Below are 230,686 nucleotides of genomic sequence, written 5' to 3' on the forward strand. Positions count from 1 at the left end.
CGAACTGTGGCTCAGCACCAGAATATTGGTCGGTCCTGGGGTAATCGAGGCAACGAACGCAAACAGCAGGAAAGGCAGCAACGATTCCATGGCTCAGACTCCCTGAAGGCGCATCGAAGGGGCAGAAAAGAATAGCGAAAAAGACATGGCATGGACTCCTTGATCAAATAGGAGACCATGGTCGCGAGTCCGCGGGATTCAGTCTGGAAGGTTTGAGCAGCGCTTGCGGTAATCCGCTGGTGTGAGCTGGTAGGCACGGCGGAACCAGCGCCCCATGTGGCTTTGATCGGCGAACCCGAGAGCATTGGCCACCTGCGCCGGCGACTCGCCCCGCGCCAGCAGCTGCCGCGCCTTGGCCAGGCGCAGCTGGATCAAATAAGCATGAGGCGCCAGCCCAAAGGCTGCCTTGAAGGCCCGCGTCAGGCGAAAGCGATCAACACCACAGGCTTGGGCCAGATCATCCAGCCCGATGTCCTCGTAGACATGGGCATGCAGATAGTCACGCGCAACCTGGGCCACCAACGGCAGGCGCGGATCAAAGGCCCGACGCTTGCGCCAGTCAAGGTGGCACGTGAGCGACCCCAACAAGGTGTCGATGGCGCTCTGGCGCACGATGCGCAAGTCACCCTCATGAAGCGCGTGAAAGGCTTGATAAATGGCAGTGGCCAGGCCCGGGTCCTGGCTCAGGGTGTCGGCAAAACCCGGCTGGCTGTTGGCCGGCGCGTGCTCGAACAGCGCGTGCAACTCCCGCTCCAGCCAGTGCGGATCGAGGTAGAGCATGGAGTAGGTGAACCCCTCCTCGGTCGGCGCATGCCCATCGTGGATTTCCCCCGGCTCCAGCATGAATACCTTGCCCGGCGTACTGAGGTGGCGAACGCGCCGGCAATTGAACTGCTGCACCCCCTGCTCGGTGACCCCCACCAGAAAACTGTCATGCCAGTGCGGATCGTAGGCATGCCCCTGAAAATGGGCACGAATCGATTCAATCCCGGTATCGGCATCCTGGGACAGCTCAATCCAGTTGCGTTTATCCACGCAAGACTCCAGAGGTAATGGTTCAGCTTCGTTCTGTACGGATGACTAAATTACCGCGCAATGGAAAAGGACGTTTAGAAGATTTGTGCAAGTTGGTTGTGGGTGTTGGGGCTGATAAGCGTTTGTGAGGGGATGTGGTCAAGGTGAATGGGAGCTTGGGGTCACCACCTCCCTTCCCGCACCGACCGCCTGACCTCAGCCTGTATGGCATAAGCCGGCGCCTCCACAGCATTGAAATCTTGTGTATAACGCTGGGCAAATCCTTCTACCCCCCATTCCTGATACTGCTGCACATGCTTTAGTTCGTGAGCCCAGAGCGCGATGTCCTGTTCTGCGGTTTGAGCGTCACGGAAGAGGATGACGTCGATCAGCGTCACGGCACCGACATCGGGGTTTTGCAGCATGGCAGTGGCGGCGCTGAATTGGCCGTTGTCGCTAACTTTGTAGCGCGCGGTATCGAGGACGCTGGGGTCGTACCAGCGCAGCAGCTGCTCCCGGATGTGCGGTGGAATGGGTTGGATGCCGGCGTTGGCTGCTTCAGCGCGGGCTTGGGTCAGCCACAGCGCCAGGGCAGGTGCCGCGATCTGGTAGATGCCATCAGGCAGAGGGCCGAGCATCTGTCCCAGGTCTGGCAGGCAGATGCAGCCGTCCAGGCACACTTGTTTCTCGCCAGCTGGGCAGCCGTTGGTCTGAGCTGGCACTTCAAAAGTCAGGCAAAGAACAAACAGCGCCACCAGGCGCGTGGTGATGGGCGGCATTGGGCGCTCCCGGGACGGACGCAGCGAGAACAGTGGGTCACAATTGATCGGCGACCCGCATAGCTTTAGCGTAGTCCCGAACCAGGCGCCCCCAAGATAATCGCAGGAAGCGACAGGCCACTGTTTTCTGCGAATCATCCACTTTAGTAAACATGCGTCCGCGGCAGCTCTTGGCTGGTGACTCCCGCCCGTCGTGACCGGCAGAGGTCAGCCGATTCTGTTGAAAAAGTCGACCGTAGCTTCCACGATAGAAAAGTACGCGCTTTAGTTTGAAATCTTTGCTTTGAGCAGAAGACTCCGGGCTCAGATTTCGCGTAGCGACACGCAAAAAAGGTGTTTTCAGCCGTCAGCGGGCGGGCAGTCTGGAAGAACCGACTTTTTCAACAGAATCGGCCGACTGCAGACCTTCGCGATAGGCAGCAATTGGCCAAAAGAAGCGTAAATCCGATCTCTCCCATCGACAAAGGGATGAATGAACTCACACTCATAATGGAGCGCTGAGCTAGCGATTAGTGAATGCACATTGCCGCTAACCAACGATTGCAACAGTTCATCCATCAATTGAGCCGGCCTGCGAGCCGGTGGGGTCATGCGCGGGGCAAGGTCAAAGGCGGTTGGTAATGGCTTATTCTCTCACCTCCAACGCGGCTTTGGAGGTTTCATGTTTCAGAGGAATACCGGCAGTGCCTGCGTCCAGCAAGCAGTCATTATCCAAATCAAAAGGTAATACCCACAAACTCATCCCATCACCGTAATGGAAAACCGGTAGCGCCTCCTGCAACCCTGACCAATACGGATAAATCAGCATCAGCTTCGGCACGCCTGTGCCTTTGCGATATTTATGGCCATAGGCGAACAGCTGATAGAAATCACTCTGACTGAGGTCGTAGTTCTTCTCACGCCTGCGCATATCAATTCGTTTCCACTTTGTGTCCAGAATCCAGCGTTGCCCGGGCGTATCGATGAGCAAGTCCGGCTTCAAGCAGAACATCCGAGCGTTGTCGTGGCCGCACAGATACTGGCTGGCCGACTGAGCCTTTAACTTGGCAACTGGCTGTAACTGGTTTCGCAGCCAATTCTCGATATAACGTTCAAACAATTTTTCCATAGGGAATAACAGGCTCATCCCCCGCCATCCGCCGCTCACGGCAATCGGCATCTGCTGATTAAGGATCAGCTCGCACCAAGGTTTGATTGCCTGGTAATGAGCCATCAAGCGATCACGACTCCAGGCACGTAAGTCTTGTGTCTCGTGCCGGCTTGCAGGCACTTCTGTCAGTATGGTGCGCAGTTCACTCGCTAATCGCCAATTGGCGGCGTCTTTAGTGCTCTTTGCCACATGCTCCAACGCGAGTTTAAGCAAGCGGTTTTCCGCCCGGTTCGGCAGAAACACATCGTGACGAACCTGGAAGTGATGCTGCCGTCCCGGCGGCTGGCGAATCTGGGCCACTACATTGAGCTGCCCACGCAAAAAGCGCTGATCTTCTTCGACGCGTTGATAGTCGAAGCGAATGCCACGCTTTACCAGAAGATCCAGCTCACCCAAGAACTGTCCCATCACCCATTCCGTCAGTGGGGCATCGAATAGCTCCAGCCCTGCCACCGAAACCTGACGCGGTTTCAGCGATAAGGCCGCTTGAATTAACTTGCGCAGCAGGCTACGACTCTTGGCCTTGCAGCCATGCTTTTCAAAATGTTTGGGTAATATCTCCAAAATTGTGCCACAAGGCGTTTCAATTACACCTACATAGCTATCCCATTTGAGCGAGCGTCGACCTTCGACCTGCAGCAAGGTTGCGCCACCCTTACTAAAGCTTGCGCTCAGCTCGCATAGCCAGTCGAAGGCAGTTTCAGATATCTGCGCACAGTCGAGATCACCAGGCGCAACCGCAGTTGTCGTGAGCCTGGCGTACTCACGAACTGTGACGTGAGCATTCAAACCTCCAACCCCTCGTGCGACTCGACAGAAGCCTCGGCGTCGGTTTTACATGCAATCACGCCGGCATAAGCAGAGACACGGTTAAACGCCAACTCGTTAATACGCCAGACCTGATCCTGTGCGGGTACTCTTCCGCCGAACAACGAGTTGAGATCCAGGTTCTGGCGAAGCACAAAGCAGTCGGCTAAAGGCTTACGATGATCATTGAATACCCACTGGATGCGCTGCCAATCTTCAAAGAAATACTCCTGCAGTAACGGGAGCACCTGATTGCGGAAGATGAGCTCCAACTGCGCCAGGCTGGAGGTTTTCAGTAACGGCATAAAGTAGGCGTGTCCCAGACAATGCTCGCGATCCAACAGCACCTCGATGCGCTGGTTCATCACCCGTAACAGTTGGCCAATATCCACGCCTGCCACAGACACACCGTCCAGAAGCTGCGGCTGGGGCAACATCTCCTTGAATGTAAATCGACGTCGCAGAGCGATGTCCAGGCCAGCCAGTGATCGGTCGGCGGTGTTCATCGTGCCGATCAGGTAGACATTCTTCGGCACGCTGAAAGGCTTTTTCGAATAGGGCAGTTTCAGGCTAAGCGCCTCTTCTGCTCCCTCGCGTTTAGAAGGCTCGATCAGGGTGATCAGCTCACCGAAAATACGCGAGACGTTACCCCGGTTGATCTCATCAATGATAAGCACATAAGGCACGTCCGTACTGGCGGTAACCACTGCCGGTTCAGCCGGCTGCACACCCTGCTGCTGCAGATAGGAAAGCAAATCTGCCCAGGTGAAACGGTTCATGGCATAGACAGTTTTCAGCGTGAACTGCCGGCTATCGTTGAGCGGTAGGATGGGCAAATTAATATCGCGATACAGCCAGCGCACCGAACGCACATGCTGATAATTAGCGATCACCCCGGCGGGTACCTGCTTTTCATAGCGATACTCACTCGTCACCACGCCAATCGAACCGATTTGCTCAGCCGAATGGATGCACAACAAAATGTCCCCTACCGCCATCTGCTCGGCAAAGTAATTGAGCGTGCCTTTATCCCCTGCGCCCAAGCTTTGGTAATACGGGTTTTGCTCGCAGTCCTCACGCAGATCGCCGGTCTTACCCCAACCAATGCGTGCTTCTCCATTAGCCAGGCAATAGCTCTTGCTGGGTGAGTTCCCAGTACCGTCAATGGAAATTTTCCATATCGCCGGGTTGGCCCGCACCCCTAGGTCAGTAGCCGGTCGCGTCCGGGCGTCATCACAAATGCGTTTGAATACGCCGGCGTCAATCGGGTATCTCAACTGTCCAGTTTCCGCGTCAGAGTCCGCTCGAATCCCCTCTACGAAATCTTCATAACTGAAGCTCTGGTGAAAGGTTACGAAGCGCACACGATCGGCAGTCACGAATCGATCGAATTCCTTCTTCAAGCGTTCGCGCGTATCGGAGTCACTGCCGCTGTTTTGCGCTAAAAATTCCGGGGCTAGAATCGCCAGCGCCTGGTTGATGGTAGCGTAGGTTTTTCCGGTGCCGGGTGGACCAAAAAGAATTTGATTAAGGGCGGGCTCTGTCGCGGGATAAGTTGTCATTACGTCAGGCTCTTCCTGTTCGGCTTGGCTATAGTTGCGGGGTACTAGTCCTGTTCCGTTCAAGGTCAGTTGCTTATCCTTCAGTGCGTGGTCTACCAAGTCAAACCATGTGACCATATCCGCTAACGTGGGGTAGTGAGTCGAGTCAATTTCCCAGTCCTGCTCTTTGGCTTCCATCAGTGCGCGATGGTCCGCTATCCCACGCAACGAGCAACAAATTTTCCCGCCGTACCAGTACAGCGTGAACACAGGCTTACCTTTCAGGCTGTCCTGCGCCCGAACACCAATACGGATATCCGCAGGGTTGATGTTCACCGTCCAGTGGTCGGCATGTGGGTATCGCTCGCGGAAACACTTAACTAACGCCCAAAACCATACCTGCTCTTCAGGTGTACCCTTACCCAATAACTGGAGCACCCGTTTATCGGCATAGCCGTCAATTGCGCCTTGTTGGAGGCATCGCTGGTATTCCAGCCACTGCCGCAATCCACTTTGCACGTTGTTACTGTTGCTGGAGCCAATTCTGGCGTGCTCACCACCCGGACCGTATTGACGGTTCAGCTCTTCCAGTTCTTCGAGGTCGTTGGTCAGCAGAACATTGCTGCCCAAATGCTTGGTGACCGTATTAACGCCAGACAGATAATTACTGGCGGTATTAAGCGCCTTCCCCTCACTGACCAACCATTCTTTAAATAGTTTTCCTTGCATATCGCTCACGGGGCTTTCTCCAGCATTGTTTCAGCTTCCGGCAGACATAACTGACCGAAGATACGGTGGGGTAAGATGGTGTCGCGGAGTCGGGTTAGCGTTCTTTTAGCACCCCAAAACGAGCGGCCGCTATTGGCTGTGGATCCAACCGGTCGATGCAACAGATTGGCTAGCTAGTAATACTAGCTATTGTGATCGACGCGGCACATTGGTCTCTCGGTAGAGATGATGCTTCTGGAGAGGGGCTTTCTATGGCCTCTAATCATCCTTGAGGCCAATACCAGTAGGGACGCTTGATTGAAATCTACGGCTGCTGCCCACGGGGCTGGGCCGCGGATTAATCAGTTGTTTAGGTACCTTCGCCTCATCCATCCAGAGTTGAACACCGTTTGTTTCTGCTAGCAGCCGCACATAGCCCCGGAGCATGTTTTCACTGAATTGATACCAGCCTGTTCGATTGTCGCTCATCTTCTTAAGTACTGAGCCGTGGCTGGGCTTGGTCAGCGTATTGAGCCGCTGGCTGAATTTTTTGCGATCGATCGGGGTCAGCTTTTCCTGTGGGTTCGCGTGGTTTAGGTCGCGGATGATTCGCCCGTAGGACGCGTAGATACTATCGATATTGCGGTGCAGAATTGACGTGTCAGCAGACGCCCATAACGCATGGTGGAAGTCTTGGCTATGACGAGTCGTCGCTAAGTCGTATGGCTTGCGGATATGCTCCTGAACCGTTTCTACTGCTTTTTTTAGAGCCTCGTTGTAATGATTGAAATTGGCGATCTGCAACGTGTCAGGGTCATCGTAGATCGCCCATAGTAAATGCTCAGTGATCAGGTGAACGTAGTAGGGAAAGCCATCGCTGATGCCGGCGACCCGGTATTTGATCTCATCGTCGAACTCGATATTGAAGGCTTCGAGTGCTTCCACCAGGATGTCCCAACGCGAGTCCCAGGAAATAGGTGACAGCTGTATGGGGAATAGTTGGCGAATGCTGGATTGATGCCCTCCGAGGACGTCGTCTAGGGACGCTGCGATACCGCTGAAAATGATGGGAACGTAGATGCCTGAGTCGCCCATTTTTTTCAAGAACTCGGCGAATTTGTACCTTTCCTCAGCTTCTTGAATCGCGTCAAATTCGTCGATGACGATGATTGGTTTTTCCGAATGTATCTCCCTGATGTCGGATATGACGTTCAGAGCCTGTTCCATGTTGCCTACTGGTGGCACTTCAGGTTTGAACGAGGATTTGACCAGCAGCTCAAAGCTGAAAAACTTGAGGTTAATCCCGGTTTTGGCCTGAATCTCTCTGCTGTCCAAGTTTTCGACCAAGCTCGCAGCGATGCTTTGCATAATCTCGTAGAAAGTGCTCGTTCGCGTACATCCGATCTGAATAATATCGGAGTCAGAGGACTGGTATTGCAAAGCAGCAGTCTGTGCGAGGGACGATTTACCAATTCCGCGATCACCGTAGATGAACATGTGACGGCCTTTGGCGAAAAGAGCACGACGGATTTCTTCAAGCTCCTTTTGCCGACCCTTGAGCAGCTCAATGGAGCTGATTGGCTCTGCTGGACGTACGTGTGCGTGGACGGTGGTGCCAAACTCTTCCTCTGAGTAACCTTCAATCATCGCAATTCTTCTCGCTGTGATAAGCGCAGGCGGCACTGCGCCTAGTGTGCAGGTTTTGTCGCATAATATCACTCTGGCATGATGAATCGGCGTCAAAGTCGGTCTTGCACCGTTATCACCATTTAGAGGAAGCGACACGTCTAGACATTTTCGTCAATCGCAGTGATCCGCTCAAAAAAGAGATTGGGTACTCAACTCGCGCTTTCCAAAATCGAGGTTGGGTAAGCAACAATGCGAGCCAGGTGACTGCTCCTGGCCGATTTCTGCTTGTCCCGAAGAGTCGTTTTTGCCTGTCGTAACCGGGTGGTCGAAAGGCATTGCTGCGGTGAAAGGTGCTATGACCTTGTATGCGAGTGCGTCAAGGCGTCGGGTGTTCAGGTGGCCGAGTTCGGCGTCCACTGCGTGTACACCATTGGCACGACCAATACCTTGGAGCACGAGGCCAATATCAGCACAACCAAGCTCTAGGACAGGCGCTACTCATGGCCGAAGGGTTGCAGCCCATATCTACTTTTCTTAAGAATGTCCCGTGATACAGTCGGCTTTTTTGAAGGCGGCCTCTGGCTGCTATGTAGGATATAGCCTCCTTCACAAGAATCGTCGCCTAGCTGGTGTGAGCCGAAAGCATCATTTTTATAATCAGACGAGACACACGGACAAAGCATGACTTCGCCTGAACTCACCGGCGGCGCCGGATTTACCTATGAAGATGCGGTCGCGGCTCATTACCTCGCGGCCATGGTCGGCGGTACAACGGCGGCGGCCCTTGATGCGAGGGTCGTGCAGCGGGTAGCCCAGCAGCAGGCCGACTTTGGCGAACCGCTCGACGACGTGATCGTGGATGCGGTCTCCTTGGCCGACGGATCGGTTATGCGGCTATCGCTACAAGTCAAGCGTTCGCTCACGATCTCGGGGGCGGAGACCAACAGTGACTTCCGCGAAGTGATCCAGCGCAGTTGGCAGACTTTGCAGAATCCCAACTTTCGCGAGCACGTGGACCGTGTCGGAGTGGTTACGGGAGCGGTGGCGGAAGAGACATCCCGGGCTTTTGCGTCCGTATGCGAATGGGCACGAGCCTCCGATACAACTGTAGTCTTCATGCATCGATTTGCCGACGGTGGGAACGCCTCGGCCGCCCACCGCGCGGTGGTCGAAGTTGTTCGAACGGTTGCACAGGTTACAGGCGTATCACTGACCGACGACCAGTTGCACCGTTTGCTTTCGCATTTGGTGCTGACCCGATTTGACTTCCTTCACTCCGGATCGACGCATGAAGCGGAGGCTATCGTTAGCCTGCAACGCGCGCTGGTGTCGGCGCAAGTCGCGCGTGCCAACGACTTGTGGGGTTTGCTGCGCCAGTTCGCTCGCGATGGCGCGGGTAGCAGCGCCGTGCATACCCGTGCATCGCTGGTACGCGTTCTGGCGGGCTGGCGCTTCATCGGGGCGCCCGCGCTTGTCGGTGACATGCAAATCCTGCGTGACAACACGCGCAACTGGCTTGACCAGCAGACAGACGACATCGGGGGAACTCACCTCAAACGCGAGGTGCTGCGCGACCAACTCGGCGATCAGATGAGTGCTCACCGCTTGACCCTGATCAAGGGGCTGCCAGGCACCGGCAAGACGGTGTTATTGCGCGACCTGGTGCAAGAACTGGCTGCCGATGGCACCACCTTGTTCCTCGCCGCCAACCGGCTCTCTGGCCGCAGTTGGTCGGAGCATGCCCGGGCGATGGGGTTGGCGACGACATCGATCGAGCCGCTGCTTGTAGAGGTTGCCGCCACTGGGCAGGCCACTATGCTCATTGATGGCCTGGACCGCATTGCGCCGGAGCAACGCGCGATTTTGACTGACTTGCTTGGTCAGCTTCTAACGAATCCGACGCTTTCCGATTGGCGCGTAGTCGCTACTGCGCGCGACACCGGCATTGAGCCCCTGCGCAATTGGGTACCTCCAGCGCTGCTAAACAACAGTGGCGTCGGCTATGTCGATGTGCAGAACTTGTCGGACGAAGAGACCAGCTTGCTCGCAGACTCGCTGCCAGCGCTACGGCCGCTCCTGACTGGCGGAAATGAGCGCGTACTCACGCTGGCGCGCCGTCCATTCTTTGCTGCCGTACTAGCACGGGGTTTTTCGCGGTTGGCTTACCCCTCCGGGTTCGAGCCTCAGTCGGAGGTGGACCTTGTAGAGGCCTGGTGGACGAGAGGCGGCTATGACGCCCACGCGCCTCAGGCCTTGGCGCGACAGCGGGCATTGGTTGAGTTGGCGCAGTGTAGTGCGCCCAACCTGGGCCGAAATGTTCGCATCCGCGACCTTTCGACCGCGACCCAGAGTGTGCTCTCCGCCTTGGAGGAGGATGGTCTAGTGCATCAAGTACGTACGGGCCATACAGTGCAGTTCAGCCACGACATCTTCTTCGAGTGGTCCTTCTTTCACCTGCTGCTGGATCAAGGGGACGAGTGGATCGCAACATTGACCGCAGCCGGTGAACCGCCTGCCTTGGCGCGGGTGGTGGAGTTGCTCGCTCAGGCGACTTATCTTGTCCCTAACGAGTGGTCGCGCGAGCTCCAAGCGCTAGAGCGTGCTCAGGTGAGGCCGCAGTGGTTACGCGCTTGGCTCGTGGCGCCCGTATTCAATCCAAACTTCCTCGAGCATGTCGAAATATTCGCTACCACATTAGCGGCAAACGGCCACCGACTGTTCGGAAAGCTCCTGGTATGGATGCAGGCCGAGAAGACAACGCCCAATCCAATGGTGCTGTCTGGAGGATTCGGTGGCAGCCTAGAAGCTGCCGCACGCATCCGTCTTGCGGACTTGTTGGGCTGGCCGTCGGACTTCGCGGCATGGGGCCGCTTAATCACATGGGCAATCGAACACACTGAGTCGATACCAGACACACTCCTCGGGGACCTCATCACACTGTTCGGAACCTGGCAGGTCGCTGTCGCGGATTACCCCAACGCAGTATCGCAGCGAATTGTGGCGCAGTGTTCAACCTGGTTGCACGCGATCGAGGACGAGCATGCGGACCGCCGTTTCAGTTGGCCGGCGAACGATGCCTCGCCTCGCCCGAGAGCCCCTACGCATTTGGTGGCGGAATTGCGAGCGTTGGTTTTACGGGCCGCACGAGCCTACCCGACTGTCGTGGAGGCTTATCTTTGCAAGGTCGAGACAATTGAGCGTTGGTCAGATAGCGCGTTCCGCGAACTCATGACCTATGCGCCAGTGCTGGCAGAGACCCATCCGGAGCAGTTGGCGCGGGTAGCATGGCACTGGTTCTCAGAGGAACTGCCTGACGACACGTCGATACGATGGCGCCGCGAAGCTGATGAGCATTATCGCCGTCGCCAGGAAGTCGAGGCCATCTCTGCGGAGAACCGATCTCGGTTCGATAAGCTGGCGCTCTCAAGCTCGTCAATCATGCACCATTCGTTCTCCCATCACGATTGGGAGCGGTTATCGATCGGTGGCGACCATCATGGCTACTTTCCCGCCTCGCCGCTGCGCGAGCCGTTCCATTCATTGTTAACTCGCAATCCGGCTATAGCACTCGCACTCATTCGCGACGTCACTAACCATGCGACCACTGCATGGCGTCAGTTGCATCGACACTGCCATGGCAGCTCGACACCTCTGCCGCTCGTGATCGAGTTTCCATGGGGGCCGCAAGAGTTTTGGGGAAGCAACCGGCATTACATCTGGTTCCGCGGCCATGGCGGGCCGCAGGTCGTGGAATGCGCGCTAATGGCGCTAGAACGTTGGGCCATTGGGCAACTCGATGCCAGTCGCCCATTGGACGACGTGCTGCAACAGCTGCTCGAAGGGCACATTAGTATTGGAATCCTGGGTATTGCGGTACACCTTGCCTTGCGAGAGAAACAAGTATCGCCAACGACTTTGGCGCTGCTGAGTAGCCTTCGACTATGGCGGGTCGATATGAGCCGAAAGCTCGAGGAGTACCAACTTCAAAGTGCCGGGTTGATTGGGTTCGAAAAGGGGAGCGCTGATGAGCATCACCGACAAGCAGTTGCCGACAACCTCAAGATGAAGTCGCGCTTTCTGGAATTACGCGACCTTGTACCTCTTTTCGTCCTCAGCGACGACGCGACCCTCCGGAACTCCTGCCGTCTGGCTCTTGACGACTTCCCCGACAGACTTGAATTCGCCTATCAGGAGGAGGCGGAGGACCTCGAACATGTGGAGGAATTGCGCGGCACAGCTGAACTCTGGTCTGAGCTGGGACATGTCGAGAACTACACCACTGCGCCGATCCCCGGTCGGGACGATGCAGTTCAAATCTCAGTAAGCAGCCCTCGGCACGAAGCTCCCGAGGTACTAGCGACCATCCAGCGCCATGCGCAGGTCGCACGGGAGACCGAGTTGTGGCTGTGGGTTGACCAATGCTTCACCTCATGCCACTGGGCAGCGGGCTTTTCGGTCGACGAGGCGGTCGAGCGCGCGCGCGAGCTGGATGAAGCGACCGCTGAGAGGCGGTCAATGTCGCTGATGCCAGGCAGTGGGCACCTGGAAGGCACGATTGCAGGAACAGCGGCGGCAGTGATTTGCTTTGCAGATGCGATCACGCATGAGGCTTGGGCTGATGCCATTATCGAACGCTTCCGCGTTTCGGAAGATGAGATGTTTGACGACACGTTTGCCGGATCAGCGATCCCTTGGCATCCAAAGATCTTCGTGGCGTATGCGTTGGCGGCGCGTATTAAGTCTGGTCGCGAACATGCTGAGAACCGTGAAGCGCTCTATCGTTTGATCGCGCACCCGCTTGATGCGGTATCACTTGTTGCCGTGGCCGGCGTCGCAGGCTGCTGGGAGCGCGATGCGCGATTCGTCTGGTGTGGTTTCAACCTCGGGCTGCGTTTGGCGCAGCTCGCAAGCAATCGAGAAATGTACAGGCTAGATGCTGAGACACGGCAGCATTTAGAGTCAGACAGGCGTGCCGCAACGTTGGCAGTGGCTCTCGAAGAGTACAGCGCGCCAGGCCTGTTACCTTCTTGGGTGCACCCACGGCCTTCGTGGGTAAAGGTCATGCAGGATGCTGAAAGTTCGCAGGTTATTGATGAAGACGAGGAAGACGGTTGGCAGAGTACCGACGATCTGTGGGACGGCCAGTACGCCGCCAACGTCTTAGAGAAAGTCCCTGTCGCGGCGGTTATGGAAAGCACGGCCCGCGTGAACTACATCGATGCCCTCGAGGCGTTTGTTTATTGGACGCTCGACACGATTAACCCAGAGTGGCGAACTGAGCAGCGACGAGCGCGCGAGCGCGGCAATGGTAACTTGTACGAGTGGCAGGATCAGTTGAGTCGGATGGTGGCAAGCATTGCTCCATATCTTCCTGCTCACGAGATCCTGGAGAGGTTGCTGCGGCCAATCCTCGCGCAGTCCGACGAGATTGCGATGCGGTTGCTCGCGCCGTTTACTTGGTCGGTAGTCTGCCGCGATGTCCTCGATGCGCCTGAGATTCGGGACGATACCTTGCGACTGCTAGAGACGGTGCTTGAACGAACGTTGGAGAATCGCGACCTGCGCCGCTCGGAATACAACGACGGGCGCATTGGAGGCTTCGATCTACCGGAGCTAATTAAGTCACTGCTTTTCGTGAACGTCGAGCATGCCTCTGGCGCTGCACGCTTTGCCAACAATCGCTGGGACGACCTCGGCCAAGTGATGCCGCTGGTAGATCGAATGGTGCGCGTCGCTGGTTGGAACCCTTATGTCGCACGCCAGTTTATCTCACTGTGCGAGCGTTCCGGCGCTGCCTACCCTGTCGAAACGTTCGCCGATCAGGTGCTGGCCCAAATCGTCGATGGACGCCTGCCTGCAGGCTGGAAAGGCTCCTCGGTACCATCCGCTATTGCGGCTCTGGTGCAGGCGCACGCTGACCGACTGCATCCGCTACCGGCTCCTCTGGCCCGCAAACTGCTGCAGGTGCTTGATGCGCTGGTCGATCTTGGCGACCGTCGCAGCGCGGCTTTACAACAGAGCGAGTCCTTCCGCGGCGTGTGCCTCGCCGCGTCAGCCTGACGTGATCTATACAGACGAGGGAAGAAGGCTGGGCCCATGAGTGCGCCACTCACAGGGTATCCCTGTTCGGAGTCTGTTCCGAAGTGACTGTTTAACCGACCGCCTTGTATGACCGCTTTTGGCCGATTCTGTTGAAAAAGTCGGCCCAGCTTGGCCGCCCATGCTTTGAGCAGTGAAAACGCCTTTTTTGCACACTGCTACGTGAAATCTGAGTCCGGAAGCCTCTGCCGAAAGTAAAGATTTCAGCCTCGGACGCATACTTTTCTGCTGCGGAAACCATGGCCGAATTTTTCAACAGAATCGGCCGTTTTTTGCCTGTCGCCACCGTCAGCTTCGGGTCCAGGCTGTGTGAAAACGTTTTAGAGCACGTTAGTTTGCGCAGAGTATTCGGCGAGGTTAGGAGCGATATGCTTCCCGTTGTCTGTCCGCTATCCGAGATGTCTTGAAACGCACGGGGCCGCACAATCAGTCCGACGCGGTGGCAACAAGTGTTCCGCTCACCAGCAGGCCAGATGTCTCTCGATCAACCTCGCCACCTCGGCTGCGTGAGTAAAACCCAGACTGTGATCGGCGCCAGGGAAAACGTGTAGTTCCGCGCGGGGTAACAGTTGAGCAAGGCGCTGGCCGACGCGAACGGGGCTGATCAGATCAGCATCTCCCCAGAGGAGCAGGACTGGCATGCGCAACTCGACCAACCGGAGCGTGAGGTCGGTGCGGTCGTCGAGAAACCACCTCGGCAGTGTCGGGTTGGCGGCAGCAAAATCCGGGCGCCAGTCATGCGCGTCCAGAGCAGACATATCCACCCCGCCAGAGGTGACGGTCAGCGTCAGGTGCGTGATCAGTTCAGGGCGCTCAAGCGCTGCAAGCACAGCGACTATACCGCCCATGGACTGCGCCACCAGCGCTGTGGGTCGGTCGATCTCGGCCAGCACGCGAGCCACCAGATCATCCATGCCGGTCACGCTAGGCAAGGGCGGAGTGTCTCCAAAGCCGGGCCAGCCGATATGGACCTGCTGCGCCGGGTGGGCCAGGCGCTCAGCAACCGGATACCAAAACCGGGTGTTACCTGAGGCTCCGGGCAGGAAGAGGAGTTTGGCGGGGGATGCGATCACAGGTTCGGTCCTTGAAGGTGGGATTGAAAGAGTCAGCAGGAGGGCAAAATGGATGCCGCAAGGTTCGATGACCACTTCGGAACGAGAGCCGCCGGTAGTGAAGGGCCGCTCGCGGCTTTACAGTCGTTCAAAAATGCTACCTATCCGACAGTTCGTTCACAACACTCCTAGGCTTTCCATTCGCGGAGAGGAAAAGCCACGTGCCAAATTTTCTCCTCCGTGGACGGCCCACAGAATGCCGCCCGCGAGTGCGCAACCTACTTCTCAAAGCGACTCGTGACGCCACGATCGCGCTCGTATCGTCTCGTGAGCGGAAACGGCGGCAACCAGGACTCGCGACGGACGATCCAGCTTTCGTAGGTGGGCATCAGTTGGTCAGGGGCATCCAGAGACCCCCTACCCAGTAGCCTGCCGATACTGGCGCGGCGTAAACCCCGTCAATGCTTTGAACTGCCGGGTAAACGCACTATGGTCGGTATACCCACACTGCAATGCGACGTCAGTGATGGGAATATCGGTATTCAGCAAACGATGCGCATGCTCTAAACGAACCTTTTGAATCATCTGCCGTGGCGTCAGGTGGAACACTCGCTTGCAGTATCGTTCCAGTTGCGCCACTGAAATCCCGGCAATGCGCGTCAGATCACCCAGTGTGACGCGACGATTGAAATTCGCGCGAATGTACTCGTCCACCGCAGCCAGGCGCTGGTACGCCGGGTGGGTGTCGCTGGCCGATTGCAGGTCAACCGAAATCCCTGCCAGGCCGATGATTTCACCGTTGCGGTTGTACAACGGTCGTTTATGCGTCAGGCACCAACCAGGCTCTCGGCTCCCGTACAGATGTAATTCCAGTTGGTCTTCCAGGACAAAGCCTTGCTCCAATACACGGCGATCCTGTTCGGTGTAGCCAGGTCCCAATTGCTCTGGAAACACCTCGGCACTGGTTTTCCCGAGCAGCGGTTGCAGCTGCTTCAATCCACAGCGCTGCACCAGGGTGCGGTTGGCCATGACATAGCGCGCCTGGATGTCTTTGATGAAGATCGCGGCATTCGGAATGACGTCCAGCATCGGTAACAGCAGTGCCACGCCCGCCAGTAATTCTTCGATGGTTTCGGGACGACTCAGGTCGTTCCCCTGGCACAGGATCGCAAACGCGTTCTGCGTCATAAGTCTCTCTCCCACTATCCGGACAGGTGAAAATCCGCGCCCGGGTCGATACGCCTGCCCATCAGGTTGCCCCACGGCTGGCCCAGTGTCGAGCTTACAACGATGCGGCGGCGCAGCCCTATATGGCATGCAGAACTGTGCTGATTTCGTCATCACCTCCAACGGAAAACATCAATCGCGAAGCTGTTGATGAGTCCACTCTATGGCCATTGCATGCACACCTGCCTATCCAATAACCCACAAGAAGGCGCGACGCTATGTCAGGCAAAGGCAAGTTCAAAAAACAGCTCTCATTGATAGACCTTACGTTTATCGGGCTGGGGGCCATCTTCGGTTCCGGCTGGTTGTTCGCAGCCAGTCACGTTTCCGCGATCGCGGGGCCGGCAGGTATCTTTTCCTGGCTGCTGGGCGGGTTTGCAGTGCTGCTGCTGGGCATTGTTTATTGTGAGCTGGGTGCGGCGCTGCCGCGTGCGGGTGGCGTGGTGCGGTATCCGGTGTATTCCCACGGTCCGTTACTCGGCTACCTGATGGGCTTCATCACGCTGATCGCATTTTCCAGTCTGGTGGCCATCGAAGTGGTCGCCTCTCGCCAATATGCCGCAGCATGGTTTCCCGAGCTGACCAAGGCCGGTTCCAGCGACCCCACGGTGATTGGCTGGCTCATGCAGTTCGGTCTGCTCTGCCTGTTCTTCATGCTCAACTATCGCAGCGTGAAGACCTTTGCCAAGGCCAATAACCTGGTCAGCGTGTTCAAGTTCATCGTCCCGCTGCTGGTCATCGGTGTGCTGTTCACCTTCTTCAAGCCGGAAAATTTCCAGGGCCAGGGCTTCGCTCCATTCGGGCTTTCGGGTGTTGAGATGGCCGTTTCCGCCGGCGGCATCATCTTCGCTTACCTCGGCCTGACACCGATCATCTCGGTGGCCAGCGAAGTGAAGAACCCGCAACGCACCATTCCGATTGCACTGATCCTGTCCGTCCTGCTCTCCACCGCGATCTATGTGTTGTTGCAGGTGGCTTTCCTCGGCGGCGTGCCCACCGAGATGCTGGCCAACGGCTGGGCCGGTGTCACCAAGGAACTTGCCCTGCCTTATCGCGATATCGCCCTGGCACTGGGCGTGGGTTGGCTGGCCTATCTGGTGGTTGCCGATGCGGTGATCTCACCCAGCGGCTGCGGCAACATCTACATGAACGCTACACCGCGAGTGATTTATGGCTGGGCGCAAACCGGCACGTTCTTCAAGGTGTTCACCCGCATCGACGAAAAGTCCGGCATTCCGCGCCCGGCGCTGTGGCTGACCTTTGCCCTGTCGGTGTTCTGGACCCTGCCCTTCCCTTCCTGGGAAGCGCTGATCAACGTGGTATCCGCCGCGCTGGTACTGAGCTACGCCGTCGCTCCGGTGTCCGTGGCCGCACTGCGCCGCAATGCACCTGATATGCCGCGCCCTTTCAGGGTCAAGTGGATGGGTGTGCTGGGCCCGGTGTCGTTCATCATCGCTTCGCTGATCGTTTACTGGTCGGGCTGGGACACCGTGTCCTGGCTGCTCGGCCTGCAGATTGTGATGTTCGTGGTGTACCTGCTGTGCGGTCGCTTTGTGCCGACTGATCACCTGAGCCTGGCCCAGCAAGTGCGCTCCTCCTCGTGGCTGATCGGCTTCTATGCTGTGACCATCGTGCTGTCCAAGCTCGGCAGCTTCGGTGGCCTGGGCGTGCTCAGCCATCCGTTCGACACACTGGTCGTGGCGGCCTGTGCGCTGGGTATCTATTGCTGGGGCGCGACAACCGGCGTGCCGGCGCACCTGGTCCGTCTGGAAGCCGAGGACGATGAAAACGAAGTCGATCTGGCAATCACCGGCACAGCGACAGATCAGCTTCCTGCGGGCGCGCACATCCAGGCTTCTTCCTGAGATTCAGGCAACCCTCTCTTCTTAAGGATAGGTTTATGAAACAAGTCCATGTCATCGACTCCCACACCGGCGGCGAACCGACTCGCCTGGTCATGAAAGGCTTTCCGCAACTGCCGGGAAACACCATGGTCGAGAAGCGCGATGCCCTGCGCGACCAGCATGACCAATGGCGTCGCGCCTGCCTGCTGGAGCCCCGGGGCAACGATGTGCTGGTAGGCGCTCTGTATTGCGAACCGGTCTCGCCGGATGCCACCTGTGGCGTGATCTTCTTCAACAACGCCGGCTACCTTGGCATGTGCGGTCACGGCACCATCGGCCTGGTCGCCTCGCTGCATTACCTGGGGCACATCGCACCCGGCGTGCACAAGATCGATACGCCGGTCGGACCGGTCAGCGCCACGCTGCAGGATGACGGCACGGTAACCCTGCGCAATGTGCCCGCCTACCGCTACCGCCAGCAGGTGCCGGTCGACGTTCCAGGGCATGGCCGCGTGTATGGCGATATCGCCTGGGGCGGCAATTGGTTCTTCCTGGTTTCCGATCACGGGCAAGTGCTGCAACTCGACAACGTCGAAGCCCTGACCGAGTTCACCTGGGCAATGCTCAAAGCCCTCGAAGCCCAAGGCATCCATGGCGAAGACAGCGCCCTTATCGACCATATCGAGCTGTTTGCCGAGGACGACCAGGCCGACAGTCGCAACTTCGTCATGTGCCCTGGCAAGGCCTACGACCGCTCGCCGTGCGGAACCGGCACCTGCGCCAAGCTGGCATGCCTGGCGGCCGATGGAAAGCTGGCCCCCGGTGAACACTGGGTACAGGCGAGCATCACCGCCAGCCAGTTCGTCGGCCGCTACGAATGGGAAGGCGAACGCATCCGCCCGTTCATTACCGGCCAGGCCTTTATGACTGCCGACAGCACGCTGCTGATCGACGAACAGGATCCCTTCGCGTGGGGCATCTGAGCTCCCTCGCGGCACTACACCCTCAATAGATCTGAATGAACGCGTCAAGGAGTTACAACAATGAGCGATAACATTTTCACTGGCTGCATTCCTGCACTGATGACCCCCTGCACCGCCGAGCGCAAGCCGGACTTCGACGCGCTGGTGGCCAAGGGTCGCGAACTGATCGACATCGGCATGAGTGCTGTCGTGTATTGCGGCTCCATGGGTGACTGGCCGCTGCTGACCGAAGCCGAGCGCCAGGAAGGCGTGGCGCGTCTGGTCGCCGCGGGCATTCCGACCATCGTCGGCACCGGTGCCGTGAACAGCCGCGAGGCAATCTCCCACGCGGCCCATGCGGCCAAAGTCGGTGCCCATGGCTTGATGGTGATCCCGCGCGTCCTCTCCCGCGGTGCCTCTCCAGCGGCGCAAAAAGCCCACTTTGCCGCCATCCTGAAGGCCGCTCCGAAGCTGCCGTCGGTGATCTACAACAGCCCTTACTATGGCTTCGCCACCCGTGCGGAGCTGTTCTTCGAACTGCGTCGCGAGCACCCGAACCTGATTGGCTTCAAGGAGTTCGGAGGTGGCGCGGACCTGCGCTACGCCGCCGAGCACATCACGTCCAAGGACGATGACGTGACCCTGATGGTCGGTGTCGATACGCAAGTGGTCCATGGCTTCGTCAACTGCAACGCCACGGGCGCCATTACCGGCATCGGCAACGCCCTGCCGCGCGAAGTGCTGCAACTGGTGGCCCTGAGCAAACAGGCAGCCAAAGGCGACGCCAAGGCTCGCCGCCAGGCCAGAGAGTTGGAGTCGGCACTGGCCGTCCTGTCGTCCTTCGACGAAGGCTGCGACCTGGTGCTCTATTACAAGCACCTGATGGTGCTCAATGGTGACAAGGAATACGCCCTGCACTTCAACGAGACCGATGCCCTCAGCGATGCCCAGCGTCGTTACGCCGAGAACCAGTACACGCTGTTCCGCCAGTGGTACGAGACCTGGTCGGCAGAGCTGAACGTCGCCTGACTTCACCCTGTACAGCGGCGCGCTGATGCGCGCCGCCTTTCTTCGAGCCTACTGTGGAACAGTCCTGTTTTGCAGTTGGGCCACCCCTCTTTTTTCCAGGCTTACGTTCCAGGAGCACGCCATGACTCTGACAGGCCAAATGCTGATCGGTCAGCACGCCATCACCGGTAGCCGCGAAGCGATCCGGGCGATCAATCCCGCCACCGACAAATCGCTTGAGCCGGCCTACCCCGGCGGCACCGCCGAGCATGTCGAACAGGCCTGTGCGCTGGCGTGGGCAGCCTTCGACAGCTATCGCGAGACCCCACTGGCGGCACGCGCCCATTTCCTCGAAGCCATTGCCGATGAGATCGAAGCCCTTGGCGATGAGCTGATCGAACGCGCTGTCGCCGAGACAGGCCTGCCGCGCCCGCGCATCCAGGGTGAACGTGGCCGCACCTGCCAGCAATTGCGCACCTTTGCCCGCACCGTGCGAGCCGGTGAATGGCTGGATGTACGGGTCGACAATGCACTGCCGGAACGCCAACCCCTACCACGTCCGGACCTGCGTCAGCGCCAGGTGCCGCTGGGGCCGGTGGCCGTGTTCGGCGCCAGCAACTTTCCACTGGCCTTCTCCGTCGCCGGCGGTGACACCGCTTCGGCCCTGGCCGCCGGTTGCCCGGTGATCGTCAAGGCTCATAGTGCGCACCCCGGCACCAGCGAACTGGTGGGCCGCGCGGTCGCCCGCGCCGTGAAAATTTGTGGCCTGCACGAAGGCGTGTTTTCACTGATGTTCGGTGCTGGCCGCGAAGTGGGGATCGCGCTGGTCAGCGATCCGCGCATCAAGGCCGTGGGCTTCACCGGTTCGCGCAGTGGCGGCATCGCCTTGTGCAAGGCGGCGCAGGCGCGTCCCGAGCCCATTCCCGTGTATGCGGAAATGAGCTCGATCAATCCGGTCCTCCTCTTCCCCGCCGCTTTGCAGGCGCGTGGCGATGCGCTGGCGCAGGGTTTCGTCGCCTCCCTGACCCAGGGCGCCGGCCAGTTCTGCACCAACCCGGGCCTGGTGATTGCCCGTCAAGGTCCGGCCCTGGACCGTTTCATCAGCACGGCTACCGAGCTGATCCAGCGCAGCCCGGCGCAGACCATGCTCACCCCCGGCATCTTCAACGCCTATGAAGCCGGCGTCGGCGCGATGCTTGAGCATGCCCACGCACAGGCAGTAGCCGCTGGCCTGAGGGGTGAAACCCCGAACCAGTGCCAGGCCCAACTGTTCGTCACCCAGGCGCAGAATTTTCTCGCAGACCAAGCGTTGCAGGCGGAAATGTTCGGTGCCGCGTCGCTGATCGTGCAATGTGTCGATGATGACGAAATCCGCCGGGTGACCGAGCACCTGGAAGGTCAACTGACCGCCACCCTGCATCTGGATGACGCCGACCTGGAAAGCGCCAGGGCGTTGTTGCCTGTGCTTGAGCGCAAGGCCGGTCGCCTGCTGGTCAACGGCTGGCCGACGGGCGTTGAAGTGTGCGATGCGATGGTCCACGGCGGTCCCTTCCCTGCCACCTCCGACCCGCGCACGACCTCGGTCGGCACTGCCGCCATCCTGCGTTTCCTGCGTCCGGTTTGCTACCAGGACTTCCCGGACACCTTGTTGCCTGCCGCGCTCAAGCACAGCAATCCGCTGCAGCTGCGCCGCCTGCTCGATGGCCAGAGAGAAGCCCAGGACCATGTCTAACCACGTCGCTTCAAACAACCCCCACGACAATGCCGACATTGCCGTGGTCGGCGCCGGAATCATCGGCGTCGCCTGCGCCCTGCGGCTGGCACGTCAGGGCCTGCGGGTGGTCGTCATCGACCAGCAGGATCCCGGCCGGGGCGCTTCGTATGGCAACGCCGGGCATCTGGCGACCGAGCAGGTGTTTCCCATCGCGGACCTGTCCATCCTCAAGCGCCTGCCCGCCATGCTCATGGACCCGATGGGCCCACTGCGCCTGGACTGGAAATACATGCCCCGCGCCCTGCCCTGGTTCACACGCCTGTTGCTGAACCTGCGCCCGGCGCCCTTCCAGCGCACCGTGGCCGGCATACGCGCGCTCAACGAAAGCAGCCTTGGCGCCTGGCAGCGCCTGCTGAAGAGCATCGACCGCACCGATCTACTGAAGGAAGACGGCTCGTTGCTGGTGTTCGAGCGACCCGACTCGAAACAGGCCATCGAAGCACTGCAGGCACGCATGCGCCAGCAACAGGTGCCGGTCGACTTCTGGCAAGCCAAGGCCGTACGCGAGACAGCTCCGCAACTCAGCGAGCAGATTCAGGGCGGGCTGTTCTTTCCGCGCACAGGGCATTTTCTCGACCCTTACCGGGTCGTCGGCGAACTGGTCCACGCCGCCAAGGCCAACGGTGTGCAGTTCCTCAAGCAACAGGTGCAGGGCGGACACCTGCACGAACACGGCGTCTCGCTGATCACCGACCAGGGCCGTCTGACGGCCCGCCAGGTACTGCTCGCCTGCGGCGCCCACTCGGCAAAACTCACCGCTGCGCTGACCGGCAAGAAAGTCCCGCTGGAAACCGAACGCGGCTATCACCTGATGTTGCCCCATGAGCACGAGCGGTTGCCTTTCGCAGTCACCTCGCTGGAGCGCAAGTTCATCATGACCCCGATGGCCGATGGACTGCGGTTGGCAGGCACCGTCGAATTCGCCGGCCTCCACCAACCCCCGACCATGGAGCGCGCCTGGCAATTGCACCGCCTGAGCAAAGGCTTGTTCAAACGCGACTTGAACGCTGACGCGGCCACTCCATGGATGGGGTTCCGCCCGTCCTTGCCCGACTCCCTGCCGATCATCGACCGGGTGCGCGACGGCAAGGTGTTGCTCGCGTTCGGTCACCAGCATCTGGGGCTGACACAGGCTGCGGTGACTGCCGAGCTTATCGCTCAAATGGTTTCGCCAGCGTCCGCCACTCAGCCCCATGGGTTGCCGGGGGTTGAGTCCTACAGGCTGGATCGATTCTAAGGACAGCCTTGAGCCTGATAGCAGTCGTTCATGAACGGTACTATTGATCAGTAAAAGGCTGTGTGGTCCATGGCAGCCTATTGTGAGCGACAGCTATCGGCCCAGTCTGTGTAAAAGCGCATGCACCGTTTTGAAGTCTGCGTTGCTACGGTTTCCGGTGAGACTGGCACCACGAAAAAACCGATCTGCCGAGCACCGGATTGATGTACTGGAATATGTGCCCACTGGGGCTGGAACTGAGTGTTTTCAGAGGGGGGCGCGGCAAAAGCCAAAGAAAGACTTTTCTCTGGACGAAAAAAATGGACCTCTTTTCAGAGATCCATTTTTTAATGCTTGGAGCGGGAAACGAGACTCGAACTCGCGACCCCGACCTTGGCAAGGTCGTGCTCTACCAACTGAGCTATTCCCGCGTCTTGGTGTGGCGCATTCTATAGAATCCAGAAGCCCCGTCAACCCCTTGATTCAAAAATGTTTTATTTCTTTTCCGTGGTGGTCTTGAGATGCGGCCAAGCCGCTCGCAAATATTGCAGCATGGACCACAACGTCAGCCCCGCGGCAATCAGCAGCAGCGCATAACCCACCAGGACCCAGAAGCTGAAGTCCGAGGGGTTGGCCAGCAAAATAACCAGCGCCAACATCTGTGCGGCGGTTTTCCATTTGCCCATGTTCGAGACGGCAACATGAGCGCGGGCTCCAATCTCCGCCATCCACTCTCGCAACGCAGAGACTACGATTTCGCGGCCAATGATCACCGCTGCCGGTAACGTGAGCCACAAATTGGCATGTTCTTGCACCAGCAGCACCAGCGCTACCGCCACCATCAACTTGTCGGCCACCGGGTCAAGAAATGCCCCGAACGGTGTGCTTTGTTCCAGGCGACGAGCCAGGTACCCATCCAGCCAGTCTGTTGCAGCGGCAAACGCAAAGACTGAACTGGCCGCCATGTAGCTCCATTGGTACGGCAGGTAAAACAGCAAAATGAAGATCGGGATGAGCAGTACGCGTAAGACGGTGATCAGATTAGGGATATTCATCGGCACAACTGGCTACGAGGTGAGTTGGCATTCTACTCGCTGTGCAGGTTTGCATAAATCAACTCAGCGAGCTTTTTACTGATCCCCGGTGCTTTGGCGATCTCTTCGATGCTGGCACGAGACAGCTCCTGCAATCCACCAAAATGTTTCAGAAGATCGCGCCGACGTTTAGGTCCAACCCCTGCGACCCCTTCAAGCGTTGACGTACGACGGGTTTTGCCACGTCGCGCGCGGTGCCCGGTAATAGCGAAACGGTGAGCCTCGTCACGTATCTGTTGAATCAAATGCAGTGCCGGGGAGTCGCCACGCAAGGTGAATTCATGGGCGGCGTCATTGAGGTAAAGCGTCTCGAAACCGGCCTTGCGCGTCGCCCCTTTGGCGACACCCAGCAAAATCAGGTCAGGCACCGCGAGCTCATTGAGCACGTCTCGAGCCATGGACAGCTGGCCTTTACCGCCGTCCACCAGAAGAATATCCGGTAGCTTGCCCTCACCCTCCTTCAGCTTGCTGAAGCGCCGGGTCAGCGCCTGATGCATCGCCGCATAGTCATCACCCGGCGTCACGCCTTCAATGTTGTAACGGCGATAGTCAGACTTGATCGGGCCTTCAGGACCAAAGACCACGCAGGAGGCCACCGTAGCCTCGCCGCTGGAGTGACTGATGTCATAACACTCGAGCCGTTGCGGCGACTCATCCAGCTTCAGGACTTCAGCCAGCGCCTCAAACCGCGCGGCGACATGTTGGCGGTTGGCCAAACGCGCGCTCAATGCCTGTTCGGCGTTGGTCACGGCCAGTTGCTGCCAGCGTGCTCGTGTCCCACGAACCCTGTGACTGATGGTCAGCTCACGACCGCGCAGCTCTTCGATGGCCGCAATCAAGGTCGGGAAGTCTTCATGGACGACGTTGACGATCAACTCGCTCGGCAAGTCCCGCTCAGGACTGCTGATGAAATACTGGCCGAGGAACGCCGCCATGACCTCGGCCACCTCCTCTTCAATACCGACTTGCGGAAAGAAGTTCTTGCTGCCCAGTACCCGCCCGCCACGCACACTGATCAGGTGCACGCACGCGCCTCCCGGATTGACGAACGCAGCGATCACGTCCACATCACCGGTACCACCTTCCATGCTCTGCTGATCCTGAACCCGTCGCAGCAGGGAGATCTGGTCACGCAGTTCGGCGGCGCGTTCGAAGTCGAGCGTACTCGCTGCCAGCTCCATGCCACTGGACAATTCGTCAGTCAGGGCATTGCTGCGGCCTTCGAGGAACATCACCGAATGGCGCACATCCTCAGCATAAACCTCAGGCTCGACCAAGCCGACACATGGGGCCTTGCAACGCTTGATCTGGTATTGCAGGCACGGCCGCGTACGGTTCTTGTAATAGCTGTCTTCACACTGGCGCACAAAAAAGGTTTTCTGCAGCAGGCTCAAACTTTCACGAATCGCACCCGCACTCGGGTAAGGCCCGAAGTATTTGCCCTTCTGCTTTTTGGCGCCACGATGGATGCTCAGGCGCGGAAAATCACCCTCCGACAGGAAAACGTACGGATAGGATTTATCGTCGCGCAACAGAATATTGTAAGGCGGCCGCCACTCTTTGATCAGCGTCTGCTCAAGCAGCAACGCCTCGGTTTCATTGGCGGTGATCGTGGTTTCGATCTGAGCGATGCGCCCCACCAGAGCGGCGGTTTTCGGTGCCAGACCGGTCTTGCGAAAGTAACTCGCGAGGCGTTTTTTCAGGTCTTTGGCTTTACCGACATACAGCAGGCGAGCATCGCTGTCGAACATGCGATACACACCAGGACGCCCACTACAGGTCGAGAGAAAAGCACTTGGATCAAACAGGTCAGTCATTTTCAGAGGCTGGCATCAACCATGCCGTGTCGGACCGCCAACAACGTCAACTCGACATCGCTGCTGATCGAGAGCTTCTCGAAAATGCGGTAACGGTAGGTATTTACGGTTTTCGGAGACAGGCACAATTTGTCGGAAATGATCTGAACTTTCTGACAGCCAACGATCATTAACGCGATTTGAATTTCCCGTTCTGAAAGCACGTCGAACGGGGAGTCGCTGGTCGGCTGAAACGACTTGATCGCCAGCTGCTGCGCAATTTGCGGGCTGATGTAGCGTTGCCCCGCGAACACCAGGCGAATGGCCTGAACCATTTCCGCCAAGGCGGCGCCCTTGGTCAGATAGCCCGCGGCACCCGCCTGCAACAGGCGCGTGGGGAACGGATCCTCTTCACACACAGTGACGGCAACGACCTTGATATCCGGATGACTGCGCAACATTTTACGCGTGGCTTCCAGACCGCCGATCCCAGGCATCTTGACATCCATCAGTACCACATCGGGCTTCAACTCCCGCGCCTTGAGCAGGGATTCTTCCCCCGACTCGGCCTGGCCAACCACTTGCAGTCCATCGATGTCGGCCAGCATCCGTGTAATGCCTGTACGAACGAGATCATGGTCATCGACCACTAGCACCCTAATCAAGCAGACACCTCGCGATATGGTCTTATTGGTTGCCGGACACCTTAGCAAAAACCGGCGGGCAGACCTAGTTGCAAGTGTCATTAAAGAGTATCAATACGCTATGAGCGCCTGCCGAGCGACAGGCGCAGACCACTTATCCTGGTCAATCAGCGTTCGTATGACTCAATCTTGTGTTTCAACGTGTGGGCAATGGAAAACTCTGCCAGCGTCATCGTCAATCTGCGAATCGCGTCCTGATCTTCCTTGAAGAGCGCCCGATAGCTACCCAATACCTTCTCTTCCATCTGGCTGAGATTTTCGATCAGCGTCGGGGTCGGATTTCCCGTCAATACATACAGGATGTCCACGCCCTTCTCGGCCACTCTGGACAAATAATCTGCTTTGGGCGCGCGTCCGCCATTTTCGTATTTGCCTTGCGCGTTAGCTTCAACGCCTCCGATTTCGCCAAAAACTTTCTGCGACAATCCAAGTCGCTCTCTTTCCTGTCTCAACCGCGAACCGATTCCACTCATTTGGATGTATGATCCCATTTTATGCACCCCTCGGGGTGCCACACCTGTTGCTCATTGAACATTATTGAACGGTTTTGAACTATGCCCGGTATTCGCACTGCCGCACAAGCCAAGGCTTGGCTGGAACATCAAGGTAAATCCGTTCAACAATTTGCTCGTGAGCATGGTGTTGATCCGGCCACCACTTATCAAGTGCTCGCTGGGCGCAAGAAGGGACGGCGTGGAGAGGCCCACAAGGTGGCGGTCCTGTTGGGCATGAAAGATGGTGTCATTTTGACGGACACCGAGCAGCAGGGTCTGGAGCAGGTCTGAAAGGTCAGTATGCGCTTAATCGAGAGCAGCGCTCGATTTACTCAAGATACTGTCCTGACCATTACAACGCGTCATGCCACGCAAGCGGGGAAAACACGCGCTGCATGAAGCGGCTATGGCGCAGCGGAGCACATTCGCTCCATCCTCAAGAAACAGTCCTCTTCACCCACAACGCTCAATCCCATCCGCTGGTACAGGACTTGTGCCGGATTATTCTTGAATACCGTAAGACGCAACGAAGAACGCCGCTCTTCGCGAGCCATCGAAAACACCTGTTCGATAGCCCAGCTTCCAGCCCCCTTACAGCGGTCGGTCTTGATGACGTGCAATTCACGAATGTACAAAGCCTTCGCGTCGCGACTCAGGCTGAGAAAGCCCAGCACTGAATCGCCTTGGCAAATCAGCCAGTTCTCCCGACCAGCCCACGCCACGTCAAACGCTTCATCCTGCCACCGAAGATCGTGCTGAATGTAATAGCGCAGCATCGTCTCGCGGGTCAGTTCTCGAGCGAAGCACAGGTCTGCTGATGAGGCAGGACGTAACTCAAAGACCATATTCACCCCTCAGACATCCGGCACAGCCACAACCTGGCCAACCCATCCATCTGCGTCTCGGCGAGCGAGCACCATCACGTCACCCGTGCCTGACGCTGCGACAATCAGTTCGCCGTTCGGTGCCCAGATGGCGCTACGCCCTGCCGACTCCCAGCCGCCAGTCGCACCGCCGTGGTTGGCCATCAATACCGTCATCGAATGTTCGCCAGCGTAGCCCTGCAACAAGGCGGTATCCGGGGCATAACCGTTTTCCGTGATCAGCACGCCCGCGGCGTAGACGTCCGCGTTTGAATCCGCAGCTTGCTGTGCATGACTGGCATGGGAAAAATCGGCGCAGACCGCCAGAGCGACCTTATCGTTACCCATAGCCAACATCGAGCCACCCGAACCCGGGGCAAACGCCACCTCCTCTCCCGGGTGCAGATGCTGCTTGCTGTACACCCCAAGCGAGCCATCGGCGGCCAGGACCAAGGCGCCAATCAATACATCCGAACCCACTGACAGCCGAATCGGCATGCCGACGACCGCAGTCACGCCAACTTCCCGGGCAAAGTCCCGCAAAGGCTGCAGCACTGCGTCGTCTGGCAGCACCGCCAATTCGGCGGCCAGGCTGCGCTCGTAGCCGGTCAGCGACAACTCGGGAAACACCAGCAGCTGCACGCCGTGCTTGGCAGCGATCTCGATAAAGCGCATATGCCGGGCGATATTGGCTTGAAGATCACCGGCAATGGAGATCGATTGAGCAGCGGCGATGGTCAATGTCGTCATGTATCGTCCTTGCTGACAGATTTTCTGGAAGAGCATTAAGTGTGTCACAAAGCGTCAACCCGCTTAAGTCATAGAAACCGGCCCAGGCTCCCAATAGAATTTTCTGATTGAACCCCCGTGCCCGCCTCTAGTAAGCTCGGGGCATTCATCGGAGACACACCATGTTGCCTACCCTCTCACCGCTTCGTCACACCGCCAGCGCCCTGCGCTCGGTTGCGGCTGCGCGAGTGAGCAACGTCTGTGCACCGGTCAGCTTTTATTTTGGGTATTGGTTTAGCCACTGGCGCGCCTGATACCCACACGGCGCCCACTTCTACGGGTCGCCACTTGAGAATTCTCAACCCCCGGTCGGCTTCCCGACCGGGGGTTTTGTTTTTTCAGCCCCACACATTTTTAGCGTCACCCAAAACGAATCGAGGAATCACGACATGAACTACGCCACCTATTACCGCTACGACACCTTCACCGCCTGGCGATTTACCAGCCTCCGCTCGGGACAGCCTGCCGCCTCCGATCGGTCACCCACAGGTGGCAAGCACACACGCGTAGCCAATCCGGCCAACTGTCGAACACCCCAGTAGGGCCGAGCGTGCGGGAACGAACCCGCCGCCAGCCCAGGAAGCCCGAATATGAACTCGTCCGTCTCTGCTCTGCCGCTGTCCACCCTGACCTCTGCCAATGAAGCGTTGACCTTGCGTCTACCCAGCTCATTGGAGCTCAAGCATCAATTGCCGCTCAACACGGCCCTGACCCAGCAAGTCACCGACCATCGTCAAGCGGTGCGCGCGATCCTCAACGGTGAAGACTCCCGTCTGTTGGTCATCGTCGGCCCCTGCTCTATCCACGACCCGCAATCGGCACTCGAATACGCCGGTAATCTCGCCAGACTGGCTGCCGAGGTCAGCGATGAGATGCTGTTGGTGATGCGCGCCTACGTCGAAAAACCTCGTACTACCGTCGGCTGGAAAGGCCTGGCCTACGACCCACGCCTGGATGGCAGCGATGACATGGCGGGTGGTTTGACCTTATCCCGTGAGTTGATGCGCGAAATGCTGCGCCTGGGTTTGCCCATTGCGACCGAGTTGCTGCAGCCGATGGCCGCTGGCTACTTCGATGACTTGCTGAGTTGGGTCGCCATCGGTGCGCGCACCACTGAGTCGCAAATCCACCGGGAAATGGCCAGTGGCCTGAGCATGCCGGTTGGCTTCAAGAACGGCACCGACGGTGGCGTCGCCATCGCCTGCGACGCCATGCGCTCGGCGGCTCACCCTCATCGTCACTTCGGTGTCGACAGCCAGGGGCATCCGGCGATCATTCAGACAGCGGGCAACCCGGACACTCACCTGGTGCTGCGCGGCGGCCATCGCGGTCCGAACTACGACCGCCAAAGCATCAGCCAGGTACACAACGATCTGAGAAAACTGGCCATCCCGACGCGGATCATGGTCGATTGCAGCCACGCCAATAGCGGCAAAGACCCGTTGCGTCAGCCGGCGGTGTTCGCCGATGTGCTCGAGCAGCGCTTGCAAGGTGACCACTCGCTGATCGGCATGATGCTTGAGAGCCACCTGTTCGAAGGGTGTCAGCCCCTGAGCAAGTCCCTGCGTTATGGGGTTTCCGTGACCGATGGCTGCCTCGGCTGGGATGCAACGGAGCACCTGTTGCATCAAGCGGCGCAACGGTTGCGCTCCTCCAGATCAATGCGCCACGTGGGCGCCTGAAAGCCGCGAACATTACCTGCCGCCATCCATTGGCTCGTCACGCTGCAACTGTGCAGCGTGACGGTGTTGCCGATTGCAGCATGGAGTGCGAAGTGCCCCGCTTTCTTTATTCCATTCTCATCAGCACACCGCGGCTTTTTCATACACTGCAGCGTGATAGGGCTGCACTAGAGTGAGGAGACAAATCAAACACATTCAAGGATTGAATATGCAACGGAATGCAACGACTCAATATCCCATCTTGCTGGTCCATGGACTTTTCGGCTTTGAAAGCATTGGCAACATCGCCCTCTTCCACGGCATCAAGCAAGCGCTGAGACAGGCCGGAGCTCGGGTTTTTATCCCCTACCTGTCCGCCACCCACAGCAACGAACTGCGCGGCGAACAATTACTAGCGCAAATCGATCGGGTGCTGGCCGGAACAGGCGCGGCCAAAATCAACGTGATCGGCCATAGCCAGGGCGCGCTGGCCGCCCGTTATGCCGCCGCGATGCAGCCGAAAAAGGTCGCGTCGGTCACCTCCGTCAGCGGTCCGAATCATGGCTCCGAACTCGCTGATTACCTGCGTAAGGCATTGATCCCTGATCGTTTGCCGGAGCACGTGGCGGCAACTGTCGCCACCCTTTTTGCCGAATTTCTGTCACTGCTTAGCGGCCACCCACAGCTCCCACAAAACGCGATTGCAGCACTCAATGCGCTGACCACCGAAAGTGTCGGTACGTTCAATGACAAGTACCCGCAAGGTCTGCCCAACACCTGGGGCGGCACCGGCAAGGAACTGGTCAACGGTGTGCGCTATTTCTCCTGGAGCGGCATCCTTAAAGGCAGCCTTGTCGACGAAGGACCTAACCTGTTCGATCCGCTGCACAGCCTTTGCAGGGCTTTCTCCAGGTACTTCACCACCGAAGCGGAGGAAAACGACGGTTTGGTCGGCCGTTACAGCTCGCACCTGGGCACAGTGATCCGCTCCGATTACCCCCTGGACCATATGGACACGATCAATCAGACGGCCGGTCTGGTGCGCAAAGGTGTTGATCCGGTTGACCTCTATGTCCAGCACGCCGAACGCCTGAGAAACCTTGGCTTGTAATGCCGTGATACGCGCTTCCAACCGCATGACCCAGAGATGGCACACCGACAGTACGTCCGGTCATTGAACTTTGGCGAGAAATAGCCCACAGAATCCGGTAGGCTCCGCACTTTATTGAAAGTTAAATGGAGAATTTCCCATGGCCAAAGCCACTGCCCGCCACATCCTCGTTGCCGACGAAGCCAAGTGCAACGAACTGAAAGCTCAAATCGAAGGCGGCGCTGACTTCGCTGAAATCGCCAAAGCCAACTCCACTTGCCCGTCGAGCCGTCAGGGCGGTGATCTCGGTTCCTTCGGCCCAGGCCAGATGGTCAAGGAATTCGACGCCGTGGTCTTCAGCGCACCAGTCAACACCGTGCAAGGCCCGGTTAAAACCCAGTTCGGTTATCACCTGCTGGAAGTGACCAGCCGTCAGGACTGATCAATCCGCGATTTTGTTTAAACAACGGCCCGCCTTTTGGTGGGCCGTTGCGTTTGAGCTACATTATTGTGGCTGGCGAGCGATACGCGGGTAGCGTACAAATTGTACTCATCGATCACCCGGCTCTTAAGGCTGACAATGCGACTGGTTTTCCCCTCATTAATGTTCACCGCATTGGCCCTGTTGCTGAGCGTCACGGCTGCGCATGCCGCACCGCAACATGCGTTGACGGTGTATGGCGAACCGGCCAAATACCCCGCCGGCTTCAGTCACTTTGCCTATACCAACCCACAAGCCCCCAAGGGTGGCAGCATGCGTCGCTCGGCGATCGAGATCGGCCACTTCGATCATGTGTTGCCGTATATCGACAAGGGCATCGGCGTATCGCAACTCGATGGTTTGATCTACTCGCCGCTGGCCCAGCGCTCGCTGGATGAACCCTACACGGTGTACGGCCTGGTGGCGCAAAAAATGGAACGGGCCGACGATGGTTTGTCGCTGCGCTTTTATCTGAACCCCAAAGCCCGCTTCGCCGACGGCACGCCGATCACCGCCGAGGATGTGCGCTACACCTATGACTTGCTGATGACCCAGGGCAGCTTGCGGTATCGCACCCAGTTCGCCGATGTCAAAGGCGTCGAAGTGGAGTCACCACGCACCATCCGCTTCGACTTCAAAAGCAATGAAAACCACACCCTGCCCCTGGACATTGCGACCTTGCCGGTGCTTCCCGAGCATTGGTGGAAGACTCGCGACTTCGCCAATGGCGGCGGCTATGAGGCCCCGTTGGGCAGCGGCCCGTATCGCGTCAGCAAGATCGATTCCGGGCGCAGCATCACGTTTGCCCGCAACGCCGACTGGTGGGGTAAAGACTTACCCGTCAGCCGCGGACTCTACAACTTCGATCGTTTCAGCATCGAGTACTTCGGCGACACCGACGTCGCTCGCCAGGTGCTACGTGGCGGCGCTTTCGATTACAACCGAGAGTTCTCTGCCACTGCTTTCTCCATCGGTTACGACAGCCCTGCCCTGAACGACGGCCGTCTGCAAAAAGCCCATCTGGCCAAAGAAGCACCACAGCCGGCCCAAGGCTTTGTGTTCAACCTGCAAAACCCGATGTTCCAGGACCGCCGGGTGCGGCAGGCGCTGGCCATGCTTTGGGACTTCGAGTGGAGCAACCGGCAAATGATGCGGGATACGTATGTCCGCCAGCAGAGCTTCTTTTCCAACACCTCGCTGGCCGCCAGAACGCTTCCCGATGCTGACGAACTGGCGATCCTCGAGCCGTTGCGCGGGAAGATTCCCGATGAAGTCTTCACTCAAGTATTTGAAGCGCCGAAGACCAACGGCAGTGGCCTGATTCGCGACAAACAACTGCAGGCACTGGCCTTGCTGGAAGAAGCCGGTTGGAAGCCGGACGGCGACCAGCTGGTCAACGCTGCGGGGGAACCCCTGAGTTTCACCTTCCTTAACGGCCAGGGCGGCTTCGAGCGTCTGCTGTTGCCCTACAAGCGCACCCTGGCGCAAATCGGCATCACCATGGACATTCGGCGCATTGACTCCTCGCAATACGTCAACCGCTTGATGGCCCGTGACTACGACATGATCGTCACCGGCTACTCGGTCACCACCTCGCCGGGCATGGAGTTGTATATCTACTTCGGCTCGGCCTCGGCCAATGATGCCGGCTCCAATAACTACATGGTCCTGAAGGATCCGGCGGTCGACACGTTGATTAGCGGGCTGGTCAAAGCCACGACTCAGCCAGAGATGCTGAGTTATGCCCATGCACTGGACCGCGTACTACAGTGGAATTACTACTGGATCCCCAACTACTACCCGCCGGGCTCCGCCACTGTGTGGTGGAACCGATTCGGCATTCCGGCAGTGCAAGCCAGCAATGACGAAGCCATCGAGAGCTGGTGGGAGATGAGCCCTGTACCGCTGACCAACGAGCAGATGGCCGCCGAGCGCATCAGCCGTGGTAAACCCGGAGGGCCGCATTGATGCTGGCTTACGTACTGCGGCGCTTGCTGCTGGTCATCCCGACCCTGGTGATGATTCTGTTGGTTAACTTCGTCATCGTCCAGGCGGCACCCGGTGGCCCGGTGGAACAGGCCATCGCCAAACTGCAAGGGATCGGCGGCGCAGGCATCGGTGCTTCCGGTGACGCCATGACCGGCCGTTCGCGAGCCAGCCGTGGCCTCGATCCGCAGCTGATCAAGGACATCGAAAAGCAATATGGCTTCGACAAACCGGCACATGAACGCCTGTGGCTGATGCTCAAAAGCTATGCCCGGCTGGACTTTGGCAAGAGCTTCTTTCGCGGCGCGACGGTCACCGATCTGATTCTGGACAAGATGCCGGTGACTATCTCCCTCGGGCTCTGGGCAACGCTCATCACCTATCTGGTGTCGATCCCGCTGGGGATTCGCAAAGCGGTTCATCACGGCAGCCACTTCGACATCTGGACCAGCACCGCGATCATCCTTGGTTACGCCATGCCGGCGTTTCTGTTCGCCATGTTTCTGATCGTAGTGTTCGCCGGTGGGACCTCATTGAACTGGTTCCCGGTGCGTGGCCTGGTCTCGGATAATTTCGAACAGCTATCGACCCTCGGCAAGATCGCTGACTACTTCTGGCACCTGGTGCTACCGGTCACCGCTCTGGTGATCGGCGGCTTTGCCTCGCTGACCATTCTCACGAAAAACTCGTTCCTCAATGAAATCACCCGTCAGTACGTGGTCACCGCCCGCGCCAAAGGGTTGAGCGAGCGCCGGGTGCTCTACGGCCATGTGTTCCGCAATGCCATGTTGCTGGTGGTCTCCGGGATTCCTCAGGCGTTTATCAGCGTGTTTTTCGCCGGTTCCTTGTTGATTGAGGTGATCTTCTCCCTCGACGGCCTGGGCCGCATGAGTTACGAAGCGGCCGTTTCGCGGGATTACCCGGTGGTGTTCGGCTCGCTGTTTATCTTCACCCTGTTCGGCCTGCTGATAAAACTCGTCGGTGACCTCTGCTACACCCTGGTCGACCCGCGTATCGACTTTGCCGCGAGGAATGCCTGATGTTCAGACTCTCGCCGTTGGGCCGTCGACGTTTCGAACGATTCAAGAAAAACCGCCGTGGCTGGTGGTCACTGTGGCTGTTTATCGGCCTGTTCATCCTGACATTGGGCGGTGAACTGATCGCCAACGACAAGCCGCTGGTGGTCAGCTATCAGGGTTCGTTGTATTTCCCGGCATTCAAACGCCACACCGAGCAGGAGTTCGGTGGTCAGCTGCCGTTCCAGGCCGACTACCGCAGCGATTACGTGCAGCAACTGATTCGCAAGGACGGCGGCTGGCTGCTGTTCCCGCCGATCCCGTTCAGCGACGACACACCCAACTACGACCTCAACCAGCCGGCCCCCAGCCCGCCGACGAAAGTGAACTGGCTCGGCACCGACGATCAGGCGCGTGATGTCTTGGCGCGGGTGATTTTTGGCGCCCGGGTGTCGATTCTGTTTGCGTTGGCACTGACCTTTATCAGCGCACTGATCGGCATCGCCGCCGGCGCCTTGCAGGGCTACTACGGCGGCTGGGTCGATCTGTTCGGCCAGCGGCTTTTGGAGGTCTGGTCGGGACTGCCTGTGCTGTACCTGCTGATCATACTGTCAGGCTTCGTCGAGCCGAATTTCTGGTGGTTGCTGGGGATCATGGCGCTGTTTTCCTGGTTGGCGCTGGTGGACGTGGTGCGTGCCGAGTTCCTGCGTGGACGCAATCTGGAATACGTCAAAGCCGCCCGCGCCCTCGGCCTGACCGACCGCAAGGTGATCGTGCGGCACATCCTGCCCAACGCCATGAACGCCACCTTGAGCTACTTGCCATTCATTCTGACCGGGGCGATTTCCACCCTGACCGCACTGGATTTTCTCGGCTTCGGCATGCCTGCCGGCAGCGCCTCGCTGGGCGAGCTGATCGGCCAGGGCAAACAGAATCTGCAAGCACCGTGGCTGGGGTTGACGGCGTTTTTCACCCTGGCGTTGATTCTTTCGTTGCTGGTGTTTATCGGCGAGGCACTGCGTGATGCGTTTGATCCACGATCTTGATCCACGATCTTCAAGCGGACTGTTGATATGAGTGACAACCTGATTGAAATCCGCGACCTCAGCGTGGCCTTCAGCGGCCAGATCGTGGTGCGCAACCTGTGCCTGGATATCCGTCCCGCAGAGTGCCTGGCGCTGGTGGGCGAATCGGGCTCAGGCAAATCGGTGACCGCCCATTCGATCCTGCAACTGCTGCCCGATAGCGGCACGCACACATCAGGCAGCATTCGCTATCGCGGCCAGGAACTGTTGGGGGCAGATTCCAGCGCCCTGCGACAACTTCGCGGCAATCGCATTGCGATGATTTTTCAGGAGCCGATGACCTCCCTCAATCCGCTGCACAGTATCGAAAAGCAGATCGGCGAAACCCTGTTGGTGCACAAAGGCCTGGGCGGCAAAGCCGCACAAACACGGATCATTGAGTTGCTGGAACTGGTGGGTATTCACAATCCCCTGGAACGGCTCAAGGCCTACCCGCATCAGCTCTCCGGCGGCCAGCGGCAACGGGTGATGATCGCCATGGCCCTGGCTTGCGAGCCGGAACTGCTGATCGCCGACGAACCGACCACAGCTCTGGACGTGACCGTGCAGCGCAAGATTCTGCTGCTGCTCAAATCCCTGCAAAAGCGTCTCGGCATGTCATTGCTGCTGATCAGCCACGACCTCAATCTGGTGCGCAGCATTGCTCAACGGGTTTGCGTGATGCGCGCTGGAGAAATCGTCGAGCAGGCGGATTCCGAAACGCTGTTCACCCAGCCCAAACACCCCTATAGCCGCGTGCTGCTGAATGCCGAGCCGGAAGGTGAAGCCTTGCCTCGGGATGAGCGCGAAGCGGTGTTGCAGGTCGAGGACCTCAGCGTGGTATTCCCGTTGAGCGGCGGACTGTTTCAGCGCAAGACCTGGCTGCGCGCCGTCGACGGCATCAGCCTTAGCCTGCAGCGCGGCAAAACCCTGGGCATCGTCGGTGAGTCCGGTTCCGGCAAGTCGACCCTCGGCCAGGCGATTCTCAGGCTGCTCGACTCCGAAGGCAGCATCCGCTTTCAAGGACACGCACTCGATGGCCTGACCCAGAAGCAACTGCGGCCCTGGCGCAAACAGATGCAGGTGGTGTTTCAGGACCCGTTCGGCAGCCTCAGCCCACGGATGTCAGTGGCGCAGATCATCAGCGAGGGTCTGGAAGTGCACAGCCAATCGACGGCTGCCGAATGCGAAGCCCAAGTCATTCGGGTGCTCGAAGAAGTCGGTCTCGACCCACAAAGCCGCCATCGCTATCCCCACGAATTTTCCGGCGGCCAGCGCCAACGCATCGCCATCGCCCGGGCTCTGGTGCTTAAACCGGCGCTGATTCTGCTGGACGAACCGACCTCGGCACTGGACCGCACGGTGCAAAAACAAGTGGTCGCCCTGCTCCGCCAGCTTCAGGAAAAACATGGTCTGACCTACCTGTTCATCAGCCATGACCTGGCGGTAATTCGGGCACTGGCCCACGACATGATCGTGATCAAGGACGGCAAAGTGGTGGAAAGCGGTGCCAGCCATGAGGTATTCGATGCGCCGCAGCATCCCTATACCAAAGAACTGTTGGCCGCCGCGCTCCCGCATTCGCCGCCGACCCTGTAACCTTGAGCACATCGCAACCCAATTCCTTATCCGGACGTCACATGAGCCCTAACGCAGAACTCTATAACCCCTCCACCGACTATGCCGACAAGCTGATCACGCGCATCGGCCAGACACCGACCTGGATCGCCAAACGCATCGGCGTCACCGACAAGCGTATTCGCTACATCCTGGAAGGCTCGCGCACCGTCAAAGGCGAAACCACCCTGATCCAGATGACCTATACCGAGCAGTTCGCCCTTGAGTGCCTTGCGGCCGAGGCCAGCGCCAACAAGAAGAAATAGCGTTTAAGCGCTGACTGCCATTGAGACCGCCCATGAACGACACCGAAAGCCTCAGGGATTACCAGCGCGTTCGTCTGCTGGCGATCCGCTCGTTGTTCGAGATCATCGAACAGTCCAGCGAAGGCACGGTGATCGTTGACCGCGATGCCAACATTGTCTGGATGAATGAGCGCTACGCCCGACGTTTTGGCCTTGAGTCGGCCGAGGTGGCCATCGGTAAACCCTGTGAAAGCGTGATCCCCGGCAGCCTGCTGCGTGATGTGGTGCGCACGGGCCGGCCGATTCTGCTGGACATGCAGGACACCCCAAAAGAACCGCTGGTGGTGATGCGCCTGCCGATCCATGACGATGCCGGCACCGTCATCGGCGCCATCGGTTTTGCCCTGTTCGATGAGCTGCGCAGCCTGTCACCCATGCTCAAACGCTACATGAGCATGCAGGAAGAGCTGGCGTCCACGCGTTCGCTGTTACGCGCACGGCAGACCAAGTACAACTTCGCGCACTTTATCGGCACCAGCGCCGCCAGCCTGGAAGTCAAACGCCGCGCCCGGCGCAGCGCCAGCGCCGATTCACCGGTATTGCTGCTCGGCGAAACCGGTACCGGCAAGGAGCTGCTGGCCCAGGCGATCCATGGCGCTTCGCCACGAGCGCACAAAGCCTTTGTCAGCATCAACAGCGCGGCGATTCCGGAAACCCTGCTGGAAGCCGAATTCTTCGGTACCGTACCCGGCGCCTTCACCGGTGCGGACCGCAGGGGACGAACCGGGAAATTGCAGATCGCCCAGGGCGGAACCTTGTTTCTCGACGAGATCGGCGACATGCCGCTGCCGCTGCAAAGCAAGTTGCTGCGGGTGTTGCAGGAAAAAGAATTCGAACCGGTGGGTTCCAACGAAGTGATCCAGAGCGATGTGCGGGTGATTGCCGCCACCTCGACCGACCTTCAAGCGGCGATCAAACGCGGCGAGTTTCGCGCTGACTTGTATTACCGCCTCAATGTATTACCGATTCAGGTGCCGCCCTTGCGTGAACGGCTCGACGATCTGCCGGCGCTGAGCGAAGCGATCCTGGAAGAACTGCGCAGCCAGCATGAACTCAACAACGAAGCCCTGGCGCTGCTCGGCCAGCATGCCTGGCCGGGCAATATCCGCGAATTGCGCAATGTGCTGGAACGCGCGGCGCTGCTCAGCGATGACCTGATGCTCAATGCAGCGGATATCCGGGCGGCGATTGGCACCTTCAGTCCAGTGGAACACCTTGCGTCTTCGGCGCTGGAGCCTATGGTCAACGAAAGTTTCAGTGCGGCGAGAGAGCGATTTGACCGGCAGTTGATTGAAACGACCCTCGCGCAATGCGGTGGGAAAGTGATTGAAGCAGCGGCACGGTTGGAGCTGGGGCGCTCGACGCTGTACAAGAAAATGGTGGCGTTGGGGATTGCAGAGTCTCTATAAAGAGACTTTATTCTCTATATTGAGAACCTATTTTTTTGAGCGCTGCGCGCTCATCGCGAGCAAGCCCGCTCCCACACTGGATCTGCGGTGTGCCCTCTATTGAGTGATCGACTCCGGCCTAATGTGGGAGCGGGCTTGCTCGCGATGGCGCCCTCCCTGCCTCACGACATCTCATATTAGAGACAAAACTCTTCACCCCAACTGCAATTTATAAAAATATTCATATATTTCAATAACTTAATTTCATGGCACGAAACTAGCTAAGCCATCAGCCACAAAAGCTTCGCCCTACAAAAATAACAATCCAGGAGACACACCATGAGTGTGATCATTGCCTTGGCAGCCCTCGCGCTGCTGATGCTCGCGGCCTACCGTGGCTACAGCGTTATCCTCTTTGCCCCCATTGCCGCCCTCGGAGCGGTGCTCCTGACTGACCCCTCTGCTGTCGCCCCCGCGTTTACCGGGGTGTTCATGGAGAAAATGGTCGGTTTCATCAAACTGTATTTCCCGGTGTTCCTGCTCGGTGCGGTGTTCGGCAAGTTGATTGAGCTTTCGGGCTTCTCGCGCTCGATCGTTGCCGCAGCGATTCGTTTGCTCGGTACCCGTCAGGCAATGCTGGTGATCGTGTTGGTCTGCGCCCTGCTGACCTATGGCGGCGTGTCGCTGTTCGTGGTGGTGTTCGCGGTCTATCCGTTTGCCGCCGAGATGTTCCGTCAGAGCAATATCCCCAAGCGACTGATCCCGGCGACCATCGCCCTCGGCGCGTTTTCCTTCACCATGGACGCCCTGCCCGGCACCCCGCAAATCCAGAACATCATCCCCAGCACCTTCTTCAACACCACCGCCTGGGCCGCGCCCTGGCTCGGCGTAATCGGCGCTATCTTCGTCTTCTGCGCCGGCATGCTGTTCCTGCAACGCCAGCGCAATAAAGCCCAGCGCAGTGGCGAAGGCTACGGTACTGAACTGCGCAACGAGCCGGAAACCGCTGCAGACCTCAAGCTGCCCAACCCATGGATCGCCCTCTCGCCGCTGCTGCTGGTAGGCCTGATGAACTTGCTGTTCACCCACTGGATTCCACTCTGGTACGGCAAGACCCACACCCTCAGCCTGCCGGGCATGGCCGCACCGGTGCAAACCGAAATCGCCAAGCTCACGGCGATTTGGGCGGTCCAGGCCGCGTTGCTGGTGGGCATCATCATGGTGCTGGTTTTCGGCTTCCAGGCGATCCGTGGCAGGCTCGCCGAAGGCAGCAGGAGCGCGGTCAGCGGCGCGCTGTTGGCGGCGATGAACACCGCATCGGAATACGGCTTCGGTGCCGTGATCGCCTCGCTGCCGGGCTTTCTGGTACTGGCAGACTGGCTCAAGAGCATTCCCAACCCACTGGTCAATGAAGCCATCACCGTGACGCTGTTGGCGGGTATCACCGGTTCGGCGTCCGGCGGCATGAGCATTGCCCTGGCGGCGATGTCCGAAAGCTTTATCAGCGCCGCCCATGCGGCCAATATTCCGCTGGAGGTTATGCACCGGGTCGCGGCGATGGCCAGCGGTGGCATGGACACCCTGCCGCACAACGGCGCGGTAATCACCTTGCTGGCGGTCACCGGCCTGACACACCGTGAGGCCTATAAAGATATTTTCTGCATTACCATCATCAAAACCCTGGCGGTTTTCGTGGTGATCGGCACCTTCTACGCCACCGGCATTGTGTGAGGCATTTATGACGAATCTTACTGGCAAAACCGCATTGGTCACCGGCTCCACCAGCGGCATCGGACTGGGCATCGCCCTGAGCCTGGCCAAGGCCGGTGCCAACCTGATTCTCAACGGCTTCGGCGATGCCAGTGCAGTGATCGCTGACGTCGGGCAGTTCGGCGGCAAGGTCGGCCATCACCCGGCCGATGTGAGCGATCCGGCCCAGATCGCCGAGATGATCGCCTATGCCGAGCGCGAATTCGGCGGCGTCGACATTCTGGTCAACAATGCCGGCATCCAGCATGTGGCCGCCGTGGAAGACTTCCCCGTGGAGCGCTGGGACTCGATCATCGCCATCAACCTCTCATCGGTGTTCCACAGCACCCGTCTGAGCCTGCCGGGCATGCGCGCCAAGGGCTGGGGACGGATCGTCAACATCGCCTCGGTGCACGGCCAGGTCGGGTCGGTGGGCAAGGCCGCTTATGTCGCCGCCAAACACGGGGTGATCGGTCTGACCAAAGTGGTCGGCCTGGAAACGGCCACCAGCAACATCACCTGCAACGCGATTTGCCCGGGCTGGGTGCTGACCCCACTGGTGCAGAAACAGATCGATACTCGCATTGCCGCAGGCGTGGACCCGCAACAGGCGCAACATGATCTGCTGGCAGAGAAACAGCCGTCACTGGAATTCGTCACACCACCGCAGTTGGGTGAGCTGGTGCTATTTTTATGCAGTGAAGCCGGTAGCCAAGTGCGTGGCGCGGCGTGGAATGTCGATGGTGGGTGGTTGGCGCAGTAAGTAGCCATACACTGAGACAAATGATCGTTCCCACGCTCCCGCGTGGGAACGCCTCATTGGACGCTCTGCGTCCGCTCTTGAAGTGACGCGGAGCGTCACGGGCTGCATTCCCACGCAGAGCGTGGGAACGATCTGAAGAGGCAATCCATGTCCGAAATCCTATGGCAACCCAGCATCGAGCGAATCAGCAAGACCCGGATGGAGGTCTTTCGGCGCTTCATCAGTCACCGACACGACCTTGAAATCGCCGACTACCCGGCCCTGCACCAATGGAGCATCGACCGGCGCGAAGACTTCTGGCAGGCCATCGTCGACTTCTTCGACATCGAATTTCACGCATCACCCAGCGCGGTACTGGTGGAAGGCCCGCAGATGCCCAGCGCCCAGTGGTTTCCCGGCGCCACACTGAACTTCGCCGAGCACCTGCTGCGTCGCCGTGACAAGTGCCCGGCGGTGATTGCCATCCGCGAGAACGGTCAGCGCGAACAACTCACCTTCGCCGACTTGGCCAGCCATGTCGCCGGCCTGCAAAAGAGTCTGCAAGCCGCCGGCGTCGGCCTCGGCGACCGGGTGGCCGCCTGCATGCCGAACACTTGGCAAACCCTGGTCGGCATGCTCGCGACCACCAGTCTGGGGGCCATCTGGTCCTGCTCTTCACCGGATTTCGGCACCCAAGGGGTGATCGACCGCTTCGGTCAAATCGAACCAAAAGTACTGATTACCTGCGCCGGCTACCGCTATGCCGGTAAAGAGATCGATCAGACGGCGAAGATCAACGAGATCCTCCAACGCCTGCCGTCGCTACAGCAATTGATCATCGTGCCTTACGCGCAACCGCTGGTACGTGCTGAGGACTTCCAGACCACGGCCAATGTGGCACTCTGGAGTGACTTCTATCAGGCCGGCGGCGAGCCCGAATTCGTCCCTGTCCCCTTCGATCATCCGCTGTACATCCTCTACTCCAGCGGCACCACCGGTGTGCCGAAATGCATCATCCACAGCACCGGCGGCGTACTGCTGCAACACGTCAAGGAGCATGGCCTGCACGTTGACCTGGGTCGCGACGATCGGCTGTTCTACTACACCACCTGCGGCTGGATGATGTGGAACTGGCTGGTCTCGGCGCTGGCGGTCGGCGCCAGCGTGGTGCTGTACGACGGTTCACCGTTTCACCCGCAGCCTGCACGCTTGATCGACCTGATCGACAGTGAACAGATCAGCGTGTTCGGCACCAGTCCCAAGTACCTTGCGGCCCTGGAAAGTGCCGGCGTTCAGCCGCGTCATAGCCACGACCTGAGCAGCCTCAAAGCGCTGCTGTCCACTGGCTCGCCGCTGTCACCGCAGAGCTACGACTACGTCTACCGCGAGATGAAAAGCGACCTGTGTTTATCGTCGATGTCTGGCGGCACCGATATCGTTTCGTGTTTTGTGGCCGGCAACCCGCTGTTGCCGGTGCGCCGTGGCGAGATGCAGGGCAAGAGCCTGGGCATGGCCATCGAGGTGTGGAACGACGCCGGCCAGCCGATTGTCGGAGAGAAAGGTGAACTGGTCTGCACCCGCCACTTCCCGGCCATGCCGATTGGTTTCTGGAACGACCCGCAGCAGGAAAAACTCCGTGCCTCGTATTTCAGCCAGTTCCCCGGCGTGTGGGCCCAGGGCGACTATGCCGAACAACTGCCCCACGGTAGCCTGATGATCCATGGCCGCTCTGACGCTGTACTCAACCCAGGTGGCGTGCGCATTGGCACCGCGGAAATCTATCGGCAAGTGGAAAAACTCGAACAGGTCGTGGAAAGTGTTGCCATCGGCCAGAGCTGGCAGGACGATGTGCGAGTGGTGCTGTTTGTTCGTCTGAGGGAAGGCGTTGTGCTCAATGAAGCGCTCGAGCAGGCCATTCGCCAGGTTATCCGCGCCAACACCACGCCACGGCATGTGCCGGCTAAAATCCTTGCCGTCACCGATATTCCACGCACCATCAGCGGCAAGATTGTTGAACTGGCGGTAAGGGATGTGGTGCATGGGGTGGCGGTGAAAAATACCGACGCACTGGCCAATCCAGAGGCATTGGAGCAGTTTCGGGATCGCGAGGAATTGAAGGTATAAAGATCCGGGCAAATGCCTGAAACAGCGTTTTCGCGGTCATGCCCGACAAACATTCGATTGGATAGAAATAACTCAACCATGCGACTTTTTGAGGTATTAAACGTCTATTGCTTTGAAGCATCGAGATACCGCCGTAAAAACCACACGCTGCACTCGGGGGCCCTTAGATGAACGACTCATCCACCGGCAGTGAAGCCCAGACACTGATTGCACGGCTGGACTGGGCACACAGTCCGCTGGGTAATCCTTCCCACTGGCCGCAAAGCCTGCGCACGGCAGTGGACATCGTGATTCATTCGCCGATGCCGATGTTACTGCTGTGGGGTCCGCAGCTCACGCAACTCTACAACGACGGCTTCGCCCTGTTAGCCGGCCACAAGCATCCGCAGGCGTTCGGACAGCCGACTCACCTGATATGGCCGGAACTCAAAGAATTCACCGACCCCATCTACAAGGCAGTCCTGCAAGGTCAGGTGCGAACCTACAGCGAACAGCACTTTGACCTGCAACACCTTGGTCGTAAGTCCGAACTCTGGCTTGACCTGACCTACAGTCCGATCCGCGACGAACAGGGGCTGGTTGCAGGGGTTCTGGTCACTGCCATCGAAACCAACGAACGTCGCCGGGTCGCGCTGGAACTGAAAATGCGCTCCGAAGCCAGCATCAAGGCTCAGCACCAGTCCGAAGAGCGGCTGCAACTGGCTCTGACTGCCGCAGATGCGGTGGGTACCTGGGACTGGGATATCCGCGAAGACCGCTTTGTTGCCGATGCGCACTTTGCCCAGTTGCACGGCGTCAATCCGGTGCTGGCCGATCAACTGCCCATTAGTGAATACCTGTCCGGCGTGCACCCGGAAGATCGCGGCATGGTTGCCCGCAGCATTAAACACTGCATCACCCACGGTACTGAGTATTCCGAGGAATACCGCCTGCTGCAGCCCGACGGTCAGGTGCTCTGGGTGTTTGCCCGGGGACGCTGCTACAAGGATCACCATGGACGGCCGACCCGATTCCTCGGTGCCGCGCTGGACCTGACCGATCGCAAAAAAATTGAGCAAGAGCTGCGCCAAAGCCAGACCGAGCTGCAACTGATCATCAACGCCATGCCGGTGCTGATCGGCTATGTCGATCAAGAAGAGCGTTTTCGGCTGAACAATGCCGCCTACCTGGACTGGTACGGCATGACCCCGCAAGAGCTGTATGGCAAAACCATTCGCGAAGTGATCGGCGATGAGCTTTACGCCACCCGCGCCGAGCAGATCGCCGCAGCCCTCGCCGGCAAACCTTGCAGCTTCGAGGCTGACTCTTACCACCGTGACGGTCGCCTGCGCCATGCGTTGATGAAGTACCTGCCACGCTACAGTGCCGACGGCTCAATCAATGGCTTCTACATTTTTGTGATTGATGACACCGAGCGCAAACAGACCGAAGCCGCCCTGCGCAACCTCAACGAAACCCTGGAAGAACGTGTCGCCGCGCGGACCCGGGAACTGGCCGAAAGCAACCAGCGCCTGCAAAACGAAATGGTCGAACGCGGACGCGTGGAAGATGCGTTGCGTCATGCGCAGAAAATGGAAGCCGTCGGCCAACTCACCGGTGGCATAGCCCATGACTTCAACAATATGCTCACCGGGATCATCGGCAGTCTCGACCTGATGCAGCGCTATATCGCTGACGGGCGCAGCACCGAAATCGGGCGTTTCACCGAGGCAGCAGTATCGTCGGCCAACCGCGCAGCGGCCCTGACCCATCGGCTGCTGGCGTTCTCCCGGCGGCAATCGCTGGACCGCAAGCCCATTGATCCCAATCAGTTGGTGCACTCGCTGGAAGACCTGCTCAGCCGGACCAATGGCGATCACATCGAACTCAAGCTGCAGCTCGCCGATGAGGTCTGGCCGGTCAGTACCGACGTCAGCCAACTGGAAAATGCCCTGCTCAACCTGGTGATCAACGCCCGCGATGCGATGCCCAATGGTGGCGAGCTGGTGATCGAAACCGCCAACAGTTACCTGGACGGTACGGATATCAGCACCCTGGAACCGGTCAAGGCCGGTGACTACGTGATGATTGGCGTCAGCGACAACGGCAGCGGCATGACCCCGTCTGTATTGGCCAAAGCCTTCGACCCGTTTTTCACCACCAAACCCATCGGCCAGGGCACCGGCCTGGGTTTGTCGATGATCTATGGCTTTGCCCAGCAATCCGGTGGCCATGTGAGCCTTTCCAGCCTCCCGGGCCAAGGCACCAGCGTGCGCCTGTACCTGCCGCGCCTTTACCTTGCGCCAGTGGAGCAAGTCCAGGCAGTCATCCCCCAGGAAACGCCGCCCGCCATTGCCGGTGAAACGGTGGTATTGGTGGAGGACGACCCGGCGGTGCGGATGTTGGTACTCAATGTGCTCGGCGAGCTGGGGTATCACACCCATGAAGCTGAAGACGCCAAGACTGCCCTGCCGCTGCTGGAATCCGACCTGCGGGTCGACCTGCTGGTGACCGATGTCGGTCTGCCGGGCATGAATGGCCGGCAACTGGCGGAAATCGCCCGCCAGTATCGACCCGAACTGAAAGTGCTGTTCATGACCGGCTACGCCGAGAAAGCCCTCGAGCGCCAGGGGTTTCTTGAGGAAGGCATGGACATGGTCGCCAAACCGTTTTCCATCGACCTGCTGGCCAACAAGATCCGTACGATGATCAGCCAGAGAAGCTGAGTTTCGGGCATAATCCCGCGCCCCGCTGACAGCACCGCTTCAAGGTAACTGCCCCATGAAAGCTCAAGCCCGCCATATTCTGGTGAAAACGGCCGAAGAGGCCGAACAACTCAAGCAGCGCATCGCCAAAGGCGAAGCGTTCGATGTGTTGGCCAAAAAATACTCCACCTGCCCCTCCGGCAAACGCGGTGGCGACTTGGGTGAAGTGCGGCCAGGGCAGATGGTTGGGGCCATTGATCAAGTGATCTTCAAAAAACCACTGCGTGTCGTGCATGGGCCAATCAAAAGCAAGTTTGGTTATCACCTGGTGCAGGTGTTTTATCGGGATTGATGGATTGGCCCAAGGGCCCTATCGCGAGCAATCCGACTGCGCAGCAGGCGGCCATTCACTACCTAATCTCTAGGAATTAGCGCCCCGGGAAGTTGAATCACCCGGCTCGCCAATCGATGCCCTGCCTCTGCCGCCTGCACCGGGCTCCCCCCACTGAGCCGGCTGGCCAGATACGCCGCACTGAACGAATCCCCCGCCGCAGTGGTGTCCACCACCCGCTCGACCCGCTGCGCCGGCACTTCAAAATGCTCGCCCTCGCAGTGGATCAAACACGCCTCGGCGCCGCGTTTGAGCACCACTTCCTGGATGCCAATCTGCTCATAGGCGGCAAAAATCGCAGTACAATCGGAAAAATGGAACAGCGCCTGCTCATCATCCACCGTCAGCAATGCCAGATCGACATACGGCAATACCCTGCGATATGCCGCCCGAGCCTCCTCGACCGAAGCCCACAAGCGCGGTCGATAGTTGTTGTCGAAGACAATTCGCGTATCCCGCTGGCGGGCTTCGATCAGTGTCTCCAGTAACTTCTCCCGCCCTTGCACGCCGAGCACCGCCAAGGTAATACCGCTGAAATACAGCACGTCGTAATCCGGCAGTGCCGCCAGAATCGGCGCGGCCGCAGGCGTGGTGAAGCAGTCACGCACCGCCGCTTCGTTGCGCCAATAGAGAAAGCGCCGCTCACCCTGGGCATCGGTCTGGATGCAATACAAACCGGGCAAGCGTCCCGGCAGGCGCTGGACCCTGCTCAGGCCAATGCCTTCGCCCGCCCAGCTCTGGCACATGGCATCGCTGAAACTGTCATCGCCCAGTGCGGTGACGTAATCCACCGTGGCCCCATCGCCCAGTTCGCGGGACAGATAGACGGCGGTGTTCAGCGTGTCGCCGCCGAAGCTTTGTTGCAAAGAGCCGTCGGCGCGTTGCTGCAACTCAATCATGCACTCGCCAATCAGCGCGATGCGCGGGGGGTTGGGGCCGAGGTTGCTGATGGTGTTCATTGTTGTAGGTTCTCAGTCATTCAGGTGTTTCGGTGGCGACTGCAAGGTCGTCATCGCGAGCAAGCCCGCTCCCACACTGGATCTTCTGTGTGCCCACATTTTGTGCTCCAAAGCAGATCTAATGTGGGAGCGGGCTTGCTCGCGATGGCTGCGACTCGGTGTTGAACCTAGAAACAGGTTTCCATGCTTTCGATGACATTCAGTTGCTCATCCACCAAACATCCGGTGCGCCACTTGTCGAAGGTCAGGCAGGGGTGGGAAGTACCAAAGGAAATGATGTCCCCCACGCGCAACTCGCAACCGGGAGCCACAGTCATAAACGCATGCTGATCCATTACCGCGGTCACCTTGCAGGCACTGACATCGTCGCCCTTGGCCGGCAGTACACCGGCCTTGTAACGCAGCAGCGGCACCGGCAAACCGGCGTCGTAAGCCACATCGCGCTTGCCCAGAGCGATCACCGCGAAACCTGGCTCCGGCAGTGACTGCACATGAGCCCAGACCTCCAGCGCCGGTAGCAAACCTTCGTGCAAGTCGCTGCGACGCTCCAGCACGCAGCACTGCGCTTCTTTGTAGATGCCATGGTCGTGGGCCACATAGCTGCCGGGACGCAGCACACTGAGGAAACGTCCGCTGGCGTTCTGGGCTTCAAAGGATTCGGCGATCAGGTCATACCAGGCTGAACCCGACGCCGTGATGATCGGTTTATCGATATCAAACGCGCCGCTGTCTTGCAGCTCCACCGCCAGGCGAACCAACGATGCCGCGAACTCACGAATCCCGCTCACCGCGTGATCGCCGTGGATCACCCCTTCGTAACCTTCAATGCCGGTCAAGGCCAGCGCCGGTTGTGCCTTGATGGCCTTCGCCAGATCCAGCACTTGCTGCTCGCTGCGGCAACCACAACGGCCGCCGACCACGCCGTATTCAATCATCACGTTCAGGCGCACACCGCGCGCGGCGAAAAACGCACCGAGGTCGGCGACGTTGTCCGGATGATCGACCATGCAATGGAAATCGAAAGACGGATCCGCCAGCAACTCGGCGATCAACGCCATGTTCGGCGCGCCGACCAGTTGGTTGGCCATCAGCACCCGACGCACGCCGTGGGTATAGGCCGCACGGGTCTGCACCGCGGTGGCCAGGGTGATGCCCCAGGCGCCCTGCTCCAACTGACGACGAAACAGCGCCGGGGTCATGCTGGTTTTGCCGTGGGGTGCCAGTTCTGCGCCACTGCTGCTGACGAAGTCCTGCATCCAGCGAATGTTGTGCTCCAGGGCGTCACGGTGCAGCACCAGAGCCGGCAGGCTGACGTCGCGCACCAGGTTGACACCGGGTTGGGCGGCGCCCTTTTCCACGGCAGCGATATTCAAGGCAGAAGGCATGATCTAACTCCTCACAAACGCGGCCGCGAGCAGCCACTGCTATTCGTTGATACGACGGGCCAGGTTGTTCGCGCTTTCTATCAGCACCCGGCGGTAGTCGTTGTAATTGTTCTTGGCGTCGGCCCGTGGGGCGACGATGCACAGGGTCGCAATGCAAATGCCGCGCTCGTCCTTCACCGGTGCGGCGAAGCAATGGGTAAAGGTGTCGGCGACACTGTCGAAGGAAAAGAACCCGTCGATGCCGGCCTGACGAATTTCCTTGAGGAAGGTTTCCAGCGGCAGGCGCTCGCCGTCGGGCAGGATGAAGTCGTCGTGATCGATCAGGTCGACAATCTCCTGATCGCTCAAATGGCTCAGCAGCAAGCGTCCGGAGGCGGTCCAGGGAATCGGCGCGTTTTCGCCGATGTCCGAAGAAATCCGGAAATGCCGTTCGCCTTCCTTCATCAGCGCAACCGTGTATTTGCGCCCGTTGAGCAGGCACATTTGTGCGGTTTCACGGGTCTGGCTGACAATCTCCTGCAACGCGTGATCGGCCTCGCGGGTCAGGTCGAAATGACGCAAGTGCGCCTGACCGAGGAAGTACAACTGGCGGCCCAGATAGACGTGACCGTCCTTGCCCACCGGCTCGAGAATCCGTCGTTCGAGCAGGGATGCAACCAGCTCATAGACCGTGGATTTTGGGCTGCCGATGCCGCTGGCGATGTCGTTGGGGCGCAACGGTTGGCCGATTTCCTTGAGGAAATCGAGGATATCGAACGCCCGGTCCAGCCCGCGAGCCCGACGCTTGATGGTGTCTTCGGTCATGTCAGTGGATTCCCATTCAAATTCGCCGGGGATATTGCCAGAACGCTGCGTTGACTGTTAGGCCGCCTTCGCGAGCAAGCTCGCTCCCACATTGGAATGCGGTCTCATGTGGGAGCGAGCTTGCTCGCGAAGAATTCAACGCGGTCTACGCCTTTTTCTTGTAGGCAACGCAATCGATCTCAACCTTGCAATCGACCATCATGTTCGCCTGCACGCAGGCCCGCGCCGGGGCGTGTTCGCTGGCGAAGTACTCGGAAAACACCTTGTTGAAACTCCAGAAATCCCGCGGGTCTTCCAGCCATACGCCGGCACGCACCACGTCTTCCAGGTCATAACCGGCCTCCTGGAGGATGGCGATCAGGTTGCGCATGGTCTGGTGAGTCTGCTCGACGATCCCACCGTTGATGATCTCGCCATTCACCGCCGGAACCTGGCCGGACACGTACAGCCAGCCATCAGCCTCGACTGCACGGGCAAAAGGACGGGGCTGGCCGCCACCGGCGGTGCTACCGGTGCCGTAACGAGTAATGCTCATGGGTGTTTCTCCTGTTAAAAAACCAAATTGAATAAAAAACTAAAAACGGGTGGTTTTGAGGAATTCCGCCAGACGCGGCGATTGCGGGCGCTCGAACAGCTCTTTGGGCGGCCCCTGCTCTTCGATACGGCCCTGATTCATGAAGACGATCTTGTCCGAGACTTCAAAGGCAAAGCGCATTTCGTGGGTAACCAGCAACATGGTCATGCCGTCCTCGGCCAGGCCTTTGATCACGTTCAACACCTCACCCACCAACTCCGGGTCCAGCGCCGAGGTCACTTCGTCGAACAGCATCAGGCTCGGGTTCATGGCAATCGCCCGGGCAATCGCTACACGCTGCTGCTGACCGCCGGACAACTGACCGGGATAGTGGTTACGCCGATCCAGCAAGCCAACACGCTCCAGCCATTTTTCAGCCAACGCGACCGCTTGATCCTTGTGCAACTTTTTGACCTTCAGCAGCCCAAGCGTGACGTTCTGCAACGCGCTCAAGTGCGGGAACAGATTGAACTGCTGAAACGCCATGCCGGTCATGGCCCGATGCTGGGCGATGACTTTTTCCGGGTGACGCACACGCTTGCCATTGACCTCGTGGTAACCAATGGACTCGCCATCGAGCATGATCTGCCCACCCTGGAACTCTTCAAGCATGTTCACGCAGCGCAACAACGTGGTCTTGCCCGAGCCGCTGGAACCGATCAGCGTGACGACGTTACCGCGCTGCATTTCCAGATCAACGCCCTTGAGTACCTCAAGCTTGCCGTATTGTTTGTGCAGCCCGCGAATGCTCAGCAATGCCTGGGCTTCGTTTGGATTGGCTGGGGTTTGAGTCGAAACTTGAGCGTGAGTCATGGCAAGGCCACCCGCTTTTCAATATGCCGGCCGAGTAACTCGATGGCGTAGTTGATGATGAAAAAGAGAAAACCGGCAAACAGGTAAAACTCCAGGGTCATGAAGGTCCGGGCGATGATCTGCTGGGTACTGAGCAGCAACTCGGCCACACCGATCACCGACAGCAAGGTCGAGGCCTTGACGATCTCGGTCGATGAGTTGACCCAGGTCGGCAAAATCTGCCGCAGTGCCTGGGGCAACAACACGTAGCTCAGGGCCTGATAAAACGTCAGGCCGATGGCCTTGCTCGCTTCCATCTGCCCGCTCGGCAGCGCCTGCAACGAACCGCGGACGATCTCCGCGACGTGAGAGCCGCAAAACAGCGTCAGGCCCAAAACACCGGCCTGAAACGCGCTGATCTGCCAGCCCAGTGCCGGCGCCATATAGAAGCAGGCCAGCACCAGCACAAACACCGGCGTGCCGCGGATCAGGTCGACGTAAAAGCGAAATGGCGCGCGCATCCAGAACTTGCCGTAGGTCAACACCAGCCCGGCGACGATGCCGATCAAGGTGCCGAGCAAAATCGCCAGCACTGAACACTGCACGCTGGTCAAAAAGCCCGACCACAACACTTCGCGAGCCACCCACAATTCGTGTAACCAACTAGGGGATTCGTACATGGGGCCTTCCTAACGGCGAATCGCCAGACGCTGCTCCAGGTAACGCAGCAGCATGGCAATGAGGTAACAGGCGGCAACATAGAGCGCTGTGGTCACCAGCCAGGTTTCGATTACCCGGTAGCTCTCGACATTGATCTTGCGCGCGTAATAGGTCAGCTCCGGTACGGCAATGGCCGCCGCCAGCGAGGTGTCCTTGAACAGCGAAATAAAGTTGTTCGACAGGGCCGGCAGCACGTTGCGCAACATCACCGGCACGGTGACGTAGGCGCGCACTTGCCACTCACCCAGACCGATCGCCAAACCGGCTTCGCGCAGGCCCTTGGGAATGCTCTGCAATCCGGCGCGAAACACTTCGGTCAGGTACGCCCCGGCATACAGCGACAGGGTGATGATGAACGACGGAATCTTGTCCAGCCGAATGCCCAGACTCGGCAAGGCGAAGTAGATCAACAGAATCAACACCAGAATCGGCGTATTGCGGATCACCGTCACATACACCGATGCCATGGCCCGCAGCGAGCGATGTTTGGACAGCAACGCAAACGCCATCATCAGGCCGATCACACAACCGATGGCGATCGACACCAGAGCCAGCTCCAGGCCCAATCCGAGCCCCGCCAGCAACGTGTCGAAATCGCGCCATACGGCGGCAAAGTTCAACTGATAGTTCATGGTCAGCAGTACCTTGAGCGGGGCGAATCAAGTCGCCCCACTCTCACCGGATCATTTGAATTCGACGGGGAAACCAATAGCGGGCGTCGGCAGCTCGACGCCAAACCACTGTTTGAAGGATGCCGCGTAGGTTGGGAACTCCACGCCGGTCATGGCTTCATGCAAGACGGTGTTGACGAAGTTCAGCCAGTCCTGATCGCCACGTTTGACCGCACACGCATAGGTTTGCGGGCTCCAGGCATAAGTCGGACTGCGATAGCGGCCAGGGTTCTGCACCATCAAGTATTTGACCGACGACTGATCAGTGGCGGCTGCGTCGGCGCGGCCGGAGTTCACCGCCTGATACATCAAATCCACGCTGTCGTACTGATCGACCTTGGCCTTGGGCAATGCCTGGTGCACCAGCTCTTCGGCGTACACGTTCTGCAACACAGCAACGGTCACGCCGTCGCCAGCGGCTTTGAGGTCTTCGATTTCCTTGTACTTGCTGTTGGCCGGCAACAGCAGGCCAACGCCTTCGCGGTAGTACGGCAAGGTGAACGCCACCTGCTGCGCACGGCTGGCGGTCACGGTGATGAACTGGCAACTCATGTCGACCTTGTCGGTCAGCAGGTTCGGAATCCGCGCATCGGACGACTGCACCACGAACTCGACCTTGGTTGGGTCATTGAACAAACCCTTGGCGACCATCCGCCCAATATCGATATCAAAACCCTGCAACTTGCCGTCCGCGCCCTGGAAATGCCACGGCGCATTGGTACTGCCCGTACCCACAATCAAATGCCCGCGCTTCAACACGCTATCGAGCTTGCTGTCCGCCGCCTGCGCGACACCCACAGCAGAGGCCCCAGCGGCGAAGAGAAAAACACACGCTTTAAACAAGGAAAGTCGGCGATGCATGGCAAGCACTCCAGGGTGATATTTATTCCGCTATACCGGAACTTGGTATGTAACAACGGAATAGACAGCAGAAAGTGTGCCACAGGTCATGGGAGAAATCCTGGAGGGATTGAAAAGTGTGTTGAATCAACGGGATGAGAACAGGCGTAGGAATGAGCGTTACTAAACGCACATTGCATGCCCGCTACCTTTGGCTACAAGGCGCGGGTAGTTGGGTCACAAATTAAGGCGCGGGTGATTCAGAAAGGTGCAATGTTACTCTTCATAAAATACAGGCCAGCGACGGACATCACCGTCTGGCTTCGTGATAAACAGCTCCCCGTTCCCTTTTTCCAACGGCAATAACGGTCACCACCAACACTTCATCCACCACCCGGTAAAGCAACCGATACCCGGCACTACGCAATTTGATCTTGTAGGCATTGTCTATCCCGCTCAGTCGATCTTCGGGGACATGGGGGTTACTGAGTCGCTCCTGAAGTTTCTTTTTAAACTGCTCCTTCAATGTGGCCCCAAGCTTGTGCCACTCCTTCCAGGCTTTATCGGAAAACTCCAGCTCATAGATCATCGAGAGAAGCCTTGATCGTCGGATCGTTCTCTCGTTCGCGGCAGAGGGCGACAAGCTCCATGTCTTCAAGACGGTCCATCATGGCTTCGTATTCTTTTGCCGGGACACAATAGAAAGCAGGTTCATTGCGATTGAGGATCGCAACCGACAGTCCACCGCCGGCAGCAACGGTGCCCATCGGATTTTTTTTCAGTTCGGAAATGCTCGCGACGACTTGCGATAGCACAATATGGGTCATGGCACTGCTCCTTTGGAGTGCTTTTAAGAGTGCTGAAAATAGCACTTCTTAGAAAACCTGGCTTCTACCCTTTGTCATAAGAGCCGGTGTCGCTTGCGGGCTATGTCATCAGGGCTTGCCCGCGAATCGAACGATCCCGCCTTACTGATTGCCCTTGATCGACGCCAACACCCGCTCGGCATTTTCCTCACAGGGCATGCCGTCGGGCCGCACCTTGATGGTATTGATGATTCCCAACAGCTTTGCCTTGCTCTGGGCCAGGTGCAGTTGCATCTCTTCAATCTGCTCGACCTTGCTTTCCAGACTGGCGAGCATCTCATCCTGCTTCCAATCGCCCTGCCCACCTGCCGGCAATAACTGTTTGAGCTCCTGCAGACTGAACCCGGCCTGCTGCGCGCACTGGATGATTTCCAGGGTTCGCAACACCTGGGGTGGATATTCGCGGTAACCATTGGTTCGCCGGTGCACCTGATGGATCAGTCCCTGAGCCTCATAAAACCTGATGCGCGAAGCGGCGAACCCGCTCAGTTGTGCCAATTCACCAATTTTCATAAAGGCCTCATTTGAACGCTTGACATTAAAGTTAACTTTAAGCTTAGCCTCTACTCTCCACTGATGAGGAGTCAAGCATGTCACCCTTCCAAGCGTTGAATTTGCCCAACGGTCAGACGATCGGCAATCGCATTGCCAAAGCAGCGATGGAGGAGAACCTTGCCGATACCGAGCAGGCGCCCTCCCCAGCCTTGATACGGCTGTATCAGGCGTGGGCCGACGGTGAGTCCGGCCTGCTACTGACCGGCAATGTGATGATCGACCGTCGCGCCATGACCGGCCCCGGTGGAGTCGCTCTGGAAGATGAAACACACCTGGACAAATTCCGCCAATGGGCCACCGTCGGCCGCGCAAAAGGCGCGCAGTTCTGGGTGCAACTCAATCATCCAGGTCGGCAAACCATGGCCAATCTCGGGCAGGAAGCCTGGGCGCCGTCCGCCGTCGCGCTGGAGTTGGGCCAGTTTTCGAAAATGTTCGCCCAACCCAAACCAATGACCGAAGACGATATTGAAGAAGTGATCCAGCGTTTCGCCACCAGCGCCTGGCTCGCCGAGAAAGCCGGTTTTACCGGTGTCGAAATTCACGCTGCCCATGGCTACCTGATCAGCCAGTTTCTCTCGCCGCTGAGCAATCGTCGGACCGACCGTTGGGGTGGCTCGCTGGAGAATCGCGCACGTTTGCTGGTGGCGGTGATCAATGCTGTTCGCCAACGGGTTTCGCCGGGGTTCTGTGTGGCGGTCAAGCTCAACTCCGCTGATTTCCAGCGCGGAGGCTTCGATGCTGACGATGCCCGTCAGGTTATCGAGTTGCTTAATCCGCTGGCGGTGGATCTGCTTGAGTTGTCCGGCGGCAGTTATGAGGCACCCGCCATGCAAGGCGAAGCCCGGGACGGCCGCACACTGGCCCGTGAGGCGTACTTCATGGAGATGGCCAGCGAGTTGGCGACGGTAGCCAGGATGCCGGTGATGGTCACCGGCGGCATCAGCCGTTTACCGATCGTTCAGCAAGTGCTGGACAGCGGCATCGCGATGGCCGGGATTGCCACGGCCCTGGCGCTGGAACCGCAATTGCCGAAACAATGGCGCAATGGCCAACACAGTCATCCTCAATTGCAACCCGTGCGCTGGAAACGCAAACCCCTGGCCTCCCTCGCGACCATGGCGATGGTGCGCTTTCAGATGCACCGCCTGAGCCGCGGCCGCACACCAAAACCGAAGGTTTCAGCGCTGTTTGCGTTGATTTTCGACCAGCTATACATCGCCAAACGCACACGTCAGTACCGCGCAGCGATGGCCAAGTAATGTTGTGTTGGACCGTTGAGCAGCGTAGCCCCCGGCACACGCAATTAACGCCCAGAGAAACGCAATCTTGAGAGCATCCGCAAATCGCCCTCAAGGTAATAGTCATCGCTCCAGCTATCGTCCACGGCCAGCGGCTGGACCTGTTTGAGCGCCAGTTGTTTCGCGAAGTAGCGAAACCGGTAATGCTCGTAAAAGCGCAGCAGTTCCAGCCCATAGCGATCGGCCAGATCGGTGTCACCACGCATGATCAGGAAGTTTTCGTCATTGCCGTTGCTGGCGGCGACGCTGAGGTTATGGCTTCCGCTAATAATCACCGGAGCATCGCTGGTGAAGTCGCTGATGATCGCTTTGGTGTGCACCAGCAGGTTGCCCTTCTGGCCTTTCAAGCCTTCCTTGAGCCAACCTTCCAGACCGGTGTTCAGTAGCGCGGTGGCCGCAAATTCGGCCGTTCGGTCGGCATGAAAACCGCTGATCCGGCTGGCGGTGTTCTGCAATCCGTAGCGCAACACATCATCGTGAGGCTGGCCGAGCAAGGCATTGAGGATCTCGTCCGGCAGCGCGAATGCCGTGACGAACAACACATCCTTCTTGGCGGCGTTGATGATGTCGACGAACTCATGCAAGTCGCCTTCGCCTGCGCGCGGCGAAAAACCGGCGAACAGTGCTTGCGCCGGGTCCATCGGATTGTTTTGCGTGAGCCATTTACGGGTGGCGCCGACATCGGCCGGCGCGTCCCAGATTTGTTCGAACACTTGCAGATAGCTGAGGCCCACACGAGCGTTGTCCAGCACATGTACCACATTGGCCTGACGATAAACGCCGTTGGGCGTGAAGTTGGTGCTGCCGCAGAGCACCGCTTCAGGCACGTATTCACCCGTCGGGTTGAGCTGGCTCAGCACGATGAATTTGTCATGGAAGATGTTATGGGTGACGCGCCCTCGTTTACTCGCTGCAGGGATTTTTTCCAGGCTCGCTTCGTTCATCGCGGTGTCGGCATCACCCGGTTGCGCGTGATACAGCACTCGGACCTTCACCCCACGGGCGAACGCGGCGTTGACCGCGTCGATGATCGACTGCAACTGGTACTCGTAGATGGCGATGTCCAGCGCCCATTGATCGTCCACGGCGCGCTCGATAAAACCCAAAAGCTCTTCCAGCAAACCGTTTTCCAGCCATTGGCGCGGCGCATCAGGCCAGGCTTCGATGGGCAGGTTCTTGTTGGCACTGAGCAGTGCGTCGAGATCGGCGAATTTACGCGAGAACGCCTGGCTGGCCGCTACCGCTCGATTGAAGATGACCCGCTGGCCCTGCGGTTGACCGTTGTCTGAGGTGACCGTCACTTCCAGCGCCTCGCCCAATTGCGGTGCATCGGCACTGCCATAGGCCGGATAAACACGGTATTGGATCGTTGTGCCTGGATTGACCGCGTAATCGGCCCAGCGAAACTTCTGCAATGGTGCGATATCGCTGGGCGTGGCGTGGTACTGAGGGAAGGTGTGGGCTTTGCCGGGGAAGGTCAGGCTGTTGAACAGAAACTGCCAGGGCTTGTCGCCTTGCTGCTTCTCGATGGCAAACCCCAGCAAGCCTTTGCGGCGGGATTCGGCGAGGTCCATGGCCAGTAACACCCCATTGGTGCCGGCATAGGCTTTGACGCGAAAGTCGTCCTGACTGTTGCTGGCGAGTACGCGCATGTTTCACTCCTTTGATTGATTGCTCAACAGCATAGGTTCTGTGGGTTACGCAGGGATCCGAATGTCGCGATTTATCTATAACCGAGGTGCTGCAATCGCGAGCAGGCTCGCTCCCACATTGGATCTGGGTTAGCCGAAAATTTCATGTACACCAAAAACTCAATGTGGGAGCGGGCTTGCTCGCGATGAGGGCGCAACAGACAGCAGAGATTTCAACCCAGCTACAAATCATCAATATGCCGATAATCCGCCTGCAACCCGTTCGCCAAAGCCTTGGCCCGCCCTAACCGAATCGGACCTCGCTCAACGTCCACCAGTAGACTTGGGCAATTAAAGATTGGCAGCGCTGGCCAGTCTTTCAAACGTCCATCAGTCAGCAACAACACTCGCTGCTGCTCAGCCGGAAAACGCTTTTGCCTGAACGCAAGCCACTGGGCCGCTTCGCCTAGAGCAGCCAGCAACGGCGTGCCACCGCCCGCGCCCAGTGCATCGAGCCAACTGCTCAATCCTTTTGAAGCCTTGAGGCCCTGCACCTGCCATTTCGGCAAGTGACCACTGGCGGTCAGCAACGCCAATCGCGCCCGTGCCCGGTAAGCGTCATCGAACAACTGCGCCAACAGCCCTTTTGCGTCGCTCAGGGCCTGATGACGGCGAGTCGAGGCCGAGGCGTCGACGATCACCAGCCACAACTCATGAGGCGAACGACTGCGCAGACGGTAAAGCAAATCCTCACGCTGACTTGGCCGACCGTTGAGCAACGTCCCCGGCCAATTGATCGAACCGCTGCGCGCCGCACGACTCTTGCCTTGCCTGCCGTTGTCCAGCCGTCCTGCTCGGGGCTTGGCATCCGCCCCCGCGTCAGATCGAGGGCGAATGCCTAGGGCTTTTTTGGCCAGCGCGGCACTTCACGTCGAGCGCCGACCGGCAGCGCTTGAGCGGGCATTTCGCCCCATTGGCCCTGGCCTTCGGCCGGGTTGGGGTTCTGTGCAGATTGAGCCTGTGGCGCGTTGGCCTGGTTTGGTGCTGGCGGCGACTGCTCGCGACGGCGATGGCGCAAGGCGAATTCGGCCACCGCGTCGATATCTTCTTCAGCAATCGCCTGCACGCCGCGCCATGCGGCATGGGCGCGAGCCGCGCGCAGCCAGACCAAATCAGCGCGCAGCCCGTCGACGCCCGCAGCAAAGCAACGCTCGGTGATCTGCGTCAGGGCCTGATCGTCGAGGGGAATGCTCGCCAAGGCCGAGCGCGCCTGCTGGCAACGTTTGCGCAGGGCGTGCTGCTGGTCTTCCCACTCGGCGCAAAACGCTTGCGGATCAGTGTCGAAGTCCAATCGGCGACGAATGATCTGGCCACGCTCGGCCGGTGGCGTCTGCCCGCTCAAGGCCACGTTCAGACCAAAACGATCGAGCAACTGCGGGCGCAATTCGCCCTCTTCCGGGTTCATGGTGCCGATCAACACGAACCGCGCCGAATGTCGATGGGAAATGCCATCACGCTCGATCAGGTTGGTGCCGCTGGCGGCCACGTCGAGTAGCAGATCAACCAAATGGTCAGGCAGCAGATTCACTTCATCGACATAGAGTACGCCGCCGTCGGCCTTGGCCAATACGCCGGGAGAAAACTGCGCCCGACCTTCGCCCAATGCGGCGTCCAGGTCCAACGTGCCGACCAGACGCTCTTCAGTGGCGCCCAACGGCAAGGTGACGAACTGCCCGCTGGCCAGCAGGTCCGCAAGACCACGGGCCAGGGTCGATTTGGCCATGCCCCGCGGACCTTCGATCAGCACGCCGCCGATCTTCGGATCGATAGCCGTCAGGCACAGCGCCAGCTTCAAGGCATCGGCACCGACCACGGCGGACAGTGGGAAATGTGGGGTGTCGCTCATGTTTGGGTCTCGGTCGTCATCTGCGGTGTCTGTTATTACGTCTTCGCGGGCAAGCCACGCTCCCACAGGTTATGCGCAAAACCTGTGGGAGCGTGGCTTGCCCGCGATCGAGGACGAAGTCCTCGCAAAACCTGTGACCGCTATTCCTCTGCAGAAACGCGTCGCAAGGCTCTACGAATCTTCTTCTATATCCAACAACAAATTCTCCAGCGCCTCGCGATACTTACCCGGTTCGCTCCACATCCCGCGCTGCTGGGCTTCGAGCATGCGCTCGGTCATGTCGCGCAAGGCATGGGGGTTGTGTTGCCGAACGAATTCGCGGGTCGACGGGTCGAGCAAATAGGCATCGGCCAGCAAGGCGTACTGGTGATCGTCGATCAACTGCGTGGTGGCGTCGAACGCGAACAGATTATCCACGGTCGCCGCCAGTTCGAAAGCACCTTTATAGCCGTGACGCTTGACCCCCTCGATCCACTTGGGATTGGCTGCGCGGGAACGGATCACCCGGTTCAGCTCTTCCTTCAACGTGCGGATCTTCGGCAGGTCAGGCTGGCTGTGGTCGCCATGGTAGCTGGCAGCTTGCTCGCCACTGAGGCTTTCCACGGCGGCGAGCATGCCGCCCTGGAACTGGTAATAGTCATTGGAGTCGAGCAAGTCGTGCTCGCGGTTGTCCTGGTTTTGCAGGACTGCCTGGACCTGACTTAAACGCTGGGCGAACTGTTCGCGCGCCGCCGTACCTTCATCGGAACCGCCATAGGCGTAACCGCCCCAGTTCAGATAAACCTCAGCCAGATCCTCGCGGCTTTGCCACAAACGACCGTCGATAGCGCCCTGCACTCCTGCGCCGTAGGCCCCGGGTTTGGCGCCGAATATCCGCCAGCCGGCCTGACGTGTTGCAGTATCCTCGTCCAGCCCGGACTGCAACAGCGCCTCCCGCTCACTGCGGACTTTGGCCGCCAGCGGGTTCATGTCATCCGGCTCGTCCAGCGCGGCCACGGCCTGCACCGCTGCGTCGAACAGACGGATCAGGTTGGCAAAGGCATCGCGGAAGAACCCGGAAACCCGCAAGGTGACGTCCACTCGCGGCCGGTCCAGCAGACTCAGCGGCAGAATCTCAAAGTCATCGACCCGCTGACTGCCGGTCGCCCACACCGGGCGCACGCCCATCAGCGCCATGGCCTGGGCAATATCGTCGCCACCGGTGCGCATGGTCGCCGTGCCCCAGACCGAAAGCCCCAGCTGACGCAAGTGGTCGCCGTGGTCCTGCAAATGCCGCTCAAGAATCAGGTTCGCCGACTGAAAGCCGATACGCCAGGCCGTGGTGGTCGGCAGGTTGCGCACATCCACCGAGAAGAAATTGCGCCCGGTGGGCAGCACGTCCAGCCGTCCGCGACTCGGTGCACCGCTGGGGCCGGCCGGGACGAAACGCCCGCTCAGCGCATCCAGCAGACCGCGCATTTCTGCCGGGCCGCAGGCGTCAAGACGCGGGGCGACGACTTCGCGCAGGCTGTCGATGATCGCCTTTACGTCAGTCCAGCCCGGTTCGTTCAATGCGTCGACGTCAGCGCTTAACGCCTGCTCGATCAACTGCGCGGCAAATAGCTCAAGACGCTCACGGCTATCGCCAGCGGTGCGCCAAAGCTCATCACTCAGTGCTTGCAGCTCAACCGGTCGCGGCCCGGTCCAGGGCTCGGCCAACGCACAGTCCAGCGGATCGAAGCCCAGTTCGAAGGCTTTGGCCAGGGCCCGCAGCACACTCGACTGCGCGCCGCGCCCGTCGCCACGGGGAATGCGCAGCAACGCCAGCAACGTATCGATGCGCAAGCGACCGGTTGGCGACTCGCCGAACACATGCAAGCCATCGCGGATCTGCGACTCTTTCAGGTCGCACAAATAAGTGTCGAGGCGCGGCAGCCAAATCGCTGCGTCAGCGTCGCTGTTGAGCTTTTCGTCCAGTTGCAGTTCGCGGTCGATGTGGGTTTCGCGCACCAGTTTCAGAATGTCGCGCTGCAACTCACGGGCGCGGCGCGGGTCAAGCAACTGCGCTTCGTAATACTCGTCGGCCAGCAGTTCGAGATTGCGCAGCGGGCCGTAGGTCTCGGCGCGGGTCAACGGCGGCATCAGGTGATCGATGATCACCGCCTGGGTGCGCCGCTTGGCCTGGGCGCCCTCACCTGGGTCGTTGACGATAAACGGATAGATATTCGGCAACGGCCCCAGCAGCGCATCCGGCCAGCAGTTTTCCGAAAGGCCAACACCCTTGCCCGGCAGCCATTCGAGGTTGCCGTGCTTGCCGACGTGAATCACCCCATGGGCGCCATAGGTTTGCCGCAACCAGAAATAGAACGCCAGATAGCCGTGAGGCGGCACCAGGTCCGGGTCGTGATAGACCGCACTCGGGTCGACCTGATAACCCCGCGCCGGTTGAATGCCAACGAAGGTCAGACCGAAGCGCAGACCGGCAATCATCATTCGCCCGCCACGGAACATCGGGTCACTTTCAGGCGTGCCCCAGCGCTCCAGCACCGCGTTGCGATTGGCTTCGGGCAAGGCGTTGAACATCAGGAAATAGTCGTCCAGTGCCAGGCTTTGCTGGCACGGTCGCTGGTCGAGGGTCTCCAGATCGTTGCTGACGCCGCCGAGCAATTGCTGAATCAGCGCTGTGCCACTTTCCGGCAAATCAGCCGGCAGCGGATAGCCTTCGGCGTGCAGCGCCCGCAGGATATTCAGCGCGGCGGCCGGGGTGTCGAGGCCCACACCATTGCCGATCCGGCCATCGCGGGTCGGGTAGTTGGCCAGAATCAGCGCGATACGTTTTTCGCTGTTCGGCACCCGCGCCAGATCAGTCCAGCGCCGCGCCAGTTCGGCAACGAAGTCCATACGCGCAGGCGCAGGTCGGTAGCAAACCACGTCGGACTGGCTGCGCTCGCTGCGCCAGGCCAGGTCCTTAAAGCTGATAGGCCGGCTGATGATGCGCCCGTCCAGTTCCGGCAAGGCGATGTGCATGGCCAGGTCTCGCGGCCCGAGGCCCTGCTCGCTGGCGCGCCAACTCGGCTCGTTGTCCTGGGCGCAGATCGCCTGGATCACCGGAATGTTGCGCCGAAACGGTCGCAGGTGCGGTGCTTCGGGGCTGGATTGGGCAAAACCGGTGGTGTTCAAAATCACCCCAGCCTCGACCTCGTCCAGCAAGTCCTCGACCACCGTCAGGCAGCCGGGCTCTTTCAAACTGGCCAGCGCAATCGGCAACGGGTTAAGCCCTGCCGCCTGCAAGCGCTGGCAGAAAACATCGATGAAACCGGTGTTCGCCGCTTGTAAGTGCGAGCGATAGAACAATACCGCCGCCACGGGCTGATCGGCGTGCCAGTCGGCCTGCCAATCGCTGAGTGCGGCATTGCTTTTGTGCGGATGGTAAATCGCCGTGCGCGGCAGGATATGCGGTTCGGCCCAAGGGTAATCGCGGCCCAGCCAACGACTGGCGAGGCACCGATACAGGTCCAGCGCATTAGCCAAACCGCCCTGACGCAGGAAGTACCAAAGCCGATCACGGTCTTCGGCAACCACCGTACTCAGGTCGCTCAGTTCAGGGTCGGGACGGTCATCGCCCGGCACCAGAATCAGCTGCACGCCCTTCTCGGCCAGTTCTACCAGACGCTCGATGCCGTAACGCCAATAGCCGATCCCGCCGTGCAGCGAAATCAGAATGACTTTGGCGTGACGCAACACCTCATCGACATACAGGTCGACCGAGGCGTGATTCTGCACCTGCATCGGGTTGGCCAGACGCAGGCTCGGATAGTCGTCCGGCAACTGCTGCGCGGCTTCGGCGAGCAGCGCCAGGCTGGAGTCACCGCTGCACAGGATCACCAGCTCGGCTGGGGTTTGTCCAAGGTCGGCAATGTTGTCATCCGACACGAAACCGCCGGGCTGGGTCCTGAGCAGGTGCATGGCTTAAACGCTGAGTGCGGCGCGCAATTGCGCTTCGATCAGAACAGCATCCAGTGCCTGGCCGATCAGCACCAGATGCGTTGCACGCGGCTCGTCGGCGCGCCAGGCACGGTCAAAATGTTTATCGAAACGCGTGCCCACGCCCTGAATCAGCAAGCGCATCGGCTTGTTCGGGACCGCGGCGAAGCCCTTGACCCGCAGGATGCCGTGCTGAACCACCAGCTGGGTCAGGACGTCCAGCAGCAGGCTTTCGTCGGCTTGGGGCAGTTCGATGGAGATGGAATCGAAGGCGTCGTGGTCATGGTCGTCATGTCCTTCACTATCGGCGTCGCCATCGTGGTGATGGTCGTGGTGGCTGTGACGGCCGTCGATGTGCTCTTCGGAGCCGGCGCCCAGGCCGATCAACACGTCCAGTGGCACACGACCACTGCTGGCTTCGATGATTTTTACCGCTGGCGGCAGTTCTTCGGCGACTTCCAGACGCACACGGGCCAGGTCTTCAGGGCTGATCAGGTCGGCTTTGTTGAGGATCACCAGGTCGGCGCTGGCCAATTGGTCGGCGAACAGCTCGTGCAGCGGCGATTCGTGGTCCAGGTTCGGGTCGAGCTTGCGCTGAGCGTCGACCTGGTCCGGGAACGCGGCGAAGGTGCCGGCGGCCACGGCCGGGCTGTCGACCACGGTGATCACCGCATCGACCGTGCAGGCACTGCGGATTTCCGGCCACTGGAAGGCTTGCACCAGCGGTTTTGGCAGGGCCAGACCAGAAGTTTCAATGAGGATGTGGTCCAGATCAGCACGACGGGCAACCAGTTCGCGCATGACCGGGAAGAATTCTTCCTGGACGGTACAGCACAGGCAACCATTGGCCAGTTCATAGACGCGGCCGCTGGCTTCTTCTTCCGTGCAACCGATGGAACATTGCTTGAGGATTTCGCCATCGATGCCCAGCTCGCCGAACTCATTGACGATGACCGCGATGCGGCGGCCCTGGGCGTTATCGAGCATGTGCCGCAGCAACGTGGTTTTGCCCGAACCGAGGAAGCCGGTAACGATGGTGACGGGAAGTTTGGCCAGTGTTTTCATCGGATGCCCTTTGGCAAGGTGGCGGGCATACGGGACGACAACCGCGAACGTGGGCGCGGAAGATTTCGCCACCGGATCACCCCGCCCGGTTGTAGTGAGAATCTGGTACGAGGCAGGTCTCCTGGCTGACGGTGTGCCGGTCTTTCGACTGGCGATTTCTACGCCTTCCCGCTCGCCCTATGGGTAGACGCCCTATAGGAAGAGTATGCAGTGGCATGGCAGAAACGGAACCGTTCACAGTTGCGGGGGCAGCCGCGGCATTGACCGCGTTCCCTTCTTAGCTTCGGCGAGAACGCCGAAGAACCTCGAAAGCGCAAGGCTACGCAGTGCCGCAAGGCGGGTCAATGTCCGCAAAGTGATTGCGATCCCCTTGTGGCGCGGGAGCAAGCTCCCTCGCCACAAGGGGCCGGCGCAATCTTGAGGTGAGAACCTTTGCCAATTGACGCCCATCCCCCGCGCATGTTCTCCTTCACACCTTGTTACGGGTGCCCTTCACAGGGTGAAACGGGAAACCGGTGCGTCATGTGCTTTACTCAAAGCCTTGATCAGTCCGGTGCTGCCCCCGCAACGGTAAGCGAGCGAAGAGTCAGATCCACTGTGCCAGCAGTTCGGCATGGGAAGGCGATTCTTGCAGGTGAAGGCAGTAGCCCAAACCCCTCGTGAGCCCGGAGACCGGCCCGCAATACTGAAATAACAAACCCGCGGTGGGCGGGCGCTGTTTGAACCTCTGCGTGCCTGTCTCGCGGGGTTTTCATGCGCTCGATTCACCCGCTGACACACCAGAGGGAAGCGCCATGTCGATCATCAGCAGCACTCGCCACGCAGGCACCACCAGCACCACCTCCACCCTGAGCCAACGGCTGATTGCCGCTATCGGCGCATCGATCCTGGGCGCGAGCCTGGTGTACTTCGCCGGTTTCTCACACATTGATGCGGTGCACAACGCGGCCCACGACACCCGTCACAGCTCCGCCTTCCCGTGTCATTGAGACCTGCCTACATGATCAAGCGTATTGCGCAAACCGCAGGTTTCACCGGGCTGCTTGCAGCCCTGTTGCTGACCCTGCTGCAAAGCTTCTGGGTCGCGCCGCTGATTCTCCAGGCGGAAACCTATGAAAAGGCCCCAGCCGCCGAAGTTCACGAACATGCTGAAGGCGCCATGGCCGGTCACACCCACGACGCCGAAGCCTGGGAGCCGGAAGACGGCTGGCAGCGCGTACTGTCGACCACCGGTGGCAATCTGGTGGTGGCGGTCGGTTTCGCCCTGATGCTCGCGGGCCTCTATACCTTGCGCGCACCGAATCGCACGTCTCAGGGTTTGCTCTGGGGCCTGGCCGGTTACGCGACTTTCGTGCTGGCGCCAACCCTGGGTTTGCCACCTGAATTGCCGGGCACCGCTGCGGCGGACCTTGCGTCACGGCAGATCTGGTGGATCGGTACAGCGTCTTCGACAGCCGTCGGCATCGCGCTGATCGTGTTCGGTAAGCACTGGCTGCTGAAGATTCTCGGCGTGGCAATTCTGGCGGTACCGCACATCATTGGCGCACCACAACCAGAAGTGCATTCCAGCCTGGCGCCGGAAGCGCTCGAAGCACAATTCAAAATCGCTTCGCAACTGACCAACGCCGCGTTCTGGCTGGCCCTGGGCCTGATCAGCGCCTGGCTGTTCCGTCGCAAAAGCGAAGGCCCATACCGCGCATGACCGACATCAGCACAGCGCCGCCCCTGGTGGTCGGCCTGGGCTGCCAGCGTGGCTGCCCCGCCAGCACGCTACGGGCGCTGCTCGATCAGGCTTTGCAGGCCCATCACATTGAGCTTCGAGCGATCCGGGCCCTGGCCAGTATCGACCTGAAACGCGATGAACCTGGCCTACTCGAACTGGCCGAGCAATTGGCGCTGCCGCTGACGTTCTTCAGTAGCACGCAACTCGCTGCCTACGAACCCCGACTCAGTCACCGCTCAGAGATCGCCTTTGAACGCACGGGTTGCTACGGTGTGGCCGAAAGCACTGCTTTAGCTCTCGCCGAACAGCTGACGCCAAACCCCGCCAAACTGCTGATCACGCGACAAAAATACGCCCAGGCCACCCTTGCATTGGCGTCTGCGCCGTAAAACCCCCGATAATCTCCACCCTTGATCATGAGCAATCTTCATCTGAAGCGTTGCCAACACGACTTTGCACAGGAAACAGCCATGACCGTCTACTTTATCGGCGCAGGCCCCGGCGACCCGGAGCTGATCACCGTCAAAGGCCAGCGGCTGATCCGCAGTTGCCCGGTCATCATCTATGCAGGCTCCTTGGTGCCCGCTGCTGTGCTTGAAGGCCACCAGGCAGAACGGGTGGTCAACAGCGCCGAGCTGCACCTGGAACAGATCATCGAACTGATCAAGACTGCCCACGACAACGGCCAGGACGTGGCCCGGGTGCATTCCGGTGACCCGAGCCTGTACGGCGCGATTGGCGAGCAGATTCGCTATTTGCGCGAGCTGAATATTCCTTTTGAAATCATCCCCGGCGTAACTGCTACGGCCGCCTGCGCAGCCCTGCTGGGCGCGGAGCTGACGCTGCCGGACGTGTCCCAGAGCGTGATTCTGACCCGCTACGCCGACAAAACCGCGATGCCGCCCGGGGAAGAACTCGGCAGCCTGGCACAGCACGGGGCCACCATGGCGATTCATCTGGGGGTCAATCATCTGGAAAAGATCCTCGCCGAGCTGGTCCCGCACTACGGCGTGGACTGCCCGATCGCGGTGATTCATCGCGCCACCTGGCCGGATCAGGATTGGGTGGTGGGTACGCTGGCGGATATCGCTGAAAAGGTTCAGGCAAAGGGATTTCGCCGTACGGCGCTAATTCTGGTGGGCCGAGTGTTGGCCAGTGACAATTTCAGCGAGTCGTCGTTGTATCGCGCCGGGCATGCGCATTTGTACAGGCCTTAGGACGCCATCGCGGGCAAGCTCGGCTCCCACAGGAGTACGCGGTCAAATGTGGGAGCGTGGCTTGCCCGCGATCGAGGACGAAGTCCTCGCAATCCAGCGAATGCGTTTTACCTGACAAACCGCAGTTGCAGATTTTAGGGCTGCTTCGCACCCCAGCGGGAGCAAACGGAACGCCGCCCGGCCACTCGCCACAGGGTTCAGTGCAGTCTGGCTTTCACCCATAAAAAAACGGCGCTCACGGGCGCCGTTTTTTCTGTTTGCAGCGAACGCCTTAGTAGTAGGCGTTTTCTTTCTGCGTGTGGTCGGTGACGTCACGTACACCTTTGAGCTCGGGAATACGCTCAAGCAACGTGCGCTCGATGCCTTCCCTCAAGGTCACGTCAGCCTGGCCGCAGCCTTGGCAGCCGCCGCCGAACTTCAACACAGCAATACCGTCTTCAACCACATCGATCAGGCTGACCTGACCGCCGTGGCTGGCCAGCCCCGGGTTGATTTCGGTTTGCAGGTAATAGTTGATGCGCTCGTTGACCGGGCTGTCAGCGTTGACCATCGGAACTTTGGCGTTTGGCGCCTTGATGGTCAGTTGGCCACCCATACGATCGGTGGCGTAATCAACCACGGCATCGTCCAGGAAGGCTTCGCTGAAGGAATCGATATACGCGGTGAAGCTTTTGAGCCCCAGCGCGGTATCTTCCGGTTTTTCTTCGCCCGGCTTGCAGTAGGCAATGCAGGTTTCGGCATATTGGGTGCCAGGCTGGGTAATAAAGACTCGGATGCCAATCCCTGGGGTGTTCTGCTTGGAGAGCAGATCGGCCAGATAATCGTGGGCGGCGTCGGTAATGGTTATGGCGGTCATGGAAACTCCTCGCAGGCTTGGGCGCAGTTTACGCCAATCATCGCGCCGGACAAAGTCCTAGTATTTAAGTCGGGAAAGAACCGGCCGCCGTCAGGGCTGCCAGCGAATCGATTACAGATTTTCGTAGCGGTTCATGTCCAGCACGCCCGCCTCCACCGGCTCGGTCTCACGGATGTATTCGGTCAGGTCATGGAAGTACTGCCAGAACTGCGGATGGCTGCGACGGATGCCCCAGCGGTCGACAATTTTCTCGAAGTGATCGGCGTCCTTGGCGTTCTCCATCCGCGCAACGAACTCAGGGACCTGCTCGGCAGGAATGTTGAAGATGAAATTCGGGTAGCTGCTGAGCACGCCCGGGTAGAGGGTCAATGTGTCCAGCCCCGGTTGATAACGCAGCGATTCACCGAGCAGGAACGCCACATTGCTGTGGGCGCGGTTGCGCAGCAGGCTGTAGATTTCGCGTTTGCCGCTTTGGGTCTCGATGCGCAGCATCGTGGCTTCTGGTAACTGATCGATGACATTGAGCCCGGCGGCCGGGCGCGAAGTCAGGCGGCTCAAGGCCTGCTCGGCGTCTTGCAGGGCCGGATCGATGTTCGGTCGCGAGCAGTACGCCCCGTCACAGCGATTGATCGGGTCAGGCCTGGCGTTCAAGTCACCGTAACGCACCAGCAGCTGGTTGGCGAAATCGCGTTTCGGGTCTTTCTCATCCAGTTTCAGTGCGGTGGGCTTGTCGTTGTCGATGCTTTCATAGTCCAGCCACATCTTGACCTTGCCACTGCTCTGGTACCAATCGTCGAGGTAACCGGCCCGGGAATCGGCCGGCATCAGGCGCAAAAAGTTCTGCTCGGCGCCGTTGCGGATCAGGTCGAAATACAGGCGAGTCTGGGCCTGATGGGACACGTTACCGAACACATCGAAGTTGACCGCCAACTGGTAATACGTGCGCTCCAGCAGCGGATAGTCGAACAGCCATATGGTTTGCGGCACGTCACCGATCAGGCCTTTATTCACCGAGGCGCTGTCGAAGTGGCGGAAGATGCTCAGCAAAGCGTTGTCATTGCCAGCCCACAGGGTCGACCAGCTCGGTGCCGGCGCTTCGGCGTAGGTGTCCCGGCGCAGGGCTTCGTATTCGTTGCGCTTGTCACGATAGTCATGCCACAAGGTCAAAACGCTGCCGACATCGTCATTCTGCCCTGGCGTCGCCAGCAACGGCGTTGCCTTGCCACGGTAGGCGGGATCAGTGATGTACAGGTCATGTTCCGGCGCCTGGAACATGGCCCAGAAGTTGTCGCGAATCACATCGGTGGCAATCTGCCCGCGGCAGACCGGGCCACGAATAAAGGTTCGCACGAAGTATTCGGCGTTATCGAGCATGAACTGATAACGCGCCTGCGCCGGAATCGCCTGGAAAGTATCAAACGGGTTGGCCCTGCGCTCCGGCCCGTAACCCGGTAACGCATTGACCTGCCAGTTACCGCTGTAAAACAGGGTTTTGATCCGCGCCAACTTCGCCGCGCTCAGCCCAAAGGTGATATGAGTTTTGTGCACGATCACGCCCTGCACCGGCCACAAGCGGTAATACACCTGCGTGCCCGGGTCGTCGTTCGGACGACGGGTGGCGATCAGATCAATCGGCTGCCCCGGCGGCGTACGCGAGCGCACCCATTGGAAGAAATGCCCCGGCTCGCCGTTCTTGAAATAGAGGTGAGCGAGAAACCAATGCTCGAACAGCCAGCGGCCGACCAGGCTTTGCCGGGCACCAGGGGCATTGAGCAGGTTTTCCCATTGAACGATCTGCAACGCTTCCTGGGCGCTGGGAACCAGACCTTGCTCGTCGATGGGCGCTCCGGACGCCAACCAGCGTTGCAGGGTTTGGTATTGCTGATCGGTCAGGCCCGTCACGGCCAGCGGCATGCCCTCTTTCGGATGAGCGTCGGCGTAACCATCGAACTCGCCCGGCATGGGGCACATGTTCTCGCGGTTGAGCCCCAACACGATTTCGTCGGGCAACCTGGCGTTGGGTTGTAACGGGGTTTTGTGTCCCAGCTCGAGCATCCGCGCCATCAGCGCCGCCTGACTGCCTTGAGCGTCGAGCACCGAATAGAAATCCTTGCGCTGCCAGGCCGTTTTGCCAAAGGCGTCGTAGAACAACCTCGTCGGTGGTGAGGCCTTGCTGCGTTGGCCGTCATAGACCGGGGTTTTCGTCGCGCCCCGCGCCGCGCCTTCGCCACTGCCCAGGTTGAGCTGACAGGCGGCGTCATAGCAGGCATGGCAGGCCACGCATTTTTCGGTAAAGATCGGTTGAATGTCGCGGGTGTAGGAAATCGTCGGCGCCGGACCTTGCGCTATTGCAGCACAACTTAAAAGCAGCAACACACTGCTGATGACAACGCGATAGAACATGTCCCGGGTCCCGATGATAGAAAAACGTCGCGATTCTACCGTTCTAGCCCCACCCCCAACATGAGCGATATTCATGCAAAAGCCTGTCATGCTCTAAAAGCGCACAGGTTTGCTATCATCGCGCCTCTTTGTATTGGCCTTTCCAGGTAGTCCTATGTCCGATCGCAGCGCTCGCCTTCAAGCCCTCCATCAAGCTCTCAAAGAGCGCATCCTGATTCTCGATGGCGGTATGGGCACGATGATCCAGAGCTACAAGCTCGAGGAACAGGACTACCGTGGCAAACGCTTCGCCGACTGGCCGAGCGATGTCAAAGGCAACAACGACCTGTTGATTCTTAGCCGCCCGGACGTGATCGGGGCGATCGAGAAGGCCTATCTGGACGCCGGTGCCGACATTCTCGAAACCAACACCTTCAACGCCACTCAGGTTTCCCAGGCCGACTACGGCATGGAAGCATTGGTCTACGAGTTGAACGTAGAAGGTGCACGGCTGGCGCGTAAGGTGGCCGACGCCAAGACTCTGGAAACCCCGGACAAGCCGCGCTTCGTCGCGGGCGTGCTCGGTCCGACCAGCCGCACCTGCTCGTTGTCGCCAGACGTGAACAACCCCGGCTACCGTAACGTGACCTTCGATGAGCTGGTGGAAAACTACACCGAAGCCACCAAAGGCCTGATCGAAGGCGGCGCCGACCTGATTCTGATCGAAACCATCTTCGACACCTTGAACGCCAAGGCGGCGATCTTTGCTGTGCAAGGTGTATTCGAAGAGCTGGGTTTCGAACTGCCGATCATGATTTCCGGCACGATCACCGACGCCTCTGGTCGCACCCTCTCCGGTCAGACCACCGAAGCTTTCTGGAACTCCATCAGCCACGCCAAACCGATCTCTGTCGGTCTGAACTGCGCCTTGGGCGCCCGTGAACTGCGGCCGTACCTGGAAGAACTGTCGGACAAGGCCAACACGTATATTTCCGCCCACCCGAACGCCGGCCTGCCCAACGAGTTCGGTGAATATGATGAGCTGCCGGCTGATACCGCCAAGGTCATCGAAGAGTTCGCCCAAAGCGGTTTCCTGAACATCGTCGGCGGCTGCTGCGGCACCACGCCGGGGCACATCGAGGCGATCGCCAAAGCGGTGGCCAACTACGCACCGCGGCCGATTCCAGACATTGCGAAGGCCTGCCGCCTGTCGGGCCTGGAACCGTTCACCATCAATCGCGAGTCGTTGTTCGTCAACGTCGGCGAGCGGACCAACATCACCGGCTCCGCGCGGTTCGCCCGCCTGATCCGCGAAGACAACTACACCGAAGCCCTGGAAGTCGCCCTGCAGCAGGTCGAGGCCGGCGCGCAGGTGATCGACATCAACATGGACGAGGGCATGCTCGATTCGAAGAAGGCCATGGTGACCTTCCTCAATCTGATCGCCGGTGAGCCGGACATCTCCCGTGTGCCAATCATGATCGACTCCTCGAAGTGGGAAGTGATCGAAGCCGGCCTCAAGTGCATCCAGGGCAAGGGCATCGTCAACTCCATCAGCATGAAGGAAGGCGTCGAGCAATTCATTCATCACGCCAAACTGTGCAAGCGCTACGGCGCCGCAGTCGTGGTGATGGCCTTCGACGAAGCCGGCCAGGCCGACACCGAAGCGCGCAAGAAGGAAATCTGCAAGCGCTCCTACGACATTCTGGTCAACGAAGTCGGCTTCCCGCCGGAAGACATCATCTTTGACCCGAACATCTTCGCCATCGCCACCGGTATCGAAGAACACAACAACTACGCCGTCGATTTCATCAATGCCTGCGCCTATATCCGTGACCACCTGCCCCACGCGCTGACCAGCGGTGGCGTGTCCAACGTGTCGTTCTCGTTCCGTGGCAACAACCCGGTGCGTGAAGCCATCCACTCAGTGTTCCTGCTGCATGCGATCCGCAATGGCCTGAGCATGGGTATCGTCAACGCCGGCCAATTGGAGATCTACGACCAGATCCCGGCCGAGCTGCGCGACGCCGTAGAGGACGTGGTGCTCAACCGCACGCCGGAAGGCACCGACGCCCTGCTGGCGATCGCCGACAAGTACAAGGGCGACGGCAGCGTCAAGGAAGCCGAAACCGGTGAGTGGCGCAGCTGGGACGTCAACAAGCGTCTGGAGCATGCGCTGGTCAAAGGCATTACCACGCACATTGTTGAAGACACCGAAGAATCCCGGCTGTCGTTCGCGCGCCCGATCGAAGTGATCGAAGGCCCGCTGATGTCCGGCATGAACATCGTCGGCGACCTGTTCGGCGCCGGCAAAATGTTCCTGCCGCAAGTGGTGAAATCCGCCCGAGTGATGAAGCAGGCTGTGGCCCACTTGATCCCGTTCATCGAGCTGGAAAAAGGCGACAAACCGGAAGCCAAGGGCAAGATCCTTATGGCCACGGTCAAGGGCGACGTGCACGACATTGGCAAGAACATCGTCGGTGTGGTGCTGGGCTGTAACGGCTACGACATCGTCGACCTCGGCGTAATGGTGCCTGCGGAGAAAATCCTTCAGGTCGCCAAAGAACAGAAGTGCGACATCATTGGCCTCTCCGGCCTGATCACCCCGTCGCTGGACGAAATGGTCCACGTCGCCCGCGAAATGCAGCGTCAGGATTTCTATCTGCCGTTGATGATCGGCGGTGCGACCACTTCCAAGGCCCACACGGCGGTGAAGATCGAGCCCAAGTACAGCAACGACGCGGTGATCTACGTCACCGACGCCTCCCGTGCCGTGGGTGTGGCGACGCAATTGCTGTCCAAAGAATTGAAACCCGCTTTTGTCGAAAAGACCCGCCTGGAATACATCGAAGTCCGCGAACGCACCGCCAACCGCAGCGCCCGTACCGAACGTTTGAGCTACCCAGTGGCGATCGCCAAGAAGCCGCAGTTCGACTGGAGCACCTACCAGCCGGTGAAGCCGACCTTTACCGGCGCCAAGGTCCTGGACAACATCGACCTCAAGGTTCTGGCCGAATACATCGACTGGACGCCGTTTTTCATCTCTTGGGACCTGGCCGGCAAGTACCCGCGCATCCTCACCGATGAAGTGGTGGGTGAAGCGGCCACCTCGCTGTTTGCCGACGCCCAGGAAATGCTCGCCAAGCTGATCGACGAAAAACTCATCAGCGCCCGCGCGGTATTCGGTTTCTGGCCGGCCAATCAGGTCCAGGACGATGACCTGGAAGTCTATGGCGACGACGGCAAGCCCATCGCCAAACTGCATCACCTGCGCCAGCAAATCATCAAGACCGATGGCAAGCCGAACTTCTCTCTGGCCGACTTCGTCGCCCCCAAAGACAGCGGCATCACTGACTATGTCGGCGGCTTCATCACCACTGCCGGGATCGGCGCCGAAGAAGTGGCCAAGGCTTATCAGGACGCTGGCGACGATTACAACTCGATCATGGTCAAGGCCCTGGCCGACCGTCTGGCCGAGGCCTGTGCCGAGTGGCTGCACCAGCAGGTTCGGAAAAACTACTGGGGTTACGCCAAGGACGAGCAGCTCGACAACGAAGCGCTGATCAAAGAGCAATACAGCGGCATCCGCCCTGCCCCCGGCTACCCGGCGTGCCCGGATCATACCGAGAAAGGCACGCTGTTCTCGCTGCTGGATCCTGAGGCCAGCGAAATGCACGCAGGCCGCAGCGGTGTGTTCCTCACCGAACACTACGCGATGTTCCCGGCAGCCGCCGTCAGCGGCTGGTACTTCGCCCACCCGCAAGCGCAGTACTTCGCTGTGGGCAAGATCGACAAGGATCAGGTGCAAAGCTACACCGCACGCAAGGGTCAGGATTTGAGTGTGAGTGAGCGCTGGTTGGCGCCTAACCTGGGTTACGACAACTAACCACATCCCGCTCGGTCGCGCAGCGGCCGTAAAACCGACAGACGCGTTTTATCTGACAAAATGCGTTTGCCGATTTCAGGGCCGCTGCGCACCCCAGCGGGAGCAAGCTCCCTCGCCACACTATCTTTGGACGTCTATGCTCTCTTCACACTACCTGTGTCGAGGGCTTTATGGACGACCCGAACAACAAACCGCCGACCCTGTGGCAGATGCTCCAGAGCGTGGTGGCCGCCGCATTTGGTGTGCAAAGCGGGAAGAATCGCGCCCGGGATTTCACCCATGGCAAACCCAGTCATTTCGTGATCCTGGGCATCCTGTTCACAGCGGTCTTCGCTCTGACACTGTTTGGCATCGTAAAGCTGATCTTGCATCTGGCGGGTGTTTGAAGCGCTGATCAGCGCATCAGCTGTTGCAGGCTGAACGGATAGCGGTACGAAGATGATTTCCCTTGTGCCGAAAGCGCGCGAAAGTCGACGTTGTAATCCTCGGCTTGCTTGAACCCCAGCAACTGCTGCGCCTGCTGCCGGTCGATCAACTGCAACAAAGGCACTTGCCGGTCCCGGCCGCCATGGCGGACGATATCGATCCCCTGTGCGTGATCATGCAACATCACCATGGCCCAGCCGCCGAGGGTGAAATGCCCGGCGACCAAGGCGCTCAGACGACCGTCGACCCGCGCTTTCAACACCTCTGGCGAACTGTTGACCGCGCTGAAAAACACATCTTTCCCCGGCCGGCCTCCCGCCTCCTCCAGCGCCTTCATCGCCCCCAGGGCCATTTGGTCGTTCGCCGACCATATCAATGCTGTCTGCGGATAGCGCTTGAGCAGCTGACTGGCCTGTTCATAGGCTCGCCCACGACTCCACTCGCCATACACCAATTGACGCAACCGCACTTCAGGATGCTCGGCCAGGGCCCGTCGCAGGCCCCGCTCACGCAATTGTGCGGCCGGGGTTATTTTTATCCCGGAGAACGCCAACAGATCGATGCTCTGGCCCGCCGCCACAGGCCCGTGCTGACGGATAAGCTCCTTAAGCATTAGGTAACCGCCTTCCTCATCATTGGTCACCATACTGCCGATCCAGTCGGGATACTTGCTGTCGTGCTCACCCAACAGCTTTAGCTGGTCGGGCGTCAGGCCACTATTGACGATAAACAGCTTCACGCCGCTGCCTTGGGACAGACGCAGAATTTCCGGAGCGACATATTGCTCGTTGACGAAAACCAGATAATCCGGACGGTTTGGCCCCTGGAGGGCTTCACGGGCCTGCTCGAGATTGGTCTCAGGCGATCGCTCGGCATAGAGAATGTGCAGGTCCATGCCAAGATCCTTGGCCGCTGCCTGCATGAATTGCGAATAGCTGACCCAGAACGTTTCCGTGGCGCCGCCTGGATTCAGGAACACCACTGACTCTGCTCGCGCACCAGGCCCGACAACCATGCCAAGCGCCAGCAACACACCGCAGAAAAACTTCAACATGGTCATCCGAGCCCCGGAAATTAGCCGCGCATTATAGCTGGCAAAATGCTAGCAAACTGCGCTTAATTACCGTTTTTGTCCGACAATCGTCGGGAAAGGCCCGGACGGGTCTACTTAATGATGGCTGACCCAGAACACAGCGGTCGATACCACCAAAATGATCAGAAAAAGAATCGCCCACGCGTCGACGCGGCTGTCGCTTTTCGTTGATTTGGTTGGGTTGCTCATTGCATCGCCTCTTGTCGGTTTTATCGGTGATTGCATAAAGACTCGAGCACAGTTAAGTCCAGTATTGCCCGCACCACAAATGTGGGTAAGACAAAATTTGATCGCATTAGTCGTTTTGGTTCTTTGCATATACTCAAACATCACTTTTGCGCATAACTGCAAACTGTTATCTTGCGCCGGCTCCGTTGGGAGTGCGCGGCCGTGCGCGCAGAATTGCCGAGGCAAAGCAGCCTGAGAACAGGACACCTATGTACGTATATGACGAGTACGATCAGCGGATCATCGAGGACCGCGTCAAGCAGTTCCGTGATCAAACCCGACGCTATCTGGCAGGTGAGCTGAGCGAAGAAGAATTCCGCCCTCTGCGCCTGCAGAATGGCCTTTACATTCAACGTTTCGCCCCGATGTTGCGGGTTGCCGTGCCTTATGGCCAATTGACTTCGCGCCAGGCGCGGATGATGGCCAAGATCGCTCGCGACTACGACAAGGGCTATGCCCACATCAGCACCCGGCAGAACGTGCAGTTCAACTGGCCGGCGCTGGAAGACATCCCGGACATCCTGGCTGAACTGGCAACCGTGCAAATGCACGCCATTCAAACCAGCGGTAACTGCCTGCGCAACGTCACCACCGACCAGTTCGCGGGTGTCGCTGCCGACGAATTGATCGACCCGCGCCCTTGGTGCGAGATCGTTCGTCAGTGGACGACGTTCCACCCGGAATTCGCCTACCTGCCGCGCAAGTTCAAGATTGCCATCAACGGTTCGACCTCGGACCGCGCAGCCATTGAAGTCCACGATATCGGCCTCGAGCCGGTGCACAACGCCGATGGCGAGTTGGGCTTCCGGGTGCTGGTCGGTGGCGGTTTGGGCCGTACCCCGGTGGTCGGTGCCTTCATCAATGAGTTCCTGCCGTGGCAGGACCTGTTGAGCTACCTCGACGCCATTTTGCGTGTCTACAACCGCTACGGCCGTCGTGACAACAAGTACAAGGCGCGGATCAAGATTCTGGTCAAGGCCCTGACGCCTGAAGTGTTCGCCGAGAAAGTCGACGCGGAAATGGTCTACCTTCGCGGTGGCCAGACCACGTTGACCGAAGCCGAAGTTCATCGCGTCGCCAAGCACTTCGTCGATCCGGACTACAAAGCCCTGAACGACCAGACTGCCGAGCTTGCCGGACTCGACAAACAGCATCCTGGCTTCGCCCGCTGGCGTATCCGCAACACCCTGGCGCACAAGAAGCCGGGTTATGTTGCCGTGACCCTGTCGCTGAAACCGACCGGCGTTGCCCCTGGCGATGTGACGGACAAGCAGCTTGACGGGATTGCCGACCTGGCCGACCGCTACAGCTTCGGCCAACTGCGCACCTCCCACGAGCAGAACATCATTCTCGCCGATGTCGAGCAGAGCCAATTGTTCGCCATGTGGGGCGAGTTGCGCGAGCAAGGTTTCGCCACGCCGAACATCGGCCTGCTGACCGACATCATCTGCTGCCCGGGCGGCGACTTTTGCTCCCTGGCCAACGCCAAGTCGATCCCGATTGCCGAATCGATCCAGCGTCGTTTCGACGATCTGGACTATCTGTTCGATATTGGCGAACTGGACTTGAATATTTCCGGTTGCATGAACGCTTGCGGTCACCATCACGTTGGCCACATCGGCATTCTCGGGGTGGACAAGAAAGGCGAAGAGTTCTACCAGGTCTCCCTCGGTGGCAGCGGCAGTCGCGATGCCAGCCTGGGCAAAATCCTCGGTCCATCCTTTGCTCAGGATGCAATGCCTGACGTGATCGAGAAGCTGATCAACGTGTACCTGGAACAACGTACTCCAGACGAGCGCTTCATCGACACTTACCAACGTATTGGCATTGACCTCTTCAAGGAGCGCGTCTATGCAGCGAATAATTAAGAACAACGAGGTCATCGACGAAACCTGGCACTTGATGCCCAAGGACTCGACCCTCGACGGCATTTCCAACTGCGACGACCTGATCGTCCCGCTGGCCCTGTGGCGCGAGCACGCTCACGCCCTCAAGGCCCGTGACGGCGGTCTGGGCGTATGGCTGGATGCCGATGAAGAAGCCGAAGAAATCGGTGACGACGTTGAGCACTTCCAGGTGATTGCCCTGAACTTCCCGGCTTTCACTGACGGTCGCAACTACTCCAACGCGCGCCTGCTGCGTGATCGTTACGGCTACAAGGGCGAACTGCGGGCCATCGGCGATGTGCTGCGTGACCAGCTGTTCTACCTGCACCGTTGCGGCTTCGATGCCTACGCCTTGCGCGCAGACAAAGACCCGTACGAAGCGCTGGAAAGCCTCAAGGACTTCTCGGTGACCTATCAGGCCGCCACTGACGAACCGCTGCCGCTGTTTCGTCGACGTTAAATGATAAAAAGCCTTGAACCCGGCCCCGGGTTCAAGGCTTGCTGCACAACCAGTCCTACTGCAGATCAGCTATTGGAATGGGTCTGCCCATCTGCACCCAGTCTCTGTATAACCGGACCCTGTTTTCGAGACGCGCGAAGCTCACGAACGGATTTTCAACATCCAGAACCGATAACGCCACATCCCGGTTTAACAACCCCCACAATTCCTCCGAGGCGTGCGCCTCATCCAGCAAGCGCCAGATCCGCGCCTGAAGCACGGGGTAGCTCACCTGAAAATCGGCGGTGCGGCTCAGGCCCTCGAATGTTCGTAAAAAACGAACGCCTCGAGGCCTCGCTTCCAGACGCTGCCACATCAGACGTTTGAGGGCCACATGCGCCTCTGGAAGCCGTTGCAACCAAACGGCTGGCTGAGCAAGATCCAGCCTTGGTGCACTCAGCCAAAGGTTGATACCGGTTTGTTCTCGATGGGCAATGATGCGCCGCAGACTGTCCTCATCCGTCAGCGGATTACCCCAGAGCTGAACGTGGTCTCTGGCCACCGCCTGAGTCAGAACAGCCGCAGGTATCCGGGTGATCTGATTATTGCGCAGGTCCAGCGACTCCAGGTGCGGCTGGTCGGGAATACCTAACGGACAGCGGGTGATACCGGTGTCGCTCAGGTTCAGCTTGCGTAACTCAGTCATCCCCAAGATCAGCGGAGGATCACCCAACGGGTTATCGCTCAAGTCCAGTACTTGCAGGTGAACCAGGTCAGATAGCTGGCCTGCCGCTCGCTCGGTCAGCACCAACCAGGTCGACTTGAGGTTCAGTGTGGTGAGGTTGAGCATATAGGGAATGGCTTGCGGTAAGGCGCCTTCCCGCACGCCCTGTGCATTCAACTGGCGCAGGTCGACACCTTCCATGTTCAAGGCTCGAAGATTGGGAAAACATTCCAGGAAAGCGTCCAGTCCTTCAGGACGGGTCAGCTGGAAATTTTTCATGGACAACTCGACGACTTCGGTGAACTTTGCTCCCAATGCAGGCAGAGAGTGGAAGTCCTCAAAGTCCAGGTCCAGTTTATAACCAAGCATCTGCTCGCCCGCATAGAGGCGACTACTTTCATGCCCGCGCTTTTGCCAGAATGTCGTCAGCTCCGATGCCAGTTCGATCCTCGCCTGTCGCTCATAGCGCATCGTCTCTTCCAGGCGTTCGATATTTTCCTTCTCGATTTGAGCAGCATCCATCCCTTCTGCCTCCTCTCCCGCAATCAGAAGAGGAACATCCATGTCATCAATATCTTGTTCGACCTGCTCGATCCACCCGCGCATATCGAGAACGAGTTGTTCGAACTGCATGTGCAGCCGCTCAAGTGCTTTCCTGGCTCCGGCACCCAAGCCTTGCAGAAAATCATCCGCCTGCGCGGTGGTGAACTCGGGGTAAATCGACTTGACCTGGAGTATCACCACCTCGTGTGAGAACGCCTCACCTTGCAAAGTAGTTGGATAGCCGCCACCTCGTAGCCCTTGCATATCAAAAGACAACCCGGAGTCCATCCTGTTAAGACCAACGATGAGTTCGGAACGCGGCAGTGCCCACTCACTGATTTTCAGCTTCAGGTCCCCCGCCTCATCAAGAGGCTGCAACTGCAGCGCTGAACGTTCTGTCTCTGGCAAGGTAGCGAGTATTGCCTGATAGAAGTCGTCCGTGTCTTGCCGAACGACCCCTTGAACGTCATACCCCTGGTATCGGTTTCCAACCTTGATCAAATGCCTGCGCACAGGTGCATTGATAGGACCGATGTGGTCCAGGACTCTGCCACCAGCGGAACCTTCGAGTACTTCGACACGAACTGCCTTGGACCACCCGGGCAGCGCTTTCAGGGAATGCAAGGCCAGAATGTCCGTCTCAGGGTGTTCAATGGCTTGAAGGTAAAACCCTTCATACGCACGATTGAGCCGCGCGTGTTGCTCATACTGGCTCGCTTTGCCATCCAATTGCCTGAGCAGGCGCTTGGCTTCAGCCAAGGTTGGTGACGCTTGAACATCCACACCTGATCTGTCGAGAATTTGTTCTATGGCACTTTTAGGCAAACCCGAGTACTCACGCTGAAACAACCGTACCCATTCAGACTCGGAGTGCTGGAGAGCGTCATAACGAGCCTGAAAAAGTTCAGCCTGCTGAGTAAAACCCTGAAGATCCTGATCGATCTTGAAGCGGCTGATCGTATCGGCCAGCAGAGGGGTCGGTGGGCGTCCGGCCTGCATCAGGCGCAGCATGTCGTTATCGACCGCACTGACTTTACCTATTTGCTCCAGCACTTCATCGCTGAATGACGCAACAGAGGCACCGATTTCTCGCATCAACTCCACGCGTGTCTGGCTCCCTGACGGCGGTTGTGTCAAAGGCGTCCCGGCGTTGGGTAAATCGTCCTTGAGCAACGGTTCTCCATCCACTTCGGACCTGACGCTGTGCCCCCCTGAGTACTCTGCTGGCCCGGCCACATCCTTTGCGACCACCTCGGCAGCCCCCTCGCCTTTAAGGGCTGCACCAGCGCCCAATAGAGGAAGCGCGTTGAGCACACCAAACACCGTACGCGTCACACCTGCGGACGGATCGTTGGGATTTTTGCCATTTATTGCCTGATCCAGACCATATCCAGCGTCGATAATCCCCGCCAACGCCAGCAAGCCTTCACCACCCGGAACAAACAAGGCCAAAGGGCCGAACGTGTTGACCCATTGCACGATCGGCTCGACCACCGCGCTCAGGTCATCCCGGTTGACCTGGGCATCATCGCGAATGGTTTCAATGCTGGCTTGCGCTGCCTGTTTCATGGTCAGCACCAGCTGCGCGAAAGGATCGGTGCCTGAAGGTGCAACCTCGAAATGGATATAGTCAGCAGGATCCCAATAGCCATCATCGTTGAAAAAACCGGCACCTTTTTTCAGATGGTGCTGGCGAGGATAAAGGGCCATGCCGTCGAGTGCTGTCAGCACACCCCCATGGAATGTGCCGTCATTGCGATCGTCTTCGGCGAAGTGAGCGGCCAACGCCTGTTTCTTGTCCGCATCCTTGCCCTGCTCCACAATCCAGTCGCGCACTGCCTTGGCATTGGCAAAGTAATGTAAGGGCGAGGAGTTGCCCGGAATGTACAAGAGGATCCTTGAGCTGGAGCGGTGACGGTAGCTCCAGATATCGGTAGCGGTGTAGCGATAGAGAACAAGTCGCCCGACTTCCACACTGTGCGGAACTCGCGTCGGCGCGCGCAACTGCTCGATCGTCAGTTGCGCCCACTTCTGGCCTGGGGCCAACCCTACCGCTTGCATCGCCAGTTCAAGGCCGTCCTGAGTGAAAGTGTTCTCCTGCCGTTGCAAATAAGCCGTCATGACAAAAGCCGCTTTGACTGATGTCCTCAGCGAATAGGCTCCAGGTGCAACGATCACCTCGTCCGACGGCCAGGCCTGGTGAATGTAATCACGGTATTGGTCCTTGAACTCGAGTTCCCATACCCACTTTTTGAAGTCGGCCGGTCTCAGCGTAATTTGTGTAAGTGGGCCATAGGTTTGCGGGTCCGTTCGACGATAGATGCCTTCATAGGTTTCATGGTTACCGCTGCCAACATAGGCAAACTCATCGACCTTATCGACTATCCGCACCTCTGGCCCGATGTCGGGGGGCGTGTATAAACCGAAAGCCGTTTCCCCGAAACGCCCGTCACCCACCGTCTGATAATTGGATAACAACACTCGTGTCAGGCTGTGGGAGCTCGCTACCCGCCCCTGCTGGATACCGCTCTGCTCAGGGTGGCCGTGATAGTTGTAGTCGAGTGTTACCAGCTGTGCAGTCTGGGGGGCGATGTCCTGGCCCCATTTCGCTTGAATCAAGCGGCCACCGAACTGACCTGGCGATAGAGGCAGTGCAGTCTCAACGACTGCCTTCAGGTCTTCGCGCATGGGTGTGACGGGCAACAGGTGTTGGTCAGAGGTTCCGTGTTCTTGAGTTTTAATCATTGTGCAATTCCTTTGCAGTTCACTCTGGAGTATTCAACCTATGCCATTCGCTCCATACCCGCCGCCGGAAAAATCGCAAACAAATCTCGAAAAGCCCACCTGACAGGTCGGAATCCAACCCCTACAAAAAAGCCCTGAAGCAAGAATCAACTCTTGAGTTCAGGGCTTAATGATTAATCGGAGAAAGTAGCTGTCACCCGAACAACTAAAACAATCACTGACAAAAAATCATAATTCGACTTGCTCCAGACCCCGCTTCCTGAGGGCCTCGGCCAAGGCCGACAAATCATCAAATAACTTCCCGCTCAAGCTTCCCCAGTCATCGCCTTTTATAAAAAACTTGACGTCAGGTGCCCACTGATTTTTTTGATAGGACTTGATAAAAGCATATTCAATCTCACCCGATCGGGAACGATAAACGACCTTAAGGTCTTTGGTTAACACGCTATCAATAAGAAACATGGAGGGCCTGGGCAAGGCCTTTTCAAAAATAGCAAAAACTTCCGGATGGGTACTGTATTTGTTTTGTTTCCACATAGTTGCAACGTCCTTGCTGCTGTTTAGGTAAAACCAAGCTTAGCTAAATCAACAACAATTAAACCCCGCCCACGGAGACAGAGCCTGTAAGTTTCGTCAACAAAGGGTGCAGTAAAGTGGCAATGAAAACATCCTGTCACACGCGCACTAAACATTTCAGTGGCTGTCAGGCATCCAGCATTTGCCGAAGATAACAGCAGACAGAAGATTCAAATGAAATGGCAGGCCGGCCATTTTCCATTGCGCATCAGCCTGCCCGGACACTTACCAGAACCGCTGCTGAGTCAAACGACTCCACCAGCTCAACAACACGCGATCGATCGAACCGCTCGCCGCCAGCCCCACGCGCTCTTGCAGGCTTTTGCGCTCGGCGTAGTGCAGGTGATACAGCTCGGCACCCTTGGCGCGCTCGGAGAGGTATTCGTCGCTGGTCTTCAGTTCGTCGACCAGTTGCTTGTCCAGTGCCGCAACGCCCAACCAGACTTCGCCCGTCGCCACTTCGTCGATGGCCAGTTGCGGGCGGTAGCGAGAGACGAAGTTCTTGAACAGTTGATGGGTGATATCCAGTTCTTCCTGGAATTTCTCCCGGCCCTTCTCGGTGTTTTCGCCAAACACAGTCAGCGTGCGTTTGTACTCACCAGCGGTCAGCACTTCAAAGTCGATATCGTGCTTTTTCAGCAGGCGATTGACGTTGGGCAACTGGGCCACCACACCGATCGAGCCGAGGATGGCAAACGGCGCGCTGATGATCTTCTCGCCAATGCAAGCCATCATGTAGCCGCCGCTTGCCGCCACCTTGTCGATGCAGATGGTCAGTGGCACGCCAGCCTGACGGATCCGCGCCAATTGCGAAGAGGCAAGGCCGTAGCTGTGGACCATGCCACCGCCGCTTTCCAGCCGCAGCACCACTTCATCCTTGGGCGTCGCGAGGGTCAGCAACGCGGTGATTTCGTGACGCAGACTTTCAGTAGCGGAGGCTTTGATGTCACCGTCGAAATCCAGCACGAACACTCGTGGCTTGACCTCAGACTGTTTCTTCTGTTTTTTCTCGGCCTTGCTTTGGGTTTTTCGCAGGGCCTTCAGTTGATCTTTGCTGAGCAAGGTCTGCTCAAGACGCTCACGCAGCTCTTTATAAAAGTCGTTGAGTTTGCTGACGTGCAACTGGCCCGCAGCCTTGCGCCGGCCTTTGCTGCGCAATGCCGCGAAACTGGCCAGGACCACCAGAATAGCGATGACCAAGGTGATAGTTTTAGCCAAAAAACTTGCGTACTCCGCAAAAAACTCCACAGGGACTCCTTAAATACTGTGCGCCGCTAATCGGGCGCGGTATACCTCCAGCATACCCATGCGCCAGCCTCGCGGCCAGCCGTTAAACCTGCCGGACCGGGCCTCCAACGAACATTTCAAACAAGCGTATGTTTTTTCATTGACAGCCCATCGGCATCCTCATAACCTCGCAAAACTTACAATGCACCGGGATGACGCAGACGTGGGCAGCATCTACTTGATTCGACATGGCCAAGCCTCCTTCGGTGCAGACGACTATGACGTGCTGTCGCCGACCGGTGTTCGCCAGGCGCAAGTGCTCGGCAGCCATCTGGCTGAACTGGGCCTGAGCTTCGATCGCTGTTTGTCGGGCGACTTGCGCCGGCAACAGCACACCGCCAACTCGGCGCTTGAACAATTCAGCGCGGTCGGCATGCCGGTCCCGACCCTGGAAATCGACTCTGCCTTCAACGAGTTCGATGCCGAAGCCATCATCCGAGCACTGCTTCCTGGCCTGCTGCCGGACGAACCCGAAGCGCTGAACATCCTGCGTAATGCCACACAGAACCGCGCGGAGTTTCAACGGATCTTCGCCTTGATCATCGAACGCTGGCTGAGCGGCACCTATGACACGCCGGGGCTGGAAAGCTGGCTGGGGTTTGTCGGTCGTGTTCAGGCAGGTTTGCAGCGCATCCTCGAACACGCGGACAACACCCAGAAGATCGCCGTGTTCACTTCCGGCGGCACCATCACCGCCCTGCTCCACCTAATTACCCAAATACCTGCCGCACAGGCCTTTGAACTGAATTGGCAAATCGTCAACACCTCGCTCAACCTGCTCAAGTTTCGTGGTCGCGAGGTGACCCTGGCTTCCTTCAACAGTCATGCGCATTTGCAACTGCTGAAGACCCCGGAACTCATCACCTTTCGCTGAGTGCCGGCTAACTGTGACCCTTGTTGTAATCACCCCAAAAAAAGGATCGAACCATGACCTCCGTAGCTGATGCCGTACAAGCAATGAAAGCCAAGTTCAACCCAGCCGCTGCTGCGGGCCTGGACCTGGTTTTCGGTTTCCGCATCGATGAAGAAAAAAACTTCTCGCTGGTCGTCAAAGACAGCACCTGCGAGCTGCAAGAAGGCGTGAACCCTGACGCTGGCGTGACCCTGGTCATGGACAGCGAAACCCTGAAGGGCATCGTCGATGGCTCGACCGACGGCATGCAGGCGTTCATGGGTGGCAAACTGCGCGCTGAAGGCGACATGATGCTGGCGATGAAGCTGAGCGAACTGTTCCCGGCTTAAGCACGTGGCTCCCGTCCCTCGGGGGCACGTCTGGCTGCAAACGAATCCCGCCTTTATGGCGGGATTTGTGTTTTCAGGGGGCGGACTTGCGCCTTATGAGCCGCTCAAATGCTCCACCAGAAAATCGATAAACGTCCGAATCTTTTTCGGCACATGCCGGGCACTCAGGTACACCGCGTTAATGGTGATCGGCGGCGCACTCCAGTCCGCCAGGACCGTCACCAGCCGGCCTGCAGCCAGCGCCTCGTCGACGATGAAGTTCGGCAGCAAGGCAATCCCCATCCCCGCTTCTGCCGCCTGGGCCAGCAGATCGCCATTGTTGGCGCTCATCGGCCCGCTCATCTGCACACGCTGGGTCTCCTGACCTTTGCTTAACGCCAGGCTTACACCACTCTGCAAGTAGCAGTAGCCCAGACACGGGTGCTCACTCAATTGCTGTGGTGTTTGCGGCGTACCCGATCGCGCCAGATAACCCGGCGACGCCACCAGCACCCGGGGAGCCGGCGCCAGCGGACGGGTCAGAAGCGACGAGTCCGGCAGGCTGGCAATCCGCAGGGTGACATCGAAACCACCGCGCACCGGATCGACCTGCTGATCACTGAGCACCAGTTGCAGTTCGACTTTCGGGTGCAGAGCATGGAACACCGGAACCAACGGCCCCAACCGTCGTAAACCAAAGGACATCGGCGCATTGATCCGCAACACCCCACGCAACTCTCCAATGCCCTCACGGGCGCGCTGCTCAGCCTCGTCCAGCGAGGCCAACACCTCACGCGCCGCATCGAAATACTCAGCGCCAGCCTCGGTCAAGTGCAGGCTGCGGGTTGTGCGCAGGAGCAATTGCACGCCTATGCTGTCTTCCAGCGCCTGAATCTGTTTACTGACCTTGGACCGTGGCACGTCCAGCGCTCGGGCAGCGGCGGCGAAGCCGTTATGGCGCACGGTGGCAACGAACGTCCGCATGCAATCGATTCGATCCATCACTGTCCCCAATACGGAATCAATAAGTCCCCATTCCAGGTAATTGTTTAGCTGGATAAGCAGCAACAGACTAGCCCTCGGCCGGTCTGCTGTCTGCGCTGGCTTTCTCAATCCAGACTCAAGGAACTTGTCATGTCTATTCGCGAACTGCTGAACCCGAATAACTCCGCGTTGATCCTGATTGACCACCAGCCGCAAATGGCCTTCGGCGTACAGTCGATCGACCGCCAGCAACTGAAGAACAACACCGTCGCGCTGGCCAAGACTGCCAAGCTGTTCAAGGTCCCGACCATTCTCACCTCCGTCGAAACCACCAGCTTCAGCGGTTACATCTGGCCAGAGATTCTTGGCGTATTCCCGGACCAGCAACCAATCGAGCGTACCTCGATGAATTCCTGGGGAGACAAGAACCTGGTAGCCGCGGTCAAGGCTACCGGACGCAAGAAGCTGGTGATGGCAGCACTCTGGACGGAAGTCTGCCTGACCTTTCCGGCACTGGAGGCGATGGAAGAAGGATTCGAGGTCTACATTGTCACCGACGCTTCAGGCGGCACCTCGAAAGAGGCCCATGACATGTCCGTGCAGCGGATGATTCAGGCCGGGGCCATTCCGGTGACCTGGCAACAGGTGTTGCTGGAATACCAGCGCGACTGGGCCCACAAGGACACCTACGAGGCCGTCATGCAATTGGTGCTGGAACACAGCGGCGCCTACGGCATGGGCGTGGATTACGCCTACACCATGGTGCACAAGGCACCGCAGCGTCAGATCAAGTAAGACGGTGGTCGGAGGCGCCCTGCGCGTCCGACCGTTCGCCAGCGGGAACATGACGAGGAGAGCGCCATGAGTCCACCTGATGACCACGACGACGTCAACCACCGTCGTGTACTGCAAGGCCTTTCGGCAGGCGCTCTCGGCGCCTGGACCAGTCCTTTAATCGCAGGGAGCAGTACCATGCCCAACGCCCCAGCCGATCTGATTCTGTACAACGGTCACTTACACACTGTCGACCGTGAAAAACCCCAAGCCACCGCCGTTGCGATCAAGGACGGTCGATTTATCGCCGTCGGCAGTGATGCCGAGGCGATGGCCCTGCGCGGCGATGCCACCCAGGTCATCGACCTGCAACGACGCACAGTAATTCCCGGACTCAACGATTCGCACTTGCACTTGATCCGCGGCGGTCTCAATTACAACCTGGAACTGCGCTGGGAAGGCGTGCCGTCACTGGCCGACGCCTTGCGCATGCTCAAGGATCAGGCCGATCGCACGCCGACGCCGCAATGGGTTCGGGTGGTCGGTGGCTGGAACGAGTTCCAGTTTGCCGAACGGCGCCTGCCGACGATTGAAGAACTGAACAAAGCCGCACCGGACACCCCGGTCTTCGTCCTGCACCTCTATGACCGCGCCCTGCTCAACCGCGCGGCGTTGAAGGTGGTCGGCTACAACCGCAACACCCCGAACCCGCCGGGCGGCGAGATCCAGCGCGATGCCAATGGCGATCCCACCGGCATGCTGATTGCGCGGCCCAACGCGATGATCCTGTATTCGACCCTGGCCAAAGGGCCGAAGCTGCCGCTGGAGTATCAGGTCAACTCAACCCGCCAGTTCATGCGCGAACTCAATCGCCTCGGCGTGACCAGCGCCATCGATGCCGGTGGTGGTTATCAGAACTACCCGGACGACTATCAGGTCATCCAGCAGCTGGCGAGGGACAAGCAACTCACCGTGCGCATCGCCTACAACCTGTTCACCCAAAAGCCCAAGGAAGAATTGACCGACTTCAAGAACTGGACCAGCAGCTCGAAGTACGGCCAGGGCGATGACTTCCTGCGGCACAACGGCGCCGGCGAAATGCTGGTGTTCTCCGCCGCCGACTTTGAAGACTTCCTCGAGCCGCGCCCGGATCTGCCACAGAGCATGGAGCAGGAACTGGAGCCAGTGGTGCGCCATCTGGTGGAACAGCGCTGGCCGTTCCGTTTGCACGCCACCTACAACGAGTCGATCACACGGATGCTCGATGTGTTCGAGAAGGTCAATCGTGACATTCCGTTCAATGGTCTGCCGTGGTTCTTCGATCATGCTGAAACCATTACGCCTGAAAACATCGAGCGGGTTCGTGCCTTGGGTGGTGGCATCGCCATTCAGGACCGCATGGCCTTCCAGGGCGAGTATTTTGTCGACCGCTACGGCGCCAAAGCGGCGGAGCACACACCGCCGATCAAACGCATGCTCGCCGAAGGCATCCCGGTCGGTGCCGGCACTGATGCAACGCGTGTATCGAGCTACAACCCATGGACCTCGCTGTACTGGCTGGTCAGCGGGCGCACCGTCGGCGGTCTTGAGCTGTATCCGCAGGGCCTGAGCCGCGACACTGCACTGGAGCTGTTCACCCACGGCAGCGCCTGGTTCTCCTCCGAACAAGGTAAGAAAGGCCAGATCAAAGTCGGACAATTGGCGGACCTGGTGGCGCTGTCGGCCGACTATTTCAGTGTCGACGACGAAGCCATCAAGTGGATCGAATCCGTGCTGACCGTGGTCGACGGCAAGGTGGTATACGGCACCCTGGAATTCGACAAGCTCGCTCCGCCCGATGTGCCGGTGATGCCCGACTGGTCACCGGTGGTGAACGTGCCGGGCCACTGGAGGCCGAGTGCACCGCTGACGGCGCAGGTCCACCAATGTGTCGGCCCCTGCGGCGTGCATGCCCACAGCCATGAGCGGGCACGTTTGTCTTCAGTGCCGGTGAGTGATTTTCAAGGGTTCTGGGGAGCGTTCGGCTGTTCGTGTTTTGCGTTTTGAGATGAAGTTTTGGGTGGGGGCCGGAGAACGGCCCCCACCGGATTGGAGCTTCAGCGGTAGGTGTATTTCAGAATGTAGGCAAAAAGATCAGTAAAAACAAACACTGGTACTTCTTCGCGAAAACCTACAGTGTCCGCTAGCGCCAATTGGCAATCCCACACCATCTCTCTGCGTTCATGCCTGACCACATCAACATTCACAATATTCGCATAGGCACTGTAGGCAGACGGCGTGGTCTTGAGCGCCGACCTTTCTATACGGACCAGATTGTCTTCAGGCTTGATCACGTTGCCATCGCTGTTCTTGATCGGTTGTGGGGTCAGGTTGGCAACGTTGTCGCATAAGCTATGACACACGACCCTGCGGTCCTTCAACGCACCGAACCCTCGCTCATACAGGGTTATCTGCGAACCGACGACCTTGGTACAAGCCTCCTCGAACGCCGTCAATATTGACTGGGCATTGGCTAGGCTCGCGTTCAGGTCCGCTGCCCGGAGAAACCTTTCAAGCTGTTTGTCTTTCAGGCTTTTCAGCCCTCGGGTAATGGTCGATAAATGGGTGAACTCTTTTTTACAGGCAACAACGTGAACTTCGAATTGATAGCCTGCCGTCACCGCCATAGGAGGGAATGAAGCAAATTCGACTGAATCCAGGGCGGACTCCATGATGATGCTGTACTTTCCTGAAAGCGCTTTTGTGAAGATCTTCGTGCATACCTCTTTCACGAAGGCCTCGGTATGTTCGTAGGCATGCAATACACCCTTGCTCTCCATCTGCGCATACTGCGGGTGCTTTTTCCTGTAGTCCGGCAGATACAACCTGATGCAGTTGGCGTACTTCCCCGCAGAGAGCAGTGTGTTCTCCAGCAGGTAGGTCTTTCCTGAGCCCTGAATACCTGTTACTACCAACATTTTCGGGACAGCAGCACTGGTTTTATTGTTGAACAGCGTTCTATTAATCTCGTCAAAAGCGCTTTGCACATCGTTGTCTGTATATGAATACGGGGGCGTGTCTGACACGAATTAATTCCCTTTAAGTGAATGGGTGATCTTTTCCTGAAGATCAACGCGTACGTTTATTTATTCAGCACGCCGAGCAAGCTTACTCCCACAGCATCACTCGCAAACCTATATAGATACCGCCCCGCCCTCCAAAGATGTCCGTTCGCCACAAGCGCCGATTAATTGTTTAAGTTCCCTTCTGCAACAACAACGCCACCAACGTACTCCACCCGGTTTGATGAGAGGCGCCCAAGCCGCGACCGGTCTCGCCATGAAAATACTCATGGAACAACAGCAGATCGCGACTGGCGGGATCGGCCTGTAATTGTGCATACCCGGACATCGAGGGGCGGCGGCCGTTTTCGTCCAGCAGAAACAACTTCGTCAGACGCTGACTCAAGCCGTCGGCGACCTCGGCCAGTGACGCCAGATAGCCTGAGCCGCTGGGGTATTCGACCGAGAAGTTATCGTCGTAATAACGATGAAACTCGCGCAACGAATCGATCAGCATGTAATTGATCGGCATCCACAGCGGCCCGCGCCAATTGGAATTGCCGCCGTAAAGCCGCGAGCCGGACTCCGCCGGTTCATAGCGGGCGCACAGCGCATTGCCGTCCATTTGCAGGGCAAAGGGCTGGTCGGCGAAGGCCTTGGAGAGCGAACGAATGCCGAATTCGGAGAGAAACTCAGTCTCGTCGAGCATGCGTTTGAGCAGGTCTTTGGTGCGTTCACCGCGCAGCAGCGCCAGCAAGAACCGATTGCCCTCCCCCGGCTCGGTCCAGCGTGAAACCAGATTGGCAAGGTCCGGACGATGCCGTATGAAACCAAACAGACGATCGCGCAACCCTGGTAATCCCTCATGCTCATGCTGTTCCAGCACTTGCACCGCAAACAGTGGCATCAGACCGACGATAGAGCGCAATCGCAGCGGCTCGTTCTGACCGTCAGGACGGTGCAAGACATCGTAAAAAAAATGGTCCTGTTCATCCCACAGCCCTTCAGCGCTGCTATCAACGCGGTTGATGGCTCCGGCGATGTACAGGAAGTGCTCGAAGAACTTCACTGCGATGTCGACATACACCGCGTTGCGCTTGGCCAGCTCAAGAGCGATGCGCATCAGGTCCAGTGCATAGGCGGCAACCCACCCCGTACCGTCGGCCTGATCGAGTTGATAGCCGGGTGGCAGTGCGGCTGAGCGGTCGAACAAGGCGATGTTGTCGAGCCCGAGAAAACCACCCTGAAACAGGTTGCGACCCTCGGCATCCTTACGGTTGACCCACCAGGAAAAGTTCAGCAGCAGCTTGTGGAAAATCCGCTCGAGGAAATCCATATCGCCGACGCCGGTCAACGCCATGTCTCGTTTATAAACCCGCCAACAGGCCCACGCATGGACCGGTGGATTGGCGTCGTCGAAACGCCATTCGTAGGCCGGCAACTGGCCGTTGGGGTGCATGAAGCGGTCTTTGACCAACAGCAGCAACTGGTGCTTGGCAAAACCTGGATCGATCAACGCAAAGGCCACGGCCTGAAAGCCCAGGTCCCATGAGGCATACCAAGGGTATTCCCAGGTATCGGGCATGGAGACGATGTCGAAATTGGAGAGATGCCGCCAATGGGTGTTGCGGATATGGGCACGCTCGGGGGGTGGCGCCGGTTGAGTGGGGTCTCCATCCAGCCATTGTTTGACGTCGAAGTAATACAGCTGTTTGGACCACAACAATCCGGCCAGCGCCTGGCGCTGAACGTTGCGCGCGTCGGCATCTTTGAGGTCAGCCTGTAGCGCCGCGTAATAGTCGTCGGCTTCGGCACGACGCTGCTCGAACAGGGTTCTGGCATTGACCCGTTCGGCGCCCACCGGAGCCAGGCGCAGGATCACGCTTTTGCTCTCCCGCCCTGCGAGTTCCAGAGTGAAATGCGCGGCCATCCGCGTGCCCTTATCGCGGCGAATCGCGTAGTCGGCGCCATTGACTATGTAGTCGTTGATTCCATCCTTGAACGGGCCGGTTGCCGCCAGGCCATTGAGTTTTGGAAAGTTGGTTTCGTTGTCGCAGAACAACCACTCGCAGCCTGGCTGTCCCCAGGCGGTGGCCTGCAGGTCGGCTCGATGGGCGAGCCGTGCGATGACGTGCTCGCCGCTCAGGGCAAGACTCGGTTTGTGCCCATCAGCGTCCCAACTCCAGGTATTGCGCGCCCAGAGCTGCGGTAACACACGCAAACGAGCAGGCTGATCGCCGCGATTCTGGACCGTGACCCGCATGAAAATATCGTCCGGCGTGTGCTTGGCGTATTCCACCGTCACATCGAAGTAGCGATCATCTTCAAAGACCCCCGTATCGAGGATTTCGTACTCGGTATCTCCCAGACCACGACGGGCATTCTCGGTCAACAAATCGTCGTAGGGAAATGCCGCCTGAGGGTATTTGTAGAGCATGCGCATATAGGCATGGCTCGGCACCCCGTCCAGGTAGAAGTAGAGTTCTTTGACATCCTCACCATGGTTGCCCTCGGCGTTGTTCAGACCGAACAACCGTTCCTTGATAATGGGGTCGCGTTCGTTCCACAGCGCCAGCCCCAGGCACCAGTGCTGCGCCTTGTCCGAAAACCCCGCCAGCCCGTCCTCGCCCCAGCGATAAGCACGGCTGCGCGCATGGTCATGGGGGAAATAGCGCCAGGCATCGCCATCGGCACTGTAATCCTCGCGTACCGTGCCCCACTGCCGCTCACTCAAGTACGGCCCCCATTCACGCCAGCGATCGGCATCGACACCCGCCAGGCGTTGACCTTCAACCGTCTCGAGAATATTCGCTGCCGGCTTTACCGTCATGGGGACTTCCGTGGGTTCGGGTGATTTGCAGTGTAGATCCTGTAGGAGCCGAGCTTGCTCGCGATGCAGGCAGCGCGGTCTGTCTGTCTGTCTCACCGCGGTGATGCTATCGCGAGCAAGCTCGGCTCCTACAGGTTCAGGATCAGTTCAAGTGTGCTGCAACAGAGCCGGTTGCTCTACACTGCAAACCCCTTTGAGTACCGGGATGCCCATGGACATCGATCTAGCCCGCACCTTCCTGGAGATCGTTCGTCACGGAAGTCTTGCCTCGGCAGCCGAGAAGCTGCATGTCACTCAGACCGCTATTACCGCACGCGTCCAGAAGCTCGAGAGTCAGCTCTCCAGCACCTTGTTCGTGCGCAATCGCGCCGGTGCCAGGCTGACTCCGGATGGCGAAGCCTTCGTGGTCTATGCCAATCAATTGGTGCAGACATGGGAAGCGGCTCGTCGCGATCTGCCGCTGCCTGACGGTTACCGTAACGTGTTGCATATCGGGGGTGAGGTCAGCCTGTGCAATCCGCTGATGCTCAGTTGGGCTCGCGCGTTGCGCGAAAAGATTCCAAGCCATGCGTTGCGCACGGAAATTCGCGACGGCGAAAATCTGCTGCGCCAGCTTGAGCTGGGGGTGCTGGACGCGGCCCTAGTCTATCAACCCGAATATTGGCCACGCCTGCAAGTCGAGCAATTGCTGGAAGAAAAGCTTATTCAGATTCGTCTGGTGGCCAATCCGGAACCGTATGTCTATATCGATTGGGGCAAAGACTTTCGCCGACAACACGACGCGGCATTGCCGGACAAGGCGAAAGCCGCCATCAGCTTCAACCTCGGGCCATTGGCATTGCAGTACATCCTCGAAAATGGCGGCTCCGGCTATTTCCGGACCCGAGTGGTGCAAAGCTATCTCGACAGTGGCGTACTGGAGCGCGTACCCAAAGCGCCGGAATTCAGCTATCCGACTTACCTGGTCTATTCACGGGATCGTGATTCGGCCACCTTGCAGTTGGCCTTCGAACTGCTTAGAGAAGTGGTCAAGGCCGACGGCGACTGGTCTCAACGCTGGGATCCGCTGATTTGAGGGATGAGGCCTATTTTTCGGCTGGGTGAATATCTGTGGGAGCGGGCTTGCCCGCGAAGCGAACACCGCGGTTTTTCAGGTATTACGCGTCATCGTTCTTCGCGGGCAAGCCCTCTCCCACAGGGTTTGCGCATGGGCGTTAATTGAAATCCCCCGCATAACACACCGGGGAACTTGAGTCCCCGCCCCGGTCGAGTTCGTCTTCCAGCCACTCGGCCAGTACCCGAGCATTGTTATGCCGTTCGTCCTTGGCCGAATAAATCAGCGTGAGCGTGCCGGTTCGCGCCTTCTCAAGCAGCTTCCACCAATGCTCGGGCCGAGCGGTCAGCTCTTGCCGATAACGGGTTCGAAAGGTGTTGAAGTCCACTTCAGCCTGCTTGAATGCCCGCCGCAACTCGGTTGAAGGCGCAACCTCGCGCAGCCATTCATCCAGCGGCAGTTGATCCTTGCGGCAGTTGCGTGGCCACAGACGATCGACCAGCACCCGGTAACCGTCATTGGCGTCTACAGGGCTGTAGGCGCGTTTGCATTGAATCATCGCGTTGCCTCCCGTGAACGCCCATTGCGAATATCCATTCGCTGGATAATTCGGCCGGGGCTAATCTTCTGTCAATAACATTGACAACAGGAGACCCTGGTGAGGCAGACCACTGAGGCATTTCGCACGCGTTACCGTGCGGGCATTCATCCGCTGTACAACCCGTGGCTGCACGGTGGTTTCGTCGTGGTTTTTGGTCTGTTGTGTATCGGCTTTTTCTGGAGCACCCTGGACCGGGTGCAGCCGCTGGAATGGCTGGCGGTGCCGTTGACCTTGCTGTTCTTCAACGTTTGCATCTATACCGTGCACCGGCATCTTGGGCATCACAAAAAGACCTTTGCGCGGATGTTTTATGCGCGGCATGCCGGTGACCACCACAGCTTTTTCGCACCGGGTCACATGACCTACGACAGTGCTCGCGACTGGCGGGTGATTCTGTTCCCGGCCTGGCTGATCGTGTTGTACAGCCTGGTGATTATCCTTCCCGCCTGGTGGCTGCTCAAGCAGCTCAACGCCAATGTCGCCGGGCTGTTTGCTGGTTGCATGATCCTTGGTTATCTGGCCTACGAGGTGTTTCACGCCTGCGAGCATCTGCCGCCGGGCAACCCGATCACCCGGCTACCGTGGATTCGCCAGATGCGCCATCTGCATGAACTGCATCACCGTCGCGAGCTCATGCAGGAACGCAATTTCAATATCGTTTTTCCGCTGATGGACTACCTTTTCGGGACCCTGTATTGGGAACCGGATCGCCGCCTTCAATCGAGACCGCCCATGACCCGCATGCAGCATCACGTCGACATCGCCCGCAGCCCGCAAGCGGTTCTCGCCTACGCCAGCAGCGCCACCCGTTGGCCGGAGTGGCATCCCTCATCGCTCAAGGTTGAAGGCCAGAACGGCCCGCTGCATGCCGGTTCGCGCTTCGAAGAAGACATTCATGCGGGCGGGCGTTCCGGTCATTTGAGTTGGGAAGTGAACGAGTACCTGCCGGGCCGCCGCTGGAGCGCTCGGGCTCAGGGTAATCACGGCCTGGAGTTGGTGGTGACCTACGAATGCCAGCCTGTCCATGGCGACGGCACGCGGTTTATCCGCACCCTGGAATACCGCTTTAGCGGCTTGCTGATGCGTCTGGGCAATCAGTTGTTGTTCAAGCAACGGATAGAGCGCGAATCGGCAACGTCCATGCTGGCATTGTGTGAGATGGCACAACGGGCGATTCCGGCCCAGACAGGAGTTATCGTTTGATGAGTCGCTCCCCCCGTCGAGTCAAGTTTCACCACATTGTTCTGCTCCTGGTGATTGCCATCGCAGCCTTTCTGCTGCTGATGCCCACCAAGGTGCAGCCAGTCGATTGGGCACCATCAGCCGCGCCGTCGCTGAGCGCCGGTGTCTACGCCGAAAACCAAAAGCTCAAAAGCGCGGAAAAGGTCGGCGCTGTGGATATTGCCGGGCCCGAAGCGCTGCTGCTGGTGGATGGATTCCTGATCACCGGCCTGCACGACGGTCGGGTGATCCGCACCAGCCTGGATGGCAAAACCCTCAACGTGCTGGCTAACACCGGCGGTCGCCCGCTGGGGCTGGCCCGGCATCCGGATGGCCGGCTGATCATCGCCGACGGGATCAAAGGCCTGTTGGCACTCGACGCCCAAGGCCGGTTGACGTCCCTGACGACCGAGGCTAATGGTCTGCCCTTCGGTTTCACCGATGACGTCACGGTGGACGCCATCGGGCGTTACGCCTACTTCAGCGACGCCTCGAGCCGTTGGGGTTATGGCAAGGATGGCGAGGCGATCCTCGAACACGGTGGCGACGGGCGACTGCTGCGCTATGACTTCCAGAGCGGAAAAACCGAGCAGTTGCTGGACAGGCTTGAGTTCGCCAATGGCGTGGCACTGGGACCGAACGAGGCCTTTGTGCTGGTCAACGAAACCGGCGCCTATCGCATCAGCCGCTACTGGATTACCGGCGCGAAGGCTGGCACCCATGATGTATTCATCGACAACCTGCCAGGGCTGCCCGACAACCTCAGCTTCAACGGCCGCGACCGCTTTTGGGTGGCCCTCTACGCGCCGCGCAGTGCGCTGCTCGATGGCACGGCCGGCCATCCGTACCTGCGCAAGATGATGGTGCGGGCCATGATGGTCTTGCCCAAACCGATAGAGAAACGGGCATTCGCGCTTGGCCTGGACACCGAAGGCAAGGTCATCGCCAATTTGCAGGACAATAGCAAAGGCAATTACTCACCCATTACCACGGTCCGTGAATACGGTGACTGGCTGTATCTGGGGTCACTCAAGGCGAGCAATATGGCGCGTCTGCCATTGAGTCAGGCGATGCGCAAGCCGTAGCAGCTGGCGAAGCCTGCTGCTACGCGCGCGGGGGAATTTACGGAGCCATTAGAGGCTTCAGCGCGGGCTCTTCTGCTTGTCCCGCACTGCTTTTTCGGTTTTTTCACGCACCCGTTCAGCCTCGATCAGCGCTTCATCCTTAGGCAGTTCATCAATACCCGGCTCGCTGTCCGGATGAGCCGTCATATGTCCTGGACTCAAGGGTTGAGGGGACCTCTGCATCGGGTCATAACCGCCCTGTTCTTCGCTGGGAAATTTTGGATTACTCATAGTCACCTCGCATGGAGCCTGAAAAATCAGTCTCTGAAAATCCGAGGAGTTGGCATTGATGGCCGTTCCATTTGTTTGCTGACCGGTCATCGAGCCAGTCTGGCGGGGTGTGCAGCAATCTGCGCCACCCCGCTCAGGACTTCACCGATTCAGGATTGATTCGTCAACTGGCTGGATATCTGTCTCTTGATCAACACACGCTTCTCCTTGAGCTTCCTCAGTTCATCATCAGCAAGCGCCGCAGCCTCGGCCTTCAGCACTTCGGTATCGATGCGTGAGTATTGATCGAGCAGCGAGTGGAGATGGGGGTCGTTGGCGCGCTTTTGTTGGATGACTTCCTTTGTGCAGCCCAAATCCTGATAAAGGTCATGGTTCACCGGCATGGAACACCTCCGTTTGTTGATCGGTGGCAACCGCGTTTTATCGCGATAACCAAGTATCAGCATGGCCTCGCCTACACCCTTCTGTCGACCGTCTATCAGACCAGTGGTGCTCCCGGCTCACGCCTGTTGCAGCGTTTTCGCCAGGAACGGCCCGGTACGGCTCTTCTTTCTTGCCGCGACCTTGTGTGGTGTACCGCAGACAACCACGCGGACGCGTTCGAAGTGAGAACGATCATCCGTTCTCACCGGAAATCCCGGCTACGCACGCTGATCCCGGTCAGCAGCGAACTCAAATCGCTCAACCGCCCGGCAATCAAATGCCGCACCTCGCCCTCGGTCTCCAGCGTGCCGTCGACTTTCAACAACTGCGAACCCACCAGCACCTGACGTTGACGTTCAGCCAGGTCACGCCAGACCACCACGTTGACGTTGCCGAACTCATCTTCCAGCGTGACGAAGGTCACGCCGCTGGCGGTCCCGGGGCGTTGTCGGCCGGTGACCAGCCCGGCGATGCTGACATTGCGCCCATGCTCGACCTCCAGTAATTCCCGCGAACTGCGGCAGCGCCGGGCTTTCAATTCGCCCCGCAGCAAGGCCAGCGGATGCGGGCCCAGGGTCGTGCCGACACTGGCGTAATCGGCTTGCAGGTCTTCACCCACGGTAGGCTTGGGCAAGATCACGATGGGTTCTTCCTGGCTCGGCAAACCCGCAAACAGGCCAAGCTGTTTCTGCACTCCTGCCACTTCCCAGCGCGCCCGATGACGATCTCCGGCCAACCCGCGCAAAGCTCCGGCGTCGGCCAGTTGCTCCTGGGTCCGGGAGTCGAGCCGCGCCCGCTCGCCCAGATCGGCGATATCGACAAACTTACCGGCCAGGCGTGCCGTTTCAATGCGTCGGGCATCGTCCTCGCGAAAACCACGGATCATCCGCAACCCCATGCGAATCGCCGGCTGCCCACCGTGGATCGGTTCCAGGCTGCAATCCCAATCACTGGCGCGCACGTCCACCGCACGGATCTGCAAATGATGCCGACGGGCGTCCTGAAGAATCTGATCCGGGCTGTAGAAACCCATCGGCCAGCTGTTGATCAGCGCGCAGGCAAAGGCCGCCGGTTCGTGGCATTTCAACCAGCAACTGGCGTAGGTCAGCAAGGCAAAACTGGCGGCGTGGGACTCGGGAAAACCATAACTACCGAAGCCTTTGATCTGCTCAAAGATCTGCGCGGCGAATGCTTCTGTGTAGTCATTTTTCAGCATGCCTTCCCTGAGACGTACCTGATGCGGCTCCAGACCGCCGTGACGTTTCCAGGCGGCCATGGAGCGGCGTAACTGGTCGGCCTCGCCGGGGCTGTAATCGGCGGCAACAATCGCAATCTGCATGACCTGTTCTTGAAACAGCGGCACTCCCAGTGTGCGTTCCAGGACTGTTTTCAATTTTTCGGACGGATAGGTTTCAGGTTCCTCTTTATTACGCCGCCGTAAGTACGGATGCACCATACCGCCCTGAATCGGACCGGGACGGACGATAGCCACCTCAATCACCAAGTCGTAAAACTTCACGGGTTTGAGCCGGGGCAACATCGACATCTGCGCTCGGGATTCGATCTGGAATACACCGATGGTGTCGGCACGACCGATCATCTCGTAGGTTTTCGGGTCTTCTTTGGGCACCGTCGCCAGGCTCAGATCCAGGTCACGATGACGGCGCAGCAGGTCGAAACAGCGGCGAATGGCGCTGAGCATGCCAAGGGCAAGAATGTCGACCTTGAGCAGACCGACCATGTCCAGGTCGTCCTTGTCCCACTGGATGATGGTGCGCTCGGCCATGGCCGCATTTTCCACTGGCACCAAGGTGTCCAGTGGCTGTTCGGAAATCACGAAACCGCCCGGGTGCTGGGACAGATGCCGGGGGAAGCCGATCAGTTGCCCGGTCAGGCTCAGCACCCGGCGCAACACCGGGCTGTCCGGATCGAAACCGCCTTCACGCAGGCGTTCCACTGAGGGCGGTTCGTCGCTCCAGTGACCACAACAATCGGCCAGTGCATTGACCTGATCCGGCGGCAAGCCAAGGGCCTTGGCCACATCCCGCACCGCGCCGGCACCGTGGTAGGTACTGACGACTGCCGTGAGCGCCGCGCGGGTCCGGCCGTAGCGCTGAAACACGTACTGCAACACCTCTTCACGGCGCTCGTGCTCGAAATCCACATCGATGTCCGGCGGCTCGTTGCGCTCTTTGGAGAGGAAGCGCTCGAACAGCATGTTCATCAGGCTGGGGTTGATTTCGGTGATGCCCAAGGCATAACACACCGCCGAGTTGGCCGCCGAACCGCGCCCTTGGCAGAGAATTTTTCGATCACGCGCAAAGCGCACGATGTCGTGAACGGTGAGGAAATAACTCTCGTACCCCATCTCGCTGATCAGTTTCAGTTCTTTTTCGATCAGCGCCAGCACTTTGTCTTCCACGCCTTCAGGCCAGCGCCAACGCATGCCCTGCTCGGTCAGTTCGCGCAGCCAGGAGGCTGGTGTCTGACCTTCAGGCACCAGCTCACGCGGGTACTGGTAGCGCAATTGACCAAGGTCGAACGTGCAGCGCCGGGCAATACGCGCGGATTCTTCAAGCAGTTGTGGCGGGTAGAGTGCCTGCAAGGCATCAAGGCTGCGCAAGTGCCGTTCGCCGTTGGGGTGCAGGCGTTGCCCGGCCTCGGCGACGCGCACGTGATGACGGATGGCGGTCATGGTGTCTTGCAAGGCACGGCGCCCACGGGCATGCATGTGCACATCACCGCTGGCCACCGCCGGAATATCCAATGCCGCGGACAAGGCCAGCAAACCCGCCAGCCGTCGGGCATCGTTCTGGCCGCAGTGCAGTTCGACGGCCAGCCACAGCCGGTCGCCGAAAACCTTGCGCAACCAGCGCCCTTCCCCGTCAACCTCGAGGGTATCGGGCATCCACAACGCCAGCAGCCCCGGCAACGGCTCGTTGAAGTCCTCGCGCAGCACCTGATATTGGCCCTTATCCGCCCGACGACGGGCTCGGGTGATGAGTCGGCAAAGCGTCTGGTAACCCTCGAGGCTCTCCACCAAGAGCACCAGTTTCGGGCCATTTTCGATGCGCATTTCGCTGCCGATGATCAGCGGCAACTCCACCTCTTTAGCGGCCTGCCAGGCACGGACGATACCGGCCAGAGTGCACTCGTCGGTGATCGCCAACGCTTGATAACCCTGACGTTTGGCCCGTTCGAACAGCTCGCGGGCACTGGAGGCACCACGCTGGAAACTGAAGTTCGACAGGCAGTGCAGTTCGGCATAGTCGACGCTCATGCGAACCAGCCTTGCAGCCATAAAGGCCCGGCCTCGCCCACCGTCCGATAGGCCCAGGCCTGCTGGCCGGAGCGGGTTTCGATCAGGTAGTAATCGCGACGCACATCGCCGCCATCCCACCAACCGGACTCGATCCGCTCCGGCCCCATGAGGATCCGCGCCGCGCCTTCGTGCACCGGCTGCGGTTCTGTGAGCAGCCAGCCTGGGCGCTGCAGGCCAAGGCTCGGCGGGCACATCTGGCTATCGGCGCTCGGCTGCCAGCTGTGTTCCGGTCGGTGATCGGCCTGCCAGCGCAGCCCCTGCACCGCGTCATCCCCCAGCCGCGCCCGCAGGCGTTCGCGCAGTTGCTCCCAGGGCAAGGATTGCTGTGGGCGCTCGTCGAACAGTTCGCGGTGCTGCGGGACGAACCGAGGCAAGTCATGGGCCACCAGGCGAAAACCTCGTACCGGGGACTCGACTTGCACCTGTTCCAGTCGACCGCGAGCCAGCTCGAAGAGCATCGCCGGATCGCGCTCGGCGCTGAGCAAGCCGACCTTGATCTGCGTATCAGGCAACCCGGCATGCTCCAGCAGCAGATCAAAGCGCTGCACGCCGCTGTCGCGCCCACAGAGAAAAGCCGACAGATCACCGGTGAGCCGGCGCAACGGGAACAGCAACGCCTGATGGGACACGACATCGAAATTCAGCTCGATGCGCACATCAAAGCGATCCGGCGGCAGGTAAAACGCCAAGGCCAGCGATCGGTTCCCCAGCAGCGTGTCGAGGTGCTTAAGCACCTGAGCTTCAAAGCGTCGCGCCAGGGTATGACGCGGCAGCGCCTGAACCTGACTCAAGGCTCGCAAGCCCATGCGCGACAAGGCAATGGCGACGTCCTGTTCCAGCCCGATCCGATCAATAGGCATTTGCCCCAGGACCCGGTGCAAGCTCTCAGTGTCCGCCACCGCCAAACCGTCGTAAGCGTTCGCCAGGACCCGCGCGGCCATCGGATTGGGGGCCGCGACAATGCGATGGCGAAAGCCCAGTTCCGTGAGTTCCGCCCGCAGCCGTGCCTCGAATTGCGGCCAGGGCCCGAACAGCCCCAGACTCGATTCGATTTCGAACAGCAAGGCGCGGGGATAAAACACGCTGACCTGGGAGCTGAAACGGTAGGCCCAGGCCGCAAGAAATTGCTGCCACTGCTCGATATCGGCAACGTCGTATTCGGCGCTGGCAAAGGCTTTGGTCAAGGCATGAGCGGCGGTCAGGGATTGCCCCGGCCGCAGACCGAGCGCCCGAGCGGAGGCATTCACCGCGTGCACCACCCGACGCTGCGCAGTGCCCGTCAGCAGCGCCAACGGTTCTTCGGGATCGGGCCGCTGACGCAGCGCAGCATCCAACGCCAATTGTGGGAAGAGTATGCAGACCCAGCGCATGCCAACCTCAATGCCCTGTAGCAAAGGCAATCGGCGCCGAGTGGGCCAGGCCGCCACGGCACTTGAGCACCCGTAGTTGCGCGGGCCGGGCATCGATGGCGATACGCAAGGCGGCCGGCGAAGGGTTGATGGCTTCCTTGATCGAGCGATAGGCAAACGCCAGGGTCTGGCCGGTTTCGGCGGCCACTTGCAGGCGGCGCAAGGCACGGTCATCGGCCTTCTGCGGCCAGCACAGGACCGCGCCGCAACTGCCCGAACGCAGGCATTGTTCCGCCGCCCATAGCGCATCACGCTCGCTGGCCTGGATCACCGAGAGCTGACGCAGATCCACGCCAGCGTTCTGCCAGGCCTGCGGATACGGCACATGGGGCGGCGCCACCAAGACAATCCGCTCGCCCTCGGCAGATAGTCGCGCCAACGTCGGCCAGACCAACTGCAGCTCACCGACGCCCTGCCCGGCAATCAGGATTTCCGTCAGAGCCGATTCCGGCCAGCCCCCCGTGGGCAACGCCGCGTCCAGCGCTGGATGACCAGTCGGTTGAGGGCTGGCCGGTGGAGCGGCGGGCCGGCCCTTCCAGACCTGGCCGCCATTGAACAGCGTATCTAGAGCAACGACGGCGCCCATCATCCTTGCCTCACCAAGCCGCAGAACACCCCTTCGATGGCCAGGTCCTGATCGGCGTGCACAACGATGGGCGCATAGGCCGGGTTGCGTGGCAGCAAACGCACACGCCCTGCGACCCGCTCAAAGCGTTTGATCGTCACTTCTCCATTGAGCCGCGCCACCACGATCTGACCGTTTTCAGCCTCGGCACTGCGCCGTACGCCCACCAGGTCGCCGTCGAGAATGCCGTCCTCGATCATCGAATCCCCCTGCACCCGCAGCAGGTAATCCGGAATCCGCGAGAACATCGCAGGGTCCAGCATCAGCCGGCTGTGCACCTCGGCATCAGCATCGATCGGCGCACCGGCAGCCACCCGGCCCAGCACTGGAATGTCCAGCAGTTCGGGCCGGGGCGGTTGATTCAATAAGCGAATACCCCGCGCCTGGTTGGCGTTGACCTCAATGAAACCGGCTTCGGTGAGGGCCACCACATGTTTGCGCGCCACGCTGCGCGAAGCAAAACCAAAGGCCTCGGCGATCTCGGCGAGGCTCGGTGGCTGGCCTTGTTGCGCGATGCGGTCGCGTATAAAGGTCAGGATGGCAGTACGGCGGGGGCTTAAAGTCGTCATGGAGTACATTTGTACTCCTATCGGTTTTTTCTGACAAGGGCCGCCAGTCAGCGACTTCCAGCCCGCACACAAATGCCCCATCTACCCAATCTTTAGCCTTTGCGGGCTGTAGTGAAAATGTGGCAGGACATTGCGCAGCTCACATACATTCCGAAAAATGCGCGCCCTTGCGTTAAGCTCACACCATTGTCCGCTACTGAAATCCAGCATACCCATGACAGAAAACGATAACGTCATCACCCTCAATCGAGGCCGAGTCTTTGAAGACACTTGCGGCGAGCCATTTCATCAGGATGAGGTCATTCGTGAGCTGCTCGCCAATACGTTCATCAACACCGATGTGAACGTGTTCGCCATTCGCACGCTGAGCCAATACAAACAGGCCGTGAAATACCTGATGGAGTCATTGCGGGACGACCCTCATGTGGTCGAAAAGATAATGGCTATTGCCATGTACGCTGTTCGATTGACACAAAAGCAGCTCGAAAAAATCGACTCCTTTCCCGCCCGATCATACGCCAGCGCCTTGAAGGCCCTCGCCGATGGCACGCCGGGCTGCATCGAGAAAGCCAAACGAACCCAGAGAATCATCGACAGCGGTTTACGGCCGGTTTCAACACCTGCGAGCAGCAGCGATCCATCCACTGACGCGTAATGGCCTGCCTGTATGAACGCTGACAAGACCACTACGCGTCGAGCGACGCTGCACCACAGAAAGGAAAATTACGTCAACGACTAGCCGATGCGCAGCGCCCGCAAATCGAGCTGGCCATCCTTGAGCGGCGGGCACCAGTAATAGCCGCCGGTAATCGGCCGGCTCATCCGATAGAGGCCATCAACGATGCCGTCTTCCAGGCCACTCATGCGCCGCAGCTGTACTTCGAAGGCGTCGAGGGAATACCCGAAAGCCAGGAACATCAGCCCGGCTCGATCGCCTTCCAACCACGGCATGGAACGGCGCACGACAAAGGCTTCAGGAGCGAAGCTTTCCTGAGCGGTGCGTTTGACGTGGGCTGACTCCGGCGCGTCCTCGAGCTCTTCGTTATCACTCTTGCGTCGACCGATGATGTGATCCTGTTCCTGGGAAGGCATCGCAGCGAAGCCATCCAGGTCGTGTTGCCACTGCTGAATCGCGGCGAAACTGCCGCCGTGCAAGCCATCCGTGCCCTCGCCCACCAACGCTGCCGCCACAGCCGCGTCGTCGTGGGGGTTTTCGGTGCCGTCCTCGTAACCGGTCAAATCGTGCCCAGTCTTGTAGCGGAAGGCTTCGGCCATCTGCACCAGGCGCAACGCCGGGGCCAATGCCGCTTCAACAGCGCGGCTGCGATGCAGCAGCTCGCCACGGTCCTCGCCATGCAGCCAGCACCAGAGTGCGTGCTGGGTCGAAGGGTTATCCACGCCGACGCCCGTCAACGCAGGAAACGCCCGCAGCCCCTCGATCTGACCACCAAGAGCCTGTACCAGCGACTCACCAAACCCGACCACCGCCGCTTTCCCGTCTACCAGTTGCACCAGTTTGTCGATCACGGCCGGCAATGCCTCGGCGGATTCGAGAGTGAAAAACAAATGGCGTGCCTGAGGCGGTACTGGGGTGGCAAGGATGCCCGGCTGGTAGTAACTCATGAGAACTCCTTTTAGAAAGCACAAAGTTTAACCGCCGCGCAGGGACATGTGTTTGCGGTTTCAAGGGGAATGAGCAATCCGCGACAAAAACCGCGACCAGGATTCCAGGGCCGTATTGAGCAATAGCCGAACACCGTTCGATAGATGGAGCATGACAACCCTTGTCGCAATCAGGTAAAACGATTCAGCTATGCTGATCATGGCGCGCTGCCTGAAGACCTTGACCGCTTGGCAGCGCTCCGTGATAACACACCTTATCTGCATCACCCAATCCATACGGGGTAGCGCCATGACCACAGATAACATTCTCGACCACCTGTTCCCCAGCGCCGCGGACATCCCGGAAAAATACCGCCTCAACGGCCAGATCGAACAGCGCGAATACCTCGTCGACGGTGTGTTACAGAGTTGGCCGGGCCCACTTGCGCTGGTGCGTAGCCCGGTCTACCTGACCAGTGAAAACGCGGATGAACAAGTCATCCTTGGTAGCACTCCACTCCTGGATGCCTCGACAGCGTTGACCGCCCTGGATGCCGCCGTTCGTGCCTACGACAAAGGTCAGGGAAATTGGCCGACGATGCGCGTCGCCGAACGCATTCAGCATGTAGAGACTTTCCTCGGTCGCATGCGCGAACAGCGCGAAGCGGTGGTCAAACTGTTGATGTGGGAGATCGGTAAAAACCTCAAGGACTCGGAAAAAGAGTTCGATCGCACCTGTGATTACATCGTCGACACCATCAATGCCCTCAAGGAGCTGGACCGTCGTTCAAGCCGCTTCGAACTGGAACAGGACACCCTCGGCCAGATCCGTCGTGTACCGATGGGCGTGGCGCTGTGCATGGGGCCTTACAACTATCCGCTGAACGAAACCTTCACCACGCTGATTCCAGCCTTGATCATGGGTAACACCGTGGTATTCAAACCGGCCAAGCTGGGCGTGCTATTGATTCGTCCACTGCTGGAAGCCTTTCGCGACAGCTTCCCGGCCGGTGTGATCAACGTCATCTACGGCAGCGGCCGGGAAACCGTCAGCGCGCTGATGGCCAGCGGCAAGGTCGATATCTTTGCCTTTATCGGCACCAACAAAGCCGCCAGTGACCTGAAAAAGCTGCACCCAAAACCGCACCGTTTGCGCGCAGCCCTCGGGCTGGATGCCAAGAACCCCGGCATAGTGCTACCAGAGGTCGATCTGGACAACGCGGTCAACGAAGCGGTGACCGGCTCACTGTCGTTCAACGGTCAACGTTGCACCGCACTGAAAATCCTCTTCGTCCATGAACAGGTGGTCGACAGCTTCATCGAGAAATTCAACCGCAAACTCCAGTCCCTCAAACCGGGCATGCCCTGGGAAAATGGCGTGGCGCTGACGCCACTTCCGGAGTTGGGCAAGGTCGACTACCTGCACTCGTTGGTGGCCGATGCCGTCAGCAAAGGCGCGAAGGTGGTGAACGCCCACGGCGGTGAATCGCGGGGGTCATTCTTCTACCCTGCGGTGCTCTACCCGGTCACCACCGAGATGCGCGTGTATCAGGAAGAGCAATTCGGCCCGGTGGTGCCCATCGTGCCCTACAGTGATCTGGACACCGTGATCGATTACGTACTGGAATCGGACTTCGGCCAACAGCTGAGTATTTTCGGTACCAACTCGACGGAAGTTGGACGACTGGTCGATACTTTCGCCAATCAGGTCGGCCGTATCAACATCAACGCCCAGTGCCAACGCGGTCCGGACACCTACCCGTTCAATGGCCGGAAAAACTCGGCTGAAGGCACGCTTTCGGTTCATGACGCCCTCAGGGTATTTTCGATTCGCACCTTGGTCGCGACTAAATTCCAGGAGAGCAATAAAGAGCTCATCAGCGACATCATCCGTAATCGTGAGTCGAGCTTTCTGACCACCGATTACATATTCTGAGGCCGTCTGCGGAGGATATAACCTGAGTCCGATGAACACCCTGCGATCGCTTCGACTGCCGTCGTTGCTGCGCCGACTTTTGCGTCCTCTGCTGGACCCTTATCGGCGCTATCGCCATGCCCGAGTGATCCATGCTGTGCGGGTCTCACTCGGGCTCCTGGCGACGATCCTGCTGACCACCGGGATCCACCTGCCCCACGGCGAGTGGGCCTCAGTGACCATGTTGGTGGTGATCGGCGGGCTGCAACATCATGGCAATATCGGCAAAAAAGCCGCCGAGCGGGCCATCGGCACCTTGATCGGTGCCGGCGTCGGCCTGTTGCTGGTGGCTCAGCAGGCTTGGCTGGGGATGCCATGGTTGACCTATCTGGGCATGTCGGTGGTCTGCGGGTTCTTCTCGTATCACGCGATCGGCAAGGGCGGTTATACGGCGCTGCTGTCGGCAATCACGGTGTTCATCGTCGCCGGTCATGGCGACAACCCGGTGACCGACGGCCTCTGGCGAGGGGTCGACATTCTCATCGGTATTGCGCTGGCGTTGGCGTTTTCCTTCGCACTGCCGCTGTACGCGGTCTATTCCTGGCGCTACAACCTGGCGAGCGCGCTGCGGGACTGCGCGACGATCTACGGCCGAATCGTCAGTGGCCAATCGGTCACCGACGACGAACACCTCAAACTGATGAACCGATTAAACGGCGCAATGTTGCAACTGCGCTCATTGATGCCGTCGGTGTCCAAAGAAGTGCGGATCTCCATGACCGAACTCGATGCCCTTCAGCGTAACTTGCGAATGTGCGTCAGCACCCTGGAAATTCTTGCCAACACCCGACCGGATGCCAGCGACGAGCAAGCGATGGCCTCAATGCAATCCGCCCTGAAAACCGAGCACCGGCAGATCCGCGTGCAGTTGATCGGCATGGCCCGCGCCCTGAAATCCGGCGCCTCGCAGCGGCTTGATCGCCCCGTCGATGGATCGCAGGACGACTCGACATTGAGCGATCCGGTCTACACCGCGCTGGACGGCTACCGGTTATTGACCCGGCAACTGGCCGCCAACCTCGACAACATGCGCCAACGCCTGGCGAAGACCGCGGTGCATTGGAAGATCTGAAAGCCAGTCACTGCGCCGCAGCTCGACGCAACCCAAATCCCCACCCTTGCTGCATGCCTGCCGCTGCCAGCAGAATCGCGATGACGCCCAGCCACTGCATCAGCTCGAGGCGATGACCAAAGGCGAACCAGTCGACAAAAATCGCCGCAATCGGGTAGATAAATGACAGCGCACCAGTCAGTGCTGTCGGCAGTTTTTGAATCGCACCGTAAAGCAATACGTACATCACACCGGTGTGCACCACACCCAATGTCAGCAGGCTGGCCCAGGCTCCAGACGCCTGCGGCAGCGCGGCGATATTCGCCCACGGCGCCAATAACAGAACGCCGGTGCAGACCTGAATCAGCGCGATCAAATGCGGTGGAGTGCCGGTCAGACGCTTGATGATCAGCGCGGCGAAGGCATAAAGCAGCGCGGCGCCCAGCGCCAAACCGATACCCAACAGGTATTCATTGCCGCCTGCGCCCTGCTCGCCATGAGCGCTGACGATCGCCAGCATCCCGAGAAACGACACACCGAGCCAAAATAGTTTCTGCGCGGTGATCTTTTCTCCGAGAAACAGCGCCGCCAATCCCACCAACATAAAGGGTTGAACGTTGTAGACCGCAGTACCAATGGCAATCGAGGCTCGGGAATAAGAGGCGAACAGCAGCACCCAGTTGCCGACTATCGCCACACCACTGAGCACCGCCAGGATGAATGTGGTGCGGGTCAAAATGCCCGGACGCAGAAAACCCAGCACCGCGCAGATCACCAGCAAGGTTGCAGCGCCAAACACACAACGCCAGAACACCACATCCAGCACCGGCTGCCCGGAAACCAGCACGAACCATCCAATGGTTCCCGAAATCAGCATGGCGGCGGTCATTTCAAACGACCCACGACGTATCGACTTGTCCATCATCAGTCTCCTCAGCAAGAGCCTGAATTATGACAATCCACAGTGAGGCATCTCCAGCCTCAATAGCAGGCTAAAATCAATTTCTGCCTTTCTTATCAAGGCATATTGAACCCTTTGCCTAACGAGGTTTGTATGACCGATGACATCGACCAAGTGTTGATCGCGGCACTGATGGAAGATTCCCGGCGCTCACTCAAAGCCTTGGCGCAGATCAGCGGCCTGTCTTCGCCCAGCGTTGCGGAACGGCTGCGCAGACTCGAAGAGCGCGGCGTGCTCAAGGGTTATACCGTCGAGATAGATCCCAAGTGCTTCGGTTATCAACTCCAGGCTATCGTCCGCATCCGTCCGCTGCCCGGCCGGTTGCAGGACGTCGAACGGCAGATTCAGGCAATCCCCGAATTTACCGAATGCGACAAAGTGACGGGCGACGACTGTTTCATCGCTCGCCTGCACGTTCGCTCGATGGAACAACTGGACACCCTGCTCGATCGGCTTAACAGCTACGCAGAAACCAGTACGGCCATCGTCAAGAAAACCCCGGTGAAACGACGATTGCCGCCGATGGGGTAAACACCACATTCCAGCCACGTTACTACTGAGCAGCTTTCACACAGACAGCAAAAAGCCCGCCGAAGCGGGCTTTTTGCTCAAGGCCTGCGATCAATCGTCGCGGCCCATGATGCCGAACAGCTGCAACAAACTGATGAACAGGTTGTAGATCGACACATACAGGCTGATGGTCGCCATGATGTAGTTACGTTCGCCGCCATGGATGATGGCGCTGGTCTGGAACAGAATGCAGACCGAGGAGAACAGCACGAAGCCAGCGCTGATCGCCAATTGCAGACCGCTGATCTTGAAGAACATGCCCGCCAGCGTCGCGCCCAGCAGGACGAAGAAACCGGCAGTGATGAAGCCGCCGAGAAAGCTCATGTCCTTGCGGGTAATCAGCACATAGGCGGAGAGACCGCCAAACACCAATGCCGTCATCGCAAAGGCCGAGCTGACCACTTCAGCGCCGCCCTGCATGCCCAGGTAACGATTGAGGATCGGGCCCAGCAAGAAACCCATGAAACCGGTCAGGGCGAAAGCCGACACCAGGCCCCAGGCCGAGTCACGGAGTTTGTTGGTGAGGAAGAACAGTCCGTAGAAGCCGATCAGCACTACAAAAACGTTCGGGTAGCCAACGCGCATCTGCTGTGCAACGAACGCCATCACGCCGCTAAATGCGAGGGTGAGTGCGAGTAAGCCGTAAGTGTTGCGCAGGACGCGGCTAACCTCTAGCTGCTCAGCCTGCACGCTGTTATTAACTGCGTAATCCTGTTCGCGCATGGCGACACTCCTGTAGGTTTGAAACGTTCAGTCGCAAAGATCATAACAGACGCCCTGCAACAAGCTACGCAGAGAGTTTGACAGTGTGTTTCATTCAGGTATTATGGCGCCGCAACGCAATACGGAGGTGTGGCCGAGTGGTTTAAGGCAACGGTCTTGAAAACCGTCGACTGTAACAGGTCCATGAGTTCGAATCCCATCGCCTCCGCCATATTTGTACGTTAGAGCCCTGATTATTCAGGGCTTTTTCGTTTCTGGGGTTTGGGTTTCTTTCTGGGCTCGCGCCAATCGTTTCCGCATCTTTTCGGTCATTTCCGCAACTACCCAAAATTTCTGCAGCAATCGAAAGTAAATTTGCCCCTCCCCACGGCGTCCTGCCGACCGAATACCTCACCCCCCAAAACCTACAGCTCGTCGCCTCACATCACGCGCTGCGAAGCTGTCGATTACTGTCTATGCAGGCGATATCAGTAAAGGCAGCACCATGGACAGTGATGAGGCCCGCGACTGAAAAACCCAGAGTCCCTTTTGTTCACTTCGTACAGGGAGTGGCGTCAGGCGTGGCATTGATTTTCAGGAGGTCATCATGTGGCTCAATGAATCCGAGCATGATCTAAGGCGCGACCTTCAGGACGTTGCGTCTGATTTGAGATGGTCAATCGTCGAACTGACGCAAATTGCTGAACGATTGAGCACGGCGGAAAATGAAGCCGATGCTCAGGCCTTGCTGAGAAAATGTGAGGTGCTCCAGGCCGGTGAAAAACTGCTGATGGCGTACGCCGATGAGGTAAAGGCTCGGGTAATCCATCGGACCAAAGCCGAGTAGGTCGCTTGGCAGTCAGATCGTCAGCTTGAGATCAGCGCAAGAGGCTATCCCCCCTGCGGCCTCACCGTGCGTGCGCTCAATCAACTATGAATAATTTGGCGCCCGGACCACTCCAGGATTGATGCGCCTCTGCGTTGTCGCCCACCTGATAACTCATGCCGGCGGTCAATACGAACTTGCGCCCATCTTCGAGGGTGGTTTCCAGTTCACCCTCCATGCAAAACAAAACATGCCCTTTATGGCACCAATGGTCTGCCAGGTAGCCCGGACTGTACTCCACCATGCGCACGCGAATTTGATTCGGCTTGTCACCGAAAAGCCGGGTTCGCCAATAGGCCACTCCAGTCTCGCCCAGGTGTTCTGTTCTTTCGATCTCTGCCCAGTTAGTGACACCAAAAGCGAACGCATCCATTTTCATACATCTATCCCCTATTCCTTTTTTGGCGAGTAACTGCGCCATCAGCCTATCATTCACTTCTTGGGGATCACCACTGCACAATGGATCGTTTTACAGGACGCTCTTATCTATAAGTGGCATGGAATATCCCTATAGATCGTGGTGTAGTAATGCGTGGCTACGCCTGACAAACCAGCAATCAAGGAGTGACCATGGCCTCAACCGAACAGCATCACGAGCTGGCTTTACAGAAATTCCTGGCGCAATACCCGCCCCTCAGGGACGAACTCGACCACCTGAACCCTCTGGCCGCCCAAGCGAAAGGCGAGACGATGGAGCAGTACCGCGATGAGCGTCTGCACGAAGCGTTTGAGGCCGAGGCTGAGCGTTTGGGTTTGTTTGCCTGGGAGCTGACGCTGCAACTGACCGCAGCTACGCCTGAGGATTTCGAAGCCCGGAGGATCGAGGTGCACAAAGAAGTGGCGGAGATGGCCGGTATGGAGTGGGCGGATTACTGCCAATTACATGGGCTCGACATCTGACCGAAAAGCGGATCGAACAGCGGTACCTCATGAAGGATCTATACAGATGATATTTCGCTGATGCTGCCCTCCTCTCCTAAAACCCATACCCACCCTGGCCTGCTACGCACTCGAAAATGGCGAGGTCGTATCGGGCTTTGCCTGGTCGCGTGCCTTTCCATACTGGCCGGAATGACCGACGCCATAGGTTTTATGGCCACCGGTGACTTCGTATCGTTCATGAGCGGCAACACCACTCGTCTGGCGGTAGCCATCAGTGATGGTGACCTGGGGTTGACCCTTAGAATCTTTATCCTCATCGCCACATTCATCGTCGGCAATGCACTGGGCATTCTTGTCAGCCGTTTCGGCGGTCGGCGCGCCCTGCCCTTATTGTTGTGTATAGCGTCCCTTCTATGCGGTGCCGCTGCCTGGCCGTTTGACACTCAGTTGCCCGCCTTGCTGGCCGCGATCATCGCCATGGGGATGCTTAATTCCGCAGTCGAAGAGGTTAATGGCCTGCCTGTCGGGTTGACCTACGTGACAGGCGCACTCTCGCGCTTTGGGCGTGGCCTGGGACGATGGATGCTCGGAGAGCGTCGTAATGGCTGGCGCGTGCAGTTGATACCCTGGACCGGTATGTTTGCCGGTGCAGTCCTCGGCGCGGTGCTGGAGCATCAGCTGGGGCTAAAAGCGCTGTTTGTGAGCGGTCTGATTGCCGCCCTTCTGGGCTTTGCCTCACTGAAGATTCCCCGTCGCTGGCAGCTGGGCTACATGCCGCGCTGATATTGCGTAGTCTGCCCGAGACGCATACCTACAACCTTATCCAGGCAAACGGATTTCGCCGACCCGGCGATAAAGCTTTATCATTGCGCAAGGTTTGCTGACAGAGTCCGTCATGAAGTTCGCCATTGCCCTTTTCTCCGCTGCCCATGCGCCCTCCTCGCGCCGTGCCCTGCTATTCGCTCAGGCGGCGCTGGCCGGCGGCCACGAGATCGTGCGGCTGTTTTTCTATCAGGACGGCGTGCATAGCGCGTCGGGCAATATCGTCACGCCGCAGGATGAGCAAGACGTGCCGTCGCAATGGCGCACATTCGTCACTGAACACCAGCTCGACGGTGTGGTGTGCATTGCTGCCGCTTTGCGCCGTGGCGTGCTAAATGAAGAAGAAGCCCAGCGTTATCAGCGCCCCGCCGTCAATTTGAGCGCGCCTTGGGAATTGTCCGGGCTGGGTCAACTGCATGACGCCGTGCAATCGGCCGACCGACTGATTTGTTTCGGAGGGCCATGAAATGCCTAAATCCTTGCTGATTATCAGCCGACAAGCCCCTTGGTCGGGCCCCGGCGCTCGTGAGGCGTTGGACATTGTGTTGGCCGGCGGGGCATTTGATTTGCCGATCGGCCTGCTGTTTCTGGACGACGGTGTGTTTCAGCTTGCGCCGACCCAGGATGCCAAGGCCGTTCAGCAAAAAGACCTCAGCGCCAACCTGCAGGCGCTGTCGCTGTTTGGTGTTGAAGATGTTTTTGCTTGCAGCAACAGCGTTACGGAGCGTGGATTTTCGTCATTCGGCCGGAACATGGAAGCTGTGCAGCTGCTGAACCCGGAGCAAATTTCCTCGATTATTGATCGTTACGACCAGGTTATAACTCTCTGATGTCGACTTTGCATGTGCTGTCCCATTCGCCGTTTACCGATAACCGGCTGACCAGTTGCCTGCGCTTGCTCGGCGCCCAGGATGCCATTCTGCTCTGCGGCGACGCGGTGTATGCCCTGCAACCCAATAGCGCGCCGCTCAACGCATTGGCGGCGCGGGTCGATACGTTGCGCCTATTCGTCCTGGCGGAAGACTCTCAGGCCCGCGGCCTGCAAGTCCCCGACTGGGTCAAAAGCGTCGATTACCCAGAGTTTGTCGAGCTTTCGATTCACTACGACAAGGTCAACACCTGGCTATGAATTCGCTCACTGTGGGTGCACAAAGCATCGACCTCGATAAAGACGGGTATCTGGTCAACCTGAGTGATTGGTCCATCGATGTGGCCTGTGCGCTGGCCGCTGCCGAAGAGCTCGAACTGAGCGCCGAGCACTGGGAAATTCTCGAATTACTGCGCGGGTTTTATCAAGAGTTCCAGCTGTCTCCGGCGACCCGCCCGCTGATCAAATACACCGCACTGAAGCTGGGCCCGGACAAGGGCAACAGCCTGCACTTGAACCGACTGTTCAAAGGCACTCCCGCCAAACTTGCCGCCAAGCTGGCGGGCCTGCCCAAACCGACGAATTGCTTATGACTGATTTTGCGCCGCTGATGACCGAAACACCCGCCGAGCACCCTTTCGCGCCCTTCGTGCGAATCCTGGGCAAGGGCAAGCGTGGTGCCCGCAGCCTGACCCGCGAGGAAGCTCGCGAGGCCATGGGCATGCTGCTCGACGAGAAAGTCGAAGACACGCAACTCGGTGCCTTCCTGATGCTGTTGCGACACAAGGAAGAAAGCCCGGAGGAGCTGGCCGGCTTCACCGAAGCTGTTCGTGAGCGTCTGAACGCACCCGACTTGAAGGTTGATCTGGATTGGCCGACCTATGCTGGCAAAAAACGTCATCTGCCGTGGTATTTGCTGGCAGCCAAATGCCTGGCGCAAAACGGCGTGCGTATTCTGCTGCACGGTGGCGGCGCACATACCGCCGGACGCCTGTACAGCGAGCAGCTTCTCGATCAATTACAGATCCCGCTGTGCCGCAATTGGCAGCAGGTCGAAACAGCGTTCGAGCAAAGCAACCTGGCATTTATCCCGCTCGGTGATTGGGCGCCCCAGTTGCAACGGATGATCGATTTGCGCAACACCCTGGGCCTGCGTTCGCCGATTCATTCACTGGCACGCATTCTTAATCCACTCGGCGCTCGCTGTGGCCTGCAAAGTATTTTCCATCCCGGCTACCAAGGCGTACACCGCGATGCCAGCGGTTTGCTGGGCGACAACACCATCGTCATCAAAGGCGATGGCGGTGAGATCGAAATCAACCCGGACACCATCAGTCATCTATACGGCACCACGGGTGGCGAAAGTTGGGATGAAGAATGGCCTGCACTGTCCGCCCAGCGCCATGTCAAACCCCCGAGCCTCGACCCCGAGCAACTGAGCGCTCTCTGGCGCGGCGAGGTGCAGGACAGTTACCCGCAACTGGCGCTGATCTCGACCATGGCATTGGCCCTGCGCGGCCTCGGCACGCCGCGAGAGCAGGCGTTCGAACTCGCTCAACAGTACTGGGATGCGCGAGATAAATCGATTTAACCGATCATTAACGCCCAACCTTTGCGCTTTTTGTTCGAATCCATCCGATTAGACTGAACTCCAATGCTTATTAGCCGAGGAGTTTCTGATGGGTTTGCTGATTGAAGGGCGCTGGCGTGACCAGTGGTATGAAAGCAGCAAAGACGGCGCATTCCAGCGCGAACAAGCGCAGCGTCGCCATTGGCTGACCGCCGACGGTAAGCCCGGTCCTACTGGCGAAGGTGGCTTTCGCGCCGAAGCGGGTCGCTATCACCTCTATGTGTCTCTGGCTTGCCCCTGGGCGCACCGCACGCTGATCCTGCGCAAGCTCAAAGGCCTTGAAAGCCTCGTCGACGTCTCTGTCGTCAGCTGGTTGATGCTGGAAAACGGCTGGACCTTCGATAAGGCGTTCGGCTCCAGTGGCGACCGCCTCGATCACCTGACCTACATGCATCAACGCTACACAGCAGATGCATCCGACTATACCGGTCGCGTCACGGTGCCGGTGCTTTGGGACAAACAGCAGAATCGCATCGTCAGCAATGAATCGGCGGAAATCATCCGCATGTTCAATAGTGCCTTCGACGAGTTGACCGGGAATGGTCTGGACTTCTACCCGCAGTCACTACGGGCAGAGATCGATGAGCTGAACGCGCGGATCTATCCAGCGGTGAATAACGGTGTTTACCGGGCTGGGTTCGCCACCTCGCAGACGGCGTATGAAGAAGCCTTCGACGGCCTGTTTGCCGAGCTCGACTGGCTGGAAAAACGACTGGGTGAGAAGCGCTATCTGACCGGCGAATACCTCACCGAAGCCGACATTCGACTGTTCACCACGCTGATTCGCTTCGACACGGTGTATTACAGCCACTTCAAATGCAACCTGCGGCGAATTGCCGATTACCCGAATCTGTCGAACTGGCTACGTGAGCTGTATCAGTGGCCGGGGATTGCCGAGACCGTGGATTTTACTCACATCAAGGGGCATTACTACGCGAGCCACCGCACGATTAATCCTACCGGGATCGTGCCGAAGGGACCGGCGCAGGATTTCAATGCGGGTCATGATCGGGGGCGGTTGAGTGGGAAAGGGGTATGGCAGAAGGCCGAGGTCTGATCAAAGTTTTTTATTGGGCTTGCTGGCCTCATCGCGAGCAAGCCCGCTCCCACATTAGCCCTGCGCCGATCACACCATTGTGAAATGACGCAGATCCAGTGTGGGAGCGGGCTTGCTCGCGATTGGACCGGCGCGATGTCACTGATTCAAATCTGAGACTGAGCCCCTTCGAACCACTTCAGCTTCTCGCGAAGCTGTACCACTTCCCCAACAATCACCAGCGTCGGCGCGTGCACTTCGTGCTCGGCAACCAGCTGTGGAAGGTTGGCCAGCGTGCCGGTAAAGACCCGCTGGTTCGAGGTAGTTCCCTGCTGGATCAATGCGGCTGGAGTATCCGCTGAACGACCATGCTTGATCAGTTCATTGCAGATGATCGGCAAGCCAATCAACCCCATATAAAACACCAGCGTCTGCGCCGGCGCTACCAAATCGCTCCACGGCAGATCCGTGGTGCCATCCTTCAGGTGCCCGGTCACGAAACGCACCGACTGCGCATAATCGCGATGTGTCAGTGGAATCCCGGCATAAGCCGCACAACCGCTCGCCGCGGTGATACCTGGCACGACCTGAAACGGAATGCCCTGGGCCGCCAATTCTTCGATCTCTTCGCCGCCACGGCCGAAGATAAATGGATCGCCGCCTTTGAGGCGCAACACCCGCTTGCCCTGTTTGGCCAGATCAACCAATTGCTGATTGATCTGCTCCTGAGGTATCGCGTGATCCGCCCGACGCTTGCCGACATAGACCCGATCAGCATCGCGACGGCACAGCTCAAGAATCGCCGGAGCGACCAAACGGTCATACAACACCACATCCGCTTGCTGCATCAGCCGCAGGGCACGGAACGTTAGCAGGTCCGGATCGCCCGGCCCCGCCCCAACCAGATAGACCTCACCCGTTGCAACAGGCGCGGTGCCATTGATTTTGGCTAGCAACAAGCGCTCGGCTTCCGCGCCTTGCCCGGCCAGTTGGCGGTCGGCAATCGGCCCCTGGAATACATCTTCCCAGAACGCCCGACGCTGCTGCACATCCGGAAACAGACCTTTGACCTGGTTACGAAAGCGCGCCGCCAAACCCGCCAGCTGGCCGTAGGTCGACGGAATCCAGGTTTCCAGCTTGGCGCGAATCAGCCGTGCCAGCACCGGCGCATCGCCGCCGCTGGAGACTGCGATAATCAATGGCGAACGGTCGACGATCGCCGGGAAAATCACGCTGCACAATGCCGGAGCATCGACCACGTTCACCGGCACGCAACGCTGATGCGCATCTTTGGAAACCTGCGCGTTGAGCGGTTCGTCGTCAGTGGCGGCGATAATCAGCACACAACCATCGAGATCAGCCTCGGCATAACCGCGCAAAATCAATTCACCGCCACTGCTCTGCACCAACTCGCGCAGCTGGCTTTCTATCTCAGGTGCAACCACCCGCAGCAGCGCCCCGGCATCGGCCAGCAAGCGGGATTTGCGCAAGGCAATCTCCCCCCCGCCGACGACCAACACACGACTGCCACGCAGGTTGTGGAACAGCGGCAGAAATTCCATTTAGCCGATGACCTCAATGCCACCCATGTACGGTTTGAGCACGGCCGGCACACGGATCGAACCGTCGGCCTGCTGATAGTTTTCCAGAACCGCCACCAGCGTACGGCCAACTGCCAGACCAGAACCGTTCAGGGTGTGAACCAGTTCAGGTTTGCCGGTTTCCGGGTTACGCCAGCGCGCCTGCATACGGCGAGCCTGGAAGTCACCGCAGTTGGAGCACGACGAAATCTCGCGGTATTTGTCCTGGCTTGGGATCCAGACTTCCAGGTCGTAGGTCTTGACCGCGCTGAACCCCATGTCGCCAGTGCAGAGCGCCAGCACGCGATACGGCAGCTCCAGCAGTTGCAGAACTTTCTCGGCGTTGCCGGTGAGGCCTTCCAACGCTTCCATGGACTGGCTCGGCTCGACGATCTGGACCATCTCGACCTTGTCGAACTGGTGCTGACGAATCATGCCGCGGGTATCGCGACCCGAGGCACCGGCTTCACTGCGGAAGCACGGCGTATGGGCGACCAACTTCAACGGCAGAAGCTTGGGATCGAGAATCTCGCCGGACACGATGTTGGTCAGCGACACTTCGGCGGTCGGGATCAGGTACAGGTCGGCTTCGCCTTCGCGGCTGATCTTGAACAGGTCTTCTTCGAACTTCGGCAATTGACCGGTGCCTTGCAGCGCCGGCGCCTGAACCAGATACGGGGTGTAGGCTTCTTCGTAACCGTGTTCATTGATGTGCAGGTTGATCATGAACTGCGCCAGCGCGCGGTGCAGACGAGCGATCGGCCCGCGCAGCAACGCGAAACGCGCGCCAGAAAGCTTGGCCGCGGTCTCGAAGTCCAGCCAACCGAATTTTTCGCCCAACGCAACGTGGTCCTTGACCTCGAAATCGAAGGTGGTCGGTTTGCCCCAGCGACGCACTTCGAGGTTGGCCTCTTCATCGGCGCCAATCGGCACGGACTCGTGAGGCAGGTTCGGGATATTCAGCAAGATCGAATCCAACTCGCTCTGGATCGCGTCCAGCTCGACTTTACCGGTATTCAGCTCGTTCCCCATGCGCTCGACGTCGGCCATCAACGGCGCGATGTCTTCACCGCGCTGCTTGGCCTGACCGATGGATTTGGAGCGTGCATTACGTTCAGCCTGCAGTTGTTCGGTGCGGGTCTGGACGGTCTTGCGCTGTTCTTCCAGCGCTTCGATGCGTGCAACATCCAGGGTGAAGCCACGGGATGCCAGGCGATCCGCTACGTCCTGGAGGTTGCTACGTAACAGTTTGGAATCGAGCATGTCGGTCTCTCGTTTATCAAAGTTTGGTCAAGGACAGGCCAGCCCAGGTCGCGAGCAGCCCGCCGAATACGCTGATAGCCGCATAGCCCAAGGCCAGCGGCGCTTGCCCGGTTTCCAGCAAGCGCACCGTATCCAGTGAAAAGGATGAAAATGTCGTCAGGCCGCCAAGAAAACCCACCATCAATCCGGCACGCACCTCAATAGGCACCTCCGGACGCAGCATGAACAGGCCATACAAGAAGCCAATCAATAGGCAGCCCACGATATTAACGGCCAGCGTCGCGGTATAGAAGTGCCGCGGCCAATTAGCGTTGATCCAGTTACCGGTAGCAAAGCGCAGCAGGGTGCCCGCGACTCCGCCGACGGAGACCGCGACAATCAATGGAATCAAGGCTTTCTCCGCTGTTTTGGGCTGCGCCGGTCCAGTTCTGCGAGGTGATTGAGCTTCTCGCCGATTTTCAGTTCCAGGCCACGGGGCACCGGCTGGTAGAAGTGCTGCGGCTCAAGATCGTCCGGGAAGTAATCCTCACCGGCGGCGTAAGCATCGGGCTCATCGTGGGCATAACGGTATTCGTCGCCATAACCCAGCTGCTTCATCAGCTTGGTCGGCGCGTTGCGCAAATGCAGCGGTACTTCCAGAGAGCCGTGTTCGGCGGCACTGCGCATGGCGGCCTTGAAGCCCATGTACACCGCATTACTTTTGGGTGCGCAGGCCAGATAGGTGATGGCCTGGGCCACCGCCAATTCGCCTTCGGGACTGCCGAGGCGCTCTTGAACATCCCAAGCCGCAAGACACAGGCTCAGGGCGCGCGGATCGGCATTACCAATGTCTTCGCTGGCCATGCGCACCACACGCCGCGCCAGGTACAACGGATCGCAACCGCCGTCGAGCATGCGCGCGAACCAGTACAGCGCGCCGTCCGGGTTGGAGCCGCGCACCGATTTGTGCAGCGCGGAGATCTGATCGTAAAAGGCCTCGCCACCCTTGTCGAAACGTCGTCGGGTATCACCCAGCAGGCTTTGCAGCAGGTCGACACCGATTTCGGTACCGTCTTCGGCCAGATCGGAAGCGTTCTCCAGCAGATTGAGCAAACGTCGGCCGTCGCCATCGGCTGCCGACAGCAGCATTTTGAAACCCTCATCACTGAGGCTCAGTTGCCGCTTGCCGAGGCCGCGCTCTTCGGTCAGCGCGCGCTGCACCAGTTTGTGCAGTGCCGCCTCATCAAGGCTTTTGAGGACGTAGACGCGAGCGCGGGACAGCAGTGCGTTGTTCAACTCAAAGGACGGGTTTTCTGTCGTCGCGCCGATAAAGATCAACGTGCCGTCTTCGACATAGGGTAGAAACGCGTCCTGCTGCGACTTGTTGAAGCGATGCACTTCGTCGACGAACAGAATGGTTCGCTTGCCGTATTGCCCAGCCTGTTGCTTGGCGATATCGACCGCCTGACGAATCTCTTTGACCCCGGCCAGCACCGCCGAGACCGTTTCGAAATGTGCATCCGAGACTTTCGCCAGCAAGCGCGCCAGCGTGGTTTTACCCACCCCTGGCGGCCCCCAGAAAATCATTGAATGCAGGGCACCCTGCTCAAGGGCTTCGCGCAAAGGCTTGCCGCGAGCGAGCAGGTGTTCCTGACCGACGTACTCGTCCAGATTGGTCGAGCGCAAGCGCGCGGCCAGGGGCTGAGCAATCGGGTCACTTCGAAACAGGTCCATGGCAGCGTTTGAAACCTCTTGGCTCTTTATTCCCGCTCTTTATTCCTGGATCACGTCGGCACCCTTGGGGATGTCGAACTTGAACTTGGACGCGGAGATCGCCTCATTGGCCTTGACCCCGGTGAACAGGATGTTAGTGCGCTGACCGACGCTGTCGATCAACTGCATGTCATTGACCATGCCGTTGCGGAACGACAGACGCAAGCTGTCGAACAGGGTGTCTTTGGTTTTCGGCTTGAGGGTGAAGTCGATCACGCCGCCAGCTTCCTTGGCACTGATGTCGAAACTCTCGCTGATCTTGGACACGTCACCGGACAGCAGCAAGGCCGGGGTCTGGGTCAGGCGTTGATCGAGCTTCTTGATGGTGACCTGCTCCAGGTCCGGATCCCACAGTGAAACTTTCTTGCCATCAGACACCATCAATTGCTCTTGCGGCGCATCGGTATGCCAGTAGAACAGTCCAGGACGCTGCAAAGCCATATCGCCGGCCGTTTCCTGTAACTGGGTGCCGCTGCCGTCGAGGGTCAGCTGCGAGAAGCGCGCCGTCAACGTCTGCGATTTTTCGAGCAGTTGGGTCAGACGCGCCACAGCTTTGTCATCGGCGTGGGCCGAAAGCGTGGTTAAAGCCAGTACCGGCAGCAACAGCATGCGGATAAGACGCATGGGAGTCCTCATAAAATTCGTTGGATGCGGGCGGCGTGTCGCCACGCCGCTTAATGTCAGATCAGTGGTCAGTCGCGCATTGGCGCCGGCGCTAATACTTCACGGGAGCCATTGGTGTTCATGGAGGTCACAACCCCGGCCATTTCCATGGCCTCGATCATGCGAGCGGCGCGGTTGTAGCCGATTTTCAGCTTGCGCTGCACGGCCGAGATGGAGGCGCGACGGCTTTCCAGAACGAACTGCACTGCTTCGTCGTAAAGCGCATCGGTTTCGCTGTCTTCGTCGCCGCCACTGCCGCCGTCAAAGCCGCTACCGGCCTCCTCGACACCGGCGAGGATCTCGTCGTTGTATTCCGGCGCGCCACGCAGTTTCCAGGCTTCAACCACCCGGTGAACCTCGTCATCGGAGACGAAGGCACCGTGGACGCGGATCGGCAGACTGGTGCCCGGCGGCATGTAGAGCATATCGCCATGGCCCAGCAGTTGTTCGGCGCCGCCCTGATCGATGATGGTCCGCGAGTCGATCTTGCTCGATACCTGGAACGCCATACGCGTTGGAATGTTCGCCTTGATCAGACCGGTGATCACGTCAACCGACGGACGCTGGGTCGCGAGGATCAAGTGGATACCGGCAGCACGGGCCTTCTGGGCGATACGGGCGATCAGCTCTTCAACCTTCTTGCCGACGATCATCATCATGTCGGCGAACTCGTCCACGACCACGACGATGGTCGGCAGCTTGGTCAGCAGCGGAGCTTCGTCGTGAATGCTTTCGCGCTTGTACAAAGGATCGGTCAACGGCGTGCCGGCGTCCTGAGCTTCCTTGACCTTGGCATTGAAGCCCGACAGGTTACGCACGCCCATCTTCGCCATCAGCTTGTAGCGCCGCTCCATCTCGGCGACGCTCCAGCGCAGGGCGTTAGCCGCGTCCTTCATGTCAGTTACTACCGGGCAGAGCAAATGCGGAATGCCTTCGTAGATCGATAGCTCAAGCATTTTCGGGTCGATCATGATCAGCTTGGCGTCTTCCGGGCCAGACTTGAACAGGATCGACAGGATCATCGCGTTCACACCCACCGACTTACCAGAACCTGTGGTACCGGCAACAAGTAAGTGAGGCATTTTTGCCAGGTCGGTGATGACCGGCTTACCGCCGATATCATGACCCAGGGCCAGGGTGACCGGAGACTTGAAGTTATCGTACTCAGGTGTCGACAGCACTTCGGAGAAGCGCACGATCTGCCGATCTTCGTTGGGAATCTCGATACCTACGGTGGTCTTGCCGGGAATCACTTCCACCACCCGCACGCTGGTCACCGCCAGCGAACGCGCGAGGTCCTTGGCCAGGTTGGAAATACGGCTGACCTTGACCCCGGCGGCCGGTTGAATTTCGTAACGGGTAATCACCGGGCCCGGATGGATCGAGTCGACCGAGACTTCGACGCCGAATTCCTTGAGCTTGATTTCCAGCAAGTGGCCGACCGCAGCCAGGGACTCAGGGGAATAGTTGAGTTGTTTCTTTTCCGCCGGGTCGAGAATAGAGATAGGTGGCAAGGTGCCTTCGACCGCGCTATCGACGAACAACGGCGCCTGCTTCTCTTTTTCAACGCGCGTGCTTGGCGCCGGTGCTTTGGGCGGCGCTGGAGCAATCACGGGTGGAACCTGTTTCTCGCGATCGGACATGTGCTTGCTCAGGGCCTGCTCACGCTCGATCAAACGTTCTTTGACTTTGGCCTGTTCACGCTTATCGGTCACAGTCGGGGCAACTACCTCGTTGACCCGCTTATCGACTTCACGCAATTGCGCAACCAGTTGCTTGCGCTCATTACGCGCCGCCCACCAGCGATTGGCGGCACCCTGAAACAGTTCGAACAGATCAAGGGTGATCTTGCCGGTCACGTCCATGACCTTGAACCACGAAAGGTCGGTGAATACCGTCAGGCCGAACAGAAAAAGGGCGATAAACATCAGGGTGCTGCCCTGAATGTTGAGCGCGTTCTTCGCCAGGTCACCGAGGCTTTCGCCCAGAGCACCGCCGGCGCCCGCAGGTAAGCCAGTCGGCGCATGGAAGTGGATGTGTGCCAGGGCAGCGCCCGACAGCACCAAAAATACCAGACCGATCAGACGCCAGGAAAACAGCCAGCCGCTCCACAGCCATGGTTCGTGGCGCTGACGGAAAATCTGATAAGCCTTGATCGCCAATAGCAACGGGAAGATATAAGCGAAATAACCCAGCACCATGAACAGAATATCGGCGCTGTAGGAGCCCGCAGGCCCGCCGAAGTTCTGCACATTTTCAATTTTGCTGTTGTGACTCCAGCCCGGATCGTCCTTGCCATATGTCAACAATGCCATCATCAGGAACAGGCATAAGGCTCCAATGGCAATCAGCGCACCTTCCTTTAACCGGTAGTGCAGTTGCTGACGCCAGAGCGGAACTACTGTTTTAGGTGTAGCGGTGGATTTCTTCAAAACGCGTCTTTTCCTGCGCCTGTAGCGCGACCAACTGTTGATTGACTATAAAAAACTGCTCAATACGAGCAGGTAACAAAGTTAACGAGCGCAACTGCAGCTACTTTTAACACTCTAGCCCTGCATTTCGAAACCATAGGAACTGCCGCAGGCCCGATCTTTCAATGCCAATGATTATCCAATAAATGGTTACAAACAGGCATTGTACGGGTTTGTCCGCCCGATGCCACGCCAGAACGGCTTCGGTGTAGCATAGCCAACAGCACTTTACGCGCGGTTCAATTTGAGCATGCATTCTCTTTTGTGACAAAGGCTTATGAGGTGTTTTTATGAGCGAAGCGAAGCATTCACGCCTGATCATCCTGGGTTCAGGCCCCGCCGGTTACAGCGCCGCCGTTTATGCCGCTCGCGCCAACCTCAAGCCGATGGTCATTACCGGCCTGCAAGCCGGCGGTCAACTGACCACCACCATTGAAGTCGACAACTGGCCGGGCGACGTGGAAGGCCTGACAGGCCCGGTGCTGATGGAGCGCATGCAAAAACACGCTGAGCGTTTCGACACCGAGATCGTCTACGACCACATCCATACTGCAGAGTTGCAGCAGCGTCCGTTTATCCTCACCGGCGATAGCGGCACTTATACCTGCGACGCACTGATTGTTGCGACCGGCGCCTCCGCGCAATACCTGGGCCTGCCTTCCGAAGACGCCTATGCCGGTAAAGGCGTCTCGGCCTGTGCAACCTGTGACGGTTTCTTCTACCGCAATCAAGTGGTCGCGGTGATCGGTGGCGGCAACACCGCCGTGGAAGAGGCGCTTTATCTGTCCAATATCGCCAAGGAAGTTCACCTGGTTCACCGACGCGACAAGCTGCGCTCGGAGAAAATCCTCCAGGACAAACTCTTCGACAAGGTCGCCAACGGTAATATCCGCCTGCACTGGAACCAAAACCTCGACGAGGTGCTGGGCGATGCCAGCGGTGTAACCGGCGCCCGCCTGCGGGACAGTAATACAGGCGAGACCAAAGACCTGGCATTGACCGGCGTATTCATCGCCATCGGCCACAAACCCAACACCGACCTGTTCCAGGGCCAACTGGAAATGCGCAACGGCTACCTGCTGATCAAGGGCGGCAGCGAAGGCGATGCTACGACAACCGGCATTGAAGGCGTTTTCGCGGCTGGCGACGTCGCCGATCATGTCTACCGCCAGGCCGTTACCTCCGCCGGAGCCGGCTGCATGGCGGCACTGGACGCCGAGAAGTACCTCGACGATAACTGATCACCTAGTGCCTCACGGCGGGCCATACGACCCGCCATCGCCCTCCCCTTCTGCAAGTCTGAATGCCATGCTGACCTGGTTACAACGCAACACCCTGACCTTCCCGCCGCTGGAAAAAGCCATGCGCGATCCCAATGGATTGCTCGCCGCGGGTGGCGATCTGTCTGCCGATCGCTTGATCCAGGCCTACCGCCATGGCTGCTTTCCATGGTTCTCGGAAGGCCAGCCGATTCTCTGGTGGTCGCCCGATCCGCGCACCGTGTTGTTCCCGGAGGAACTGCATGTCTCCCGCAGCCTGAACAAACTGCTACGCCAGCAGCGTTATGAGGTGACCTTCGACCGCGACTTTCGGTCGGTCATCCGGGCTTGCGCCGCTCCACGCGACCATGCAGATGGCACCTGGATCACCGATGCCATGCAGACGGCTTACCTGCATTTGCATGAGCGTGGCTATGCACACTCGGTCGAGGTCTGGGATCAAGGCGTTTTGGTCGGCGGACTCTACGGACTGGCGATGGGGCAACTGTTTTTCGGCGAATCAATGTTCAGTCGCGCCGACAACGCCTCGAAGTTCGGTTTCGCGACACTGGTCAAACACCTCCAGGAATGGGGTTTCGTGCTGATCGACTGCCAGATGCCTACCGACCATCTGCGCAGCCTGGGGGCACGCGCCATACCTCGCAGCCGTTTTGCCGGCTACCTGCAGCAGCACCTCGATCAACCCAACACTGCCACCTGGGTTTCCTAGGCGACTTCTCTCAGGCTGGCTTACACTTAATTCAAAAGCTTAATCCCGAGGGTTGATCATGACCGAGTTGGCGCGTTTGAAGTTTTATGCCACTCAGCCCCACTCTTGCAGCTATCTGCCCGAAGAACAGGCCACCACGCTGTTCCTCGATCCTAGTCAGCCCATGGATGTGCATGTCTACGCAGATCTCTCAGAAATGGGTTTCCGTCGCAGTGGCGACCACCTTTACCGGCCGCATTGCCAAAACTGCAATGCCTGTGTTCCGGCGCGAATTCCCGTGGCGCAATTTCAGCCTAATCGTCAGCAGAAACGCATCTTCAAGCGCAATGCCGATCTTCAGGTTCGGCCTGCAAAACCCGGTTTCAGCGAAGAATATTTCGATCTTTACCAACGCTACATCGAGCAGCGCCATGCTGATGGCGATATGTTTCCGCCCAGTCGCGATCAATTTTCAACCTTTTTGGTCCGCGACCTGCCGTTCTCAAGATTCTATGAATTCCGTCTCGAGGGGCGCCTTTTGGCGGTAGCCGTCACCGACCTGCTACCCAACGGCTTATCGGCGGTCTACACCTTCTACGAACCCGAGGAAGAACGCCGCAGCCTGGGTCGCTACGCGATTCTCTGGCAAATTGGCGAGGCCCGACGCCTGGAACTGGACGCGGTCTACCTTGGGTACTGGATCAAAAACTGCAAAAAGATGAACTACAAGACCCAATATCGCCCCATCGAGCTGCTGATTAATCAGAGGTGGGTCACCTTAAACTAGAAGCCCTTGGCTTAAACCCCATTTTTCGGGCACAATGCACGCCGCTTTTGCCTGGCGCAGTTGCACCGGGCCATTCATTGGATACCGAGGGCTTTACTGCATGTCGAAAGAAGACAGCTTCGAAATGGAAGGCACTGTCGTCGACACCCTGCCCAACACCATGTTTCGTGTGGAGTTGGAAAATGGGCACGTCGTAACCGCGCATATCTCCGGCAAGATGCGCAAGAACTACATTCGTATTCTTACCGGTGACAAAGTGCGCGTCGAGCTGACGCCCTATGACTTGAGCAAAGGGCGCATCACTTACCGCGCTCGTTAAACAAGTCAATACAGAACGCCCGGCTTATGCCGGGCGTTTTTGTTTGTCGACCAAACGCCAGACAGCAAAAAGGCGCCTTTCGGCGCCTTTCGCTTTACAGCAACAACTGTCAGGCCATTTCAGCCGTGGTCTCGAACTCGAAGGTCAACTCGTCGTCCTTGAGGTCGATGTGCACCACACCGCCATGCTCGGCCAGTTCGCCAAAGAGAATTTCCTCGGCCAGCGGACGCTTGATTTTGTCCTGAATCAAGCGAGCCATTGGTCGCGCACCCATCTGCACATCGTAACCACCCGCCGCCAGCCAGCCACGGGCAGCATCGGTCACTTCGAGCAGTACACGCTTGTCTTCCAGCTGCGCCTGAAGTTCGGTAAGGAACTTGTCCACCACGCTTTTGATGACCTCATGACTGAGGCGACCAAACTGGATAATGGTGTCCAGACGGTTACGGAATTCTGGCGTGAAGCTTTTCTTGATCGCTTCCATCGCATCAGAAGAGTGATCTTGATAAGTGAAGCCGATTGACGCACGCGCTGCAGTTTCGGCACCGGCGTTGGTCGTCATGATAACGATCACGTTACGGAAATCTGCCTTGCGCCCATTGTTATCGGTCAGCGTACCGTGGTCCATGACCTGCAACAGCAGGTTGAAGACCTCTGGATGCGCCTTCTCGATCTCATCGAGCAACAGCACGCAGTGAGGCTGCTTGGTGATCGCTTCGGTCAGTAAACCACCCTGATCGAAACCAACGTAGCCTGGAGGTGCACCGATCAAGCGGGAAACGGTGTGACGCTCCATGTACTCGGACATATCGAAGCGAACCAGCTCGATTCCCAGCGCCTTGGCCAGCTGCCGTGCGGCCTCGGTTTTACCAACACCCGTAGGGCCTGCGAACAGGAACGAGCCCACTGGCTTGTCAGGCGACTTCAGGCCGGCACGTGACAGCTTGATCGCAGTCGACAAGGAGTCGATCGCGGCATCCTGCCCAAACACTGTCAGCTTCAAATCACGCTCAAGGTTACGCAGCAGCTCTTTGTCCGAGCTTGTGACGTGCTTAGGCGGAATCCGCGCGATTTTCGCGACGATGTCCTCGACCTGAGGCACCTCGATGCGTTTCACACGCTTCTCGATTGGCTGCAGGCGCTGATAGGCACCCGCCTCGTCGATAACGTCGATCGCCTTGTCCGGCATGTGCCGATCATTGATGTAACGCGATGCCAGCTCAGCTGCGGCACGCAAAGCCTCATCACTGTATTCGATACCGTGATGCTGCTCGAAGCGCCCCTTGAGGCCTCTGAGAATGCCAATGGTGTCTTCTACCGAAGGTTCAGACACATCGACCTTCTGGAAGCGACGAGCCAGGGCACGATCCTTCTCGAAGATTCCGCGGAATTCCTGGAAGGTGGTCGAGCCGATACAACGGATATCACCCGAAGACAGCAACGGCTTGAGCAGGTTCGAGGCATCCATGACACCACCGGAAGCCGCACCGGCACCGATGATTGTGTGGATTTCGTCGATGAACAGGATCGCCTGCGGACGTTTTTTCAACTCGTTGAGCAACGCCTTGAAGCGCTTCTCGAAATCGCCGCGGTATTTGGTCCCGGCCAGCAACGCCCCCAGATCCAGGGAGTAGACAACGCTATTGGCCAACAGATCAGGCACCTGATTGTCGACGATGCGCTTGGCCAGACCTTCGGCGATCGCGGTTTTACCCACGCCCGCCTCACCCACCAACAGCGGGTTGTTTTTGCGTCGCCGCGCCAGAATCTGCGCAACCCGCTCAACCTCCAGCTCCCGGCCTACCAACGGATCTATTCGACCCTGGCGCGCGAGTTCGTTGAGGTTGCTGGCATAAGCATCCAGAGGATTGCCTGAAGAAGAAGACTCACCGCCCTCGTCGTCCTGCATATCTTGCTCACCTTCAGAGTGATCGCCGTGCCCTGGCACTTTCGAAATGCCGTGAGCGATGTAGTTGACGACATCGATGCGCGCAACGCTCTGCTGTTTCAGCAGAAACACTGCCTGACTCTCTTGCTCACTGAAGATTGCGACCAGCACGTTGGCACCAGTCACCTCGCGTTTGCCCGAGCTCTGTACGTGAAAGACAGCACGTTGCAGTACACGCTGGAAGCCCAGGGTTGGCTGGGTTTCGCGATCCTCATCATGGATAGGGATCAATGGCGTGGTGGAGTCGATGAACTCCTGCAGGTCATGCTTGAGTTTGTCGAGGTTTGCGCCGCAGGCACGCAGAACGGTGGCGGCTGCCTCATTGTCCAATAGAGCCAACAGAAGGTGCTCGACCGTCATGAATTCATGACGTTTTGAGCGGGCTTCCTTGAAGGCCAGATTGAGGGTGACTTCGAGCTCGCGGTTTAACATAGCTTCACCTCATACCCAAGTGGTCGGCGTTAACCGTCCTTCTCGATTTCACAGAGTAGCGGATGCTGGCTTTCCCTGGCGTACTGGTTGACCTGCATGGCCTTGGTCTCGGCGATGTCGCGGGTAAACAATCCACATACTGCCCGTCCTTCTGTATGAACGGCCAGCATTACCTTGGTCGCCAGCTCTCGATTCAGGTTAAAAAACACCTCGAGCACTTCGACGACGAAATCCATCGGTGTGTAGTCATCGTTGAACAAAACCACCTTGTACATCGGCGGCGCCTGTAAGGCGGGCTTAGCCTCCTGTACAGCCAAGCCAGCGGAATCGTCGTCGTGTAAATCCGGGCGATCCTGATTGAATGTTAGTCGAATCTGGCTGATTGCATGCATGGAAAGAAAGGTTCGTTAGTTGAACAAATACAGTGGTGGGGGCGCTCGGGCAGGATTTCAACTCTGACCGCCCGGTCACCTTGACTATCGGCAAAACGGTGTTACAACCAATAGAGCCCACAGTGGGTAAAAAAGGTCTGCACAGTCAACCAGATTTCCTGGTTTGGGTGCCGATGAACTGGATGATACTCCAGTGATGGAGTCTGTTGCAGAGGGATATGAGCATGGCGAGCGGCAAGGTCAAGTGGTTCAACAATGCCAAAGGGTATGGATTCATCAACGAGGACGGCAAGGACGAAGACTTGTTTGCCCATTACTCGGCCATCAAGATGGACGGTTATAAAACCCTGAAAGCAGGCCAGGCCGTGAGTTTCGATATCATCCAGGGGCCAAAGGGCCTGCACGCGGTCGAAATCAAGGCTGCCATTGCACAGCCAGCTCCGCTGCCCACGCCGAACCAACACGAAACCACGACGAGCTAAACACCACCAAACATCCAGCCATAAAAAAACCGGCCGACTCAATCGCTTGAGTCGGCCGGTTTTCGCTTAGCGCGGATCAGCTCACATGTGAGAGATCAGAGCGTCGCCGAACGCGGAAGAAGACAGCAATTTTGCGCCGTCCATCAGACGTTCGAAGTCATAGGTCACAGTCTTGGCCGAGATAGCGCCGTTGGTGCCTTTGATGATCAGGTCAGCCGCTTCGGTCCAGCCCATGTGGCGCAGCATCATTTCAGCAGACAGGATCAGCGAACCCGGGTTCACCTGGTCTTTGCCGGCATACTTTGGAGCAGTACCGTGGGTGGCTTCGAACATGGCGATGGTGTCGGACAGGTTGGCACCTGGCGCGATACCGATACCGCCCACTTCGGCCGCCAGGGCGTCGGACAGGTAGTCACCGTTCAGGTTCAGGGTCGCGATCACATCGTATTCAGCCGGGCGCAGCAGGATCTGCTGAAGCATGGCGTCGGCGATGGCATCTTTGACGATGACGTTCTTGCCGGTTTTAGGGTTCTTGAACTGCATCCAAGGCCCGCCGTCGAGCAACGTAGCGCCGAATTCTTCAGCCGCCACTTCATAGGCCCATTCTTTGAAGGCACCTTCGGTGAACTTCATGATGTTGCCTTTGTGCACGATGGTCAGCGAGTCGCGGTCATTGTCGACAACATACTGCAGGGCCTTGCGCGCCAGACGCTTGGTACCTTCCAAAGAAACCGGCTTGATGCCGATGCCGCAGTTCTGGTCGAAACGGATTTTGGTAACACCCATCTCGTCTTTCAGGAATTTGATGACCTTGATTGCTTCTGGCGAACCGGCTTTCCACTCGATACCGGCATAAATGTCTTCCGAGTTTTCACGGAAGATAGTCATGTCGACGTCGCCTGGCTTCTTGACCGGGCTAGGTACGCCTTCGAACCAGCGTACTGGACGCAGGCAAACGTACAGGTCCAGTTGCTGACGCAAGGCAACGTTCAGGGAACGGATGCCACCGCCAACCGGGGTGGTCAGCGGGCCTTTGATGGAAACGACGTAGTCTTTGACAGCGTCCAGAGTTTCCTGAGGCAGCCAGGTGTCCTGATCGTAGACCTGGGTGGCCTTCTCGCCGGCGTAGACTTCCATCCAGGAGATTTTGCGATCGCCGCCGTAAGCTTTCTTAACAGCAGCATCGACAACCTTGATCATAACCGGGCTGATATCGACGCCAATACCATCACCTTCGATGAAAGGGATGATCGGGTTGTTAGGAACATTGAGAGAATGGTCTGCATTGACGGTGATTTTGTCGCCGACTGCTGGAACCTGAATCTTCTTGTATCCCATGCTGAACTCCGTTGTGTGGATTGAACATCTGGCTGCGCTGGAGCGTAACCCAGTTGAATCTGGACGGAAACCTTATGTTCCATACGTCCAGGGCCGAACCTATACTCTTTGCTGCTTACAAGCCTGAAAGCAAAGGGAAAACCGACAAAGTTCAGTACTGAGACGATCAGTGTACGGCGACACCCGAACGCGTTCCTTTAGACCAATGGATGTCATCTCGAATACGCGACCTATCGTCGCAACACTAAAGACCTATGTATAATGCGCCGGTGACCACAGAGTCACACCGGCTGACCTGTCTGGAATGAGACTTTCAAGCCCGAAAACGCTGGGTTGTTACCGCGACCCGGCCGTCCGACGCTCGACTGATGCACCCAACATCACCGCGAAGAAACCTCGACTTTCGGCTCATGGATGACTTTGAACGAAAGCGCCCACCCTGCGCATCTCGAGATTCCGAGCACGCCTAGCAAAGAAGAGAGTTAATCCGAATATGCCCACCCGCTCGAAGATCATCTACACCTTCACCGACGAAGCCCCAGCCCTCGCCACCTACTCACTGCTACCTATCATCGAAGCCTTCACGGCCTCGGCTGATATCGCCGTGGAAACCCGCGACATCTCTCTTGCAGGACGCATCCTTGCCAGCTTCCCCGAGCAGCTGGGCGCAGGCAAAGCCGTGTCGGACCACCTCGCCGAACTAGGCGACCTGGCCATCACCCCCGAAGCCAACATCATCAAACTGCCGAACATCAGCGCATCGGTTCCGCAGCTCCAGGCGGCGATCAAAGAACTGCAAGCCAAGGGCTTTGAACTGCCGGACTATCCGGAAACCGTGACCAGCGATGCCGACAAAGACGCCAAGGCGCGTTACGACAAAATCAAGGGCAGCGCGGTCAATCCGGTTCTGCGCGAAGGCAACTCTGACCGTCGCGCTCCGCTGTCGGTCAAGAATTACGCCCGCAAGCACCCGCACAAAATGGGCGCCTGGAGCGCGGACTCCAAGTCCCACGTCGCTCACATGAGCGCTGGCGATTTCTACGGCAGCGAAAAAGCGGCCCTGATCGACGCCAAAGACAGCGTTAAAATCGAACTGATCGCTCGGGATGGCAACACCACCGTCCTGAAAGAAAAAACCGCCGTGCAAGCCGGCGAGATCCTCGATTGCGCCGTGCTGAGCAAAAAAGCCCTGCGCAGCTTTATCGCCGCTGAAATCGAAGACGCCAAGAAACAAGGCGTTTTGCTGTCGATCCACTTGAAAGCGACCATGATGAAGGTCTCCGACCCGATCATGTTCGGCCAGATCGTTGCCGAGTTCTATAAAGACGCCCTGAGCAAGCACGCAGACGTGCTGAGCCAGATCGGCTTCAACCTGAACAACGGCATCGGCGACCTGTACGCCCGCATCAAGGCATTGCCGGCCGAGCAGCAAGCTCAAATCGAAGCCGACATCCAGGCCGTGTACGCCGAGCGCCCGGCGCTGGCCATGGTCAACTCCGACAAAGGCATCACCAACCTGCACGTACCGAGCGACGTGATCGTCGACGCTTCGATGCCGGCAATGATCCGCGACTCCGGCAAGATGTGGGGCACTGACGGTCAACTGCACGACACCAAGGCCGTTATCCCGGATCGCTGCTACGCCACCATCTACCAGGCGGTAATCGAAGACTGCAAGCAACACGGCGCCTTCGATCCGACCACCATGGGCAGCGTGCCAAACGTTGGCCTGATGGCGAAGAAAGCCGAAGAGTACGGCTCCCACGACAAAACCTTCCAGATCAAGGCTGACGGTGTTGTTCGCGTTTCCGACAGCGCTGGCCGCACTCTGCTGGAACAGTCGGTTGAAGCCGGCGACATCTTCCGCATGTGCCAGACCAAAGACGCGCCGATCCAGGACTGGGTCAAACTGGCCGTCAACCGCGCTCGCGCGAGCGACACTCCAGCGATCTTCTGGCTGGACCCAATGCGCGCCCACGACGGCGTGGTGATCGAGAAAGTTCAGGCTTACCTGAAGGATCACGACACCTCCGGCCTGGACATCCGCATCATGTCGCCAGTCGACGCTATGGCGTTCACCCTGAGCCGCACCCGCGAAGGCAAGGACACCATCTCGGTGACCGGCAACGTGCTGCGCGACTACCTGACTGACCTGTTCCCGATCATGGAACTGGGCACCAGCGCCAAGATGCTGTCGATCGTCCCGCTGATGAACGGCGGCGGCCTGTTCGAAACCGGCGCTGGCGGTTCGGCCCCGAAACACGTCCAGCAACTGCTCGAAGAAAACTTCCTGCGCTGGGATTCGCTGGGTGAGTTCCTGGCGCTGGCAGCGTCCCTCGAGCACCTTGGCACCACCTACAACAACCCGAAAGCCCAGGTACTGGCCAAGACCCTTGATCACGCTACCGGTCAATTCCTGGACAACAACAAGTCGCCTGCGCGCAAAGTCGGCAGTATCGACAACCGCGGCAGCCACTTCTACCTGGCGCTGTACTGGGCTCAGGCCCTGGCCGCCCAGACTGAAGATGCCACCCTCCAGGCGCAATTCGGCCAACTGGCAAAAACCCTGACTGAGAACGAGGCGACCATCGTTGCCGAGCTCAACGCCGTCCAGGGCAAACCAGTGGAAATCGGTGGTTACTACCACGCCACACCAGCACTGATCAGCAAAGCCATGCGCCCAAGCGGGACCTTCAACGCAGCGATCGCTGCGCTGGTTTCCGATAACCTGGCTGCCTGATAGCGCTGCACCGCAACACCAGAACCCCGGCCCCGTGCCGGGGTTTCTGTTTCTGACACATATCTAGTGTGGGAGCGGGCTTGCTCGCGATAGCATCACCGCGGTGAGTCAGGCAAACCTCAGTGAACCCATCGCGAGCAAGCCCGCTCCCACATTAGATCTCCACCATATTCAAAAGCAGGCACCTACATGGATTGGCAACCCCACATCACCGTCGCCACGATCATCGAAGACCAAGGCCGTTTCCTGATGGTCGAGGAACTCGCGGACGGACGAGCGGTACTCAATCAACCCGCCGGACATCTGGATCCCGACGAAAGCCTGATCCAGGCTGCCGTCCGCGAAACCCTCGAAGAAACTGGCTGGGATGTCGAACTGACCGGCGTCATCGGCATCTACCTCTATACCGCTCCGAGCAACGGCGTGACCTACCAGCGCGTGTGCTTCGCTGGCAAACCGCTACAGCATCATCCCGACTATCAGCTGGACGACGGCATTATCGGCCCGCGCTGGCTAACCCGTGACGAACTGCTGGAACAACGCTCATACTGGCGCAGCGAGCTAATCATCCAGTGCATCGACGATTATCTGAGCGGCAAGTTGCACAGTCTCGAACTGATCCGTCCTTCTCTTTAGCCTTGCAGGCTCGGGCCTGCTAGAATCGCGTCCTTTTTCAAGACACTCATTGAATCCCTATGCGTGATCCAGCCCCTTCTGATACACAAAAGAAGCGCGTCATTGTCGGCATGTCCGGCGGCGTGGACTCTTCCGTTTCCGCCCTACTGCTGATCGAGCAGGGATACCAGGTGGAAGGCCTGTTCATGAAGAACTGGGAAGAGGACGATGGAACGGACTATTGCACCGCCATGGACGACCTGGCCGACGCTCAGGCCGTTTGCGACAAAATCGGCATCAAGCTGCACACCGCCAACTTCGCCGCCGAGTACTGGGACAATGTGTTCGAGCACTTCCTGGCCGAATACAAGGCCGGCCGCACGCCGAACCCGGACATCCTCTGCAACCGCGAAATCAAGTTCAAGGCGTTCCTCGACTACGCGATGATGCTCGGTGCTGACATGATCGCCACCGGCCACTACGTGCGCCGCCGCGACATAGATGGCCGCACCGAACTGCTCAAAGGCCTGGATCCGAACAAGGACCAGAGCTATTTCCTGCATGCCGTCGGCGGCCAGCAGATCGCCAAGACCCTGTTCCCTGTCGGCGAGCTGGAAAAGCCAGCTGTTCGCGCGATCGCTGAGAAACACGAACTGGCGACCGCGAAGAAAAAGGATTCCACCGGGATCTGCTTTATCGGCGAACGCCGTTTCAGCGACTTCCTCAAGCAATACCTGCCAGCACAACCTGGCGAGATCAAAACCACCGAAGGTGAAGTGATCGGCCGTCATCACGGCTTGATGTACCACACCATCGGTCAGCGCCAGGGCCTGGGCATTGGTGGCCTGAAAGACGCTGGCGAAGAACCGTGGTACGTGCTGATCAAGGACCTGGAGCACAACGAGCTGATCGTTGGCCAAGGCAATGACCACCCATGGTTGTTCTCCCGCGCCCTGCTCGCCTCAGACATCTACTGGGTCAACCCGGTCGATCTGAGCACGCCGCGCAAGCTCACCGCGAAAGTCCGCTATCGCCAAAGCGACCAGCCATGCACGCTGGAAAAAACCGCCAACGGCTATCGCGCAACCTTTGATGACCCGCAACGCGCCGTCACGCCAGGCCAATCGGTGGTGTTCTACGACGGTGAAATCTGTCTCGGCGGCGGCGTGATTGAAATAGCCGAACCCTGGAGCAGTAAGGACCAGCGCGCATGAGTCCGATTCAGGAGCAACTGACGGCCCTTGGCGGTGTGTTTCTCGCGGCGGTATTGGTCGACAAGATCGCCAAGACCGGCCAGGTCACTGAAGCCGGCCTGAGCTGCATGCTTTCCAGCCTACTGATCCGGGATCCGAAAGACACCCTGGAAGTCTACGGCGGCGACGACATCAATCTGCGCGAAGGTTATCGCGCACTGATTGGCGCTCTGGAGCGAGACCCGAACACCCTGCAACGTGAGCCTCTGCGTTATGCACTGTCGATGCTCGGTCTCGAACGGCAACTGGCCAAGCGCGATGACATGCTTGAAATCATCGGCAAGCGTTTGCCGCAGATTCAGTCCCAGGTCGAACACTTCGGCCCTGCTCACGAGAACGTGGTAGCGGCCTGTGGCGCACTGTACCAGGACACCTTGAGCACCCTGCGCCAGCGGATTCAGGTGCACGGTGACATGCGCAACCTGCAGCAGCCGAGCAATGCATCAAAAATCCGCGCCCTGCTGTTGGCCGGCATCCGTTCGGCACGGCTCTGGCGCCAGTTGGGCGGCCATCGCTGGCAGCTGGTGGTCAGCCGACGCAAATTGCTGAAAGAGCTTTACCCGCTGATGCGCAGCAGCTGAACCGCGCCTGAAACATCGTTTTTTTAGTCTGTACGCGTAAGACGCTGGTCAGTTGGCAACGGACCAGCGGTTTTTTTCATGTATGATACGCGCCCCATTTCGTTGCCCGACTGTCCGAGAACACCCCATGCAGCTCTCTTCGCTCACTGCGGTTTCCCCTGTTGACGGCCGCTACGCCGGCAAAACCCAGGCCCTGCGCCCAATTTTCAGCGAATACGGCCTGATCCGTTTTCGCGTCATGGTTGAAGTGCGCTGGCTCCAGCGCCTGGCCGCCCACCCAGGTATTAGCGAAGTTCCGGCGTTCTCCGCCGAAGCCAACGCGGTATTGAACACCCTGGCGGAAAACTTCTCTCTGGAGCACGCCGAGCGCGTCAAAGAGATCGAGCGCACCACCAACCACGACGTCAAAGCCATTGAGTACCTGCTTAAAGAGCAAGCGGCCAAGCTGCCTGAGCTGGCCAAGGTCAGCGAATTCATCCACTTTGCCTGCACCAGCGAGGACATCAACAACCTGTCCCACGCCCTGATGCTGCGCGAAGGCCGTGATGAAGTGATGCTGCCGCTGATGCGTCAAACCGCTGAGGCCATCCGCGAGCTGGCCATCCGCTTCGCCGACGTGCCGATGCTGTCGCGCACCCACGGTCAACCGGCTTCGCCGACCACCCTGGGCAAAGAGCTGGCGAACGTGGTTTACCGCCTGGAGCGTCAAATCGCTCAGGTCGCTGCCGTTCCGCTGCTGGGCAAGATCAACGGCGCTGTCGGCAACTACAACGCACACATCTCGGCTTACCCACAAATCGACTGGGAAGCCAACGCTCGCGCCTTTATCGAAGATGAGCTGGGTCTGGGCTTCAACCCGTACACCACGCAAATCGAGCCGCACGACTACATCGCCGAGCTGTTCGATGCGATGGCCCGCTTCAACACCATCCTGATCGACTTCGATCGCGATATCTGGGGTTACATTTCCCTGGGCTATTTCAAACAGCGCACCATCGCTGGCGAAATCGGTTCTTCGACCATGCCGCACAAGGTCAACCCAATCGACTTCGAAAACTCCGAAGGCAACCTGGGTATCGCCAACGCACTGTTCCAGCACCTGGCAAGCAAGCTGCCGATCTCCCGCTGGCAGCGTGACCTGACCGACTCCACCGTACTGCGCAACCTCGGCGTCGGCTTCGCCCACAGCGTTATCGCTTACGAAGCAAGTCTCAAAGGAATCAGCAAGTTAGAGCTCAATGCTCAGAAGATTTCTGCGGACCTGGATGCGTGCTGGGAAGTGTTGGCCGAGCCAATTCAGACGGTCATGCGTCGCTACAACATCGAAAACCCGTACGAAAAACTGAAAGAGTTGACCCGCGGCAAGGGCATCAGCCCTGAAGCACTGCAAACTTTCATCGACGGTCTGGAAATGCCTGCTGAAGCCAAGGCTGAGCTGAAAAAGCTCACTCCGGCCAATTACATTGGCAATGCCGTGGCGCAAGCCAAGCGCATCTGACCGCTCGCAATACATTTAGACGCCCGGCAGCGCCGGGCGTTTTTATTCCCGTCTGAAAAGTACTTTTTTTCAATAGGTTACACATGAATCCTGATATTCCTCTTCAACTTCTGGGCGGCATCACTGCACGGGAATTCCTGCGCGACTACTGGCAGAAAAAACCGCTGCTGATCCGCCAGGCGATTCCTGATTTCGAAAGCCCGATCGATGCCGACGAACTGGCCGGCCTGGCGCTGGAAGAAGAAGTCGAATCGCGCCTGGTCATCGAGCATGGCGAGCGCCCATGGGAACTGCGTCGCGGACCTTTTGCCGAAGACGAATTCAGCAAGCTGCCGGAACGCGAGTGGACCCTGCTGGTGCAAGCGGTCGATCAGTTCGTGCCGGAAGTCAGCGAATTGCTGGAGCACTTCCGCTTTTTGCCGAGCTGGCGTATCGACGATGTGATGATCAGCTTTGCCGCGCCTGGCGGCAGTGTCGGTCCGCACTTCGACAACTACGACGTGTTCCTGCTGCAAGGTCACGGCAAGCGCAACTGGAAAATCGGCCAGATGTGCGATTCCGAGAGCCCATTGCTCGAGCACGCCGACCTGCGCATCCTTGCCGACTTCCAGGCGACCGACGAGTGGACTCTGGAACCGGGCGACATGCTCTACCTGCCGCCACGACTGGCCCACTGTGGCGTGGCCGTTGACGACTGCATGACCTACTCGGTGGGTTTCCGCGCCCCGAGCGCCGCCGAAGTGCTGACCCACTTCACCGACTTCCTCAGCCAGTTCCTGCCTGACGAAGAGCGCTACACCGATGCCGACGCACAGCCTGCCAGCGACCCGCACCAGATCCAGCACGACGCACTCGACCGTTTGAAAGGCCTGCTGGCCGAACACATGAGCGACGAGCGCCTGCTGCTGACCTGGTTCGGCCAATTCATGACCGAGCCGCGCTACCCGGAACTGGTAGTCGGCCCCGAGATTGAAGAAGACGACCTGCTCAGCAGCCTTGAGCAAGGCGCAGTGCTGATTCGTAACCCGAGCGCACGCCTCGCGTGGTCGGAAGTGGACGAAGACCTGTTGCTGTTCGCCAGCGGCCAAAGCCGTCTGCTGCCGGGCAAGCTGCGTGAACTGCTGAAAATGATCTGTGCCGCCGATGCGCTGCACAGCGACAATCTCGGCGCATGGCTGACCGACGAAGATGGACGCAACCTGCTCTGTGAACTGGTCAAGCAAGGAAGCCTGGGGTTTGCCGATGAGTAAAATTCACGTACGTGTCGCAGACTGGCAAAAGGATAACGCCGAGATCCGGCGCATTCGTGAAGCGGTGTTCGTCACCGAGCAATCCGTTCCGCCAGAACTTGAATGGGATGCCGACGACGAAAGCGCCGTGCATTTCCTCGCCTTCGAAGGCGACTTTCCGATTGGCACAGCACGCCTGTTGCCTGACGGCCATATCGGTCGGGTTTCGGTGCTCAAGGACTGGCGCGGACTGAAGGTCGGCGATGCTTTGATGCAGGCAGTAATCTCTGATGCCGAGAAGCGTGGGCTGAAGCAGCAAATGCTCAGCGCACAGGTTCAGGCAACAGCTTTTTACGAGCGCTTGGGCTTCACCATCGTCAGCAGCGAGTTCCTTGAAGCAGGGATTCCGCATGTTGATATGGTGCGTCATTCGGCTTGAGACCGCGGCGCGGCCATCGCGAGCAAGCTCGGCTCCCACATTGGATTTTCGCCGTATCGAGATTTTGTGATCGACGAAGGTCAATTGTGGGAGCCGAGCTTGCTCGCGATGGCGGCCTCAAATACACCACAAAACGCCCCGGCATCCTCTGATGCCGGGGCGTTTTGCTGTCTACGATTCAACTTGCCCCACCCCAGGCCGACAAACTGGCAATATCAAGCCACTTGAACGCGGAGATAAACGGACATGTCCCTACGCCCCCTGCTCACTACGCTGCTGCTGACCTGCAGCTTTTCGGTCATGGCCGCCACCGAGATCGTGCCGCTAAATTACCGCACCAGTGCCGATCTTCTGCCTGTAGCGCAGAATTTCATCGGCAAGGACGGCAAGGTCAGCGCCTATGGCAATCAGCTGATCGTCAACGCCGAACCTGAAAAAATCGAGGAACTGCGCGCCTTTCTCGCGCAACTGGACACAGCGCCCAAGCGCCTGTTGATCACTGTCGACACCAACGAAAACAACTTCCAGGGCGATCAGGGCTATTCCGCGAATGGCTCTGGTCAAGGCCGCATCATCAACCGCAGCACCGACAGTCGTGATGGCGGCATTCAGCAGGTCCAGACCAGCGAAGGCACACCCGCCCTGATCCAGGTCGGCCAGAGCGTGCCGCTGACCAGCACCCAGACCGATGCTTACGCCAGCCTGCCAAACCGCCAGCCGCAAAACCCGACCAACAACTACGCTCACCTGCAAAACCAGACCCAATACCGCAACGTCACCCAGGGTTTCTACGTCACAGCCAGCGTCACCGGAGATATCGTTCATCTCAATATCAGTACTAATCGTGACCGAATGAGCCAGGAGCGTCCCGATGTAGTGAACGTGCAAAGTACCGACACCACCGTTAGCGGTCGCCTTGGCGAATGGATCACCCTGGCCGGGGTCAATCACCAGACACAGGCAGACAAACAGGGGCTTGCACGCAGTTATTCGACCCAGGGCCGGGATGACATGACCTTACGCGTGAAAGTAGAAAATCTGGACTAAAGCACCAAAAACTGACTGATTAGTCGTATTAGACCAAAGATGTAGTGGCTCAAAAAAAGCACTACAAAACATTTGACGGGGTAAAAAACCAAGGGCATGATGGCCTCGCTCCCGCTAATCAGGGGCCCTGGCAAGGGCCTTCGAGGCGTTGCTCGCACCTACCCCGCGAGCCGTTTCGTGTCTGTACCGCCCACAAGGTGTGTTTGACGAGGTTGCCGACTGGAACGAAGTTGTCCCGAGGGACGGAAGCGTAATTAGGTAACCCGGCACCACACTGAAGTTCGTATAAAGGCCCACGACGCCCGAATGCGCTCGCCAGTTCGCCCTTACCTGCTCACTCCCCCTCGAGCCCATCGTTCATCCCGTCGCCATCCCCGCCGAATCCGACTTGACCACCTAAGCTTCTGGTCAGCGAGCAGCCATCTACGCAATCTTTCAAACCTGCGTATTTGGCGGAGCAAGAATTTTCCACCCAAGAACGACTTTTCATACAAGACGCGACGAGGTTTATCTCCATGGCACTGACACGCGAACAGCAAATTGCAGCCCTCGAAAAAGACTGGGCTGAAAACCCACGCTGGAAAGGCGTGACTCGCGCTTACTCCGCTGCTGACGTCGTCCGTCTACGTGGCTCGGTTCAGCCTGAGCACACCCTGGCACGTATGGGCGCCGAGAAGCTCTGGAACCTGGTGACCCAAGGTGCCAAGCCGTCCTTCCGTCCTGAGAAAGATTTCGTCAACTGCATGGGCGCCCTGACCGGCGGCCAGGCTGTACAGCAAGTCAAAGCCGGTATCCAGGCGATCTACCTGTCGGGCTGGCAAGTCGCTGCAGACAACAACTCTGCAGAATCGATGTACCCTGACCAGTCGCTGTACCCGGTCGACTCCGTACCGACCGTCGTCAAGCGCATCAACAACTCGTTCCGTCGTGCCGACCAGATCCAGTGGAAAGCCGGCAAGAACCCAGGCGATGACGGCTACATCGACTACTTCGCACCGATCGTAGCTGATGCTGAAGCCGGTTTCGGGGGCGTACTGAACGCCTACGAGCTGATGAAAAGCATGATCGAAGCAGGCGCCGCCGGCGTTCACTTCGAAGACCAGCTGGCTTCCGTGAAAAAATGCGGCCACATGGGCGGCAAGGTACTGGTTCCTACCCAGGAAGCTGTACAGAAGCTGACCGCTGCCCGTCTGGCGGCTGACGTTGCCGGTACACCGACCATCATCCTGGCCCGTACCGATGCCAACGCTGCTGACCTGCTGACCTCCGACTGCGACCCGTACGACCAGCCATTCGTGACTGGCGAACGCACACAGGAAGGTTTCTACAAAGTGCGCGCCGGTCTCGACCAGGCTATCGCTCGCGGCCTGGCCTACGCTCCGTACGCCGACCTGATCTGGTGCGAAACCGCCAAGCCGGATCTGGACGAAGCGCGTCGTTTCGCTGAAGCGATCAAAAAGGAATACCCGGACCAACTGCTGTCGTACAACTGCTCGCCTTCCTTCAACTGGAAGAAAAACCTGGACGACGCGACCATCGCCAAGTTCCAGCGCGAACTGTCCGCCATGGGTTACAAGCACCAGTTCATCACCTTGGCCGGCATTCACAACATGTGGCACAGCATGTTCAACCTGGCGCACGACTACGCCCGCAACGACATGACCGCTTACGTGAAGCTGCAAGAGCAAGAGTTCGCTGACGCTGCCAAGGGTTACACCTTCGTGGCTCACCAGCAGGAAGTCGGCACCGGCTACTTCGACGACATGACCACTGTGATTCAGGGCGGCACGTCTTCGGTTACCGCACTGACCGGCTCCACCGAAGAAGAACAGTTCCACTGATCGACTTCGCACCCTGAGCAAACGGCCATGGCAGACCGAGTAGAAAGCTAACTGGCATGCCGCACATCTAGCGCCCCGACTGGTTCGGGGCGTTTTTTTTGCGTGCGATTTTCTCAAATGAAAAATCAACGCGATCCCTACGGCGTCATTTTTTGCGAGGAGCGCTTCGGATTATTCGTCTTTCGGAGTAGAACACTGTGTCCAAAGTCGACTTCCCCTCAACCAAGACTGACATCAGGCTTGTCCCCACACGAAAGCCCTCACCCGCCCACTACAAAAAATTGATCCCAAGCAGCATCGGATCTCGAAAAAAAGGTTAAAACGAGCCACGCTCGCAACTTGCGATAACGGGCATGTAAGGACAACTTCCCAGCCACCCTGCCGAATAACAGTTTAAAAGTCATCGCAAACAATATTGATTATCATTTATAGGCTAGATTATTCGTTACAACGCCCACAAAACATAATTGACAAAACCCCGCCTAATGCCCGCAACACAAGGGCTGCGCAGGCTCGGAGGCATGCGATGTCCCTATTCCGCTAAATAATTTCGCTATAGAAAATTTACTTGCCCGGTGTTTAGCCATAAAATCAGCGGGATTGATTGCGCTGCGACATATCGTCACTGCTTTATTTCTATTCAAGCTCAGAGACCTTTGCTCTCTGTTAAGGATTACCAGCATGCCCGAAGCGACAGGACTCATGGCCCACAACTGGGGCTTTGCCATTTTCCTTCTGGGTGTCGGCGGCCTTTGCGCCTTCATGCTCGGTGTTTCCAGCCTGCTCGGCTCCAAAGCCTGGGGCCGCAGCAAAAACGAACCGTTCGAGTCCGGCATGCTACCTACCGGTAGCGCCCGCTTGCGGCTCTCAGCCAAATTCTATCTGGTCGCGATGCTCTTCGTGATCTTCGATATCGAAGCCCTTTTTCTCTTTGCCTGGTCTGTGTCCGTCCGCGAAAGCGGCTGGACCGGATTTGTCGAAGCTCTCGTTTTCATAGCAATTCTGTTGGCAGGTCTTGTCTACCTATTCCGAGTGGGCGCCCTTGACTGGGCTCCGGAAGCTCGTCGTAAGCGGCAAGCGAAGCTGAAACAATGAGGCTTTGGCAATGCAATACAATCTCACCAGGATCGACCCGGATGCTCCTAACGAGCAGTACCCGATCGGCGAACGGGAAACCGTTTCCGATCCGTTAGAAGATCAAGTCCACAAAAACATTTTCATGGGCAAGCTCGAAGACGTGCTTAACGGCACGATCAACTGGGGGCGTAAGAACTCCCTGTGGCCGTATAACTTCGGCCTGTCGTGCTGCTACGTTGAAATGACTACCGCCTTCACGGCGCCCCATGACATCGCACGCTTTGGCGCCGAAGTTATCCGGGCATCACCGCGTCAGGCGGATTTCATGGTTATTGCCGGAACCTGCTTCATCAAGATGGCGCCGATCATTCAGCGTCTCTACGAGCAAATGCTCGAACCGAAGTGGGTTATCTCCATGGGTTCGTGCGCCAACTCCGGTGGCATGTACGACATCTACTCCGTCGTTCAAGGGGTGGACAAGTTCCTGCCCGTGGACGTCTACGTGCCTGGCTGCCCGCCCCGCCCTGAAGCTTTTCTGCAAGGCTTGATGCTCTTGCAAGAGTCGATTGGCCAGGAGCGTCGCCCACTTTCCTGGGTCGTTGGCGATCAAGGCGTTTACCGCGCCGAGATGCCCTCGCAAAAGGAACAGCGCCGCGAACAGCGTATTCAGGTAACCAACCTGCGCAGCCCCGACGAAGTCTGATCCAGCTCTGTTCTCACAAAGAAACAAGAAACTGGCTTCATTCTTTACGTTGACCGAAAGCGATAAAAAACCATGACTACAGGCAGTGCTCTGTACATCCCGCCTTATAAGGCAGACGACCAAGATGTGGTCGTTGAACTGAACAACCGTTTTGGCCCTGAGGCGTTCTCAGCCCAGGCCACCCGCACCGGCATGCCGGTGCTTTGGGTTACCCGTGCCAAACTCGTCGAAGTCCTGACCTTCCTGCGTAACCTGCCCAAGCCGTACGTCATGCTCTATGACCTGCATGGCGTGGACGAGCGTCTGCGCACCAAGCGCCAGGGTTTGCCGAACGGTGCCGACTTCACTGTGTTCTATCACCTGCTGTCGATCGAACGTAATAGTGACGTAATGATCAAGGTCGCCTTGTCCGAGAGCGACCTCAGCTTGCCGACCGTAACCGGAATCTGGCCGAACGCCAACTGGTACGAGCGTGAAGTGTGGGACATGTACGGCATCAACTTTGCCGGCCACCCGCACCTGACCCGCATCATGATGCCGCCGACCTGGGAAGGTCACCCGCTGCGCAAGGACTTCCCGGCCCGCGCCACCGAGTTCGACCCGTTCAGCCTGACCCTGGCCAAGCAACAGCTGGAAGAAGAATCCGCGCGTTTCAAGCCGGAAGACTGGGGCATGAAGCGCTCCGGTGCCAACGAGGACTACATGTTCCTCAACCTTGGCCCGAACCACCCTTCGGCTCACGGTGCGTTCCGCATCATTCTGCAGCTGGACGGTGAAGAAATCGTCGACTGCGTTCCGGACGTCGGTTACCACCACCGTGGTGCCGAGAAAATGGCCGAGCGTCAGTCCTGGCACAGCTTCATTCCGTACACCGACCGGATCGACTACCTCGGCGGTGTGATGAACAACCTGCCGTACGTGCTCTCGGTCGAGAAGCTCGCCGGCATCAAGGTGCCCGAGAAGGTCGACGTCATCCGCATCATGATGGCCGAGTTCTTCCGGATCACCAGTCACCTGCTGTTCCTGGGGACGTACATCCAGGACGTCGGCGCCATGACTCCGGTGTTCTTCACGTTCACCGACCGTCAGAAGGCGTACACGGTGATCGAAGCCATTACCGGTTTCCGTCTGCACCCGGCTTGGTATCGCATCGGTGGCGTCGCCCACGACCTGCCACGCGGCTGGGAAAAACTGGTCAAAGACTTCGTCGAGTGGATGCCAAAGCGTCTGGACGAATACCAGAAAGCCGCACTGGACAACAGCATCCTGCGTGGCCGGACTGTCGGCGTCGCGGCCTACAACACCAAGGAAGCCCTGGAATGGGGCGTCACCGGTGCAGGCCTGCGTTCGACCGGTTGCGACTTCGACCTGCGCAAGGCGCGCCCGTACTCCGGTTACGAGAATTTCGAATTCGAAGTGCCGCTGGCGGCCAATGGCGATGCCTACGACCGTTGCATCGTGCGCGTCGAAGAAATGCGCCAGAGCATCAAGATCATCGACCAATGCATGCGCAACATGCCGGAAGGCCCGTACAAGGCGGATCACCCGCTGACCACGCCGCCGCCTAAAGAGCGCACGCTGCAGCACATCGAAACCCTGATCACGCACTTCCTGCAAGTTTCGTGGGGTCCGGTCATGCCGGCCAACGAATCCTTCCAGATGATTGAAGCGACCAAGGGTATCAACAGTTATTACCTGACGAGCGACGGCGGCACCATGAGCTACCGCACCCGGATACGTACCCCAAGCTTCCCGCACTTGCAGCAGATCCCTTCGGTGATCAAAGGCAGCATGGTCGCGGACTTGATCGCGTACCTGGGTAGCATCGATTTCGTTATGGCCGACGTGGACCGCTAAGCATGAATAGCACGCTTATCCAGACAGACCGTTTCGCCTTGAGCGAAACCGAGCGCTCGGCCATCGAGCACGAGCTGCATCACTACGAAGACCCGCGCGCGGCGTCGATCGAAGCCCTGAAGATCGTCCAGAAGGAACGTGGCTGGGTGCCTGATGGCGCGCTCTACGCCATTGGCGAGATCCTCGGCATCCCGGCCAGCGACGTTGAAGGCGTGGCGACGTTCTACAGCCAGATCTTCCGTCAGCCAGTTGGTCGTCACATCATTCGCGTCTGCGACAGCATGGTCTGCTACATCGGCGGCCACGAGTCGGTGGTCAGCGAGATCCAGAGCAAGCTCGGCATCGGCTTGGGTCAAACCACCGCCGACGGTCGTTTCACGCTGCTGCCGGTCTGCTGCCTCGGCAATTGCGACAAGGCGCCGGCGATGATGATCGACGACGACACTTTCGGTGACGTACAGCCTGCTGGCGTTGCCAAACTGTTGGAGGGCTACGTATGACCCTGACTTCCTTCGGCCCTGCCAACCGCATCAAGCGCAGTGCAGAAACCCATCCGCTGACCTGGCGTCTGCGTGACGACGGCGAGGCAGTCTGGCTCGACGAGTATCAGGCCAAGAATGGCTACGCCGCTGCGCGCAAGGCGTTCGCTGATATGTCTCAGGACGATATCGTCCAGACCGTCAAGGACTCCGGCCTCAAGGGTCGCGGCGGTGCAGGCTTCCCCACCGGTGTTAAGTGGGGCCTGATGCCCAAAGACGAATCCATCAATATCCGCTACTTGCTGTGCAACGCGGATGAGATGGAACCCAACACCTGGAAAGACCGCATGCTGATGGAGCAACTGCCCCATCTGCTGATCGAAGGCATGCTGATCAGTGCTCGCGCGCTGAAAACCTACCGTGGCTATATCTTCCTGCGTGGCGAATACACCACCGCCGCCAAGCACCTCACCCGTGCCGTGGAAGAAGCAAAAGCTGCGGGCCTGTTGGGCAAGAACATTCTGGGCAGCGGTTTCGATTTCGAACTGTTCGTCCACACTGGCGCCGGGCGTTACATCTGCGGTGAAGAAACCGCACTGATCAACTCCCTCGAAGGCCGCCGCGCCAACCCGCGCTCCAAGCCGCCCTTCCCTGCCGCCGTGGGCGTGTGGGGCAAGCCGACCTGTGTGAACAACGTCGAAACCCTGTGCAACGTGCCGGCGATCATCGCCGACGGCGTTGACTGGTACAAAGCCCTGGCCCGTGAAGGCAGCGAAGACCACGGCACCAAGCTGATGGGTTTCTCCGGCAAAGTGAAGAACCCTGGCCTGTGGGAGCTGCCGTTCGGCGTGACCGCTCGCGAGCTGTTTGAAGACTACGCCGGCGGCATGCGCGACGGCTTCAAGCTCAAGTGCTGGCAGCCAGGCGGCGCCGGTACCGGTTTCCTCTTGCCCGAGCACCTGGACGCGCAAATGTACGCCGGCGGCATCGCCAAGGTCGGCACCCGTATGGGTACCGGTCTGGCCATGGCCGTGGACGACAGCGTCAACATGGTCTCCCTGCTGCGCAACATGGAAGAGTTCTTCTCCCGCGAATCCTGCGGCTTCTGCACCCCGTGCCGTGACGGTCTGCCGTGGAGCGTCAAGCTGCTGCGTGCGATCGAGAACGGTGAAGGGCAAGCCGGTGATATCGAGACCCTGCTGGGTCTGGTCGGTTTCCTCGGCCCTGGCAAGACATTCTGTGCTCACGCACCGGGCGCCGTGGAGCCATTGGGCAGCGCAATCAAATATTTCCGCCCAGAGTTCGAGGCCGGCATTGCACCCACCAGTGCTGTCGTCCCGCCTCTGGCTCGCCCGATCCCGATTCCGGTCGTCGCGTAAACGTATCGAACGAGGGTGGTCCGTGCCGCCCTCTTATCGTCTGAAGACGCTTCAGGCTTATTGAAAACGTTGTTTTCAACGAGGCTGTCATAGCGCCAGGCGAGTACACAGATTCCATTAGCCACGCCCGCTGACACCGGGCCAACGAAGAACTTTGAACCATGGCCACTATCCACGTAGACGGCAAAGCGCTCGAAGTCGATGGGGCAGACAACCTGTTACAGGCGTGTCTGTCACTAGGCCTCGACATCCCGTATTTCTGCTGGCACCCCGCCCTTGGCAGCGTTGGCGCTTGTCGCCAGTGCGCGGTCAAACAGTACACCGACGAGAACGACAAACGTGGTCGTATCGTCATGTCCTGCATGACGCCTGCCACCGACGGCAGCTGGATTTCCATCGACGACGAAGAAGCCAAAGTGTTTCGCGCCAGCGTCGTCGAATGGCTGATGACCAACCACCCGCACGACTGCCCGGTCTGCGAGGAAGGCGGTCACTGCCACCTGCAAGACATGACGGTAATGACCGGCCATAACGAGCGCCGTTACCGCTTCACCAAGCGTACCCACCAGAACCAGCAACTGGGCCCGTTCATCTCTCACGAAATGAACCGCTGCATCGCTTGCTATCGCTGCGTACGCTTCTATAAGGACTACGCTGGCGGCACCGACCTCGGTGTATTCGGCGCCCACGACAACGTGTACTTCGGTCGCGTTGAAGACGGCACCCTGGAAAGCGAGTTCTCCGGCAACCTCACCGAGGTCTGCCCGACTGGTGTGTTCACCGACAAGACTCACTCCGAGCGCTACAACCGTAAGTGGGACATGCAGTTCTCGCCGAGCATCTGCCATGGCTGCTCCAGCGGTTGCAACATCAGCCCGGGCGAGCGTTACGGCGAACTGCGTCGCATCGAAAACCGTTTCAACGGTTCGGTGAACCAGTACTTCCTTTGCGACCGTGGCCGTTTCGGCTATGGCTACGTCAACCGCGAAGATCGCCCACGTCAGCCACTGCTGGCAGGCGGCGCCAAGCTGAGCCTCGACGAAGCCCTGGATAAAGCCGCCGAGCTGCTGCGTGGTCGCAACATCGTCGGTATCGGCTCACCACGCGCCAGCCTCGAAAGCAACTTCGCCCTGCGCGAACTGGTCGGTGCCGAGCATTTCTACTCGGGTATCGAAGCATCCGAGCTGGAGCGTATTCGTCTGGTCGTGCAGGTGTTGAAAGACAGCCCACTGCCAATCCCGAACATGCGCGACATCGAAGACCACGACGCGATCTTCGTGCTCGGTGAAGACCTGACCCAGACCGCCGCCCGTATGGCGCTGGCCCTGCGTCAATCGGTCAAAGGCAAAGCCGAAGACATGGCCGACGCCATGCGCGTTCAGCCTTGGCTGGATGCCGCGGTGAAAAACATCGGTCAGAACGCGTTGAACCCACTGTTCATCGCCAGCCTGGCTGAAACCAAACTCGACGATATCGCCGAAGAGTGCGTTCACGCCGCTCCAGACGACCTCGCCCGCATCGGTTTCGCCGTGGCTCACGCCCTCGACGCCAGTGCTCCAGCCGTTGAAGGCCTGGATAGTGAAGCGGTTGAACTGGCTCAGCGCATTGCCAACGCCCTGCTCGCGGCCAAACGTCCGCTGATCATCGCCGGTACTTCCCTGGGCTCCAAAGCGCTGATTGAGGCTGCTGCAAACATTGCGAAGGCCCTGAAGCTGCGCGAGAAGAACGGCTCCATCAGCCTGATCGTGCCAGAGGCCAACAGCCTCGGTCTGGCCATGCTCGGTGGTGAGTCGGTAGACGCAGCCCTGACAGCTGTGATCGACGGTAAAGCCGACGCCATCGTGGTGCTGGAAAACGATCTGTACACCCGTACCGACAAAGCCCGTGTCGATGCTGCCCTGACCGCCGCTAAAGTGGTGATCGTTGCCGACCATCAGAAGACTGCCACCAGCGATCGTGCGCACCTGGTTCTGCCAGCGGCCAGCTTCGCTGAAGGCGACGGTACGCTGATCAGCCAGGAAGGCCGCGCCCAGCGCTTCTTCCAGGTTTTCGACCCGACTTACCTGGACGCGAGCATCCTGGTTCACGAAGGCTGGCGCTGGCTGCATGCCCTGCGCTCGACCCTGCTGAATCAGCCGCTGGACTGGACTCAACTGGACCACGTCACCGCTGCCTGCGCCGCAAGCAACGCGCAACTGGCCGGTATTGTCAGCGCCGCACCGTCCGCTGCGTTCCGGATCAAAGGCCTGAAACTGGCTCGCGAACCGCTGCGTTACAGTGGTCGGACTGCCATGCGCGCCGACATCAGCGTGCACGAACCGCGTACCTCCCAGGACAACGACACCGCGTTCTCGTTCTCCATGGAAGGTTACTCGGGCTCCGTCGAACCGCGTCAACAAGTGCCGTTCGCCTGGTCTCCGGGCTGGAACTCGCCGCAAGCCTGGAACAAGTTCCAGGACGAAGTCGGTGGTCACATCCGTGCGGGCGACCCAGGCACTCGCCTGATCGAAAGCCAGGGTGATGGTCTGAGCTGGTTCGCCAGCATTCCGACTGCGTTCTCCCCTGCTCGCGGAACCTGGCAAGTGGTACCGTTCTATCACCTGTTCGGCAGCGAAGAGACCTCTTCGAAAGCCGCTCCGGTTCAGGAACGCATCCCGGCCGCCTACGTTTCTCTGGCCAAATCCGAAGCGGATCGTCTGGGTGTCAACGACGGTGCCCTGCTCAGCCTGAACGTTGCCGGTCAGACCTTGCGTCTGCCGCTGCGCATCAATGAAGAGTTGGGTGCCGGTCTGGTTGCTTTGCCTGCCGGTCTGGCTGGCATTCCTCCGGCGATCTTTGGCAAAACCGTTGACGGTCTGCAGGAGGCAGCTCAATGACCTGGTTCACGCCTGAAGTGATCGACGTGATCATCTCGGTGGTCAAATCCATCGTGATTCTGCTCGCCGTGGTGGTTTGCGGCGCGCTGCTCAGCTGGGTCGAGCGTCGTTTGCTCGCCCTCTGGCAGGATCGTTACGGCCCGAACCGGGTTGGCCCGTTCGGCGCCTTCCAGATCGCCGCCGACATGATCAAGATGTTCTTCAAGGAAGACTGGACGCCGCCGTTCGCCGACAAAGTGATCTTCACGTTGGCGCCGGTAGTGGCCATGAGCGCCTTGCTGATTGCCTTCGCGATCATCCCGATCACCCCGACCTGGGGTGTCGCGGACCTGAACATCGGCATTCTGTTCTTCTTCGCCATGGCCGGTCTGTCGGTCTACGCGGTGCTGTTCGCCGGTTGGTCGAGTAACAACAAGTTTGCCCTGCTGGGCAGCTTGCGGGCCTCGGCACAAACCGTGTCGTACGAAGTGTTCATGGGCCTGTCGCTGATGGGCATCGTGGTGCAGGTTGGCTCGTTCAACATGCGCGACATCGTCGATTACCAGGCCCAGCACCTGTGGTTCATCATTCCGCAGATCTTCGGTTTCCTGACCTTCTTCATTGCTGGCGTCGCCGTGACTCACCGTCACCCCTTCGACCAGCCGGAAGCGGAGCAGGAACTGGCCGACGGTTACCACATTGAATACGCCGGCATGAAATGGGGCATGTTCTTCGTCGGTGAGTACATTGGCATCGTATTGATCTCGGCACTGCTGGTGACTCTGTTCTTCGGTGGCTGGCACGGTCCTTTCGGCATTCTGCCGCAGATCCCGTTCATCTGGTTCGCACTGAAAACCGCGTTCTTCATCATGTTCTTCATCCTGTTGCGCGCATCGATTCCGCGCCCACGGTATGACCAAGTGATGGATTTCAGCTGGAAATTCTGCCTGCCGCTGACCCTGATCAATCTGCTGGTGACCGCTGCGATCGTGTTGCTCAACACGCCCGCCGTCGCGGCGCAGTGAGGATAGAGAATCATGAAGTATATTTTTGACATCGTGCATGGCTTCTTCACCCAGCTTCGCAGCCTGGTGATGATTTTCGGCCACGCCTTCCGCAAGCGCGACACGCTGCAGTACCCGGAAGAGGCGGTGTACCTGCCGCCGCGCTTCCGTGGGCGTATCGTGCTGACCCGCGACCCTGACGGCGAAGAGCGTTGCGTAGCCTGCAACCTGTGCGCCGTAGCGTGCCCGGTGGGTTGCATCTCGCTGCAGAAAGCTGAAACCGATGACGGTCGCTGGTACCCAGAGTTTTTCCGCATCAACTTCTCGCGCTGCATTTTCTGCGGCCTCTGCGAGGAAGCCTGCCCGACCACCGCGATCCAGCTGACACCGGATTTCGAGATGGCCGAGTTCAAACGTCAGGACCTGGTTTACGAGAAAGAAGATCTGTTGATCTCCGGCCCCGGCAAAAACCCTGATTACAACTTCTATCGTGTTGCAGGTATGGCCATTGCCGGTAAGCCAAAAGGCTCCGCGCAGAATGAAGCCGAACCGATCAACGTGAAGAGCTTGCTGCCTTAAGGAAGAAAGATGGAATTCGCTTTCTATTTCGCGTCAGGAGTTGCCGTTGTGTCCACGCTTCGCGTGATCACCAACACCAACCCCGTGCACGCCCTGCTCTACCTGATCATTTCGCTGCTTGCCGTGGCGATGACCTTTTTCAGTCTCGGTGCGCCATTTGCCGGTGTACTGGAAGTGATCGCCTACGCTGGCGCCATCCTGGTGCTGTTCGTGTTCGTGGTGATGATGCTGAACCTGGGCCCGGCCTCGGTTCAGCAAGAGCGCGTCTGGCTCAAGCCCGGTATCTGGGCGGGTCCCGTCGTACTCGCTGCGCTGCTGCTGGCTGAACTGCTGTATGTGCTGTTTAGCCATTCCAGCGGCACCGGCATCGGCCACACCACCGTAGACGCCAAGGCCGTGGGCATCAGCCTGTTCGGTCCTTATCTGCTGGTGGTCGAACTCGCCTCGATGCTGCTGCTCGCCGCAGCTGTCACGGCGTTCCACCTGGGCCGCAACGAGGCGAAGGAGTAGACCATGCCTGTTATCCCTTTAGGTTCTATCCCATTGGAGCATGGCCTGGCTGTCGCCGGCGTCCTGTTCTGCCTCGGTCTGGTCGGCCTGATGGTCCGCCGCAACATTCTCTTCGTGCTGATGAGCCTGGAGATCATGATGAACGCCTCGGGTCTGGCTTTCATCGTCGCCGGTAGCCGTTGGGCGCAGCCGGATGGGCAGATCATGTTCATCCTGGTGCTCAGCCTTGCAGCCGCCGAGGCCAGTATTGGCCTGGCGATTCTGTTGCAGCTGTATCGCCGCTTCCACACTCTCGATATCGATGCTGCCAGCGAGATGCGCGGATGAACCTTCTCTATCTGACTTTCCTGTTCCCTCTGATCGGTTTTGTGCTGCTGGCGTTCTCTCGAGGACGCCTCTCGGAAAACCTCTCCGCATTGATCGGCGTCGGTTCCATTGGCCTCTCGGCCATTGTCGCCACCTACGTGATCTGGCAATTCAACGTCGCGCCGCCTGAAGGCGGTCACTACACCCAAGTGTTGTGGCAGTGGATGGCGGTGGATGGCTTCAAGCCGAACTTCGCCCTGTACCTCGATGGTCTGTCCGTGACCATGCTCGGTGTGGTGGTGGGCGTGGGCTTTCTGATCCACCTGTTCGCCTCCTGGTACATGCGCGGTGAAGCCGGTTACTCGCGCTTCTTTGCCTACACCAACCTGTTTATCGCCAGCATGCTGTTCCTGGTCCTGGGCGATAACCTGTTGTTCCTGTACTTCGGTTGGGAAGGCGTGGGCCTGTGCAGCTACCTGTTGATCGGTTTCTACTACAGCAACCGCAACAACGGTAACGCCGCACTCAAAGCCTTTATCGTCACCCGCGTCGGCGACGTGTTCATGGCCATCGGCCTGTTCATCCTGTTCCAGCAACTGGGCACGCTGAACATTCAAGAGCTGATGGTTCGCGCTCCGGAACACTTCAAGGTCGGCGACTTCTGGATCGTTCTGGCGACCCTGATGTTGCTCGGTGGTGCGGTCGGTAAATCTGCGCAACTGCCGCTGCAAACCTGGCTGGCGGACGCGATGGCCGGTCCTACTCCGGTCTCGGCACTGATCCACGCCGCGACCATGGTGACCGCTGGCGTCTACCTGATCGCCCGTACTCACGGTCTGTTTGCCCTGGCGCCGGATATCCTGCATCTAGTAGGAATCGTCGGTGGCGTGACTCTCGTACTGGCCGGCTTCGCCGCGCTGGTGCAAACCGACATCAAACGTGTCCTCGCCTACTCGACCATGAGCCAGATCGGCTACATGTTCCTGGCCCTGGGTGTGGGCGCCTGGGAAGGCGCGATCTTCCACCTGATGACCCACGCCTTCTTCAAGGCGTTGCTGTTCCTTGCGTCCGGTGCGGTGATCGTTGCCTGCCACCACGAGCAGAACATCTTCAAGATGGGCGGTCTGTGGAAAAAGCTGCCATTGGCTTACGCCAGCTTCATCGTCGGTGGTGCCGCGCTGGCGGCCTTGCCTCTGGTGACTGCAGGCTTCTACTCCAAGGACGAGATCCTCTGGGAAGCCTTCGCCAGCGGTAACCACGGCTTGCTGTATGCCGGTCTGGTCGGTGCCTTCATGACCTCGCTGTACACCTTCCGCCTGATCTTCATCACGTTCCACGGTGAAGCCAAGACTGAAGCCCATGCGGGTCACGGCATTGCCCACTGGCTGCCGCTGTCGGTGCTGATCATTCTGTCGACCTTCATCGGCGCCATGATCACCCCGCCACTGGCCGATGTACTGCCACAGAGCGTCGGCCATGCCGGCGGCGAAGCCAAACACAGCCTGGAAATGGCGTCGGGCGCTATCGCCCTGGCCGGTATCCTGCTGGCGGCCCTGCTGTTCCTTGGCAAGCGTCGCTTCGTCACGGCCATCGCCAACAGCGCGCCGGGCCGTTTCCTCTCGGCCTGGTGGTTCGCCGCCTGGGGCTTTGACTGGATTTACGACAAGCTGTTCGTCAAGCCGTACCTGATGATCAACCACATACTGCGCAAAGACCCGCTCGACCAGACCATTGGTTTGATCCCGCGTATGGCGAAAGGGGGTCACCACTCCCTGAGCCGTACCGAGACCGGCCAGTTGCGTTGGTATGCGGCTTCCATGGCTGCTGGTGCCGTGCTGGTAATCGGCGCCATCGTGTTGGTAGCGGTCTGATATGAACCTTGCGAAATTGCGAAAGGAATTGAGCCCGTCATGATTCTGCCTTGGCTAATCCTGATCCCCTTTATCGGCGGCCTGCTGTGCTGGATGGGGGAGCGCTTCGGCGCTACCCTGCCCCGCTGGATTGCGTTGCTGACCATGTCCCTGGAACTCGCGCTCGGCCTCTGGCTGTGGGCCCACGGTGATTATTCATTTGCTCCGGCGCCTGGCGCCGATCCGACTTGGGTGATTGAGTTCAAGCACGTCTGGATCGAGCGTTTCGGCATCAACGTGCACCTGGCCCTAGACGGCCTGTCGCTGTTGATGATCCTGCTGACCGGTCTGCTGGGTGTCCTCTCGGTACTCTGCTCGTGGAAAGAGATCCAGCGTCACGTTGGCTTCTTCCACCTGAACCTGATGTGGATCCTGGGCGGCGTAGTCGGCGTGTTCCTCGCCCTCGACCTGTTCATGTTCTTCTTCTTCTGGGAAATGATGCTGGTGCCGATGTACTTCCTCATCGCGCTCTGGGGTCATAGCTCATCGGACGGCAAGAAGACCCGGATCTACGCGGCGACCAAGTTCTTCATCTTCACCCAGGCCAGCGGCCTGATCATGTTGGTGGCGATCCTGGGCCTGGTACTGGTCAATTTCAACGACACCGGTGTGATCACGTTCGATTACGCCCACTTGCTGAAAACCAAGATGTCGCTGACCACCGAGTACATCCTGATGCTCGGCTTCTTCATCGCCTTCGCGGTGAAGCTGCCAGTGGTGCCGTTCCACTCCTGGCTGCCGGATGCTCACGCCCAGGCGCCGACCGCAGGTTCCGTTGACCTGGCCGGTATCTTGTTGAAGACCGCTGCTTATGGTCTGTTGCGTTTCGCCCTGCCGCTGTTCCCGAATGCCTCGGCCGAGTTCGCGCCGATCGCCATGACCCTGGGTCTGGTCGGGATCTTCTACGGTGCTTTCCTGGCCTTCGCACAAACCGACATCAAGCGTCTGATCGCCTTCTCCAGCGTTTCGCACATGGGCTTCGTGCTGATCGGGATCTACTCCGGCAGCCAGCTCGCGCTGCAAGGCGCCGTGATGCAGATGCTGGCGCACGGTGTTTCGGCAGCGGCACTCTTTATCCTCAGCGGCCAGTTGTACGAGCGCCTGCATACCCGCGACATGCGCGAGATGGGTGGCCTGTGGTCACGCATCGCGTATCTGCCAGCGGTCAGCCTGTTCTTTGCAGCCGCTTCTCTGGGCTTGCCGGGTACCGGTAACTTCGTCGGTGAATTCCTGATCCTGCTGGGCAATTTTGCCAGTGCACCCTGGATCACTGCGATTGCCACCTCCGGCCTGGTGTTCGGCTCGGTCTACTCGCTGATCATGATCCACCGCGCCTACTTCGGCCCGTCCAAGTCGGACGAAGTACTGCACGGTATGGATGCTCGCGAACTGATCATGGTGGTCGGACTTGCGGGGCTGTTGGTCTACATCGGCATTTACCCGCAACCGTTCCTCGATACCTCTGCCGCTACGATGCATGGTGTGCAGCAATGGTTCGGTACCGCCTTCACTCAACTCGCTTCGGCCCGGTAAGAGCGCTATGGACCTGACGATTCAACACTTTATCGCGCTTGCGCCGCTGTTGATTACCAGCGCCACGATTATCGTGGTGATGCTGGCTATCGCCTGGCGTCGCAACCACTCACAGACCTTCCTGCTTTCAGTAGCCGGTCTCAACCTGGCACTGCTGTCGATCCTCCCGGCCCTGAAAGTCGCGCCTCTGGCCGTGACTCCATTGCTGCAGATCGATAGCTTCGCCTGCCTCTACATGGCGCTGATCCTGGTCGCCACGCTGGCCTGCGTCACCCTCGCCCACGCCTACCTCGGCGATGGCGGTTCGGGTTACCCGGGCAACCGCGAAGAACTGTACCTGCTGATCCTGATGGCTGCGGCCGGTGGCCTGGTTCTAGTCAGCGCGCAGCACCTGGCCGGCTTGTTCGTCGGTCTGGAACTGCTCTCGGTACCGGTCTACGGTCTGGTGGCGTATGCCTTCTTCAACAAGCGCTCTCTGGAAGCCGGCATCAAGTACATGGTGCTGTCGGCAGCCGGTTCCGCGTTCCTGTTGTTCGGTATGGCCCTGCTTTACGCAGAAGCCGGCAGCCTGAGCTTCAGCGGCATCGGTCAGGCACTGGCCGCTACCGGTCTGCCAAGCCCGGTCGCGCAACTGGGCCTGGCCATGATGTTGATCGGTCTGGCGTTCAAGCTGTCGCTGGTACCTTTCCACCTCTGGACACCGGACGTCTACGAAGGCGCCCCTGCCCCGGTGGCGGCGTTCCTCGCGACCGCCAGCAAGGTAGCGGTGTTTGCGGTGATGGTGCGTCTGTTCCAGATCTCGCCAGTGGCCAACAGTGGTGTACTGAGCAACGTTCTGACCATCATCGCCATCGCTTCGATCCTGTTCGGTAACCTGCTGGCGCTGACCCAGAGCAACCTCAAGCGTCTGCTGGGTTACTCCTCCATCGCGCACTTCGGTTACCTGCTGATCGCCCTGGTGGCGAGCAAAGGTCTGGCGATGGAAGCCATCGGCGTTTACCTGGTCACCTACGTGATCACCAGCCTCGGCGCATTCGGCGTGATCACCCTGATGTCCTCGCCGTACAACGGTCGTGACGCTGATGCGCTGTACGAGTACCGCGGCCTGTTCTGGCGCCGTCCGTACCTGACCGCCGTACTGACTGTGATGATGCTGTCCCTGGCCGGTATCCCGCTGACTGCCGGCTTCATCGGCAAGTTCTACATCATCGCTACCGGTGTCGAATCCCACCAATGGTGGCTGGTTGGTTCGCTGGTATTGGGCAGCGCCATTGGCGTCTTCTACTACCTGCGCGTGATGGTCACCCTGTACCTGATCGAACCGAACCTGCGTCGTCACGACGCTCAGCTGCACTGGGAACAACGCACCGGCGGCGTCATGCTGCTGGCCATCGCTGTTCTGGCGTTCTTCCTCGGCCTGTACCCACAGCCGTTGTTGGCTCTGGTGCAACAGTCCGGGCTGGCGGGTTGATCGCTTAGTTACACGCGGTAGAAAAACAAAACGGCACCTTCGGGTGCCGTTTTTGCGTTTGGTGAGGACAATTGACCGTGCCTGAGGATTTTTGCGGGGTATTACCAAACGAGATTCAGGATTCATTTGAAGGGAGTCACGAATGAGGGTCTCCCACCCAGAACTCGACAAATGTCATCTAGACTTCGCCTGCTGGATGAAGCCATTGACCGCGCCGGCCAAACGTGACGAAATGTTTCAGCTTGTCGTCCTGTTCTTCTTGAACCAAACACCTCCCTCCCCTCCTATTCTCATAGGATATGCGCTTTGACAAACATCTGTTCCAGCGGCCTTGATATTGGCTTTGCTTCTCTGGATTACCTGCAAATCGGCATCCTGGGCATCATTCAAGGTATTACCGAGCTGTTGCCCGTTTCCTCCACTGCCCATATGCGAATCGTACCCGCCCTGCTCGGCTGGCCCGATCCTGGTTCGGCGTTTTCCGCCGCCATGCAACTGGCGGCACTGGCGGCAGTGGTCAGTTACTTCTGGCGGGATGTGAGGCAGGTGGTCACCGGCAGCGTCGGTGCCGTGCGCCAGGGTGATTACGACAACCAGTGGTTCAAGCTGGCCGTGGCCATCGTGCTGGCGACCATCCCCATCGGTATTGCGGGACTGGCCTTGTCCTCGACACTCAACGCCTGCAACTCCCCTCTGAGAGGCCTGATGGTCATCGGGATTTCCTGTGTGGTGATGGCCGTTTTGCTGGCAGCTGCCGAGCTCAGTTGCCGCCATCGCCGTACCGTCGCAGAAATGCGTCTGCGCGATGCGCTGATTGTCGGCATTGCTCAGATCGGGGCGTTGATTCCTGGGGTTTCCCGTTCTGGTTCAACGCTTACAGCGGCGCTGTTCCTTAACTTTAAACGCGAAGAAGCGGCGCGCTTCTCTTTCCTGCTGGGGTTGCCCGCTATTGCCCTGGCTGGCCTGAAAGAGCTGTGGGTGTTGTTTCACGCACAACTCCCGGCGCAAGCCTGGGCACATCTGATTTTTGGTCTGGTGGTCGCTAGCGTCTCGGCGTTTTTCGCCATTTGGGGCCTGATGAAGTTTCTGGAAAAGTTCTCCACCTGGCCTTTTGTCATTTACCGCGCGGTGCTGGGTATTTTCCTGATTGTTGCAGTCAGTACCGGATTCCTGAGCTGAAAGAACTCAGGATCCCGGCGAATCCAGACCAAAAAACAAAACCCGCACAAGGCGGGTTTTGTTTTGTCGCCAATACAGCAATCAGTCAGCCAGACGCCAGGTCGTACCGCCCTTGCCGTCTTCCAGCACCACGCCCATGGCGGTGAGCTGGTCGCGGATGCGGTCCGATTCTGCCCAGTCTTTACCGGCACGGGCTGCCAGACGCGCTTGAATCAGCGCATCCACTTCTGCGGCATCAACACGGCCTTCAGCGCCGGCCTGCAGGAAATCATCGGCTTCGAGCTGCAACACACCCAGCACGCTGGCCAATTCCTTCAAGCGTGCTGCCAGACCGGCCGCTGCGTTCACATCGCTCTCGCGCAGACGGTTGATCTCGCGGACCATCTCGAACAGCACCGCGCACGCTTCCGGCGTGCCGAAGTCGTCGTTCATTACCTGGGCGAAACGCTCGACGAAGGCTTCGCCACCGGCTGCCGGAACTGTCGGCAGACCTTTCAACGCGTGGTAGAAACGCTCCAGCGCACCTTTGGCGTCCTTGAGGTTGTCTTCCGAGTAGTTGATCGCGCTGCGGTAGTGGCTCGACACCAACAAGTAGCGCACGACTTCCGGGTGGTACTTGTCGAGGACGTCGCGAATGGTGAAGAAGTTGTTCAAGGACTTGGACATCTTCTCGCCATTGATGCGAATCATCCCGCAGTGCATCCACGCGTTGGCGTACGGCTTGCCGGTGGCGGCTTCGCTCTGAGCGATTTCGTTTTCATGGTGCGGAAACTCGAGGTCGCTGCCGCCGCCATGAATATCGAAAGTCTCGCCCAGGCAGCAGGTCGACATCACCGAGCATTCGATGTGCCAGCCCGGACGCCCGGCGCCCCATGGCGACTCCCAGCTCGGCTCGCCCGGCTTGGCGGCTTTCCACAGCACGAAGTCCAGTGGGTCCTGTTTCGACTCGTCGACTTCGATCCGTGCGCCGATGCGCAGGTCTTCGATCTTCTTGCGCGACAGCTTGCCGTAACCCTGGAACTTACCGACGCGGTAGTACACATCGCCGTTACCCGGCGCGTAGGCGTAACCCTTATCGATCAAGGTCTGGATCATCGCGTGCATTCCGGCGATATGATCGGTGGCCCGCGGTTCCATGTCCGGCTTGAGAATATTCAAGCGCGACTCGTCTTCGTGCATCGCCGCGATCATGCGCTCGGTCAGCGCTTCGAACGACTCGCCGTTTTCACGGGCGCGATTGATGATCTTGTCGTCGATGTCGGTGATGTTGCGCACGTAGGTCAGGTCATAACCGCTGAAACGCAGCCAGCGGGTCACCAGGTCAAAGGCGACCATGCTGCGGCCGTGGCCCAGGTGGCAGTAGTCGTACACGGTCATTCCGCAGACGTACATGCGCACCTTGTTGCCATCCAGAGGCTTGAAGACTTCTTTGCTCTTGGTGAGCGTGTTGTAGATCGTAAGCACGAAGATTCCTTAAATCACTGGCCCCATGAATCGCGCAGGGTCACGGTACGGTTGAAGACCAGAGACCCTGGTTTCGAGTCCTTGATATCCGCGCAGAAGTAGCCTTCGCGCTCGAACTGGAAACGGTCCTCTGGCTGTGCTTGCGCCAATGACGGTTCAGCACGACAACCGGTGAGCACCTGCAGGGAGTCAGGGTTGATGTTGTCCAGGAAACCTGCGCTGTCTTCAGCCTTTTCCGGGTTCGCCGAACGGAACAGGCGATCGTACAGACGCACTTCGCACTCGACGCTGGCCGCAGCCGGCACCCAATGCACCACGCCTTTGACCTTGCGGCCTTCTGGGTTTTTGCCCAGGGTTTCCGGATCGTAGGAGCAACGTAGTTCGACGATGTTGCCGTCGGCGTCCTTGATCGCTTCGTCGGCACGAATCACGTAGCTGCCGCGCAGACGCACTTCGCCGTTCGGCTCCAGGCGTTTGTAGCCTTTTGGCGGCTCTTCCATGAAGTCTTCACGGTCGATGTAGATTTCACGGGCGAATGGCAGTTGGCGCACGCCCATTTCTTCTTTCGGGTGGCACGGCAGTTCAAGGTTCTCGACCTGGCCTTCCGGGTAGTTGGTGATCACGACTTTCAGCGGACGCAGCACGCACATGGCACGCGGGGCGCTGTGATCGAGGTCGTCGCGGATGCTGAATTCCAGCATGCCAAAGTCGACCACGCCTTCGGAACGGTTGGTGCCGACCATGTCGCAGAAGTTGCGGATCGATTTCGGCGTGTAGCCACGGCGGCGGAAACCCGAGAGCGTGGACATGCGCGGGTCGTCCCAGCCGTTGACGTGCTTCTCGTCAACCAGCTGCTTGAGCTTGCGCTTGCTGGTGATGGTGTAGTTCAGGTTCAGCCGCGAGAACTCGTACTGACGCGGGTGCGCCGGTACTGGCAGATTGTCGAGGAACCAGTCGTACAGCGGACGGTGGCCTTCGAACTCCAGGGTGCAGATCGAGTGGGTGATGCCTTCGATGGCGTCCGACTGACCGTGGGTGAAGTCGTAGTTCGGGTAGATGCACCACGTGTCACCGGTCTGGTGGTGGTGCTCGTGACGGATGCGATACATGATCGGATCACGCAGGTTCATGTTCGGCGAAGCCATGTCGATCTTGGCCCGCAGGACGCGCTCGCCGTCCTTGAATTCGCCGGCCGTCATACGGGCGAACCAGTCCAGGTTTTCCTCGACGCTGCGCTCGCGGAACGGGCTGTTCTTGCCCGGTTCGGTCAGGTTGCCACGGTATTCCCTGGCTTGCTCGGGGGTCAGGTCGCAAACGTAGGCCTTGCCTGCCTTGATCAGCTCCACCGCCCAAGCGTGCAGCTGGTCGAAATACTGCGAGGCATAGCGCACTTCACCGGACCATTGGAAGCCCAGCCATTTGATGTCACTTTCAATGGCGTCGATGTATTCCTGGTCTTCCTTGGCCGGGTTGGTGTCGTCAAAACGCAGGTGCGTCACGCCACCGAACTCCTCGGCCAGGCCGAAGTTCACACAAATCGACTTGGCGTGGCCGATGTGCAGGTAGCCGTTGGGCTCTGGCGGAAAGCGGGTCACGATCTGCGTGTGCTTACCCGAGTCCAGGTCCGCCTGGATGATCGGGCGCAGGAAATTGACCGGAACGGCAGGTCCGGCCTTGGAATTCGAGGTAGGGTCGACAGTGGGCTTGCTCATAGGATCCTTGAACGTACAAGTGCGCGGCCTAATGCGGCCTGATAAATCAAAGCGGCTATTAAATCAAAGCGGCTATTAAATCGAGGCGCCTATCATAGCCGATGCCGTCAATACCCTGACAGAGCAGGTCGGCAAACGGCTGCATTTAATGCAGCTCAATTGAAAAACAGCCTCGAAATTCGCGCCCGGCACGCTAAACTGCGCACCTTGGCGTTTTTTTGCCAAACCGGTTCGGGCCCGCAGGCTGCGTGAGCGCCCCGAAACCCACGAATTTCTTGAAAGAGCGATAACGATCATGACTAAAGTCAAACTGACTACCAACCACGGCGACATCGTCCTGGAACTGAATGCCGAGAAAGCACCGATTACCGTTGCCAACTTTGTCGAGTACGTTAAGGCCGGCCACTACGAAAACACCGTATTCCACCGCGTCATCGGCAACTTCATGGTCCAGGGCGGCGGTTTCGAACCTGGCATGAAAGAAAAGAAAGACAAGCGCGCCAGCATCCAGAACGAAGCTGACAACGGTCTTTCCAACGACAAATACACCGTTGCCATGGCTCGCACCATGGAGCCGCATTCGGCTTCCGCACAGTTCTTCATCAACGTAGCCGACAACAGCTTCCTCAACCACAGCGGCAAAACCGCACAGGGCTGGGGCTATGCAGTGTTCGGTAAAGTGGTCGAAGGCACCGACGTTGTCGACAAGATCAAAGGTGTTGCCACCACCATGAAGTCCGGTCATCAAGATGTACCAGCAGAAGACGTGATCATCGAGAAAGCCGAGATCATTGGGTGATATTGCTGATTTCAGATTTGCATCTGGAAGAGGAGCGCCCGGATATAACCCGGGCGTTTCTGGATTTACTGAACGGGCGTGCCCGCTCGGCGCAAGCGCTGTACATATTGGGAGATTTTTTTGAGGTATGGATCGGCGACGATGCCATGACCCCCTACCAGCTTTCCATTTGCCAGGCACTGCGGGACTTAAGCGACCACGGTACGCAGATTTTCCTGATGCATGGCAATCGCGACTTCATGCTTGGTCAGGCCTTTTGCAAGGCAGCAGGCGCAACCCTGCTCAAAGACCCGAGCGTTGTCGAGTTCAACGGCGAGCCGGTGCTGCTGATGCACGGCGACAGCCTCTGCACCCGCGACGAAGCCTATATGCGGATGCGCCGCTACCTGCGTAACCCAGTCACCTTGTGGGTGCTGCGGCACTTGCCCTTGCGCACCCGGCACAAGCTGGCGCGCAAGCTGCGCAGCGAAAGCCGCACCCAGACCCGCATGAAAGCCAACGACATCGTCGACGTGACCCCCGAGGAAATCCCACGGATCATGCAGCAGTACCGCGTGCGGACCTTGATCCACGGCCACACCCATCGCCCGGCCATCCACAAACTGCAGATTGGCGAACAAGCGGCCAAGCGCATTGTGCTGGGGGATTGGGATCGTCAAGGGTGGGCGTTGCAGGTGGATGAGCAAGGGTTTGCGTTGGCGGCGTTTGATTTCACCCCGCCGCCGCAACTGGCAGCACCCGGAAACTGACGACTGAACACAAATACCTGTGGGAGCGAGCTTGCTCGCGATGGCGGATGCACATTCAACTTCTTTATTGACTGATCCATCGCTATCGCGAGCAAGCTCGCTCCCACATTGACCGCGTTGTGCTCAGTGCCCTGCCGCCTCAGGCCCGGCCTTCGCGGCGAACGGTGGCTTGGCCAGCCACACCAGCAGAATCAACCCCATAAAACCCCAACCCAATAGCGTGAAGTAATCCACGGTCGAGAGCATATAGGCCTGGCTGGTGAGCACATGGTCGAGCTGCGCATAGGCCGGATTGCTGGCCCCACCCAAGCTGTTCAGCGCATCCCGGGTTGCCGGTTCAAAGGTGCTGATGCTTTCGCTCAGGTACGCATGATGCTGATCGGCACGGCGGATCCAGATCCAAGTGGTCAGCGATGCCGCAAAACTACCGCCCAAGGTCCGCAGGAAAGTCGCAAGGCCCGCACCATCGGCGATCTGGCTAGGCGGCAAGTCCGACATCAGGATGCTCAGGGTCGGCATGAAGAACAGCGCCACGCCGATGCCCATGAACAGCTGCACCAGGGCGATGTGCTGGAAGTCCACTTCATTGGTGAACCCGGCGCGCATGAAGCAGCTCAAACCGATCGCCAGAAACGCCAGTCCGGCCAGCAACCGCAAGTCGAACTTGTGCGCGTACTTGCCGACAAACGGCGACATCAGTACCGGCAGAATGCCGATCGGCGCCACCGCCAACCCGGCCCACGTCGCCGTGTAGCCCATTTGTGTCTGCAACCATTGCGGCAGGATCAGGTTAATGCCGAAAAACCCGGCATAACCCAATATCAGCACGATGGTGCCGATGCGAAAGTTGCGATAAGCGAACAGCCGCAGATTGACCACCGGGTGCTTGTCGGTCATTTCCCAGATCACGAACACCGCCAGCGCTATCGCTGAAATGGCCGCGCCGATAATGATGAAGTTCGACTCGAACCAGTCCAGATCATTGCCCTTGTCGAGGATGACCTGGAGCGCACCGACGCCAATGATCAAGGTCAGCAAGCCAACATAGTCCATCGGTTGGCGACTGATCACCACCGGCCGGGTCTTGAGTTGTTGCTTGACCACCATGACCGCGAACACACCAATGGGCACGTTGATAAAGAAGATCCACGGCCAGCTGTAGCTGTCGGTAATCCAGCCACCGAGTATGGGGCCGGCAATCGGCGCGACCACCGTGACCATCGCCAGCAATGCCAATGCCATCCCCCGTTTGGCGGGCGGATAGACCGCGATCAGCAAGGTCTGGGTCATGGGATACAGTGGCCCGGCTACCAACCCCTGCACAACCCGAAAACCGACCAGTTCAGGCATTGAGGTCGAGATCCCGCAGAGAAACGAGGCCAGCACAAACAGAATGGTCGCCCAGAGAAACAGCTTTACCTCGCCGAAACGCCGGCTCAGCCAACCGGTCAACGGCAAGGCAATCGCGTTGCTCACGGCAAATGAGGTGATGACCCAGGTGCCCTGCTCCGAACTCACGCCCAGGTTGCCAGAAATCGTCGGCAAGGCCACGTTGGCGATGGTGGTGTCGAGCACCTGCATGAAGGTCGCCAGGGACAAACCGATGGTGGCGAACAACAAACTGGGCGGCGTGAAGGAGGCGTTATTGCTCATCGCGAATCCTTTGAAGCTTGGCAAACGCTGCGGCTGTTACGGCCGCAGCTGATGGATTGGCGAATCAGCGCTGGGCGGTTTTACTCGCCGCAGAGCTATTGTCGTGGATCAACCGGGTGATCATCGCATCGGCTTCAGCCAACTGACGGTCGTAGACGTTGGTGCTGAACGAGGCCTTTTGCGGCGGCTGTTGCGCCAGCACCGGGCCGCTCTGATCGTGCAGATTGACCTGAACCTGAGTCGACAGGCCGACCCGCAATGGGTGTTTTGCAAGTTCTTCGGCATTGATATGAATCCGCACCGGCACCCGCTGGACGATCTTGATCCAGTTGCCGGTGGCGTTTTGCGCCGGCAGCAAGGCGAAGGCACTGCCGGTACCGGCACCCAGGCTGTCGATGGTGCCGCTGAATTTCACGTCGCTGCCGTAGAGGTCCGCTTCGATGTCCACCGGCTGACCGATACGCATGTCATGCAACTGGGTTTCCTTGAAGTTGGCGTCGATCCACAGCTGATCCAGCGGGATCACCGCCATCAACGCCGTGCCCGGCTGAACCCGTTGACCGAGTTGCACGGTGCGTTTGGCGACATAGCCGGTTACGGGCGCGATCAAGGTGCTGCGGGCATCGTTCAGGTAAGCCTGACGCAATTGCGCGGCCGCGGCCTGCACATCCGGGTGGGACGAAACCACGGTATCGTCCACCAGCGCGTTGGTAGTGTTGAGCTGTTGTTGCGCGTTGGCCAAGGCGTTTTGCGCCGAGGTCAGGTCATCGCGAGCGTGGGACAGTTCTTCCTGGGAAATCGCCCCGCCGGCCGCCAGATTTTTCCGGCGGTTGAAGTTGTCCTGAGCTTTTTGCACTTCGGCTTTTTGCGCACCGACTTGCGCCTTCATGCCGTCGACGTTGCTGTACAGGCCGCGGACCTGACGCACGGTGCGGGCCAAATTAGCCTGCGCGCTTTGCAGGCCGACTTCGGCATCGTTCGGATCGAAGTTGATCAGCACCTGGCCTTCATGGACCAGGTCACCGTCATCGGCACCGATGCTCACCACTGTGCCGGTGACCAACGGGGTGATTTCTACCACGTTGCCATTCACGTAAGCGTCGTCGGTGCTTTCATTCCAGCGCCCGTAAAACTCGTGCCAGCCCCAGACGCCCATCCCGCCAAGGACGACGATGACAGCGAGTACCAGCAGCATGACTTTGCGCTTGCGCGAGTTGCCGGCGTCTTGGGTATTTTCAGTCGTGTTGATTGTTTCTTCAGTGGCCATGACAAGTACCTTGAATTATTCAGTCCGTGTGGCTGGGGTTGGGTTGGCCGCGGCCAAGGTGTCGGCCTGAAACCCGCCGCCCAGGGCCTGCATCAGTTGAATCGAGAGATCGATTTGCTCGGCATTCAGGTTCGCCAGTTGACGCTGGGCCTGCAGCAGTTGCTGCTCGATGCTGAGCACGTCCAGGTAGTTACCGATACCGGAACCAAAGCGCTGGACCACAGTGTTGTAAGAATCCTGAGCGATGTCGGTGGCGTGTTGCTGCGCACCGATCTGCCGACCGATATCGTGCAGCTGGGAGATGGTGTCGCTGACATCCCCCAGCGCTTTCACCAGGCTTTTGTTGTACTGCGCCACGGCGAGGTCGTAGTCGGCGTCGCGAGAATCAAGGTCAGCACGCAGGCGACCGCCATCGAAGATCGGCAGCGACACGGTGGGCGCGACATTGAAGAAGCGGCTCGCCGAGCCGAACATCGCATCGCCCAACAACGATTGAACCCCGGCAGCAGCACTCAGGTTGAGGTTGGGATAGAAGTTGGTTTTACCGGCGACGATATTCTTGCTCGCCGCTTCGACCCGCCAGCGCGCGGCGATCAGGTCTGGGCGACGACCGAGCAACTCGGCCGGAAGCACAGACGGCAAGGCAACGGCGCTGGCCTGCAAGACTTTCGGTCGAGCGATTTCGTTGCCGCGATCCGGGCCTTTGCCCAGCAAAACCGCCAACGCGATTTTGGCGCTTTGCAGTCTTTTCTCGGCGTCGATCAAGGTGGCTTCGGAACTGGCTTCCAGGCTTTCGGTTTGCTGATACTGATATTGGCTGTCGATTCCAGAGCTCAGCCGACGCTTGCTCAGATCGAGCATTTGCCGGGTGCGCTTGAGGTCATCAGTGGCCAGGTCATGGACGATGTGCGCCTGACCCAGATCGCTGTAGGCCCGGGCCACATCGGCGGCCAAAGTCAACTGCGCCGCTTGCTGGTCGATCTCGGCAGCGCGGGCCTGGCCCAGCGCGGCTTCCCAGGTGGCACGCTGACCGCCCCAGAGGTCGAAGGTGTAGTTGAAGTCCGCACCCAGGCTACGCAGGGTGCTGTAGTTGCCGCCCTGCCCGGTCGGATCCTGATCACGGGCCAGTCGTGAGCGGCTGACACTGGCGCTGGCGTCGAGGGTCGGCATCCGCGCAGCGTTGGCTGCATACGCGGCGGCGCTGGCCTGATGAGCCCGGGCGCTGGCGATTTGCATGTCGGGGCTGTCGTGCAAGGCTTCCTGGATCAAACCGTCGAGCTGCGAATCGCCAAGGCTTTTCCACCAGTCGCTTTTCGGCCAGGCCGCGGGTGACAGCGTGACGCCGCTGAGGGATTGACCAGCCTTGAGGTTTTTCGCGTCGAGGCTGACACCTTCGGTGTTCAAGCCACTGTAACTGGCACAACCGGCCAGGCTCATGGCCAGCAGCACCAGACTCAAACCGCTACGCAAGGATTGACTGCTCATTTATCACCTACCCGCAGCAAGGTGATCGAGTCACCGGCCGCCACCAAAATCTTCTTCAGGATGTGTTCCAGGGTTTTCAGCTCTTCGCTGGTGATCGCGCCGGCCAGCTCATTCATCGCCTCGGCACCGATGTGCGGGAGCCGGTCAGCCAGCGTCTGGCCTTCTTCGGTCAGGACCAGCTGAACCTGGCGCCGGTCTTCTTCAGAGCGTTTGCGAGCGAGAAAACCTTTCTGCTCCAGACGATCGAGCATCCGGGTCATCGAGCCGCTGTCGAGCGACAGATGCCGGCACAGCTCGGCCGGGGTGTCCACGCCGAACTGAGCCATGATGATCAACACCTTGAACTGCGCGGCAGTGATGCCGTGAGGTTCCATGTGGGTGTCGATGATTCGGTCCTTAAGCAAGGCGGCGCGCCCCAGCAACAGTCCGAGATGGCAATTTTGAAATTCGTCCGGCGTGAAATGTTTCATCTGACCACCAATTAGCTGCCTAGGCAGAGAGTGTGTGTCGAGATGTTACTGCCTAGGCAGCGAATGTCAAGGCAATAGTTAGGAGGCTTTGTATTTGGATGATGAGTGGTGCGGGGTAGGACGAAGGCGTTATGAAAGGGATATTTTTAGAAGGGATGGTGCTGACGATGGAAAACCTGAGGTTTGCGCGATCATTGTGGCGAGGGAGCTTGCTCCCGCTCGGCTGCGCAGCAGTCGTAAAACCTGGGAACGCGGTGTACCTGACGAAATGTGATTGCAGGTTTTAGGGCCGCTGCGCGCCCCAGCGGGAGCAAGCTCCCTCGCCACAGGGGGTCCGCAGCGTCTTTAGAAATCCCGCTTATAGAAGATATCCAGCGAACTGGCGATGCCGCTAGCCGCTTCCAGATAGACCTTCTTGCTCAGCTTGTAGCGCAGCGCGATGGTATTAGCCGGCTCGAACACGCCAACCCCATAACGCAAACTGAGTTTCTCGGAGATGTTGCCGCTGGCGACTACGCTGGTGGCGTTGCCGCTGCCTTGGGTGTCGAGCTGGAAATCCTGAATCCCCAGGTCCTTGGCCAGACCGCCGGTGAGATTCGAACTGCCCATCAGCCCCAGACCCAACGCCGCCTGGGCCAGCATGTTGTTGTCTTCGCCGGTGGTGCTCCTAGGATGACCGAGCACCAGGTAGGACAGCGCATCCTCCTGGCTCATGGCCGGTTCGGAGAAGATCTGCGTGGTCGGCTGCTCGGCGTTGCCGCTCAAGCGGATGCCGGCGATCACGTCGTCGGTCTGGCGAATCGCTTCGATGTCCAGATACGGCTGATCAATGGGACCTGCAAACAACAACCGCGCACGGCGAACCGTCAGGCGCTGGCCATAGGCCCGATAACGACCATCGTTAAGCCAGAGTTCACCTCGAGTGTCCATGTTGTCGCCGATGTGCACATGGCCTTGCAGGTTGGCGGTCAAACCAAAACCGCTAAAGCTGAGTTTGTCTTTGCCAACCTCTACATCGACGTCCATCGCCATGACTATCGGCGGTTTGCCTTCTTCGGTCTGATGGCCAACGATCACCGTGTCACCCGAGACTTTGACCGTCGATGGCGGTAACTCACGGATGGTGATTTCGCCTTTAGGCACCAGCACCTTGCCGGTAATCGCCAGCTTGTCGTTTTTCATCGAAATCTTCAGGTCCGGCGCCACCTCCAGCACGGCATAAGGCTCGACCGTGACCGGCAGTTGCGAGCCCTTAAGACTCAGATCAACCATCAGCGCTTCGCCCCAGGCCACCTGTCCGTTCAACGTGCCCTGCCCGGTTTTGCCGCTTTTCCAGCTACCATTCAGTTGCACACTTTCGCCAGCGATCAGCGCCTGAATCTGCAGCGCCTCGAAACGGGTGGGTAATTCAGGCCCGGAGATTTCGCCATCGCTGAGGATCAGGTTGCCGTTAACCTGGGGCGCGAGCAAACCACCGGACAAACTGCCGCTGCCGTTCAAATGCCCGGACAGCTTCTCGACCATGGGTACAAACGGCCGCGCCACTGACAGATCCAGACCGTTCAGCCGGAACGAGCCGGTCAGCGGTTTGTTTTTCGGTAACGGGTTGATCTGCGCCTGCACCATCAACTCACCGAGCTTGCCACCGACGAAGTCGAGCTGGGTATCAATGCGATTCGGATTGAGGGTGCTGTTGAGTTTCAGCGTCTGATAAGGGAAGTCCAGCCACTGATCTTTTTCGCGCATGCGCAGCATACCGCCGCTCGCATCGACCATGATCTGGCCTTTCGGGCCACTGGCCGGCAGATCCAGTTGCACGTCGGCGTTGAGCTTGCCCTTCCAGGCGAAATCCTTCGGCAGCCATTGCGCCAGGCTTTCAATCGGGAACTGTTTGAGGTGGTAACGCAGCTTGGGCTCGGGCATCAACCGCTGGTCTTCACCGCACATGCTGGCTTGCCCGGACGCCCAGCAATGGGCGGCGAAGGTCATTTTGCCGTCCGCCAGGCGCTCGAGTTTCGCCGGAGCCTGCAACTTCCAGTCCTGGCCGCCAGCCTGTATGTCACCGCTGGCCAGACGTCCGCGCCAGTTGCCTTTGTCCAGATTGCCGTCCAGCCCCAGTGCCAGTTTGAGCATCGGGCCCTGGAGGTCCAGTTGCAGCTTCTGGTTCTTGATATCGCCCTGACCACTGGCCGTCAGCGTGCCCAGCTGCGTTTCACCGACCTGAATGCCACTGCCTTTGAGGTCGATGCGCGCCCGTTGGGCGCTGTCGAGGTTGGCATCCAGATTGAGGCTTTGCAGGCGATTGTCGGCCATCGCCAGTTGCAAGCCTTGCAGACTCAGTTTGCCTTGCGGTGCTTTCAGGGTACCGGCGAGATCAAGACGTCCATTGAGCTGACCGCGCAATTGCGGCCAGAGTTGACCCAGGCGCGGCATTTTGATGTCGAGATGCCCGGCCAGTTTCTGTTGCAGACTGCCGGTGCCGTTGATGTGGTTGTCCCCCAGGCGAATGTCCAACGCACTGAGGGTCCATTGTTCGCCAGCGCCATCCGCCTTGGCCTGGAACACTGCCGGTTGACCGCGCAGCTTGCCCTTGAGGTCCAGGTCAGCATTCAGCTTCAGCTGTTCATTCTTTATTTCGCCTTTGCTGCGTAGCGGCCCGGCCAGGGTTCCCGGCAACTCCGCCAACCAATACGCCGGATTGATTGCCGACAAATCCAGCGCGGTGTCCCAGGCTATGCCGTCGGCAAACTGCAGATTCACATGTCCTTCGGCCTTGCCCTGCCCGGCTGCCAGCTTGAACTGGGGTAGATAAATTTTTGTCAGATCGCCACTGAACGGGCTGCTCAGGCTGAACGCCCCTGCCGGGCCATCGAGCGCGGCTTTGAAGTTGCCCAGATAGTTGCCGTCACGATAGGACACTTCGCCGTTGAAGGTCCGCAGCACTACCGCCGGTTCGTCGATCAGCGGATAAAGCCGATGCCACGGAAAACTCAACCAGTCGACCTTGGCCTCAGCGCTGAAGCCTTCACTCCAGTCCAGTTGCCCGGTGAGCTTGAGGCTTTGTTCGGCACTGGCACTGAGGTCCAGCGCGGCGATTTGCGCGCCCTTGGCGTCGACCTTGCCTTGCAGCATCAGGCCGACCGGCCCCTGCTCGGCCGGCAAGGTGGCTTTGCCGATTAATTGATAACCGTTTTTCAGATCGCCCTTGCCGGTCAATTCGAGTTGATTGAGTTTCAAGGTGTCCGGTAAATCGGCGCTGGCCTTGAAGCCGTCCGCGGTAATGCGCACTTGAGCCGGCAGGTTTTCAACCAGAGGTTGCAGCTCGCCGGTCAACAGGCCTTGCAGGTAACCGCTGCTATCCGCTTTGAGGTTCAGGGTTTTCAGCAGGTCGCCGTCGACGCTCAATGCCAATGTCCACGGCTCAGTGCCCGGCGCCGGCAAGGTCAATTTGCCTTTGGCAGTCAATGGCCAGTTACCGCTCGGTTGCAGCAGGCCGGACAGGTCCAGGCTCAGCTTGTCCCGTTGCAGGTGCACAGAGTCGATCTGCAAGCCCTTGGCTGTCCAATGGGCTGCCAATTGCAGGCCTTTGAGTTGTTCGCTGCCGTTGAACAGCAGGCTGCCGACTTGCACCTCACCCAACTCAATAGCCACCGGCAGTTTCAGCTCGGGCAGACTGATGGGGCCGCTGCTTTCATCGGTACTCGGTGGAAATTGCAGACTGACTTGTTCAGCCTTCAGTTGATCAATGCACAACGTCATGCGCGTCAGACACAGCGGCGACCAGGCAAAAATCGGCCTGGTCAGTTCGACCCGACTGCTGTGTTGCTGCCAGAGCAGATGATCAGCACTCCATTGGCCGCTCAAACGGCCCTGGAAATTCTCCACCGTCAAACCCGGCACCTGCCCCAGCGCCCAACGACTGCCGGCGTGAGTCCCCAGCAAAGTGCCCAGCGCCAGCAATACGACCATCACCAGCGCAAGGATCGCCAGCAGCGCTATTTTCAAAGCACGATTCAAAGCTCAGGTCCCATGGAGAAGTGCAAACGAATACCACCGTCGTCGTCCAACGCATGGGCGAGATCAAGACGCAGCGGCCCGACCGGCGAGATCCAACGCACGCCGATGCCGACCCCGGTCTTGAGGTTCGGCAGTTCAAGTGTGTTGAACGAGTTCCCCTGGTCGATGAAGGTTGCGACCCGCCATTTCTCGGCGATGGAGTATTGATACTCGACGCTGCCGGCGACCATATAGCGACCACCGATGCGACGACCGTCGGAGTTTTCCGGGGACAGACTCTGGTAGTCGTAACCGCGTACGCTTTGATCACCACCGGCAAAAAAACGCAATGACGGAGGGACCGTTTTATAACCATTGGTGGCGCTGCCGCCGAACTGCACGCGGCCAAGAAAACGGTGCTTGTCCCAGACGGTGGTCAAGCCTTTGAGCAGCGCAGTGCCGTAGAGCAAGTTGGTATCCGACGCCAACCCTTCCTTGGCCACCTTGGTGTCGAATTGCAGACGATAGCCATTGTGCGGATCGATGCGGTTGTCGCTGCGCAGGTAGGCGTAACTGACGCCGGGCATCAGTAAATTGCTCAGGCCCGAATCATTGCCTAGACGAAATTCCTCGCGCTGCCATTTCAGCGAAATCACCCGCTGCCAGCCGCTGGGCAATTTGCTGTGCCACTCGGGGCCGAGGGTCAGCAATTTGCTCAGGCTGTCGTTGCTAGCCAGTTCTTCGTATTGATAGCCACCGGCAAAGCGCAGTTTGTCGGTGAGCGGCGGATCCAGCGGCACGTCGTACCACAGGCCGACGTTCTGCCGTGGCGCGGACACCTCCGCCTCCCAACCATAACTGTGGCCTTGAGGATTGACCCAATGCCGGGTCCAGTTGGCTTTGGCGCGCGGGCCGACGTCAGTGGAAAAACCCAGCCCCAGGCCCATGGTCCTTGGCTTGCGGGTTTCCAGCTTCACCGCCACCGGGATCACATCATTGGCAGCCGCAGCGGGTGCAGCATCGACCCGCACGCCTTCGAAATAGCCGCTCGACTGCAACGCCTGATTGAGTTCCGCGATCAGTTCGGAGTCGTAGGGATCACCGGCCTTGAAGGGCACCATACGTTGCAACAAGTCTTCATCGAACGGCGTGTCGCCAGCAAAGCTGACCTCGCCCAAGGTATAGCGCGGGCCGCTGTCGTAGATCAACTCGATGTCGGCAACACCGGCCTGGGGGTCCACTGATAATTTTTGGCTGGTAAACCGCCCGCTGAAAAAGCCATAGCGCGACGCCTGATTCTGGATCAGCCGCTTGGCGTCTTCGTAATGGCCGTGATTGAGTACTGCGCCGGACTTGAGCAGATCGCTTTTCGGCACGCGGAAGGTTTTGAGGGAAGCTGCCGGGCCATCGATGCGCACGGTGACATTGCGTAAGTGCACAGGCTCGCCGGGGTCGATGTTCAACACCAACTTCGGCGACTTGCCACCTTTGACTTCGCTGTCGATCTGCGGCTGATAGAAACCCAAGGCCTGGGCGGCCTTTCTGGCTTGCTCTTCGGCACCGCGACTGAAGCGTAACAAGGCTTCTTCGTCGCGATCGCCCAGACTACCGATATAGCCCTCCACATTGGCTTTCAGTTCATCGTTGGACGGTTTGATCCGCACATCCAATTCACTTTGTGCCAACGCCGCACAGCTTGTGACCAGCATGAGCAAACCGCTGGTGAATCTTCCTGGAAACTTCATAGGCGCGGATGCTATCACGAGCTTGGGAGCGTGATAGAGCCCTGGAGTGGCCGGAAGTTCTCCATCAAGCGGTTGCTGTTTGTAACACTTGTGGATTGGGGTGAAAAAACACGTGCTCGAGGATAGGTCCCACAGCGACCTCGCCAATTTCCTCGTAACCCTGACGCTTATAGAACTCCAGATAACGTGGATTCCCGGTATCAAGTACCACGCCTTCTGAATGCTCGTCCTCTGCGCACCAATTATGAACCGCTTGAAGTAACTGCTCGCCGAAGTGCTTGCCCTGAAACTGCGGGTGAATTCCCAGCAGCGGCAAGACGTGAACCGCATCGGATGGCAGGCAGGCCACCACCGCCGCGTGATAATCCAGATAACGCCGCGTGCAGCGGAATCCGGTACTGAGCACCATCCGCAGGCGCCAGGCCCAACTCTCGGTGATGCCCAGGCGGCGTTGCGGCGGCGCGATCAGGGCGATGCCGATCAGCCGGTCGTTGATCAGCAGACCAATGGCCGGCAAATCCTGAAGAAAGTGTTGTTTGACCAGTTCACGCACCGTTGCCCGAACGCGGTGCTCATAGCCGGGCCGCTCGGCCTCGAACAGAAAACCAAAGGTCGGCTCATGGCGGTAGGCTTGATACAGCAAGGAGCGCGCTTCGCTGGAATAGCCGCTGTCGAGCATATGAATGTCGGCGATGGCCGTTGAGGATTCAGGCATAGCGATGGATCTCCCCTGGGCTCGGCTCAAATTGGCCTCACCTTTGTATAAGAAGCCTTGTTACTACGAGCAGTTGTTGACTTGCACAGCTTCCTGTAACAACGGCTTACACTCTACGCTCAAAGGACATTAGCAGCGCATCTGACCTGCCGCCACGCTGGCCGCCATCGGACTTGTCGGCTAGCATCGCAGTTTTGCCAGGACTGCCGACCATGAAGATCGTCTCGTTCAACATCAACGGCCTGCGCGCCCGGCCCCACCAACTGGCGGCGCTGATCGAGAAGCACCAGCCGGACGTGATCGGCCTGCAGGAAACCAAGGTCCATGACGACCAGTTCCCGTTGGCCGAGGTTCAGGCCCTGGGTTATCACGTGTATTACCACGGACAAAAGGGCCATTACGGCGTCGCCCTGCTCTCCCGCCAGGAGCCGATTGCACTGCATAAAGGCTTTACCACCGACGAAGAAGATGCTCAGCGGCGCTTTATCTGGGGCACCTTCGCCGACGCCAACGGCGTGCCAGTGACCATCATGAACGGCTATTTCCCACAAGGTGAAAACCGCGACCACCCCACCAAATTTCCAGCCAAACAACGTTTCTATAACGACTTGCAGCAATTGCTCGAAACCCAGTTCAGCAATGACCAGCCGCTGGTCGTGATGGGTGACGTCAACATTTCCCCGGAAGACTGCGACATCGGCATCGGTCCGGACAACATGAAGCGCTGGTTGAAAACCGGCAAATGCAGCTTCCTCCCGGAAGAGCGCGAGTGGATGGCCCGCTTGAAGAACTGGGGCCTGGTGGACAGTTTCCGTCACTTGAACCCGGACGTCGCGGATCGCTTCAGCTGGTTCGACTACCGCAGCCGCGGCTTCGAAGACGAGCCCAAGCGCGGCCTGCGCATCGACCTGATCATGGCCTCTCACGGCTTATTGCCGAGGGTGAAGGATGCCGGCGTCGACTACGACCTGCGCGCCATGGAAAAGCCTTCCGATCATGCGCCGATCTGGCTTGAGTTGAGCTGATCGCAGTCCGCTGATCTTTTGATCGTTCCCACGCTCCCGCGTGGGAATGCATCACTGGACACTCTGCGTCCGCTCTTGAATGTGACGCGGAGCATCACGGGCTGCATTCCCACGCAGAGCGTGGGAACGATCTCACCCTTGACTGTCATCTTTCGGAAACCTCTCTGACTTATTCTCCCCGGCACTTCCTTTGCCCTACTAGAAGGTGCCGGTCTGATGCTGCGCGCTCTGTTTGTGATGATGCTTTGCTGCGTGCTGCCTTTTCCGGTCTTCGCCACTGAGCTACCGACCCCGGACCATGGCCCTGTCCTGCGCATTCAGGGCTCCAACACCATCGGTGCCGCCTTGGGTCCGGCGCTGGTCAAAGGATTGATGGAGGCGCAAGGCTTGCGCGAGATCCACAGCGAAATCTCGGGCAAAGACAACGAACAGCGCGTCGTCGGCAACACCGAGCAAGGACGTCGGGTACTGGTGGAAGTCGCCGCCCATGGTTCGAGCACTGGTTTTACCGCACTTAAAGCGCAGAACGCCGACCTGGCCGCCTCATCGCGACCGATCAAGGACAGTGAACTGGTCGACCTGGAAGCCTTGGGCGACTTGAAAAGCCCTGCCGCCGAGCAGGTAATCGCAATTGATGGGTTGGCGATCATCCTCCATCCGCAGAATCCCTTGAACCGATTAAACACCGAGCAACTGGCACGGATTTTCAGCGGAGAGGTGAAAACCTGGGAAGAACTTGGCGGCGCTGGCGGGTCTATCCACTTGTATGCCCGGGATGATCAATCGGGCACTTACGACACCTTCAAAGAACTTGTTCTCAGTCGGCGCGGCAAAACCCTGGACAGCACGGCGAAACGCTTCGAATCCAGCGAACAGCTGTCCGATGCGGTCAGCCAGGATCCTCAGGGTATTGGTTTTATCGGCCTGCCCTATGTGCGCCAGGCCAAAGCCGTGGCGATTGTCGATGGCGACTCGCAGCCTATGCTGCCCCGGCGCAGCCTGATCGCCACCGAAGACTATCCACTGTCACGGCGCTTGTTCTTTTACCTGCCACCCAATGGGCAAAACCCATGGGCCGACGCGCTGGTGGCGTTTGCCCAGAGCAGCCAAGGCCAGGCGATTGTCGCAGCCAATGGGTTTATTGCGCAGACCGTGCAGGCCATGACGGTAACGCCCAGCGCACAGATGCCTGACGACTATCAAGCCATCACCCGCGAAGGGCAACGGCTAACGGTGAATTTTCGCTTCGAGGAAGGCAGCGCCAGCCTGGACAACAAGGCCCGGCAAGATCTGTCGCGAGTGCTCGACTATTTAAAGCTCCACGACAAGCTCAACAAACAGGTCACGCTGGTGGGTTTTGGTGATGCCAAAAGCGACCCGGCGCGGGCGGCGCTTTTATCGAAACTGCGAGCCATGGCGGTACGGCGCGAGTTGGTCAAAAGCGGCGTGGTGTTTCGAGAAATCCGCGGCTTTGGTGCAGAAATGCCGGTGGCGACCAATAGCGCGGATGAAGGCAGGATCAAGAATCGGCGGGTGGAGGTTTGGGTGTATTGAGTTCGATTGCGCTCATTGTGGCGAGGGAGCTTGCTCCCGCTCGGCTGCGGAGCAGCCGCAAAACCAGTCAACCCGGTGTTGCTGAAACAACCGAGTTGCCGGATTTTGGGGTCGCTTCGCGCCCCAGCGGGAGCAAGCTCCCTCGCCACAAAAGCACCTCGGTCTTAATGCCCGCTACGCATCATCTCTCTCGGCACATATTTACCGATCTCGAATTTGCCGATCGCCGCACGGTGCACTTCGTCCGGACCATCGGCCAGGCGCAAGGTGCGCTGCATGGCGTACATATAGGCCAACGGGAAATCGTTGGAAACCCCCGCCCCGCCGTGGATCTGGATCGCCCGGTCGATGACCTTCAAGGCCACGTTTGGCGCGACGACCTTGATCTGGGCGATTTCACTTTTCGCCACTTTATTGCCGACGGTGTCCATCATGTAGGCCGCTTTCAGGGTCAGCAGCCGCGCCATGTCGATTTCCATCCGCGAGTCGGCGATTTTGTCGATATTGCCGCCCAGACGTGCCAGCGGTTTGCCAAACGCCGTGCGATTGACCGAACGTTTGCACATCAATTCCAGTGCGCGTTCGGCCATGCCGATGGAGCGCATGCAGTGGTGAATCCGGCCTGGGCCAAGGCGACCTTGAGCGATTTCAAAACCGCGCCCCTCGCCCAGCAACACGTTTTCGTAAGGGACACGGACGTTTTCGAACAGCACTTCGGCGTGGCCATGAGGCGCGTCGTCGTAACCGAACACCGGTAGCGGACGGACGATCTTCACACCCGGGGCATCCACCGGCACCAGAATCATCGAGTGCTGTTGGTGACGCGGCGCGTCCGGATTGCTCAGGCCCATGAAGATCAGGATCTTGCAGCGCGGATCGCAAGCACCTGAAGTCCACCATTTTTTGCCGTTGATCACCCACTCGTCGCCCTGACGCTCAGCGCGGGCGGCCATATTGGTGGCGTCGGAGGAAGCGACATCCGGCTCGGTCATGGCGAAGGCCGAACGAATCTCACCGCGCAACAGCGGCTCCAGCCAGCGCTGCTTCTGCCCTTCGTTGGCGTAACGCACCAGCACTTCCATGTTGCCAGTGTCCGGCGCCGAGCAGTTGAACGGCTCTGGCCCGAGTAGCGAGCGACCCATGATTTCCGCCAGCGGCGCGTATTCGAGGTTGGTCAAGCCAGCACCGAGCTCGGACTCAGGAAGAAACAAATTCCACAAGCCTTCAGCCTTGGCCTTGAGCTTGAGTTCTTCCATGATCGCGGTCGGCTGCCAGCGATCACCTTCGGCAACCTGGCGTTCGAACACCGCTTCAGCCGGATAAACGTAAGCGTCCATGAACGCGGTCACGCGCTCACGCAGTTCCTGAACCTTCGGGGAATAAGCGAAATCCATGAGCAGCTACCTTCTTCTAGGAGGTTGTTGAGGTCATGCAATCGATGCTAGAACAGCTACGAAAATTTACCTAGCCTATTCTCGGCGTGTATTAACATTCATCACCGATATATGATCGATTGATCGAAACCTAAAAATAAGAGTGCCGCGCAATGAATCTGAGCAAGGTCGACCTGAACCTCTTTATCGTCTTCGACGCGATCTACACTGAAGCCAATCTGACCCGCGCCGGACAGATCGTCGGCATCACTCAGCCAGCCGTCTCGAACGCTCTGGCCCGCCTGCGCGAGACCTTCAACGACCCGCTATTTGTACGCACCGCCCAGGGCATGGTGCCCACACCCATGGCACAGAACATCATCGGCCCGGTGCGCAATGCATTGTCACTGCTGCGGGTTTCGGTGCAGGAAAGCCGGATTTTCAACCCGTTGCAGGCGGCCAAGACCTACCGCATCAGCATGACCGACCTTACCGAAGCGGTGATCCTGCCGCTGCTGTTCCAACGCCTGCGTCGCCTGGCGCCAACGGTGATCATCGAGAGCTTTTTGTCCAAACGCCGGGAAACCACCAAGGAGCTGGCCGCCGGCCGCCTCGACTTCGCTGTCGACGCACCACTCAACACCGATCCGCAAGTGCGCCACGTCAAGCTGATGGAAGACCGCTATGTCTGCGCCATGCGCAAGGGGCATCCGCTGGCGGGCAAAGAGAAATTCACCCTCGATGATTACCTGTCGCTGACCCATATCCATATTTCCAGCCGCCGCAGCGGCCTGGGGCATGTCGACCTGGCGCTCGGCAAAATGGGTATCCAACGCAAAATCGCCCTGCGCTCCCAGCATTACCTGATGGCCTCGCAAGTGCTGCAACAGACCGACATGGTGATGACCGTACCGGAGCGTTTCGCCCGTCGGCATGACCTGTATTCAGTCAACTTGCCGGTCAATGACGTGCCGCCGGTTGAAACCCACCTCTACTGGCACGAAAGCACCGACCAGGACCCAGCCAACCGCTGGATGCGCGAGCAGATGATCGAGTTGTGCCAGCAGGTGACGGCGCATGAGAAGAAGCTCGACAAGGCGTAATTTCGTGGGAGCGAGGCTTGCCCGCGATGAACGATGACGCGGTCATTCTGTTGCACTGCGTTGCTTTCATCGCGGGCAAGCCTCGCTACTACAAGAGACAGGTGCTTGACGTATACGTCAACCAGCAATTAGCTTAGTGCCAAGACCTTTCTTGAGCGCTTCCATGAGCAGCCAGACTTACAGCATCTCCGACCTCGCCCGCGAGCTCGACATCACGACCCGCGCCATTCGCTTCTATGAGGAGCAAGGCTTGCTCGCTCCCGAGCGGCGCGGTCAGGAGCGCATCTACTCGCCCCGCGACAAAGTCAGCCTGAAACTGATCCTGCGGGGCAAGCGCATCGGCTTCTCCCTGGCTGAATGCCGTGAGCTGATCGAACTCTACGACCCCACCAGCGGCAACCAGAAACAGCTGCACAGCATGCTGGCGAAAATTACCGAGCGTCGCGAGCAGCTTGAGCAGCAAATGCTGGACATCGAACAGATGAAGCTGGAACTGGACACGGCTGAAGAGCGCTGTATCCAGGCGCTGGAACAGACGATCGAGAATCAGAAAACCGTTCAGTAACACGCTTTTGTGGCGAGGGAGCTTGCTCCCGCCGGCCGATCCGCGCCCGGGCGCAGCGGCCGTAAAGCTGACTGATGCGTTCTACCTGACACAATGCTGTTGCCGATTTTAGGGCCGCTTCGCGCCCCAGCGGGAGCAAGCTCCCTCGCCACATTAAAAACACCACAGAATAGGTGACCTCCTTATGTCTCTCCCAACCCACGTACGCCTGATCGAAGTCGGCCCTCGCGACGGCCTGCAAAACGAAGCCCAACCCATCAGCGTGGCGGACAAGGTGCAATTGGTCGATGCGCTGACCGCCGCCGGCCTTGGCTATATCGAAGTCGGCAGTTTCGTCTCGCCCAAATGGGTGCCGCAAATGGCCGGCTCCGCGGAGGTCTTCGCGCAGATCCAGCGCAAGCCGGGCGTGACCTACGGAGCGCTGGCACCGAACCTGCGTGGTTTCGAAGACGCGCTGGCGGCCGGGGTCAAGGAAGTCGCGGTGTTCGCCGCCGCTTCCGAAGCCTTTTCCCAGCGCAATATCAATTGCTCGATCAGCGAGAGCCTGGAGCGTTTCGTCCCGATCATGGAGGCTGCCAAACAGCACGGCGTCAGCGTGCGCGGTTACGTGTCTTGCGTGTTGGGCTGTCCTTATGAAGGTCAGGTCGCGCCCGAGCAAGTCGCCTTCGTCGCCCGAGAGCTTTATGCCATGGGCTGCTACGAAGTCTCCCTCGGCGACACCATCGGCACCGGTACTGCCGGCGCCACGCGAAAGATGTTCGAAGTCGTTAGTGCCCAGGTACCTCGCGAGAAACTGGCTGGGCACTTCCACGACACCTACGGTCAGGCGCTGGCCAATATCTACGCCAGCCTGCTGGAAGGTATCTCGGTGTTTGACAGCTCTATCGCCGGCCTAGGTGGCTGCCCCTACGCAAAAGGCGCCAGCGGTAACGTCGCCACCGAAGACGTGCTGTACCTGCTCAATGGCCTGGGAATCACAACCGGGATCGACATGGATCGCTTGATCCTCGCCGGCCAGCAAATTTGCACAGTACTGGGGCGCCCCACGGGTTCTCGTGTGGCCAAGGCCCGTAGCGCAGTGTGAAGGGGGAATGTGTCGGGGTGTTACCGACAGCTTTAGCCCGTAGCAAAAACGAGTAACACGGAAACAGATCACGGGTTTTTGGCTGGCTGATTTTTCTTACTAAATTATCAAGCCATTGATTTTAAAAGGTTTTATAAAGTTGGCACGGCTTCTGCTATCTCTATGGCATAACAAGAATAAAAAAATTGCAGCAACCCCAATAAAAACAAGACGTAACGACTCTGACATAACAAAAACAACACGGCAGAGACGCAGCTAACAGATTTTTTTGGAGAAGGTGTGCTTTTCAGGGTGCTTTTCGAAGCAACTCGCAACCGGGCAGAGAACAATAAAACTACCTTCAGGTAGCTCCCGAACTGGTTGGATCGCTCAGCGAAAAAGCAGATCAGCGCTCAAAAAAATACGTTTGCTCTTGATCCCGAATGGGGATCGACAAAAACAGCGGTAAAGGGCCACGGTTGCCAAAAACAACAACAGACCGCCCCTCAATAATAAAAAAAGAGCACGTAACAACAAATTAAAGGGGAGCTTCGGCTCCCCTTTGTGCTTTGTGGGAGCGGGCTTGCTCGCGATGAACGATAACGCGGTTCATCTGATAAACCGCGGTGCATTCATCGCGAGCAATCGAGCGTCGACCGGCCCTTCCCACAGGATTGTGATCAACTGTTGTTGACCTTGAGCTCCTCGATGCTGATCTCCCTCATCCGAAACTTCTGAATCTTGCCGGTCACGGTCATCGGAAACTCTTCGACGAACTTGAAGTAACGCGGTGTCTTGAAGTGGGCGATGCGTTCCTTGCACCAGGTTTGCAGCTCCAGTTCACTGGCCCTGTGGCCGGGATGGAACTTGATCCAGGCGACGATTTCTTCGCCATATTTGGCATCTGGAATACCGATGATCTGCACATCCGCCACCGCTGGATGAGTGAAGAAAAACTCTTCCAGCTCACGGGGGTAAACGTTTTCACCTCCGCGAATAATCATGTCTTTGTTGCGCCCGGCGATGCACACGTAGCCTTGCTCGTTCATGGTCGCCAGATCCCCGGTGTGCATCCAGCCGGCCTGATCGATGGCCTCGGCAGTGCCTTGCGGGTTGTTCCAGTAACCGAGCATCACGCTGTAACCGCGCGTGCACAGCTCACCCATCTGCCCGCGCGCGACAGTGTTACCCGACTCGTCGATGATTTTGCTTTCCAGTTGCGGCTGGGTTCGGCCAACCGTGGTAACGCGTAACTCAAGATCGTCCGCGGGACCGGTCTGCAATGACACCGGACTGGTTTCGGTCATGCCGTAGGCGATCTGCACTTCGCTCATGTGCATCTCGCTGATGACCCGGCGCATCACTTCGATCGGACACGTTGCGCCGGCCATGATTCCGGTGCGCAGGCTCGACAAATCGAATTCGGCGCGCCGGGGCTGATCGAGCATGGCGATAAACATGGTGGGCACGCCGTACAACGCCGTGGCCTGTTCTTCGGCGACGGTGCTCAAGGTCAGTAACGGATCAAAGGCATCGTTGGGGTAGATCATGGTGCTGCCGTGGGTCACGCAACCGAGGTTGCCCATGACCATGCCGAAGCAGTGATACAGCGGCACCGGGATCACCAGCCGATCCGCGGCCGTCAGCCCGAGGCTTTCGCCGACCATGTAACCGTTGTTGAGAATATTGTAGTGACTAAGAGTTGCGCCCTTGGGAAAACCGGTGGTGCCCGAGGTGTACTGGATGTTCACCGCCTGATCGAAATGCAGGCTGTTCTGCCGGGCCTTCAATTGCCCGATATCCACCCCAGCGCCCAACGCGGACAGCTGCGACCATGGCAGGAAACCCGACGGCGGCTGTGCATCAAGACTGATGACGCCCCGCAAGTCCGGCAGACGCTCACTCTGCAACTGGCCGATAGGATGTTCTGCCAGCTCCGGCACCAGGCCTTGCAGCATCGCGTGGTAATCGGACGTCTTGAAGGCCCCGGCGCAGACCAGCCATTGGCAGCCGGATTGCTTCAACACGTATTCCAGTTCGGAACTGCGGTACGCCGGATTGATGTTGACCAGGATCACCCCGATCTTGGCGCTGGCGAACTGACTGATACACCACTGGGCACAGTTGGGCGCCCAGACACCAAGACGATCGCCAGCCTGTAAACCCAGCGCCATCAACGCCCTGGCATGCAGGTCAACGGCTTCGGCCAGTTGCTTCCAGCTGTAACGCAGTTGCTGATGGCGAACCACCAACGCCTCGCCCTGCGGATACTGCGCAACGGTGTTGTCGAACGCCTGACCGACGGTCAGCGCCAGTAAGGCTTTGTCCTGCGAGCCACGGGTGTAGCTCTGACTTGGGTGAGAACCTGGTTGATCCATAACGACCCCTATTGTCTTTATTGGTGGGTGTGTGGGAGCCGGGCTTGTGTGGCGAGGGAGCTTGCTCCCGCTCGGCTGCGCAGCAGTCGTAAAACCCGCGAATGTGGTTTATCTGACGAACTGCAATAGCCGATTTGAGGGCCGCTTCGCGACCCAGCGGGAGCAAGCTCCCTCGCCACAGATGAAAGCCTGGTTCCTACAGAAAGCACCTCTACTCTGGCTCAAGTTGACGTTAACGTAAAGGGTGATTGACAGCCGCTCATCGCAGGCTTACGTTAACGTAAAGGTGAGAGCTGATCAGGCGCTCTCCACTCCTGACAAAAACACCAAAGGTGACCCATGAGCTACCCATCCCTGAACTTCGCCCTGGGCGAAACCATCGACATGCTGCGCGATCAGGTTCAGTCCTTCGTCGCCAAAGAAATCGCACCTCGCGCTGCACAGATCGACATCGATAACCTGTTTCCCGCCGATATGTGGCGCAAGTTCGGTGACATGGGGCTGCTCGGGATCACTGTGCCGGAAGAATACGGCGGTGCCGGCCTGGGCTATCTGGCCCACGTGGTGGCCATGGAAGAAATCAGCCGCGGCTCGGCTTCGGTTGCCCTTTCCTACGGCGCGCACTCCAACCTCTGCGTCAATCAGATCAACCGTAACGGCAACCATGAGCAGAAAACCAAGTACCTGCCGAAACTGATCAGCGGCGAACACGTCGGCGCCCTGGCCATGAGCGAACCGAATGCGGGTTCCGACGTGGTTTCGATGAAATTGCGCGCCGACAAACGCGGCGACCGTTTTGTGCTCAACGGCAGCAAGACCTGGATCACCAATGGCCCGGATGCCAGCACCTACGTGATCTACGCCAAGACCGACCTGGAAAAGGGCGCTCACGGTATCAGCGCCTTCATCGTCGAACGTGACTGGAAAGGCTTCAGCCGCAGCAACAAATTCGACAAGCTCGGCATGCGCGGCTCGAACACCTGCGAGCTGTTCTTCGACGACGTCGAAGTCCCGGAAGAAAACCTGCTGGGCGTTCTCAACGGGGGCGTCAAAGTCCTGATGAGCGGCCTCGATTACGAGCGTGTGGTGCTTTCCGGCGGCCCGACCGGGATCATGCAAGCCTGTATGGACCTGGTCGTACCCTACATCCATGACCGCAAACAGTTCGGCCAGAGCATCGGCGAATTCCAGCTGATCCAAGGTAAAGTCGCTGACATGTACACCCAGCTCAACGCCAGCCGTGCTTACCTGTACGCCGTTGCCCAAGCGTGCGAGCGCGGCGAAACCGCCCGCAAGGACGCCGCCGGGGTGATCCTCTACAGCGCCGAATGCGCGACCCGAATGGCCCTCGACGCGATTCAGATTCTCGGCGGCAATGGCTACATCAATGAATTCCCCGCAGGTCGTCTGCTGCGCGACGCCAAGCTGTACGAAATCGGCGCCGGCACCAGCGAGATTCGCCGCATGCTGATTGGTCGTGAACTGTTCAACGAAACCCGCTAAACGGAGCTGTCCATGGCTATCCTGCATACCCAGCTCAACCCCCGTTCGGCGGAGTTCGCCGCCAACAGCGCGGCAATGCTCAAACAGGTCGACGCCCTGCACACCCTGCTCGCTCAAGTGCAGCTAGGTGGCGGCCCGAAAGCTCAAGAACGCCACACCTCGCGGGGCAAGCTGCTGCCGCGTGAACGCATCAATCGCCTGCTCGATCCGGGCTCACCGTTTCTGGAAATCAGCCAACTGGCCGCGTATGAGGTCTATGGCGAAGAGGTTCCAGCCGCTGGCGTGATTGCCGGGATCGGCCGGATTGAAGGCGTCGAATGCATGATCGTCGCCAACGATGCCACGGTAAAAGGCGGCTCTTACTATCCGCTGACCGTGAAAAAACACCTGCGCGCCCAGACCATCGCTCAGCAGAATCGCCTGCCCTGCATTTATCTGGTGGACTCCGGCGGCGCCAACCTGCCGCGTCAGGATGAAGTGTTTCCAGACCGTGAGCACTTTGGCCGGATCTTCTTCAACCAGGCCAACATGAGCGCCATGGGCATTCCGCAAATCGCCGTGGTCATGGGCTCCTGCACCGCCGGTGGCGCCTATGTACCGGCCATGGCCGACGAAGCGATCATGGTCCGCCAGCAGGCCACCATCTTCCTTGCTGGCCCACCGCTGGTGAAAGCCGCTACGGGTGAAGTGGTCAGCGCCGAAGACCTCGGTGGTGCCGATGTGCACTGCAAGATCTCCGGGGTCGCCGACCATTACGCCGACAGCGATGAACATGCACTGGCCCTTGCCCGTCGCAGCGTGGCCAACCTCAACTGGCGCAAGCTCGGTGAGTTGCAGCAACGCAAACCGATCGCGCCGCTGTTCGCCAGCGAGGAGCTGTATGGCGTGGTTCCGGCTGACGCCAAGCAGCCGTTCGATGTGCGTGAAGTGATCGCGCGCCTGGTCGACGGTTCGGTGTTCGATGAGTTCAAAGCGCTGTTCGGCACCACGCTGGTGTGCGGTTTTGCCCACCTGCATGGCTACCCGATCGCGATCCTCGCCAACAACGGCATCCTCTTCGCCGAAGCCGCGCAGAAAGGCGCGCACTTTATTGAACTGGCCTGCCAGCGCGGGATTCCGCTGTTGTTCCTGCAGAACATCACCGGCTTCATGGTCGGTCAGAAATACGAGGCCGGCGGCATCGCCAAACACGGCGCGAAACTGGTCACTGCGGTGGCCTGTGCCAAGGTGCCGAAATTCACCGTGATCATCGGTGGCAGCTTCGGTGCCGGTAACTACGGCATGTGCGGCCGCGCCTACGATCCACGCTTCTTGTGGATGTGGCCCAACGCCCGCATTGGCGTGATGGGTGCAGAGCAGGCCGCTGGCGTGTTGGTGCAGGTCAAACGCGAGCAGGCGGAACGCAGCGGCCATCCCTTCTCCGACGCTCAGGAAGCCGAGATCAAGCAACCGATCCTCGATCAATACGAAGAGCAAGGCCATCCCTACTACTCCAGTGCACGGCTATGGGACGACGGTGTCATTGACCCGGCGCAGACCCGTGACGTCCTCGCGCTGGCCTTGTCGGCCTCGTTGAATGCCCCTATCGAACCGAGCCGCTTCGGCGTGTTCCGCATGTGACTCTGTGGGAGCGAGCTTGCTCGCGATGGACTCAAGGGCGAAGCGTTTATTCAGAAAACACGCGTTATCGTTAACGTCCATCGCGAGCAAGCTCGCTCCTACAAGAGCCGTGGAGAATGGAAAAACATGAGCGACTTCAACACCCTCGAACTGCTGACCGACCCGCGTGGTTTTGCCACGTTGTGGCTCAGCCGCGAACAAAAGAACAATGCCTTCAACGCCGAGATGATCCGCGAGCTGATCATCGCGCTGGATAAGGTCCAGAGTGATTCGAGCTTGCGTTTTCTGCTGCTGCGCGGACGCGGCAAGCACTTCAGCGCTGGCGCCGATCTGGCCTGGATGCAGCAGTCGGCCGAACTCGATTACCACACCAACCTCGACGATGCCCGCGAACTGGCAGAGCTGATGTACAACCTGGCCAAACTGAAAATTCCGACACTGGCGGTGGTGCAAGGTGCAGCCTATGGCGGCGCGCTCGGTTTGATCAGCTGCTGCGACATGGCGATCGGTGCAGACGATGCGCAGTTCTGCCTGTCGGAAGTGCGCATCGGCCTGGCGCCGGCGGTGATCAGCCCGTTCGTGGTGCAAGCCATCGGCGAGCGGGCGGCGCGGCGCTATGCCCTGACCGCTGAACGTTTCGGCGGGCAGCGCGCACGGGAAATAGGTTTGCTGGCCGAAAGTTACCCGGCCACCGAACTGGAGCAAAAAGTTGAGCACTGGATCGATAACCTGCTACTCAACAGCCCGGCAGCCATGCGCGCCAGCAAGGACTTGCTGCGCGAAGTCGGCAATGGCGCCCTGACCCCGGCGTTGCGCCGCTATTGCGAAAACGCCATTGCGCGAATCCGGGTCAGCCCCGAAGGTCAGGAAGGCCTGCGCGCCTTCCTGCAAAAACGTCCGCCGAAATGGCAGCCCGACACGCCCTCCAAGGAGCCACGTTGATGAGCGCCCCTCTTCTCACCACCCTGTTGGTGGCCAACCGCGGCGAAATTGCCTGCCGGGTGATGCGTACTGCCAAGGCCCTGGGCCTGACCACTGTCGCCGTGCACAGCGCCACCGATCGCGATGCGCGACACAGCCGCGAAGCGGATATCCGTGTGGATCTTGGCGGTAGCAAAGCCGCTGACAGCTACCTGCAAATCGACAAATTGATCGCCGCCGCCAAAGCCAGCGGCGCCCAGGCTATTCACCCCGGTTACGGTTTCCTCTCGGAAAACGCCGGGTTCGCCCGCGCCATCGAAGCTGCGGGATTGATCTTCCTCGGCCCACCCGCTTCAGCCATCGATGCCATGGGCAGTAAATCTGCCGCCAAGTCCCTGATGGAAACCGCGGGTGTACCGTTGGTACCGGGTTACCACGGCGAAGCCCAGGACCTGGAAACCTTCCGTGCTGCCGCCGAACGCATCGGCTATCCAGTGCTGCTCAAGGCCACGGCCGGTGGCGGCGGTAAAGGCATGAAAGTGGTCGAGGACGTCAGCCAGTTGGCCGAAGCCCTGGCCTCGGCTCAGCGTGAAGCGCAATCCTCGTTCGGCAATTCGCAGATGCTGGTGGAAAAATACCTGCTTAAGCCACGCCACGTGGAAATCCAGGTGTTCGCCGATCAGCACGGCAACTGCCTGTACCTCAACGAGCGCGACTGCTCAATCCAGCGTCGCCACCAAAAAGTCGTCGAGGAAGCACCAGCACCAGGGCTGACCCCGCAACTGCGCCAAGCCATGGGGTACGCGGCCGTGCGCGCAGCTCAAGCGATTGGTTATGTCGGCGCTGGTACCGTGGAGTTTCTGCTCGATGCGCGCGGCGAATTCTTCTTCATGGAAATGAACACCCGCTTGCAGGTCGAGCACCCGGTCACCGAAGCCATCACCGGCCTCGACCTGGTGGCCTGGCAGATTCGCGTCGCGCAAGGCGAAGTGCTGCCGATGACGCAGGAACAGGTCCCGCTGATGGGGCATGCGATTGAAGTTCGCTTGTATGCCGAAGACCCGAGCAATGATTTCTTGCCGGCGACGGGTCGTCTTGATCTGTATCGCGAATCAGCAGCAGGCCCGGGGCGGCGTGTCGACAGCGGCGTGGAAGAAGGCGACAGCATCTCGCCGTTTTACGACCCGATGCTCGGCAAATTGATCGCTTGGGGTGAGAACCGTGAGCAGGCCCGTTTGCGTCTGTTGAGCATGCTCGATGAGTTCGCCATCGGCGGGCTGAAAACCAACATCAGCTTCCTGCGTCGCATCGTCGGCCACCCGGCCTTCGCGGCAGCGGAACTGGATACCGACTTTATTCCACGCTATCAGGAACAACTGCTGCCGGCGCCGAACGAGCTGAGCGACGAATTCTGGCAAGCCGCGGCTCAAGCCTTTGCGCAAAGCCAGCCGGACTCCGTGCGTGACGATGACCGGAGTTCGCCGTGGGCGATTGCCAGCGGTTTCCGCGCCGGACTGCCGGCACAAACCACCCTGCACTTGAGTTGTGAGGGGCAGGACAAAGCGGTCACCCTGGACATTGTCAGCGCTCGTTCTGCCGAGCTTTCGGGTGAGCAACTGCTAATCGAGCATGACGGCCTGCGTCGTCAACATCGGGCGATCCGCCGCGACGACACGCTCTATCTGCACTGGGAGGGCGATCTGCGCAGCATCAAGCCGTACGATCCGATTGCCGAAGTCGAGGCCAGCCACAGCCACCACGGCGGCCTCACCGCGCCCATGAACGGCAGCATCGTGCGGGTCCTGGTCGAAGCCGGACAAGCCGTCGAAGCCGGTGCGCAATTGGTGGTACTGGAAGCCATGAAGATGGAACACAGCATTCGCGCGCCCCATTCCGGAGTGATCAAGGCGCTGTATTGCCAGGAAGGCGAGATGGTGAGCGAAGGCAGTGCGTTGGTGGAGCTGGAGTAAGAACGGTGAAGTGATTGGTCCGACGCTTGCGCCGGACCGATCAGACTAGAATTTCGCCGTGGCCTGCATCACCACACCGATGATTCGGCATTCATCGGTGTAGAGGGTTTTTGGATAGGTCGGGTTGAGCGGAACGAGGTAACGTTGCCCGCCCTCCTCGATCAACTTGCGGAAAGTCGCTTCAGCGCTGTCCGGCCAGCGGGCAATCACCAGTTTGCCTGGCACCGCTTCAACGGCCGGATCGACCAGTATCAGCATGTCTTGCGCGATACTGAGGCCACTGGGGGCGGTCATTGCATCCCCGACCACCACCAGCCAGAACGCTGCGCCCTGAGCATGATAATCGGACAGCTCGTAGCGTCCCTCGGATTTGGACTTGGAATAAGTCGGTTGCTCCTCGCGCACTTCGCACACACCTTGCCAATCGCTGACCGGGTAGCGGAAGTAGGGGTTGTACTTGTCTGCCAGAGACAGCTCGTAACCCTCCTGCTCGCCCTCCTCATCCTTCGAGGCTGCGGGTTCTCTGATGACCAGCGCCACTTCAAGAAACCCCAACCCCAACTCCTGAAGCACACGATTCATGTCTTCAATCTTGGGTTGGCGACGTTTACTCAGCCAATGGCCAACGCCGCCCTGGGACATCCCTAGGCGCTCTGCGAGCTTCTCTTGAGTGATTTTGAGTTCACTCATTTTGGCCTTGACCAATTCGATCCATTTATCCATGGCCGGAACAATACGTTGTGTACTCGGGCTCTCAATACACAGATTGTAGTATTTAAATTATCGTAATAAATACACTATGTACTAGGCTTGGGTTTACTTATTTGACCCACCATTAGAGCACCCGGAATCATGATCACACCCAGCAATGACTCGCCAGAAATGGAAACAGACGTCACCTTTGCCTCATTGAAAGGCAACGCTGCAGCGCAGCGCGCCCTGGACTATTACTTGAAACCGGCTGTTTCAGAACCCGAAATCGAGGAAAAACTCTTTGAAGTGAAACGCGGTATCAGCAGCGAAGAAGCCATGGTCCACGCCTCGGGCCTGTTGCGTTGTGCAGCGGCCACCGCTTATGAATCCGCAGAAAACCTGTATGGCGCAAACCGCGATCTGGCGTTCTCGGTGGTGCACATGATTGATTTGGCCAAAGCCATGGTGGACAGATCGCTGGATGGAGCCCGGACCGATTGAACAGCGTAGCCCGCACAGTCAACGGCGTAACGGATTCAAGGTAAGGGGTTGTAGCGAGGACAGGAAAAATTCCCGACAAAGAGGGGAAAACATTTGACTTGCAAATGATAATGATTATTATTGCACGCATCTGGTCGCGAGATCAGTCGATAGCCCAAGAGACCGTAGGTCGGACTCCTGGAATATCTCCTCATCAGGCTAATCACGGTTTTTGACCCGGCTTTTTGCCGGGTCTTTTTTTGCCAGTTTATCTGGTTTGGCTTCAGGCTAATGAAGACTGGGGGGACAGCTAAGTTCGATGGCGGCGACAATATCAAAAGAGCATCATTTTGCAAGAAAACCCCCAGTAATATTAGGGCAAAAGTCCCGAAAATAGCGCTTGAGAGTCCATCGTATAGTCACTAAGCTGCTGCTGCGTCAAGGACGACGCCCCCCTCTTTTTTCCTCGAAATTACCCCGCTGTTTCTCTCCCTCCGTGCGTGTAAAGTAGCCGTCATAAAATCATACTCAGGTATCCAGACTATGCCCGTGGCTCAAGGCTCCTTTCAAATTACTGCCAACTTCGACAGTGGCAACATCGAGGTGCTGGACACCAGCAATCCGCTGCAAGTGCTATTGGCTATCAAGCCGGACACCCGCAGTCAGCACTTCCAATGGTTCCACTTCAAGGCCAGCGGGCTGCATGTGGGCCAGGAGCATTGGTTCCGCCTGAGCAACGCGAGCAAGTCTTCCTATAACAAGGCGTGGGATGGCTACCAGGCCGTGGCCTCCTACGATCACGTCAACTGGTTTCGTGTGCCAACGATTTTCGAGGGTGACACCTTGCGGTTCAGCCTCGAAGCCAGCGCCACGAACGCCTGGTTCGCCTATTTCGAACCCTATAGCCGCGGACGCCATGACTGGCTGATCGAGCAGGCGCTGATCAAGGCCGGCACCGAACTGCTCGCCACCGGCAAAAGCGTCGAAGGTCGCGACATTCAGTTACTGCGCAAGGGCACCGGCGCCGAAGGCCAACGCAAGGTCTGGATCATTGCTCAACAGCACCCCGGCGAGCATATGGCCGAGTGGTTCATGGAAGGCATCATCGAGCGTCTGGAGCAGCACGACGATCCCGTGATGAAAAAGCTTCTGGCCAGTGCCGACCTATACCTCGTCCCCAACATGAACCCGGATGGCGCCTTCCACGGCCATTTGCGCACCAACGCCATGGGCCAGGACCTCAATCGCGCCTGGCAGAGTGCGAGCCAGGACCTCAGCCCTGAAGTGTTCTTCGTTCAGCAGCAAATGGAAAAGTACGGCGTCGATCTGTTCCTCGATATCCACGGCGACGAAGAAATCCCCTACGTCTTCACCGCTGGCTGCGAAGGCAATCCGGGTTACACGCCGCGGATCGAGAAACTCGAAGCGCATTTCCGCAGCCACCTGAAACACCAGACCCGCGACTTCCAGACTGCTCACGGCTACACCCGTGACAAACCAGGCAAAGCCAACATGACCCTGGCTTGTAACAGCGTCGGCGAGAAATTCGATTGCCTGTCGTTGACCCTGGAGATGCCGTTCAAGGACAACAACGATGCACCGAATGCGATCACCGGCTGGTCGGGCAAGCGTTCGATGCAGTTGGGCAAGGATGTGTTGACGACGGTGGCGGAGATGGTTGGGATGTTGCGCTAAGAATTCGCAATCGGGCTGCATGTCATCAACCGGGACATGCAGTCCGCGTTACTCCACCGCCACCCGCCGACAATCCTCAGGCCCCAACAACCGCCCATCCTCAGCACGCAGCTCCAGACGCCGCAGCGGTTGCCCATTCTTTCGGTCGACCATCACCGAATGCTGTTCCCCCGCCTCATAGAAAAACGCCTCGCCCCATTGCCTCAAGCCGATGATCAGGGTGAACAAGCCGTTACCTTTTTCGGTCAGCACGTATTCCTGATAGGCACTGCCATCTGAGGCAGGCACCACGTCGAAAATCCCGTGGGCCACCAACGTGCGCAGCCGCGCTGACAGGATGTTCTTGGCCATGCCGAGGTTGCGCTGAAACTCACCGAAGCGGCGAATGCCATCGAAGGCATCTCGAATGATCAGTAACGACCACCAGTCGCCAATGGCGTCGAGTGAGCGGGCGACCGGGCATTCGGCGCCTGCAAGGCTTGTGCGTTGGACCATGGGTTGAGCTCGCAGATCGAGAACGGGAAAGTGGTTGCAATATAAAACCAGCCTCTCTACCGTACAACTGGTTTTATTACGAAACCACATCTGATGGAGCCAGGCATGAAGCTTGAATCACCGATCCTTCACCCGTATCAGCAGCCATACCTCAACAAAGGTGTGGTCCTGTTGTTCGCCATCGCCTGCGGGCTGTCTGTGGGCAATGTCTATTACGCACAGCCGCTGCTCGACGCCATGGCTCAGGCCTTCGGCATGGACCCGGCGACCATCGGTATTGTCGTGACCCTGACGCAGGTCGGTTATGGGCTGGGCTTGCTGCTGTTGGTACCGTTGGGGGATTTGCTCAACCGGCGGCGCTTGATTGTCGGCCAGATGCTGCTATCGGTGCTCGCACTGGTGATGATCGCCCTCGCGCCGAGCAGCCTCTGGCTGCTGATCGGCATGGCGCTGACCGGCCTCTTGGCGGTGGTGACGCAGGTGCTGGTCGCGTATGCCGCGACCCTTGCGCTGCCGGCCGAGCGTGGCCGAGTGGTGGGTGTGGTCACCAGCGGCATCGTCGTCGGCATCCTGCTGGCGCGCACGGTGGCCGGGAGCATGTCCGACCTTGCTGGTTGGCGTTCGGTTTATCTGCTTTCGGCGGGCCTGACGTTGCTGATGGTTCTGTTGTTGTTTCGTGTGTTGCCAAAGAGCGAACATGCGAAGCCAGCCAGTTCCTATGTTCAGTTGATTAGCTCGGTATTTACCCTGTTCAATGAAGAGAAAGTCCTGCGTGATCGCGCGGTCATCGCCTTGCTGATTTTCGCCGCTGGGACGGTGCTGTGGACACCCCTGGTTCTGCCCCTGAGCGCACCGCCGCTGTCACTGTCGCACACCGAAATCGGCTTGTTCGGCCTTGCTGGTGCCGCCGGGGCGCTCGGCGCAGCGCGTGCCGGGCATCTGGCTGACCGCGGCCTGGCTCAATGGACCAGCGGCCTGGCACTTTCGCTGATGCTGGTCTCCTGGCTGGCCATCGCCTTCACTCAGTCATCCTTGTGGGCACTGTTGATCGGTGTGATTACGTTCGATCTGGGCTTGCAAGCGGTACACGTCACCAGCCAGAGCATGATCTACAGCGTGCGCCCCGAAGCCCAGAGCCGGCTGGCGGCGGGCTACATGCTGTTTTATTCCATCGGCAGCGCGTTGGGATCAATCGGCTCGACGGCGATGTACGCCTGGTCAGGCTGGATCGGTGTTTGCCTGCTGGGGGCAGGAATCAACGCCGTGGCCCTGGGGTATTGGTGGTGGACCGGTTCACCCAAAACCTGTGGGAGCGTGGCTTGCCCGCGAAGACGCCGGGGTCGCGCTCGACTGACGCGCAATACTTGAAAAGCCGCGGTGTTCGCTTCGCGGGCAAGCCCGCTCCCACAAGGTCGTGTGTTGCCAGGATTTTCAACCGTGATCCTTACCAAACAACATGCTCTGCAATACCCCGTCGCGACGCACCCAGCCATGGAACAGCGCTGCCGCCAGATGCAACAACACAGTCAAAAACAGCAAATACGCGAGGTAACCGTGAGCCTTACGCAGGAAGGCAAATGTCTGGGCATTGGCTGGCACTATCGACGGCAGTTGCAGCGAACTGCTGAGCATCACCGGATCACCGGACGCCGAAATCATTGCCCAACCCAACAGCGGCAGTACCAGCATCAAGGCGTAAAGCAAGACATGAGATGCCTTGGCCGCCAGCACCTGCCAACCCGGCAGGTCCGCTGGCAGCGGCGGTTGCCGGGTCGAGAAGCGCACGGCCAGACGCACGATGACCAACAGCAAAATCGCCACGCCCAAAGGTTTATGGATATGGATCAGCCATTCGTGACGCTCGGACACCGAGGCCACCATGCCCGCACCGATAAACAACATGGCGATGAGCATCAGCGCCATTAGCCAGTGCAGCAGCCGCGCCAGGGGAGCGAAATGATTCGGTTGGGCGCTCATGGGTGCGACTCCTGTGTAGCGGCGGGCAACTGGCTGACTTCACTGGTGCGACGCAGGTAGGACTTGGCGTACGCCGCAGAGCGAGCGGCCAGCAATGGGTCGTCGGAACCTTCTATGCCACTCGGCAAAATCAGCGGGTCGTAGTTGATGTCACGGCACTCGCCATTGCTTTGCGGTTGGGTGGTTTCAAGCACCAGCGTGCCAGCATTCAGTACTCTTCTATCGTTCGGCCAGGCCTTGCTGGCGTCATGGGTGGGGTCACCGGGATTGGCCAGGGTGATGTTCAGCTGCCAACGCAGCGGTCCGGCAGCCAGTCGCTGGACCAGATCTTTTTCCAGAAAATCACCACCTTCAGGTGCGCTGGCTCCGGCCGCATCCTGACTCAGCGGTACCACGCCCCAACGCACGGCCTGACGCTGACCGGCAGCATTCACCAGATAAAACGCGTTGATGCCGTTGTAGGTTTCAGTGGCGTAGCTGGCCGACGGTTTGGCGGTCTTGACCCACTGCAAAAACGGCGCGGTTTCCGGATGCGCGGCAAAGAACGCCGCAGGGCCCGCAGGATTCGGCTTGCCGGTAGCCGGGTCCGGAGAACTGGCCTGTTGCAGTTGATAGAAGGCTTCGGGCGTGCCCACCGGGAACACAGGCATGCTGTTCATACCCGTGCGCCACTGTTGACCATTGGCCTGAGTGAAACGCAGCGCCAGGCTTCGGATCGGTACGCTGCTGTCCGGCGCATAAGGATTGCCGCTGGGCAACGCGAACCGCCCCACCACGGGCGTACGCGCCTCGCTGAACACCTGTGCACTGGAAAACTCACGGGCCTGGCTACTGCTCTCGAAGTACCCGGCCACGCACACGCCTTTGGCGTGATTGCGCCGGAACCCCGGATGCGCCCCGTTGTTTTTCTCCAGCACATCGACCAGCGCGTTGGGCGTCAGGCGCTGTGGGTCGAAGGTGCCGTGAACATAGGCAAACGCCCCGGCAATCGCCGCGACCACCACAGCAATACCCGCCAGGCGTACGGTCAGGCTCGCGGCACTCAGCGCAGGCCTGATTGGCCGCGGTGGCGGCGGTGAGCGATCAACCATGAAAAACTCCAGGGCCGTGGGCCGCAGGTGAGAAGGATCAATCAGACGAAGCCCGGGAAGGTTTATTCCATCGCTCGGTATTTATTTTTACAGGCGCGGAATAACCTTCAATGCCGGGCGTCTTCCTAGTCCCAAGCGTAGTGACTAGCCAGCATTTCATGAACGATCTCGACGAACAGTTACGCGAACTCATCCCAAGGCTTCGGCGGTTTGCCGTGTCGTTGACCCGTAATCCGAGCAGCGCTGACGATCTGGTGCAATCGTGCCTTGAGCGGGCGCTGTCGAGTTGGGCGGACAAACGTCCCGAGGGCGATCTGCGGGCCTGGCTGTTCTCGATTCTCTATCGGCAGTTTCTCGACGCCCATCGGCGCTCGCGGCGCTATGCGCGGATGCTGGAATTCTTCACTGGCCGCGATGATGCGCAGCCCTCGGTAGAGCGCACGGTGATCGCTCAATCGACCCTTCAGGCATTCGACCGACTGACCACCGAGCAGCGCGCGCTGCTGCTCTGGGTTTCGGTGGAAGGCTTGAGTTACAAGGAAGTCGCCGAGATTCTCGACGTTCCCACCGGCACCGTGATGTCTCGCCTGTCCCGCGCCCGCCAGGCCTTGCGCCAGCTCAGCGACGGCGAAATCACCAGCCCTTCTCTGCGGATACTCAAATGATCAGCATGCCCCCAAGCGTCAGCGACCTGCACGCCTATGTCGACCATCAGCTCAGCGATGCCGATCGGCGCCTGGTTGAGACTTATCTGGCGGCTCAGCCTGAAGTCGCGGCGCAAGTCGAAGCCTGGCAGCAGGACGCCCAACAATTGCGCGCGGCGTTGAGCGGCGCCTTGCAGCAACCGGCCAACCCGGACCTCGACCCGGCCATTATTCGCCAACACCTCAAGCGTCAGTCGCGACGCAATCTGGCCAGCGCCGCTGTGCTGTTGATCGCCGTCAGCGTCGGTGGCTTGAGCGGCTGGCAAGCACGGGAAATGACCATGGTCGGCGCACCACCGCCGATGACCGACGCCATGCAGGCGTACCGGATGTTCGCCCAGCAAGGCATCCTGCCGGCCGATTTTAAAGTGCAGAGCAACGGCGATATGCAAATCTGGCTCGACCGCTACTTCACCCAGGCCAACCGTATGCCCGACCTGCAGAACGCCGGATTTAAAGCGGTCAGCGGACGCTTGTTGAGCACCGAACAAGGCCCGGCAGCCATGGTGCTGTATGAAGATCAGAACGGGCGCAAGGTCAGCTTCTACATTCGTCCACCGGGACCGAAAAACAACCTGCTGCCGCGAGGCAGTCGACGGGACGGCGAGTTGCAGGCTGAGTATTGGTCAGGGGCCGGGTACAACTACGCGATGGTCAGCCCGGCGGATACGCCGGCGGCGCAAATGCTCAAGCAGACGCTGAAGTTCTGATCACCATCATTCCCTTGTGGGAGCGAGCCTGCTCGCGAAGAGGCCAGTACATTCAACATTGATGTCGACTGGTACATCGCTATCGCGAGCAGGCTCGCTCCCACAGTGGTTCGGTGGAGGTTTCCGGATTGCAGTCAACCCTGCCCGAAGATTTGCGAAGGCCGACGCAGCAGCGGGTCGAATGGGTTGATCCGCGGGCCGATCGCAGCGGCTTCGCGCTTGAGCATTTCCACCACTGTAGGCAGGCGGTCCGGCCCCAGTCGATCACTGATGGTTGCCACGCTCAAGGCCGCCACCGCCCGGCCTTCACGGTCGAGAATCGGCACCGCGACTCCGGCCATGCCCTGCAATACGCCGGTGTTGCGCCCGGCATACCCGAGGCTGCGGACATTCTCGACTTCCGAACGTAAAAACACCTCGTCATACAGGTGGAAGTCCTTGAGACGTGGCAGGTTGTAGCGAATCACCGTTTCGCGCTCGTCTTCGGGCAGGAAGGCGAGGATCGCCAGGCTGCCCTGACCCACGCCGAGCGCCACCCTTCCGCCGATATCCCCAGTAAAAGTCCGGATCGGAAACGGCCCTTCGCTGCGGTCCAGGCAGATCGCGTCGAACCCGCTGCGCGCCAGCAAAAACAATGAATCGCCCAACGACGCCGACAACCGCAACAGTGCAGGACGGACCAGTTCACGCAGGTTGCCGGTATTCCCGGCGCGGGCCGCCAGGGCAAAGAACTCCAGGCTCAGGCGATAGCGTTTGCTGCGCGCGTCCTGCTCGACCATCCCCTCCTCCATCAGGCTGCGCAGTAAACGGTGGGTGGTTGGCTGCGACAGGCCGATGCGCTGGGCCAATTGCGTGACCCGCTCACCACCGTCCGTAGTGTCACCCAGGCTACGGAGCACGGCGAACAGTCTTGAGACCGCGCCTACACCGACTTCATTTTTATTTTCGTTCCGATCAGTGGAATTCATAGAGGTATTTCTCGACGATAAATTTACTCACTGAATGAAATTGAAAATAGTCGTTCTTTCAGTGAAATAGGCCATTGAGCCCATCCTAATCTTCGTCCTACTCTGCGTCCATACAGGGGCGATTCGAACAACACCGGCAGCCGACTCAAGTCGAGCGCCAACGCACCCAAGCAACCAGCAGCACCCTTTCGTATCTGCCCAATACAAAAAAGCGCGCCTCGGCACGCACAACAATCACAGGTGGAACGCAGTTATGGCCTTTGTGCAACTTGAAGGACTATGCAAACGCTATGGCGAGATCGACGCGGTCGTCGCCACGCACCTCGCGGTGGAAAAAGGCGAATTCGTCTCGCTGCTCGGCCCCTCCGGCTGCGGCAAAACCACCACCCTGCAAATGATCGCCGGCTTCGTCGAAGTCACCCGCGGGCGGATCCTGCTCGACGGTCGCGACATCACCCACGCCAAACCCAGCAGTCGCGGCCTGGGCGTGGTGTTCCAGAGTTACGCGCTGTTCCCGCACATGAGCGTGCAGGACAACGTCGCCTTCGGTCTGCGGATGCGCAAGGTGCCGAGTGCCGAAGTGCAAAAACGCGTGGCCACCGTGCTGCAACTGGTGCGCCTCACGCAGCATGCCGAACGCTATCCACGGGAGTTGTCCGGCGGTCAGCGTCAGCGCGTCGCCCTGGCCCGGGCGTTGGTAATCGAGCCGCCGGTATTGCTGCTCGACGAACCGCTGTCCAACCTCGACGCTAACTTGCGCGAGGAGATGCAGTTCGAGATCCGCCGCATTCAGCGTGAGGTCGGCATCACCACGCTGATGGTCACCCACGATCAGGCCGAAGCGCTGTCCATCAGCGACCGTGTGGTGGTGATGCAGGCCGGGCGCATCACCCAGATCGACGAGCCCTACAAACTCTACGAACACCCGCGCACCGAGTTCATTTCCGGCTTTGTCGGCAAGGCCAATCTGCTGCCGGGCGAACGGGACAGCGCCGGTATCGCCCAGGTTCGCGGCAGCCGTGGCCAAGGCGAACTGATCTTGAGCCTGCGCCCGGAAAAAATCGATTTACTGGCGGCGGGCGATGGTCGCTTGCAAGGCAAACTCCTCAGCCGGTTCTTCCTCGGCAGCCAGTGGCTGTACCGCGTTGACACCGCCCTCGGCGAGATCACCGTGGTACGCCGCAACGACGGCTCGGCGCCCTTGGCCGAGGGCACCGCAGTCGGCCTGGACTGGTCGTCGGAACTGTTGCGGGTGCTCAGCGTCGACGAGGTGTCGGCATGATCTTGCTCGCGGCCATGAAACAAGGGCGCCACGGTTATTTGCTGTCCGCGCCGGCCCTGGCCTTGTACCTCGGCTTGCTGCTCCTGCCGCTGGGCCTGACCCTGGTGTTGTCGTTCAACGTCTTCGACTACGGCAGCGGGATAAAAAACGGCGTCTACACCCTCGGGCACTACAGCAGCCTGCTCAGTGACTCGTACTTCTACGAGATCTTCCTGCGGACCTTCTGGATCAGCGCCCTGACCACCCTGCTCTGCGTGCTGATTGGCGTACCCGAGGCCTACATCCTCAGCCGGATGGGTGCGCCCTGGCGTTCGATTTTCCTGATTCTGATCCTCACCCCGCTGTTGATTTCGGTGGTGGTCCGGGCCTTCGGCTGGAGCCTGTTGCTGGGCGCCGACGGGCTGGTCAACCAGACCCTGCAAGCCCTCGGTGCGGCGCCGATGAAGCTGCTCTACACGCCGTTCGCCGTGGTGATCGCGCTGGTGCATGTGATGTTGCCGTTCATGATCATTCCGGTCTGGACCTCGTTGCAAAAACTCGATCCCGCCGCTGAACAAGCCGCCCTCTCACTGGGTGCCAGCCATACCAAGGTCATGCGCCTGGTGATGCTGCCGCAAATCATGCCCGGCGTGCTGTCCGGCACCTTGATTGTGTTCGGGTTGTCGGCCAGTTCATTCGCCATCCCCGGTCTGCTCGGCGGGCGGCGTCTGAAAATGGTCGCCACGCTGATCTACGACCAGTACCTCTCGGAACTCAACTGGCCCATGGGCGCGGCGATTGCCGTGGCGCTGCTGCTGATCAATCTGGCGATCATGCTGTCGTGGAACCGGATGATCGAGGGCCGCTACAAGAAGTCATTGGGATAATTCGACATGTCTAGAAATGGTCCTTTCGCCCTGTTGTTCCATGCCCTGGTGGTGCTGTTCATGCTCGCGCCGCTGGCGGTGGTCTGCCTCGTCGCTTTCACCCCGGAAAACACCCTCAGCCTGCCGACCACGGACTTTTCCCTGCGCTGGTTTCGCGCGGTATTCGAGCGTGCAGACTTCGTCGACGCGTTCTACAACAGTCTTATTCTGGCGTTTTCGGCGGCGAGTCTGGCCACGCTGATCGCGGTGCCCGCTGCTCTGGCCATGACCCGTCATCAGTTTCCCGGACGGGACTTTCTCAACGGTTTGTTCCTCTCGCCGATCATCATTCCGCACCTGGTGCTGGGCGTAGCGCTGCTGCGGTTGTTCGCCTTGATGGGGGTCAATGGCAGTTTCAGCTGGCTGATCTTTGCACACGTGCTGGTGATCACCCCTTATGTGCTGCGTCTGGTGCTGGCGGCGGCCATTGGTCTGGATCGCAGCGCCGAACAGGCCGCCGAATCCCTCGGTGCCGGGCGCTTCACGCTGTTTCGCCAGATCACCCTGCCGATGATTCTGCCTGGCGTGGCGGGCGGTTGGTTGCTGGCGTTCATCAACAGTTTCGACGAGGTCACGCTGTCGATCTTCGTCACCTCTCCGGCCACCCAAACCTTGCCGGTGCGGATGTACGTGTACGCCACCGAATCCATCGATCCGATGATGGCGGCGGTGTCGGCGCTAGTGATTGCGTTAACCGCACTGACCATGATTCTGCTCGACCGGGTCTATGGCCTGGATCGGGTTCTGGTGGGTAAACAATGAGGGCGCCATGGCTCTGCTGAAACGACTGGCCGAAGGCGACCGCCCGGCCCTGAACTTTACCCTCGACGGTCAACCGGCCAGCGGCTTGCTCGGTGACACCTTGCTGACCGCCGTCCTGACGACCGGCGAGCACCTGCGCGGCAGTGACTTCAGCGCCGAACCCCGCGCCGGGTTCTGCCTGATGGGCGCCTGTCAGGACTGCTGGGTTCGCCTGGGCGACGGCCGCCGGGTGCGCGCCTGCTCGACGCTGCTCGAAGCCGGGCAAAGCGTTAGCCGTGAACCCTGTGGGAGCGGGCTTGCCCGCGAAGGCGGCCTCCCAGACAACATCAATCAAACAGGCCATCAACCCGGCTCGAAATCGACGCCGGGTCATTCGCGGGCAAGTCGGATCGCCGCACCGCCGCTCCCACATTGGAATGCATTCCCCGGTGAGGTCAGCATGAAGCCTGTGGTCATCATCGGTGCCGGCCCAGCCGGTATTCGCGCCGCGCAAACCCTGGTCGCCCATGGCCTGCGTCCTTGTCTTTTGGATGAGGCGACACGCGGCGGCGGGCAGATTTATCGGCGTCAGCCTGCGAACTTCAAACGCTCGGCGGCCATGCTTTATGGCTTCGAAGCGCCCAAGGCGATTGCCCTGCATAACGCCCTCGATGGGCTGCGCGAACAGCTCGACTATCGTCCCGACACGTTGGTCTGGAATGCCGAAGCCGGTGCCCTCGACACCTTGCGTCAGGGCCGCGCCGGGCGCGTCGAATTTTCCCGGGTGATCGTCGCCACCGGTGCCACTGACCGCATTCTGCCGGTGCCCGGCTGGACCCTGCCCGGAGTCTACAGCCTCGGTGCGGCGCAGATCGCGTTGAAGTTCCAGGGCTGTGCCATCGGTCAGCGAGTGGTGTTCGCCGGCAGCGGGCCGCTGCTGTACCTGGTCGCCTATCAGTACGCCAAGGCCGGTGCCAAGGTGGTCGCGGTGCTCGACAGTTCACCCTTCAGCGCTCAGGTCCGCGCCCTGCCCGGCTTGCTCGGGCAACCGACCACCCTGGCCAAAGGCATCTATTACCGAGCCTGGCTGACCGCTCACGGGATCCCGGTTCATCAAGGCGCAACCCTCCAACGAATCGACGGCGAGCAACGGGTGCATTCCCTGACCTGGCGCAACGCCCAGGGTGAACAGCGTCTGGACTGTGACGCGGTAGCGTTCGCCCATGGACTGCGCAGCGAAACCCAACTCGCCGATCTGCTGGGTTGCGCGTTCAGCTGGAACCCGCTGAACCGCGCCTGGCTGCCGCAGCGCGACACCGCCGGACGCAGCAGCGTCGCCGAGGTCTACCTGGCTGGCGACGGTGCTGGGATCATGGGCGCCGAAGCAGCAGAAATGGCCGGCGAACGGGCCGCCCTGGCGGTACTGGAAGACATCGGTTACCAAATCGATCCGCAGCGATCCAGCGAACTGGAAAAGTCCCTGAAACGCATCGGCCGGTTCCGCGAAGGTCTGGAAAAGGCCTTCGTATTTCCCGAGCACTGGGCCGAACAGGCCACGGATGAGCTGATGGTCTGCCGCTGCGAGGAAGTACGCGCCGGAGAGTTGCGCAGCGTGGTCCGCGAAGGTCATTGGGAGATCAATCGGGTCAAGGCCCATTGCCGGGTGGGCATGGGCCGCTGTCAGGGCCGGATGTGCGGCGCGGCGGCGGCGGAAATCATCGCTCGGGAAAGCGGCCGCGATCTGCATGCCATCGGCCGCTTGCGCGCTCAGGCGCCGATCAAGCCGTTGCCTTTCGGTCTGGAGGCAGAGCAATGAACGAAGTCGACGCAGTGATTATTGGCGGCGGCATCGTCGGCACTTCAGCGGCCCTGGCGCTTTGTCGTTCCGGGCGCAGCGTGGTGCTGCTGGAGCGGGACTTCTGCGGCTCCCATTCCAGTGGTGTGAATTACGGCGGCGTGCGTCGCCAGGGTCGTCCTCTGTCGCAATTGCCGCTGTCGCAACGGGCCCACGAAATCTGGGGCCGGCTGCCGGAGTTGATCGGTATCGATGGCGAGTATCAGCGCAGCGGCCATCTCAAACTGGCCAGAAGCTTTCACGACATGGCCGCCTTACAGGACTACGCGGACAGCAGCCGTGGCTTCGGCCTCGGGTTGCAGGTGCTCGATCGCGGGCAATTGCGCGCACGTTTCCCGTGGGTCGGCGATGTCGCCGTAGGCGCCTCGTTGTGCCCGGACGACGGCCACGCCAACCCGCGTCTGGTATCCCCCGCCTTTGCCCGGGCTGCGCGGCAATTGGGCGCACAGATTCATGAACAGAGCGCCGTCACCGAGGTGTCTCATGACGGACAACGGTTTGAGGTCCGGGCTGCAAACGGGCTAACAGTCCGCGCGCCTTGGCTGCTCAACTGCGCCGGAGCCTGGGCCGACAGCCTCGCCGCGCAGTTCGGCGAGCCAGTGCCGATGCATTCCGGCCATCCGGCGATGTTGGTCACCGAACCGTTGCCGAGGGTGATGGACGTCAGCACCGGGGTCGAGGGCGGTGGTATTTACGCCCGGCAAGTTGCCCGGGGTAACTGCGTGCTCGGCGGCGGTCAGGGCTTTGCGCTCGACACCGCGCGAGCGCGGCCAGGGCAAAGCGCGGTACTGGAAATTCTGCGTCAGGCCGTCGAACTCTACCCGTTTCTCGAAGGTGCCCAGGCCATCCGCACCTGGAGCGGCACCGAAGGTTACCTGCCGGATCGCCAGCCGGTGATCGGCCCCAGTTCCACCCAACCCGGTCTGTTGCACGCCTTCGGCTTTGCCGGTGCGGGGTTTCAGATCGGTCCTGCGGTCGGCGAGGTGCTGGCCGAAATGGTCTGCACCGGCGCTTCGTCAACGCCGCTCGAAGCGTTTTCCATCACCCGGTTTCACTCCATCCCCGTTGTCTGATAGAGGAAGGTCGCGCCCATGAACTACGCCAAACGCAACGCACTGATCGGATTGTCCTGCCTGCCCCTGACCGCCCTGCTCGCCGCCGCTCCCGCCCACGCCGAGCCGACGCTTTACCTGGGCATGAACGGCGGGACCATGGAGCGCCTGTATGCCGACAAGGTGCTACCGCCTTTCGAGAAGGCCAACAACGTCAAAGTGGTGATCGTCCCCGGCACCTCGGCCGACATTCTGGCCAAGGTCCAGGCCAGCAAAGACAACCCGCAGATGCACGTGATCTTCCTCGACGACGGCATCATGTACCGCGCCATCTCCATGGGCCTGTGCGCCAAACTCGAAGACAGCCCGACGCTGACGCAGATCCCGGCCAAGGGGCGGATCAAGGATCAGGCGGTGGCCGTCAGCCTTGGCGTTACCGGTCTTGCGTACAACACGCGGATGTTCAAGGAAAAGGGCTGGAGCGCACCGACCTCGTGGATGGACATGGCCGACCCGCGCTTCAAGGACAAGCTGGTGTTCCAGTCGATGGCCTCATCGACCTTTGGCCTGCATGGTTTCTTGATGTTCAACCGCATCCAGGGCGGCAGCGAGACCAATGTCGAACCCGGTTTCAAGGCTTGGCCAAATACCGTCGGACGCAACGTGCTGGAGTACATTCCCAGCTCGGCGAAAATCTCCGAGATGCTGCAGACCGACGAAGCGGCGCTGTTCCCGTTGACCCCGACCCAGGTCACCGCGCTGAAACTACGCGGCATGCCGGTAGAATATGCACAGCCCAAGGAAGGCGCCGTAGTGCTCAACGTCGCCGAATGCACCATCGCCAACAACACTCAGCCGGAGCTGGCGCAGAAGCTCGCAGCGTTCCTGCTGACGCCCGAAGCCCAAGCCGCGGCCCTCGAAGATGGCGACCAAATTCCGTCCAACCCCAACACCCCGACCACCGACAAGACTCGCGGTCAGGTCGAAGCGATGAAGCAGTACCTGGAAACCGCCGTCGCCATCGACTGGGATCAAGTCAACGAACAACGCCCGGAATGGAATGCACGCTGGAACCGGAGTATTGAACGCTAGGTCAGACCACATTCCCGTAGCAGCTGGCCAAGCCTGCTGCTACGAGGTTGCGATCTACGCATCAAGCTCGGCCAATCTCAGCGCCAACGCCTTGGCCTGACTGGCCACGTCCGTCACTGCGGTACTTTCCCACCACATCCCGCGCAACGGCGGGCCCATGGCGAACAAGCGGTCAGCAACCTGCCCGTTAGCATCAATCAGCGCGCCGCCAGCATCGGCGGCAATTCCCAACGCCAACGGTCCCGGCTGAATCAGGCCGCGAGCCAGCAGTTGCTGCGGCAAAGGCCGGGCCACCCGGCGCCAGTCGTACTCGATGCCGCTGGAGTTGATCAACGCCGCACCGCTGACCAGGCTGGTGTGCGCCTCGCCACGTCGACGAATACGGATGCTCACCTTACCGTCAGCCGAGTGCTCGAAGCCCTTGAACGACGCTGCATGAATCCGCAATCGCCCCTCTTTGTGCAAACGCTCCACCAATTCAGCACTCAACGGCGGCGAACGGTGATGGTGACTTTCCCACCATGGCCGCACATGGCGAACAAACTGTCGGCGCTGCACATCGGTCGCCTGGCTCCACAAACGGCCAATATGCGCACGCACGGTGTCCAGCGGCGCTTGCCAATCGATACCCGCCGCCAGCGCCACCTGGCAATGGCGACGCAATTCGCGCATCAACTGCCTCGGGCTGCGGATGCTGTGATCCTCGGCGAGAAAGTCCACCCAGGCCGGCGGTTGGCGGCGGACATGGGGCAACAGTCCGTGCCGGGAAAACACCTCGATCGGCCCGCGATGTCCAGCCTGCTCCAGCGACACCACGGCATCGACCATGGTCAGCCCGGAGCCGATGATCAACACCGTGGACTGCGGATCGAGTCGGGCCATGGCCGAAACATCCCAAGGGTCCACCGCTGCAGCGTTCAAACCGCTGGATTCGGTTTGCGGCGTGCGCGCGGCCGGGAACATACCGGTGGCCAGCACCGCGAACGCACCGCGCAGTGGCGTGCCGTCGCCGAGGGTCAACAGCGCCCCGGTTTCGTCTGTTTGCAGATCGACCACTTCCCCACGGACATGCTCGACGCTGGAACCGTTCTGCGCGCCCACTGCCTGCGCCTCGGACAGTCGTTGCTGCACATACAGACCAAAAATCCCCCGTGGCGGGAACAACTCGCTGACCGGTACATGTTGCTGATCCGACTCAGGCCAGCCACCGGCGGCGATGAACTCGCTCAGCCATTGGGTCAGGTCATCGGCATTGTCCGGGTCAACGCTCATGCGCGCCGCGTTACCGTTCAAGGTATGCCCCAACTCGACCGCGCTGTAGGCCTCGCCTCGGCCCAACTCAGCGCGGGGCTCAATCACCAGCACCTGACGTTTGCCGGGTAGCCGTAACAGCTGCGCCGCCAGCAGCGCGCCACTCAAGCCGCCGCCGACAATCAGGATGTCAGCGCTGCGGATGGCATGGGTCGCCTGTCCGCTTTTGGTTTCGCTCATGCCGTTCTCACTTGTCAGTGCTTACCCAGGTAGTGATCTCGAAAACTTCCTGAACGATGATAGGCGCCAAACCCATGGAAAGTTCATCCAGTAGTACCAAAGTAGGATCAGACGTTGCAGGTCTTTTTCGGGATTGGCGATGGCCCAGCCACAAGGTCTAGGCAGACACCACCTTCTGCTGTTGACGCAAAGCCGCCAAATCCCGATACCCACTCCCCGGATGTATTTCCGGCAACCGCGGTCCCTCGCCAAACAACTTCTCGCGCAAGGTCCCTGGCCGGTACTCGGTCTTGTACACCCCACGCTTCTGCAACTCCGGCACCAACAACTCGACGGCGTCGACAAATGTTTCGTGGGTCAGCGCATAGGCCAGGTTGAAACCGTCGACATCCGTGTCCTCAACCCACTCTTCAAGCAAATCAGCCACGGTCTGCGGGCTGCCAACAAACAGCGGACCAAAACCGCCGATACCCACCCAGTCGGCCAGTTCATGGGGCGTCCAGACCTTGTTCGGGTCGGCCGTGGAGAACGCCTCCACCGCCGACTGAATGGCGTTGGTATGCACATGTTTGAGCGGTTCATCCGGTTTGAATTGGCTGAAGTCGATCCCGGTCCAGCCGGAGATCAGCGCCATCGCCCCTTCATAGCTGACCCAGGATTTGTACTCTTCAAATTTGGCTTTGGCCTTGGCGTCGGTCTCGCTGAGGATCACCGTCTGCAGGTTGAAGATCAGGATTTTCGACGGATCGCGCCCTGCTTCGGCAGCACGGCGACGGATATCGGCCACGGTCTTTTTCAGCAGCGCTTTCGACGGTGCCGCGACAAACACGCACTCGGCATGTTCGGCAGCGAATTGCTTGCCACGGCTGGAGGCGCCGGCCTGATACAGCACGGGTGTGCGCTGCGGTGACGGCTCGCAGAGGTGAATGCCCGGCACCTGGAAGTGTTTGCCGACGTGCTGGATCTCATGAATCTTGCTCGGGTCACTGAAAATCCGCCTTTCGCGATCACGCAGGATTGCGCCCTCTTCCCAGCTGCCTTCCCAGAGCTTGTAGCAAACCTCCAGATACTCTTCGGCGAAGTCGTAACGGGCGTCGTGTTCGGTCTGAGCGGTCTGCCCAAGATTCTTCGCACCGCTTTCCAGGTACGAGGTGACGATGTTCCAGCCTGCGCGGCCCTTGGTCAGATGATCCAGGGTCGACAGGCGTCGGGCGAATGGATACGGATGTTCGAACGACAGCGAGGCGGTCAGGCCGAAACCCAGGTGCTCAGTCACCAGCGCCATCGGCGGGATCAACTGCAACGGATCGTTCACCGGCACCTGCGCCGCCTGGCGTATCGCCGCATCGCCATTGCCGTTGTAGACGTCGTAGATGCCCAGCACATCGGCGATAAACAACCCGTCGAACTTGCCTCGCTCGAGAATTTTCGCCAGATCGGTCCAGTACTCCAGGTCCTTGTACTGCCAGGAGCGATCCCGCGGATGGGCCCACAGGCCCGGCGACTGGTGACCGACGCAGTTCATGTCGAAGGCATTGAGGCGAATTTCGCGGGACATCAAACGGCACCCCTGAAACTGGGTGGCAGCACGCCGTTAAGGCGGTAGTTGCCGATCGCCTGGCATTTTTCGGCATCCGAACCGATGATATGGGCGTTACGCGGGGGTGAGGCAGAGGCTGTCATAGGCCGACTCCTGGGTTCCGGGTAGATGAGAAGAATCCGCCCAGAGCTCATTGCAGAAGTCGTGCCGATGAGTAATTACCAATAAATTCAGACAGTTATGAAAATAACGCAGCATCCGTGACAACAAGAATCAGGCAAACTGTCTATCCAGTGTTGCGCCTCAAACAGTGGCTGTCCGTTGCCCGAATCAAATCACCACATTGCGCACGAAACGCGTCGCCACCACTCCATCATTGCGATAGGCATGGGGCTGGTTGCTGGCAAACATGAAGAACTCCCCGGTTTCGAGCTTGCACTCTTCGTCGCCGAGCAACAGCGTCAGGCAGCCTTCGAAGACATAGAGCTGTTCGCTCCAGCCTTCGGCATCCGCTTCGGATAAATACTGCTCGCCCGGCTCCAGCCGCCACTCCCACAGTTCGACTTCACGACTGGCGGTCGCCTTGGCCAGCAACACGGCTTTGCTGCCGGGGATCAGCCCTGCCCAGGCCAGCTCGTTGATGCGGCTCGGATCGCGAGCATCGGGGGCCTGAATCAGGTCGCTAAAAGCAACGTCCAACGCTTCGGCGACCCGATCCAGCGTCGTCAGGCTGACGTTCTTCTCGCCGGCTTCGATGGCCACCAGCATTCGCCGGCTGACACCGGACTTTTCCGCCAGCGCTGTCTGGCTCAACTGCGCGGCATGCCGCAGGCGACGTACGTTCTGGCTGACGTGCTGAAGGACCGAGGCGCGCTGTGTAGGATCTTTGTGCACTATATTGCTCACTTGACTGGTTTGCGCAGTATACTGCCCAACTTCCGGCGCATTGTGCGTCCCACTCAGGTAGCGCGCAAGGCCATGACGTCGGTGAAATCTCCCCAATCTTCTCCCCTGTTCTCGCGGTTCAGCAAAGCCGAGTGCGTGCTGGTGCTGATCACCATGATCTGGGGCGGGACATTTCTGCTGGTGCAAAACGCGATGACCGTCAGCGGGCCGATGTTTTTTGTCGGTCTGCGGTTCGCCGCAGCGGCATGCATTGTGGCGCTGTTCTCTTATCGCAGCCTGCGCCATCTGACCCTGTTCGAGTTCAAGGCCGGTGCTTTCATCGGTATGGCGATCATGCTCGGTTACGGTTTGCAGACCGTAGGGTTACAGACGATTCCCAGCAGCCAGTCGGCCTTCATTACGGCGCTCTACGTCCCGTTTGTGCCGTTACTGCAATGGCTGGTGTTTGGACGTCGACCGGGATTAATGCCGAGTATTGGCATCATGCTGGCGTTCACCGGCCTCATGCTGCTCTCTGGCCCGAATGGCGCATCGCTGAACTTCAGCCCGGGTGAAATCGCCACACTGATCAGCACCATCGCAATCGCTGCCGAAATCATTTTAATCAGCACCTATGCCGGGCAGGTTGATGTACGCCGGGTCACGGTTGTGCAACTGGCCATTACCTCGGTGCTGGCATTTCTGATGGTGGTGCCAACGCAGGAAGCCATTCCTGAATTTTCCTGGCTGCTGCTGATCAGCGCGTTAGGCCTGGGCGCGGCCAGTGCGGCGATTCAAGTGGCGATGAACTGGGCACAGAAAAGCGTCTCACCGACCCGTGCGACGCTGATCTATGCCGGCGAGCCAGTGTGGGCCGGGATCGTCGGGCGTATTGCCGGCGAGCGGTTGCCTGCCATCGCCTTGCTGGGCGCGGGGTTGATCGTGGCGGCGGTGATCGTCAGTGAGTTGAAGACCAAGGGCAAAGGTATCGTTGAGTCTGAGGAAGCGCTGGAGCGGGAAACCCAGGGCTGAGCCTATGCTGTCGGCCATTCCTTTTGCTGAGTCTGGAAGACTGCCATCGCGAGCAAGCTCGCTCCCACATTAGATCTTCAGCGAACACTTGATTTGTGTACGACTGCGATCAAGTGTGGGAGCGAGCTTGCTCGCGATAACGGCTGATCAGGTAACACAAGGTTTGGCCAGATCAAATACCTGTCGGGATCAGGAAAATCAGCCTTTTCCGCCTACCCTGTAGGATTCTGCCACAGCTTGGCAGTTGGTGATCCGGGACCCGGCACGTATGATCCCTCACAAACTTCCGCAGATTAGAAGCCTATGTCCCTGATAGTTCTACTGCTTCTGCCTTTTATCGGTAGCTGTCTGGCGGCCTTGCTGCCGCACAACGCGCGTAACACTGAATCCCTGCTGGCCGGTCTGGTTGCGCTGATCGGCACGATACAAGTCGCCATGCTCTACCCGCAGATCGCCCACGGCAGTGTGATTCGCGAAGAGTTCTTCTGGCTGCCTAGCCTGGGCTTGAATTTCGTCCTGCGCATGGACGGTTTCGCCTGGCTGTTCTCGATACTCGTGCTGGGCATCGGCACGCTGGTGTCGCTCTACGCGCGCTATTACATGTCACCGGAAGACCCGGTGCCGCGCTTCTTTGCGTTTTTCCTGGCCTTTATGGGCGCCATGCTCGGGCTGGTGATCTCCGGCAATCTGATTCAAATCGTATTTTTCTGGGAACTGACCAGCCTGTTCTCGTTCCTGTTGATTGGCTATTGGCACCACCGCGCCGACGCCCGACGCGGCGCTTATATGGCGTTGATGGTGACCGGAGCGGGTGGCTTGTGCCTGCTGGCGGGGGTGATGCTGCTCGGCCACGTGGTCGGCAGCTACGACCTGGACAAGGTGCTCGCGGCCGGTGACCTGATCCGCGCCCATGCCCTTTACCCGGTTCTGCTCCCGCTGATTCTGATCGGCGCCTTGAGCAAAAGCGCACAGTTCCCCTTCCATTTCTGGCTTCCCCACGCCATGGCCGCACCGACACCGGTCTCGGCTTATCTGCACTCGGCAACCATGGTCAAAGCCGGGGTATTCCTTCTGGCACGGCTTTGGCCATCACTTTCCGGCAGCGAAGAATGGTTCTATATCGTCGGCGGTGCTGGCGCCTGCACCCTGTTGCTGGGCGCCTACTGCGCGATGTTCCAGAACGACCTCAAAGGTCTGCTCGCCTACTCGACCATCAGCCACCTGGGCCTGATCACATTACTGCTGGGCCTGAACAGCCCGCTGGCCGCCGTCGCTGCGGTGTTCCACATTCTCAACCACGCCACTTTCAAGGCCTCGTTGTTCATGGCCGCCGGCATCATCGACCACGAAAGCGGCACCCGCGACATCCGCAAACTCAGTGGTTTGATCCGGTTGATTCCGTTCACCGCGACCCTGGCCATGGTCGCCAGCGCCTCGATGGCCGGCGTGCCGCTGCTCAACGGGTTCCTGTCCAAAGAGATGTTCTTCGCCGAAACCGTGTTCATTTCCGCCACCGCCTGGGTCGAAATGTCCCTGCCGGTGATCGCCACCATCGCGGGTACTTTCAGCGTCGCCTATTCCCTGCGCTTCACCGTCGACGTGTTCTTCGGCCCAACCGCCACTGACCTTCCCCATACCCCACACGAACCGCCACGCTGGATGCGCGCGCCGGTCGAGTTGCTGGTGTTCACGTGCCTGGTGGTGGGGATCTTCCCGGCCCAGGTGGTCGGTCCGTTGCTGGCGGCGGCCGCCTTGCCGGTGGTCGGCGGCACGCTGCCCGAGTACAGCCTGGCCATCTGGCACGGCTGGAACGCGCCGATGATTATGAGTCTGATCGCCATGTCTGGCGGCATCGTGCTCTACCTGTTGTTGCGCAATCAGCTCAAGCGCGGGCGTTTCAACCGCCCGCCGATCATCAGTTACTTCGATGGCAAGCGGATGTTCGAGCGCAGCCTGGTAATCATGATGCGCATGGCCCGACGCATCGAGCGGCGGGTCAGCACCAAGCGTCTGCAAACCCAACTGTTCCTGTTGGTGCTGATGGCGGTGCTCGCCGGGTTGATCCCGATGCTCCACAGCAGCCTGAGCTGGGGAGATCGGCCGAAGATTCCGGGTTCGATTGTGTTCGTCACCCTCTGGCTGCTGGCAATGGCCTGCGCCCTCGGTGCCGCCTGGCAAGCCAAATATCACCGTCTTGCAGCCCTGACCATGGTCAGTGTCTGCGGCTTGATGACCTGCGTGACCTTCGTCTGGTTCTCGGCGCCGGACCTGGCCTTGACCCAACTGGTGGTCGAAGTGGTGACTACGGTGCTGATCCTGCTCGGTCTGCGCTGGTTGCCACGGCGGATCGAAGACGTCTCGCCGTTGCCAGGCAGCCTGCGTAAAGCGCGGGTGCGTCGCCTGCGCGACTTACTGCTGTCGACAGTCGTCGGTGGCGGCATGGCGTTGTTGTCCTACGCCATGCTGACCCGTCAGACCCCCAATGACATCTCCTCGTTCTACCTCAGCCGCGCACTGCCGGAAGGCGGTGGCAGCAACGTGGTCAACGTGATGCTGGTGGACTTCCGTGGCTTCGACACCCTCGGCGAAATCACCGTGCTCGCGGCCGTTGCCCTGACCGTGTTTGCCCTGTTGCGACGCTTCCGCCCGCCCAAGGAAAGCATGCAGCTGCCGGCTCAACAGCGTCTGCTGGCGCCCGACGTGGTGACCGATCTGGTCAACCCGCGCCATGCCAGCGACACCGCACTGGGCTTCATGATGGTTCCGGCGGTGCTGGTGCGGCTGTTGCTGCCGATTGCCCTGGTGGTGTCGTTCTACCTGTTTATGCGTGGGCATAACCAACCGGGCGGCGGTTTCGTGGCCGGGCTGGTGATGTCGGTGGCGTTCATCCTGCAATACATGGTCGCCGGCACCCAATGGGTCGAGGCGCAGATGAGCCTGCGGCCGGTGCGCTGGATGGGCACTGGGCTGCTGTTCGCCACCGTCACCGGGTTGGGGGCGATGGCGGTGGGTTATCCGTTCCTGACCACCCACACCTGGCACTTCGAGCTGCCGATAGTGGGCGACATCCATATCGCCAGCGCCCTGTTCTTCGACATCGGCGTGTACGCCGTGGTGGTCGGTTCGACGCTGCTGATTCTCACCGCCCTGGCTCACCAATCGGTGCGCGGCCACAAACCAAGCAGCCAGCCCAAACCCGTTGCCATGGCAGGAGCCATCTAATGGAAGAAGTCATCGCAATTGCCATTGGGGTTCTGGCAGCTTCCGGGGTCTGGCTGGTGCTGCGCCCACGGACGTTTCAGGTCGTCATGGGCCTGTGCCTGCTGTCCTACGGGGTCAACCTTTTCATTTTCAGCATGGGCAGCCTGTTTATCGGCAAGGAGCCGATCATCAAGGACGGCGTGACGCAGGATTTGTTGCACTACACCGACCCGCTGCCGCAAGCCCTGGTGTTGACCGCCATTGTCATCAGCTTCGCCATGACCGCGTTGTTTCTGGTGGTGCTGCTGGCCTCCCGGGGCCTGACCGGTACCGACCATGTGGATGGCCGGGAGCCTAAAGAATGAGCTGGATGCCCCATCTGATCGCCGCACCGATTCTACTGCCCTTGTTGACGGCCGCCCTGATGCTGATGCTCGGTGAAAAACACCGACCGCTCAAAGCCCGGCTCAACCTGTTTTCGAGCGTGCTGGGCCTGGGGATTTCGGTGCTGCTGTTGCAGTGGACCCAGCATACAAGCGTGCCCGGTTCCATTGGTGTGTACCTGCCGGGCAATTGGCAGGTGCCGTTCGGTATTGTGCTGGTGGTCGATCGTCTGTCGGCGCTGATGCTGGTGCTGACCGGAATCATCGGCGTCTGCGCCCTGCTGTTCGCCATGGCCCGCTGGGATGGTGCCGGTTCGAGTTTCCACGCGCTGTTCCAGATCCAGTTGATGGGCCTCTACGGCGCTTTCCTGACCGCAGATCTGTTCAATCTGTTCGTGTTTTTCGAAGTGCTGCTGGCCGCCTCCTACGGGCTGATCCTGCACGGTTCGGGTCGGGCGCGGGTGTCGTCGGGCCTGCATTACATTTCGATTAACCTGCTGGCCTCTTCGCTGTTCCTGATTGGCGCGGCACTGATCTACGGCGTCACCGGCACCCTGAACATGGCTGACCTGGCGCTGAAGATCCCGTTGGTGCCGCAAGCCGATCGCGGTCTGCTGCACGCCGGTGCGGCGATTCTCGCCGTGGCGTTTCTGGCCAAGGCCGGCATGTGGCCACTGAACTTCTGGCTGGTGCCGGCCTACTCCGCGGCCAGCGCGCCGGTGGCGGCGATGTTCGCGATCATGACCAAGGTCGGCGTGTATACCTTGCTGCGCTTGTGGACCTTGCTGTTCTCCGGGCAAGCCGGCGCGTCGGCGTACTTTGGCGGTGACTGGCTGATCTATGGCGGTATGGCGACGATTGTCTGCGCGGCGCTGGCGATCCTCGCCGCGCAACGGCTGGAACGCATGGCGAGCCTGAGCATTCTGGTGTCGGCGGGGATTCTGCTGTCAGCCGTCGGTTTCGCCCAACCGAGCCTCACGGCCGGTGCGCTGTTCTATATGGTCAGCTCGACACTGGCGTTGAGCGCGCTGTTCCTGTTGGCGGAACTGATCGAGCGTTCACGCTCGGCCAATGAAATACCGCTGGACTATGAAGGCGAGATCATCCCCCGACCGCAGAAATCCTTGCAGCCGCCCAAAGGCACCAACCTCGATGACGATCAAAAAGCCGTGGTCGGCCAGGTGATTCCCTGGACCATGGCCTTTCTCGGCTTGAGCTTCATTGCCTGCGCACTGCTGATCATCGGCATGCCGCCGCTGTCCGGGTTTATCGGCAAACTCAGCCTGCTCAACGCCCTGCTCAACCCATTGGGTCTGGGCAACGGCGCTGACGAACCTGTATCGAATGCCGCCTGGGGCTTGCTGGCCTTGCTGATTCTCTCCGGTCTGGCTTCGCTGATCGCCTTCTCGCGTATGGGCATCCAACGCTTCTGGACACCCAAGGAGCGCCCGTCGCCGCTGCTGCGGCGCCTGGAATGCGTGCCGATCATCGCCCTGCTGGGTTTGAGCATTCTGCTGACCTTCAAGGCCGAACCGCTGCTGCGCTATACCCAGGCCGTTGCCAACACCCTGAATGACCCGCAGCAATACGTCATGGCAGTGCTGGGCACGCGCACGGTGCCGAGCCCACAAGCCAAAGCCGCGCTGCTGGAGCTGCAACCATGAAGCGTCTGTTCCCCGCCCCCTGGTTATCGTTGGCGCTATGGCTGTTGTGGTTGGTGTTGAACCTTTCCGTCAGTCCCGGCAACCTGCTGCTCGGTGCCGTGCTCGGGTTTGCCGCTCCGTTGATGATGAAACCGTTGCGGCCGCTGCCGATCCGAATTCGCCGGCCGGGGGTGATTGTGCGGTTGTTCTTTCTGATCGGTCGCGATGTGTTGGTGTCCAACATCGCCGTCGCCTGGGGCGTATTGAACGCCGGGCGAAGGGAGCCGCGCGCAAGGTTCATCAAAGTGCCGCTAGACCTGCGTGATGCCAATGGCCTGGCCGCGCTGTCGATGATCACCACGGTGATTCCCGGTACGGTCTGGTCGGAGCTGGCGCTAGACCGCAGCGTCTTGCTGCTGCACGTGTTCGATCTGGATGACGAAGCGCAGTTTATCCAGCACTTCAAGGCGACCTACGAGCGTCCATTGATGGAGATTTTCGAATGAGCGCCCTGCTCTCGAATGCGACTCTGCTGAGTCTGTTCATTTTTTCCGTGGCCATGGCCCTGACCCTGATCCGCCTGTTCAAAGGCCCGTCGGCTCAGGATCGGGTTCTGGCGCTGGACTATCTCTACATCCTCGCCATGCTGATGATGTTGGTGCTGGGCATCCGCTATGCCAGTGACACCTACTTCGAAGCCGCGCTGCTGATTGCTTTGTTTGGCTTTGTCGGCTCGTTTGCGCTGGCGAAATTCCTGCTGCGCGGCGAGGTGATCGAATGAATGCTCTCAGCGAATTGTCGCTCTGGATCGAGATTCCAGTGGCGGTCCTCTTGGTGCTCAGCAGCCTGTTCGCGCTGATTGGGGCTTTCGGCCTGCTGCGGATGAAGGACTACTTCCAGCGCATGCACCCGCCGGCCCTGGCATCGACATTTGGTGCCTGGTGTGTAGCGTTGGCATCGATCATCTACTTCTCGGCACTCAAGTCCAGCCCGGTGCTGCATGCCTGGCTGATCCCGATTCTGCTGTCGATCACCATGCCAGTGACCACCTTGCTGCTGGCTCGGGCAGCGTTGTTCCGCAAGCGCATGGCGGGGGACGATGTGCCGGCTGAGGTGAGTAGTCGACGCACTGAAGGCGGGAGCTGAGGCAAACTGTACTTTCTGTATCGTCTGGGCGCCCTTTTGGCATCATCCCCAGGCCACCACCAGCAACCCAAAGCCCAGCACCACACACAGCGGTGAAAAAGCCCACGTGTCCAGCCGAGCGAACTTCGAACCACCCACTTGTTTGAAGAACCCGACCAGGTTGGAGTCGCCGATTGCACGAGCAAACATCAGCAGCGCAATCGCGCTGATCGCCCATTGCAGCGGCGCATAGATAACCACCGGCATGAACAACCCGACTCGCAGACAGACCAGCACCGCAATCACTGCCAACCCTGCGGCCACCAACAGTGTGCCAAGCGCAGAGGGTTTGAACGCCGGTATCAACTCCCCACCAGACTTGCCCGGCACCTGCGGCACCACCGCGTCACTGCCAGCCTGGCCGCCTAACGCCCAGTAAATGTGGATCAGGCTAATCAGCACGAAAATACCGACAATCCATTGAGCAACCAAAAGCATCATGACCAACCTTCCCTTGATAAATTACTTCAACGCAGCAGACACCTTGTCAGCCACGTCCTTAGGTAACCAGGCCCGCCACACATCCGGATGCGCCTTCATAAACGCTTCGGCGGCCTGACGTGGTGCCGTGTGTTTTTCGCTCATGTCGGCCAACGCCTTGTTCAACGGATCAATCGGCAAGTCGACCTTTGTGAAGAACTCAACGAGTTGCGGGTATTGCTTCTGGAATGGCGTGGACACGCCAATGGACAGTTTTGACGCCAGGGAGCGTGTGGGTTTTGGATCAGGGTTGTCAGCGTCGGTCAGGGTTTTCCAGGCCTCGGCGTCGAACGGCGGTTCTTGCAGTTGAATCAGCTTGAAACGCCCCAGTAACGGCGTGGGTGACCAGTAATAAAACAGCACTGGTTTTCCACGACGAATCGACGAACTGATTTCTGCGTCCAGCGCTGCGCCGGAGCCACTGCGGAAATTCACATAACTGTCATTCAGGCCATAGGCCTTGAGCTTCTGCTTGTTGACCACTTCCGAGGTCCAGCCGATCGGGCTGTTGAGGAAGCGCCCTTTGCCCGGACTTTCCGGATCCCTGAAGACATCCTTGTAACGCGGCAGATCGGACACGCTGCGTAAGTCCGGCGCCATGGGTTTGATCCCCTTGGCCGGATCACCCTTGACCACATACTCCGGAACCCACCAACCTTCGGTCGCCCCTTTGACCGTATCACCCAGGCTCGCCACCTTGCCCTCCGCCTCGGCTTTGACCCATACCGGGCTGCGTCCGGCCCATTCTTCACCGATGACCTGAATGTCATTGTTGGCCAACGCGGTTTCCAGCGTGATGGTCGTGCCCGGAAGCATATCGGTGGGCAGCCCATAACCCTTCTCGACAATAATGCGCAGGATATCGGTGATCAGGCTGCCGCTTTCCCAGTTGAGGTCGGCAAAATGAATCGGCGCCGGGGCAGCAGATGCCGGGACAGACGCGGTTAACAAACTGAGCGTGGTCAACGTGCTGGCCAGCAGTACTCGAAATCCTTTCATGCTTTTGCACCTCGTGCTTTTCACAGCAATAGCAGGATGATCTTCCAGAGGAAGACCGCAGCCTCTCGTAGTCAGTCAACTGACTGTAGTAGAGGTTCCTGCATTCGAAGCATGACGACTATTTTTCGCCGGGTTCCTGCAAACGCTTTAATTCGCGTCGAACCATGCTGGCGTACTCTGCCGGGCGCAAGCTGTAGATCTCTGAGGCCACCCAACCCAACCAGGCGCCTTGCAGAACGGCCTTCTGGGTGAAAAGACGAAGAGCCTGCGCTTGAGCGCTTTCAAGGTTCTGCTCATGGAAATCGGCGCGGGTCAGCGTCATTACTCGCTAGCCTTGAACGTGAGCTCGCCCTTGCGCCATTTCGCTGCTTTGGCGGTTACCGCTTTCAAGGTCTTGGTCAATCCACCCTCCAATTGCTGGTTGGCGGCAAACACCGTCACGACGGTTTGCCCTTCCTTGAACAGGATTGCGTGCCCATCGGCCGTGGTGACAAATGCGTACTCGCCCAGGCCATAGACCGTGAGCTTGATCTCGCGAAACTTGATTTCGAACTTACCGCCTTCCCGGCTAGGCAATACCGCGGCCCGGAAATGGTCACCTACTTTGAGTTCCAGGCGCGGCTTGTCATCGACGACCAATGCTGTTTCGGTATCGATTTCGGCAATGTAAATGCCTTCAGCGGTCTGTTCAGTGACATAGACGAAACGTGATTGAAACTGTTTGACCAGCTTTGCGCGCAAATCACCGAGCACGAACAAAGCATGCATATCGAGATTACTTACTGCCAAGGAAACGTCCCCGAATCTAAAAATGACTCTGCCTGCATGAAACACAGACAGCACAAAAAAACGACCACCAGAGAATACTGGACTAACAACTTTAGGGAGAAAACTCTTTAAAAAAAGCACTTTTGCGCTATATCGCCAGAAAAAATGCTCTAGATAAGCCTCTCCCTGGAACGCTGGAGCTAATTCTAGAGCAGCGACGCTCTTTGAGACTACCCATTCGCAACGGACACACGTCGGCAAACCATCGAAAGGGATTTCATATGCAGATACTTCCACCCTTTGCTCAGTATCCGGGCGCTGTCGCAAACAGCCCTCCACCACTACGCGAGGCGCCATTCTACGCGCTGGAGTCGGAACCCGAATATATACCTTTGGTGCGTTATCACGTGCTACTCGCTGATAAGATTTTTTTCCGCATCGAGGAAATCGCTACCAGACGAACAAAAGGATTTCTCCGCGCTCCCAACCAGGCCTGCGCTCTGGCAAAGACCTTCGAGACGACATTCGGCACACCGACCAGCGTTTGCCGGTGCCGTCGTTTCGTCACACCGATGACTTATCTCAGCCGCCGGCCGGCAACAACTGCCATACTGGCCCGACCAACGAAAACCAGCCTGCGCGGCTGTACCTCAAAAGCATAATAATCTCCAAGGGAAGGCGTTACGTGACGGAATTTGATATAGGCGAATTTTTCATCCATGGCGAGTCCAGGGAAGTAGAAGGCGAGTTTCAAGCTGTGATCGTGATGCGCGCCAAACCACCGCTCACCGCCGTGACTTACCATCAGGTCGAAAAGGACCGCTGGTTCAAAACGCAGGATGTTGCCGCAACGGCTGCCAAAGAAGCAGCCAAGGCTCTGAAATCTGCTGTTGATGACGGCGCATTGAAAGCCTGATTGATCTTCCCGACGCCACCAATCGAACGCCTGGCGTCAATCTCTCTCTGAGCTACAGTGTCGCAATGACCTCAACCCTTGGATGCCGGGGGTTGCCCATCTGCAAGGAGATGACCATGGATTCGCCTACGCATGACCTGAAAGGTTTATTCGATCAGCTTGGACTGGACTCCACCCAGACGGCTATCGACGACTTCATAGCCAGCCATTCGCCGCTGGCCAACAATCAAAAGCTGATAGAGGCCGATTTCTGGACGCCACCGCAGGCGACATTTTTGAAAGAACAACTGCGTGAAGACGCCGATTGGGCCGGGGTGGTCGACGACCTGAACCTGCGCATGCATCAAAGGCACTAGCGCGAACGGCTCAATGCAGGCTGTCAGGTTTTTCAATATTTAGTTGAGCCAGCCAGGCAGCCCTGCATTCCTCTGCTTCATCACGACTGGAAAACGCCGTGCCCCGCTGCTCGCCATTGAGCAGCACGATCCAGCAGACGCTTTGGCCCAAAGCCCGCAGGGTGGCTGGCACCCCACTGCCAATCATCACTGCAACATCGACTTTGCTTTGCATGAGGGTTCTCCGAATATTTCATTAGCTGCCTATCAATATCGGCATCTTAATGACTTAGCCCGGAGGGAAAAAGCTATCGCCCTGCATAGGTTATTTGCATGAAAGGTAACAATCGCGCCATCAGGCCTGTGGCGCGTTCTCGGGTTTGTAGCCCAACCGCAAGCCACCCCAATGACGGCCCTTGAGCATGATCGGCACCGACAGGTCGTGCATCAACTCGCCCGTGTCGCGGGTATAGGTCTGTAGCAAAACCGCCTGCTGATGGCTGCCGCAGCGGATCCCGGTTCTGTCGGCAAATTTTCGCTTGGTGCGGTTATGCAGCGTATCCACCTGAGCATCACCGGTCAGTGGCTGGCTGAATATTTTATTGTGGGTCGGCACATAACCCTGCTGGGTGCAGGCAATAGCGAATACCAGGCCTTCATGGCGAGGCAGCAGCGGTTCCTGAATCCCTGGTAGTACCTGGTCGGCGTAGCTATCAAAACGGGTCCGGAATTTGGCCGGTGTGGTATTGGGGATGGCCTGATAGTTGCGGTCAAACAGGTCGTCCAGACTGACACGGCCCTGATCGATATCCGACTCCAATCGCGCCGCGATCTGGCTGGCGCCTTCCCGGGCGAGGTCATAGATCCGCTGGTGATAGTCGTCCAGTCCTACCTCAGCAAGGCGTTCGCTGATGGTTTCGGCCTGGCCTTCCATTTGCACCGCCGCTTGCGCCAGACGCCGGGTCTGTTGATCGCTGGCCGCCAGGTCACTGCGCATCTGCTCGACGGCGTGAAACAGACTGTCGAGTTGTTCACGGTTGGTTTCTGTACCTTTGGCGATGTCACCCACCTGGCTCTCGACTCCCGCCGCCAGCCGGGCGATGTTCTCCAGGGACTGGCCGGTGTGCTCCACCTGCTCGACTCCGGTATTGAGGTCGCTGGACAGTTGGCGAATCTGCTCCACCACCTGCGCCGTGCGCTGCTGAATATCCGCGACCATCACCCCGACCTCGTCGGTAGCGGCCGCCGTGCGCCCGGCCAGCCCGCGAACCTCGTCGGCAACCACGGCAAAGCCTCGCCCGTGTTCACCCGCACGCGCCGCTTCAATGGCCGCATTCAGCGCCAACAAATTCGTTTGGCTGGCAATCGACTGAATCACCAGGGTCACGCGCTGGATTTCTTCACTGCGCACACTCAGGGCTTCCATCAGAAGGCGACTGTCATTGGCGCGCTGGCTGAGCTGATGCATGCGGGTAATGGATTCGGCGAGCACCCTGCGCCCTTCGGCACTGCTCTGATGAGCTTCACTGGCCGCACTCAGGGCTTGTTGGCTGAGTTGTGAAGTGGCTTTTTCGGTGTTGATCATCACTTCGGCGCTACTGACAATTCGCGCCGCCGCGTCCAGTTGCGACTGCAGCTTGCCGGCCAGCTGCTTGACCGAAAAGGCCACGCCAGCAGCGGACAGTGCGTTGTGACTGGTGGTATAGGACAGGTCGCGGGTCAGTTCAGCGATGGCGCTGCGAGTATCCGCTGGGGTCGTATCGATGCCGGGTCGCGAACGCAGCCGGGGAAGCCAGATGGTCAATATCGCCAGAGGCAGGCAAAGGTAAAGCGACCAGCCGCCGACTGCCATGCCAATCAGCACCAGCATCAGGGCGATGCTTTGCAGAGTGGGTGTCAGCCAGCGCACGGTAGCTTTGGGTACAACCGCAGGTTGCAGCACTGCGCCAGCCAGAGACTCGTCTCTCGTCATGATCGTCACCCCACGCTTGTTCTATTTGTTGTGTCTGCATTTAACGCCACTACCAGGCCATTATCTATGGTCCATTAGTCGTGGGGGTGCAGCAGATCAATAGAAGTGCGGGGGATTGGATGGCGCGCTGAATCCTGTGGCAAGGGAGCTTGCTCCCTAGCCACAAAGGCCTATCAGGCCTGACGCTGGTGCTTGTCGATTTGCTCGTGACGCTCTTGAGCTTCGATGCAGTACTTGGTGGTCGGGCTGATCAGCAGACGTTTCAGGCCGATGGCCTCGCCGCTGTCGTCGCACCAGCCAAAGGTATCTTCAGCAATACGGCCCAGAGCCATTTCCAGCTGCGGCAGCATACGCTGGTCACGGTCGATGACGTTGACCAGCCAGTGGCGCTCTTCTTCGACGGAAGCAGCGTCGGCAGGATCGGCAGGGGTGTCCAGGCTTTCAATGGCAACACGGCTCTGCTCGATGCGCGCGTGGGTTTCGACCTTCATGTTTTGCAACAGCTCAGTGAAGAAAGCCAGTTGCTCGGCATTCATGTAGTCATCCGCCGGCATGGCCAGCAACTTTTCCTTTGTCATTGATTTCTCTATAAAAAATACGTGCATTAAGGCGAATAAGGGAGCGTTCCAGCCGACCTGGTCAGATCGTCGGAAAGGCGCCATACATTCCAAGCGCCACCCGGCACTCAATTTACGAGGGGCGGCAGTCTAAGGCCGACTTGAGGGCTCAGCAACTGAAATGACAGCGAATTTTTCCAACAAAGCGTGAAAATGCTCTATGGCAAGCTTTGCGGGTGGTAATCGGAGTGCGTTTATAGCAAGAAATTCAATCGAGCGGCTCTATATAGAAGACAAACGGCTACGCCACGCGGTCAGGCGTGGCGCAGATAACGCTTTTGAGTCGTAATCAGAACACCGTTTCTACCTTCACCCCGCCAATGATTGCCGAGTCGACCTCACGCACACCACCAGGATCACGCACGTACTGCAGGTTCGGTCGCACGGTCAGCCAGTTGGTGACATGGAAGCCGTAGTACACCTCGGCGCTGTACTCGCTGTGCTGCAACGGGATGCTCGCCGGGTCGTTGTAATCGGTCGCACCCGTGACCTGGTTCTGCAGCTCGGCCCGCTCACGGAAATCGCTGTTGGTGTGGACTCGCGCCACGCCAAAGCCGATCGCGTCTTTGGGCCGGGCATCGAACGGCCCGGTGTAGACCAGCCCCGCCTGTACGAAGTTGTCGACCTGATTGGTGTCCTTGTCGTGCAACGTCAGGTTGGCGAACAGCGACAGACCGCGACTGGTGTCGCCGCCATGGCTGGTGATCTGCTGCTGCGCCACCAGCCAGTAACCGGACTTACCACTGTGGGAGCGGAACTCCCCGCCCGTCAACGGTTGCGGCTGGCCGTTGACGCCCTCGAGCACATCGTCGGCCTTGGCGGTGCTGTAGTAGTAGCCGGCGCGGTATTCGCCCGGCAGCCCCTGGACTTTAGGCGACCAGACCAGCTCAACCGGGAAGATCGTGCCCTTGGTGCCGCTGCCGTCGAGTTTGAAGCCGTTGCCGACCTCAAGGTTCGACGGGTTCTGGTTATAGGCGCCGATCTGCACGAACACTTCGGGATTGAGGTTGTACTTGACCCGTCCGGCCAACTGACTGACCGGCCAGTTGAACCAGATGCTACCGGCCCAGTTACCGACCTGAGAGCCGCAGAACGTCAGGCTCTGGAAGTCGCAGGGGAAGCTGTTGAAGTCCTCGCCCGGGCCAAATCGGCCGACTTTCACGTCCAGCGCGCCATCCTCCAGAAAGCCCTTGCTCAACCACAGTTGCGTCAACCGCCAGGTCTGACCGCGACCGTAGACTTCCTGGGACGAGGTGTAGCCACCGACTCGCGGATCGACGATCCGGTCGTTGGTCAGGCTGCGGCCGTCACGTTCGGTGATCGCGACTTTGAATGTGGCGTTCTCCCAGCCCATGGTCTTTTGCAGATCGACTTTCAGGCCGAACACGAACTGTTCGGTCCAGCGTGCGGTTTTGTCGTCGTTGTAGCCGCCCTTGAGATTGCTGGCGAACTCCCCGCCGTGCTCCAGCTGGAAGTCATAGCCCTTGTCCAGCAAATCGGTACGCAGACCGCCCCAGTCTCCGGTCAGCCATTTCGAGTCAGCCGAGAAAGCATCCGCCGCCAGACTCTGGCCGGCACACCCCATGGCTGCCAGCAGCAGGCAGGGTGAAAGGTACTGCGCTTGTTTTCTTACGCCCATGGCAAAGCTCACCTTCATTATTGTTGTTAAGGTTTTTTCGGTGCGTGATGTGGGAATTGCGAGGCGGGAGCCAGAACAGGCTCCCGCTTTTTACCAACCGGGTTCAGCGTTTGAGTTTGCGCTTGTTGCGGTACTGGTCGATGACCACCGCGACCACGATGATCAGGCCTTTGATGATGTCCTGGATGTAGGCATCAACCCCGACGAAGGTGAAGCCGCTGGCCATGACCCCGAGGATCAGCGCGCCGATCACCGTGCCGGTGATGCGCCCTACTCCGCCAGCCAGGCTGGTGCCGCCGATCACCGCTGCAGCAATCGCATCCAGCTCATAGGACATACCCATCCCGGCCTGCCCCGTCGCGGCGCGGGCCGAAGCCACCACACCCGCCAGTCCGGCCAGCAGCCCGGCGATGCTGTAGACGATCACCAGGTGGCGCTTGACGTTGATCCCCGAAGTCCGCGCCGCCTGCATGTTGCCGCCGATGGCGTAGGTGTACTTGCCGTACTTGGTGTAGCGCAGGGCAATGTGGAAGATCACCGCCACCACCAGGAAGATGATCACCGGCATCGCGCCATGACCGATGGCCGTGTACGAATCGGACAACATGCTCACCGGCTGGCCTTCGGTGTAGAAACGCGCCAGGCCGCGAGCCGAGACCATCATGCCAAGGGTGGCAATAAAGGGTGGAATCCCGGTGATGGCGATGATGCTGCCATTGATCGCCCCCGCCAGCAGTCCGACCCCGAGTCCGACGATCACCGGAATCCACACCGGCAGGTCCGTCAGCGAGGGAAATACCGCCCGGGCAAAGTCGGAGGTCTGCGCCAGACTGGCAGCGATCATCGCCGACAACGCCAGCACCGAGCCTGACGACAGGTCGATACCCGTGGTGATAATCACCTGAGTCACGCCGATCGCTAGCAGGCCGATGATCGACACTTGCAGAATCATCAACACCAGACGTTGCGAGTTCATCAAAAAGCTTTGGTCGCGAACGATCCAGCCAAACACTTCGAAGACCAGCCCGATGCCGATCAGCACCAGGAAGATGCTCAACTCGGTCGGGAACCGCCGGCGCGTCTTGGCCGGCGCTGCCGCGGGTTTGTTTTCCAGTATCGCGTTGTTCATAGCCACTCACCCTTCTATCGCGTTGCCGGCGACGAAATCCCTCGTCACCAACAGAAACCGTTTAAATGCATTGAACCGTCAATGAACCACGGACATTCCGGAAGCCAGTTGCATGACCCGTTCCTGGGTCGCTTCGCTGCGGTCGAGGGTGCCCATCAGGTCGCCCTCGTGCATGACCATGACCCGGTCACTCATGCCGAGCACTTCCGGCAATTCCGAAGAAATCATGATCACCGCCATGCCTTCGCTGGCGAGATATGAAATCAGCCGGTAGATCTCAGCCTTGGCGCCGACGTCGATGCCACGGGTCGGTTCGTCGAGAATCAGAATTCGCGGGTTGGTCATCAGCCAGCGCGCGAGCAAGGCTTTCTGCTGATTGCCGCCGGACAAGGTGTCGATGCACTGCTCCAGCGACGGGGTTTTCACCCGCAGTTTCTTGCACATGTCTTCGCACAAGGCACGCAGGGCTTTCTGCTGGATAAAACCGTTGCCGACGTAGTGCGGCAGCACGGCCATTTCCATGTTTTCCAGCACCGACAGGCACGGGAACAGACCGCTGAGCTTGCGATCCTCAGTCAACAGCGCAAAACCTTTTTCGATGGCCATGTGCGGGTCGCTGATGCGCACCGTCTGACCGTCGAGCTTGATTTCGCCACCGTCGCTGGGGGTGATGCCGAAAATCGCTTCGGCGACGTTGGTGCGCCCTGACCCCATCAAGCCGGCGATGCCGAGAATCTCACCGGCATGCAGGTCGAACGACACGCCCTTGAAAATCCCGTCCAGACGCAAGTCACGCACCGACATCAACAGATCGCCGATCGGTTTCTCGCGAACCGGGAACAACTGGCTCAGCTCACGACCGACCATCATCGAGATCAGGCTGTCGCCGTCCATGCTGTCGGCCCGTTGCAGGCCGATGTAGGCGCCGTCACGGAACACCGCCACTTCATCGGCGATGCTGAACACTTCATTCATTTTGTGGGTGATATAGATGATGCCCTTACCCTGAGCCTTGAGGTCGGCAATGATCGAGAACAGGTGGGCGACTTCCTTATCGGTAATCGCCGAGGTCGGTTCGTCCATGATCAGGATGTCGGAGTCGTAGGACACCGCTTTGGCGATCTCGACCATCTGCCGCTCGGCGATGCTCAGGTTGCCGACATGCTCCTCTGGGTCGAGGTTGATCCGCAGCCGCTCCAGCAGTTTGGCCGTGCAGCGATGCATTTCCCGGTGGTCGATCATGTGGAAACCGTTGAGCTGCTCACGGCCGATCCAGATGTTCTCGGCGATGCTCATGTGCGGCATCAGGTTGAGTTCCTGGTGGATCATCGCGATCCCGGCCTGCAGCGCCGCCAACGGTGTGTCGAAGGTCACTGGCTTGCCGCGAAGACGCAATTCACCGGAGTCTGGCTGGTAGATGCCAGCGATGATTTTCATCAGGGTCGATTTGCCGGCACCGTTCTCGCCCATCAAGGCAAGAACAGAGCCCGGGCGCACCCGCAGTTGCACATCGGACAAGGCCACCACACCGGGAAAACCCTTGCTGACGTTGATAATCTCCAGCAGGTACGGCTCATCGACAGGTGTGGCAGTTGGCTGGATACCCACCAACGGGGTGCTCGAAGCAGTCGCTGAAGCGAACATGATCAGGTACTCCATCAGCAAGGCCGCCGTAGCCACCTTGCGTGCTTATTGTTGTTATTGAACGGACCGACTATTTGAACTGATCGACGTTTTCCGGGGTGATCAAGCGGTAAGGCACCCACACGGCCTGGTCAACCGGCTCGTTCTTGGCCATCTTCACCGCCGCATCGATAGAACCCACGGCCTGGCCCTTGGCGTCCTGGAACACCGACACCGTCAGATCGCCTTTCTTCACCGCGCGCAAGCCGTCGGGCGTACCGTCTACCCCGGCGATCAACACACTACCCTTTTCAACCCCGGCCTGCTTGAGGGCCATGGCGGCGCCGATGGCCATCTCGTCGTTGTTGGAGACGATGGCATCGAATTTACGGCCCTGGGTCAGCCAGTCGTTCACCAGGGTCATGCCTTTGTCCCGCGACCAGATGCCGGTCTGCTCCTGCTCAATCTTGATGTTCGGGTACTTGGCCAGCACCTCTTTGACGCCTTTGGTGCGGTTGGTAGTGGAGTTGTTGGCCAGGTCGCCGAGCAGAATCACGATGTCACCCTTGCCGTTCATTTTTTCCGCCAGGTACTGCATCTGCATCTCACCCGCCTCCAAGTCATTGGAAGCCACGGTAATCACACCCTTGGGCAGCTTCAGGTCATCCGGACGGCGGTTAACGTAGACCAACGGAATCCCGGCCTTGACTGCGGCTTCGGTGATCTTTTTGGTCGCCGCGGTATCCACCGGGTTGACCACGATGGCATCGACTTTCTGGCTGATGAAGCTTTCAACCTGGCTCAGCTGTTTGACCACGTCGCTGCGGGCATCTTCGAATTGCAGCTTCACGCCGTCAGGCATGGACTTGGCTTGTTGGTCCATGGATTCACGCAGGTAAGTCAGCCAGGTGTCATCGAACTGCGACATGCTGACGCCGATCTTCATATCGGCGAATGCAGCACCACTGGCGAGCATCAGGGACAAGGCGAGTGAGGTGAAACGGATCTTGGTCTTCATGAAACTCTGTCTCCACATTCTTGTTGGTTTTATGGATAAAGCGTTGGACCGGATCAACAGGCCTGCGCAGGCAAACGAACGATCGGTGCGCCGGGAATGCAGCACACCACAACGCCCTTGCGCTCGACGCACAGGAGTCTGGAAAGAGAAAGGGGGATGGACAGGTGCGGACCACGAG

Annotated in this window: 201 protein-coding genes, 2 tRNA genes, 2 pseudogenes and 2 riboswitches (2 of these 207 only partly in view); of the genes and pseudogenes, 111 read left to right on the top strand and 94 right to left on the bottom strand. The window is 59.0% G+C overall.

Translation table 11 applies throughout. The features are described 5' to 3' along the window. The 7 genes from ACN1C3_RS02835 to ACN1C3_RS02865 all read right to left on the bottom strand — a co-directional run. Positions 1-90: the beginning of a LysE family translocator gene (locus ACN1C3_RS02835; RefSeq protein WP_419114275.1), read on the bottom strand. The gene continues 507 nt to the left of window position 1, outside the view; the window shows 90 of its 597 coding nt (coding positions 1-90); it begins with the start codon at positions 88-90; the stop codon falls past the left edge of the window. A gap of 108 nt (positions 91-198) precedes the next feature. Continuing rightward, positions 199-1,035: an AraC family ligand binding domain-containing protein gene (locus tag ACN1C3_RS02840; protein ID WP_419114276.1), complete on the bottom strand. Its 837-nt coding sequence runs from the start codon at positions 1,033-1,035 to the stop codon at positions 199-201. Positions 1,036-1,196: 161 nt separating this feature from the next. Continuing rightward, positions 1,197-1,793, bottom strand: a complete 597-nt coding sequence (locus tag ACN1C3_RS02845; RefSeq protein WP_419114277.1) for an eCIS core domain-containing protein — start codon at positions 1,791-1,793, stop codon at positions 1,197-1,199. Positions 1,794-2,132: 339 nt separating this feature from the next. Continuing rightward, complete coding sequence (locus tag ACN1C3_RS02850; RefSeq protein WP_419114278.1) at positions 2,133-2,384, bottom strand: Fic family protein; 252 nt, start codon at positions 2,382-2,384, stop codon at positions 2,133-2,135. Between the two features lie 34 nt (positions 2,385-2,418). Continuing rightward, positions 2,419-3,732 carry an McrC family protein gene (locus ACN1C3_RS02855; RefSeq protein WP_419114279.1) on the bottom strand — a complete coding sequence of 438 codons (1,314 nt, stop codon included), beginning with the start codon at positions 3,730-3,732 and terminating at the stop codon, positions 2,419-2,421. After that, complete coding sequence (locus ACN1C3_RS02860) at positions 3,729-5,312, bottom strand: AAA family ATPase (RefSeq protein WP_419114572.1); 1,584 nt, start codon at positions 5,310-5,312, stop codon at positions 3,729-3,731. The genes ACN1C3_RS02855 and ACN1C3_RS02860 overlap by 4 nt, the downstream gene beginning before the upstream one ends. A 966-nt stretch (positions 5,313-6,278) precedes the next feature. After that, entirely contained in the window at positions 6,279-7,646 is a 1,368-nt protein-coding gene (locus tag ACN1C3_RS02865; RefSeq protein WP_150675895.1) for an AAA family ATPase, read from the bottom strand. Positions 7,647-8,309: 663 nt separating this feature from the next. Between ACN1C3_RS02865 and ACN1C3_RS02870 the strand changes: the two genes are divergently transcribed. Beyond that, on the top strand, positions 8,310-13,688 hold the full coding sequence (locus tag ACN1C3_RS02870) for an NACHT domain-containing protein (protein WP_419114280.1): 5,379 nt from the start codon (positions 8,310-8,312) through the stop codon (positions 13,686-13,688). A 497-nt stretch (positions 13,689-14,185) separates the two neighbouring features. On the opposite strand, the gene ACN1C3_RS02875 is transcribed toward ACN1C3_RS02870, so the two are convergent. From ACN1C3_RS02875 to ACN1C3_RS02885, 3 genes and pseudogenes are all read right to left on the bottom strand, one after another. Then, positions 14,186-14,800, bottom strand: a complete 615-nt coding sequence (locus tag ACN1C3_RS02875) for an alpha/beta fold hydrolase (RefSeq protein WP_419114281.1) — start codon at positions 14,798-14,800, stop codon at positions 14,186-14,188. A gap of 257 nt (positions 14,801-15,057) precedes the next feature. Next, positions 15,058-15,195: pseudogene (locus tag ACN1C3_RS02880) on the bottom strand (GFA family protein); the annotation flags it as partial. A gap of 1 nt (position 15,196) precedes the next feature. Continuing rightward, positions 15,197-15,967, bottom strand: a complete 771-nt coding sequence (locus ACN1C3_RS02885; RefSeq protein ID WP_419114282.1) for a helix-turn-helix domain-containing protein — start codon at positions 15,965-15,967, stop codon at positions 15,197-15,199. 257 nt (positions 15,968-16,224) lie between these two features. Between ACN1C3_RS02885 and ACN1C3_RS02890 the strand changes: the two genes are divergently transcribed. The 5 genes from ACN1C3_RS02890 to ACN1C3_RS02910 all read left to right on the top strand — a co-directional run bounded on the left by ACN1C3_RS02890 (position 16,225) and on the right by ACN1C3_RS02910 (position 22,831). Next, a complete protein-coding gene (locus ACN1C3_RS02890; RefSeq protein WP_419114283.1) occupies positions 16,225-17,871 on the top strand; it encodes an APC family permease in 1,647 nt (548 codons plus the stop codon). A gap of 35 nt (positions 17,872-17,906) precedes the next feature. Then, positions 17,907-18,833: a 4-hydroxyproline epimerase gene (locus ACN1C3_RS02895; protein ID WP_419114284.1), complete on the top strand. Its 927-nt coding sequence runs from the start codon at positions 17,907-17,909 to the stop codon at positions 18,831-18,833. Positions 18,834-18,893: 60 nt separating this feature from the next. Next, complete coding sequence (locus ACN1C3_RS02900) at positions 18,894-19,841, top strand: dihydrodipicolinate synthase family protein (RefSeq protein ID WP_419114285.1); 948 nt, start codon at positions 18,894-18,896, stop codon at positions 19,839-19,841. A gap of 121 nt (positions 19,842-19,962) precedes the next feature. Next, positions 19,963-21,552 (top strand): aldehyde dehydrogenase (NADP(+)), encoded by a 1,590-nt coding sequence (locus ACN1C3_RS02905; RefSeq protein WP_419114286.1) that lies wholly within the window; start codon positions 19,963-19,965, stop codon positions 21,550-21,552. Continuing rightward, positions 21,545-22,831, top strand: a complete 1,287-nt coding sequence (locus ACN1C3_RS02910) for an NAD(P)/FAD-dependent oxidoreductase (protein WP_419114287.1) — start codon at positions 21,545-21,547, stop codon at positions 22,829-22,831. The genes ACN1C3_RS02905 and ACN1C3_RS02910 overlap by 8 nt, the downstream gene beginning before the upstream one ends. 334 nt (positions 22,832-23,165) lie before the next feature. On the opposite strand, the gene ACN1C3_RS02915 is transcribed toward ACN1C3_RS02910, so the two are convergent. From ACN1C3_RS02915 to ACN1C3_RS02935, 5 genes are all read right to left on the bottom strand, one after another. Continuing rightward, positions 23,166-23,241, bottom strand: a tRNA-Gly gene (locus ACN1C3_RS02915). Positions 23,242-23,304: 63 nt separating this feature from the next. Next, on the bottom strand, positions 23,305-23,865 hold the full coding sequence (pgsA, locus tag ACN1C3_RS02920; protein ID WP_419114288.1) for a CDP-diacylglycerol--glycerol-3-phosphate 3-phosphatidyltransferase: 561 nt from the start codon (positions 23,863-23,865) through the stop codon (positions 23,305-23,307). Between the two features lie 32 nt (positions 23,866-23,897). Further along, complete coding sequence (gene uvrC / locus ACN1C3_RS02925) at positions 23,898-25,721, bottom strand: excinuclease ABC subunit UvrC (RefSeq protein ID WP_419114289.1); 1,824 nt, start codon at positions 25,719-25,721, stop codon at positions 23,898-23,900. A 2-nt stretch (positions 25,722-25,723) separates the two neighbouring features. Next, complete coding sequence (uvrY, locus tag ACN1C3_RS02930) at positions 25,724-26,365, bottom strand: UvrY/SirA/GacA family response regulator transcription factor (RefSeq protein ID WP_419114290.1); 642 nt, start codon at positions 26,363-26,365, stop codon at positions 25,724-25,726. 146 nt (positions 26,366-26,511) lie between these two features. After that, positions 26,512-26,877, bottom strand: coding sequence for a helix-turn-helix domain-containing protein (locus ACN1C3_RS02935; protein ID WP_419114573.1), 366 nt, complete (start codon positions 26,875-26,877; stop codon positions 26,512-26,514). Between the two features lie 81 nt (positions 26,878-26,958). On the opposite strand from ACN1C3_RS02935, the gene ACN1C3_RS02940 reads away from it, so the two are divergent. After that, positions 26,959-27,189 carry a DNA-binding protein gene (locus ACN1C3_RS02940; RefSeq protein WP_419114291.1) on the top strand — a complete coding sequence of 77 codons (231 nt, stop codon included), beginning with the start codon at positions 26,959-26,961 and terminating at the stop codon, positions 27,187-27,189. A gap of 113 nt (positions 27,190-27,302) precedes the next feature. Here ACN1C3_RS02940 and ACN1C3_RS02945 read toward each other — a convergent pair whose 3' ends face one another. Next, on the bottom strand, positions 27,303-27,743 hold the full coding sequence (locus tag ACN1C3_RS02945) for a GNAT family N-acetyltransferase (RefSeq protein WP_419114292.1): 441 nt from the start codon (positions 27,741-27,743) through the stop codon (positions 27,303-27,305). A 9-nt stretch (positions 27,744-27,752) separates the two neighbouring features. Continuing rightward, complete coding sequence (locus ACN1C3_RS02950) at positions 27,753-28,511, bottom strand: carbon-nitrogen hydrolase family protein (protein WP_419114293.1); 759 nt, start codon at positions 28,509-28,511, stop codon at positions 27,753-27,755. Positions 28,512-29,140: 629 nt separating this feature from the next. On the opposite strand from ACN1C3_RS02950, the gene ACN1C3_RS02955 reads away from it, so the two are divergent. From ACN1C3_RS02955 to ACN1C3_RS03020, 14 genes are all read left to right on the top strand, one after another. Then, a complete protein-coding gene (locus ACN1C3_RS02955; protein ID WP_419114294.1) occupies positions 29,141-30,232 on the top strand; it encodes a 3-deoxy-7-phosphoheptulonate synthase in 1,092 nt (363 codons plus the stop codon). Positions 30,233-30,440: 208 nt separating this feature from the next. Continuing rightward, the gene (locus ACN1C3_RS02960; RefSeq protein WP_419114295.1) at positions 30,441-31,322 is read left to right on the top strand and encodes an esterase/lipase family protein; all 882 of its coding nucleotides are present in this window, start codon (positions 30,441-30,443) and stop codon (positions 31,320-31,322) included. A 139-nt stretch (positions 31,323-31,461) separates the two neighbouring features. Then, positions 31,462-31,743 (top strand): peptidylprolyl isomerase, encoded by a 282-nt coding sequence (locus ACN1C3_RS02965; protein WP_419114296.1) that lies wholly within the window; start codon positions 31,462-31,464, stop codon positions 31,741-31,743. 138 nt (positions 31,744-31,881) lie between these two features. After that, positions 31,882-33,750, top strand: coding sequence for an extracellular solute-binding protein (locus tag ACN1C3_RS02970; protein ID WP_419114297.1), 1,869 nt, complete (start codon positions 31,882-31,884; stop codon positions 33,748-33,750). Further along, complete coding sequence (locus ACN1C3_RS02975; RefSeq protein ID WP_419114298.1) at positions 33,750-34,808, top strand: microcin C ABC transporter permease YejB; 1,059 nt, start codon at positions 33,750-33,752, stop codon at positions 34,806-34,808. Before ACN1C3_RS02970 ends, ACN1C3_RS02975 begins: the two co-directional genes overlap by 1 nt. Further along, positions 34,808-35,830: an ABC transporter permease gene (locus ACN1C3_RS02980; RefSeq protein ID WP_419114299.1), complete on the top strand. Its 1,023-nt coding sequence runs from the start codon at positions 34,808-34,810 to the stop codon at positions 35,828-35,830. Before ACN1C3_RS02975 ends, ACN1C3_RS02980 begins: the two co-directional genes overlap by 1 nt. Before the next feature lie 27 nt (positions 35,831-35,857). Further along, entirely contained in the window at positions 35,858-37,447 is a 1,590-nt protein-coding gene (locus ACN1C3_RS02985) for an ABC transporter ATP-binding protein (RefSeq protein WP_419114300.1), read from the top strand. 41 nt (positions 37,448-37,488) lie between these two features. Continuing rightward, on the top strand, positions 37,489-37,731 hold the full coding sequence (locus ACN1C3_RS02990) for a hypothetical protein (RefSeq protein WP_419114301.1): 243 nt from the start codon (positions 37,489-37,491) through the stop codon (positions 37,729-37,731). A gap of 32 nt (positions 37,732-37,763) precedes the next feature. Beyond that, the gene (locus tag ACN1C3_RS02995) at positions 37,764-39,179 is read left to right on the top strand and encodes a sigma-54 interaction domain-containing protein (protein ID WP_419114302.1); all 1,416 of its coding nucleotides are present in this window, start codon (positions 37,764-37,766) and stop codon (positions 39,177-39,179) included. A 318-nt stretch (positions 39,180-39,497) separates the two neighbouring features. Then, positions 39,498-40,889 (top strand): GntP family permease, encoded by a 1,392-nt coding sequence (locus ACN1C3_RS03000; protein WP_419114303.1) that lies wholly within the window; start codon positions 39,498-39,500, stop codon positions 40,887-40,889. A 7-nt stretch (positions 40,890-40,896) separates the two neighbouring features. Further along, entirely contained in the window at positions 40,897-41,670 is a 774-nt protein-coding gene (locus tag ACN1C3_RS03005) for a 3-hydroxybutyrate dehydrogenase (RefSeq protein ID WP_419114304.1), read from the top strand. Between the two features lie 147 nt (positions 41,671-41,817). After that, positions 41,818-43,773: an acetoacetate--CoA ligase gene (locus tag ACN1C3_RS03010; RefSeq protein ID WP_419114305.1), complete on the top strand. Its 1,956-nt coding sequence runs from the start codon at positions 41,818-41,820 to the stop codon at positions 43,771-43,773. Between the two features lie 167 nt (positions 43,774-43,940). Next, complete coding sequence (locus ACN1C3_RS03015) at positions 43,941-46,478, top strand: PAS domain S-box protein (protein WP_419114306.1); 2,538 nt, start codon at positions 43,941-43,943, stop codon at positions 46,476-46,478. 55 nt (positions 46,479-46,533) lie between these two features. After that, complete coding sequence (locus ACN1C3_RS03020; RefSeq protein WP_038611202.1) at positions 46,534-46,809, top strand: peptidylprolyl isomerase; 276 nt, start codon at positions 46,534-46,536, stop codon at positions 46,807-46,809. Between the two features lie 62 nt (positions 46,810-46,871). On the opposite strand, the gene ACN1C3_RS03025 is transcribed toward ACN1C3_RS03020, so the two are convergent. The 11 genes from ACN1C3_RS03025 to ACN1C3_RS03075 all read right to left on the bottom strand — a co-directional run bounded on the left by ACN1C3_RS03025 (position 46,872) and on the right by ACN1C3_RS03075 (position 54,972). Further along, positions 46,872-47,807 (bottom strand): sugar kinase, encoded by a 936-nt coding sequence (locus tag ACN1C3_RS03025; protein WP_419114307.1) that lies wholly within the window; start codon positions 47,805-47,807, stop codon positions 46,872-46,874. Between the two features lie 167 nt (positions 47,808-47,974). Further along, on the bottom strand, positions 47,975-49,192 hold the full coding sequence (locus ACN1C3_RS03030; RefSeq protein ID WP_419114308.1) for an amino acid deaminase: 1,218 nt from the start codon (positions 49,190-49,192) through the stop codon (positions 47,975-47,977). A gap of 39 nt (positions 49,193-49,231) precedes the next feature. After that, on the bottom strand, positions 49,232-49,996 hold the full coding sequence (locus ACN1C3_RS03035; RefSeq protein ID WP_419114309.1) for an IclR family transcriptional regulator: 765 nt from the start codon (positions 49,994-49,996) through the stop codon (positions 49,232-49,234). A gap of 145 nt (positions 49,997-50,141) precedes the next feature. Continuing rightward, positions 50,142-50,531 carry a RidA family protein gene (locus ACN1C3_RS03040; protein WP_419114310.1) on the bottom strand — a complete coding sequence of 130 codons (390 nt, stop codon included), beginning with the start codon at positions 50,529-50,531 and terminating at the stop codon, positions 50,142-50,144. 39 nt (positions 50,532-50,570) lie between these two features. Then, entirely contained in the window at positions 50,571-51,383 is an 813-nt protein-coding gene (locus ACN1C3_RS03045) for an amino acid ABC transporter ATP-binding protein (protein WP_419114311.1), read from the bottom strand. Then, positions 51,380-52,042, bottom strand: coding sequence for an amino acid ABC transporter permease (locus ACN1C3_RS03050; RefSeq protein ID WP_419114312.1), 663 nt, complete (start codon positions 52,040-52,042; stop codon positions 51,380-51,382). The genes ACN1C3_RS03045 and ACN1C3_RS03050 overlap by 4 nt, the downstream gene beginning before the upstream one ends. Positions 52,043-52,051: 9 nt before the next feature. Beyond that, a complete protein-coding gene (locus ACN1C3_RS03055) occupies positions 52,052-52,714 on the bottom strand; it encodes an amino acid ABC transporter permease (RefSeq protein ID WP_419114313.1) in 663 nt (220 codons plus the stop codon). Between the two features lie 51 nt (positions 52,715-52,765). After that, entirely contained in the window at positions 52,766-53,614 is an 849-nt protein-coding gene (locus ACN1C3_RS03060) for a transporter substrate-binding domain-containing protein (RefSeq protein ID WP_419114314.1), read from the bottom strand. Positions 53,615-53,903: 289 nt separating this feature from the next. Continuing rightward, positions 53,904-54,182 carry a type II toxin-antitoxin system RelE family toxin gene (locus ACN1C3_RS03065; RefSeq protein ID WP_419114315.1) on the bottom strand — a complete coding sequence of 93 codons (279 nt, stop codon included), beginning with the start codon at positions 54,180-54,182 and terminating at the stop codon, positions 53,904-53,906. Further along, a complete protein-coding gene (locus ACN1C3_RS03070; RefSeq protein ID WP_419114316.1) occupies positions 54,172-54,420 on the bottom strand; it encodes a type II toxin-antitoxin system Phd/YefM family antitoxin in 249 nt (82 codons plus the stop codon). Before ACN1C3_RS03070 ends, ACN1C3_RS03065 begins: the two co-directional genes overlap by 11 nt. A gap of 141 nt (positions 54,421-54,561) precedes the next feature. Further along, complete coding sequence (locus tag ACN1C3_RS03075) at positions 54,562-54,972, bottom strand: MerR family transcriptional regulator (RefSeq protein WP_419114317.1); 411 nt, start codon at positions 54,970-54,972, stop codon at positions 54,562-54,564. A 77-nt stretch (positions 54,973-55,049) separates the two neighbouring features. Here ACN1C3_RS03075 and ACN1C3_RS03080 point away from each other — a divergent pair, with 77 nt between their 5' ends. Next, positions 55,050-56,273, top strand: a complete 1,224-nt coding sequence (locus tag ACN1C3_RS03080) for an NADH:flavin oxidoreductase/NADH oxidase family protein (protein ID WP_419114318.1) — start codon at positions 55,050-55,052, stop codon at positions 56,271-56,273. A 44-nt stretch (positions 56,274-56,317) separates the two neighbouring features. Here ACN1C3_RS03080 and ACN1C3_RS03085 read toward each other — a convergent pair whose 3' ends face one another. From ACN1C3_RS03085 to cobW, 5 genes are all read right to left on the bottom strand, one after another. Then, positions 56,318-57,964 carry a phospholipase D-like domain-containing protein gene (locus ACN1C3_RS03085; RefSeq protein WP_419114319.1) on the bottom strand — a complete coding sequence of 549 codons (1,647 nt, stop codon included), beginning with the start codon at positions 57,962-57,964 and terminating at the stop codon, positions 56,318-56,320. A 221-nt stretch (positions 57,965-58,185) separates the two neighbouring features. Beyond that, positions 58,186-58,860 carry a vWA domain-containing protein gene (locus ACN1C3_RS03090; protein WP_419114574.1) on the bottom strand — a complete coding sequence of 225 codons (675 nt, stop codon included), beginning with the start codon at positions 58,858-58,860 and terminating at the stop codon, positions 58,186-58,188. Further along, positions 58,842-59,849, bottom strand: coding sequence for an ATP-binding protein (locus tag ACN1C3_RS03095; protein WP_419114320.1), 1,008 nt, complete (start codon positions 59,847-59,849; stop codon positions 58,842-58,844). Before ACN1C3_RS03095 ends, ACN1C3_RS03090 begins: the two co-directional genes overlap by 19 nt. Before the next feature lie 171 nt (positions 59,850-60,020). After that, positions 60,021-63,794: a cobaltochelatase subunit CobN gene (gene cobN, locus ACN1C3_RS03100; RefSeq protein ID WP_419114321.1), complete on the bottom strand. Its 3,774-nt coding sequence runs from the start codon at positions 63,792-63,794 to the stop codon at positions 60,021-60,023. 3 nt (positions 63,795-63,797) lie between these two features. Continuing rightward, on the bottom strand, positions 63,798-64,877 hold the full coding sequence (gene cobW / locus ACN1C3_RS03105; RefSeq protein WP_419114322.1) for a cobalamin biosynthesis protein CobW: 1,080 nt from the start codon (positions 64,875-64,877) through the stop codon (positions 63,798-63,800). Between the two features lie 93 nt (positions 64,878-64,970). After that, a riboswitch (cobalamin riboswitch) is annotated at positions 64,971-65,200 on the bottom strand. A gap of 143 nt (positions 65,201-65,343) precedes the next feature. Continuing rightward, a riboswitch (cobalamin riboswitch) is annotated at positions 65,344-65,573 on the top strand. A gap of 98 nt (positions 65,574-65,671) precedes the next feature. Here cobW and ACN1C3_RS03110 point away from each other — a divergent pair. The 4 genes from ACN1C3_RS03110 to cobM all read left to right on the top strand — a co-directional run bounded on the left by ACN1C3_RS03110 (position 65,672) and on the right by cobM (position 67,817). Continuing rightward, the gene (locus ACN1C3_RS03110) at positions 65,672-65,866 is read left to right on the top strand and encodes a CbtB domain-containing protein (protein ID WP_419114323.1); all 195 of its coding nucleotides are present in this window, start codon (positions 65,672-65,674) and stop codon (positions 65,864-65,866) included. A gap of 11 nt (positions 65,867-65,877) precedes the next feature. Continuing rightward, positions 65,878-66,579 carry a CbtA family protein gene (locus ACN1C3_RS03115; RefSeq protein WP_419114324.1) on the top strand — a complete coding sequence of 234 codons (702 nt, stop codon included), beginning with the start codon at positions 65,878-65,880 and terminating at the stop codon, positions 66,577-66,579. Then, positions 66,576-66,989, top strand: a complete 414-nt coding sequence (locus tag ACN1C3_RS03120; protein WP_419114325.1) for a cobalamin biosynthesis protein — start codon at positions 66,576-66,578, stop codon at positions 66,987-66,989. Before ACN1C3_RS03115 ends, ACN1C3_RS03120 begins: the two co-directional genes overlap by 4 nt. 81 nt (positions 66,990-67,070) lie before the next feature. Continuing rightward, complete coding sequence (gene cobM / locus ACN1C3_RS03125; RefSeq protein WP_419114326.1) at positions 67,071-67,817, top strand: precorrin-4 C(11)-methyltransferase; 747 nt, start codon at positions 67,071-67,073, stop codon at positions 67,815-67,817. A 271-nt stretch (positions 67,818-68,088) separates the two neighbouring features. Here the strand turns inward: cobM and nfuA are convergent, their stop codons facing one another. Both nfuA and ACN1C3_RS03135 read right to left on the bottom strand, forming a co-directional pair. Then, entirely contained in the window at positions 68,089-68,673 is a 585-nt protein-coding gene (gene nfuA / locus ACN1C3_RS03130; RefSeq protein ID WP_007898222.1) for a Fe-S biogenesis protein NfuA, read from the bottom strand. A gap of 111 nt (positions 68,674-68,784) precedes the next feature. After that, the gene (locus ACN1C3_RS03135) at positions 68,785-71,076 is read right to left on the bottom strand and encodes a fatty acid cis/trans isomerase (RefSeq protein WP_419114327.1); all 2,292 of its coding nucleotides are present in this window, start codon (positions 71,074-71,076) and stop codon (positions 68,785-68,787) included. A gap of 154 nt (positions 71,077-71,230) precedes the next feature. Between ACN1C3_RS03135 and metH the strand changes: the two genes are divergently transcribed. Next, complete coding sequence (gene metH / locus ACN1C3_RS03140; RefSeq protein ID WP_419114328.1) at positions 71,231-74,941, top strand: methionine synthase; 3,711 nt, start codon at positions 71,231-71,233, stop codon at positions 74,939-74,941. 170 nt (positions 74,942-75,111) lie between these two features. Continuing rightward, complete coding sequence (locus ACN1C3_RS03145) at positions 75,112-75,327, top strand: DUF2970 domain-containing protein (RefSeq protein WP_419114329.1); 216 nt, start codon at positions 75,112-75,114, stop codon at positions 75,325-75,327. Between the two features lie 8 nt (positions 75,328-75,335). Here ACN1C3_RS03145 and ACN1C3_RS03150 read toward each other — a convergent pair whose 3' ends face one another. Next, entirely contained in the window at positions 75,336-76,421 is a 1,086-nt protein-coding gene (locus ACN1C3_RS03150; RefSeq protein WP_419114575.1) for an ABC transporter substrate-binding protein, read from the bottom strand. Between the two features lie 476 nt (positions 76,422-76,897). On the opposite strand from ACN1C3_RS03150, the gene ACN1C3_RS03155 reads away from it, so the two are divergent. Then, the gene (locus tag ACN1C3_RS03155) at positions 76,898-78,556 is read left to right on the top strand and encodes a nitrite/sulfite reductase (protein ID WP_419114330.1); all 1,659 of its coding nucleotides are present in this window, start codon (positions 76,898-76,900) and stop codon (positions 78,554-78,556) included. Continuing rightward, positions 78,540-79,034: a DUF934 domain-containing protein gene (locus tag ACN1C3_RS03160; RefSeq protein ID WP_419114331.1), complete on the top strand. Its 495-nt coding sequence runs from the start codon at positions 78,540-78,542 to the stop codon at positions 79,032-79,034. The genes ACN1C3_RS03155 and ACN1C3_RS03160 overlap by 17 nt, the downstream gene beginning before the upstream one ends. A 55-nt stretch (positions 79,035-79,089) precedes the next feature. Here the strand turns inward: ACN1C3_RS03160 and ACN1C3_RS03165 are convergent, their stop codons facing one another. The 3 genes from ACN1C3_RS03165 to sohB all read right to left on the bottom strand — a co-directional run bounded on the left by ACN1C3_RS03165 (position 79,090) and on the right by sohB (position 84,849). Next, the gene (locus ACN1C3_RS03165; protein ID WP_419114332.1) at positions 79,090-83,025 is read right to left on the bottom strand and encodes a dermonecrotic toxin domain-containing protein; all 3,936 of its coding nucleotides are present in this window, start codon (positions 83,023-83,025) and stop codon (positions 79,090-79,092) included. A 228-nt stretch (positions 83,026-83,253) separates the two neighbouring features. After that, entirely contained in the window at positions 83,254-83,562 is a 309-nt protein-coding gene (locus tag ACN1C3_RS03170; protein ID WP_419114333.1) for a hypothetical protein, read from the bottom strand. Between the two features lie 264 nt (positions 83,563-83,826). After that, entirely contained in the window at positions 83,827-84,849 is a 1,023-nt protein-coding gene (gene sohB / locus ACN1C3_RS03175) for a protease SohB (RefSeq protein WP_419114334.1), read from the bottom strand. A 202-nt stretch (positions 84,850-85,051) separates the two neighbouring features. Here sohB and ACN1C3_RS03180 point away from each other — a divergent pair, with 202 nt between their 5' ends. Together ACN1C3_RS03180 and ACN1C3_RS03185 are read left to right on the top strand one after the other, a co-directional pair. Beyond that, positions 85,052-85,762 carry a histidine phosphatase family protein gene (locus ACN1C3_RS03180; RefSeq protein WP_419114335.1) on the top strand — a complete coding sequence of 237 codons (711 nt, stop codon included), beginning with the start codon at positions 85,052-85,054 and terminating at the stop codon, positions 85,760-85,762. Between the two features lie 53 nt (positions 85,763-85,815). Continuing rightward, on the top strand, positions 85,816-86,130 hold the full coding sequence (locus tag ACN1C3_RS03185) for an SCP2 sterol-binding domain-containing protein (protein WP_419114336.1): 315 nt from the start codon (positions 85,816-85,818) through the stop codon (positions 86,128-86,130). 93 nt (positions 86,131-86,223) lie between these two features. On the opposite strand, the gene ACN1C3_RS03190 is transcribed toward ACN1C3_RS03185, so the two are convergent. Beyond that, complete coding sequence (locus tag ACN1C3_RS03190; RefSeq protein ID WP_419114337.1) at positions 86,224-87,111, bottom strand: LysR family transcriptional regulator; 888 nt, start codon at positions 87,109-87,111, stop codon at positions 86,224-86,226. 132 nt (positions 87,112-87,243) lie between these two features. Between ACN1C3_RS03190 and ACN1C3_RS03195 the strand changes: the two genes are divergently transcribed. Together ACN1C3_RS03195 and ACN1C3_RS03200 are read left to right on the top strand one after the other, a co-directional pair. Then, positions 87,244-87,888 (top strand): hydrolase, encoded by a 645-nt coding sequence (locus ACN1C3_RS03195; protein ID WP_419114338.1) that lies wholly within the window; start codon positions 87,244-87,246, stop codon positions 87,886-87,888. A 177-nt stretch (positions 87,889-88,065) separates the two neighbouring features. Then, positions 88,066-89,913, top strand: a complete 1,848-nt coding sequence (locus tag ACN1C3_RS03200; protein ID WP_419114576.1) for an amidohydrolase — start codon at positions 88,066-88,068, stop codon at positions 89,911-89,913. Positions 89,914-89,963: 50 nt separating this feature from the next. Here ACN1C3_RS03200 and ACN1C3_RS03205 read toward each other — a convergent pair whose 3' ends face one another. Both ACN1C3_RS03205 and ACN1C3_RS03210 read right to left on the bottom strand, forming a co-directional pair. Next, positions 89,964-90,932, bottom strand: coding sequence for a zeta toxin family protein (locus tag ACN1C3_RS03205; RefSeq protein ID WP_419114339.1), 969 nt, complete (start codon positions 90,930-90,932; stop codon positions 89,964-89,966). Positions 90,933-91,101: 169 nt separating this feature from the next. Then, entirely contained in the window at positions 91,102-93,738 is a 2,637-nt protein-coding gene (locus tag ACN1C3_RS03210) for an MGH1-like glycoside hydrolase domain-containing protein (RefSeq protein WP_419114340.1), read from the bottom strand. A gap of 211 nt (positions 93,739-93,949) precedes the next feature. Here ACN1C3_RS03210 and ACN1C3_RS03215 point away from each other — a divergent pair, with 211 nt between their 5' ends. Then, on the top strand, positions 93,950-94,813 hold the full coding sequence (locus ACN1C3_RS03215) for a LysR family transcriptional regulator (protein WP_419114341.1): 864 nt from the start codon (positions 93,950-93,952) through the stop codon (positions 94,811-94,813). A gap of 139 nt (positions 94,814-94,952) precedes the next feature. Here ACN1C3_RS03215 and ACN1C3_RS03220 read toward each other — a convergent pair whose 3' ends face one another. After that, on the bottom strand, positions 94,953-95,351 hold the full coding sequence (locus tag ACN1C3_RS03220) for a DUF488 domain-containing protein (RefSeq protein WP_419114342.1): 399 nt from the start codon (positions 95,349-95,351) through the stop codon (positions 94,953-94,955). 99 nt (positions 95,352-95,450) lie between these two features. Here ACN1C3_RS03220 and ACN1C3_RS03225 point away from each other — a divergent pair, with 99 nt between their 5' ends. Both ACN1C3_RS03225 and ACN1C3_RS03230 read left to right on the top strand, forming a co-directional pair. Beyond that, positions 95,451-96,596 (top strand): SRPBCC family protein, encoded by a 1,146-nt coding sequence (locus ACN1C3_RS03225; RefSeq protein ID WP_419114343.1) that lies wholly within the window; start codon positions 95,451-95,453, stop codon positions 96,594-96,596. After that, positions 96,596-97,699 carry an SMP-30/gluconolactonase/LRE family protein gene (locus ACN1C3_RS03230; RefSeq protein ID WP_419114344.1) on the top strand — a complete coding sequence of 368 codons (1,104 nt, stop codon included), beginning with the start codon at positions 96,596-96,598 and terminating at the stop codon, positions 97,697-97,699. The genes ACN1C3_RS03225 and ACN1C3_RS03230 overlap by 1 nt, the downstream gene beginning before the upstream one ends. 57 nt (positions 97,700-97,756) lie before the next feature. On the opposite strand, the gene ACN1C3_RS03235 is transcribed toward ACN1C3_RS03230, so the two are convergent. The 6 genes from ACN1C3_RS03235 to lexA all read right to left on the bottom strand — a co-directional run bounded on the left by ACN1C3_RS03235 (position 97,757) and on the right by lexA (position 104,326). Then, positions 97,757-98,059 carry a hypothetical protein gene (locus tag ACN1C3_RS03235; RefSeq protein WP_419114345.1) on the bottom strand — a complete coding sequence of 101 codons (303 nt, stop codon included), beginning with the start codon at positions 98,057-98,059 and terminating at the stop codon, positions 97,757-97,759. 59 nt (positions 98,060-98,118) lie between these two features. Continuing rightward, positions 98,119-98,352: a hypothetical protein gene (locus ACN1C3_RS03240; protein ID WP_419114346.1), complete on the bottom strand. Its 234-nt coding sequence runs from the start codon at positions 98,350-98,352 to the stop codon at positions 98,119-98,121. A gap of 242 nt (positions 98,353-98,594) precedes the next feature. Then, positions 98,595-101,693, bottom strand: a complete 3,099-nt coding sequence (locus tag ACN1C3_RS03245; protein ID WP_419114347.1) for an error-prone DNA polymerase — start codon at positions 101,691-101,693, stop codon at positions 98,595-98,597. Then, positions 101,669-103,084, bottom strand: coding sequence for a Y-family DNA polymerase (locus ACN1C3_RS03250; RefSeq protein WP_419114348.1), 1,416 nt, complete (start codon positions 103,082-103,084; stop codon positions 101,669-101,671). Before ACN1C3_RS03250 ends, ACN1C3_RS03245 begins: the two co-directional genes overlap by 25 nt. Before the next feature lie 7 nt (positions 103,085-103,091). Continuing rightward, positions 103,092-103,709, bottom strand: coding sequence for a translesion DNA synthesis-associated protein ImuA (imuA, locus tag ACN1C3_RS03255; protein ID WP_419114577.1), 618 nt, complete (start codon positions 103,707-103,709; stop codon positions 103,092-103,094). Beyond that, positions 103,709-104,326 carry a transcriptional repressor LexA gene (gene lexA, locus ACN1C3_RS03260; protein WP_419114349.1) on the bottom strand — a complete coding sequence of 206 codons (618 nt, stop codon included), beginning with the start codon at positions 104,324-104,326 and terminating at the stop codon, positions 103,709-103,711. Before lexA ends, imuA begins: the two co-directional genes overlap by 1 nt. Positions 104,327-104,474: 148 nt before the next feature. Between lexA and ACN1C3_RS03265 the strand changes: the two genes are divergently transcribed. Then, entirely contained in the window at positions 104,475-104,972 is a 498-nt protein-coding gene (locus ACN1C3_RS03265) for a hypothetical protein (protein ID WP_419114350.1), read from the top strand. Between the two features lie 80 nt (positions 104,973-105,052). Here ACN1C3_RS03265 and ACN1C3_RS03270 read toward each other — a convergent pair whose 3' ends face one another. Further along, a complete protein-coding gene (locus ACN1C3_RS03270) occupies positions 105,053-105,940 on the bottom strand; it encodes a Dyp-type peroxidase (RefSeq protein ID WP_419114351.1) in 888 nt (295 codons plus the stop codon). Between the two features lie 289 nt (positions 105,941-106,229). Here ACN1C3_RS03270 and ACN1C3_RS03275 point away from each other — a divergent pair, with 289 nt between their 5' ends. Both ACN1C3_RS03275 and ACN1C3_RS03280 read left to right on the top strand, forming a co-directional pair. After that, positions 106,230-107,855 carry an NADP-dependent glyceraldehyde-3-phosphate dehydrogenase gene (locus ACN1C3_RS03275; RefSeq protein WP_419114352.1) on the top strand — a complete coding sequence of 542 codons (1,626 nt, stop codon included), beginning with the start codon at positions 106,230-106,232 and terminating at the stop codon, positions 107,853-107,855. Between the two features lie 31 nt (positions 107,856-107,886). Beyond that, on the top strand, positions 107,887-108,966 hold the full coding sequence (locus ACN1C3_RS03280) for an FUSC family protein (RefSeq protein WP_419114353.1): 1,080 nt from the start codon (positions 107,887-107,889) through the stop codon (positions 108,964-108,966). Positions 108,967-108,973: 7 nt separating this feature from the next. Here the strand turns inward: ACN1C3_RS03280 and ACN1C3_RS03285 are convergent, their stop codons facing one another. Continuing rightward, positions 108,974-109,867 (bottom strand): DMT family transporter, encoded by an 894-nt coding sequence (locus ACN1C3_RS03285; protein WP_419114354.1) that lies wholly within the window; start codon positions 109,865-109,867, stop codon positions 108,974-108,976. A gap of 132 nt (positions 109,868-109,999) precedes the next feature. On the opposite strand from ACN1C3_RS03285, the gene ACN1C3_RS03290 reads away from it, so the two are divergent. After that, a complete protein-coding gene (locus ACN1C3_RS03290; RefSeq protein ID WP_419114355.1) occupies positions 110,000-110,437 on the top strand; it encodes an Lrp/AsnC family transcriptional regulator in 438 nt (145 codons plus the stop codon). A 90-nt stretch (positions 110,438-110,527) separates the two neighbouring features. Here the strand turns inward: ACN1C3_RS03290 and ACN1C3_RS03295 are convergent, their stop codons facing one another. Further along, positions 110,528-111,199: a Bax inhibitor-1/YccA family protein gene (locus ACN1C3_RS03295; RefSeq protein WP_019690798.1), complete on the bottom strand. Its 672-nt coding sequence runs from the start codon at positions 111,197-111,199 to the stop codon at positions 110,528-110,530. A 123-nt stretch (positions 111,200-111,322) separates the two neighbouring features. Here ACN1C3_RS03295 and ACN1C3_RS03300 point away from each other — a divergent pair. Both ACN1C3_RS03300 and ACN1C3_RS03305 read left to right on the top strand, forming a co-directional pair. After that, positions 111,323-111,410 (top strand) — tRNA-Ser (locus tag ACN1C3_RS03300). 375 nt (positions 111,411-111,785) lie between these two features. Then, entirely contained in the window at positions 111,786-112,025 is a 240-nt protein-coding gene (locus ACN1C3_RS03305) for a hypothetical protein (RefSeq protein ID WP_419114356.1), read from the top strand. 76 nt (positions 112,026-112,101) lie between these two features. Here ACN1C3_RS03305 and ACN1C3_RS03310 read toward each other — a convergent pair whose 3' ends face one another. Continuing rightward, positions 112,102-112,443: a DHCW motif cupin fold protein gene (locus ACN1C3_RS03310; RefSeq protein ID WP_419114578.1), complete on the bottom strand. Its 342-nt coding sequence runs from the start codon at positions 112,441-112,443 to the stop codon at positions 112,102-112,104. A gap of 191 nt (positions 112,444-112,634) precedes the next feature. Between ACN1C3_RS03310 and ACN1C3_RS03315 the strand changes: the two genes are divergently transcribed. The 8 genes from ACN1C3_RS03315 to ACN1C3_RS03350 all read left to right on the top strand — a co-directional run bounded on the left by ACN1C3_RS03315 (position 112,635) and on the right by ACN1C3_RS03350 (position 117,323). Next, complete coding sequence (locus ACN1C3_RS03315; protein WP_419114357.1) at positions 112,635-112,964, top strand: DUF6388 family protein; 330 nt, start codon at positions 112,635-112,637, stop codon at positions 112,962-112,964. A gap of 60 nt (positions 112,965-113,024) precedes the next feature. Further along, entirely contained in the window at positions 113,025-113,729 is a 705-nt protein-coding gene (locus ACN1C3_RS03320) for a YoaK family protein (protein WP_419114358.1), read from the top strand. A gap of 112 nt (positions 113,730-113,841) precedes the next feature. Beyond that, positions 113,842-114,234 carry a sulfurtransferase complex subunit TusD gene (tusD, locus tag ACN1C3_RS03325; RefSeq protein ID WP_419114359.1) on the top strand — a complete coding sequence of 131 codons (393 nt, stop codon included), beginning with the start codon at positions 113,842-113,844 and terminating at the stop codon, positions 114,232-114,234. Position 114,235: 1 nt separating this feature from the next. Further along, a complete protein-coding gene (tusC, locus tag ACN1C3_RS03330) occupies positions 114,236-114,598 on the top strand; it encodes a sulfurtransferase complex subunit TusC (RefSeq protein WP_419114360.1) in 363 nt (120 codons plus the stop codon). Continuing rightward, positions 114,598-114,897, top strand: a complete 300-nt coding sequence (gene tusB, locus ACN1C3_RS03335) for a sulfurtransferase complex subunit TusB (RefSeq protein ID WP_419114361.1) — start codon at positions 114,598-114,600, stop codon at positions 114,895-114,897. The genes tusC and tusB overlap by 1 nt, the downstream gene beginning before the upstream one ends. After that, positions 114,894-115,229, top strand: coding sequence for a TusE/DsrC/DsvC family sulfur relay protein (locus tag ACN1C3_RS03340; RefSeq protein WP_419114362.1), 336 nt, complete (start codon positions 114,894-114,896; stop codon positions 115,227-115,229). The genes tusB and ACN1C3_RS03340 overlap by 4 nt, the downstream gene beginning before the upstream one ends. Then, the gene (locus ACN1C3_RS03345) at positions 115,226-116,227 is read left to right on the top strand and encodes a glycosyl transferase family protein (RefSeq protein WP_419114363.1); all 1,002 of its coding nucleotides are present in this window, start codon (positions 115,226-115,228) and stop codon (positions 116,225-116,227) included. The genes ACN1C3_RS03340 and ACN1C3_RS03345 overlap by 4 nt, the downstream gene beginning before the upstream one ends. Positions 116,228-116,315: 88 nt before the next feature. Beyond that, positions 116,316-117,323, top strand: coding sequence for a glutathione S-transferase family protein (locus ACN1C3_RS03350; RefSeq protein ID WP_419114364.1), 1,008 nt, complete (start codon positions 116,316-116,318; stop codon positions 117,321-117,323). Between the two features lie 146 nt (positions 117,324-117,469). On the opposite strand, the gene cysG is transcribed toward ACN1C3_RS03350, so the two are convergent. From cysG to ftsK, 6 genes are all read right to left on the bottom strand, one after another. Beyond that, on the bottom strand, positions 117,470-118,864 hold the full coding sequence (gene cysG, locus ACN1C3_RS03355) for a siroheme synthase CysG (RefSeq protein ID WP_419114365.1): 1,395 nt from the start codon (positions 118,862-118,864) through the stop codon (positions 117,470-117,472). Further along, positions 118,865-120,145, bottom strand: coding sequence for a serine--tRNA ligase (gene serS, locus ACN1C3_RS03360; protein WP_419114366.1), 1,281 nt, complete (start codon positions 120,143-120,145; stop codon positions 118,865-118,867). Between the two features lie 16 nt (positions 120,146-120,161). Further along, complete coding sequence (crcB, locus tag ACN1C3_RS03365) at positions 120,162-120,536, bottom strand: fluoride efflux transporter CrcB (RefSeq protein ID WP_419114367.1); 375 nt, start codon at positions 120,534-120,536, stop codon at positions 120,162-120,164. Beyond that, positions 120,533-121,858 (bottom strand): replication-associated recombination protein A, encoded by a 1,326-nt coding sequence (locus ACN1C3_RS03370; protein WP_419114368.1) that lies wholly within the window; start codon positions 121,856-121,858, stop codon positions 120,533-120,535. The genes crcB and ACN1C3_RS03370 overlap by 4 nt, the downstream gene beginning before the upstream one ends. 39 nt (positions 121,859-121,897) lie before the next feature. Continuing rightward, the gene (lolA, locus tag ACN1C3_RS03375) at positions 121,898-122,521 is read right to left on the bottom strand and encodes an outer membrane lipoprotein chaperone LolA (protein WP_419114369.1); all 624 of its coding nucleotides are present in this window, start codon (positions 122,519-122,521) and stop codon (positions 121,898-121,900) included. 68 nt (positions 122,522-122,589) lie between these two features. Next, a complete protein-coding gene (ftsK, locus tag ACN1C3_RS03380; protein ID WP_419114370.1) occupies positions 122,590-124,992 on the bottom strand; it encodes a DNA translocase FtsK in 2,403 nt (800 codons plus the stop codon). 329 nt (positions 124,993-125,321) lie between these two features. Between ftsK and trxB the strand changes: the two genes are divergently transcribed. The 4 genes from trxB to infA all read left to right on the top strand — a co-directional run bounded on the left by trxB (position 125,322) and on the right by infA (position 128,105). After that, the gene (trxB, locus tag ACN1C3_RS03385; RefSeq protein ID WP_419114371.1) at positions 125,322-126,272 is read left to right on the top strand and encodes a thioredoxin-disulfide reductase; all 951 of its coding nucleotides are present in this window, start codon (positions 125,322-125,324) and stop codon (positions 126,270-126,272) included. A gap of 67 nt (positions 126,273-126,339) precedes the next feature. Beyond that, entirely contained in the window at positions 126,340-127,020 is a 681-nt protein-coding gene (gene aat / locus ACN1C3_RS03390; RefSeq protein WP_419114372.1) for a leucyl/phenylalanyl-tRNA--protein transferase, read from the top strand. 58 nt (positions 127,021-127,078) lie between these two features. Beyond that, on the top strand, positions 127,079-127,786 hold the full coding sequence (locus ACN1C3_RS03395) for an arginyltransferase (RefSeq protein WP_419114373.1): 708 nt from the start codon (positions 127,079-127,081) through the stop codon (positions 127,784-127,786). A gap of 100 nt (positions 127,787-127,886) precedes the next feature. Next, positions 127,887-128,105 carry a translation initiation factor IF-1 gene (infA, locus tag ACN1C3_RS03400; protein ID WP_002553999.1) on the top strand — a complete coding sequence of 73 codons (219 nt, stop codon included), beginning with the start codon at positions 127,887-127,889 and terminating at the stop codon, positions 128,103-128,105. A gap of 109 nt (positions 128,106-128,214) precedes the next feature. On the opposite strand, the gene clpA is transcribed toward infA, so the two are convergent. Both clpA and clpS read right to left on the bottom strand, forming a co-directional pair. Continuing rightward, positions 128,215-130,485: an ATP-dependent Clp protease ATP-binding subunit ClpA gene (gene clpA, locus ACN1C3_RS03405; protein ID WP_419114374.1), complete on the bottom strand. Its 2,271-nt coding sequence runs from the start codon at positions 130,483-130,485 to the stop codon at positions 128,215-128,217. A gap of 29 nt (positions 130,486-130,514) precedes the next feature. Further along, a complete protein-coding gene (gene clpS, locus ACN1C3_RS03410) occupies positions 130,515-130,877 on the bottom strand; it encodes an ATP-dependent Clp protease adapter ClpS (RefSeq protein ID WP_419114375.1) in 363 nt (120 codons plus the stop codon). A gap of 224 nt (positions 130,878-131,101) precedes the next feature. Between clpS and cspD the strand changes: the two genes are divergently transcribed. Then, positions 131,102-131,359 (top strand): cold shock domain-containing protein CspD, encoded by a 258-nt coding sequence (cspD, locus tag ACN1C3_RS03415; RefSeq protein ID WP_419114376.1) that lies wholly within the window; start codon positions 131,102-131,104, stop codon positions 131,357-131,359. Between the two features lie 81 nt (positions 131,360-131,440). Here the strand turns inward: cspD and icd are convergent, their stop codons facing one another. Further along, complete coding sequence (icd, locus tag ACN1C3_RS03420) at positions 131,441-132,697, bottom strand: NADP-dependent isocitrate dehydrogenase (RefSeq protein ID WP_419114377.1); 1,257 nt, start codon at positions 132,695-132,697, stop codon at positions 131,441-131,443. A 493-nt stretch (positions 132,698-133,190) separates the two neighbouring features. On the opposite strand from icd, the gene ACN1C3_RS03425 reads away from it, so the two are divergent. The 23 genes from ACN1C3_RS03425 (at position 133,191) to ACN1C3_RS03535 (ending at position 160,782) form a co-directional block, all read left to right on the top strand. Next, positions 133,191-135,437: an NADP-dependent isocitrate dehydrogenase gene (locus ACN1C3_RS03425; RefSeq protein ID WP_419114378.1), complete on the top strand. Its 2,247-nt coding sequence runs from the start codon at positions 133,191-133,193 to the stop codon at positions 135,435-135,437. 189 nt (positions 135,438-135,626) lie between these two features. Continuing rightward, entirely contained in the window at positions 135,627-136,073 is a 447-nt protein-coding gene (locus tag ACN1C3_RS03430) for an NUDIX hydrolase (protein ID WP_419114379.1), read from the top strand. Positions 136,074-136,132: 59 nt separating this feature from the next. After that, positions 136,133-137,266, top strand: coding sequence for a tRNA 2-thiouridine(34) synthase MnmA (gene mnmA / locus ACN1C3_RS03435; RefSeq protein ID WP_419114380.1), 1,134 nt, complete (start codon positions 136,133-136,135; stop codon positions 137,264-137,266). Continuing rightward, positions 137,263-137,886 carry a high frequency lysogenization protein HflD gene (gene hflD / locus ACN1C3_RS03440; protein ID WP_419114381.1) on the top strand — a complete coding sequence of 208 codons (624 nt, stop codon included), beginning with the start codon at positions 137,263-137,265 and terminating at the stop codon, positions 137,884-137,886. The genes mnmA and hflD overlap by 4 nt, the downstream gene beginning before the upstream one ends. 127 nt (positions 137,887-138,013) lie before the next feature. Beyond that, the gene (gene purB / locus ACN1C3_RS03445) at positions 138,014-139,384 is read left to right on the top strand and encodes an adenylosuccinate lyase (protein WP_419114382.1); all 1,371 of its coding nucleotides are present in this window, start codon (positions 138,014-138,016) and stop codon (positions 139,382-139,384) included. A gap of 83 nt (positions 139,385-139,467) precedes the next feature. Beyond that, positions 139,468-140,634, top strand: a complete 1,167-nt coding sequence (locus ACN1C3_RS03450; protein ID WP_419114383.1) for a JmjC domain-containing protein — start codon at positions 139,468-139,470, stop codon at positions 140,632-140,634. Continuing rightward, a complete protein-coding gene (locus ACN1C3_RS03455) occupies positions 140,627-141,052 on the top strand; it encodes a GNAT family N-acetyltransferase (RefSeq protein WP_419114384.1) in 426 nt (141 codons plus the stop codon). The genes ACN1C3_RS03450 and ACN1C3_RS03455 overlap by 8 nt, the downstream gene beginning before the upstream one ends. Before the next feature lie 246 nt (positions 141,053-141,298). Beyond that, entirely contained in the window at positions 141,299-142,099 is an 801-nt protein-coding gene (locus ACN1C3_RS03460; protein WP_419114385.1) for a secretin N-terminal domain-containing protein, read from the top strand. A gap of 515 nt (positions 142,100-142,614) precedes the next feature. Beyond that, positions 142,615-143,940, top strand: a complete 1,326-nt coding sequence (gene aceA / locus ACN1C3_RS03465; RefSeq protein WP_419114386.1) for an isocitrate lyase — start codon at positions 142,615-142,617, stop codon at positions 143,938-143,940. Positions 143,941-144,621: 681 nt separating this feature from the next. Continuing rightward, the gene (locus ACN1C3_RS03470) at positions 144,622-145,035 is read left to right on the top strand and encodes an NADH-quinone oxidoreductase subunit A (RefSeq protein WP_419114387.1); all 414 of its coding nucleotides are present in this window, start codon (positions 144,622-144,624) and stop codon (positions 145,033-145,035) included. Positions 145,036-145,045: 10 nt separating this feature from the next. Further along, positions 145,046-145,720: a NuoB/complex I 20 kDa subunit family protein gene (locus tag ACN1C3_RS03475; RefSeq protein WP_071550701.1), complete on the top strand. Its 675-nt coding sequence runs from the start codon at positions 145,046-145,048 to the stop codon at positions 145,718-145,720. Between the two features lie 72 nt (positions 145,721-145,792). After that, a complete protein-coding gene (nuoC, locus tag ACN1C3_RS03480) occupies positions 145,793-147,577 on the top strand; it encodes an NADH-quinone oxidoreductase subunit C/D (RefSeq protein ID WP_419114388.1) in 1,785 nt (594 codons plus the stop codon). A 2-nt stretch (positions 147,578-147,579) separates the two neighbouring features. Then, a complete protein-coding gene (gene nuoE, locus ACN1C3_RS03485) occupies positions 147,580-148,077 on the top strand; it encodes an NADH-quinone oxidoreductase subunit NuoE (protein WP_419114389.1) in 498 nt (165 codons plus the stop codon). Next, a complete protein-coding gene (gene nuoF, locus ACN1C3_RS03490) occupies positions 148,074-149,435 on the top strand; it encodes an NADH-quinone oxidoreductase subunit NuoF (RefSeq protein WP_419114390.1) in 1,362 nt (453 codons plus the stop codon). Before nuoE ends, nuoF begins: the two co-directional genes overlap by 4 nt. Before the next feature lie 161 nt (positions 149,436-149,596). Continuing rightward, the gene (gene nuoG / locus ACN1C3_RS03495; RefSeq protein WP_419114391.1) at positions 149,597-152,311 is read left to right on the top strand and encodes an NADH-quinone oxidoreductase subunit NuoG; all 2,715 of its coding nucleotides are present in this window, start codon (positions 149,597-149,599) and stop codon (positions 152,309-152,311) included. After that, positions 152,308-153,315 carry an NADH-quinone oxidoreductase subunit NuoH gene (gene nuoH, locus ACN1C3_RS03500; RefSeq protein WP_419114392.1) on the top strand — a complete coding sequence of 336 codons (1,008 nt, stop codon included), beginning with the start codon at positions 152,308-152,310 and terminating at the stop codon, positions 153,313-153,315. Before nuoG ends, nuoH begins: the two co-directional genes overlap by 4 nt. A gap of 12 nt (positions 153,316-153,327) precedes the next feature. Further along, positions 153,328-153,873: an NADH-quinone oxidoreductase subunit NuoI gene (nuoI, locus tag ACN1C3_RS03505; RefSeq protein ID WP_200889382.1), complete on the top strand. Its 546-nt coding sequence runs from the start codon at positions 153,328-153,330 to the stop codon at positions 153,871-153,873. A 9-nt stretch (positions 153,874-153,882) separates the two neighbouring features. Then, positions 153,883-154,383 (top strand): NADH-quinone oxidoreductase subunit J, encoded by a 501-nt coding sequence (nuoJ, locus tag ACN1C3_RS03510; RefSeq protein ID WP_419114393.1) that lies wholly within the window; start codon positions 153,883-153,885, stop codon positions 154,381-154,383. Between the two features lie 3 nt (positions 154,384-154,386). Further along, positions 154,387-154,710 carry an NADH-quinone oxidoreductase subunit NuoK gene (nuoK, locus tag ACN1C3_RS03515; protein WP_419114394.1) on the top strand — a complete coding sequence of 108 codons (324 nt, stop codon included), beginning with the start codon at positions 154,387-154,389 and terminating at the stop codon, positions 154,708-154,710. Continuing rightward, positions 154,707-156,560: an NADH-quinone oxidoreductase subunit L gene (nuoL, locus tag ACN1C3_RS03520; RefSeq protein WP_419114395.1), complete on the top strand. Its 1,854-nt coding sequence runs from the start codon at positions 154,707-154,709 to the stop codon at positions 156,558-156,560. Before nuoK ends, nuoL begins: the two co-directional genes overlap by 4 nt. 39 nt (positions 156,561-156,599) lie before the next feature. Beyond that, a complete protein-coding gene (gene nuoM, locus ACN1C3_RS03525) occupies positions 156,600-158,132 on the top strand; it encodes an NADH-quinone oxidoreductase subunit M (RefSeq protein WP_419114396.1) in 1,533 nt (510 codons plus the stop codon). A 7-nt stretch (positions 158,133-158,139) separates the two neighbouring features. After that, positions 158,140-159,603 (top strand): NADH-quinone oxidoreductase subunit NuoN, encoded by a 1,464-nt coding sequence (gene nuoN / locus ACN1C3_RS03530; RefSeq protein WP_419114397.1) that lies wholly within the window; start codon positions 158,140-158,142, stop codon positions 159,601-159,603. Positions 159,604-159,909: 306 nt separating this feature from the next. Further along, positions 159,910-160,782 carry an undecaprenyl-diphosphate phosphatase gene (locus tag ACN1C3_RS03535; protein WP_419114398.1) on the top strand — a complete coding sequence of 291 codons (873 nt, stop codon included), beginning with the start codon at positions 159,910-159,912 and terminating at the stop codon, positions 160,780-160,782. Between the two features lie 81 nt (positions 160,783-160,863). Here the strand turns inward: ACN1C3_RS03535 and cysS are convergent, their stop codons facing one another. Both cysS and ACN1C3_RS03545 read right to left on the bottom strand, forming a co-directional pair. Further along, positions 160,864-162,246 (bottom strand): cysteine--tRNA ligase, encoded by a 1,383-nt coding sequence (gene cysS, locus ACN1C3_RS03540; RefSeq protein WP_419114399.1) that lies wholly within the window; start codon positions 162,244-162,246, stop codon positions 160,864-160,866. 14 nt (positions 162,247-162,260) lie between these two features. Further along, the gene (locus tag ACN1C3_RS03545; protein ID WP_419114400.1) at positions 162,261-163,958 is read right to left on the bottom strand and encodes a glutamine--tRNA ligase/YqeY domain fusion protein; all 1,698 of its coding nucleotides are present in this window, start codon (positions 163,956-163,958) and stop codon (positions 162,261-162,263) included. 295 nt (positions 163,959-164,253) lie between these two features. On the opposite strand from ACN1C3_RS03545, the gene ACN1C3_RS03550 reads away from it, so the two are divergent. Both ACN1C3_RS03550 and ACN1C3_RS03555 read left to right on the top strand, forming a co-directional pair. After that, a complete protein-coding gene (locus ACN1C3_RS03550; protein WP_419114401.1) occupies positions 164,254-164,757 on the top strand; it encodes a peptidylprolyl isomerase in 504 nt (167 codons plus the stop codon). Continuing rightward, entirely contained in the window at positions 164,754-165,506 is a 753-nt protein-coding gene (locus ACN1C3_RS03555) for a UDP-2,3-diacylglucosamine diphosphatase (protein ID WP_419114402.1), read from the top strand. Before ACN1C3_RS03550 ends, ACN1C3_RS03555 begins: the two co-directional genes overlap by 4 nt. A 123-nt stretch (positions 165,507-165,629) precedes the next feature. Here the strand turns inward: ACN1C3_RS03555 and ACN1C3_RS03560 are convergent, their stop codons facing one another. The 7 genes from ACN1C3_RS03560 to ACN1C3_RS03590 all read right to left on the bottom strand — a co-directional run bounded on the left by ACN1C3_RS03560 (position 165,630) and on the right by ACN1C3_RS03590 (position 176,837). Further along, positions 165,630-167,159 carry a DHA2 family efflux MFS transporter permease subunit gene (locus ACN1C3_RS03560; protein WP_419114403.1) on the bottom strand — a complete coding sequence of 510 codons (1,530 nt, stop codon included), beginning with the start codon at positions 167,157-167,159 and terminating at the stop codon, positions 165,630-165,632. A 64-nt stretch (positions 167,160-167,223) separates the two neighbouring features. After that, positions 167,224-168,426, bottom strand: a complete 1,203-nt coding sequence (locus tag ACN1C3_RS03565) for an efflux RND transporter periplasmic adaptor subunit (protein ID WP_419114404.1) — start codon at positions 168,424-168,426, stop codon at positions 167,224-167,226. 15 nt (positions 168,427-168,441) lie between these two features. Further along, positions 168,442-169,911: an efflux transporter outer membrane subunit gene (locus tag ACN1C3_RS03570; RefSeq protein WP_419114405.1), complete on the bottom strand. Its 1,470-nt coding sequence runs from the start codon at positions 169,909-169,911 to the stop codon at positions 168,442-168,444. Next, complete coding sequence (locus ACN1C3_RS03575; protein ID WP_419114406.1) at positions 169,908-170,381, bottom strand: MarR family winged helix-turn-helix transcriptional regulator; 474 nt, start codon at positions 170,379-170,381, stop codon at positions 169,908-169,910. Before ACN1C3_RS03575 ends, ACN1C3_RS03570 begins: the two co-directional genes overlap by 4 nt. A 345-nt stretch (positions 170,382-170,726) precedes the next feature. After that, complete coding sequence (locus tag ACN1C3_RS03580; RefSeq protein WP_419114407.1) at positions 170,727-174,398, bottom strand: translocation/assembly module TamB domain-containing protein; 3,672 nt, start codon at positions 174,396-174,398, stop codon at positions 170,727-170,729. Then, on the bottom strand, positions 174,395-176,122 hold the full coding sequence (locus tag ACN1C3_RS03585) for an autotransporter assembly complex protein TamA (protein WP_419114408.1): 1,728 nt from the start codon (positions 176,120-176,122) through the stop codon (positions 174,395-174,397). Before ACN1C3_RS03585 ends, ACN1C3_RS03580 begins: the two co-directional genes overlap by 4 nt. A gap of 64 nt (positions 176,123-176,186) precedes the next feature. Beyond that, positions 176,187-176,837, bottom strand: a complete 651-nt coding sequence (locus tag ACN1C3_RS03590; RefSeq protein ID WP_419114409.1) for a GNAT family N-acetyltransferase — start codon at positions 176,835-176,837, stop codon at positions 176,187-176,189. Between the two features lie 212 nt (positions 176,838-177,049). On the opposite strand from ACN1C3_RS03590, the gene xthA reads away from it, so the two are divergent. Together xthA and ACN1C3_RS03600 are read left to right on the top strand one after the other, a co-directional pair. Beyond that, a complete protein-coding gene (gene xthA / locus ACN1C3_RS03595; RefSeq protein WP_419114410.1) occupies positions 177,050-177,862 on the top strand; it encodes an exodeoxyribonuclease III in 813 nt (270 codons plus the stop codon). A gap of 213 nt (positions 177,863-178,075) precedes the next feature. After that, positions 178,076-179,416 carry a substrate-binding domain-containing protein gene (locus ACN1C3_RS03600; protein WP_419114579.1) on the top strand — a complete coding sequence of 447 codons (1,341 nt, stop codon included), beginning with the start codon at positions 178,076-178,078 and terminating at the stop codon, positions 179,414-179,416. A gap of 164 nt (positions 179,417-179,580) precedes the next feature. Here ACN1C3_RS03600 and ACN1C3_RS03605 read toward each other — a convergent pair whose 3' ends face one another. Next, entirely contained in the window at positions 179,581-180,810 is a 1,230-nt protein-coding gene (locus ACN1C3_RS03605) for an acyl-CoA dehydrogenase (protein WP_419114411.1), read from the bottom strand. Positions 180,811-180,962: 152 nt separating this feature from the next. Here ACN1C3_RS03605 and ACN1C3_RS03610 point away from each other — a divergent pair, with 152 nt between their 5' ends. The 3 genes from ACN1C3_RS03610 (at position 180,963) to ACN1C3_RS03620 (ending at position 183,541) form a co-directional block, all read left to right on the top strand. Next, complete coding sequence (locus tag ACN1C3_RS03610; protein ID WP_419114412.1) at positions 180,963-181,892, top strand: LysR family transcriptional regulator; 930 nt, start codon at positions 180,963-180,965, stop codon at positions 181,890-181,892. A gap of 163 nt (positions 181,893-182,055) precedes the next feature. After that, complete coding sequence (locus ACN1C3_RS03615; protein WP_419114413.1) at positions 182,056-182,457, top strand: MerR family transcriptional regulator; 402 nt, start codon at positions 182,056-182,058, stop codon at positions 182,455-182,457. A gap of 184 nt (positions 182,458-182,641) precedes the next feature. After that, on the top strand, positions 182,642-183,541 hold the full coding sequence (locus ACN1C3_RS03620; protein WP_419114414.1) for a hydroxymethylglutaryl-CoA lyase: 900 nt from the start codon (positions 182,642-182,644) through the stop codon (positions 183,539-183,541). Positions 183,542-184,200: 659 nt separating this feature from the next. Here the strand turns inward: ACN1C3_RS03620 and ACN1C3_RS03625 are convergent. Continuing rightward, complete coding sequence (locus tag ACN1C3_RS03625; protein ID WP_419114415.1) at positions 184,201-185,898, bottom strand: AMP-binding protein; 1,698 nt, start codon at positions 185,896-185,898, stop codon at positions 184,201-184,203. 339 nt (positions 185,899-186,237) lie between these two features. On the opposite strand from ACN1C3_RS03625, the gene ACN1C3_RS03630 reads away from it, so the two are divergent. The 4 genes from ACN1C3_RS03630 to ACN1C3_RS03645 all read left to right on the top strand — a co-directional run bounded on the left by ACN1C3_RS03630 (position 186,238) and on the right by ACN1C3_RS03645 (position 191,912). Beyond that, a complete protein-coding gene (locus ACN1C3_RS03630) occupies positions 186,238-187,401 on the top strand; it encodes an isovaleryl-CoA dehydrogenase (RefSeq protein ID WP_419114416.1) in 1,164 nt (387 codons plus the stop codon). A gap of 12 nt (positions 187,402-187,413) precedes the next feature. Further along, positions 187,414-189,021: a carboxyl transferase domain-containing protein gene (locus ACN1C3_RS03635; protein ID WP_419114417.1), complete on the top strand. Its 1,608-nt coding sequence runs from the start codon at positions 187,414-187,416 to the stop codon at positions 189,019-189,021. A 126-nt stretch (positions 189,022-189,147) separates the two neighbouring features. Then, positions 189,148-189,963, top strand: a complete 816-nt coding sequence (locus ACN1C3_RS03640) for a gamma-carboxygeranoyl-CoA hydratase (RefSeq protein ID WP_419114418.1) — start codon at positions 189,148-189,150, stop codon at positions 189,961-189,963. Further along, complete coding sequence (locus ACN1C3_RS03645; protein WP_419114419.1) at positions 189,963-191,912, top strand: acetyl-CoA carboxylase biotin carboxylase subunit; 1,950 nt, start codon at positions 189,963-189,965, stop codon at positions 191,910-191,912. The genes ACN1C3_RS03640 and ACN1C3_RS03645 overlap by 1 nt, the downstream gene beginning before the upstream one ends. A gap of 45 nt (positions 191,913-191,957) precedes the next feature. On the opposite strand, the gene ACN1C3_RS03650 is transcribed toward ACN1C3_RS03645, so the two are convergent. Continuing rightward, positions 191,958-192,635 carry a LexA family protein gene (locus ACN1C3_RS03650; protein ID WP_419114420.1) on the bottom strand — a complete coding sequence of 226 codons (678 nt, stop codon included), beginning with the start codon at positions 192,633-192,635 and terminating at the stop codon, positions 191,958-191,960. 129 nt (positions 192,636-192,764) lie between these two features. Between ACN1C3_RS03650 and ACN1C3_RS03655 the strand changes: the two genes are divergently transcribed. Next, positions 192,765-193,106, top strand: a complete 342-nt coding sequence (locus ACN1C3_RS03655) for a DUF6124 family protein (protein ID WP_419114421.1) — start codon at positions 192,765-192,767, stop codon at positions 193,104-193,106. A gap of 522 nt (positions 193,107-193,628) precedes the next feature. Next, positions 193,629-194,780 carry a M14 family metallopeptidase gene (locus ACN1C3_RS03660; protein WP_419114422.1) on the top strand — a complete coding sequence of 384 codons (1,152 nt, stop codon included), beginning with the start codon at positions 193,629-193,631 and terminating at the stop codon, positions 194,778-194,780. A 48-nt stretch (positions 194,781-194,828) separates the two neighbouring features. Here ACN1C3_RS03660 and ACN1C3_RS03665 read toward each other — a convergent pair whose 3' ends face one another. Then, a complete protein-coding gene (locus ACN1C3_RS03665) occupies positions 194,829-195,275 on the bottom strand; it encodes a winged helix-turn-helix transcriptional regulator (protein WP_419114423.1) in 447 nt (148 codons plus the stop codon). A 105-nt stretch (positions 195,276-195,380) separates the two neighbouring features. Here ACN1C3_RS03665 and ACN1C3_RS03670 point away from each other — a divergent pair, with 105 nt between their 5' ends. Beyond that, complete coding sequence (locus tag ACN1C3_RS03670) at positions 195,381-196,643, top strand: MFS transporter (RefSeq protein ID WP_419114424.1); 1,263 nt, start codon at positions 195,381-195,383, stop codon at positions 196,641-196,643. Between the two features lie 63 nt (positions 196,644-196,706). On the opposite strand, the gene ACN1C3_RS03675 is transcribed toward ACN1C3_RS03670, so the two are convergent. Both ACN1C3_RS03675 and ACN1C3_RS03680 read right to left on the bottom strand, forming a co-directional pair. Then, positions 196,707-197,252, bottom strand: coding sequence for a cytochrome b (locus ACN1C3_RS03675; RefSeq protein ID WP_419114425.1), 546 nt, complete (start codon positions 197,250-197,252; stop codon positions 196,707-196,709). Continuing rightward, complete coding sequence (locus ACN1C3_RS03680) at positions 197,249-198,343, bottom strand: catalase family peroxidase (RefSeq protein ID WP_419114426.1); 1,095 nt, start codon at positions 198,341-198,343, stop codon at positions 197,249-197,251. The genes ACN1C3_RS03675 and ACN1C3_RS03680 overlap by 4 nt, the downstream gene beginning before the upstream one ends. Positions 198,344-198,501: 158 nt before the next feature. Here ACN1C3_RS03680 and ACN1C3_RS03685 point away from each other — a divergent pair, with 158 nt between their 5' ends. Then, positions 198,502-199,008, top strand: a complete 507-nt coding sequence (locus tag ACN1C3_RS03685; RefSeq protein ID WP_419114427.1) for an RNA polymerase sigma factor — start codon at positions 198,502-198,504, stop codon at positions 199,006-199,008. Beyond that, entirely contained in the window at positions 199,005-199,757 is a 753-nt protein-coding gene (locus ACN1C3_RS03690; protein ID WP_419114428.1) for an anti-sigma factor family protein, read from the top strand. The genes ACN1C3_RS03685 and ACN1C3_RS03690 overlap by 4 nt, the downstream gene beginning before the upstream one ends. Positions 199,758-199,891: 134 nt before the next feature. On the opposite strand, the gene ACN1C3_RS03695 is transcribed toward ACN1C3_RS03690, so the two are convergent. Continuing rightward, complete coding sequence (locus ACN1C3_RS03695) at positions 199,892-200,725, bottom strand: IclR family transcriptional regulator (protein WP_419114429.1); 834 nt, start codon at positions 200,723-200,725, stop codon at positions 199,892-199,894. Positions 200,726-200,978: 253 nt separating this feature from the next. Here ACN1C3_RS03695 and ACN1C3_RS03700 point away from each other — a divergent pair, with 253 nt between their 5' ends. From ACN1C3_RS03700 to ACN1C3_RS03730, 7 genes and pseudogenes are all read left to right on the top strand, one after another. After that, positions 200,979-202,007 carry an ABC transporter ATP-binding protein gene (locus tag ACN1C3_RS03700; protein ID WP_419114430.1) on the top strand — a complete coding sequence of 343 codons (1,029 nt, stop codon included), beginning with the start codon at positions 200,979-200,981 and terminating at the stop codon, positions 202,005-202,007. Beyond that, positions 202,004-202,873, top strand: a complete 870-nt coding sequence (locus tag ACN1C3_RS03705; protein ID WP_419114431.1) for an ABC transporter permease — start codon at positions 202,004-202,006, stop codon at positions 202,871-202,873. Before ACN1C3_RS03700 ends, ACN1C3_RS03705 begins: the two co-directional genes overlap by 4 nt. 6 nt (positions 202,874-202,879) lie before the next feature. Further along, on the top strand, positions 202,880-203,674 hold the full coding sequence (locus ACN1C3_RS03710; protein ID WP_419114432.1) for an ABC transporter permease: 795 nt from the start codon (positions 202,880-202,882) through the stop codon (positions 203,672-203,674). Between the two features lie 7 nt (positions 203,675-203,681). Then, positions 203,682-203,939: pseudogene (locus ACN1C3_RS03715) on the top strand ((2Fe-2S)-binding protein); the annotation flags it as partial. Between the two features lie 174 nt (positions 203,940-204,113). Continuing rightward, positions 204,114-205,469: an FAD-dependent oxidoreductase gene (locus ACN1C3_RS03720; protein WP_419114580.1), complete on the top strand. Its 1,356-nt coding sequence runs from the start codon at positions 204,114-204,116 to the stop codon at positions 205,467-205,469. After that, a complete protein-coding gene (locus ACN1C3_RS03725) occupies positions 205,466-206,581 on the top strand; it encodes an NAD(P)/FAD-dependent oxidoreductase (RefSeq protein ID WP_419114433.1) in 1,116 nt (371 codons plus the stop codon). The genes ACN1C3_RS03720 and ACN1C3_RS03725 overlap by 4 nt, the downstream gene beginning before the upstream one ends. Positions 206,582-206,599: 18 nt before the next feature. Beyond that, positions 206,600-207,652 carry an ABC transporter substrate-binding protein gene (locus ACN1C3_RS03730; protein ID WP_419114434.1) on the top strand — a complete coding sequence of 351 codons (1,053 nt, stop codon included), beginning with the start codon at positions 206,600-206,602 and terminating at the stop codon, positions 207,650-207,652. A gap of 54 nt (positions 207,653-207,706) precedes the next feature. Here ACN1C3_RS03730 and ACN1C3_RS03735 read toward each other — a convergent pair whose 3' ends face one another. The 4 genes from ACN1C3_RS03735 to ACN1C3_RS03750 all read right to left on the bottom strand — a co-directional run bounded on the left by ACN1C3_RS03735 (position 207,707) and on the right by ACN1C3_RS03750 (position 211,577). Beyond that, on the bottom strand, positions 207,707-209,143 hold the full coding sequence (locus ACN1C3_RS03735; protein ID WP_419114435.1) for an FAD/NAD(P)-binding protein: 1,437 nt from the start codon (positions 209,141-209,143) through the stop codon (positions 207,707-207,709). A 157-nt stretch (positions 209,144-209,300) separates the two neighbouring features. After that, positions 209,301-210,701 (bottom strand): LLM class flavin-dependent oxidoreductase, encoded by a 1,401-nt coding sequence (locus ACN1C3_RS03740; RefSeq protein ID WP_419114436.1) that lies wholly within the window; start codon positions 210,699-210,701, stop codon positions 209,301-209,303. Then, the gene (locus ACN1C3_RS03745; protein ID WP_419114437.1) at positions 210,701-210,826 is read right to left on the bottom strand and encodes a hypothetical protein; all 126 of its coding nucleotides are present in this window, start codon (positions 210,824-210,826) and stop codon (positions 210,701-210,703) included. Before ACN1C3_RS03745 ends, ACN1C3_RS03740 begins: the two co-directional genes overlap by 1 nt. A gap of 187 nt (positions 210,827-211,013) precedes the next feature. Next, positions 211,014-211,577 (bottom strand): helix-turn-helix domain-containing protein, encoded by a 564-nt coding sequence (locus tag ACN1C3_RS03750; RefSeq protein ID WP_419114438.1) that lies wholly within the window; start codon positions 211,575-211,577, stop codon positions 211,014-211,016. Here ACN1C3_RS03750 and ACN1C3_RS03755 point away from each other — a divergent pair. The 7 genes from ACN1C3_RS03755 to ACN1C3_RS03785 all read left to right on the top strand — a co-directional run bounded on the left by ACN1C3_RS03755 (position 211,572) and on the right by ACN1C3_RS03785 (position 218,973). Then, the gene (locus tag ACN1C3_RS03755; protein ID WP_419114439.1) at positions 211,572-212,600 is read left to right on the top strand and encodes a DMT family transporter; all 1,029 of its coding nucleotides are present in this window, start codon (positions 211,572-211,574) and stop codon (positions 212,598-212,600) included. The genes ACN1C3_RS03750 and ACN1C3_RS03755 overlap by 6 nt on opposite strands. 303 nt (positions 212,601-212,903) lie before the next feature. Continuing rightward, the gene (locus tag ACN1C3_RS03760) at positions 212,904-215,822 is read left to right on the top strand and encodes a monovalent cation/H+ antiporter subunit A (protein ID WP_419114440.1); all 2,919 of its coding nucleotides are present in this window, start codon (positions 212,904-212,906) and stop codon (positions 215,820-215,822) included. Beyond that, complete coding sequence (locus ACN1C3_RS03765; RefSeq protein WP_419114441.1) at positions 215,822-216,166, top strand: Na+/H+ antiporter subunit C; 345 nt, start codon at positions 215,822-215,824, stop codon at positions 216,164-216,166. The genes ACN1C3_RS03760 and ACN1C3_RS03765 overlap by 1 nt, the downstream gene beginning before the upstream one ends. After that, a complete protein-coding gene (locus ACN1C3_RS03770) occupies positions 216,163-217,848 on the top strand; it encodes a monovalent cation/H+ antiporter subunit D (RefSeq protein WP_419114442.1) in 1,686 nt (561 codons plus the stop codon). Before ACN1C3_RS03765 ends, ACN1C3_RS03770 begins: the two co-directional genes overlap by 4 nt. Continuing rightward, complete coding sequence (locus tag ACN1C3_RS03775; RefSeq protein WP_419114443.1) at positions 217,845-218,333, top strand: Na+/H+ antiporter subunit E; 489 nt, start codon at positions 217,845-217,847, stop codon at positions 218,331-218,333. Before ACN1C3_RS03770 ends, ACN1C3_RS03775 begins: the two co-directional genes overlap by 4 nt. Further along, positions 218,330-218,608, top strand: a complete 279-nt coding sequence (locus ACN1C3_RS03780) for a K+/H+ antiporter subunit F (protein WP_419114444.1) — start codon at positions 218,330-218,332, stop codon at positions 218,606-218,608. The genes ACN1C3_RS03775 and ACN1C3_RS03780 overlap by 4 nt, the downstream gene beginning before the upstream one ends. Then, positions 218,605-218,973, top strand: a complete 369-nt coding sequence (locus ACN1C3_RS03785) for a Na+/H+ antiporter subunit G (RefSeq protein ID WP_419114445.1) — start codon at positions 218,605-218,607, stop codon at positions 218,971-218,973. The genes ACN1C3_RS03780 and ACN1C3_RS03785 overlap by 4 nt, the downstream gene beginning before the upstream one ends. Before the next feature lie 42 nt (positions 218,974-219,015). Here the strand turns inward: ACN1C3_RS03785 and ACN1C3_RS03790 are convergent, their stop codons facing one another. From ACN1C3_RS03790 to ACN1C3_RS03805, 4 genes are all read right to left on the bottom strand, one after another. After that, positions 219,016-219,453 carry a DUF3995 domain-containing protein gene (locus tag ACN1C3_RS03790; RefSeq protein WP_419114446.1) on the bottom strand — a complete coding sequence of 146 codons (438 nt, stop codon included), beginning with the start codon at positions 219,451-219,453 and terminating at the stop codon, positions 219,016-219,018. 21 nt (positions 219,454-219,474) lie between these two features. Further along, positions 219,475-220,491: an ABC transporter substrate-binding protein gene (locus tag ACN1C3_RS03795; RefSeq protein ID WP_419114447.1), complete on the bottom strand. Its 1,017-nt coding sequence runs from the start codon at positions 220,489-220,491 to the stop codon at positions 219,475-219,477. 118 nt (positions 220,492-220,609) lie between these two features. Continuing rightward, complete coding sequence (locus ACN1C3_RS03800) at positions 220,610-220,813, bottom strand: hypothetical protein (protein WP_419114448.1); 204 nt, start codon at positions 220,811-220,813, stop codon at positions 220,610-220,612. Then, positions 220,813-221,259, bottom strand: a complete 447-nt coding sequence (locus tag ACN1C3_RS03805; RefSeq protein WP_419114581.1) for a hypothetical protein — start codon at positions 221,257-221,259, stop codon at positions 220,813-220,815. Before ACN1C3_RS03805 ends, ACN1C3_RS03800 begins: the two co-directional genes overlap by 1 nt. 685 nt (positions 221,260-221,944) lie before the next feature. Here ACN1C3_RS03805 and ACN1C3_RS03810 point away from each other — a divergent pair. Next, the gene (locus tag ACN1C3_RS03810) at positions 221,945-222,175 is read left to right on the top strand and encodes a hypothetical protein (protein ID WP_419114582.1); all 231 of its coding nucleotides are present in this window, start codon (positions 221,945-221,947) and stop codon (positions 222,173-222,175) included. A 116-nt stretch (positions 222,176-222,291) separates the two neighbouring features. Next, entirely contained in the window at positions 222,292-222,531 is a 240-nt protein-coding gene (locus ACN1C3_RS03815; RefSeq protein WP_419114449.1) for a DUF2789 domain-containing protein, read from the top strand. 10 nt (positions 222,532-222,541) lie between these two features. Here ACN1C3_RS03815 and ACN1C3_RS03820 read toward each other — a convergent pair whose 3' ends face one another. The 8 genes from ACN1C3_RS03820 to ACN1C3_RS03855 form a co-directional block, all read right to left on the bottom strand. Continuing rightward, positions 222,542-222,745: a hypothetical protein gene (locus ACN1C3_RS03820; protein WP_419114450.1), complete on the bottom strand. Its 204-nt coding sequence runs from the start codon at positions 222,743-222,745 to the stop codon at positions 222,542-222,544. A 120-nt stretch (positions 222,746-222,865) separates the two neighbouring features. After that, positions 222,866-224,482, bottom strand: coding sequence for a methyl-accepting chemotaxis protein (locus ACN1C3_RS03825; protein WP_419114451.1), 1,617 nt, complete (start codon positions 224,480-224,482; stop codon positions 222,866-222,868). A gap of 173 nt (positions 224,483-224,655) precedes the next feature. Further along, a complete protein-coding gene (locus ACN1C3_RS03830; RefSeq protein WP_419114452.1) occupies positions 224,656-225,060 on the bottom strand; it encodes a TraR/DksA family transcriptional regulator in 405 nt (134 codons plus the stop codon). 328 nt (positions 225,061-225,388) lie between these two features. Then, entirely contained in the window at positions 225,389-226,738 is a 1,350-nt protein-coding gene (locus tag ACN1C3_RS03835; protein WP_419114453.1) for a carbohydrate porin, read from the bottom strand. A gap of 103 nt (positions 226,739-226,841) precedes the next feature. Beyond that, positions 226,842-227,867, bottom strand: a complete 1,026-nt coding sequence (locus tag ACN1C3_RS03840; RefSeq protein WP_419114454.1) for an ABC transporter permease — start codon at positions 227,865-227,867, stop codon at positions 226,842-226,844. Between the two features lie 78 nt (positions 227,868-227,945). Beyond that, on the bottom strand, positions 227,946-229,511 hold the full coding sequence (locus tag ACN1C3_RS03845) for a sugar ABC transporter ATP-binding protein (RefSeq protein WP_419114455.1): 1,566 nt from the start codon (positions 229,509-229,511) through the stop codon (positions 227,946-227,948). Between the two features lie 70 nt (positions 229,512-229,581). After that, positions 229,582-230,508, bottom strand: coding sequence for a sugar ABC transporter substrate-binding protein (locus ACN1C3_RS03850; RefSeq protein ID WP_419114456.1), 927 nt, complete (start codon positions 230,506-230,508; stop codon positions 229,582-229,584). Positions 230,509-230,561: 53 nt separating this feature from the next. Continuing rightward, positions 230,562-230,686, bottom strand: partial view of a hypothetical protein gene (locus ACN1C3_RS03855; RefSeq protein ID WP_419114457.1) — the 3' portion only. 64 nt of this gene lie beyond the right edge of the window; only the last 125 of its 189 coding nucleotides appear in the window; its start codon lies off the right edge, out of view; its stop codon occupies positions 230,562-230,564.

The sequence above is a fragment of the Pseudomonas sp. H11T01 genome (genome assembly GCF_048515765.1).
Taxonomy (GTDB): domain Bacteria; phylum Pseudomonadota; class Gammaproteobacteria; order Pseudomonadales; family Pseudomonadaceae; genus Aquipseudomonas.

Bases quoted from the DNA above. Each gene is read 5' to 3' on its own strand.
- ACN1C3_RS02845 (WP_419114277.1), bottom strand. From the start codon at position 1,793: ATGCCGCCCATCACCACGCGCCTGGTGGCGCTGTTTGTTCTTTGCCTG.
- ACN1C3_RS02850 (WP_419114278.1), bottom strand. From the start codon at position 2,384: ATGACCCCACCGGCTCGCAGGCCGGCTCAATTGATGGATGAACTGTTG.
- ACN1C3_RS02860 (WP_419114572.1), bottom strand. From the start codon at position 5,312: ATGACAACTTATCCCGCGACAGAGCCCGCCCTTAATCAAATTCTTTTT.
- ACN1C3_RS02865 (WP_150675895.1), bottom strand. From the start codon at position 7,646: ATGATTGAAGGTTACTCAGAGGAAGAGTTTGGCACCACCGTCCACGCA.
- ACN1C3_RS02870 (WP_419114280.1), top strand. From the start codon at position 8,310: ATGACTTCGCCTGAACTCACCGGCGGCGCCGGATTTACCTATGAAGAT.
- ACN1C3_RS02885 (WP_419114282.1), bottom strand. From the start codon at position 15,967: ATGACGCAGAACGCGTTTGCGATCCTGTGCCAGGGGAACGACCTGAGT.
- ACN1C3_RS02890 (WP_419114283.1), top strand. From the start codon at position 16,225: ATGTCAGGCAAAGGCAAGTTCAAAAAACAGCTCTCATTGATAGACCTT.
- ACN1C3_RS02895 (WP_419114284.1), top strand. From the start codon at position 17,907: ATGAAACAAGTCCATGTCATCGACTCCCACACCGGCGGCGAACCGACT.
- ACN1C3_RS02900 (WP_419114285.1), top strand. From the start codon at position 18,894: ATGAGCGATAACATTTTCACTGGCTGCATTCCTGCACTGATGACCCCC.
- ACN1C3_RS02905 (WP_419114286.1), top strand. From the start codon at position 19,963: ATGACTCTGACAGGCCAAATGCTGATCGGTCAGCACGCCATCACCGGT.
- ACN1C3_RS02910 (WP_419114287.1), top strand. From the start codon at position 21,545: ATGTCTAACCACGTCGCTTCAAACAACCCCCACGACAATGCCGACATT.
- pgsA (WP_419114288.1), bottom strand. From the start codon at position 23,865: ATGAATATCCCTAATCTGATCACCGTCTTACGCGTACTGCTCATCCCG.
- uvrC (WP_419114289.1), bottom strand. From the start codon at position 25,721: ATGACTGACCTGTTTGATCCAAGTGCTTTTCTCTCGACCTGTAGTGGG.
- ACN1C3_RS02935 (WP_419114573.1), bottom strand. From the start codon at position 26,877: ATGAGTGGAATCGGTTCGCGGTTGAGACAGGAAAGAGAGCGACTTGGA.
- ACN1C3_RS02940 (WP_419114291.1), top strand. From the start codon at position 26,959: ATGCCCGGTATTCGCACTGCCGCACAAGCCAAGGCTTGGCTGGAACAT.
- ACN1C3_RS02945 (WP_419114292.1), bottom strand. From the start codon at position 27,743: ATGGTCTTTGAGTTACGTCCTGCCTCATCAGCAGACCTGTGCTTCGCT.
- ACN1C3_RS02950 (WP_419114293.1), bottom strand. From the start codon at position 28,511: ATGACGACATTGACCATCGCCGCTGCTCAATCGATCTCCATTGCCGGT.
- ACN1C3_RS02955 (WP_419114294.1), top strand. From the start codon at position 29,141: ATGAACTCGTCCGTCTCTGCTCTGCCGCTGTCCACCCTGACCTCTGCC.
- ACN1C3_RS02960 (WP_419114295.1), top strand. From the start codon at position 30,441: ATGCAACGGAATGCAACGACTCAATATCCCATCTTGCTGGTCCATGGA.
- ACN1C3_RS02965 (WP_419114296.1), top strand. From the start codon at position 31,462: ATGGCCAAAGCCACTGCCCGCCACATCCTCGTTGCCGACGAAGCCAAG.
- ACN1C3_RS02970 (WP_419114297.1), top strand. From the start codon at position 31,882: ATGCGACTGGTTTTCCCCTCATTAATGTTCACCGCATTGGCCCTGTTG.
- ACN1C3_RS02975 (WP_419114298.1), top strand. From the start codon at position 33,750: ATGCTGGCTTACGTACTGCGGCGCTTGCTGCTGGTCATCCCGACCCTG.
- ACN1C3_RS02980 (WP_419114299.1), top strand. From the start codon at position 34,808: ATGTTCAGACTCTCGCCGTTGGGCCGTCGACGTTTCGAACGATTCAAG.
- ACN1C3_RS02985 (WP_419114300.1), top strand. From the start codon at position 35,858: ATGAGTGACAACCTGATTGAAATCCGCGACCTCAGCGTGGCCTTCAGC.
- ACN1C3_RS02990 (WP_419114301.1), top strand. From the start codon at position 37,489: ATGAGCCCTAACGCAGAACTCTATAACCCCTCCACCGACTATGCCGAC.
- ACN1C3_RS02995 (WP_419114302.1), top strand. From the start codon at position 37,764: ATGAACGACACCGAAAGCCTCAGGGATTACCAGCGCGTTCGTCTGCTG.
- ACN1C3_RS03000 (WP_419114303.1), top strand. From the start codon at position 39,498: ATGAGTGTGATCATTGCCTTGGCAGCCCTCGCGCTGCTGATGCTCGCG.
- ACN1C3_RS03005 (WP_419114304.1), top strand. From the start codon at position 40,897: ATGACGAATCTTACTGGCAAAACCGCATTGGTCACCGGCTCCACCAGC.
- ACN1C3_RS03010 (WP_419114305.1), top strand. From the start codon at position 41,818: ATGTCCGAAATCCTATGGCAACCCAGCATCGAGCGAATCAGCAAGACC.
- ACN1C3_RS03015 (WP_419114306.1), top strand. From the start codon at position 43,941: ATGAACGACTCATCCACCGGCAGTGAAGCCCAGACACTGATTGCACGG.
- ACN1C3_RS03020 (WP_038611202.1), top strand. From the start codon at position 46,534: ATGAAAGCTCAAGCCCGCCATATTCTGGTGAAAACGGCCGAAGAGGCC.
- ACN1C3_RS03025 (WP_419114307.1), bottom strand. From the start codon at position 47,807: ATGAACACCATCAGCAACCTCGGCCCCAACCCCCCGCGCATCGCGCTG.
- ACN1C3_RS03030 (WP_419114308.1), bottom strand. From the start codon at position 49,192: ATGCCTTCTGCCTTGAATATCGCTGCCGTGGAAAAGGGCGCCGCCCAA.
- ACN1C3_RS03035 (WP_419114309.1), bottom strand. From the start codon at position 49,996: ATGACCGAAGACACCATCAAGCGTCGGGCTCGCGGGCTGGACCGGGCG.
- ACN1C3_RS03040 (WP_419114310.1), bottom strand. From the start codon at position 50,531: ATGAGCATTACTCGTTACGGCACCGGTAGCACCGCCGGTGGCGGCCAG.
- ACN1C3_RS03045 (WP_419114311.1), bottom strand. From the start codon at position 51,383: ATGACTCACGCTCAAGTTTCGACTCAAACCCCAGCCAATCCAAACGAA.
- ACN1C3_RS03050 (WP_419114312.1), bottom strand. From the start codon at position 52,042: ATGTACGAATCCCCTAGTTGGTTACACGAATTGTGGGTGGCTCGCGAA.
- ACN1C3_RS03055 (WP_419114313.1), bottom strand. From the start codon at position 52,714: ATGAACTATCAGTTGAACTTTGCCGCCGTATGGCGCGATTTCGACACG.
- ACN1C3_RS03060 (WP_419114314.1), bottom strand. From the start codon at position 53,614: ATGCATCGCCGACTTTCCTTGTTTAAAGCGTGTGTTTTTCTCTTCGCC.
- ACN1C3_RS03065 (WP_419114315.1), bottom strand. From the start codon at position 54,182: ATGATCTATGAGCTGGAGTTTTCCGATAAAGCCTGGAAGGAGTGGCAC.
- ACN1C3_RS03070 (WP_419114316.1), bottom strand. From the start codon at position 54,420: ATGACCCATATTGTGCTATCGCAAGTCGTCGCGAGCATTTCCGAACTG.
- ACN1C3_RS03075 (WP_419114317.1), bottom strand. From the start codon at position 54,972: ATGAAAATTGGTGAATTGGCACAACTGAGCGGGTTCGCCGCTTCGCGC.
- ACN1C3_RS03080 (WP_419114318.1), top strand. From the start codon at position 55,050: ATGTCACCCTTCCAAGCGTTGAATTTGCCCAACGGTCAGACGATCGGC.
- ACN1C3_RS03085 (WP_419114319.1), bottom strand. From the start codon at position 57,964: ATGCGCGTACTCGCCAGCAACAGTCAGGACGACTTTCGCGTCAAAGCC.
- ACN1C3_RS03095 (WP_419114320.1), bottom strand. From the start codon at position 59,849: ATGAGCGACACCCCACATTTCCCACTGTCCGCCGTGGTCGGTGCCGAT.
- cobN (WP_419114321.1), bottom strand. From the start codon at position 63,794: ATGCACCTGCTCAGGACCCAGCCCGGCGGTTTCGTGTCGGATGACAAC.
- cobW (WP_419114322.1), bottom strand. From the start codon at position 64,877: ATGAAAACACTGGCCAAACTTCCCGTCACCATCGTTACCGGCTTCCTC.
- ACN1C3_RS03110 (WP_419114323.1), top strand. From the start codon at position 65,672: ATGTCGATCATCAGCAGCACTCGCCACGCAGGCACCACCAGCACCACC.
- ACN1C3_RS03115 (WP_419114324.1), top strand. From the start codon at position 65,878: ATGATCAAGCGTATTGCGCAAACCGCAGGTTTCACCGGGCTGCTTGCA.
- ACN1C3_RS03120 (WP_419114325.1), top strand. From the start codon at position 66,576: ATGACCGACATCAGCACAGCGCCGCCCCTGGTGGTCGGCCTGGGCTGC.
- cobM (WP_419114326.1), top strand. From the start codon at position 67,071: ATGACCGTCTACTTTATCGGCGCAGGCCCCGGCGACCCGGAGCTGATC.
- nfuA (WP_007898222.1), bottom strand. From the start codon at position 68,673: ATGACCGCCATAACCATTACCGACGCCGCCCACGATTATCTGGCCGAT.
- ACN1C3_RS03135 (WP_419114327.1), bottom strand. From the start codon at position 71,076: ATGTTCTATCGCGTTGTCATCAGCAGTGTGTTGCTGCTTTTAAGTTGT.
- metH (WP_419114328.1), top strand. From the start codon at position 71,231: ATGTCCGATCGCAGCGCTCGCCTTCAAGCCCTCCATCAAGCTCTCAAA.
- ACN1C3_RS03145 (WP_419114329.1), top strand. From the start codon at position 75,112: ATGGACGACCCGAACAACAAACCGCCGACCCTGTGGCAGATGCTCCAG.
- ACN1C3_RS03150 (WP_419114575.1), bottom strand. From the start codon at position 76,421: ATGTTGAAGTTTTTCTGCGGTGTGTTGCTGGCGCTTGGCATGGTTGTC.
- ACN1C3_RS03155 (WP_419114330.1), top strand. From the start codon at position 76,898: ATGTACGTATATGACGAGTACGATCAGCGGATCATCGAGGACCGCGTC.
- ACN1C3_RS03160 (WP_419114331.1), top strand. From the start codon at position 78,540: ATGCAGCGAATAATTAAGAACAACGAGGTCATCGACGAAACCTGGCAC.
- ACN1C3_RS03165 (WP_419114332.1), bottom strand. From the start codon at position 83,025: ATGATTAAAACTCAAGAACACGGAACCTCTGACCAACACCTGTTGCCC.
- ACN1C3_RS03170 (WP_419114333.1), bottom strand. From the start codon at position 83,562: ATGTGGAAACAAAACAAATACAGTACCCATCCGGAAGTTTTTGCTATT.
- ACN1C3_RS03185 (WP_419114336.1), top strand. From the start codon at position 85,816: ATGACCTCCGTAGCTGATGCCGTACAAGCAATGAAAGCCAAGTTCAAC.
- ACN1C3_RS03190 (WP_419114337.1), bottom strand. From the start codon at position 87,111: ATGGATCGAATCGATTGCATGCGGACGTTCGTTGCCACCGTGCGCCAT.
- ACN1C3_RS03195 (WP_419114338.1), top strand. From the start codon at position 87,244: ATGTCTATTCGCGAACTGCTGAACCCGAATAACTCCGCGTTGATCCTG.
- ACN1C3_RS03200 (WP_419114576.1), top strand. From the start codon at position 88,066: ATGCCCAACGCCCCAGCCGATCTGATTCTGTACAACGGTCACTTACAC.
- ACN1C3_RS03210 (WP_419114340.1), bottom strand. From the start codon at position 93,738: ATGACGGTAAAGCCGGCAGCGAATATTCTCGAGACGGTTGAAGGTCAA.
- ACN1C3_RS03215 (WP_419114341.1), top strand. From the start codon at position 93,950: ATGGACATCGATCTAGCCCGCACCTTCCTGGAGATCGTTCGTCACGGA.
- ACN1C3_RS03220 (WP_419114342.1), bottom strand. From the start codon at position 95,351: ATGATTCAATGCAAACGCGCCTACAGCCCTGTAGACGCCAATGACGGT.
- ACN1C3_RS03230 (WP_419114344.1), top strand. From the start codon at position 96,596: ATGAGTCGCTCCCCCCGTCGAGTCAAGTTTCACCACATTGTTCTGCTC.
- ACN1C3_RS03235 (WP_419114345.1), bottom strand. From the start codon at position 98,059: ATGACCGGTCAGCAAACAAATGGAACGGCCATCAATGCCAACTCCTCG.
- ACN1C3_RS03240 (WP_419114346.1), bottom strand. From the start codon at position 98,352: ATGCCGGTGAACCATGACCTTTATCAGGATTTGGGCTGCACAAAGGAA.
- ACN1C3_RS03245 (WP_419114347.1), bottom strand. From the start codon at position 101,693: ATGGCTGCAAGGCTGGTTCGCATGAGCGTCGACTATGCCGAACTGCAC.
- ACN1C3_RS03250 (WP_419114348.1), bottom strand. From the start codon at position 103,084: ATGCGCTGGGTCTGCATACTCTTCCCACAATTGGCGTTGGATGCTGCG.
- imuA (WP_419114577.1), bottom strand. From the start codon at position 103,709: ATGGGCGCCGTCGTTGCTCTAGATACGCTGTTCAATGGCGGCCAGGTC.
- lexA (WP_419114349.1), bottom strand. From the start codon at position 104,326: ATGTACTCCATGACGACTTTAAGCCCCCGCCGTACTGCCATCCTGACC.
- ACN1C3_RS03265 (WP_419114350.1), top strand. From the start codon at position 104,475: ATGCGCGCCCTTGCGTTAAGCTCACACCATTGTCCGCTACTGAAATCC.
- ACN1C3_RS03270 (WP_419114351.1), bottom strand. From the start codon at position 105,940: ATGAGTTACTACCAGCCGGGCATCCTTGCCACCCCAGTACCGCCTCAG.
- ACN1C3_RS03275 (WP_419114352.1), top strand. From the start codon at position 106,230: ATGACCACAGATAACATTCTCGACCACCTGTTCCCCAGCGCCGCGGAC.
- ACN1C3_RS03280 (WP_419114353.1), top strand. From the start codon at position 107,887: ATGAACACCCTGCGATCGCTTCGACTGCCGTCGTTGCTGCGCCGACTT.
- ACN1C3_RS03285 (WP_419114354.1), bottom strand. From the start codon at position 109,867: ATGGACAAGTCGATACGTCGTGGGTCGTTTGAAATGACCGCCGCCATG.
- ACN1C3_RS03290 (WP_419114355.1), top strand. From the start codon at position 110,000: ATGACCGATGACATCGACCAAGTGTTGATCGCGGCACTGATGGAAGAT.
- ACN1C3_RS03295 (WP_019690798.1), bottom strand. From the start codon at position 111,199: ATGCGCGAACAGGATTACGCAGTTAATAACAGCGTGCAGGCTGAGCAG.
- ACN1C3_RS03305 (WP_419114356.1), top strand. From the start codon at position 111,786: ATGTGGCTCAATGAATCCGAGCATGATCTAAGGCGCGACCTTCAGGAC.
- ACN1C3_RS03310 (WP_419114578.1), bottom strand. From the start codon at position 112,443: ATGAAAATGGATGCGTTCGCTTTTGGTGTCACTAACTGGGCAGAGATC.
- ACN1C3_RS03315 (WP_419114357.1), top strand. From the start codon at position 112,635: ATGGCCTCAACCGAACAGCATCACGAGCTGGCTTTACAGAAATTCCTG.
- ACN1C3_RS03320 (WP_419114358.1), top strand. From the start codon at position 113,025: ATGCTGCCCTCCTCTCCTAAAACCCATACCCACCCTGGCCTGCTACGC.
- tusD (WP_419114359.1), top strand. From the start codon at position 113,842: ATGAAGTTCGCCATTGCCCTTTTCTCCGCTGCCCATGCGCCCTCCTCG.
- tusC (WP_419114360.1), top strand. From the start codon at position 114,236: ATGCCTAAATCCTTGCTGATTATCAGCCGACAAGCCCCTTGGTCGGGC.
- tusB (WP_419114361.1), top strand. From the start codon at position 114,598: ATGTCGACTTTGCATGTGCTGTCCCATTCGCCGTTTACCGATAACCGG.
- ACN1C3_RS03340 (WP_419114362.1), top strand. From the start codon at position 114,894: ATGAATTCGCTCACTGTGGGTGCACAAAGCATCGACCTCGATAAAGAC.
- ACN1C3_RS03345 (WP_419114363.1), top strand. From the start codon at position 115,226: ATGACTGATTTTGCGCCGCTGATGACCGAAACACCCGCCGAGCACCCT.
- ACN1C3_RS03350 (WP_419114364.1), top strand. From the start codon at position 116,316: ATGGGTTTGCTGATTGAAGGGCGCTGGCGTGACCAGTGGTATGAAAGC.
- cysG (WP_419114365.1), bottom strand. From the start codon at position 118,864: ATGGAATTTCTGCCGCTGTTCCACAACCTGCGTGGCAGTCGTGTGTTG.
- serS (WP_419114366.1), bottom strand. From the start codon at position 120,145: ATGCTCGATTCCAAACTGTTACGTAGCAACCTCCAGGACGTAGCGGAT.
- ACN1C3_RS03370 (WP_419114368.1), bottom strand. From the start codon at position 121,858: ATGGACCTGTTTCGAAGTGACCCGATTGCTCAGCCCCTGGCCGCGCGC.
- lolA (WP_419114369.1), bottom strand. From the start codon at position 122,521: ATGCGTCTTATCCGCATGCTGTTGCTGCCGGTACTGGCTTTAACCACG.
- trxB (WP_419114371.1), top strand. From the start codon at position 125,322: ATGAGCGAAGCGAAGCATTCACGCCTGATCATCCTGGGTTCAGGCCCC.
- aat (WP_419114372.1), top strand. From the start codon at position 126,340: ATGCTGACCTGGTTACAACGCAACACCCTGACCTTCCCGCCGCTGGAA.
- ACN1C3_RS03395 (WP_419114373.1), top strand. From the start codon at position 127,079: ATGACCGAGTTGGCGCGTTTGAAGTTTTATGCCACTCAGCCCCACTCT.
- infA (WP_002553999.1), top strand. From the start codon at position 127,887: ATGTCGAAAGAAGACAGCTTCGAAATGGAAGGCACTGTCGTCGACACC.
- clpA (WP_419114374.1), bottom strand. From the start codon at position 130,485: ATGTTAAACCGCGAGCTCGAAGTCACCCTCAATCTGGCCTTCAAGGAA.
- clpS (WP_419114375.1), bottom strand. From the start codon at position 130,877: ATGCATGCAATCAGCCAGATTCGACTAACATTCAATCAGGATCGCCCG.
- cspD (WP_419114376.1), top strand. From the start codon at position 131,102: ATGGCGAGCGGCAAGGTCAAGTGGTTCAACAATGCCAAAGGGTATGGA.
- icd (WP_419114377.1), bottom strand. From the start codon at position 132,697: ATGGGATACAAGAAGATTCAGGTTCCAGCAGTCGGCGACAAAATCACC.
- ACN1C3_RS03425 (WP_419114378.1), top strand. From the start codon at position 133,191: ATGCCCACCCGCTCGAAGATCATCTACACCTTCACCGACGAAGCCCCA.
- ACN1C3_RS03430 (WP_419114379.1), top strand. From the start codon at position 135,627: ATGGATTGGCAACCCCACATCACCGTCGCCACGATCATCGAAGACCAA.
- mnmA (WP_419114380.1), top strand. From the start codon at position 136,133: ATGCGTGATCCAGCCCCTTCTGATACACAAAAGAAGCGCGTCATTGTC.
- hflD (WP_419114381.1), top strand. From the start codon at position 137,263: ATGAGTCCGATTCAGGAGCAACTGACGGCCCTTGGCGGTGTGTTTCTC.
- purB (WP_419114382.1), top strand. From the start codon at position 138,014: ATGCAGCTCTCTTCGCTCACTGCGGTTTCCCCTGTTGACGGCCGCTAC.
- ACN1C3_RS03450 (WP_419114383.1), top strand. From the start codon at position 139,468: ATGAATCCTGATATTCCTCTTCAACTTCTGGGCGGCATCACTGCACGG.
- ACN1C3_RS03455 (WP_419114384.1), top strand. From the start codon at position 140,627: ATGAGTAAAATTCACGTACGTGTCGCAGACTGGCAAAAGGATAACGCC.
- ACN1C3_RS03460 (WP_419114385.1), top strand. From the start codon at position 141,299: ATGTCCCTACGCCCCCTGCTCACTACGCTGCTGCTGACCTGCAGCTTT.
- aceA (WP_419114386.1), top strand. From the start codon at position 142,615: ATGGCACTGACACGCGAACAGCAAATTGCAGCCCTCGAAAAAGACTGG.
- ACN1C3_RS03470 (WP_419114387.1), top strand. From the start codon at position 144,622: ATGCCCGAAGCGACAGGACTCATGGCCCACAACTGGGGCTTTGCCATT.
- ACN1C3_RS03475 (WP_071550701.1), top strand. From the start codon at position 145,046: ATGCAATACAATCTCACCAGGATCGACCCGGATGCTCCTAACGAGCAG.
- nuoC (WP_419114388.1), top strand. From the start codon at position 145,793: ATGACTACAGGCAGTGCTCTGTACATCCCGCCTTATAAGGCAGACGAC.
- nuoE (WP_419114389.1), top strand. From the start codon at position 147,580: ATGAATAGCACGCTTATCCAGACAGACCGTTTCGCCTTGAGCGAAACC.
- nuoF (WP_419114390.1), top strand. From the start codon at position 148,074: ATGACCCTGACTTCCTTCGGCCCTGCCAACCGCATCAAGCGCAGTGCA.
- nuoG (WP_419114391.1), top strand. From the start codon at position 149,597: ATGGCCACTATCCACGTAGACGGCAAAGCGCTCGAAGTCGATGGGGCA.
- nuoH (WP_419114392.1), top strand. From the start codon at position 152,308: ATGACCTGGTTCACGCCTGAAGTGATCGACGTGATCATCTCGGTGGTC.
- nuoI (WP_200889382.1), top strand. From the start codon at position 153,328: ATGAAGTATATTTTTGACATCGTGCATGGCTTCTTCACCCAGCTTCGC.
- nuoJ (WP_419114393.1), top strand. From the start codon at position 153,883: ATGGAATTCGCTTTCTATTTCGCGTCAGGAGTTGCCGTTGTGTCCACG.
- nuoK (WP_419114394.1), top strand. From the start codon at position 154,387: ATGCCTGTTATCCCTTTAGGTTCTATCCCATTGGAGCATGGCCTGGCT.
- nuoL (WP_419114395.1), top strand. From the start codon at position 154,707: ATGAACCTTCTCTATCTGACTTTCCTGTTCCCTCTGATCGGTTTTGTG.
- nuoM (WP_419114396.1), top strand. From the start codon at position 156,600: ATGATTCTGCCTTGGCTAATCCTGATCCCCTTTATCGGCGGCCTGCTG.
- nuoN (WP_419114397.1), top strand. From the start codon at position 158,140: ATGGACCTGACGATTCAACACTTTATCGCGCTTGCGCCGCTGTTGATT.
- ACN1C3_RS03545 (WP_419114400.1), bottom strand. From the start codon at position 163,958: ATGAGCAAGCCCACTGTCGACCCTACCTCGAATTCCAAGGCCGGACCT.
- ACN1C3_RS03550 (WP_419114401.1), top strand. From the start codon at position 164,254: ATGACTAAAGTCAAACTGACTACCAACCACGGCGACATCGTCCTGGAA.
- ACN1C3_RS03560 (WP_419114403.1), bottom strand. From the start codon at position 167,159: ATGAGCAATAACGCCTCCTTCACGCCGCCCAGTTTGTTGTTCGCCACC.
- ACN1C3_RS03565 (WP_419114404.1), bottom strand. From the start codon at position 168,426: ATGGCCACTGAAGAAACAATCAACACGACTGAAAATACCCAAGACGCC.
- ACN1C3_RS03570 (WP_419114405.1), bottom strand. From the start codon at position 169,911: ATGAGCAGTCAATCCTTGCGTAGCGGTTTGAGTCTGGTGCTGCTGGCC.
- ACN1C3_RS03575 (WP_419114406.1), bottom strand. From the start codon at position 170,381: ATGAAACATTTCACGCCGGACGAATTTCAAAATTGCCATCTCGGACTG.
- ACN1C3_RS03585 (WP_419114408.1), bottom strand. From the start codon at position 176,122: ATGAAGTTTCCAGGAAGATTCACCAGCGGTTTGCTCATGCTGGTCACA.
- ACN1C3_RS03590 (WP_419114409.1), bottom strand. From the start codon at position 176,837: ATGCCTGAATCCTCAACGGCCATCGCCGACATTCATATGCTCGACAGC.
- xthA (WP_419114410.1), top strand. From the start codon at position 177,050: ATGAAGATCGTCTCGTTCAACATCAACGGCCTGCGCGCCCGGCCCCAC.
- ACN1C3_RS03605 (WP_419114411.1), bottom strand. From the start codon at position 180,810: ATGGATTTCGCTTATTCCCCGAAGGTTCAGGAACTGCGTGAGCGCGTG.
- ACN1C3_RS03610 (WP_419114412.1), top strand. From the start codon at position 180,963: ATGAATCTGAGCAAGGTCGACCTGAACCTCTTTATCGTCTTCGACGCG.
- ACN1C3_RS03615 (WP_419114413.1), top strand. From the start codon at position 182,056: ATGAGCAGCCAGACTTACAGCATCTCCGACCTCGCCCGCGAGCTCGAC.
- ACN1C3_RS03620 (WP_419114414.1), top strand. From the start codon at position 182,642: ATGTCTCTCCCAACCCACGTACGCCTGATCGAAGTCGGCCCTCGCGAC.
- ACN1C3_RS03625 (WP_419114415.1), bottom strand. From the start codon at position 185,898: ATGGATCAACCAGGTTCTCACCCAAGTCAGAGCTACACCCGTGGCTCG.
- ACN1C3_RS03630 (WP_419114416.1), top strand. From the start codon at position 186,238: ATGAGCTACCCATCCCTGAACTTCGCCCTGGGCGAAACCATCGACATG.
- ACN1C3_RS03635 (WP_419114417.1), top strand. From the start codon at position 187,414: ATGGCTATCCTGCATACCCAGCTCAACCCCCGTTCGGCGGAGTTCGCC.
- ACN1C3_RS03640 (WP_419114418.1), top strand. From the start codon at position 189,148: ATGAGCGACTTCAACACCCTCGAACTGCTGACCGACCCGCGTGGTTTT.
- ACN1C3_RS03645 (WP_419114419.1), top strand. From the start codon at position 189,963: ATGAGCGCCCCTCTTCTCACCACCCTGTTGGTGGCCAACCGCGGCGAA.
- ACN1C3_RS03650 (WP_419114420.1), bottom strand. From the start codon at position 192,635: ATGGATAAATGGATCGAATTGGTCAAGGCCAAAATGAGTGAACTCAAA.
- ACN1C3_RS03655 (WP_419114421.1), top strand. From the start codon at position 192,765: ATGATCACACCCAGCAATGACTCGCCAGAAATGGAAACAGACGTCACC.
- ACN1C3_RS03660 (WP_419114422.1), top strand. From the start codon at position 193,629: ATGCCCGTGGCTCAAGGCTCCTTTCAAATTACTGCCAACTTCGACAGT.
- ACN1C3_RS03665 (WP_419114423.1), bottom strand. From the start codon at position 195,275: ATGGTCCAACGCACAAGCCTTGCAGGCGCCGAATGCCCGGTCGCCCGC.
- ACN1C3_RS03670 (WP_419114424.1), top strand. From the start codon at position 195,381: ATGAAGCTTGAATCACCGATCCTTCACCCGTATCAGCAGCCATACCTC.
- ACN1C3_RS03675 (WP_419114425.1), bottom strand. From the start codon at position 197,252: ATGAGCGCCCAACCGAATCATTTCGCTCCCCTGGCGCGGCTGCTGCAC.
- ACN1C3_RS03680 (WP_419114426.1), bottom strand. From the start codon at position 198,343: ATGGTTGATCGCTCACCGCCGCCACCGCGGCCAATCAGGCCTGCGCTG.
- ACN1C3_RS03685 (WP_419114427.1), top strand. From the start codon at position 198,502: ATGAACGATCTCGACGAACAGTTACGCGAACTCATCCCAAGGCTTCGG.
- ACN1C3_RS03690 (WP_419114428.1), top strand. From the start codon at position 199,005: ATGATCAGCATGCCCCCAAGCGTCAGCGACCTGCACGCCTATGTCGAC.
- ACN1C3_RS03695 (WP_419114429.1), bottom strand. From the start codon at position 200,725: ATGAATTCCACTGATCGGAACGAAAATAAAAATGAAGTCGGTGTAGGC.
- ACN1C3_RS03700 (WP_419114430.1), top strand. From the start codon at position 200,979: ATGGCCTTTGTGCAACTTGAAGGACTATGCAAACGCTATGGCGAGATC.
- ACN1C3_RS03705 (WP_419114431.1), top strand. From the start codon at position 202,004: ATGATCTTGCTCGCGGCCATGAAACAAGGGCGCCACGGTTATTTGCTG.
- ACN1C3_RS03710 (WP_419114432.1), top strand. From the start codon at position 202,880: ATGTCTAGAAATGGTCCTTTCGCCCTGTTGTTCCATGCCCTGGTGGTG.
- ACN1C3_RS03720 (WP_419114580.1), top strand. From the start codon at position 204,114: ATGAAGCCTGTGGTCATCATCGGTGCCGGCCCAGCCGGTATTCGCGCC.
- ACN1C3_RS03725 (WP_419114433.1), top strand. From the start codon at position 205,466: ATGAACGAAGTCGACGCAGTGATTATTGGCGGCGGCATCGTCGGCACT.
- ACN1C3_RS03730 (WP_419114434.1), top strand. From the start codon at position 206,600: ATGAACTACGCCAAACGCAACGCACTGATCGGATTGTCCTGCCTGCCC.
- ACN1C3_RS03735 (WP_419114435.1), bottom strand. From the start codon at position 209,143: ATGAGCGAAACCAAAAGCGGACAGGCGACCCATGCCATCCGCAGCGCT.
- ACN1C3_RS03740 (WP_419114436.1), bottom strand. From the start codon at position 210,701: ATGTCCCGCGAAATTCGCCTCAATGCCTTCGACATGAACTGCGTCGGT.
- ACN1C3_RS03745 (WP_419114437.1), bottom strand. From the start codon at position 210,826: ATGACAGCCTCTGCCTCACCCCCGCGTAACGCCCATATCATCGGTTCG.
- ACN1C3_RS03760 (WP_419114440.1), top strand. From the start codon at position 212,904: ATGTCCCTGATAGTTCTACTGCTTCTGCCTTTTATCGGTAGCTGTCTG.
- ACN1C3_RS03765 (WP_419114441.1), top strand. From the start codon at position 215,822: ATGGAAGAAGTCATCGCAATTGCCATTGGGGTTCTGGCAGCTTCCGGG.
- ACN1C3_RS03770 (WP_419114442.1), top strand. From the start codon at position 216,163: ATGAGCTGGATGCCCCATCTGATCGCCGCACCGATTCTACTGCCCTTG.
- ACN1C3_RS03775 (WP_419114443.1), top strand. From the start codon at position 217,845: ATGAAGCGTCTGTTCCCCGCCCCCTGGTTATCGTTGGCGCTATGGCTG.
- ACN1C3_RS03780 (WP_419114444.1), top strand. From the start codon at position 218,330: ATGAGCGCCCTGCTCTCGAATGCGACTCTGCTGAGTCTGTTCATTTTT.
- ACN1C3_RS03785 (WP_419114445.1), top strand. From the start codon at position 218,605: ATGAATGCTCTCAGCGAATTGTCGCTCTGGATCGAGATTCCAGTGGCG.
- ACN1C3_RS03790 (WP_419114446.1), bottom strand. From the start codon at position 219,453: ATGATGCTTTTGGTTGCTCAATGGATTGTCGGTATTTTCGTGCTGATT.
- ACN1C3_RS03795 (WP_419114447.1), bottom strand. From the start codon at position 220,491: ATGAAAGGATTTCGAGTACTGCTGGCCAGCACGTTGACCACGCTCAGT.
- ACN1C3_RS03800 (WP_419114448.1), bottom strand. From the start codon at position 220,813: ATGACGCTGACCCGCGCCGATTTCCATGAGCAGAACCTTGAAAGCGCT.
- ACN1C3_RS03805 (WP_419114581.1), bottom strand. From the start codon at position 221,259: ATGCATGCTTTGTTCGTGCTCGGTGATTTGCGCGCAAAGCTGGTCAAA.
- ACN1C3_RS03815 (WP_419114449.1), top strand. From the start codon at position 222,292: ATGGATTCGCCTACGCATGACCTGAAAGGTTTATTCGATCAGCTTGGA.
- ACN1C3_RS03820 (WP_419114450.1), bottom strand. From the start codon at position 222,745: ATGCAAAGCAAAGTCGATGTTGCAGTGATGATTGGCAGTGGGGTGCCA.
- ACN1C3_RS03825 (WP_419114451.1), bottom strand. From the start codon at position 224,482: ATGACGAGAGACGAGTCTCTGGCTGGCGCAGTGCTGCAACCTGCGGTT.
- ACN1C3_RS03830 (WP_419114452.1), bottom strand. From the start codon at position 225,060: ATGACAAAGGAAAAGTTGCTGGCCATGCCGGCGGATGACTACATGAAT.
- ACN1C3_RS03835 (WP_419114453.1), bottom strand. From the start codon at position 226,738: ATGGGCGTAAGAAAACAAGCGCAGTACCTTTCACCCTGCCTGCTGCTG.
- ACN1C3_RS03840 (WP_419114454.1), bottom strand. From the start codon at position 227,867: ATGAACAACGCGATACTGGAAAACAAACCCGCGGCAGCGCCGGCCAAG.
- ACN1C3_RS03845 (WP_419114455.1), bottom strand. From the start codon at position 229,511: ATGTTCGCTTCAGCGACTGCTTCGAGCACCCCGTTGGTGGGTATCCAG.
- ACN1C3_RS03850 (WP_419114456.1), bottom strand. From the start codon at position 230,508: ATGAAGACCAAGATCCGTTTCACCTCACTCGCCTTGTCCCTGATGCTC.